At 42.1% G+C, this 230,686-nt stretch carries 169 protein-coding genes (1 of these 169 cut by a window edge); 87 read left to right on the top strand and 82 right to left on the bottom strand.

The genetic code is table 11. The annotated features are described in order from the left end of the window. Positions 1–926, top strand: the 3' portion of a protein-coding gene (locus WCM76_00845; protein ID MEI6764153.1) for an aminotransferase class I/II-fold pyridoxal phosphate-dependent enzyme. 235 nt of this gene lie to the left of the window's left edge; only the last 926 of its 1,161 coding nucleotides appear in the window; its start codon lies beyond the left edge, outside the window; the stop codon is at positions 924–926. A gap of 102 nt (positions 927–1,028) precedes the next feature. Here the strand turns inward: WCM76_00845 and WCM76_00840 are convergent, their stop codons facing one another. Then, a complete protein-coding gene (locus WCM76_00840) occupies positions 1,029–4,070 on the bottom strand; it encodes a DUF2723 domain-containing protein (GenBank protein MEI6764152.1) in 3,042 nt (1,013 codons plus the stop codon). Between the two features lie 110 nt (positions 4,071–4,180). On the opposite strand from WCM76_00840, the gene WCM76_00835 reads away from it, so the two are divergent. The 12 genes from WCM76_00835 (at position 4,181) to WCM76_00780 (ending at position 19,672) form a co-directional block, all read left to right on the top strand. Next, the gene (locus tag WCM76_00835) at positions 4,181–4,978 is read left to right on the top strand and encodes a class I SAM-dependent methyltransferase (GenBank protein MEI6764151.1); all 798 of its coding nucleotides are present in this window, start codon (positions 4,181–4,183) and stop codon (positions 4,976–4,978) included. Between the two features lie 98 nt (positions 4,979–5,076). Further along, positions 5,077–6,468 carry a dihydrolipoyl dehydrogenase gene (lpdA, locus tag WCM76_00830; protein ID MEI6764150.1) on the top strand — a complete coding sequence of 464 codons (1,392 nt, stop codon included), beginning with the start codon at positions 5,077–5,079 and terminating at the stop codon, positions 6,466–6,468. A gap of 12 nt (positions 6,469–6,480) precedes the next feature. Continuing rightward, positions 6,481–8,373 (top strand): asparagine synthase (glutamine-hydrolyzing), encoded by a 1,893-nt coding sequence (gene asnB, locus WCM76_00825; GenBank protein ID MEI6764149.1) that lies wholly within the window; start codon positions 6,481–6,483, stop codon positions 8,371–8,373. Positions 8,374–8,405: 32 nt separating this feature from the next. Then, positions 8,406–9,596 (top strand): glycosyltransferase, encoded by a 1,191-nt coding sequence (locus tag WCM76_00820; GenBank protein ID MEI6764148.1) that lies wholly within the window; start codon positions 8,406–8,408, stop codon positions 9,594–9,596. Between the two features lie 125 nt (positions 9,597–9,721). Then, entirely contained in the window at positions 9,722–10,384 is a 663-nt protein-coding gene (locus tag WCM76_00815) for a polysaccharide biosynthesis/export family protein (protein MEI6764147.1), read from the top strand. Continuing rightward, on the top strand, positions 10,385–12,844 hold the full coding sequence (locus WCM76_00810; GenBank protein ID MEI6764146.1) for a polysaccharide biosynthesis tyrosine autokinase: 2,460 nt from the start codon (positions 10,385–10,387) through the stop codon (positions 12,842–12,844). Continuing rightward, the gene (gene rfbC / locus WCM76_00805) at positions 12,841–13,383 is read left to right on the top strand and encodes a dTDP-4-dehydrorhamnose 3,5-epimerase (GenBank protein ID MEI6764145.1); all 543 of its coding nucleotides are present in this window, start codon (positions 12,841–12,843) and stop codon (positions 13,381–13,383) included. Before WCM76_00810 ends, rfbC begins: the two co-directional genes overlap by 4 nt. A 119-nt stretch (positions 13,384–13,502) precedes the next feature. Then, entirely contained in the window at positions 13,503–14,501 is a 999-nt protein-coding gene (locus WCM76_00800) for an MraY family glycosyltransferase (GenBank protein MEI6764144.1), read from the top strand. A gap of 14 nt (positions 14,502–14,515) precedes the next feature. Further along, complete coding sequence (locus tag WCM76_00795; GenBank protein MEI6764143.1) at positions 14,516–15,526, top strand: lytic transglycosylase domain-containing protein; 1,011 nt, start codon at positions 14,516–14,518, stop codon at positions 15,524–15,526. A gap of 30 nt (positions 15,527–15,556) precedes the next feature. Further along, the gene (gene uvrA, locus WCM76_00790) at positions 15,557–18,442 is read left to right on the top strand and encodes an excinuclease ABC subunit UvrA (protein MEI6764142.1); all 2,886 of its coding nucleotides are present in this window, start codon (positions 15,557–15,559) and stop codon (positions 18,440–18,442) included. Between the two features lie 47 nt (positions 18,443–18,489). Continuing rightward, the gene (locus WCM76_00785; GenBank protein MEI6764141.1) at positions 18,490–19,221 is read left to right on the top strand and encodes a TIGR00730 family Rossman fold protein; all 732 of its coding nucleotides are present in this window, start codon (positions 18,490–18,492) and stop codon (positions 19,219–19,221) included. 4 nt (positions 19,222–19,225) lie between these two features. After that, complete coding sequence (locus tag WCM76_00780; protein ID MEI6764140.1) at positions 19,226–19,672, top strand: retropepsin-like aspartic protease; 447 nt, start codon at positions 19,226–19,228, stop codon at positions 19,670–19,672. A gap of 39 nt (positions 19,673–19,711) precedes the next feature. Here WCM76_00780 and WCM76_00775 read toward each other — a convergent pair whose 3' ends face one another. Then, positions 19,712–21,976 (bottom strand): T9SS type A sorting domain-containing protein, encoded by a 2,265-nt coding sequence (locus WCM76_00775; protein ID MEI6764139.1) that lies wholly within the window; start codon positions 21,974–21,976, stop codon positions 19,712–19,714. 230 nt (positions 21,977–22,206) lie between these two features. Here WCM76_00775 and secDF point away from each other — a divergent pair, with 230 nt between their 5' ends. Together secDF and WCM76_00765 are read left to right on the top strand one after the other, a co-directional pair. Beyond that, positions 22,207–25,320 carry a protein translocase subunit SecDF gene (gene secDF / locus WCM76_00770; protein ID MEI6764138.1) on the top strand — a complete coding sequence of 1,038 codons (3,114 nt, stop codon included), beginning with the start codon at positions 22,207–22,209 and terminating at the stop codon, positions 25,318–25,320. Positions 25,321–25,657: 337 nt separating this feature from the next. Next, positions 25,658–28,156, top strand: coding sequence for an OmpA family protein (locus WCM76_00765; protein MEI6764137.1), 2,499 nt, complete (start codon positions 25,658–25,660; stop codon positions 28,154–28,156). An 83-nt stretch (positions 28,157–28,239) separates the two neighbouring features. Here the strand turns inward: WCM76_00765 and WCM76_00760 are convergent, their stop codons facing one another. The 3 genes from WCM76_00760 to WCM76_00750 form a co-directional block, all read right to left on the bottom strand. Further along, positions 28,240–28,974, bottom strand: a complete 735-nt coding sequence (locus WCM76_00760; protein ID MEI6764136.1) for an ABC transporter ATP-binding protein — start codon at positions 28,972–28,974, stop codon at positions 28,240–28,242. Positions 28,975–28,993: 19 nt separating this feature from the next. Beyond that, a complete protein-coding gene (locus tag WCM76_00755; GenBank protein ID MEI6764135.1) occupies positions 28,994–31,633 on the bottom strand; it encodes a valine--tRNA ligase in 2,640 nt (879 codons plus the stop codon). Positions 31,634–31,701: 68 nt separating this feature from the next. Beyond that, positions 31,702–32,811: a CapA family protein gene (locus WCM76_00750; protein ID MEI6764134.1), complete on the bottom strand. Its 1,110-nt coding sequence runs from the start codon at positions 32,809–32,811 to the stop codon at positions 31,702–31,704. An 82-nt stretch (positions 32,812–32,893) separates the two neighbouring features. Between WCM76_00750 and WCM76_00745 the strand changes: the two genes are divergently transcribed. The 6 genes from WCM76_00745 (at position 32,894) to WCM76_00720 (ending at position 40,614) form a co-directional block, all read left to right on the top strand. Further along, positions 32,894–34,318, top strand: a complete 1,425-nt coding sequence (locus WCM76_00745) for a tetratricopeptide repeat protein (protein ID MEI6764133.1) — start codon at positions 32,894–32,896, stop codon at positions 34,316–34,318. Positions 34,319–34,413: 95 nt separating this feature from the next. Beyond that, positions 34,414–36,540 (top strand): ATP-dependent DNA helicase RecG, encoded by a 2,127-nt coding sequence (recG, locus tag WCM76_00740; protein ID MEI6764132.1) that lies wholly within the window; start codon positions 34,414–34,416, stop codon positions 36,538–36,540. Between the two features lie 89 nt (positions 36,541–36,629). Continuing rightward, positions 36,630–39,092, top strand: coding sequence for a phenylalanine--tRNA ligase subunit beta (gene pheT / locus WCM76_00735; protein MEI6764131.1), 2,463 nt, complete (start codon positions 36,630–36,632; stop codon positions 39,090–39,092). Between the two features lie 13 nt (positions 39,093–39,105). Further along, positions 39,106–39,879, top strand: a complete 774-nt coding sequence (locus WCM76_00730) for a radical SAM protein (GenBank protein ID MEI6764130.1) — start codon at positions 39,106–39,108, stop codon at positions 39,877–39,879. A 73-nt stretch (positions 39,880–39,952) separates the two neighbouring features. Then, a complete protein-coding gene (locus WCM76_00725) occupies positions 39,953–40,204 on the top strand; it encodes a 4a-hydroxytetrahydrobiopterin dehydratase (GenBank protein ID MEI6764129.1) in 252 nt (83 codons plus the stop codon). Further along, positions 40,204–40,614 carry a hypothetical protein gene (locus WCM76_00720; GenBank protein MEI6764128.1) on the top strand — a complete coding sequence of 137 codons (411 nt, stop codon included), beginning with the start codon at positions 40,204–40,206 and terminating at the stop codon, positions 40,612–40,614. Before WCM76_00725 ends, WCM76_00720 begins: the two co-directional genes overlap by 1 nt. Before the next feature lie 2 nt (positions 40,615–40,616). Here WCM76_00720 and WCM76_00715 read toward each other — a convergent pair whose 3' ends face one another. Next, on the bottom strand, positions 40,617–41,426 hold the full coding sequence (locus tag WCM76_00715; GenBank protein MEI6764127.1) for a hypothetical protein: 810 nt from the start codon (positions 41,424–41,426) through the stop codon (positions 40,617–40,619). Positions 41,427–41,468: 42 nt separating this feature from the next. Beyond that, the gene (locus WCM76_00710) at positions 41,469–43,250 is read right to left on the bottom strand and encodes a M20/M25/M40 family metallo-hydrolase (protein ID MEI6764126.1); all 1,782 of its coding nucleotides are present in this window, start codon (positions 43,248–43,250) and stop codon (positions 41,469–41,471) included. Between the two features lie 176 nt (positions 43,251–43,426). Here WCM76_00710 and WCM76_00705 point away from each other — a divergent pair, with 176 nt between their 5' ends. The 5 genes from WCM76_00705 to WCM76_00685 all read left to right on the top strand — a co-directional run bounded on the left by WCM76_00705 (position 43,427) and on the right by WCM76_00685 (position 50,490). Continuing rightward, positions 43,427–43,939, top strand: a complete 513-nt coding sequence (locus WCM76_00705; GenBank protein ID MEI6764125.1) for a thioredoxin family protein — start codon at positions 43,427–43,429, stop codon at positions 43,937–43,939. Positions 43,940–44,020: 81 nt separating this feature from the next. Continuing rightward, a complete protein-coding gene (gene trpS / locus WCM76_00700; GenBank protein MEI6764124.1) occupies positions 44,021–45,016 on the top strand; it encodes a tryptophan--tRNA ligase in 996 nt (331 codons plus the stop codon). Positions 45,017–45,124: 108 nt separating this feature from the next. After that, positions 45,125–47,596 (top strand): T9SS type B sorting domain-containing protein, encoded by a 2,472-nt coding sequence (locus WCM76_00695; GenBank protein ID MEI6764123.1) that lies wholly within the window; start codon positions 45,125–45,127, stop codon positions 47,594–47,596. A 3-nt stretch (positions 47,597–47,599) separates the two neighbouring features. Next, the gene (locus WCM76_00690; GenBank protein MEI6764122.1) at positions 47,600–48,628 is read left to right on the top strand and encodes a PorP/SprF family type IX secretion system membrane protein; all 1,029 of its coding nucleotides are present in this window, start codon (positions 47,600–47,602) and stop codon (positions 48,626–48,628) included. 329 nt (positions 48,629–48,957) lie between these two features. Next, the gene (locus WCM76_00685; GenBank protein MEI6764121.1) at positions 48,958–50,490 is read left to right on the top strand and encodes a T9SS type A sorting domain-containing protein; all 1,533 of its coding nucleotides are present in this window, start codon (positions 48,958–48,960) and stop codon (positions 50,488–50,490) included. 216 nt (positions 50,491–50,706) lie between these two features. Here WCM76_00685 and WCM76_00680 read toward each other — a convergent pair whose 3' ends face one another. From WCM76_00680 to WCM76_00610, 15 genes are all read right to left on the bottom strand, one after another. After that, on the bottom strand, positions 50,707–51,753 hold the full coding sequence (locus tag WCM76_00680) for a sugar phosphate nucleotidyltransferase (GenBank protein ID MEI6764120.1): 1,047 nt from the start codon (positions 51,751–51,753) through the stop codon (positions 50,707–50,709). A 283-nt stretch (positions 51,754–52,036) separates the two neighbouring features. After that, the gene (locus tag WCM76_00675) at positions 52,037–52,651 is read right to left on the bottom strand and encodes an SIS domain-containing protein (protein ID MEI6764119.1); all 615 of its coding nucleotides are present in this window, start codon (positions 52,649–52,651) and stop codon (positions 52,037–52,039) included. Positions 52,652–52,685: 34 nt separating this feature from the next. After that, the gene (locus WCM76_00670; protein MEI6764118.1) at positions 52,686–53,498 is read right to left on the bottom strand and encodes a class I SAM-dependent methyltransferase; all 813 of its coding nucleotides are present in this window, start codon (positions 53,496–53,498) and stop codon (positions 52,686–52,688) included. Positions 53,499–53,501: 3 nt separating this feature from the next. Beyond that, the gene (locus WCM76_00665; protein ID MEI6764117.1) at positions 53,502–55,022 is read right to left on the bottom strand and encodes a PfkB family carbohydrate kinase; all 1,521 of its coding nucleotides are present in this window, start codon (positions 55,020–55,022) and stop codon (positions 53,502–53,504) included. Between the two features lie 25 nt (positions 55,023–55,047). Continuing rightward, positions 55,048–56,043: an SDR family oxidoreductase gene (locus WCM76_00660; protein ID MEI6764116.1), complete on the bottom strand. Its 996-nt coding sequence runs from the start codon at positions 56,041–56,043 to the stop codon at positions 55,048–55,050. Between the two features lie 6 nt (positions 56,044–56,049). Next, positions 56,050–57,069 (bottom strand): methyltransferase domain-containing protein, encoded by a 1,020-nt coding sequence (locus WCM76_00655; GenBank protein ID MEI6764115.1) that lies wholly within the window; start codon positions 57,067–57,069, stop codon positions 56,050–56,052. Positions 57,070–57,073: 4 nt separating this feature from the next. Beyond that, positions 57,074–58,180, bottom strand: a complete 1,107-nt coding sequence (locus WCM76_00650) for a DegT/DnrJ/EryC1/StrS family aminotransferase (protein MEI6764114.1) — start codon at positions 58,178–58,180, stop codon at positions 57,074–57,076. Positions 58,181–58,183: 3 nt separating this feature from the next. Continuing rightward, on the bottom strand, positions 58,184–59,164 hold the full coding sequence (locus tag WCM76_00645) for an SDR family oxidoreductase (protein ID MEI6764113.1): 981 nt from the start codon (positions 59,162–59,164) through the stop codon (positions 58,184–58,186). Between the two features lie 32 nt (positions 59,165–59,196). Then, a complete protein-coding gene (locus tag WCM76_00640; GenBank protein ID MEI6764112.1) occupies positions 59,197–59,853 on the bottom strand; it encodes an acetyltransferase in 657 nt (218 codons plus the stop codon). 246 nt (positions 59,854–60,099) lie between these two features. Then, entirely contained in the window at positions 60,100–61,350 is a 1,251-nt protein-coding gene (locus WCM76_00635; protein ID MEI6764111.1) for a hypothetical protein, read from the bottom strand. A 6-nt stretch (positions 61,351–61,356) separates the two neighbouring features. Continuing rightward, a complete protein-coding gene (locus WCM76_00630) occupies positions 61,357–62,832 on the bottom strand; it encodes an oligosaccharide flippase family protein (protein ID MEI6764110.1) in 1,476 nt (491 codons plus the stop codon). A gap of 155 nt (positions 62,833–62,987) precedes the next feature. After that, positions 62,988–65,519: a YfhO family protein gene (locus WCM76_00625; protein ID MEI6764109.1), complete on the bottom strand. Its 2,532-nt coding sequence runs from the start codon at positions 65,517–65,519 to the stop codon at positions 62,988–62,990. Positions 65,520–65,524: 5 nt separating this feature from the next. Next, a complete protein-coding gene (locus WCM76_00620; protein ID MEI6764108.1) occupies positions 65,525–65,665 on the bottom strand; it encodes a hypothetical protein in 141 nt (46 codons plus the stop codon). 199 nt (positions 65,666–65,864) lie between these two features. Beyond that, complete coding sequence (gene rpmH, locus WCM76_00615) at positions 65,865–66,023, bottom strand: 50S ribosomal protein L34 (protein ID MEI6764107.1); 159 nt, start codon at positions 66,021–66,023, stop codon at positions 65,865–65,867. A gap of 135 nt (positions 66,024–66,158) precedes the next feature. Further along, positions 66,159–67,619 (bottom strand): aminoacyl-histidine dipeptidase, encoded by a 1,461-nt coding sequence (locus tag WCM76_00610; GenBank protein MEI6764106.1) that lies wholly within the window; start codon positions 67,617–67,619, stop codon positions 66,159–66,161. A gap of 384 nt (positions 67,620–68,003) precedes the next feature. Here WCM76_00610 and WCM76_00605 point away from each other — a divergent pair, with 384 nt between their 5' ends. Together WCM76_00605 and WCM76_00600 are read left to right on the top strand one after the other, a co-directional pair. Then, on the top strand, positions 68,004–68,528 hold the full coding sequence (locus WCM76_00605; GenBank protein ID MEI6764105.1) for an RNA polymerase sigma factor: 525 nt from the start codon (positions 68,004–68,006) through the stop codon (positions 68,526–68,528). 12 nt (positions 68,529–68,540) lie between these two features. Continuing rightward, positions 68,541–69,698 carry a gliding motility-associated C-terminal domain-containing protein gene (locus WCM76_00600; protein ID MEI6764104.1) on the top strand — a complete coding sequence of 386 codons (1,158 nt, stop codon included), beginning with the start codon at positions 68,541–68,543 and terminating at the stop codon, positions 69,696–69,698. Between the two features lie 37 nt (positions 69,699–69,735). Here WCM76_00600 and WCM76_00595 read toward each other — a convergent pair whose 3' ends face one another. From WCM76_00595 to WCM76_00565, 7 genes are all read right to left on the bottom strand, one after another. Continuing rightward, a complete protein-coding gene (locus WCM76_00595) occupies positions 69,736–70,122 on the bottom strand; it encodes a PqqD family protein (GenBank protein MEI6764103.1) in 387 nt (128 codons plus the stop codon). A gap of 10 nt (positions 70,123–70,132) precedes the next feature. Next, positions 70,133–71,035 carry a patatin-like phospholipase family protein gene (locus WCM76_00590; GenBank protein MEI6764102.1) on the bottom strand — a complete coding sequence of 301 codons (903 nt, stop codon included), beginning with the start codon at positions 71,033–71,035 and terminating at the stop codon, positions 70,133–70,135. Between the two features lie 60 nt (positions 71,036–71,095). Then, positions 71,096–73,171 carry an oligopeptide transporter, OPT family gene (locus WCM76_00585; GenBank protein MEI6764101.1) on the bottom strand — a complete coding sequence of 692 codons (2,076 nt, stop codon included), beginning with the start codon at positions 73,169–73,171 and terminating at the stop codon, positions 71,096–71,098. A 152-nt stretch (positions 73,172–73,323) separates the two neighbouring features. Then, a complete protein-coding gene (locus tag WCM76_00580; protein MEI6764100.1) occupies positions 73,324–74,625 on the bottom strand; it encodes an MFS transporter in 1,302 nt (433 codons plus the stop codon). Positions 74,626–74,649: 24 nt separating this feature from the next. Then, entirely contained in the window at positions 74,650–77,253 is a 2,604-nt protein-coding gene (locus WCM76_00575) for a gliding motility-associated C-terminal domain-containing protein (protein ID MEI6764099.1), read from the bottom strand. A 68-nt stretch (positions 77,254–77,321) separates the two neighbouring features. Then, positions 77,322–77,969: an isoprenoid biosynthesis glyoxalase ElbB gene (elbB, locus tag WCM76_00570; GenBank protein ID MEI6764098.1), complete on the bottom strand. Its 648-nt coding sequence runs from the start codon at positions 77,967–77,969 to the stop codon at positions 77,322–77,324. Positions 77,970–78,430: 461 nt separating this feature from the next. Next, positions 78,431–79,144 (bottom strand): hypothetical protein, encoded by a 714-nt coding sequence (locus WCM76_00565; GenBank protein ID MEI6764097.1) that lies wholly within the window; start codon positions 79,142–79,144, stop codon positions 78,431–78,433. 554 nt (positions 79,145–79,698) lie between these two features. On the opposite strand from WCM76_00565, the gene WCM76_00560 reads away from it, so the two are divergent. Further along, positions 79,699–79,980, top strand: coding sequence for a hypothetical protein (locus WCM76_00560; protein MEI6764096.1), 282 nt, complete (start codon positions 79,699–79,701; stop codon positions 79,978–79,980). Between the two features lie 183 nt (positions 79,981–80,163). On the opposite strand, the gene WCM76_00555 is transcribed toward WCM76_00560, so the two are convergent. The 3 genes from WCM76_00555 to WCM76_00545 form a co-directional block, all read right to left on the bottom strand. Continuing rightward, positions 80,164–82,359: a PKD domain-containing protein gene (locus WCM76_00555; GenBank protein MEI6764095.1), complete on the bottom strand. Its 2,196-nt coding sequence runs from the start codon at positions 82,357–82,359 to the stop codon at positions 80,164–80,166. Positions 82,360–82,546: 187 nt separating this feature from the next. Next, positions 82,547–83,638 carry a cyclic dehypoxanthinyl futalosine synthase gene (gene mqnC / locus WCM76_00550; GenBank protein ID MEI6764094.1) on the bottom strand — a complete coding sequence of 364 codons (1,092 nt, stop codon included), beginning with the start codon at positions 83,636–83,638 and terminating at the stop codon, positions 82,547–82,549. A gap of 144 nt (positions 83,639–83,782) precedes the next feature. Then, positions 83,783–87,262, bottom strand: a complete 3,480-nt coding sequence (locus WCM76_00545) for a gliding motility-associated C-terminal domain-containing protein (GenBank protein MEI6764093.1) — start codon at positions 87,260–87,262, stop codon at positions 83,783–83,785. Between the two features lie 208 nt (positions 87,263–87,470). Here WCM76_00545 and WCM76_00540 point away from each other — a divergent pair, with 208 nt between their 5' ends. Beyond that, the gene (locus WCM76_00540; protein ID MEI6764092.1) at positions 87,471–88,931 is read left to right on the top strand and encodes a leucyl aminopeptidase; all 1,461 of its coding nucleotides are present in this window, start codon (positions 87,471–87,473) and stop codon (positions 88,929–88,931) included. Here WCM76_00540 and WCM76_00535 read toward each other — a convergent pair whose 3' ends face one another. The 14 genes from WCM76_00535 to mraZ form a co-directional block, all read right to left on the bottom strand. Further along, the gene (locus WCM76_00535; GenBank protein ID MEI6764091.1) at positions 88,932–89,384 is read right to left on the bottom strand and encodes a GatB/YqeY domain-containing protein; all 453 of its coding nucleotides are present in this window, start codon (positions 89,382–89,384) and stop codon (positions 88,932–88,934) included. It lies immediately after the preceding gene. A gap of 113 nt (positions 89,385–89,497) precedes the next feature. Continuing rightward, positions 89,498–91,072, bottom strand: a complete 1,575-nt coding sequence (gene ftsZ, locus WCM76_00530; GenBank protein ID MEI6764090.1) for a cell division protein FtsZ — start codon at positions 91,070–91,072, stop codon at positions 89,498–89,500. 190 nt (positions 91,073–91,262) lie between these two features. Next, positions 91,263–92,534, bottom strand: a complete 1,272-nt coding sequence (ftsA, locus tag WCM76_00525; GenBank protein ID MEI6764089.1) for a cell division protein FtsA — start codon at positions 92,532–92,534, stop codon at positions 91,263–91,265. Positions 92,535–92,622: 88 nt separating this feature from the next. Then, positions 92,623–93,417: a hypothetical protein gene (locus WCM76_00520; GenBank protein MEI6764088.1), complete on the bottom strand. Its 795-nt coding sequence runs from the start codon at positions 93,415–93,417 to the stop codon at positions 92,623–92,625. Then, positions 93,414–94,796 carry a UDP-N-acetylmuramate--L-alanine ligase gene (murC, locus tag WCM76_00515; GenBank protein MEI6764087.1) on the bottom strand — a complete coding sequence of 461 codons (1,383 nt, stop codon included), beginning with the start codon at positions 94,794–94,796 and terminating at the stop codon, positions 93,414–93,416. The genes WCM76_00520 and murC overlap by 4 nt, the downstream gene beginning before the upstream one ends. Next, positions 94,783–95,910 carry an undecaprenyldiphospho-muramoylpentapeptide beta-N-acetylglucosaminyltransferase gene (gene murG / locus WCM76_00510; protein MEI6764086.1) on the bottom strand — a complete coding sequence of 376 codons (1,128 nt, stop codon included), beginning with the start codon at positions 95,908–95,910 and terminating at the stop codon, positions 94,783–94,785. The genes murC and murG overlap by 14 nt, the downstream gene beginning before the upstream one ends. Continuing rightward, positions 95,885–97,081 carry an FtsW/RodA/SpoVE family cell cycle protein gene (locus tag WCM76_00505; GenBank protein MEI6764085.1) on the bottom strand — a complete coding sequence of 399 codons (1,197 nt, stop codon included), beginning with the start codon at positions 97,079–97,081 and terminating at the stop codon, positions 95,885–95,887. Before WCM76_00505 ends, murG begins: the two co-directional genes overlap by 26 nt. Before the next feature lie 20 nt (positions 97,082–97,101). Next, complete coding sequence (locus tag WCM76_00500) at positions 97,102–97,650, bottom strand: cyanophycin synthetase (protein MEI6764084.1); 549 nt, start codon at positions 97,648–97,650, stop codon at positions 97,102–97,104. A gap of 44 nt (positions 97,651–97,694) precedes the next feature. Next, a complete protein-coding gene (gene mraY, locus WCM76_00495; GenBank protein ID MEI6764083.1) occupies positions 97,695–98,951 on the bottom strand; it encodes a phospho-N-acetylmuramoyl-pentapeptide-transferase in 1,257 nt (418 codons plus the stop codon). Positions 98,952–98,963: 12 nt separating this feature from the next. Next, positions 98,964–100,421: a UDP-N-acetylmuramoyl-L-alanyl-D-glutamate--2,6-diaminopimelate ligase gene (locus WCM76_00490; protein MEI6764082.1), complete on the bottom strand. Its 1,458-nt coding sequence runs from the start codon at positions 100,419–100,421 to the stop codon at positions 98,964–98,966. 12 nt (positions 100,422–100,433) lie between these two features. Then, entirely contained in the window at positions 100,434–102,806 is a 2,373-nt protein-coding gene (locus tag WCM76_00485; protein ID MEI6764081.1) for a penicillin-binding protein, read from the bottom strand. Further along, positions 102,803–103,231 carry an FtsL-like putative cell division protein gene (locus WCM76_00480; protein ID MEI6764080.1) on the bottom strand — a complete coding sequence of 143 codons (429 nt, stop codon included), beginning with the start codon at positions 103,229–103,231 and terminating at the stop codon, positions 102,803–102,805. The genes WCM76_00485 and WCM76_00480 overlap by 4 nt, the downstream gene beginning before the upstream one ends. After that, positions 103,228–104,121 (bottom strand): 16S rRNA (cytosine(1402)-N(4))-methyltransferase RsmH, encoded by an 894-nt coding sequence (gene rsmH / locus WCM76_00475; protein ID MEI6764079.1) that lies wholly within the window; start codon positions 104,119–104,121, stop codon positions 103,228–103,230. The genes WCM76_00480 and rsmH overlap by 4 nt, the downstream gene beginning before the upstream one ends. Then, positions 104,111–104,665, bottom strand: coding sequence for a division/cell wall cluster transcriptional repressor MraZ (gene mraZ / locus WCM76_00470; protein ID MEI6764078.1), 555 nt, complete (start codon positions 104,663–104,665; stop codon positions 104,111–104,113). Before mraZ ends, rsmH begins: the two co-directional genes overlap by 11 nt. A 249-nt stretch (positions 104,666–104,914) precedes the next feature. Here mraZ and WCM76_00465 point away from each other — a divergent pair, with 249 nt between their 5' ends. Then, the gene (locus tag WCM76_00465) at positions 104,915–105,595 is read left to right on the top strand and encodes a response regulator transcription factor (GenBank protein MEI6764077.1); all 681 of its coding nucleotides are present in this window, start codon (positions 104,915–104,917) and stop codon (positions 105,593–105,595) included. Positions 105,596–105,615: 20 nt separating this feature from the next. On the opposite strand, the gene WCM76_00460 is transcribed toward WCM76_00465, so the two are convergent. After that, entirely contained in the window at positions 105,616–108,096 is a 2,481-nt protein-coding gene (locus tag WCM76_00460) for a PAS domain S-box protein (GenBank protein ID MEI6764076.1), read from the bottom strand. A 132-nt stretch (positions 108,097–108,228) separates the two neighbouring features. Between WCM76_00460 and WCM76_00455 the strand changes: the two genes are divergently transcribed. Continuing rightward, positions 108,229–109,626 (top strand): redoxin domain-containing protein, encoded by a 1,398-nt coding sequence (locus WCM76_00455; protein MEI6764075.1) that lies wholly within the window; start codon positions 108,229–108,231, stop codon positions 109,624–109,626. Here WCM76_00455 and WCM76_00450 read toward each other — a convergent pair. After that, on the bottom strand, positions 109,623–110,867 hold the full coding sequence (locus WCM76_00450; GenBank protein ID MEI6764074.1) for a glycosyltransferase N-terminal domain-containing protein: 1,245 nt from the start codon (positions 110,865–110,867) through the stop codon (positions 109,623–109,625). The genes WCM76_00455 and WCM76_00450 overlap by 4 nt on opposite strands. An 11-nt stretch (positions 110,868–110,878) precedes the next feature. Continuing rightward, on the bottom strand, positions 110,879–111,643 hold the full coding sequence (locus WCM76_00445; GenBank protein MEI6764073.1) for a hypothetical protein: 765 nt from the start codon (positions 111,641–111,643) through the stop codon (positions 110,879–110,881). A 185-nt stretch (positions 111,644–111,828) separates the two neighbouring features. Between WCM76_00445 and WCM76_00440 the strand changes: the two genes are divergently transcribed. From WCM76_00440 to WCM76_00365, 16 genes are all read left to right on the top strand, one after another. Beyond that, positions 111,829–112,959 carry a DegT/DnrJ/EryC1/StrS family aminotransferase gene (locus WCM76_00440; GenBank protein ID MEI6764072.1) on the top strand — a complete coding sequence of 377 codons (1,131 nt, stop codon included), beginning with the start codon at positions 111,829–111,831 and terminating at the stop codon, positions 112,957–112,959. A gap of 48 nt (positions 112,960–113,007) precedes the next feature. Continuing rightward, on the top strand, positions 113,008–113,586 hold the full coding sequence (locus WCM76_00435; protein ID MEI6764071.1) for a DapH/DapD/GlmU-related protein: 579 nt from the start codon (positions 113,008–113,010) through the stop codon (positions 113,584–113,586). Positions 113,587–113,596: 10 nt separating this feature from the next. After that, complete coding sequence (locus tag WCM76_00430; GenBank protein MEI6764070.1) at positions 113,597–113,863, top strand: hypothetical protein; 267 nt, start codon at positions 113,597–113,599, stop codon at positions 113,861–113,863. A gap of 105 nt (positions 113,864–113,968) precedes the next feature. Beyond that, complete coding sequence (locus tag WCM76_00425; protein MEI6764069.1) at positions 113,969–115,000, top strand: Gfo/Idh/MocA family oxidoreductase; 1,032 nt, start codon at positions 113,969–113,971, stop codon at positions 114,998–115,000. Positions 115,001–115,018: 18 nt separating this feature from the next. Further along, complete coding sequence (locus WCM76_00420; protein MEI6764068.1) at positions 115,019–116,311, top strand: nucleotide sugar dehydrogenase; 1,293 nt, start codon at positions 115,019–115,021, stop codon at positions 116,309–116,311. A gap of 8 nt (positions 116,312–116,319) precedes the next feature. Further along, entirely contained in the window at positions 116,320–117,345 is a 1,026-nt protein-coding gene (gene galE, locus WCM76_00415; protein MEI6764067.1) for a UDP-glucose 4-epimerase GalE, read from the top strand. A 9-nt stretch (positions 117,346–117,354) separates the two neighbouring features. Further along, positions 117,355–118,419 carry a dTDP-glucose 4,6-dehydratase gene (gene rfbB, locus WCM76_00410; GenBank protein ID MEI6764066.1) on the top strand — a complete coding sequence of 355 codons (1,065 nt, stop codon included), beginning with the start codon at positions 117,355–117,357 and terminating at the stop codon, positions 118,417–118,419. Between the two features lie 37 nt (positions 118,420–118,456). Next, the gene (locus WCM76_00405) at positions 118,457–119,449 is read left to right on the top strand and encodes an SDR family oxidoreductase (GenBank protein ID MEI6764065.1); all 993 of its coding nucleotides are present in this window, start codon (positions 118,457–118,459) and stop codon (positions 119,447–119,449) included. A gap of 11 nt (positions 119,450–119,460) precedes the next feature. After that, positions 119,461–120,207 carry a CpsB/CapC family capsule biosynthesis tyrosine phosphatase gene (locus WCM76_00400; GenBank protein ID MEI6764064.1) on the top strand — a complete coding sequence of 249 codons (747 nt, stop codon included), beginning with the start codon at positions 119,461–119,463 and terminating at the stop codon, positions 120,205–120,207. A 184-nt stretch (positions 120,208–120,391) separates the two neighbouring features. Continuing rightward, positions 120,392–120,607 carry a hypothetical protein gene (locus WCM76_00395; protein MEI6764063.1) on the top strand — a complete coding sequence of 72 codons (216 nt, stop codon included), beginning with the start codon at positions 120,392–120,394 and terminating at the stop codon, positions 120,605–120,607. Positions 120,608–120,819: 212 nt separating this feature from the next. Then, positions 120,820–121,380: a cob(I)yrinic acid a,c-diamide adenosyltransferase gene (locus tag WCM76_00390; protein MEI6764062.1), complete on the top strand. Its 561-nt coding sequence runs from the start codon at positions 120,820–120,822 to the stop codon at positions 121,378–121,380. Positions 121,381–121,571: 191 nt separating this feature from the next. Further along, the gene (locus WCM76_00385; protein MEI6764061.1) at positions 121,572–121,793 is read left to right on the top strand and encodes a DUF2795 domain-containing protein; all 222 of its coding nucleotides are present in this window, start codon (positions 121,572–121,574) and stop codon (positions 121,791–121,793) included. Between the two features lie 217 nt (positions 121,794–122,010). After that, a complete protein-coding gene (locus WCM76_00380) occupies positions 122,011–123,738 on the top strand; it encodes a DNA polymerase III subunit gamma/tau (GenBank protein ID MEI6764060.1) in 1,728 nt (575 codons plus the stop codon). A gap of 48 nt (positions 123,739–123,786) precedes the next feature. After that, positions 123,787–126,609 (top strand): insulinase family protein, encoded by a 2,823-nt coding sequence (locus WCM76_00375; protein ID MEI6764059.1) that lies wholly within the window; start codon positions 123,787–123,789, stop codon positions 126,607–126,609. A 55-nt stretch (positions 126,610–126,664) separates the two neighbouring features. Beyond that, on the top strand, positions 126,665–129,586 hold the full coding sequence (locus WCM76_00370; GenBank protein MEI6764058.1) for an insulinase family protein: 2,922 nt from the start codon (positions 126,665–126,667) through the stop codon (positions 129,584–129,586). A 161-nt stretch (positions 129,587–129,747) separates the two neighbouring features. Then, a complete protein-coding gene (locus tag WCM76_00365) occupies positions 129,748–132,660 on the top strand; it encodes an insulinase family protein (GenBank protein ID MEI6764057.1) in 2,913 nt (970 codons plus the stop codon). 77 nt (positions 132,661–132,737) lie between these two features. Here the strand turns inward: WCM76_00365 and WCM76_00360 are convergent, their stop codons facing one another. Continuing rightward, complete coding sequence (locus WCM76_00360; protein MEI6764056.1) at positions 132,738–133,319, bottom strand: 1-acyl-sn-glycerol-3-phosphate acyltransferase; 582 nt, start codon at positions 133,317–133,319, stop codon at positions 132,738–132,740. Positions 133,320–133,438: 119 nt separating this feature from the next. Between WCM76_00360 and lepA the strand changes: the two genes are divergently transcribed. The 7 genes from lepA (at position 133,439) to WCM76_00325 (ending at position 141,502) form a co-directional block, all read left to right on the top strand. Then, complete coding sequence (gene lepA / locus WCM76_00355) at positions 133,439–135,226, top strand: translation elongation factor 4 (protein ID MEI6764055.1); 1,788 nt, start codon at positions 133,439–133,441, stop codon at positions 135,224–135,226. 225 nt (positions 135,227–135,451) lie between these two features. Next, positions 135,452–135,937 carry an RNA polymerase sigma factor gene (locus tag WCM76_00350; protein MEI6764054.1) on the top strand — a complete coding sequence of 162 codons (486 nt, stop codon included), beginning with the start codon at positions 135,452–135,454 and terminating at the stop codon, positions 135,935–135,937. A gap of 1 nt (position 135,938) precedes the next feature. Beyond that, entirely contained in the window at positions 135,939–137,027 is a 1,089-nt protein-coding gene (locus tag WCM76_00345) for a hypothetical protein (GenBank protein ID MEI6764053.1), read from the top strand. A 94-nt stretch (positions 137,028–137,121) separates the two neighbouring features. Beyond that, complete coding sequence (locus WCM76_00340) at positions 137,122–138,630, top strand: DUF2807 domain-containing protein (GenBank protein ID MEI6764052.1); 1,509 nt, start codon at positions 137,122–137,124, stop codon at positions 138,628–138,630. Positions 138,631–138,778: 148 nt separating this feature from the next. Further along, positions 138,779–139,852 carry a peptide chain release factor 1 gene (prfA, locus tag WCM76_00335; protein ID MEI6764051.1) on the top strand — a complete coding sequence of 358 codons (1,074 nt, stop codon included), beginning with the start codon at positions 138,779–138,781 and terminating at the stop codon, positions 139,850–139,852. A gap of 12 nt (positions 139,853–139,864) precedes the next feature. Next, positions 139,865–140,716: an orotidine-5'-phosphate decarboxylase gene (pyrF, locus tag WCM76_00330; protein MEI6764050.1), complete on the top strand. Its 852-nt coding sequence runs from the start codon at positions 139,865–139,867 to the stop codon at positions 140,714–140,716. Between the two features lie 42 nt (positions 140,717–140,758). Then, entirely contained in the window at positions 140,759–141,502 is a 744-nt protein-coding gene (locus WCM76_00325) for a hypothetical protein (GenBank protein ID MEI6764049.1), read from the top strand. Between the two features lie 51 nt (positions 141,503–141,553). Here WCM76_00325 and WCM76_00320 read toward each other — a convergent pair whose 3' ends face one another. Together WCM76_00320 and dacB are read right to left on the bottom strand one after the other, a co-directional pair. Beyond that, positions 141,554–142,573: a branched-chain amino acid aminotransferase gene (locus tag WCM76_00320; GenBank protein MEI6764048.1), complete on the bottom strand. Its 1,020-nt coding sequence runs from the start codon at positions 142,571–142,573 to the stop codon at positions 141,554–141,556. A 188-nt stretch (positions 142,574–142,761) separates the two neighbouring features. Continuing rightward, positions 142,762–144,270 (bottom strand): D-alanyl-D-alanine carboxypeptidase/D-alanyl-D-alanine-endopeptidase, encoded by a 1,509-nt coding sequence (dacB, locus tag WCM76_00315; protein ID MEI6764047.1) that lies wholly within the window; start codon positions 144,268–144,270, stop codon positions 142,762–142,764. 126 nt (positions 144,271–144,396) lie between these two features. Between dacB and WCM76_00310 the strand changes: the two genes are divergently transcribed. The 3 genes from WCM76_00310 to WCM76_00300 all read left to right on the top strand — a co-directional run bounded on the left by WCM76_00310 (position 144,397) and on the right by WCM76_00300 (position 146,809). Then, positions 144,397–145,074 (top strand): response regulator transcription factor, encoded by a 678-nt coding sequence (locus tag WCM76_00310; GenBank protein MEI6764046.1) that lies wholly within the window; start codon positions 144,397–144,399, stop codon positions 145,072–145,074. Next, on the top strand, positions 145,071–146,360 hold the full coding sequence (locus WCM76_00305) for a HAMP domain-containing sensor histidine kinase (protein MEI6764045.1): 1,290 nt from the start codon (positions 145,071–145,073) through the stop codon (positions 146,358–146,360). The genes WCM76_00310 and WCM76_00305 overlap by 4 nt, the downstream gene beginning before the upstream one ends. Before the next feature lie 95 nt (positions 146,361–146,455). Beyond that, positions 146,456–146,809, top strand: coding sequence for a hypothetical protein (locus tag WCM76_00300; GenBank protein MEI6764044.1), 354 nt, complete (start codon positions 146,456–146,458; stop codon positions 146,807–146,809). Between the two features lie 88 nt (positions 146,810–146,897). On the opposite strand, the gene WCM76_00295 is transcribed toward WCM76_00300, so the two are convergent. The 3 genes from WCM76_00295 to WCM76_00285 all read right to left on the bottom strand — a co-directional run bounded on the left by WCM76_00295 (position 146,898) and on the right by WCM76_00285 (position 148,968). Then, positions 146,898–147,353, bottom strand: coding sequence for a DUF2061 domain-containing protein (locus WCM76_00295; protein MEI6764043.1), 456 nt, complete (start codon positions 147,351–147,353; stop codon positions 146,898–146,900). Positions 147,354–147,456: 103 nt separating this feature from the next. Continuing rightward, a complete protein-coding gene (locus WCM76_00290; protein MEI6764042.1) occupies positions 147,457–148,476 on the bottom strand; it encodes a PKD domain-containing protein in 1,020 nt (339 codons plus the stop codon). An 81-nt stretch (positions 148,477–148,557) separates the two neighbouring features. After that, positions 148,558–148,968 (bottom strand): hypothetical protein, encoded by a 411-nt coding sequence (locus tag WCM76_00285; protein MEI6764041.1) that lies wholly within the window; start codon positions 148,966–148,968, stop codon positions 148,558–148,560. Between the two features lie 239 nt (positions 148,969–149,207). Between WCM76_00285 and WCM76_00280 the strand changes: the two genes are divergently transcribed. The 6 genes from WCM76_00280 to WCM76_00255 all read left to right on the top strand — a co-directional run bounded on the left by WCM76_00280 (position 149,208) and on the right by WCM76_00255 (position 157,218). Next, entirely contained in the window at positions 149,208–149,759 is a 552-nt protein-coding gene (locus WCM76_00280) for a sigma-70 family RNA polymerase sigma factor (GenBank protein MEI6764040.1), read from the top strand. After that, positions 149,743–151,221, top strand: coding sequence for a hypothetical protein (locus WCM76_00275; GenBank protein ID MEI6764039.1), 1,479 nt, complete (start codon positions 149,743–149,745; stop codon positions 151,219–151,221). Before WCM76_00280 ends, WCM76_00275 begins: the two co-directional genes overlap by 17 nt. Positions 151,222–151,286: 65 nt before the next feature. Beyond that, the gene (locus tag WCM76_00270; GenBank protein ID MEI6764038.1) at positions 151,287–153,038 is read left to right on the top strand and encodes a T9SS type A sorting domain-containing protein; all 1,752 of its coding nucleotides are present in this window, start codon (positions 151,287–151,289) and stop codon (positions 153,036–153,038) included. A gap of 58 nt (positions 153,039–153,096) precedes the next feature. After that, a complete protein-coding gene (locus WCM76_00265; GenBank protein MEI6764037.1) occupies positions 153,097–154,875 on the top strand; it encodes a PKD domain-containing protein in 1,779 nt (592 codons plus the stop codon). A gap of 95 nt (positions 154,876–154,970) precedes the next feature. Then, the gene (locus WCM76_00260; protein ID MEI6764036.1) at positions 154,971–155,720 is read left to right on the top strand and encodes a head GIN domain-containing protein; all 750 of its coding nucleotides are present in this window, start codon (positions 154,971–154,973) and stop codon (positions 155,718–155,720) included. Positions 155,721–155,754: 34 nt separating this feature from the next. Next, a complete protein-coding gene (locus tag WCM76_00255; GenBank protein MEI6764035.1) occupies positions 155,755–157,218 on the top strand; it encodes a glycosyltransferase family 39 protein in 1,464 nt (487 codons plus the stop codon). A 28-nt stretch (positions 157,219–157,246) separates the two neighbouring features. On the opposite strand, the gene WCM76_00250 is transcribed toward WCM76_00255, so the two are convergent. Next, complete coding sequence (locus WCM76_00250) at positions 157,247–158,593, bottom strand: hypothetical protein (GenBank protein ID MEI6764034.1); 1,347 nt, start codon at positions 158,591–158,593, stop codon at positions 157,247–157,249. Positions 158,594–159,068: 475 nt separating this feature from the next. On the opposite strand from WCM76_00250, the gene WCM76_00245 reads away from it, so the two are divergent. Then, positions 159,069–160,616 carry an acyl-CoA carboxylase subunit beta gene (locus WCM76_00245; GenBank protein MEI6764033.1) on the top strand — a complete coding sequence of 516 codons (1,548 nt, stop codon included), beginning with the start codon at positions 159,069–159,071 and terminating at the stop codon, positions 160,614–160,616. Between the two features lie 11 nt (positions 160,617–160,627). Continuing rightward, positions 160,628–160,954 (top strand): biotin/lipoyl-containing protein, encoded by a 327-nt coding sequence (locus WCM76_00240; protein MEI6764032.1) that lies wholly within the window; start codon positions 160,628–160,630, stop codon positions 160,952–160,954. A gap of 1 nt (position 160,955) precedes the next feature. Here WCM76_00240 and WCM76_00235 read toward each other — a convergent pair whose 3' ends face one another. The 11 genes from WCM76_00235 to topA form a co-directional block, all read right to left on the bottom strand. Further along, positions 160,956–161,765 carry a hypothetical protein gene (locus WCM76_00235; protein ID MEI6764031.1) on the bottom strand — a complete coding sequence of 270 codons (810 nt, stop codon included), beginning with the start codon at positions 161,763–161,765 and terminating at the stop codon, positions 160,956–160,958. Then, complete coding sequence (locus tag WCM76_00230) at positions 161,762–163,288, bottom strand: GH3 auxin-responsive promoter family protein (GenBank protein MEI6764030.1); 1,527 nt, start codon at positions 163,286–163,288, stop codon at positions 161,762–161,764. The genes WCM76_00235 and WCM76_00230 overlap by 4 nt, the downstream gene beginning before the upstream one ends. Positions 163,289–163,351: 63 nt before the next feature. Next, positions 163,352–164,029: an NAD(P)H-binding protein gene (locus WCM76_00225; protein ID MEI6764029.1), complete on the bottom strand. Its 678-nt coding sequence runs from the start codon at positions 164,027–164,029 to the stop codon at positions 163,352–163,354. Positions 164,030–164,098: 69 nt separating this feature from the next. Next, entirely contained in the window at positions 164,099–165,379 is a 1,281-nt protein-coding gene (locus WCM76_00220; GenBank protein MEI6764028.1) for a peptidoglycan DD-metalloendopeptidase family protein, read from the bottom strand. 176 nt (positions 165,380–165,555) lie between these two features. After that, positions 165,556–166,407, bottom strand: a complete 852-nt coding sequence (gene gldN, locus WCM76_00215; protein MEI6764027.1) for a gliding motility protein GldN — start codon at positions 166,405–166,407, stop codon at positions 165,556–165,558. A 34-nt stretch (positions 166,408–166,441) separates the two neighbouring features. After that, the gene (gene gldM, locus WCM76_00210; GenBank protein ID MEI6764026.1) at positions 166,442–168,064 is read right to left on the bottom strand and encodes a gliding motility protein GldM; all 1,623 of its coding nucleotides are present in this window, start codon (positions 168,062–168,064) and stop codon (positions 166,442–166,444) included. 42 nt (positions 168,065–168,106) lie between these two features. After that, on the bottom strand, positions 168,107–169,069 hold the full coding sequence (gldL, locus tag WCM76_00205; protein ID MEI6764025.1) for a gliding motility protein GldL: 963 nt from the start codon (positions 169,067–169,069) through the stop codon (positions 168,107–168,109). Positions 169,070–169,196: 127 nt separating this feature from the next. Continuing rightward, positions 169,197–170,600, bottom strand: a complete 1,404-nt coding sequence (locus tag WCM76_00200) for an SUMF1/EgtB/PvdO family nonheme iron enzyme (GenBank protein MEI6764024.1) — start codon at positions 170,598–170,600, stop codon at positions 169,197–169,199. A gap of 73 nt (positions 170,601–170,673) precedes the next feature. Beyond that, positions 170,674–171,654 carry a type IX secretion system membrane protein PorP/SprF gene (locus WCM76_00195; protein MEI6764023.1) on the bottom strand — a complete coding sequence of 327 codons (981 nt, stop codon included), beginning with the start codon at positions 171,652–171,654 and terminating at the stop codon, positions 170,674–170,676. Positions 171,655–171,965: 311 nt separating this feature from the next. After that, positions 171,966–173,147 carry a formimidoylglutamase gene (locus tag WCM76_00190; protein MEI6764022.1) on the bottom strand — a complete coding sequence of 394 codons (1,182 nt, stop codon included), beginning with the start codon at positions 173,145–173,147 and terminating at the stop codon, positions 171,966–171,968. Positions 173,148–173,159: 12 nt separating this feature from the next. Then, entirely contained in the window at positions 173,160–175,493 is a 2,334-nt protein-coding gene (gene topA, locus WCM76_00185) for a type I DNA topoisomerase (GenBank protein ID MEI6764021.1), read from the bottom strand. Positions 175,494–175,716: 223 nt separating this feature from the next. Between topA and miaB the strand changes: the two genes are divergently transcribed. From miaB to priA, 4 genes are all read left to right on the top strand, one after another. Beyond that, a complete protein-coding gene (gene miaB, locus WCM76_00180; protein ID MEI6764020.1) occupies positions 175,717–177,045 on the top strand; it encodes a tRNA (N6-isopentenyl adenosine(37)-C2)-methylthiotransferase MiaB in 1,329 nt (442 codons plus the stop codon). Positions 177,046–177,096: 51 nt separating this feature from the next. Beyond that, complete coding sequence (locus WCM76_00175; GenBank protein MEI6764019.1) at positions 177,097–177,996, top strand: phosphatase PAP2 family protein; 900 nt, start codon at positions 177,097–177,099, stop codon at positions 177,994–177,996. A 136-nt stretch (positions 177,997–178,132) separates the two neighbouring features. Continuing rightward, positions 178,133–179,116, top strand: coding sequence for a 6-phosphofructokinase (pfkA, locus tag WCM76_00170; protein ID MEI6764018.1), 984 nt, complete (start codon positions 178,133–178,135; stop codon positions 179,114–179,116). A gap of 34 nt (positions 179,117–179,150) precedes the next feature. After that, complete coding sequence (priA, locus tag WCM76_00165) at positions 179,151–181,643, top strand: primosomal protein N' (protein ID MEI6764017.1); 2,493 nt, start codon at positions 179,151–179,153, stop codon at positions 181,641–181,643. 277 nt (positions 181,644–181,920) lie between these two features. Here priA and WCM76_00160 read toward each other — a convergent pair whose 3' ends face one another. From WCM76_00160 to WCM76_00135, 6 genes are all read right to left on the bottom strand, one after another. Next, positions 181,921–184,119 (bottom strand): tetratricopeptide repeat protein, encoded by a 2,199-nt coding sequence (locus WCM76_00160; protein MEI6764016.1) that lies wholly within the window; start codon positions 184,117–184,119, stop codon positions 181,921–181,923. 19 nt (positions 184,120–184,138) lie between these two features. Further along, the gene (locus tag WCM76_00155) at positions 184,139–186,328 is read right to left on the bottom strand and encodes a tetratricopeptide repeat protein (GenBank protein MEI6764015.1); all 2,190 of its coding nucleotides are present in this window, start codon (positions 186,326–186,328) and stop codon (positions 184,139–184,141) included. Positions 186,329–186,348: 20 nt separating this feature from the next. After that, positions 186,349–188,235: a tetratricopeptide repeat protein gene (locus tag WCM76_00150; GenBank protein MEI6764014.1), complete on the bottom strand. Its 1,887-nt coding sequence runs from the start codon at positions 188,233–188,235 to the stop codon at positions 186,349–186,351. A gap of 9 nt (positions 188,236–188,244) precedes the next feature. Then, positions 188,245–190,326, bottom strand: a complete 2,082-nt coding sequence (locus WCM76_00145) for a tetratricopeptide repeat protein (protein MEI6764013.1) — start codon at positions 190,324–190,326, stop codon at positions 188,245–188,247. Positions 190,327–190,337: 11 nt separating this feature from the next. Beyond that, a complete protein-coding gene (locus WCM76_00140) occupies positions 190,338–192,206 on the bottom strand; it encodes a tetratricopeptide repeat protein (GenBank protein MEI6764012.1) in 1,869 nt (622 codons plus the stop codon). 194 nt (positions 192,207–192,400) lie between these two features. Next, on the bottom strand, positions 192,401–193,147 hold the full coding sequence (locus WCM76_00135; GenBank protein ID MEI6764011.1) for a YebC/PmpR family DNA-binding transcriptional regulator: 747 nt from the start codon (positions 193,145–193,147) through the stop codon (positions 192,401–192,403). Between the two features lie 251 nt (positions 193,148–193,398). Here WCM76_00135 and thiF point away from each other — a divergent pair, with 251 nt between their 5' ends. From thiF to WCM76_00100, 7 genes are all read left to right on the top strand, one after another. Then, positions 193,399–193,986, top strand: coding sequence for a sulfur carrier protein ThiS adenylyltransferase ThiF (thiF, locus tag WCM76_00130; GenBank protein MEI6764010.1), 588 nt, complete (start codon positions 193,399–193,401; stop codon positions 193,984–193,986). Further along, positions 193,986–194,189 (top strand): sulfur carrier protein ThiS, encoded by a 204-nt coding sequence (gene thiS, locus WCM76_00125; protein ID MEI6764009.1) that lies wholly within the window; start codon positions 193,986–193,988, stop codon positions 194,187–194,189. Before thiF ends, thiS begins: the two co-directional genes overlap by 1 nt. Before the next feature lie 19 nt (positions 194,190–194,208). Next, the gene (locus WCM76_00120) at positions 194,209–194,967 is read left to right on the top strand and encodes an FkbM family methyltransferase (protein ID MEI6764008.1); all 759 of its coding nucleotides are present in this window, start codon (positions 194,209–194,211) and stop codon (positions 194,965–194,967) included. An 80-nt stretch (positions 194,968–195,047) separates the two neighbouring features. Continuing rightward, positions 195,048–196,541 carry an oligosaccharide flippase family protein gene (locus WCM76_00115; protein ID MEI6764007.1) on the top strand — a complete coding sequence of 498 codons (1,494 nt, stop codon included), beginning with the start codon at positions 195,048–195,050 and terminating at the stop codon, positions 196,539–196,541. A gap of 105 nt (positions 196,542–196,646) precedes the next feature. Continuing rightward, a complete protein-coding gene (locus WCM76_00110) occupies positions 196,647–197,681 on the top strand; it encodes a Wzz/FepE/Etk N-terminal domain-containing protein (protein MEI6764006.1) in 1,035 nt (344 codons plus the stop codon). A 227-nt stretch (positions 197,682–197,908) separates the two neighbouring features. Continuing rightward, on the top strand, positions 197,909–198,883 hold the full coding sequence (locus WCM76_00105; protein MEI6764005.1) for a hypothetical protein: 975 nt from the start codon (positions 197,909–197,911) through the stop codon (positions 198,881–198,883). Positions 198,884–198,894: 11 nt separating this feature from the next. Beyond that, positions 198,895–200,376, top strand: coding sequence for an O-antigen ligase family protein (locus WCM76_00100; protein MEI6764004.1), 1,482 nt, complete (start codon positions 198,895–198,897; stop codon positions 200,374–200,376). Here the strand turns inward: WCM76_00100 and WCM76_00095 are convergent. From WCM76_00095 to WCM76_00075, 5 genes are all read right to left on the bottom strand, one after another. Further along, complete coding sequence (locus tag WCM76_00095; protein ID MEI6764003.1) at positions 200,373–200,828, bottom strand: TPM domain-containing protein; 456 nt, start codon at positions 200,826–200,828, stop codon at positions 200,373–200,375. The genes WCM76_00100 and WCM76_00095 overlap by 4 nt on opposite strands. A gap of 151 nt (positions 200,829–200,979) precedes the next feature. Then, a complete protein-coding gene (gene htpG / locus WCM76_00090) occupies positions 200,980–202,896 on the bottom strand; it encodes a molecular chaperone HtpG (GenBank protein ID MEI6764002.1) in 1,917 nt (638 codons plus the stop codon). Positions 202,897–203,002: 106 nt separating this feature from the next. Further along, entirely contained in the window at positions 203,003–203,380 is a 378-nt protein-coding gene (locus WCM76_00085) for a GldM family protein (protein MEI6764001.1), read from the bottom strand. A 36-nt stretch (positions 203,381–203,416) separates the two neighbouring features. Further along, positions 203,417–206,614, bottom strand: coding sequence for a gliding motility-associated C-terminal domain-containing protein (locus WCM76_00080; protein MEI6764000.1), 3,198 nt, complete (start codon positions 206,612–206,614; stop codon positions 203,417–203,419). A gap of 72 nt (positions 206,615–206,686) precedes the next feature. Continuing rightward, positions 206,687–209,341, bottom strand: a complete 2,655-nt coding sequence (locus tag WCM76_00075; protein ID MEI6763999.1) for a PKD domain-containing protein — start codon at positions 209,339–209,341, stop codon at positions 206,687–206,689. Positions 209,342–209,845: 504 nt separating this feature from the next. On the opposite strand from WCM76_00075, the gene WCM76_00070 reads away from it, so the two are divergent. Continuing rightward, positions 209,846–211,516 carry a putative transporter gene (locus tag WCM76_00070; protein ID MEI6763998.1) on the top strand — a complete coding sequence of 557 codons (1,671 nt, stop codon included), beginning with the start codon at positions 209,846–209,848 and terminating at the stop codon, positions 211,514–211,516. Between the two features lie 91 nt (positions 211,517–211,607). Then, positions 211,608–212,609 (top strand): LysM peptidoglycan-binding domain-containing protein, encoded by a 1,002-nt coding sequence (locus tag WCM76_00065; protein ID MEI6763997.1) that lies wholly within the window; start codon positions 211,608–211,610, stop codon positions 212,607–212,609. 32 nt (positions 212,610–212,641) lie between these two features. Here WCM76_00065 and WCM76_00060 read toward each other — a convergent pair whose 3' ends face one another. From WCM76_00060 to WCM76_00050, 3 genes are all read right to left on the bottom strand, one after another. Then, entirely contained in the window at positions 212,642–216,139 is a 3,498-nt protein-coding gene (locus WCM76_00060) for a caspase family protein (protein MEI6763996.1), read from the bottom strand. Positions 216,140–216,172: 33 nt separating this feature from the next. Continuing rightward, positions 216,173–219,214 carry a caspase family protein gene (locus WCM76_00055; protein ID MEI6763995.1) on the bottom strand — a complete coding sequence of 1,014 codons (3,042 nt, stop codon included), beginning with the start codon at positions 219,212–219,214 and terminating at the stop codon, positions 216,173–216,175. A 145-nt stretch (positions 219,215–219,359) separates the two neighbouring features. Continuing rightward, complete coding sequence (locus WCM76_00050; GenBank protein ID MEI6763994.1) at positions 219,360–221,384, bottom strand: DUF4384 domain-containing protein; 2,025 nt, start codon at positions 221,382–221,384, stop codon at positions 219,360–219,362. 364 nt (positions 221,385–221,748) lie between these two features. Here WCM76_00050 and WCM76_00045 point away from each other — a divergent pair, with 364 nt between their 5' ends. From WCM76_00045 to WCM76_00035, 3 genes are all read left to right on the top strand, one after another. Next, the gene (locus WCM76_00045) at positions 221,749–222,714 is read left to right on the top strand and encodes a hypothetical protein (protein ID MEI6763993.1); all 966 of its coding nucleotides are present in this window, start codon (positions 221,749–221,751) and stop codon (positions 222,712–222,714) included. Continuing rightward, positions 222,711–223,874, top strand: coding sequence for a hypothetical protein (locus WCM76_00040; protein ID MEI6763992.1), 1,164 nt, complete (start codon positions 222,711–222,713; stop codon positions 223,872–223,874). The genes WCM76_00045 and WCM76_00040 overlap by 4 nt, the downstream gene beginning before the upstream one ends. Before the next feature lie 115 nt (positions 223,875–223,989). Next, a complete protein-coding gene (locus tag WCM76_00035; GenBank protein MEI6763991.1) occupies positions 223,990–224,553 on the top strand; it encodes a hypothetical protein in 564 nt (187 codons plus the stop codon). Between the two features lie 34 nt (positions 224,554–224,587). On the opposite strand, the gene WCM76_00030 is transcribed toward WCM76_00035, so the two are convergent. Further along, positions 224,588–225,091 (bottom strand): 3'-5' exonuclease, encoded by a 504-nt coding sequence (locus tag WCM76_00030; protein MEI6763990.1) that lies wholly within the window; start codon positions 225,089–225,091, stop codon positions 224,588–224,590. A gap of 560 nt (positions 225,092–225,651) precedes the next feature. Here WCM76_00030 and WCM76_00025 point away from each other — a divergent pair. The 5 genes from WCM76_00025 to WCM76_00005 all read left to right on the top strand — a co-directional run bounded on the left by WCM76_00025 (position 225,652) and on the right by WCM76_00005 (position 230,677). Continuing rightward, positions 225,652–226,335 (top strand): hypothetical protein, encoded by a 684-nt coding sequence (locus WCM76_00025; GenBank protein MEI6763989.1) that lies wholly within the window; start codon positions 225,652–225,654, stop codon positions 226,333–226,335. Between the two features lie 78 nt (positions 226,336–226,413). Then, entirely contained in the window at positions 226,414–226,851 is a 438-nt protein-coding gene (locus WCM76_00020) for a hypothetical protein (GenBank protein ID MEI6763988.1), read from the top strand. A gap of 16 nt (positions 226,852–226,867) precedes the next feature. Beyond that, positions 226,868–228,229 carry a hypothetical protein gene (locus WCM76_00015; GenBank protein MEI6763987.1) on the top strand — a complete coding sequence of 454 codons (1,362 nt, stop codon included), beginning with the start codon at positions 226,868–226,870 and terminating at the stop codon, positions 228,227–228,229. Between the two features lie 39 nt (positions 228,230–228,268). Then, a complete protein-coding gene (locus tag WCM76_00010; GenBank protein MEI6763986.1) occupies positions 228,269–229,057 on the top strand; it encodes a hypothetical protein in 789 nt (262 codons plus the stop codon). A gap of 249 nt (positions 229,058–229,306) precedes the next feature. Next, on the top strand, positions 229,307–230,677 hold the full coding sequence (locus WCM76_00005; protein MEI6763985.1) for a tetratricopeptide repeat protein: 1,371 nt from the start codon (positions 229,307–229,309) through the stop codon (positions 230,675–230,677). Positions 230,678–230,686 lie beyond the last annotated feature (9 nt).

The following is a 230,686-nucleotide window of genomic DNA, read 5'->3' as shown; positions in this document are numbered from 1 at the left end:
CATCAAGCGGATGTGCCGCCATTACGGCTGCTGTGGTATCAAATGTAAGCAGTGGCGACCATGTAATTTGCGTAAAGAACTGCTATAGCTGGACACACACGCTTCTGTCTGTTATACTTGCCCGCTTCGGTGTTCAATCTACATTTGTTGATGGCTGCAATATTGAGAATTTCAAAAATGCCATTCGCCCCGAAACACGTCTGATTTATCTCGAAAGTCCTACATCGTTTCTGTTTGAATTGCAGGATATAAAGGCTATCGCTGAATTAGCCGCCTCCCACAAAATAATTACGGTCATTGATAACAGTTACGCTACGCCTTTGTTTCAAAATCCGATTAGCCTGGGCATTGACATTGTGATACACTCGGCATCAAAATATCTGGGCGGGCACAGCGACCTCGTGGCCGGAGTTATCTGCAGCAACACCGATATGATTAAGAAAATATTTGCGACGGAATACATGACATTCGGCGGAATTATTTCACCCGAAAATGCCTGGCTGATGCTTCGGGGTTTACGCACGCTTCCGTTGCGCATGCAGCAGGCGGCGAGTACAGCAAAAATCCTGACTGAATTTCTGGAGAAGCATCCGAAGGTTTCTAAAGTATTCCATCCATTCAGTGAAAGTCATCCTCAATTTGAACTTGCGCTGAAACAAATGAAAAATGCGAGCAGCCTGTTCTCTGTAATTCTGAAAACAGACGAGATTGAAAAAATTGACCTCTTCTGCAATTCACTGAAACGATTTCTGCTTGCCTGTTCATGGGGCGGACATGAGTCGCTGGTGTTTCCGGCATCGGTTCTGTACTCATCAAACAATAACAACAAAACGAATTTGCCGATAAACCTTGTTCGTATTTATGCAGGGCTTGAAGAACCTCAATTATTGATAGAAGACCTTGACAGAGCCCTTGACGCGATTTAAGTCATTGCAGTACAATTCTTTATCCCATTTATTAATGTCTTTGCAGGTATAAAAAAACGGGCGATCTAAAAAGACCGCCCGTTTCATTTTCAACACAGCAAACTAGTTTGCAGGTTGTCCTTGTGGTATCTGAATATACTGACTAAGCATAGCCTCCACTTTTTTATGAAGGTCGGCCTGCTTGTATTTTTCGGTAATGCTCCATACAGCCTGCAGCACCTGAACACCCTGTTCTGTTTCTTCCTGAAGCGCTTTGGCACGTTCGGGATCCAGACTGAAATAATATTCCAGATTGTTCTGATAGATATCGGCAATGCGGCCCATCATTTCATTGCCCTTGGCAAATTCGCCCAACTGATAGTACATTTCGCCGTAGCCAATCATATACATATCGTAAGCAACCGCTCTGTCGGGGAAGGCTTCGATACCTTTATCAAGCGCTTTGATGGCTTTGGTTTTCTGACCTTCTATAAGCAACGCCTGACCTAAACGTGCATAGTTATTACGCAGGAACTGCGCCATGCCGAAGCTTTCTTTATCAACATACACATGCGGGTCGTTCAGATTTCCGAATTTAAATTCGTTCATCATCACATCATACGAACGTTTCGTGAGAATACCGTTACTGCGTTTGGCATCTGCCTTCACCGGGATAAATTTATACACGCAGCCTTCCATGTAGCAGTAATCTTCTATATCAAGAAAATCTTTTACGCTCGAAGGGCTTGCAAAGTAAACAGGACGGCTCCAGTCGTTGCTTGCCAGAAAATCGAGCAGCATCAGGTCATTTTTATAAAGTGTATTTTTCTTAATCGTGACAGGGATAAACTTCACTACCTGATCTGCCATTTCACGCGGAACAAGACCACTGCTTACCACCTTGGCCGAATCAACCGGGATGTAGAAGGTTTTGGTCGGGAAAAAAGCTACATTTTTACCATCCTGCAATTTCACCCTTGAATCTTCACGACCGCTGTTGATGAATTTTATCAGCTGCTGAATGCTCATGCTTCCTTTGAACCCGTTATCATAATAAGGTACAAAATCGTTGGTGCCATTGGTGTATTTATCAGAAGGAATTGTAAACGGCAGTGGCTTCGATTTGTAAATATTATTGAACAATTGATGTATGTACCAATCGCCCGATGCCAGTGTAAAATTCACAACCCTTACGTCGGTGCGGAAGTCTTCAACTTCCTGAGCATACCAAAGCGGGAAGGTATCATTGTCGCCGTTTGTAATAAGAATTGAATTCGGCGAACACGACATCAGGTAGTCCATTGCAAAATCACGACAGGCATATTTTCCGGAGCGGTCGTGATCATTCCATTCTTCTTTGGCCATGATACCCGGCACCAGAATAAGACAAGCCAGTGTAACGATAAACACGGAAAGCATCTGCGGAACTTTTTTACTGAGCAGCTTCCATAAGCCCACAACGCCAAAGCCAATCCAAATGCAGAATGCATAGAACGATCCGGCATAGGCATAATCGCGCTCACGCGGCTGATAAGGAACCGGATTGAGATAAACGATAATAGCCATGCCTGTCAGCAGGAAGAATAAGGAAACCACCCAGGCATCCTTTTTATCTTTTTTCCATTGATAGAACAAACCCACAAGACCAAGCAGGAATGGAAGGAAATACAAGGTATTTCTTGCTTTGTTACTGGTCAGTTTTTCCGGAAGTTTATCCTGGTTTCCCAGACGTGAATCTATAAAAGGAATCCCACTGAGCCAGTTGCCATTCATAACATCACGATTTCCTTTTTCATCAAGCGTGAATCCCTGAAAATCGTTCTGCCTTCCGACAAAGTTCCACATAAAATAACGCCAGTACTGACTTCCGAGCTGGTACCCGAAAAAGAACTCGAGGTTTTCACCAAAGGTCGGAGGACGATTGGGCTTAACACCCGTCCACGCGGTATATCCCTTGACATGTTTATCCTGATCGCTCCACATACGCGGGAAAAGACCACAGTTATTGGGATCGTATACGTATTTTATTTTCGCGTTGGTGCGAACATATTTTTTATCGCCGCGGATATAATTATAACCAACTTCTTTTGAATCTATTACTTTGGCATTAAAATACTGACCGTATAAAACAGGCCAGTCGCCGTATTGATCACGATTCAAATAATTCAGCAGGCTGATGGCATCTTCAGGAGAGTTTTCATTAATCGGAGTATTTGCGTTCGCCCTGATAACGAGCGCCACAAAAGAAGAATAGCCGATAAGGATAAACGTGAAACATAATATTGCTGTATGCAGAAATGTCTTTGAATATTTCTTTGAGAAAAATAAACCGCCTACGATGATAGCAATAAGAAATACAAAGAAGATGATTGTGCCCGAGTTGAAAGGCATACCAACGGTGTTGATGAAGAACAGCTCAAAATATCCTGCCATTTTTACCGTCCAGGGAATGATGCCGACCTGAATGAAACCCAGTATCGCAAGGCAGGCAATAAGTGCGTACACAAAATTGCGTCTCGACTGCTTTACTTTTCTGAAATAATAAATGAAGGTAAGAGCGGGAATCGTAAGCAGGTTCAGCAAGTGAACACCAATGGCGAGTCCCATTAAAAATGCAATCAACACGATGTAACGATTCGAATACTTTTCGTCGGCCGCGACCTCCCACTTCAGCATCAGCCAGAAAACAATGGCTGTGAAAAAGGCTGATGTAGCGTACACCTCACCTTCAACTGCCGAAAACCAGAATGAATCGGTAAATGTACAGGCCAGCGCTCCGACCAATCCCGCGCCAAGTACGATGTATGCTTCGGGAAGCGACATTTCCTTGGTTTTGGTGAACATTTTTTTTGCAAGTGCCGTGATGGTCCAGAACAGAAATAAGATACTGAAACCACTCATCAGTGCAGACATAATGTTAACCATCATCGCAACATTGGCGGTATTGCCGAATGCAAACAGTGAGAATACCCTGCCAAGCATCTGAAAGAACGGTGCACCGGGAGGGTGACCAACTTCAAGTTTAAATGCAGTGGAAACATACTCCCCACAATCCCACCAGCTTGCCGTTGGCTCTATCGTGAGCAGGTAAACGGTGGATGCTACGAGAAAAACAATCCAACCAAGCAGATTGTTCATCTTTGAAAAATCTTTAACTAGTTTCATAGTCATTAATATATAAGGTAATTTCAGGTCAGCGAAATTAGTCATTTGACATTAAAAACCTATACATTTGTTCAAAATTTAATCAGAGTAAACGATTTAAACCGACCTTGATGATTGCTTTCAGCCACAGGCTGTCAATACTTTCGAAATATATCAAATACCGGCTTACCGCATCGGACAAATTTGATATTCACTCACCATTTATTTATGATTTTTACACCCGGGTTGTATCTGACGAAACAAAATATAAGGGTTATAAAAACGGTGAGGATGCTCGGCTAAGAATGTTGTCTGATGAGCGCATTATTGAAGTTACGGACTATGGCACCGGCGGACGCGAATTAAAAGGACAACAGCGCAAAGTAAGAGATATCGCACGAAAGTACGCGTGCAACAAAAAAGATGGGGCACTACTTTTCCGTATTACTCAATGGAGAAAACCGGAAAGTATAATAGAACTGGGGACTTCTGTCGGCATCGGGAGTGCGCATCTTAAATCTGGAAATCAGCAGAGTAAACTTATTACTATCGAAGGCTGCCCGAACACAGCAGCCGTGGCTGCAGAAAATTTCAGACTATCTGATTTGGATATTACAGTAATTGTCGGGAATATTGATGACACACTTGAACAGGCCATAAATTTATGCCGTAACAAAATCAATCTCGTGTATTTTGATGGCAATCACACCAAAGAAGCGACCATTTCATATTTCTGCAAATGCCGCGATGCCGCAAGTGAAAATGCGATTTTTGTTTTTGGAGATATTCACTGGTCGGCAGGAATGGAGGAAGCCTGGGATGAAATAAAAAAAGATTCCGCCGTTAAGGTAACTATCGATCTTTTTCATCTTGGAATTGTGTTTTTTAGCGCTGATTTATCCAAACAGGATTTTGTGTTGAAATACTAAGCAGTGGCGTTCACCCATTTTTTTTACCTTTGCTTTCTTAACAGCCCTTATCAAAATATTTTTTTGAGAGCGAGTGGCGATTATAAATACACAGGAAAATGAATTACGATATTATTGTTATTGGAAGCGGTCCGGGCGGTTATGTTGCTGCTATCCGCGCCTCACAGCTTGGCCTGAGCGTTGCAGTTGTTGAACGTGCCGAAACAGGCGGTATTTGCCTTAACTGGGGATGCATTCCCACAAAAGCACTTCTTAAAAGCGCACAGGTTTTCAATTATACAAAACACCTTTCCGATTACGGAATTACACTCAACGGAAGCATAACACCTGATTTCACAGCTATCGTCCAGCGCAGCAGAGCCGTTGCCGACGGCATGAGCAAAGGAATACAATACCTTTTCAAAAAAAATAAAATTGAAATTATCAAAGGTTCCGCAAAAATAAAACCCGGCAAAATTGTTGAAGTTACTGATGAGAACGGTACAATCACCGATTATTCAACAAAACACATCATACTTGCCACCGGCGCCAGATCACGCGAATTGCCGCATCTGAAAATTGACGGTAAAAAAATAATCGGCTACCGACAGGCCATGACATTGCCGGCAATGCCAAAATCAATGGTCGTTGTCGGTTCGGGTGCCATAGGTTCTGAATTTGCTTATTTCTATAGATCAATGGGAACCGAAGTCACTCTGATAGAAGTGTTGCCAAATATAGTCCCCATTGAAGACGAAGACGTTTCAAAACAACTGGAGCGCTCCTTCAAAAAAATCGGAATGAAAATTCATACATCTTCATCCGTTGAAGCGGTTGACACTTCGGGCGAACAGTGCAAGGTAACCGTTAAAACACCAAAAGGTGAGATAATAATTGAAAGCGAAATAGTGCTTTCGGCTGTTGGTATTTCAACAAATATTGAAAACATTGGTCTTGAAGAAACCGGCATAGCCGTTGAAAAAGGCAAGGTTGCCGTTGACGATTTTTATCGCACCAATATCGACGGGTATTATGCTATTGGTGATATTGTCCATGGTCCGGCACTGGCACATGTAGCATCGCACGAAGGCATTATCTGTGTCGAAAAAATTGCCGGCAAAGAGCCGGAATCCATGGATTATAATAACATTCCGGGATGTACCTATACAGTTCCCGAAATTGCTTCAGTGGGCATGACAGAAAAAGCAGCGAAGGACGCGGGTATCGAGATAAAAGTCGGGAAGTTTCCTTTCACAGCATCCGGAAAAGCCAGCGCTTCAGGCGCCCGCGATGGCTTTGTAAAACTCATTTTTGATGCAAAATACGGAGAGCTGTTGGGCGCTCACCTCATCGGTGAAAACGTTACCGAGATGATTGCTGAACTGGTGCTTGCACGAAAACTCGAAACCACTGCACATGAAATCATCAATGCGGTACATCCGCATCCGACATTATCAGAGGCCATCATGGAAGCAGCAGCAGCAGCCTATGATGAAGTTATTCATTTATAAAACAACAGCCACGTGTGCGGAATATCAGGTATTGCAGCATTTAATGAAAAGGGTAAAGATTTCCTTGGCAGGATTGATGCTGCGGTGAAATCAATGCATTTGCGAGGTCCAGACCAGAATGGCATCATGCATCATGGCAATGTGGCGCTTGGCCACAACAGACTAAGCATCATTGATGTCTCTGAAGCAGCCTCACAACCGTTTTCTGACAGTACGGGAAGATACACCATCGTTTTCAACGGCGAATTTTTTAATTTTCAGGAACACCGCGAACAGCTGCTGCAAAGTGGCATCAAGCTTCGATCAACCAGCGATACAGAAGTTCTTCTTTATCTTTACATTCGCGAAGGCGCGGCCTGTCTTCAAAAAATAAACGGCTTTTTTGCGTTTGCTATATATGACAGGAACGACGGTTCACTTTTTATTGCCCGCGACCGCATGGGTGTCAAGCCACTTCTGATATATTCAGATTCCGATAAAATAATTTTTGCCTCGGAAATGAAAGCGCTAATCGCAACGGGCATTCCACGCAAAATGGATATGGCTTCGGTTCAGGCATATTTGCATTTAAATTATATACCCGCGCCACAATCCATATTTGAAGGCGTACGCAAACTCAGACCGGGTTCTTATCTTATAGTTAAAGACGGAACTGTTGCAGAAAAAGAATTTTACAGCATACCTTTTTACGATGAGCGAGAAAGCAGACCTTGTGACTCCTATGAAACGGCTCAGAAGAAAATTGTTGAACTGCTTGATGCGTCAGTACAAAGAAGGCTCATCTCTGACGTTCCTTTGGGCGCTTTTCTAAGCGGCGGCGTGGACTCGTCTGTAATTGTTGCTCTTGCATCACGGCACACTAAAAATTTAAATACATTTTCTATCGGCTTTCGCGATGAACCATTTTTTGATGAAACGCGTTATGCGGAAATGGTGGCAAAAATGTACAACACGAATCATACGGCATTTTCACTTACTACCGATGATATGTTTGGGGTGCTTCATGGCGTACTCGACTATATTGACGAACCTTTTGCCGATTCATCTGCCATCGCGGTCAATATTTTGAGCATGCATACACGCAAACATGTAACCGTTGCGCTGAGCGGTGATGGCGCCGACGAACTCTACGGTGGCTATATGAAACACAGCGGTGAATGGCGCGTTCGGAATGCCGGTAACGCGGCAAAACTCATTGGTGCTTTAGGCCCATTGTGGAAAACCCTTCCTAAATCCAGAAATTCTGCTTTCTCTAACAGGGCCAGACAACTTGATAAATTTGCCTCGGGTTTGAATATGGATGCAAAAAGCCGGTACTGGCGCTGGGCCGGATTCTTACCCGACGATGATTCACCCCTCTTGTTAAAAAATTTACATGATACTACAACTCTGCAATCGAGAAAAGGAAAAATTCTTGAGAATATTATTGAAGGTAAAAACATGAATTCGGTGCTGCATACCGACATGCATTTAGTACTTCAGAATGATATGCTCACTAAAGTTGACTTAATGTCTATGGCGAACTCCCTCGAAGTCAGAACGCCTTTTCTGGATTTTGAGCACGTCAATTATGTTGCCGGTCTTCCATCATCATATAAAATTCAGGGGACTCAGCGTAAGAAAATCTTACAGGATGCCTTCCGCGAATTATTGCCACAAGAGATATATAACCGACCCAAACATGGGTTCGAGGTTCCGTTGCTGAAATGGTTCAGGGGTGGGCTTAGCAGCATGATTGAGCAAGACCTTTTGAATGATGATTTTATTCAAGATCAAAAGATTTTCGATATTACCGAAACAAAAAAAATCAAATCTCGTTTACACTCACAAAACCCGGGCGATGCGCATGCACAAATATGGGGATTATTGGTATTCCAATATTGGTGGAAAAAGTACATGAGCTGAAACCCGCAACATTACTAATTAAATCCTGCTAAATGCCAAAGGTTCTCAGGATAATTAACCGTTTTAACCTGGGTGGTCCCACTTACAACGCCTCCTATCTGACCAAATATCTTGCGCCTCAGTTTGAGACACTATTGGTTGGCGGACGTCGCGAAAAATCAGAGGCGAACTCGGAATTTATTGTCCGCAGCCTCGGCCTTGAACCAATATACATTGATTCAATGCACCGCTCGATTAATCCATGGTATGATTATATTGCAGGGCGCGAAATCGCCCGATATATAAAGGATTTCAAGCCCGATATCGTCCATACGCACGCATCTAAAGCAGGAGCGTTGGGTCGTAGGGCTGCTTATAATTTAAAAGTGCCGGTCATTATACATACCTTTCACGGACATGTGTTTGATGCGTATTTTAATGGTCCCAAATCTAGTTTTTACCAGATGATTGAACGAAATCTGGCAAGTAAGAGTACCCATATCATCGCTCTGAGCGAAATACAAAAAGACGATTTAGTAAACAAATATCATATCTGCCCTGAAGAAAAGGTAAGAATCATTCCATTGGGATTCGACCTGAGTCGTTTTCAGGAAAATCAGGAAGAAAAGAGAACAGCATTCCGAAAAGAATACTTACTGGATGATGATGAGGTTGCAATCGGAATCATTGGACGCGTAGTTCCGGTTAAAAACCATACGTTGTTCCTCGACGGAATAGATTATTTGGTAAGGCATTCAACAAAAAAGGTTCGGATATTCATTGTTGGCGACGGAGAATCAAGGTCTGTAGTGGAGCAAAAAGCGCAACAGCTGAACCTCGATTTTGTTGATTTTACAGCCGAAAAAAGGAAGGCAACAATTACATTTACATCATGGCTGAAAGATGTTGACCGTGTAAATGCCGGAATGGATATCATTGCACTTACTTCACTGAACGAAGGAACACCTGTGAGTCTTATAGAAGCACAGGCTTCAAACAGAGCCATTGTGTCAACCAATGTAGGTGGAATTGAAAATATTGTAATTCCAGGCAAAACAGCGCTTCTTTCAGATCCCGGAAACATTCAGCAACTTGGAGATAATATTCTCATGTTGGTTGAAAACGAAGGACTCAGGAAAGAGTTATCTGTGAGCGGCTGGGAACATGTAAAACAACGGTTTCACTATACACGCCTCGTTTCTGACATGGCGGCACTGTACAACGAATGTCTTTCAAAGAAATAGTACCTAACATAATGTATATTTTTAGTACTTTTGTCGGTAAATCAAGTTCAATGAGGCGCTTTCTATTCATTATAGTACCTTTCATACTATTGATATCATCATGCAAGGTTTTTAACCCCTCTCAAATGTTCAGAACGGGTAAATACCCTGTTTCTCAATTCACTGACTCCGGTATAGTTAATGAATACAGGCTGGCCCCAAACGACGAACTTACAATTACAGTCTCCAATAACCTTGGAGAAGAAATGATTGACCCTGTTGTTAAATTTACAAACACTTATAGCGGTATTGTTACTTATATAGATAATGACAGTTTGGTTAAACTCCCTGTGTTGGGCCGGATAAATATTACCGGAATGACTGTGCGTGAGGCCGAAGAATCTCTTGAAAAAAGATACTCTGACTATAATCAAAAGTGCTTTGTAAGGATTACTGTAACAAACAAAAGGGTAACTGTGTTCTCTGGTGGTACAGGAAGTAATGCAATGGTAATAAAACTTGAAAACCCTAACACCACGCTCTTAGAAGCATTAGCAATGGCCGGTGGTGTGCACGAAGGGAGAGCATATAAAGTAAAATTGATACGTGGCGATTTGAAAAATCCACAATTATACATTATCGACCTTTCAACAATTGAAGGGATGAGAAAGGCAAATATGGTATTACAAGCCAACGATATTATTTATGTAGAACCCAGAGCGCGAATTCCGGAAAAAATTGTTGCAATACTTGCTCCATACCTTTCTTTATTAACTGCCGCATTATTGGTTTACAGCGTATTAAAATAAATGGCAAATAAAAAAATATCGATAATTAACGATGAACTTGACCTGAAGCTTCTGCTCTTCATCGCCAGGAAGAATATCTATTTTCCAATTATCTTCATCATAATTGCCATTATCGGGGCTGTTTTGTATTTAAGATACACGCATCCCGTTTATGAATCAAATTCCATTATTCAGATACAGACGAATGAGGAAGCCAATAAAATTCTTGGAGTTCAGGATATGGGAAGCGAAAGCGAACTGCCAAGGAAGATAGAAGTGATGCGGTCGTTTACGTTTTTGCAAAGAGTAACGTCCAAACTCCCCCTTGATATTGGCTACTTCACCAAAGGAACCATTTTAGATTATGAACAATATAATGGAACTCCTTATAGGATTAATGCACTCGTAAAAAATCAAACCATATACGGAGTCTCGGTATTTATTCGATTTTATGATGGTGATAAAGCATCCATTGGATACACCCTGCCCGATAAAACAAGAAGGGAACAGGATTTCTCCATAAAAGATAAAGTAAGCACGCCCGAGTTTGATTTCACCTTGCAAACCATCGATTACGCAAAATTGTACGGAAATTCCAACCTGCTTACCGACGAATACTTTTTCGTGATTAATAAGCCCGAGCAGATCGTAAATGAGATTAGTTCCAATCTGGTTGTTTCTGTTATGAACGATGCGGCACAGACAATTGAAGTAAAATATCAGGACCGGAACCCCTTTAAAGCAACTGACATTGTTAATACCATTACTCAGGAGTTTCGAAATTATGACATCGAGAAGAAAGCAGAAAGCTCAAATAGTATACTTAGCTTTATTGATAGCAGACTTGGATATGTCTATGATTCATTGCTCCGTTCAGAAGAGCGCCTGCAAGATTTTAAAAGCCGGTACAAACTTGACTCCTCTGTTTCCAGGCCACTGCCCACACTCTATACTCGCCTGAATGATTACGAAAATGAGCTGGTAAATATAGAACTTGAAGCAAGCAGCCTAGATGAAATTGCAAAAAGTCTCAGAGAAAATCCCAATATTGACATTTATAAACTGATTGCACTTACTTCTGGATATGATTTCAAAGGAACCATAAGCGGAACATTGATTTCATTGCGCGACTTACTTGTAAAACGGGAACAACTTTTGTATGACGTTACCGAACAAAGTGGACAAATAAAGAACATTGATTATCAGATTTCTATTCAGAAAAAGCTCCTGCTTGAAAGTATCAGCACGCTCAAAGCCAACAATGTAAATCGAAAATCCAATATCAATAAAATGATAGAGGATTATGAAAAGAAACTGGTTCGGAAAGAAGATGGTTATGATGCTGTTGAACTTAGCAGTTTACAGCGAATGTTTACAATTAACGAGAAATTCTATAATCAGCTGATTGAAAAAAAGGTTGAATATTCCATTAATAAAGCCGGCTTTGTTTCACAAAATGAAATTTTAAAAAAGTCGGAAGTGAACGCAGTTCCGGTCTCGCCCAACAAGAAAAAAGTTTACATTGTTTGCCTTATTGCCGCATTACTGCTGGGAATTGGTATTATTATCCTGAAATATGTGCTCTTTAATGAGATAGTCACTGTAAATGATATCACGAAATATACCGATACTCCTGTGCTTGGAATTGTTCCAAAATATAAAAGCGTGATTCCGGTTTCACAGCTCATTGTCGACAAACATCCAAAATCGCTTATTGCCGAGTCGCTCAGGTCCATCCGTACTAATCTGCAATTTTTCAACAACCTGCCCGGCTCAAAAATTATTGCCATAACCTCAACAGTCTCCGGTGAAGGAAAGACCTTTTTCGCAATTAACCTTGCCGGTGTTATCGCTTTCTCAAATAAAAGAGTTATTGTAATTGACCTTGACCTTCGCCGCCCAAAAATCCATATCGGACTAGGAGCCCCCAATGTAAAAGGTATGAGTACAATTCTTGCACAACGCGACACAATTGAAGACTGCATTTATAAAAGCAATGTACCAAATCTCGATTTTATTACTGCCGGACCGGTACCACCCAATCCCTCTGAGCTTATTTTTAGCGATATTACCGATAAAGTGATGGCAGAGCTGAAGTTAAAATATGACTTTATTATTATTGATAATCCACCGGTTGGATTGGTAACCGATGGCATGAAAAGCCTTCAGATTGCAGACTTCCCAATATATGTATTTAAGGCAGATTATTCCAAACGTTTTTATGTTCAAAACCTCGATCGTCTTGTTGAGGAAACCAAAATTACTAAGATATCCCTTATCCTTAATTCAGTCGAACCTCCCGAAACCAAATATGGCTATAAAAACAATTACAAATATGGTTACGGATACGGTTATATCTATGGATACGGATACTATGACGAAGATATGGTTGAAGAGCGCAAGCGATCTATCTTTCAGAAAATAGGTGGGCTTTTCAAAAATAAAGGTAAACGAAGAAGAAGACGCAGCAGAAGAAAATGAAAAAAATTCCGACCAAAATTCCTGAAGTATTCATTCTGGAACCTGATGTATTTCGTGATAGCCGGGGATATTTTTTCGAATCCTATAATAAGGATAAATTTACGGGCATCGGCATTGATTTTGAATTTATACAGGACAATCAGTCCTGCTCACAGAAAGATGTTCTTCGGGGTCTGCATTTCCAAAATCCCCCATATGCTCAGGGAAAACTAGTACGGGTTATCAGAGGCGCGGTGTTTGATGTAGCCGTAGATATTCGTAAAAACTCTCCCACTTTTGGTGCATGGGTAGGCGCAGAACTAACTGCCGATAATAACCACATGCTCTGGCTTCCGCCCGGATTTGCCCACGGTTTCCTTACTCTTGAAAATAATACAGTTTTTTCATATAAATGTACCAGCGCGTATAATAAAGCAGCTGAAGGTATTATAATGTGGAATGACCCCGATATTGGCATCCACTGGGGAATAACAAATCCTGTGCTTTCTGACAGGGATTTAAACGCCTCAAGCCTAAAAAAGTACCTTGAACTTGCCTGAGTGCAGCATTTTGCTTATATTTGCCGCCCGAAATAAAATTTGCAACTGTGTACAATTCTTCGCTATATCAGCTAATCGCCTATTTTTCATTCTTTGTTGGGAGCTTACTTTTTTCCATCATGATTAATGGTTTATTGCTAAAGTTCTCACGGAATCTTGGAACCAGAAGCAATAATGAAAATCTGGTACGATGGAGCTCTCAAACCAAACCTGCCGTAGGCGGCATCTCTTTCTACATTTTATTTCTGATTTCCATTCTTGCCCTTTCATTCTTTTTTAAACAGAATAATTTTTTCCTGAACATTCGCTCGTTAGGAATTATTGCCGCTGCAAGCCTTGCCTTTCTTATGGGGCTTTTTGATGATGCCTATAATACCAAAGTCCCTATTAAACTATTTGCACAAATAACCTGCGGTGTTATTCTTATCGCCACCGGAACAAGCATACATCTTTTTAATTTCTGGCCTGCTGATTATGTGCTAACCATGATATGGGTGATTGGCTTAATGAACTCGGTGAATATGCTCGATAACATGGACGGAATTACATCCATTGTGTCGATGTTCATTTTTCTGGCAATCCTTATTAATGCCTTTATTTTTCCGCAACTGAATACTCCGGCGAACATACTGTTAGTTGGAATGATAGCATCCATGATAGGGTTCCTTTTCTTTAACTGGAATCCGGCCAAGATGTACATGGGCGACACCGGAAGTCAGTTTCTGGGTTTGATTATCGGCGCTGCAAGTATCATTTACCTTTGGAACTTCCAGGAAGCAAGCCACCTCACTTTTCATTCGCGGCAAGCAATGGCGGCAATCATTCTCTTATCACTTCCAATCATCGATACAATTACAGTTTCGATTAAACGGATACGCAGAGGTTCCTCGCCATTTGTCGGTGGAAAAGACCATACCACACATCATCTATCTTACCTCGGACTATCCGACCGACAAGTAGCTTTAGTATTTGCAGGCATTTCTCTTATCAATTTGGTACTTACGACAGTAATTCTGATGATTCCCGGTTGGAATCACTGGTATTCCCTGCTCTTTGGATTGTACTTCATTGCACTTTTTATTACGCTCTTTACCATTGCTTCCAAAAATCAGCATTAATCGCTATTGCTTCTATGAAAAAAACAACGCTCTTCCTTACGGGAATGATACTGGTTGTTGCAGCTTCGATTCTCGTGCTATGTACCGCGAACAGAACAAAAAACGATACTGATCCCAATCAGGAATACCGCGATGCCACTTCCCGCTTCTATAAGATTTTTACGGTTGAAATACCCCGGTCATTAGATTTTTCAGGCGAAAAAGTTCCGGTCGATAAGTTTTATGTGCGCGAAAGTCTCGACCGCGAATTGCTGGTAAACACTTATTGGCATTCTAACACCTTACTCATGTTTAAGCGTGCTTTCAGGTGGTTTCCGGTGATTGAACCTATACTTAAAACCAATGGGATTCCGGACGACGCTAAATACATTGCCCTTATCGAAAGTGGATTTGAAAATACCGCTTCACCGGCAGGCGCCTCGGGTTTCTGGCAGCTGATGAAGTCTACAGCCGAAAGTTATGGATTGGAGGTCAACGCCGAAGTTGATGAACGTTATTCGGTCGAAAAATCCACTGCTGCCGCATGCAAATATTTAAAAACTGCTTACGGAAAATATAAGAACTGGACACTCGCAGCGGCCTCCTATAATATGGGCATGAAAGCAGTTGATGATGCAATGGCTGCACAGCAGGCTACCACGTATTATGACCTTTACCTTAATAAAGAAACCATCCGTTATGTGTACCGGATACTGGCCGTAAAAGCAATTTTTCAAAATCCCGTTAAATACGGATTTTACTTGCGCAAATGCGATTTCTATCCTCAAATTCCTGCAAACATCGTTACAGTTGATTCGACTGTAGAGAACTGGGCTGCATTTGCAATTAAAAATAATTCGAATTACCGCGTACTTAAAGAAATGAATCCATGGATATTAAAAAATTCTCTTATTAATAAAAATCGGAAAAAATACGACGTTAAATTTCCTAAAGAAGGGTATACGTCGTGGGAACAGCTCACAAAAGAAAATTCCTGCGATAACACCTTATTTAACGACACACTTAAAATAGACCAGATACGATAATCCACACACGCGAATCACTAGTGCTGACGAATGAAACCTGCTAAAACCAAAGAACCTGCCGAGGAAATAATAGAAATACCGGTCGCCATTACTGCCGATGAAAACCTCTGCGTTTATGGAGCATCCGTTCACAATCTCCAGCACGTTGATGTGGTAATGCCGCGAAATAAACTGGTTGTAATAACCGGTATGAGTGGCAGCGGAAAATCATCACTCGCATTTGACACCATTTATGCCGAAGGGCAGCGTCGCTACCTTGAAACATTTTCGAATTACGCACGGCAATTCATAGGAAACCTTGAACGGCCTGATGTGGAGCGCATCACCGGTCTGAGTCCGGTTATTTCCATTGAGCAAAAATCGACCAACAAGAACCCACGCAGTACCGTAGGTACAATTACCGAAATCTATGATTTCATGCGGCTATTGTATGCACGGGTTGCCGATGCCTACTCCTATGAAACAGGCGAAAAAATGGTTCGCTATACTGAAAATGCCATCATTGACCTCATCATGGAAAAATACCATGGCGGCGCTATCGTAATTTTAGCACCAAAAGTAAAGGGTCGAAAAGGGCATTATCGCGAGCTGTTTGAGCAGATACGTAAACAGGGTTTTCTGAAAGTCAGAATTGACGGCTTTATCCGCGACCTGATATACGGGCTTCAGGTTGACCGTTATAAAATTCATGACATAGAAGTAGTGATAGACCGCATTACCATCAATGCCGACTCGCGTCAACGGCTCACACAATCAGTGCAAACGGCACTGAAGAACGGACGCAGCTCACTGATGGTGATGGATGATAAAACCAATGAAGTCAGGCATTTCAGCAGGTTGCTGATGTGCCCAACTTCGGGCATTGCCTATGATGAGCCCGAACCCAACACGTTTTCGTTCAATTCACCCTATGGCGCCTGTCCGCATTGCAGCGGCCTGGGCCAGATATCAGAAGTGGATATCAAAAAAATAATTCCGAATCCCGAAAAATCCATTCGCGAAGGCGGGCTTGCTCCAATCGGTCCTTATAAAAGCAGTTGGATATTTCACCAGATGGAAGCTATCGGTAAAAAATATGGATTCGACCTGAACACTCCTATCGGCACGTTTTCAGAAGAAGCTGTAAACGCCGTGCTGTATGGCTCCGACGAAGTTCTCAACGTAAAAAATGAGTATGTCGGAATTACATCAGGGTATGGATTGAGCTTCGAGGGCATTGTAAATTTTATTGAAAATCAAAATAACGAAGCACCTACAACCGGCGTGAAACGCTGGGCCGGGAGTTTTATGAACCGGGTTGCCTGCCCCGAATGCAAGGGCACACGCTTAAAAAAAGAATCATTATTTTTCAGGATAGACGGACACTCCATTGCCGAACTGGCCAATACAGACCTCTACCGTTTGCAGGAATGGTTCGAAAAAGCGTATCTGGAATTTGATGAACGCAAAAAGAAAATTTCGCACGAGATTATTCGCGAAATTCAGATACGCATTCGGTTTTTACTCGATGTGGGCCTTGATTATCTGGTGCTGAACCGACCGGCAGGAAGCTTATCGGGAGGCGAAGCACAGCGTATCAGGCTGGCAACCCAGATTAGTTCGCAGCTGGTAAATGTGATGTATATTCTTGATGAACCCAGTATTGGATTGCATCAGCGCGACAATCAAAGGCTGATTAAATCATTGAAAGAATTACGCGACATCGGTAACACTGTAATTGTGGTAGAACACGATCGCGAAATGATTTTGAATGCAGACTATATTGTGGATGTTGGCCCCGGTGGCGGCATAAACGGCGGACGTATCATGGCAAGCGGAACCCCCGATGAAATTCTGAAAGAATGCACCATTACGTCATTATACCTTAACGGGAAAAAGAAAATTCAGATTCCGGAACACCGTCGTGCCGGCAGCGGAAAATATCTTCGTATTATAGGCGCCGGCGGGCATAACCTTAAAAACATCGATGTTTCTATTCCTCTTGGAAAAATGGTCTGCATTACAGGCGTTTCGGGAAGCGGAAAATCATCGCTGATAAATCAGACACTTTATCCGATGCTGAGCCGTCATTTCTACCGTTCAGAAGCAAAAGCGCTTGCATACAAAGAAATTGAAGGACTCAAATACATTGATAAAGTTATTGAAATAAACCAGTCGCCCATTGGCCGCACGCCCCGCTCTAACCCGGCTACCTATACCGGTGTGATGGATGAAATCCGGAAATTAATGGTAATGCTGCCCGAATCAAAAATCCGCGGATACAAACCCGGCCGCTTTTCGTTTAACGTCAAAGGCGGAAGATGCGAAACCTGCGGTGGCGCCGGATTACGACTGATAGAAATGAATTTTCTGCCCGATGTTTACGTTCCCTGCGAAACCTGCAACGGTAAACGTTATAACCGCGAAACCTTAGAGATAAAATACAAAGGGAAATCAATCAATGATATTTTGAATATGAACATTGATCAGGCGGTTGACTTTTTTGACACCATCCCCGCGATAACTCAAAAAATAAAAACTCTGAAAGATGTGGGTCTTGGCTATATCAAGTTAGGACAGCAGTCAACAACATTGTCGGGCGGTGAAGCGCAGCGCGTGAAACTGGCAACAGAATTATCGAAAAAAGACACCGGCAAAACGTTGTATATTCTGGATGAACCAACAACGGGACTTCATTTTGAGGATATCAGAGTGTTGTTGAATGTGCTGAATAAACTGGTGGATAAAGGAAACAGCGTGATTGTTATTGAACACAATCTGGATGTTATTAAAGTGGCTGATTACATCATCGACCTTGGTCCGGAAGGCGGCGAACGTGGTGGCAGACTCGTTTGTGAAGGAACACCCGAAGATGTTGCCATGAATACAGAAAGCTACACCTCAAAATATCTCAAAGAAACATTGTTACAGAATTAATAGTTATTTTCGTGGTCTTTTTCAAAAATTAAAAAATCAAAAGCTCTATGAACTACCTCGATGACGATAAAATTGAAAACAAAGAAGAAAGCATTCGTGAAGCTTTCAAACAGAAAGCATGGAACGAGATAAAAACTTCTGACGCATGGCAGATTTTTAAAGTAATGGCAGAGTTTGTTGAAGGTTTTGAGAAACTCGCCAAAATAGGACCGTGTGTTACAGTATTTGGCTCTGCACGTACAGCACCCTCACATCCGTATTATAAACTCGCCGAAGAAATAGGATACAAGCTGACTAAATCAGGTTTTGGTGTTATCACCGGCGGCGGTCCGGGTATTATGGAAGCGGCCAATAAAGGCGCGCATTTCAGCGGCGGCAAATCGGTAGGTCTGAATATTGAACTTCCGTTCGAACAGCATCAGAATGCGTTTATCGACCCTGATAAATTCCTTACATTCAATTACTTTTTTGTAAGAAAAGTAATGTTTATTAAATATTCACAAGGATTTATTGTTATGCCGGGCGGTTTCGGCACCCTTGATGAACTTTTTGAAGCCCTCACCCTTATCCAGACTCAAAAAATGGTTAATTTCCCGATAATTCTTGTTGTTCGTGAATACTGGGAAGGTTTGCTCACCTGGATCAAAGAACAGGTGGTGAACGCAAAACACATTAACCCGATTGACCTCGACCTTCTTATTTTGGCTGATACTGCAGAAGAAGTTGTAAAACACATTGAGGATTTCTATAAGAAATACGCTATCAAACCAAACTTCTGACAACATGCGGCATAAAGTACCGCTTCGTATCGTAACTATTGATGAAGATGGACTGCATGTTTTTGTTGACGTGCTCATCAACGGTATTCCGGCTGTGTTCGTGGTTGACACCGGCGCGTCGCGCACGGTGCTCGACAGTAAGCGTATCAGCCGGTTCATGAAAGAAGAAGAAGCGCAGTTTGTTGAATACGGCAGACCCGCAACCGGTTTGGGAAGTAACCATATGGAAACACGACTGCTAAAAATTGATTTGCTGAAAATCGGTTCGTTTGAATGCCCCGATTATGAGACAGCGGTAGTGGATATGAGTCATGTAAATATTGGTTACCATTCTATGAATATGCCTCCCGTTGATGGCGCACTTGGTTCAGATATCTTACTGAAATCGCAGGCCATATTGGATTACAGGAAAAGTCGGCTGGTGATGAGAGAAGTGAGAAATGAAAAATGAACATTATTCTCACATTTTGTTATTTACTTTTCTTTTGTTCTAACGGATAATCACGAATTTTTTCGCATTTAAAATTCTGTTCCCGCAAAAAGCTGAAAGGATATAAATTCCTTCAGGAAATGTGTGCGTATCAAAATCAAATTTCCCGCTACCGGAGGCGCATTTCTGAGTCACGGTCTGTCCTAATAAATTTGTGATTACAAAGCGGAAATTCAAATTTCGAAATTGATCTTCAATTGCAATAGACACCCTGTTTGATGCAGGATTTGGAAAGAGCGTAAAAATATTTGCACCCGATGGTGGTTCGTTATCGACAAAACTGTATGGCTCAGAGGTGCGCCCTGCATAATACGTAACACCGCCTGAAAAATTTCCGGTTATCAGGTCAGGAAAACCGTCATTATTTAAATCAGCCACAGCAACACTGCTTCGAATACCATCTTTGATGTATGAAGTGATGGTATCTTCATCGGTATAAACGAGAATGGAATCAATTGCCGTGAATTTGCCTCCAAGGTTTGCTTCAATGTTTTTATAATAAAATATATTTCCGCTTTCAGAGCCGACAAATAATTTCAGATAACCGCTGGTATCTCTGTAAAAACAGGGTGTGCTGTAACCGGTGTAGGAATAGTTGTAATCAGTTACATTTACTCCTCCAAGGCTATCGGTTATTTTTGTAAACACTGCATTTGTGGGCGTTCCCGTATTTTTATAATAGCTGATTAATCCGTTTCTTTTGCCAATCACTAAATCGACCAAGGAATCTCCATCAATGTCAACCAGATTTGGCGCAGCATAATCACCGACATCTATGCCCTGATAATCGGCCGAAGCCAAACTAAAAACCGCTGGATTTCCAATACCGGCGGTATTTTCAAAATAGAGGAGCTTCCCTTTCGAATCGCCCAGTATCATATCTAAATCATGGTCGCCGTCAATATCACCAAAGGCGGGAAACAATGCAACCAGATTGAGTGATGACAGGTTTGCATAATCGCGTGTAATCAGTTTGAATGAAGGCACTGATTGTGAACCGGTATTCTGATAATACGAAATCTTTGATCTGAAGCGGCTGTTGAGATAACCATTGTCCATCCAGCTGGAGTCGAGGTATCCATAGTTAGAAATCAGCAGGTCGGTGAGTCCGTCGGCGTTTGCATCAAAAAAGACAGGATAGGCGCCACTGCCAACATCAATCATTTGCTGTTGTAAAAAATCTTTTTGTTCGAATTCAAAATGCGGTGCCGAAGCGCTTCCGGTATTTTTGTATAACCAAACGCTTTCATATCCATCAGGCATGATCAGGTTGGAATAAAAGGGCGATACCAACAAATCTTTCTTTGCATCGTTATTTATATCAACATACGTTGCAACATTAAACGAGGTAAGGCTCACAGGAATATTGTAAGATGGGAAGGTAGAATCGGCGGCGACCATGTGAGCCGAATCGGGTGTTCCTCCGTTTATAATTGCTGTAAGATTATTGAAATCAACATCGCCCAGAATAAGGTCTTTATCTGTATCTCCGTCAAGGTCAAGCGCAAGCATTGTGGAGCCAACGTGTTCGATTTGTTTATCATCCCGGCTGGTTGCTTTCACAAATTCCGAGCATTTCCACGGGCAGGTTACATTAAGAAAAATGTGATTGGATGAGGAGCTTTCGGCAAAATCGCCCCAGCAATGATCTGTACGTTCAAACACAAGCGAATCGCATGTTCCGTAAAGTTCCATGGAAAGGTTTTTATGCAGCTCAATAAAATTGCCCAGACCAAAAAACACAAGAATATCGAGGTCACCATCACCATCAATATCTTCAATAGCCGGGAAATCGTCGTTTGTAACCAGAATATTGGATGTTCCCATTCCCATAGCGGAAAGTATCATATTTGTTGCCAGCTGAAATGCAGGTTTCACACCAGAAACGTTTTTAAAGACTTTGATTCCGGCAGAAGTATACGTGAAAATATCCTCTTTCCCATCGCAATTATAATCTTTAAGCTGTGCCCAAGATTCCATTTTTGGAAAACACTTCTGATATATATAATCATACTGATAATCAACAGTTCCCGGAGTGCCGTTATTAATAAATGTAAGGACACGGTCGCCTGATTTATCGAAAATAAACAGGTCGTGTACTCCGTCGGCATTAAGGTCAATATCTGAAAACTGGACAGAGTTAAGCCCTCCCACCCATGGCATTTGAAAATAATTGCCCTGACTATCTGCTACTGAAATGTTAAATGCACGACTAAAGCCATAATCATACGGTTGCTGTGCAAAAGAGAGGGTTAAACCATTCATTAACAGCAATAAAGCTGCTAAATATTTCCATTTTTGAAACATAAACGAATAAATTAAGGTCGTTGAACCAAAGGTAGAAAAAAAATCAATGGGGAACATCAGTATTAATGGCACATTTCGGAGGTTAATATTGAATCTTGGGGGTAATTAATTGTTTATTAGTAAATGTTATTCTATATTTGCACCCTCAAAAAAATAGACTATTCCAATATCAATTAAGAGGTTTTAGTATGCAGAACAAAGGAGTTATCAAGTTTTTAGCTATTGCGTTTGCGCTGGTTTGCATGTACCAACTGTCGTTTACGCTCATTACAAGGCACATTGAGAGTAATGCTGCTGAATATTCCGTTGGTCCTCAGGCGCAAGAACTTGCGAAGAAACTTTCCAAAGGGGATCAGGCAAAAGAGCAGATACTTTTCGATTCCATTAAAACGAAATGGGAAGCCCAGTACCTCGATTCTATGAACAACGAAGTGGTGTACAACCTGCTTATCAGGAAATACACTTACAAAGAATGTAAACAGCGCGAAATCAATCTTGGTCTTGACCTCAAGGGCGGGATGAACGTAACGCTTGAAGTTTCCGTTGTTGATATTATCCGTGCACTTGCAGGCAACAGTCAGGACGTGACCTTCAACAAAGCTGTAACATTGGCTTCGGAAATGGAAAAAACCAGTACCAAAGACTTCGTTACCTTATTCGGGGAAGCATGGAATGCAACGGATCCGAATGCAAAAATGGCCGGCGTATTTTTGGTTGGTTTAAAAGATAAAATCAATTTCAATTCTACCAACGAAGAAGTTCTTGCAAAAATAAGGACCGAAACCAACGATGCTATTGACAGGACATATAACATTCTGCGTTCACGTATCGACCGCTTTGGTGTAGCCCAGCCAAACATTCAGAAGCTTCAGACAGCAGGCCGCATCCTCGTGGAACTTCCGGGTATCAAAGACCCCGAGCGCGTCCGCAAACTGCTGCAGGGAACAGCAAAACTGGAATTCTGGGAAACCTACGAATACAAAGATATCTACGCCTTTATGGAACAGGCGGATGTAAAAATGAAATCACTGATGGGTTCAGGCGACACTATTACCAAACCCGGTGATAGTCTTAACGCAGAAAAATCAACCGATTCACTCAGTGCGAAAAAAGACACTTCAAAATCGTTGGTTGACAAAGCCGGCACCGACACCAGTGGTAAAAACAAACCCGGTCAGCAGTCGTTCGACCAATTTGCAAAAGAACATCCCCTTACAGCTTATCTGCAACCTGCTTTAGTACAGGACGAGCAGCAACGTTATTTTCCTGCAAAAGGACCCGTAGTTGGCTACTGTAATTCAATAGACACGTTCAGGGTAAATGCCATGCTCAGGAACCCGATTATCAAAGCTATTTTCCCAAGAGAATTAAGGTTTGCATGGACCGTTAAACCGGTTGGCGATAAATTAACCACACTTCAGCTTATCGCTCTTAAAGCAACCCGTGATGGCACGGCCGCACTGGGCGGAGATGTGATTGTTGATGCACGTCAGGATATTGCCCAAAATCAGGGCAACGAAATCTCAATGAGCATGAACTCCGAAGGTGCAAGCCAGTGGAAAAACATCACAGCAAACAACCTCGGAAAATCTGTTGCTATTGTACTTGACAATTACGTTTATTCATTCCCGACGGTACAAAGTGAAATTCCCAACGGACATTCATCTATTACCGGAAACTTCACCGTTGAAGAAGCAAAGGACCTTGCAAACATCCTGAAAGCAGGAAAGCTCCCGGCACCTGCGCGTATTGTTGAAGAGGCTGTTGTTGGACCCACACTTGGAAAAGAAGCTATCAACGCCGGTCTTTGGTCAATCATTGTAGCGTTCCTTGTCACACTGGCTTACATGGCCTTCTATTATAATAAAGCCGGTTTGGTTGCTGACGTTGCACTGTTTACGAATATGTTTTTCGTATTCGGTATTCTTGCATCGCTTGGTGCTGTTCTTACACTCCCGGGCATTGCAGGTATTGTACTTACAATTGGTATGGACGTTGACAAGAACGTTATCATCTACGAGCGAATACGAGAGGAGCTCCGTATCGGGAAAGGAATCAGGCTGGCGATAAGCGACGGATATAAGCATGCCTACTCTTCTATTATAGACAGTAACGTAACAACACTGCTTACCGGTATCGTACTTTATGTTTTCGGTTCAGGACCTGTTCAGGGTTTTGCTACCACCCTTATTATCGGTATCATCAGTTCACTGTTCTGCTCCATCTTTATTACCCGTATCATTTTTGTATGGATGATGGATAAAAACATAAAAATTGACGTGTGGAATCGCTTCACGAAAAACATACTTACCAAGGTTCATATTGACTTCATCGGCATCAGAAAATATTATTACGTGCTTTCATTGATACTCGTGTTGGCAGGTATTATATCACTTTCAGTACGCGGATTAAGTTACGGAATCGATTTCCTCGGTGGCAGAAGTTACGTGGTACGTTTTGACTCAGACGTGAAAGTTGATGATGTACGCGCAGTGCTTGAAAAAGTATTTGACGGACAGCGTCCTGAAGTAAAAACTTTTGGACCGAACGATCAGGTTAAAATTACTACTTCATACATGATCAACGATAAATCAGCCACAGCCGATTCAATTGTTGAAACCAAGCTGTATACTGGACTTGCACCAATGTACAAGAATTCATTATCGGCGAAAGAATTCCAGTCACATGCAGAGAAAAAAGTGCTGGGCAAATTAAGTTCGCAGAAAGTTGAACCGACCATTGCATACAGCCTCTTATTAAAGGCATATTGGGCGGTATTCCTTTCCCTCATCATTATCTTCATTTATGTCGCAATCCGTTTTAAAAAATGGCAATGGGGACTTGGAGCCGTGGTTTCACTCTTCCACGACACATTTATTACAATTTCAATATTCTCGTTGCTATATGGAATACTGCCGTTCAGTCTGGATATTGACCAGCATTTTATTGCGGCTATCCTTACTATCATCGGATATTCCATCATGGACTCTGTTATTATTTTCGACAGAATTCGTGAATACATGAATCTGTACCCGAAACGCGATATGAAAACCAACATGAATGACGCTATTAACAGCACGCTTGGACGTACTCTGAACACATCTGGTATTACCTTCCTGGTACTGTTATCAATGTTCATTTTCGGTGGTGAAGTTATCCGCGGATTTGCATTCGCATTATTATTCGGTGTAGTAATCGGAACATACTCATCTATTCTTAACGCTTCCCCTGTCGCTTATGATTTAATCAGAATGATAGGAAAAGGAAAAGAAAAGAAAGAATTGAAACCGGTTAAAGCCTAAAAAAACAGAAAACTTTCACTAAAATTTAGTGAAGGTTTTTCTTAATATTTCGATCAAAAAAAATGAGCGCAGGATATTGAAACCTGCGCTTTTTTATTGTAAAAAGTGCCAAATAATAACACTGCGTTTGCAACAAATTCATAAAAATTTAGTTTTATTATATCGGTAATTATAATAATGAATATTTTTACAAACGTTAATTACCTTTCTATCAGTGTGATAAAATGGTATGAAAGAACAGTTTTATAAAAATTTGATACATTGCCAGTAAATTCTGTTTAATTGAAAATTATTTTTTAAATTAGCACCCATTAATTCAGGGTTTAATATTGTGGATATGGATAAGAAATTGTACCCCATCTTTTTGTCTATTTTGGTTGCTCTTTTTACACTGCAGGGTGTTGACGTTAGGGCGCAGAAAAACTACGGGCAGGAAGCAGATAAGGCTTATGACACGGAGCAATATTCCGTAGCAATAGACCTTTACAAACAAGCATACAATAAGGTTAAAAAGAACAAGGCTGAAAAAGCCAGGATTCTGTTTCGCCTTGCCGAATGCTACCGAAAAACCAATCAGGTAAAGCAATCTATTAACTGGTATAACAGGGTAATTAAGGCTAATTATCCTGATGCACTCACATGGCTGTACCTTGCAGAGGCACTCAAAGCAGATGAACAATATGCTGAGGCAATATTAAAATACACGGAGTACCAAAAACTCGCTCCTGAGGATCCTCGCGGAAAACAAGGTCAGGAGGCCTGCGAATTAGCCCAGAAATGGAAAGATGATCCTACGCGGTACGTGGTTGAGAATGTAAAAAAATTCAACACAAAACTTTCAGATTTTGCTCCATACTGGGGAGATAAAAATTACAAAGTTCTGTTATTTACTTCTACTCGTGAAGGTTCAACTGGCAACGCTACCGACGGATGGACAGGTCAGAGTTTTTCTGACATCTACGTCACCTATCAGGATAAAAAAGGCGCCTGGAGCGAACCGCTTCCCTGCGACGAAAATATTAATTCCAATTTCAACGAAGGAACGCCCTGGCTTAACAAAAAAGCAAACGTGATTTATTTTACCCGCTGCCCGGTCGTTAAAAAATCAAAAATGGGCTGTCAGATTTACTATGCAAAAAAACAAGGTAAAGGCTGGGCACCTCCCGATACGCTGAAGCTTTTCGATGATATGGGGATTGCTGTAGGTCATCCTTCACTTGATGATGAAGAATGTACGATTTATTTTGCATCTGATGCTCCCGGCGGCTATGGTGGTAAAGATATCTGGGTTGCAAAACGCAGCAAGAGAACCAAACCGTTTGATAAACCGGTCAACCTCGGACCTTCAATTAATGGATCGGGCGATGAAATGTTCCCTTATCTGCGCGATGACGGTAGTTTATATTACTCATCAAACAGCTACAACCATCCCGGAATGGGCGGTCTTGATATTTTCAAAACGATTAAAGAAGGTGACAAATGGGGCAAGTCGGAAAATTTGAAATACCCGATGAATTCAGCCGGTGATGATTTTGCTATCATTTTTAAAGGTGCCAAAGAAGAAGGTTATTTCTCGTCAAACCGTAAAGGCGGCAAAGGCGACGATGATATCTATTCATTCTATATTCCACCTTTGGTATTCACACTGCAGGGCGTTGTAAGAGACGACAGCACAAAACAGATTATTGTGGGTGCCAACGTTAAGCTGGTTGGCTCTGACGGCACCGTAGTTGAAGATTCTACGGATGCTACGGGAACTTACAAATTCGGTAAGACCCAGATTCTCGAAAACACTTCATACGAACTCACCGTATCAAAATCAGGTTATTTTTCGACGAAAGGTCGCGAAACAACTGTTGGTTTGCGTAACAGCAAAGATTTAATTCATGACTTTGTATTAATTCCGATTCCTCCAGTTCCCGTTGTGTTACCCGATATCTATTATGATCTTGCTAAATGGGATTTGAAACCACAATATCAGGACTCGCTGAACGGACTTATTCAAACATTGAATGAGAACCCGAGAATCGTAATAGAACTGGCATCACACACTGACTCCAGGCCCATTCCGATGACGAATGATACACTTTCTCAGCGCAGAGCACAGTCGGTTGTGAATTACCTTATTGAAAAAGGTATAAACCCCGGACGTCTGGTTGCAAAAGGTTATGGCGCGCATGTTCCCCGCACACTTGATCGCGACCGTATCGTGATGTACCCGCCCAACGAAAAAGGAAAACCTTATCCTTTTGCTAAAGGCACACAAATCACGGATGAATATATCAAGTCACTGAAGACAAAGGAACTTAAAGAAGCCGCACATCAGCTGAACCGCCGTACGGAATTCAGTATTCTCAGAGATGACTTTGTACCCGAAGCCTCACAGGATACGAATGCTCAAAATGTAGTAGTTGTAATTAATCCTAACGACAACATCGTAACTATTCTACCGGGCGGTGCAGGAACTTTTGAAGCGCGCTGCGTAGTGAACGGTATGAGCATGGATTTCAAATACGATGCAGCTGAAAATCTTCAGATATCTGTAGAAATGGCGAAACAAATGCTTACTGATCGCCGCATCACAAAATCAGATTTCAAAGAAAAAGACGGTGCCTTCAATGAAGATGGCTCTTTTAAAGAAAATGCAATTCTTGTTCTGAAGAAAATGGTGATTGGAACAAAAAAACTTGAGAATGTAGAAGCAACTGTTGTTGCAGGTCTTAACCCACCGATTCTCATTGGCTCGAAAGTGCTCACAAAATTTGGAGAGTACTCTGTTGACGAAGAAAAACGTCAGTTGATTTTCGATATACCGGGTGCTGTGCCTAATAAATAACCAATAACTACTTGCAAAAAAAAGACTGTCCAAAGCGGACGGTCTTTTTTTTTGTTGAACATTAGTATAAATATCACGAAATATTATTCGCTCACCGGATTCTGATAATATGCCATTTTTCGAATGTCGGGATTCATCTCATCTGAGCCAATATAGCCGTCGTGAAGTCTGATTATACGATGCGCATGGCGCGCAATATCTTCTTCGTGTGTTACCAGAATAATGGTATTGCCGGCGTTGTGAATATCTTCAAGTAATCCCATGATTTCAATAGATGTTTTTGAATCAAGGTTCCCTGTGGGCTCATCGGCAAGTATAATGGAAGGATTATTTACCATGGCACGCGCTATAGCGACACGCTGGCGCTGTCCACCCGAAAGTTCATTGGGCTTATGGGTAATACGGTCGCTCAGTTGAACCTGTTTCAGGACTTCTTCGGCACGAGCCAGCCGTTTTGCCTTGCCCACGCCTGCATATATCAGCGGAAGCGTAACATTATCAAGTGCTGTTGAACGTGGCAGCAAATTGAATGTCTGGAATACAAAACCAATTTCCTTGTTGCGGACTTCGGCAAGTTCATTATCATTCATTTTACTGACATCCTTACCATTTAAAAAATAGGAACCGCTTGTAGGCGTATCAAGGCATCCAAGCACATTCATCAGTGTTGATTTCCCGGAACCTGACGGTCCCATCAAAGCAACATATTCATTTTGTTTCACCGTAAGCGTAACCGTTTGGAGCGCCTTTACAACATGGCTTCCTACCTTATAAAACTTGGAAATATTGTTGAGCGTAATTATCTCTTTTTTTTCCATGGTGCGGCGAACTAATATTTTATGATTTCTTCAGGTTTTCGAGTTGTTCATCAAGCACTTTGATTCTGGCTTCAGCATCAGCTTGTTTCTTGCGCTCGGCATCTACGATTTGCTGTGATGCGTTATTCACGAATTTTTCGTTGTCGAGCTTTTTCATTACACTAACGAGAAAGCCACGATAATATTTCAGCTCTTCTTCCATTTTTTTCCGTTCGGCCTCTATGTCAATTCCGGCAGTAAAAGGAATATAGAACTCAGTTGAACCAACTATGCAAGCCATAGCATTTTCAGGCTTTTCCGTGATATACTCCAGCGTTCCTACGTTGCATAATTTGCATGCGAGCGAATCAAAAGTAGTGTCAGGCGTTTCACCAAAGTTCTTCTTAATAAGCAGGTTTATCGGCTCTTTCATGGGTATGTTTTTTTCCTTACGAATTGAACGAACCGCAGTTATTACCTGCATTGCAAAATCAAAATCTTTGAGCAGCTGCTTATTGTATGGTTTTATTTCAGGCATTTTTGAAACCATGATGGAGTCATTTGGTTTGCGCTCGCGAAGAATTTGCCAGATTTCTTCGGTAATAAAAGGCATGAACGGATGCATCAACTTAACAAGACGGTCGAAAAAGCAAACGGTTGAACCGAAGGTAGCACTGTCAATCGGACTTCCGTAAGCAGGTTTCACCATTTCAAGGTACCATGCGCAGAAATCGTCCCACACTAATTTATATAAAGCCATCAGCGCATCCGAAACGCGGAACTTTGTGAAATGGTCGTCAATAGCTTCCATTTCCGCATTCAGTCTTGCTTCAAACCATTCAATAGCGACCTTTGCATAAGCAGGCTGTTCAATAGTTTCATCAACCTGCCAACCCTGTACAAGGCGGAAAGCATTCCAAAGTTTATTGGAGAAGTTGCGACCCTGCTCACACAATGATTCGTCGAAGGGCAGGTCGTTACCGGCGGGTGATGAAAATAACATTCCGATACGCACGCCATCGGCGCCATATTTCTCCATCAGTTCGATGGGATCGGGTGAATTTCCAAGCGATTTGGACATTTTACGACCAAGCTTATCACGCACTATCCCGGTAAGGTAAACATTTTTAAAGGGCACTTCATGCCTGTATTCAAGCCCTGCCATAATCATACGAGCCACCCAGAAAAACAAGATTTCCGGTGCTGTGATAAGCTCATTTGTGGGATAATAATATTTTATATCGTCATTGTCAGGATGGCGGATACCGTCGAAAACAGAGATTGGCCACAGCCATGATGAAAACCAGGTATCCAGTACATCTTCATCCTGCCTCAAATCTTCAATTTTCAAATCAGCATCTTTCAGCAATAGCTTCGCTTTTTCAAAGGCCTCATCCAAACTTGCGGCAACCACAAAATCGCCGTTTGGCAAGTAGTATGCGGGTATGCGTTGCCCCCACCACAATTGACGGGAGATGCACCAGTCCTTCACATTCTCCATCCAATGACGGTAGGTGTTTTTGAATTTTGCAGGATGAAACGCAACGGTATCATCCATGACCACATCAAGCGCAGGCTTAGCCATTTCAGTCATGCGCATGAACCATTGTAACGAAAGTTTTGGTTCAATTACAGCATCGGTACGTTCCGAAAAGCCAACCTTATTTACGATTTCTTCTATCTTAACGATGTACCCTTTGGCGCGCAGTTCTTCAACAATTTTTTCTCTTACGGCAAATCGGTCTTCACCAATATACAGTTCGGCATTCTCATTAAGTGTTCCGTTAGGATTGAAAATGTCAATGCTTTTAAGTTTGTGTTTTATGCCGAGGTTATAGTCATTGATATCATGTGCAGGCGTTACTTTCAGTGCGCCGGTACCAAATTCCCGCTCCACATATTCGTCATAAATCAGAGGCACACTGCGTTCCACCAGCGGAATAATAATGCGTTTGCCTTTCAGTGCGGCATAGCGCTCATCTTCGGGATGCACACATACAGCGGTATCTCCCAGAATTGTTTCGGGGCGCGTGGTTGCGATGGTAATCCATTCGTCGGAAGTGTCTTCGATTCGATATCTTACGTAATACAATTTAGAGTTTACTTCACGGTAATTTACTTCTTCATCAGAAAGTGCCGTAAGAGCCGACGGGTCCCAGTTCACCATACGAACGCCGCGGTAAATAAGCCCTTTTTCATAGAGGTCAACAAAAACCTGTATTACGGAATCGTATAATACGGGATCCATGGTAAAGCGTGTACGCTCCCAATCGCATGATGCGCCTAATTTTTTAAGCTGTTCGAGAATAATTCCGCCGTGTTTTTCGCGCCATTTCCAGGCATGCTGAAGAAACTCATCGCGGCTCAGATCTTTCTTGCTGATACCTTGTCTGGAAAGCAAATCCACCACTTTTGCTTCGGTGGCAATGGAGGCGTGGTCGGTACCGGGCACCCAAAGGGCGTTTTTGCCCTGCATACGGGCGCGGCGCACTAAAATATCCTGTATGGTATTATTCAGAATGTGCCCCATATGTAGCACTCCCGTAACATTAGGAGGAGGTATAACAATGCAATAAGGCTCACGTTCGTCGGGCACTGAATGGAAAAAACCATTATCCAGCCAGTATTTGTACCATTTATCTTCGGTAAGTGAGGGGTCGTACTTTGATGCGAGTTCCATTTCAGTTTACATTAATATAATAGCCGCGAAGGTAAGAAAAATTGGAGATTTGCCGGGCTGCGACGGTTCTACTTTTTTGGAACACTGATATCGCCTTCGTCGCTGATGCTGATGTTTACTTCCGGGAAATCGGTCTTTGTAAGATTCTGAATAATCTTTGTTACGCGTTTTTGACCATCAATGGCCGGCGGCTGGTATTTATCCTGAAATGTCGGATAAATTTTGCCTTTCAGAAATTTGCCATCCTTATCAACCCACAGTTTAATAATGGGCGCCAGTCCGCAAACTCCCGCTACGCTGACTTTGCTGTACGTACAGAAATTTCCCATGCTGTATGCGATAAAACGACCGTTGTAGACTTCAATACCCCGGGTAACATGAGGCCCGTGACCGAAAATAACATCCGCTCCGGCATCAATCATTTTGTGTGCAAAAGCATAAACATTTCCACGGTTATATCCCATAAACATTTCGTCCTGACGCGTCACATGTTGATGGTCGGCTCCTTCGGCACCACTGTGAAATGATACGATGACCACATCACACACCGAATCGAGATGTTTCACGATTGCCTGTGCTTCTGCAAACTTCCGCATATCGCAATTACCGCTTTCAGGCGAGAAAGCGCAAAAACCATATTTCAGACTGTCTTTTTCATAGATAGTGAAAGGTTTGGAAAGAAATCCGGCATAATGCAATCCGGCATCATCAAGTGTTTTAGCAGTATTCTGCCTTCCGGCAAGACCAAAGTCACCACAATGATTATTGGCAGTACTAATCAGGTCGAAACCTGCATCAACAAGGCAATTAACAAATTTCGGCGGCATCCCGAAGGTGTAGCAAATACTTTGATTTTTGCATGATTTACGTCCAACGGGTGAATCTGTGAAAACGCCTTCCAGATTGCAAAAAGCAACATCAGCTGTTCTGAAGATTTCGCCTGTAGGAGCCAACTCGCCTGAACAATCTTCATTTTTAGGCAGAAATTCTCGTGAAGGAATGATTGTTCCAAGCATAATATCGCCAGCGCCCACAATGATTATTGTGTCCACAGCCGTTCGAATACTATCTCCATTGACAGGAGTTGATACGCTCATTTTTTTGTCATGCCCGGCGTAACTGTAGCTTCCACAAAAAAAGGCAACAACAATAATAAACAGCTTGAGAATTGTTTTCATTCGTTCAGATTTACCTTGCAAAATTAAATTATTATCATGGTTTTCCGCATTTTATCTATTTTTGAAAAAAAAAGCTATGTCATTGAACAGAAAACGAGCCGTACGGCTTCTGGTTTTGTGTCTTACATTTCCCGTATTCCAGCAAGTATATGCACAGTCGCGAGTTGACAGCTTGCTGGCGTTGCTTAGATTCGCGCCGGCATATGCACAGGCAGGATTATTCAACGAGCTTTGCACCGAAACCAGAGGTCAATACCCTGAGACAGCTATGAAATATGCTACCGCGGCAAAAGCATCTGCAATAAAAAACGGAGACAAAAAAAACCTGGCGCTTGCACATAAAAACATTGGAATTCTTTTATACTTCAAAGGAGATTTTCAGCAGGCTTCCCAAGAATATTATGAAGCTCTTGCCCTGTTCCGCGAAGTCAAAGATATGAAAGGTGTTTCTGCCTGCACGAATAATCTTGGCATTATTTGCAAGGAACAAAGCAATTACCCTGCAGCCTTGAGTTTCTATATGCAAAGCCTTAAAACGGATGAACAATTGGGTGATGAAGACGGCATGGCTTCAGGGCTTTCAAATATTGGCGAGGTGTATCAGCTGATGGGTGCATACAGTAAAGCGATCGACTTTTACCATCAAGCTCTGTTGCTCGAAAAGAAGAATAACGATAATGAAGGCATTGCGGAGTGCTATGGAAATATTGGCGCAGCATGTCAGGAAAACGGAAATTTCACGGATGCTTTAGTGTACGGAATGAAAGCACTTCAATTGTTTTCACAATCGGGCAATCTGCAAAAAAAAGGGCTTTGTTATAACAATCTGGGCTGGCTGTTTTTCTCTGCAGGTGATAATCTGAAAGCCATGAATTATTATAATAAAGCAATGGTAATTCGCGTGCAAACGAGTGATAAATCGGGCATGGCAATTACATTAAGTAACATTGGAAAGGTTTACGAAGCGCTGGAAGAATGGGATACTGCCATGGATTATTATTTTCGGTCTGTAAGAATCGACCTTGAAATTGGAAATAAAAAAAAGGTGGCTGCATCACTCGCTGATCAAGGGCTGATTTGGTTGAAGCGTGATGATTTTGCAAGAGCAACTGATTTCTTTCTGAACAGCCTTGAAATGGCACTTGATGTGTCGGCCCGTCCTGAAATATTATCTGACTACAGATACCTCACTAAATGTCTGGGAAAACAGAAAGATTATGAGAAAGCATGGGAATATTCGCAATTGTTTTTTGCGTTGAATGATTCGGTACAAGCCGAAAGTGCTGGCATGTTCCGCAAGCAGTATTCATATAATGAATCGGAACAACCAACAATGGATACAAAACAAACAGTAATCGCGGCAACCTCAACAGGTCCCTGCGATTTAACAAATCGCATGTTTATTATTGGTTTATTCGAGTTATTTATTATCATGATTCTGTCAACGATTCTAATGCGTGAAAGAACGTTGAGAAGACGTCGCAGTAAATCACTTCCTCAAAAATAACAAGTGCATGACTGGCTGCAACAATATTATTGCAGCACCGGTGTTTCTTTTTAATAAATTTGCTGAGGGCTAATTACAATCACAATCCCGAAAGAATGTTTACAACGATGGACCGCCAGCATGGATTTCTTGATACGCCAATCGAATACCTCAAGGGTGTTGGCCCTAAAAGAGCCGATATGCTTAAGAAAGAATTGAACATTTATGTGTTTGATGACTTGCTTACCTTCTATCCGTTCCGTTATGTTGACCGTACTAAATTTCAGAAAATAAAGGATATCCGGGATGAGCTGAATTATGTCCAGATAAAAGGCCATATAACAAACCTTACAACTGTTGGAGTGAACCGTTCAGCAAGGCTTGTAGCGACCTTTACGGATGAAACGGGGAGTATTGAACTTATCTGGTTCAATGGATTTAAATGGCTCAAAGATTCAGTTAAAATCGGTGTTCATTATATTATTTTTGGGAAGCCTTCTCTGTTCAATAATAAATTCAATATTTCTCATCCTGAAATTGAGACCGTCGAAAGTGCAGATGCATCGCCCGTTACAGTGAATCTGCAGCCCTTTTACAGTTCATCCGAAAAATTACGCGCCGGAGGATTAGACAGCCGTGGCATCGGGAAACTCACAAAAACACTGGTAGCACAAGCTGCCGGACAGCTGCCGGAAACGCTGCGTCATGATATTATTGAAAACGCCCGTTTGATGAGCCGTGAAGCCGCACTTTCAACTATTCATTTTCCACAGGACCAGAATAGTCTTCTGAAAGCTCAGGCACGCCTCAAATTTGAAGAGCTGTTTTATATCCAGATTAAACTTTTGAAACAAAAAGTTTACCGTGTTCAAAAAATCAAAGGCGTAAGCTTTGGTACTATTGGCAAACATTTCAACGATTTTTTTCATAACAATCTACCTTTTGAACTTACCGGAGCGCAAAAAAGAGTCCTCCGTGAAATCCGTCAGGATGCTGCAACGGGCAAGCAAATGAACCGTCTGTTACAAGGCGATGTGGGCAGTGGTAAAACGCTGGTAGCTCTTATGACAATGCTGATGGCACTCGACAACGGCTATCAGTCGTGCCTCATGGCGCCTACCGAAATACTTGCACAACAGCATTTCAAGACACTCACACGTTTTCTTGAAGGCCTGGACATAAGAGTTGAAATTCTTACCGGTTCTACAAAAGCTGCAAAAAGACGGGTTATTCACGAAGGATTGCAGGACGGAAGTATTTCGATTATAGTGGGAACACACGCATTGGTTGAAGACACCGTTCAGTTTAAAAATCTCGGACTCGCCGTAATTGACGAGCAACACCGTTTCGGAGTAGCACAGCGTGCACGCATGTGGCAAAAAAATGAAATCACGCCACATATCCTGGTGATGACCGCCACTCCTATTCCCCGAACGCTCGCCATGACACTTTACGGCGATCTGGATATTTCGGTAATTGATGAATTGCCCCCGGGCCGGGTTCCGATAAAAACGCTGCACTACTGGGATTCGGCGAGACTTCGCGTATTTGGTTTTATGAAAGAACAGATTAAGAAAGGTCGTCAAATCTATATTGTTTATCCTCTGATTAATGAATCGGAAACACTTGATCTGAAACACTTGATGGACGGCTATGAGAGCATCAGTCGTAGTTTCCCGCTGCCTGAATACGCTATCAGCATTGTACACGGACAAATGAAGTCGGCAGAAAAAGATTACGAAATGCAGCGCTTTATTAAAGGTGAAACCAATATTATGGTGGCAACCACTGTAATTGAGGTGGGCGTTGATATTCCGAATGCGTCAGTGATGATTATTGAAAATGCGGAACGTTTCGGGTTATCTCAGCTTCATCAGCTCAGAGGCCGCGTTGGCAGAGGTGCTGAGCAATCATATTGTATATTAATGACCGGAAATAAAGTGAGCTCCGATGGTAAAAAACGCATCGAAACAATGGTACAAACCACCAACGGCTTTGAAATTGCTGAAGCCGACCTTCATTTGCGCGGACCGGGCGATTTACAGGGCCTGCAACAAAGCGGAATCCTTGACCTCAAGATTGCAGATATTGTACAAGACGAAAAAATTCTGAAATATGCCCGTGGTCTTGCTATGGAAATCATTAATACAGATCCAACGCTCGAAAAGCCCGAAAACGCTGTTATTCTGAACCAGCTTAACACAACCTACCGAGAAAAAGGCAACTGGGGTATGATAGGCTGATATTGCCCGTAATCATACACTTTGAACCTTCCTGTTTGAGTTAATTTGAGTACTTTTGCATCTGTAATTAATATTAATGCTTTTACAGAATGAAAATCTCATACAATTGGCTTAAACAGTACGTTAATACTATACTTGAGCCACAAACAATGTCTGAATTGCTTACCGATTGCGGACTAGAAGTCGAAGGTCTTGAAAAATTCGAATCTGTAAAGGGCGGCCTTGCAGGAATTGTTATTGGTCAGGTAATTGCCTGCGAAAAACACCCGAATGCAGATAAGCTAAGCCTTACAAAAGTGAATATAGGCAGCGGCGAACCACTTGCCATAGTTTGCGGTGCTCCCAATGTAGCTATGGGACAAAAAGTACTTGTCGCTACTATCGGAACTATCATTTATTCCGAAAAAGGCGATTTCGAGATAAAAAAATCAAAAATACGCGGTGAAGTTTCAGAAGGTATGATATGCGCTGAAGATGAACTGGGATTAGGCACTTCGCATGCCGGCATCATGGTATTGCCTGATGACGCGCCTTTGGGAACTCCTGCAAAAGAATATCTGAACATAGAAGAAGATTTCGTTTTTGAAATCGGGCTGACGCCTAACCGTCCGGATGCCGCATCGCACATAGGTGTTGCGCGGGACGTGGTGGCCGTTCTTAATTGCAGAGATGAAACTGCATCCGAAAAATACAAATTGAATTTCCCCTCTGTTGATGATTTCAAACAGGATGATAATTCACTTCCGATACATGTTATTGTTGAAGATGCCGCAGCTTGTCCACGATATTCGGGCATTACAGTAAGCGGGATTACCGTTGCAGAAAGTCCGGCATGGCTGAAAAATAAACTTACTGCCATCGGATTGCGCCCCATTAATAACATTGTAGATATTACAAACTACGTGCTTTTTGAAACAGGACAGCCATTGCATGCATTTGATGCGGACAAAATTACAGGACAAAAAGTGATTGTGAAAAAATTGAATGAAGGCCAGGCTTTTGTTACACTCGACGGTGTAGAACGCAAGCTCTCAGCCTCCGACCTGATGATTTGCAACGAGAGTGAAGGCATGTGCATGGCAGGCGTTTTCGGTGGGGAACAATCGGGAGTGACCGAAGCTACTAAAAATATTTTTCTTGAAAGCGCATGGTTCGAAGCAACAACCATTCGCAAAACATCCAAACGTCACAATCTAAAAACAGACGCATCGTTCCGCTTTGAGCGGGGCACTGATCCGGAAATGACTGTTTACGCACTAAAGCGGGCCGCAATGCTGTTCAAAGAAATTGCAGGCGGCAAAATTTCTTCGGCAATAGTTGATGAATATCCAAAACCCGTAAATCGTAAAAAAGTTGAATTCTCAATCAGTCGCTTTTCAGAACTGGCAGGCATTTCCATTCCGAAAGAAAAGATTATCAGCATACTCAAATCTCTCGATTTCATCATTGAAAATGACGGAGGCGATGTGCTTTTACTCGCAGTTCCTACCAATAAAGTGGACGTTACACGACAGGCTGATGTAACGGAAGAAGTGCTTCGTATTTACAGCTACAACAATATTGAAATTGGCGCATCTATTAAATCTTCGTTGAGCTACAATCCCAAACCGGATCCTGAAAAAGTTCAGGACAGCATTGCTGAATACCTCACGGCGAACGGGTTTTATGAGATACTCACCAACTCGCTTACGCGTGCCGAATATTACGAAGCAAACGCAGCGGCTTTTGTGCCCGAGCATTGTGTGAAGATTTACAATCCACTCAGCAAAGACCTGAGTGTAATGCGGCAAACGCTTTTGTTCAGCGGGCTTGAGGCAATTGCCTACAATCAGAACCGCAAGCAAACCGACTTGAAATTCTATGAATTCGGCAAGGTGTATTTTTATAATGCAGCACATAACAACGAAACGCTGTCGCCCTACTCGGAAAAGAAACAACTCGTTCTTTTTGCTGTTGGCCAGAAACTTCCTGAAAGCTGGGATACCACAAAATCAAAGACAGACGTCCATTTCCTGAAAGGCTTGTCAGACATCATTATCAAAAGGCTTGGCTTTGTCGGAGCACAATACACAACCGGGACGAGTACGTACATTTTTTCTGAATTTGTACGTACAACTTTGAATGAAATGGCTGTTTGCGAAACAGGTGCATTAAGCCCTGCCCTGCTGAAGCAATTCGACATCAAAAATGAGGTGTATTACGCATGTATTGAATGGGATTCTTTATTGTCTAAAATGGCAGGCATCAGCATAACAGCTGCTGATATTCCGAAATTCCCGGAGGTACGTCGCGACCTTGCGTTGTTAGTTGACAAAGCTGTCCGGTATTCCGATATTGAACAACTGGCTTACAAAACAGAGAAGAAGCTTTTGCGTAAGGTGAACATTTTTGATATTTACGAAGGCGACAAACTGGATGCCAACAAAAAATCATACGCACTGAGTTTCATTTTACAGGATACCGAAAAAACCCTTACAGATGATGTAATTGACGGGGTAATGAAAAAACTTCAAACCGCTTTCATGAACGACCTGAAAGCACAACTACGCTAACAGAAGCATAATCATGGCAGGCATTTTATTTGACCAAATCGTTTTCGGACCGGTGCGAAGCAGACGTCTCGGCGTTTCTCTCGGAATGAATCTGCTGCCGACGAACGGTAAGCTGTGTTCCTTTAACTGCATTTACTGCGAATGCGGCTGGACCGATTACGCCCATCCGGTTTCAGACAAACTTCACTCACGTAAAGATATCCGTGAATCACTGGAACAGCGGCTCATTGCGCTTGCGGGAGAAAACATGCTCCCGGATGCCATCACATTTGCCGGCAATGGCGAACCTACGCTACACCCCGACTTTACAGGAATTGTAGATGATACAGTTGCTTTGCGCGATAAATATTCACCCTTGGCACAGGTGGCCGTGCTTTCAAATTCCAGCACCCTCGATCGTCCCGGAATTATTGCAGCTCTGATGAAAACAAATAACATGATGAAGCTGGATGCCGGTTCTGACGGGATGTTCCGCACTATCAACAATCCCAAGAGCAACATCAACCTTGCAACTATTGTAGAAAATCTGAAAAAATTCAATGGGCAGCTCACCATACAAAGTATGTTCTTCAAAGGTGAATATAACGGCAAACCCATTGACAACACTACCGATGAAGAACTTATACCGTGGCTCGGATATTTAAAAGAAATCAATCCGCGCTCGGTGATGATATATTCACTCGACCGCAGACCCCCGGCTCAGAAACTTGAAAAGCTAAGCGCTGAAGAACTTGAAGCGATTGCCGTTCGCATTCGTGCCATCGGACTTAACGCTAAAATCTATTGATGCGCAAAACACTAAGTTGAGATAAAATCAGTTTAACAATACTATTCTCGAATTGTTCAACGTTGTTTTCAATATGTGGAAAGAAGAGCTAAAGCAGTTAAAAAAATCTTTTGAATTCAGCGCTTTTGTGGATGCTTTTACGTTCATGACCAAAGCAGCCATGCTGGCACCACAGATGAAGCATAAATCGTTTTACTATGGTAATGTTCATCTTGTAACCATTATACTGCCATCGCTCAATGAAGATGAAGGCATCGGGCAAACCGAAATTGAAATCGCCTCAGAAATCGATTCTATGTATTCACGCATGAATAAACTACGGTAATGCTGAATTATGATCCCAAAATTCTGCTCGCTTTTGGCGAGGCCGTAAACGGCAATAAGAAAATACATAAATGGCTTCTTGAAAACGGATACGCCGAACTGGCTGCATTATCAAGCGCAATCAATCGCGATATCGAAGCGTTGAACTGGCTTCTGAAAAGCAGTTGGCCCGAACTCGGGGTTCTCAGCAATGCCATCGACGGCGAAGAAGATGCCTACAAATGGTTCATGAAGAACAAAATGCCTTTCTATGTAGTGTTTGCCGACGCTTGTCGCAGTAAAGAAAAGGCCGTGAAATGGCTGATTGACAAAAAAATGGACATTTTTGTTCGGCTGGCCAAAATAATAAATCATTCGCTGGAGCAGCAAAGACGAGACTTTCACGACCCTCACAAGCTTTTCAGAGGTTAAGTTTATCCCTGCGTTACAGCACCCGTTGAATAATTCAGCGTTGAACCAAACATGCTGTGAGGGATTGAAAAAACCAATAATGTTATGAATGAAGCAAAAATAATCCAGCCCGGACGCTGCTTTTTATAATTAGCGATGGCCGCGATAATCCATGCAACAAAAGCAATCAGTGTTTTATTATCAGTAAGATCCCATCCAAATGGCACTCCGGTCCAGAATTCGCCGAAAGCAAATTTCTGTACAATCGGTCCAAATATCATTCCGCCGACGAGCATCATTCCAAGCGTAATAAAAGTGTAGAGCCTTGCATTCTTATGTTTGAAGGCGCCCATCAGTCCTGCGACATTTGAAAGCAGCATAGCAAAGAAAATCAAAAAGATGTGAGGAATCAGCACATAGGCCGGAACATCGCCTTTGAAGCGGATTACGACCGCTTCCTGCATTAATTGTTTGGTCCCGGATGCATCATTCAGCGTTATAAAATATTCCAGCTTGCCCGCAGCAGCCTGTGCCGGAAGTGCCGCTACTATTATATTTCCTTCCTTTTTCATTTGAAGCGTATCCCATTTGTCTGTTGTCGGAAAGCGTCGGTACATCAATTGCCCACTCACAGAAGCATCGTCAATAGGCAGTTCCACGCGGCAATCGCTGCTCACATTATTACTTCTCGGAAGTTTGAATTTGTATTCTTTCCCATTAAGACTTACCGTAATCTTTTTAGGATAAGTGGGTCCGGTAGTACGCTGATATACCGCTGCAACCAACGTTATCACAACAGCAAGTATCCAGCAAATGACAGCTTTTTTTCTCATACTAACATTTAATTTAGTGTAGTCAAGCAGGCAAAAATATTTTTACAACTGTATTATCAGTATCTCTTTTTTTCCGTCACGTATTATATCAACAGATGTGCGTTGTCCCGGTGTCAGGTTTTTCAGGCGTTCCATATAATCATAAATATTGGTAACGGTTTTACCGTCTATGGCAGTAATTACATCTCCTTTTTTCATCCCTCCGTGATCAGCAGGTCCATCTTTGGTAACTCCTCCCACGCCTAGTCCTTTATTCTCTTCAGAAGTAAAATCAGGCATGATACCCAATGTAACTTTGAGCCCGGCACGTGTACTTGTTTTTACTTTCGGACCTGCTTCTTTAAACGCCATCGGATACTTGCCGCTGCCGGCATCAAGTAAAAGGTCATACGCCAAAGCAGCAATCATGTCAACACCATTATTATCAATTTTGTCGGCATCATCTTCAGGAGTATGATAATCGCCATGCACACCTGTAGTGAAATACAAAACGGGGATGTTATCAGAATAAAAAGCCGCATGATCAGACGGACCGTAACCTTCAGGATGCAACGTAATTTTCATTTTTGTGCTGTCGTTATGACTGCGAATCAATGTTTCTGCTTCTTTGAAAGTACCGTTACCACTTACTGAAATCGTTTTGGTTTTTGGATTCAGGCGTCCAACCATATCAAAATTCATCATCAGTTTTATCTTACTTTTATCAACCGGCGGCTTGGCAAGAAATGCCGTTGAGCCAAGCATACCAAGTTCTTCGCCTGAAAATGCTACAAATATCACACTGTAATCGGGACGCTTTTTTGTTTTGAAAAAACGGTTCGCAATATCAATAATACAAGCCACACCGGAAGCATTATCGTCGGCTCCGTTGTGAACGGCATTTGTATCCGGCTTGCGCGAACCCGACCCATGACCGCCCATTCCAAGGTGATCATAATGAGCACCCACAACAATGTAATTATCCTTCAATGACGGATTGCTGCCGGACAGCTCGCCTATTACATTATTTGTAGAAACCCGTGTAAGTAAAAGGTCTGACTGAGCATGTACAACCGTCGGAATAGCAATTCCGGTAATAGCATTTTCTGATGAAGCGTCTTTTTCAAGCTTTGCGATTGTTTTTGAAACAGAACTCAATATACTGTCGGCAATTTTGCGTTTGATATTAAACACCGGAATGCCTCCACCTGCCTTACTTTTATCGTAAAACAATGAAACCAGTTCATCGTTTTTATCCATAGCCGGACCGGTAACAAACAAAACTCCCGCCGCCCCTTTGTCTTTTGCAACAACCACTTTACCCCTGTCGGAAGCGTAATTGGAATAGATATCATTTTTCTTTCCTGACTCAGGATAACCGCGAAGCAGCATGACCCATTTTCCTTTTACATCAATACCTGCATAATCGTTGCGTACCAAGCTGTCGGTTTTAAAATCAAAACCATAACCTGCAAAAACCACAGATGCATCCAATGCTTTATTTTCAGAAAAAGAATACGGGATAAAATCTTCTTTCATTTTCAGAACCCTGCTGTTAAAGCTGAATTCATTTGAATTACCGGGAGTAACATCGGTAACAACTTCAAATGATTGAAATCCATCGCCGTTTATCAGTGTGAGCCCGGCATTCTGAAATTGAGTGCTTATATACTTTGCAGCAGTAAGCATTTCAGGAGTTCCGGGTTTTCTCCCCTTTAGTGAATCGGAAGCAAGAAAACCTATATCCTTTTTTACACCCTCGATATATTTTTCCTGCGCAAAACCTGTAATTGAAATAAAACCGGAAAGTAACAAAACCAGTACCGAAAAGCGAAATTTTCTCATAACAGAAAGGCATTTATTATACAGCAAACTTAGCGAAAATTGCCATACCTCAGCATATGACATGCGTCAGAACAGTTTGGAGATTGATGTTCGGTATTTGAAGCTCTATTCTTTAACTTTCAATTATCAGTGTTTTAAACATTATTTCACTATTTTTGAGTCCATAAAACCAGCATATGAAAAGACATTACACTTTAGTTGCAGTGCTTTTATTGACGGCACTTTCATCATTTGCTCAAGGAACGCTTACGCGCTCAATGGATCAGAAAAGCGGCAAAGAGATTCTTATTGGCCCTTGTTACCGCGAAACCCTGCTAACTGTTGATTTTGCTGCAGATTATAACAGCGAATATGGTTCCTACATTGTGGACACGGCAATTATCAATAAGTTAAAAGGTAAGGCGGAAGGCTTTGTATGCACAACTGTTTTAGGCACATGGTGCGGCGACAGCAAAGAACAAGTGCCCCGCTTTCTGAAAATAGCTGATAAGCTGGTCCCGGGATTTGCAGGCATAAAATTTATTTGCGTTGACCGCGATAAAAAAGCCGGAGACCTTGACATCAGCGGCCTTAAAGTTGAAAAAGTTCCAACATTCATTTTCACCAAAGACGGGGTTGAAGTCGGTCGTATCATTGAAACACCCACTGAAACACTTGAAAAAGACTTGGTGAATATTATAGGAAAATAATCCGAAAACTATTTTACAATATTTCATAGTGTGAAAGTGATTGTCCCTTGCACATTATAAGAGTTTTTCTACCTTTGCTCAATGGAAACAGTTGTTAGCGGTATAAGGCCTACGGGCAACCTTCATTTAGGAAATTATTTCGGTGCGTTACGAAATTTTGTGAGAATGCAGAGCGAACAAAACTGCTATTTTTTTATTGCAGATTATCACTCACTCACCACGCATCCCAAGCCCGCCGACCTTCACGGTAATGTTCGCAACGTATTGGTTGAATATCTGGCGGCCGGACTCGATCCGGAAAAGTGCACGCTGTATGTGCAGAGTGATGTGCCTGAAACAGTCGAGCTCTACCTTTTCCTTAACATGAACGCCTACCTTGGCGAACTCATGCGCGTTTCTTCATTCAAGGAAAAAGCAAGGACGCAGCCGAATAACATCAATGCCGGACTTCTCACGTATCCCACACTGATGGCTGCTGATGTAATCCTTCATCGTGCAACTAAAGTACCCGTTGGCAAAGACCAGGAACAACATCTGGAAATGATGCGGACGTTTGCCAATCGCTTTAACAGGATTTATAACGTTGATTTATTTCCTGAGCCATTTGCGTACAATTTTGGTCAGGATCTTGTAAAAATACCGGGGCTCGACGGAAGCACAAAAATGAGCAAATCAGACAATGAAGCCAGTGCCATTTTCCTTGCCGACGCTCCTGACGTTATCCGTAAAAAGGTTATGAAAGCGGTTTCAGACAGCGGTCCGACAGAACCCGGTCAACCAAAATCACAATCAGTAGAAAACCTGTTTCAACTGATGAAAGTGCTTTCGAAGCCAGAAACAACTGAATTTTTTGAAGAACAATATAATAATTGCTCCATCCGCTACGGCGATATGAAAAAACAGTTGGCAGAAGACGTAATTTTATTTACAACACCTTTACGGGAAGAAATTCTTCGCCTTACTTCTGATAATTCATATCTCCACAAAGTTGCCCGCATGGGTGCGGAAAAAGCGAGAATAAGTGCATCTGAAACAGTTAAACAGGTTAGAGAAATTATTGGATTTAAAGAAATTTAAAATCTGGCAATAATTGATAAAAATCAGGTATTTTTACGCACTTTAGGATTGGGTGCATACTATTATATTTGTCTCCCGCTTAAACACATTAAAAAGCAATTAATAAACATGAGAAGGTATATCTGGGCAGCAATTTGCATTTCATTATTTTGTATTACTTACGCACGCCCAATTGCCGCTCAGTCTTCTTTTCAGGTTGCCTACGGAGGTCCCGGCGAAGAAGAATTTTCATCATTTAGTCAAACTACCGACGGTAATCTTATCTTTTGCGGCTCAACCAACAGTTTTGGAAGCGGACAAAAAGACATACTGATATTTAAAACGGATATCGGAGGAAATATCCTTTGGTCTAAAACATACGGCGGCGCACAAAACGACGAAGGCTGGCAGATTAAACAGACTCCCGATGGCGGCTACATTGCTACCGGCTATACCGAAAGTTATGGCAGCGGAAATAAAGATGCTTTTTTGCTGAAACTAACTTCAAATGGAACTGTTTCCTGGTTTAAAACGTATGGTGGAGGCGGCACTGAGTATGGCTACGACCTGCTGGTATTGAATTCAGGCTATGTGCTCTCGGCTCAAACCGATTCCTGGGGCGCTGGCGGAAACGATATTTTTATTGTAAAAACCACTGCTAATGGCACTGCCGTGTGGGGAAAAACATTCGGGGGAACCAATCATGAGGGCGCATACAGCATTATTGCCTCTCCCGATAACCAGATAGTATTTACGGGAACAACCGGTTCGTATGGTAACCTTTATCAGGCTTTTGTGGCTAAGGTTGATACCTTGGGCAATATGAGCTGGTTTAAAACTTACGGTGATAACGGTGCAGGACTTGACGGGGCGCGATCTATCTGCAATGCTATTGGCGGCGGATTCGTGATTGGTGGATATACAAATTCTTTTGGCGCGGGAAATTATGACATTCTTGCATTTAAAATTGACAATAGCGGCGGTCTTAACTGGGCCAAAACCATCGGCGGATCAAACGAAGATGTTGCCTACGATATCATAAAAGACAATAGCAACGGCTATATGCTGGGCGGATATACCAAGTCTTTTGGTTATGGCAACAATGATATTTTTATTACCCGACTCGATAATAATGGGACGCCTTCGTGGTCAAGAGCAACCGGTGGCTCCGGAATTGATGGTGGTGACGGTGGTCCAAATTATAAAAGTATCCGTTCACTGATTTCGGCAGGCGGAAGCCGCCTGATGATAGCTGACTATACTCAAAGCTACGGCGCCGGTATGGGCGATATCATTTATGGCGTTGCCGATGGAAGCGGAAGCTTTGCTTCTTGCCCCGATACAGCAGCCTCTACCGGAGTTACTAGTCCTAATCTGGTTACATCAAGTCCAATTGTCACCGCAACAGCGCCCATAGCATACACAACCACGGCATCAACAAATGCAATCAACGCACCGCTTTCAACGTTTCTTATATGCGGCTGTAATAATCTGGTGGATCTGGGACCTGACACTTCAATCTGTATCGGTGATTCGCTGGTGCTTGATGCGGGAACAGGTTACACAACTTATCTGTGGCAGGATGCCTCAAATGCCCAAACACTCACAGTATACGCTTCAGGATATTACTCGGTAACCACCACAGACGCTAACGGATGTGTTTATATTGACAGCGTTTTAATTCAGGCGCTTCCTCCTCCTTTCGTTGACCTTGGCCCCGATGTTACTATTTGTGAAGGCATGCAATTAACGCTGAATGCAGGAGCCGGATTCTCAGCCTACAAATGGAATAATAATGCCACAACGCAAAGCATCAACGCATCCGCACAGGGTATCTATTCTGTTACCGTGACGAATGTTTGCGGACAAGATGCCGACTCCATGCAAATTCTGTCGGTCATTCCGTCACCAAAGCCAAGCCTTGGAGAAGATACGGTGATATGCTCCGGAGCGCAGTTAATACTGGATCCTGGAACAGGATTCTCATCCTACCACTGGCAAGATAATTCTACAGGTCAGGCCTTCCTTGTATCTGCAAGCGGATTGTATTCGGTTACCGTTACCAACCTGAATAATTGCATTGGCGCCGACACAATCTATGTTGCCTATAAACCTGTTCCTGTGCTTGATCTGGGCCCTGATATAACACTTTGCGATAGCAAACTGCCCATTTCCTTTGAGCTGAATAACAGCTATAATGCTTACAAATGGCAGGATGGTTCTACGTCGCCCAACTATACAGCCACAAAGCCGGGTACTTATTCCGTAACTATTACTGATGATTGCGGAACTATTACAGACGAAGTGGTGATTTCTCCCTGTCCTGCCTGTGTGGTGAGTGTCCCAACAGGATTTTCGCCCAATGGAGATGGTGTGAATGACATTGTACATATACTCGGAAGCGGCTATACCGAGGCAAACCTGCAAATATTTGACAGACAGGGACAATTACTGTATGAATCTTCTGACCCGGGCAATGGATGGGACGGCACGTTCAAAGGTTCGCCTCAGGGTATTGACGTTTATGTTTATCATCTTACGGCCACCTGCCGCGATGGTAAGAAAAAAGATATTAAAGGAAACATTACACTGGCTCGGTAAATCATGAAGAGGAAATTCACCATTCTTGCAATACTTTTGCTTCCCCTGATGGTGAAAGCACAGGATTTACATTTTTCGCAGTTCTACTCTGTTCCTCTATATTTAAATCCTGCGCTTACCGGCTCTGGCGGTTGTGCACTCCGCGTGGGCGGCGATTATCACGATCAATGGAAAAGCATTGGAAAAGCATTTAAAACCTATACGGCCTGGGCCGATGGGCGCCTTACTCCAAAAAAACTGCGCAACGACTGGCTCGGTCTCGGACTATCCTTTGTTGGAGATAAAGCAGGAGATGGAAATTTAGGCACCTCCGATATTGGAGTAAGTTTTTCGTATAACAAGAGTCTCGCCAAAAACAGAAAGTTCTATGTGAGCCTTGGTCTTGCAGGAAATCTGGTGAATAAAAGTCTCGCAGCCTATAAATTAACATGGGAATCGCAATGGGCAGGCACTTCATTCGACCGCGACATTGCAAGCGGTGAATCAGGAATTAAAGGAAGCAAATTTTATTTTGACCTCAATGCCGGCATTCTGGCGACACTCAATATTGGACGTTACACAAGCCTGCATGCCGGTGCTGCCATGAGTCATCTTACCAATCCGAACGAAAGTCTGTTTGGCGGCAGCAGCCGTTTAAAAACAAAGACCGTGATACACGGCGGCGGAAATTTTGTTATTGGAAGAAAAAAGAAACTGATGCTCCAGCCTAAGGTATACTATTCAATGATGAACGGTACCACTGAAACCGTTGCCGGTCTGAATTTAGTTACACGCCCCGGAAACAGCGGTGTTTATGTGGGCATGTGGTATAGATTCGGACGTGATCTCATTCCGGTATTTGGGTATGACCTGCTTGGATTTGTGATGATGGTAAGTTATGATATCAATGTTTCAAAACTAACCACAGCTTCAAACCTTCGGGGCGGACTTGAAATCTCTCTCGTAAAATCGCTGTTATGTAATATCAAACGTAATACTTCCAGCAATCCTAAACATTCAAAATCCAAGTTTGAACACTGCCCGGCTTTCTAGGGGTTGGTGATTAGGGATTGGGGTGAATTATCAACAATAGTATTTCCCATTAACATTCAAAGGAATATCTGCACCACCTATTGTAGGCAGGTTATTGCTCTATTGGGAAGTGAAAAAATATGTTGCGTAATCTACAAAATGAGTTCTCAATATTTGAGTTACAAATTAGTGCCGCTCTAAGGTATGTTTTATTGAGACACATTTAATTACATAATCTAGATAATATATATTGGTGTAAAATTTGTTTTTTGTAAAACATCTTATTAGATTTGCGTCATATAACGGCAATAAAATAAATGTTTTTTTTAGGACAATTAAATCTGAAATTTATGAAAAAACTTATTCCCATTATTTTCGGTATCCTTCTTTATAGTAATCTACATGCTCAACTTCAAGACAGAATATGGATTTTTGGCAGACCGTTTTCCGGCACAACAAATGCCACTTTGTATTTTGGCAATCTTTCCAATCCCGTTAAGCCGCTTCCCTGCGGACAACCCTCTAATATTACAACAAGTAATGGCTTCGAAGAATGGGCTGTTGCGACTCATCCGACAACCGGAAATTTAGTTTTTTATACAGATGGCAGGAATGTGTTTGATAAATTCCATACGCTTATTGATATCGACCCAATTACTCCCGGCTACGAATCTTTAGGAGCGAATCCTTCATCCAGTCAACCGGTAGCGATAAGCCTCGTTCCCGGAGCCGGTGCCGATGGATTCTATATTTTTTCAAATGGAACAGGCGCAAATGCAATTTCTGTAGACACAGGCATTATTACATACCGTTTGTACAATGTAATTAGCGACGTTTTTGGGCCTGTACACAATCTACCCGGACCATACGGCTTATCTTATGTTTCTGAAGGGATGAAAATAATACCAAGCGAAACAGAACCCAATGTGCTTTGGCTTATTACAAGTCTTTTTCCAATTCCCGGTATGCAATACAAGTACGTCGTATATAAAATCAATCAATCGGTAGTCACTTATCAGGGTGTGGTTGACATGGGCCCTATCAAACTAACGGCTGGTGGAAGTGGCGCCTCTCCAATTATTAATATCACATACACTGAGTCAAACACAGCTGTTGGAGTAAGCCGCGTGGGATTTTCAAGCCAATATACCAGCAGCATTTTTGTTTGTGATTTTGACAATACTAACGGTCAATTTTTAACAGGGACATTAAAATCGTATATAACCGGATATGACTACATCCCATCAGTGTATGATCTTGAATTTTCTCCGAACGGAAAGTTTTTATATTACTCGGTTTATTACTCAACTGACGCAACAAATGACCTGTATCAGATAAATCTGCAAAATCCTACCCTTAGCTCGGTTTTAGTACACCAGTTTAATAACCGGTACGCCGGAGGCTTAAAACTGGCCGCGGACGGATTGATTTATCATATTCATGATACAGGATTCTATAGTGATACAACACAACTGGGCAGGATTCTTCAACCCGATGTTGAGTATGTTCCGGGAGTAACCGTTTTTAATCAGTTCTATCAGGAGCGTTTTCAGGTGTACCCACATATTTACTCATTTGGATTACCCGAATTCCTGATTTTACCGACAGCAACAACAGGAAATGCAGAAAATTCTGCGAATATCGATTTAACGGATATTTCTATTTATCCCAACCCGGGTACAGATTATATTTCAATTACAAACACTACTTTGATGAAAAATGGAATTGCTTCGGTTTATAATATCCAAGGACAATTACTTTTTCAACAAAAAATTACTCAAGATAGAACAGAAATTGATATTCGCAATCTCTCGAATGGAATTTACGTCTTGAGTATGGTTTGTAACGATAAAATAAAAGTGTTGCGTTTTGCGAAAGAATAAGAAGCACAGCCCATTTAATATCTTTTCGCAATTCAATTTTGCATTGTAGGTAAGTTGGACGCACCCATTATCAATCATAGTACAAGCCAAAAACACCGTGCCTTGAATCTGCATGGGCAATAGCTGCGAATAATTCGTTCCAATAGTCGGGGTTCCAACGAAAGGCGGCGTAAGATTGGTTCAATCATACGCCGCCTTCAGCAAGTATTTCAACGGCTATTTCGAGATGTATTTAATATCTTCGTTAGCACGCATGTAATCGGAGTATTCGCTGATATCAAGCCAGTAGCCGGATATCGGGAAATAGGTTAGTTTGTTGCCATTCTCAAACAAGAGATTCATGAAATCGGTAGCATTGAAGCTTCGTTCAACAGGAATCATCTTCAACAACTCACGCTTGATAAGATAAACGCCGGCATTGCAGTTGTAATTAAACATCGGTCGTTTGGCATAGCCTGTAACATTGTTTCCTTCGGTATGCAGTGCAATAAATGGAAGCTTCACCTGATAAGGAGCACTGGCAATGGCCATATCGGCACCTTCTTCAATAAAGTGTTTATAGAATGCTTCGTAATCAATATCGGTAAGAAGATCGGAATTTACAATCAGTACGTGGTCGTGGGTGAACTCTTCAATAAGACTGATAGAGCCAATAGTACCCATCGGAAGATTCTCTTTAATGTAGGTGATATCAATACCTTTCGAATCGCCGTTGCCAAAGTAATCCATAACCTGCTGCGCCATGTAACGAATGGTGATAATGAATTCGGAAATACCGTAACTCATCAGCCTGTCTATATTATGCTCAAGAATGGGTTTATCACCAACCATCAGCAGCGATTTGGGTGTGGCATCGGTAAGGGGTTTGAGCCTTTCGCCACGGCCACCGGCCATCAGCACCACATCAAACGGAAGTGCTGAACGCACTTCATCAAAATCAATCAGGCGAACAATGCGGTCGTTTTTATCGAGCAGGGGCACTACTTTTATACCATCAGCCTTCAGCCGCATCGATTCTTCCATGGTGAAGGTATGCTCTCTGAGAAAGCGAAATTTGCGGCACATGAATGCCTCAACAGTATCAGACGTTTTCTTTCCTGCAATGAGTCCCTGACGAATGTCTTTATCGGTAAGTGTCCCTATTAGTTTTTGATCGTCATCAAGAACAAAAAGAGTAAGTTTATTGCCGGCTTCACCCAATTTATTCATTGCATCAAGAATGCCTGCCGACGGGGCAATAATATTTTTATATAGAACGTTCATGGCTGTTTTTTTTTGATCGGAAACGCTTCCGTTTACATCTCAAAAGTAGCGAATATTTTTATACTCTCAACCCTGAATTTTATGGCACCTTGGTTTGCACCGCATTTTCATGATTTTTTTAATATTTTATCTAGTATTACCGCATGTGTAATTTGTAGTTATGGCTTTACGCCTTAATAACATGACAAAAAAACACTCAAAGCAGGTGGTGGTAAAGTACTCAGGAAGTTACTCGAATCTACACCGGGATAAAAGGCTTATGCGCCGGGTTCTCCCGTATTTTTTATGCTTTCTGATTTTTATTAAATATATCAATCCCTTCCCGACAATACATTTTTGCATCGAGGATGCAGTGAAGAATATACTGATGAATTATTTCGAGGAAGCCATAAGAAAAAGACGGTACAAAAAAATTGATATTACCAAGTGTCCGCAATGGATTATCGGGCTCAAAACCTGATAACGTAAGCACAGCACAACCTTTTGCTCTTGCAGTTTTGGCGGCTTTTATAATATTAGCCGAGCGGCCCGAACTGCTGATACAGATCACCAAATCACCTTCTCTGGCAAGCATTTCAATGGGTTTTGCAAAAACATCTTCAAAGCCTATATCATTGGAGATGCAGGTAAGCAGTGATGCATCGTTAAACGCCGTTGCAGGAATATTTCCGTTCTTCAGTAAATCAATAGCCGTATGACTTGCAATAGCCGCGCTGCCTCCATTTCCAACAAGGTAAATTCTGTTTTTTTTGTTTTGAATCTCGCTAAGCATTTTTACGGCACAGTCAATTCCATTATTAAATTTCAGCACAGAGCCTGAATTATCTGACGCTTCAATATGCTCTATCGCATTTTTAAATTCAGAATAATACGTGTCAACAAATGTATGTGTGTCCATAAAATTTACTTTGTGTTACGATTGAATTCAAAAATCAGATTTTAGAACCCTTTATACTTACCGTAAATGTTTTATCCGGAATGTCGGTAAGTTTAGGAAATGATTGTTCGAATTTCTGATTGGTAAAGATTGAACAAAGAGTGTTCGAAATATGAAATATTTTATCGCGTTTTTCCAAGGGTGAACCATCAATCATGGCTGCAATTGTTGTCCAGTTTTCACGATTAAACGAAAGACCGTAATCATGCCATACAATTATGGATGACTCATCTTTTAACAGTTTAAAGGCATTTATGGTATCCTGTTTTACTGCTTTGTATGAATGGTCGCCATCAATAAAAATAATATCAAATTTTTTGTTCAATTGAGAGAAATCATAGGTCAATGAGTTGTGCTTGATATGCAGCACATTTTTCAAATCTTTCGAGAAAAAACGCTGTAGCTTAACATGGTCAACCAATCCAAGCTCATTCATTTCAGCATCCGACAAGCTTATGGAAACACATTCTGCCGCGACCTCTGCAACGTTTACTAAGCTTTCGCCGCGAAAAGAACCGATTTCAAGATACTGACAGTTATTGTATTTTCTTGCGAGTGCTTTCAGCACAAGGATGTCTGTAGCATTTGAAGTTCCGTCAAGATAGGTGTAGCTTTTAATCGATTCATTTAAATCAGGCAGCAAATCAAGGATATTGATGGTTGGCATGCCCGACTTATAGCCCCTCTTGACCTTCGCATATCTTTTCCAGCTTGCCTCTTCGCAATAGCGGTAGGTAGCATTGGCAAAGTTTCTGATATCGAAAAACAGTGTTTTAAAAATAAAATAAATTAGTTTCAGAAGTCTCATACGTTATTTCATAAAATGGCTAATAAACTTGGTTAAATCTTTCTTATAAACGGGGTGCTCGTTGCCGATGATACCAACGGCAATGGTGCCCATACAGTTTCCTATAAAGGGAATTAAATCGGCAGGTGCTTTGGAATAAGCCAGTAACGAAGTAATAGATAATACGGCATCTCCGGCACCAACAGAATCTTTTACTGCTCCGGCAAAAGCAGGTGACGAATAATATTTCCCGCCTGAATACAATGTGGAGCCTGCCTGTCCTAATGTAATCGTGATGTTATTACAATTAGTGATATCACTTAATTTTTCAATCAGTGTTTCAATTGCGCCATAGTTATCACCAAATGGAAGTCTGAGTTCTTTTTCATCAATTGAAATATAGTTGGCGTTTCGGTATTTTGTTATGTAATTGAATCCGTAATTATTGCTGTTTGTCTGAGCATTAATTGATAGAAATTTTCCTGAATGCTGCATGTATTCCTGCAATCCGGGTGAAATAAATCCGTGTCCGAAATCGCAAATTAAGACCAGATCATAATTGTCTATGCTTTTTTTCAGGTAAGAAATTATTTCATTCTCAAGTGTGCTGTCTATGAATTTATCATTCATAAAAGTCACTTCGAAAAGTTTGGTGTTTAAGTATTTGTCGAGATACCTCCGCTTTGTATTAGTCGGGCTGTCGTTTCTGTAGAAGAATTTTCGCGCAACACCTTTTGACAGGTTGTTTTCAATAATGTCTATTTGGTCATTTTGAGAGCCCAGAACAGTTACCAGTTCAACATTCCCCGAAAACTGCTCCATGTGATTTGCAATAGCAAGGGCGCCTCCTGCATAGGCCGCTCCGTGAAGAAACATCGATGAAATGGTGGGTGATTTTGAGGATTTGCCCAGGGGCAGACAATAGTGGTATTCATCTATAATGGTATCGCCAATAACCAGCACGCGAATATCTTTTAAGGCATCTATACAGTCAATGATTTGTTCAGATGAGTATTTGTTTTTCAGGTTTTGCATATAATCCTGAACACTCTCGCTGTAAGGGCTAAAATGTGCGTTTATCAGGTTTGACGATGAAAAGACAATTTCCTCTGTGAAATGAATTTCTCCGCCAACCGATTTTACCGCATCTTCTTCAAGAAAAATATTTTTTGTAAGATCCTTCTCTCTGTCTTTGTAATCCTGACCTTTGATATACAAGTTCGGCTTCAGCAGCTTGATAGTTTCTATCGCCGTGTCCCATTTATTCAATGCAACATAATCAACATCCTGCAATGCAGCAATGGCTTCCATGCGCAGATTCTCGTTAAACACCGGCCGTCCGGGGCCTTTGTTTACATAGCGGTCGGGAGTAATCGTAACAATCAGAATATCGGCAGCATTTTTGGCAGCTTCAAAGTGTTTAATATGTCCCAGATGAAGCAAATCAAAGCAGCCGTGGCAATGAGCAACAGTCTTTCCCTGCTTTTTCAATTTTTCAATAATCAGAGCAAGATCTTCGAGATTTAATATTTTTGAGCCTGTCATAATCTGAACCGTAAGGTTGAAAAAATTAAGAATTTTTACCTAAATACTTAAACCAGCTCTTGGTCGCTTCGGCAATAGATTCCGGCTCCCACAAAGGTGCTTCACGCCAGTATTCAATATTTTCGAGCATTATTTTAACGCCCTCTTCAAAAGAGACCAGAGGCTTCCAGTTAAGAACTTTTTTTATTTCAGAAATATCGGCATGCGTACAGTCGGGTTCTCCCGGGCGTTTCGGGATATAAATGATTTCGCCGCCCAACAAGGTTACGAGTTTGTTTACACTGTAGGTATTATCGCTTCCGACATTCATGATTTTACCAATGGATTTGTCATCACCCGATGCCATGAAGATGGCATTGACAATATCGGTAACGAATGTAAAATCTCGGGTTTGCTTTCCATCGCCCACAACAGTGTATGGCTTGTTATTCAGTTTCTGTGAAAGAAAAACACCAAACACCGCACCATAGGTGCCGCTGGTACGAGAACGCGGACCGTAAACATTGAAAAAACGGGTTGAAGTAACCGGCAATCCGTAAATCTGCTGCCAGTACATCGCATAACGTTCTCCCAGAAATTTTGTTACCGCATACGGATATTGAGGGCGGATTTCGGCAGTTTCAGGCGTCGGATATATATCAGGAATTCCATAGCACGATGAAGATGCCGCATAAATTACATGCTTAACATTCGATTTGCGGCAACATTCCAGAACACTGATGGTCCCGTCAACATTAGAACGGTGATATTCCATCGGTCGCTCAATAGACGGAACAATATCGGCAAGCGCTGCCAGATGAAAAACCCGGTCAACATCTTTAAAAAGCGGCAGAATAGTATCGAAGTCGACAATATCAGCAACCTGAACAGATAATTTCGGATTGTTTTTATGATGCTCCAGATTCAGCAGGCGACCGGTGCTCAGATTATCAATTACAATTACTTCAAATCCCTCCTTGAGAAGCCGGTCAACCAAATGACTTCCTATGAAGCCGCATCCGCCTGTTACTATTGCTTTCATCTATTATTATTTTGAAATTTTATTTTTAACCCGCTTTAATCTTCCACCGAAAAATGCATCCGCATCAATTACAAACTGCTTCATTTTATGATTAAAATTATACATCTGAGAAGCTGTTACTTTCGGATCTGTTTTTCTCCACAGTCTCGGAACGCCAACAATATCAATATTGTCGATAACATGAGCTTTGTATTCGAGGACGAAATTATTATGTTGAAGAAAATTTTCGACATTCACTTTTCCGGCAGGTTTCCATGAATATGCATTGTCGCGAATGTACAACATTCCGCCCGGTTTCAGTATTCGGTTAAACTGCCTGAGCATGGCTTTTACCAAGATGGAATTCAATTCGGGCAACACCTGCAAACATATTACAAGGTCAAATGAATTGTCGGGAATCAGGTCGTAACGCCATGTCGGTAAATGATAGATTCCCTTTTTATCGTTATCAAATTTAAAATCAGACGGGTTTTCCGCGTAATCATACACCGGTTTCCCCAGTTTATGAAAATATACATTCTGAAGACAATAAGAATTGGGAATAGCATCCATAGCCATATAAATACTATCGGACGCTGCCGACCAGAGGTTTGCCTGCCGGCCGTAGCCTGCTCCAAAATCCAGCACATTTTTTATTTTATAACGTTCCTGAGCAGGAATCATTTGTGGAATAAAAAAATCATGAGCGTTGTTCAATCCCACGTTTAAGTGATAATCCGAAAAATCATATTCAAGCCCCAGCTCACTTATTATTCGTTTATCATTTTCTATACTTTCATGGATTAAATGTTGCAATCGCTCAGTACCGATATAATCGGGATAAACGGGCAAAAACCACTTCATCCACTTTACCAAATCCTTCTCTCCCTGATATTTCAAAAAATCATCGGGTAGCTTCTGAGAGTATTTCTGATCTCTTTTATTTCTTTTTATCTGATAATCCCATGATACAATCCACTTTTTTATAAAAGCTTTGTCATTGTTATATGCCTTGATAAAAAGGTCGTATATCGATTCTTTATTCATCTGTTCAATTTTTCTTAAAAAAGTCAAGCACTGACTGAGTAACAAACGCAATCTGTTCATTCGTCAGTTCAGGGAACATGGGCAGACTTAAAATTGTTTCCATCTGTTTTTCCGCTACCGGAAAATCACCTTTTTTATATCCTAAATATGATGCTCCCTCCTGCAAATGGATGGCGATGGGATAATGTATTTTTGAATCGACGCCCTGTTCTGCCAGATATTTTTGCAATGCGTCGCGCTGAGGAACCTGGATGATGAAGGTATGATACACTGCTTTTTCGTTTGCCGAATCAACCGGAATAATACTATTTTCGATTGTTTTCAGTTGCTTCTGGTACATACCGGCAATTTCTCTGCGCCTCTGTGTCCACTGTTCAAGCGCCCCTATTTTAACATTGAGTATGGCAGCCTGTATATTATCCAGACGTGAGTTATAACTCCAGAAAGCACATTCATCGCGGTTTATCAGCCCATGATTACGGGCTTTCAGAAGGTAGTTATATAATTCAGCATTGTTTGTTGTAATGACGCCGCCATCTCCACATGCCGATAAATTCTTTAATGGATGTAGACTGAAACAACCTGCAATTCCAAAACTTCCGACCTTTTTTCCGTTGTATTCAGCACCCACAGCCTGCGCGGCATCTTCAATCAGATGAATATTGAATTGTTTTGCAATGTCTGCCAATTCATTGAGCGGAGCCGGTCTGCCGGTCAAATGCACAGCAATTATAGCCCTGGTGTTTGGTGTAATGGCTTTTTTAACCTGAACCGGGTCCAGATTAAAGTCATCACGAACATCCGCGAATACAGGCGTTGCGCCTGCAATTGCAATGGATGAAGCTGATGCAAGGAATGAATTCGGTGCGGTTATTACTTCATCGCCCGGACCTATACCAAGACCTTTCATGGTCAGAAAAAGCGCATCCGTACCGTTTGCTACGCTAATGGCATATTCTGTTCCACATAAGGCAGCAAAACTCTTTTCAAATTTCTTTACTTCTTCGCCGAGAATAAACTGACCGGTATCAATAATTTCAGAGATAACTTCGAGTAATTCAGCTTTTATGTTTTTATGTTGAATTGCAAGATTGTTGTAAGGAACTTTCATTATTTATTGAAGATTAATTTTCTGCATTCTTTTTACATTAAAGTATTTATCATCAGTTAATGAATCGGGAACCAACCCACTGTTGAACGCTGATTTTAAATCTTTAACTGCATCTTCTATCGTGCGTTTTGCAATAAAGCCGATATCGTTTTTGATTTTTTCGGAAGAAATATGATACGACCGATTGTCATCTGTTGGCGAGGTTGTTATTTTTACGTTTTCACCAATAATATTTTTCACCATGCCGGCAATTTCAGATACGGTATGGTTTTCAAAGCCGGCATTCCACGTTTTACCCGATATTTTTTCTTCGGGTAATGTAAGAAGCTGGCAATACAAATCCGTCATGTCTTCGATATGAATATTCGGACGTTTCTGTGCTCCTCCAAACACGGTAATTTCACCTTTGTTTATGGCAAGATTCGTGAGAATATTTACGGTTAAATCCAAACGCAATCTCCTTCCGTAACCACAAACCGTAGCAGGGCGAATCGTGCAGGTTGTGAAATTATCAGAGCGAAATTTTTCAAGTATTTCTTCGCACATTGCCTTGAATTTGGAGTAATCCGTCAAAGGATCAAGCGCCATATTTTCATTAACATTCGGCTCCTCTTTGATGCCGTAAACGCTCGATGAAGATGCGTAGATAAATCGCTTTACACCGGCTCTTTTAGAAATTTCAACCAGCGGTTCAAACGCATCAAGGTTGATTGATTTTCCCAAATGCGGGTTGAGCTCAAAGCTCGGGTCGTTCGAGATACATGCCAGATGAATAGCGGCATCGTGCGATGGTAACAATTTTTCAAGAAGTTTTGCATCCCTGATATCGCCCTTAACTGCATGAAGACCGGGATGTGCGGCAAGCACCTCTTCGCCGTAAATCATCAAATCGAGCACCGTAACTTCATACCCATGCTTCAAAAGCTTGGGAACTAACACAGACCCTACGTATCCGGCACCACCGGTAACAAATATTTTTTTCATTTTTTAATGATTGAATTAAATCTTTTGGAATATTAATCTAACGTTTTAATGACTTTCGCCGGAACGCCTACAGCTGTAACATTAGAAGGAAGATCTTTATTTACAACACTGCCGGCTCCAACTATTGAATAGCTGCCAACTTTTCTCTTTTCCAACAAGGTGGCATTTGTACCAATAGAAACACCTTCTTCCAAAATTACATCTCCTGAAATATTAACGCCCGGATTTATCGTACAATAATCTCCGATATTTGAATAATGACCAATTGTACAGGCTAAATTAACTATAATATGATTGCCTATAATGATATTCGTTGTGATAATATTTCCGGCAGTAATTACAGTTCCTTCTCCAACAACACTTGTATCTGACATTATTACCGACGGATGTATTCCCGTAGCGAATTTCGCGTTCTTTGATTTTAAATAACTGACAATTTTTGATTTAGCTCTTGGACTTCCAATACAACAAACAAAATAATACTCCGAAATATCGTTGCCTTCTAACCATGACTTTGTACCCAGTACCGGTATCCCATTACGTATTTTCCCAGCCATGGCATCATTGTCGTCTAAAAATCCCGCGATTTCCCATATCGGAGTCAAATTCGCTTTATTAATGTCCCGGAAAAGCTGAACCATTTCGTCGCCAAAATTACTAGCGCCGTATAAAATTAGTTTTTTTGCCATTTTTATATGTTATGAAGTTTGTGTTTCCTTTTCATATCGCCGAAGTCTAAACAGCATAACTCATTCAAATTGAATCACCAATCAAATGCGATGACTTCAGTTCTGCCAATACTTCCCAACTCAATACATTTATCGCCTGTTTATATTTCACAAATTCCGTTTTGATAAACATATTGAGGATGTCAACATTGAAGCAAAATTAGTATTTTTAAGCGAAAGAAATCATGCTCGGGAGGTATAAATTGACTATTCAGTCCCCTTTTTTAAAATCCGGGTATAAAAGTCCGTTAATCTGACAATCTGTTGGCTGAGGAGTAAATTCGCTCTGGACTTTTTCAGATTGACAACCATTTGCTCATAGTTCAGTGAAAGGATTATTTTTTTCAGATTCGCAACGTCTTCTTCATGAATGCCAATTCCGGCATGATGCCGTTTTAACATCCAGCTTTGATAATAAATGTCATCCGCAACAAATACAGGTATTCCTGCCTCAATAAAATTAAATAACTTTAAGGAGGTTGCATACTTGTATTTTTCTTTTGAATGCCCCGAATCACTCAGAAAAAAAGGAATTATCCCAAAATCATACTTTGCAAGTTCTGCAGGTAAATTATCTAGAGATACGGCCTGATGAATGTGAAAATATGGGTTATTCTGCGAAATTAGTTTGTAGTCATCGCTGTCGGTCACATGAGTGGCCGGGCTGGGATAAATATGAAAATGGATTTTTTGCTCTGAAAGCTTTTCAATAACTTTATGAAACTGCGTAACACCATGTCTTTCCCTGCTGCGATGAGAACCCGAAATTCCACCGGCATATACAATATGGATATCATCGGGGTTCAGTTTTTTTTCTGTATCAACAATGCAATCGTCGTCGCAGTACAACGGAAAGAAAATATTATCAGGATGCGGTCTGATACCATATTTTCTGTAAACAATCCACGGTTCAAGGCTGTGGGCAACAATTCCATCCGATTTCTCGAGACAGTTCTTCTCATGCGGCAATTCTTGTTTCAGCCATCGTAACGTCGGCGGTAAGCTGTAATAACAGGCAAACACATCCTGAAAATCCATGATGAACTTTGCTTTATGATGCTTGCGTACAATATCCGGATAATAGCTCTTTACCGCAAAACCATGGATGATATAAATATTTTTTAACTGCCTTATGATTCTGATTAAATGAGGCTTGTTTCTGTACAGAATAACCTTATTCCAGCAGCTGTTCGAAAATTCTTCAATGTAACCCTTGGTATGGCACAGAAAGATGGTTTTATATTCGGGATTTTTAACCAGCCACTTTGCCATTCTTGATATTCGCGGACTTGTTGTTCCTCCCACAAATAAAATAATCTTCTCGCCGGAAGTCTGTAAGGAAATATTTCTCACCGGAACTCTCAGTAACATCGGAATAAAATCAAAAAATGAGGACGTAACCGAGTACAGCAGCAATCGTATTTTGGTAATATAGCTTCTAAACAGCGCAATGGACATGATCAATTATTTTAAACTGAAGTTTTTTTGTATCAGGGTTTTGTAAAAATTAATGATTTCATTTTTATAAACCAAAAATGTTATTGACCACATAAATACCAATTGTATAAAATTCAACACATGAATATTGTACTTAAAATAGAACGGGAAAAGCACTAATGCAAAGGCCGTATAAACGAAGGGTACAATCATTTGTTTTTTGTAATTCATATTGTAACGAAACATTTTTTTTGTTTCAAAATAATATACCAGTGTTTGAAATGGTTTTACCAGCAAAAACGCCCAGAATGCGCCGGACAGCCCGAATTTCATAATCAAAACAGTAGAAACAATGATTTGAAAGATTAAAGTATACAAATTTATTTTTGCAATCTTTTTCGTTTTCTTTAAGTATAAAATCGACGAATAGTACATGTTCTGAATCCCTCTGAAGGTAAAGCCAACACTTATCAGCAGCAAGAACGTGAAACCATAATAAAAGCTCTTATTCTTGACCACAAGAGGCACAATCAAAGGTATCACAAAAACAAACAAAGGCACTACCAGCAGCGTTATTCCGGTATAGGCATTGAAATAAATATTCACTTCAGGCGAATTGCTGTTGCTCTTTTCGCGTGTCCACAATGTAAATACTTTAGGATATATGGCAGAGGTCAGACCACTTTGCATGAACTCAATTAATAATGTCGCCGAAATAATGAAATTATAGATGGCAACATCATCAGTGCTTACATAATAATTGATAATGAAAACACTTAAATAGGCAATAATCCAGAGAACATTGAAATTAAAGAACAAGGGATAGCAATACTTATAAATACTTTTTAGAAGCGATTTATCGAAAACAAATCCGAAGTGCACCAGAAAAGAAATCAAAGCTATTATAAAAATTACCACACCCGATAACAGGCGCCCGTACATCGGACCTGTCAGAGAATACGGAAAAAGATAGAGTCCACCCAACGAAATTCCAATCGTCAGTATAAAATTGCTCACATTGAACCAGAAGAATTGTACGGGTTTTTGCTGAGCAATCAATAATGATGTGCAGGTTTTAAAAAAGCTGTTGAAAAATGCGGTAAGAATACAAAAAAAACCAAACGGGAAAAAACTAATATGCGCTTGTTCTTTAGTAAGATGTGTTGTATAAAAATTAAATAACTGCGGACCTAAAATACTAAATATCAATGTAATTATAATTCCCCAGACCAACAGTATACCTACCGAGGTTCCAACCAGCCGTTTCACTTTTTCATGATTATCCTGCGAATCATAATAATGATAAACGAGGTAGTGGTCTATCGCTATGTTTGCTAATATCTGCACCAGAGCAGTGAATCCGACAAACAAGCAAAAGATTCCGTAATCGCTGGTACTTAAATAATTTGCATAAAAGGGCAATAATATCAGACTCGATGCCAGCGGCAAAGCCCCAATTACGGTATATACGAGAGAGGATTTGAGAAAGCTTCTTGAAATCATCTGTTACAAACTCCTGTCAACTCAATATTATTATTGATTCGGATAAAATGCATCCATTTTCAGAAATCAATTGTGCACAAATACATAAACCAATGCCCGCACAAAAGCATTTCTATAACACGGTTTTCCTCCTCAAAAATTCCTTCAATTACCGTTTATGCTTCTGTTTTCTTGGTAAAGAAAGCTTTTTTTATTTCAAAACCTATCGCGGCAAGCAACATTAAAATAATTATCAATGAGCCGGCCAGAGAAACGGCACTTCCGGTAACAAAAGATTTCGGTTCAAATTTAAATTCTATTTTGCTGTCACCGGCAGGAACCACCATACCCCTGAGCACATAATTGGCGCGGAAATAAGGCACTTTTTCACCATTGATATAAGCATTCCAACCTTCCTCATAATATATTTCAGAGAAAACAGCCAACTGCGGATTCTTCACACCTTTGACTTCGTAGGTGAGTGCGTTCGGCTGATAGGTGATGAGTTTTATGGTAGATGCCGGATCTTTATCGCCTTTAAATGAAGACAACTGGCTTTCAAAACGTTTATCCACAATGGCTGTTGTAGCAGGAACAAAATTGGAAACGGCCTTGATTTCCTCATCGGCGCTCTCCACCATTTTCACGTTTTTCACAAACCATGCATTACCCAAAGCTGCGGGATTTCTCAATGGCGGAGCTCCCGGATTGTAAATAAAATACTTTGTATTCAGCATATTCAGCGAAGTAAGGCCGTACATGGTCGCAATCAGAATAGAGTCGTTCGGTTCGTTCTGAAGCACTTTCTCCAGTCGATCGGTCTCATGCATGAGGCGGGCTTCTATAAGCTCCTGATACCTTTTTAGCTTGGCGGCATGATAGCCTCCAATTGATTTATGAAAATAGGATGTAGTGGCATCGAGTGTAAAATTTCCACTGCTGATATTCAGCACCCTGTAGTCAAGTGTCGTGTCCTTTAAAATAGCATCATCGGCCACCGTCTTTGTAATGGGTGTTTCAGCAATTTTTGCAGCAACAAAGGTCTTGTTATTCACGTATCGTTTTGCAATGGGAACCATGTCAAGCAAAAATATCAAGGCAATTGCAGCAAAGAAAACATACTTGTTCATTTTCTTCATATACATGTAAAGGAACACCAGCCCTCCGCCCAGTACTATGAATAAGAGGCTGCGCCATGCCGACATGCGGAAAATGTATATGCGCGCAGATTCCATGGCATTGATAAACTGGTCGACCTGAGCGCCGCTCCCCTGTTTACGGTATTGTGCGAACTGACTGAGTTCGCTCCCGCTTGTAAAGTCGAAAAAGAATTTCGGCATCGCCAGAAACAGCAGTAATAAACCACCCGTAAGTGCGAATGAAACTAAAAACGGTACCATGAAACGTCGTTTCAGTTCTTTTATACCGAAAACTCCGGGATGTTCGCTTACTTCTTTCAGCGCTAAAACAGCCAGAAGTGGCAGCATAAATTCAGCTATTACCAATATCGATGATACACTTCTGAATTTGTTATAGAATGGGACATGATCGATGAAGAAATCAGTCAGCCACTTGAAATTATGACCCCACGACAGCATAATGGTAAATACTGTAACGGCCAGAATAATCCATTTGAAGCGGCCTTTCACAAGAAACATACCCAAAACGAACAGGAATACTACAAACGAGCCCACATAAACGGTGCCCAATGTAAACGGCATTTCGCCCCAGTACTGGCTTTGCTGTGCCACCGATTCTCTGAGCCGTGAATCAACCTGAGCCATCGCCTCTTTATTTTCTCCCAGTCTGCCCGAAGCGCCTCCTTTAACATCGGGAATAAGCAGCGAAAATGTTTCGCCTTTACCATAGCTCCATGCAGTTATATAATCGCGGTCAAGACCTCCCGATTTATTGCTTTGATCGCTCGTAAGCTCAGAACGGCCTCTGGTTGTTTCTTGCATATACTCAAATGATGTCCACAGGTTGGCAACGTTAGGACCGATTGCAAGAATAGCCGCAATCATTATTATACCCGCGGATTTTAGAAATGCCATGTATTCTTTTCTAATAATGAACCGTATCATTTCTACTAAACCGTAAATGCCCAAAAGTATCATAAGGTAGTACGTCATCTGTATATGATTCACGGAAATCTCGAGAGCCATAAACAGGGCTGTAAGTACGCCTCCCAGCAGATACCGTCCCCTGAAAATCAAAATCACCCCGGCAAGGACTGCCGGCATATAGGCAACGGCAATGGTTTTAGCATTGTGTCCCACCTCAAAAGCGATGAAAAAGTAGGACGAGAAGGCAAATGCAATGGCGCCCGTCATAGCCAGCCAGGGATTTACACGGAGCACAATAAGAAGCAAGAAGAACGAAATCATAAGCAGGAACAAAATACTCGCCGGATGCGGCAGTCCAAGCATGAATACACGGTTAAAGACCGGTATCACATTGGAGTTGTACAATGTGCTGATCTGATAGGCGGGCATACCGCCAAACATTGAATTTGTCCAGAGCGGCTCCTGACCCGTTGCTGCTCTGTAATCAAATATTTCCTTTGCACTCCCCTTGAATTGTACAATATCACTTTGGTTTAGTTTTTTCCCTTCAAGCACCGGGCTGAAGTAGAAAATAGAAATTGCAATAAATGCAATAATGGCTATTGCATAAGGCAGCATTTTTTTAATAAGACCGTTTTTCATACGCGCTATTCTTTTTTATCTTTTATTTCTTCAAAATCAATGTATTCGCCAATAAATTCTGAATTTTTCTTCTTGTCAGGAATATGTTCAATGGTCACATCTCCGGTTTTTTCTTTTCCCCGGGGCGAGGCTTGTTGCCCGTTCATAGTATCAAATCGTTTTTGTAACCTGAGCAGGTACCAACGCAGTAAAAGTGGCAATAAGTACCTAAAAAACAGCACAATTACCACATAAATAATAAAAAGCCAAAAAATAAATTTTATCATCGCCGTAAAAAAAAGAAGGAGATAATCGTGAAATTATCTCCTCCAAAATTAAAGGTTTTTATGTAGTTCAGAAATAAAATTATCTTTTATGTAATTTTTCATCTGATACGCTCAGTCTTTTTCTGCCTTTAGCCCTACGACTCGCAAGAACTTTACGCCCGTTAACTGATTCCATACGCTCCCTGAATCCATGGGTGTTTCTTCTTTTCCGTTGCGAAGGTTGAAATGTCCGTTTCATAATAGCTTATTTTAGGGAGTGCAAAATTACTTAATATTTTATATTCTGCAAATTTTTTTGATTAAAAAGCCTTCACAGATTGAAAAAAATAACAGGGTAGCCACATTACCACCCTGTTATTCAATAAATTAAAATTTATTTTAAAGGGGCATTTTTCAGGGTTTCTGTAAGGTAATCCCAGAACTTCTGTACCGATTCAATATTTACCTTTTCGGTCGGTGAATGAGGGTAGCGAATGGTGGGTCCGAATGAAATCATATCCCAGTTTTTATATACATCGCCCAACAAACCACACTCCAGACCTGCATGTATCACCTTTACTTCCGGAATTTTACCGAATTTTTTCTGATAAATTTCCTTCATGGTTTTCAATATCGGGGAGTTCACATTGGGTTTCCATCCGGGATAGCCTCCGTCAAATTTAACCTCGGCACCGGCCAGCAGGAACACGCCTTCCATCATAGCAGCCAGGTCCTCTTTGCTTGACTCAACCGAACTGCGCAACAAACAACTGATGTCTATTTTACCTTTTTCCATTTTTACGATGGCCAGGTTGTTTGATGTCTGAACCACACCCGGCATATCGGGAATCATAGAAATAACGCCATTCGGACAAGCATAAACAGCATTCAGGAAGTTGAATTGTGTTTTAGCATCCATCACTTTTGCGGGAGCATCGGCTTTGGCAACTTCAAACTGCAGGCCGGGTTCAACCGCCTGATATTCGTTTTTAAGAATGCCTGCAAATGCTTTTGCAAATTCTGCAAAAGCGGCTTCACCGGCTTTTGGAACGACCACCACGGCGTTACCTTCGCGTGGAATGGCATTGCGCAGATTACCGGCTTCAAAGCCCGCAACGCGCAATTTATGTTTGCTTGCTGCGGCGACCAAAAAACGAGCAAGTACTTTATTGGCATTGGCACGTCCGAGGTGAATATCCACACCCGAATGCCCGCCGTTCAGTCCTTTAATAATTACATTGTATGCAACGGAATCCGCAGGAACAGCTTCTTCCTGATAATTAAACTGTATTGCAGCATTGATACCGCCGGCGCACCCAATATACAATTCACCTTCATCTTCCGAATCGAGGTTCATCAGGATATCAGCCTGAAGCAGTCCGCCTTTAAGACCAAATGCACCTGTCATGCCGGTTTCTTCATCAATGGTAAACAAACATTCAATAGGTCCGTGCACCAAATCGGTTGCTTCCATAACAGCAAGCGCAGCAGCAACGCCAATTCCATTATCAGCGCCCAGCGTGGTACCGGTTGCACTAACCCATTCACCATCGATGCGGGGCAGAATGGGGTCTTTTTCAAAATCGTGCGCCATTTCGTTGTTTTTCTGAGGAACCATGTCAAGATGGCCCTGCAGAACAATACCCATGCGCTTTTCCATCCCGGGAGTCGCGGGCTTGCGAATTATCACGTTACCGGTTTCGTCAACGATTGTTTCCAGTTTCAGCCCTTTAGCAAAGTTCTGAACCCATTCCGAAATGGCTGCTTCGCTTTTTGAGGGGTGAGGGATTTTACATATTTCTGAAAATATTTTCCAGATTGCCTGTGGTTTTAAACCATTTAATTCATTAGCCATTTTATTATGTATTTGATTTGTAGTTAAATAATGTTTGGTTATACATTTAATTCTGTACTAAAAAACCAGATGAACTGTATTGAAAATCTGATTGGTTTTGCTCGTTTTCAAAAAATCCCGTAGGTTTGTATGCAAACAAATATAATTCTTTTTTGCCACAGCGGTGCTTGGAGCAAAAAAAATGAGTGTAAAAATGAAGGTAGAAAATAACAGCTGAAAAGCGTTTCGCGGCTAAAGCCGGGGATATAAAAAAAACAGAAACACGATTACTTATATTGTTTCATGCATTCATAGTGAATCAATGCCTGAAATGATTTTTAACAATATCATTATGCGAGGCAACCTTTTTTTTCCTATTCACGTCTTTAAGTGGTTATAAGGCTGATGAGTGCAGATAATCAATTAATTGAAGGGTGTAGAGCCAATAATCGCAAGGCGCAGAAAGCTATATTTGAGAAGTATAAAAACTCGATGCTTGGTGTGTGCATGCGGTATTGTAAGAGCAAGGACGAAGCCGAAGACGTTCTTATGGAGGCATTTATGACGGTTTTTTCAGAGATTCATTCGTTTAGAGGCGAAGGATCTTTTGAGTACTGGATAAAAAGAATCATGATAAACTCATCGATTAATAATTATCGGAAAAACCTGAAACATTACTTCCATACGGATATTGATGATATTGATGACCGAAAAATGGTCAAGAGTGAAAATGTAGAGGTATCGTCGGTAAAGGACATCATGAAAGTTGTTCAGCAATTACCGGAAGGATACAGAGTAGTATTTAATCTTTACGCAATAGAAGGTTACAAACATAAGGAAATCGCTAAAATGCTCGAGATAACGGTGGGAACATCAAAATCACAGTTATCAAAAGCTCGTAAAATGTTGCAAAGTAAAATCAGTATTTAAGCGCAGCACACTATGACAGACAATTTTAACATAGAAGATTTTGATAAGATAGACGAGATAGTTAAAAATGCTCTCGGCAACTTCAGCGAAACGCCTTCGTCTAATTTATGGACAAAGATGCGGCTGAAACTTTTCAAACACGACCTTTCTAATCTTTTCAGATTCAAGAAATCATTGAACCCATCGATGAACCCGGTAACACCGGTTTTCAAAATGGTATGGGTGCAGGTTGCAGCAGCCGCAGTTACAGTAGCGGTAGTTTCTACTATTATTTATATGGCTGTAACGCCCAAACAAAATTCCGAAATTGCCAATACAGACGATCATAATAAATCTATAAACAAGACTCCCGAAAAAACACAAAACAGCAAAACATTTAATACCGATAACAATACCACGCCTGAGCAGAATACAAACAACCTCCCGGTAATTAACAGCACTCATCCTGAGAACCGTAATGTAGTTACGCCTCAGCAAAACACAGTTGCACCTGTGCAAAAAGATTCAAAATATACGGAAAACGGAACTCCGGATAAAAGCAATAAAAACAATCAGCCATCAAACAATACCAATCCGGAGAACCAGAATATTCAGGATAATAACAACCTTACCGATCAGCTGCCTGTTAACCAGAACGGAAACAATCCATCTTACAATAACAGCGCAAATCAGGGAAATCAGAATAACAATCCCTCGGTGCTGAAAGTTCAGGGTGGCGGTAAGCCCGTTGATACCGTTACACAGCCGGGGCCGGATAAAAATAAATTGCAAGGTGTCGCAGCAAATGTGGAGAAACCAATAGTTGATGAACTGCCCGATCAGCAAAACGAAAACATTCCGGGTGATGTGATTGACAGTATAAACAACGGACAATGGCCGGGCGACAACACACAGCAGAATGATGATCATCCGCTGATTATCCCCAATGCTATTAATCCAAACAACGACGGTAAAAATGATTACTTCGTGATTCCGGAAATTGAATTGTACCCTGTAAATACATTGCTTATATTTGACCGTGGCGGTAAAATCATCTACCAAAAATCAGACTACCAGAACAACTGGAGCGGTGAGGGTTATCCCGGAGGTTCTTATTATTACGTGTTCACATACAAGAAAAAAGACGGAACCGAGAAAGTTGCACGCGGCAGTTTGTTCATAGTGCGCTAAGTTCTGTCAGAAAAAAATAATCATTATAAAGGCAACATCATCGTGTTGCCTTTTTTTCTTCTATTTCGCGGAAGCTGATATAGCGCGTTTCATAAAGCATGGTCATGAATTTTGTGACACGCATCTCCGCATCGGGCAAACCGCCTTCTTGGGCTTCATTCAGGTTTTGTATTATCTCCCCGACTTTTCGCACTCCGTCTATCTGCAACCAAACACTGCTTCCCAGTTCATCAAGATGAATTTTAAAATGCCGGGTACGGTTTTTAAACATAAAATTGTTGAATTTTTCATTGCTGAATTTCGGAACTAAAAGAATTACCATTCCTTTCTCATCAATTTCATGCCCTACTTTTGCAACAGGAACAACTTCCAGATAATTGAGTTTTTTGAGGATCTTTCGCCTCTGAAAAAAGTTTAATGCCACGTCCGTATTTTTAAGTTAAATTCAAATTTTCATTTTCTTCCAGTGCGGCTATCAGCGCCTGTCGTCCGGTCTCTATAAGCTCTTCTGCTTTGTAAAACTCAAATGTGCTGGCAGAATCGCGTGAAATGCTCACATGAATTTCAGGTTTGTATTTATCCACGGTAAGCGCAATAATCTGCTCCTGCATCATATCAAAACTCTTGTTCACAATATCAAGATAACCGATGGATTGGTTGTCTTTTGGAACCGGAGCGGAAGAGCCGCTGCCTTCAAGCAGTTCGGCAAGTGCGGTGCGGAACGAAAACCGTTTCTGCGGAATTACCGCAGGTGTGAATGCCGGTTTGCAATAGGGTTTGTTCGCATTGATGTCAACAATGGTCAGAATATCTCCTTCGGTGCGTTTTACCGCATCAACGGGCATAGGATTGATAACGCCGCCGTCAATCATTATGGTCTGGTTAAATTCAAGCGGAGTAATCACCGTGGGTATCGCGACCGAACCGCGGATGGCAAGAATCAGGCTTCCTTTATCGAATACGTATTGCTTCTTGTTGATGAAATCGGTTGCTACGGCAGCAAACGGAATATGCAAGTCTTCAATCATCTTATCTTTTACAAAGCATTCCAATGCTCTGAAAAAACGGTCGCCCTTGATGAACCCACGCCTGCCAAGCGTAAAATCCATCATGTTGAACACTTCAATTTTATCCAGTTTAAGCAGCCATTCTTTGAATGCCGACAAATTGCCCGATGTATAGATACCTCCGATTACCGAACCTATAGATGATCCGGAAACAGAAGTGATTTCATAACCGCGTTTTTCGAGTTCTTCAATCACACCTATATGTGCGATACCGCGTGCACCGCCACTGGCGAGCACCAGCGCCGTCTTTTTTTTATTCTGTGCTTCCATAAGTTGCAAATGTGCAAAAAAAAATGGGATTCTTTACCAGAATCCCATTTTAAAATTAGTTTAGAAACTTCCGCTTGGCGGAGGTGGTGCATCTGCTGCGCCCTTATTGCGCAATGGCAGCCACACAAGGGCAATACCAATAATAACGAGTACTACCAGACTAACACCAAATGAAGGGTTCTCAAAAATGGAGAATGTGGGTACATTCAGGAAATACAGTAATGCGAATACCAGCCCCATGAGCGCTTCCCCGGCAATAAAACCGGAAGCCAGCAGCACGCCCACGTTTTCTGCGCGTACTGCCTGACCAATGCTGAAGTTGTTCCTTTTCTGAAAATATTCAACAATACCTTTAACAACGCCACCCAGGAAAATAGCGAAGGTTGTTTCAAGCGGGAGATACATACCTACCGATACCAGCATCGGGCTCTTAACCTGCATCAGAATAAGACCTAAGCCCATGAGCATACCAACAATAATAAGTGGCCATGCCATCTGTCCGCCAACAATACCTTTTGAAAGCATTGCCATCAAACTTGCCTGAGGTGCCGAGAGGTTACGGCTGCCAAAACCGCCGTCATATCCTTCTTTAAGACCTTGTGCAATGTCGCCCTGATTCAGGATTACAAGTACGCCAAACATTACCGAGCCTGCGAGAATAACGCCGATAACATCGCCTATCTGCATTTTCCAGGGTGTACCACCAAGGATATGTCCGGCCTTGAGATCCTGTAACATTTCGCCGGCAACAGCTGCCGAAACACAAACAATCGCGGCAACGCCTAAAACTGAAGCAACACCTTCCTGTCCCGAAACACCGAGAGCCGCGAGAATAAGTGCGGTTACAACCAGTGCCGTAAGAGTAAGACCGCTGATAGGATTATTGCTGGAGCCCATGATACCTACAAGATATCCTGAAACTGCCCCGAACAAAAATGCTAAAATGATGAGCACCGTAGCTGCAACAATGGAAACGAGTAAACCGGCTTTAAAGATAAAGAAGGTTATAATGAACGTAAGAATGGCAACACCGAGAATGCCAATGATAATCCATGAAAAAGGAATGTCTTTGTCAATACGGCTGGTTTCGGATGCAGATGAACCGGCAGCTTTTTTCAGATCGCCGATGGCTCTTTTGATACCTGCACCAAGACTCTTGCGCATTTTAAACAGTGTAAAGCAGGCGCCCATGAGCATACCGCCGATAGCGATAGGACGAACAATGAAGCGCCACACCTGGGTAATCTGGAATGAAGAATCGCTTACGCGGGTAATGGCATCGTCGAGACCGAGCTTCGGATCTTTTGCCATGAGTATTCCTGCCCAGTCGGAAAGGAACTGAGTGTCGATACTCGGAGCGATGAAATAATAAATAATCGGAGCCAGCAAACCCCATGCAATGATACCTCCGCTGAAGTTGAGTGCACCAAGCTTGGGGCCTATGATATAACCAACGCCCATGTATGCGGGGCTGATACCGGGAGAGCTGAGCAACAATCCGCCTTTTCCTTTAATGGCTGTACCGGTAATGGTTTGTTTTGAAAAGGTGATGAATTTTTCCCAGCTTGTGGCAAAGAATTTGAATTCGCCCAGCGCTTTGATAACGGCACCGCCAATCATAGCACCAAATAAGAATTTGGAACCGCCGCCACCCGTGCGGCCGGCTTTATGAATTTCTGCTGCAGCAATAGATTCTGGGAATTTCAGTTCGGCATCATCAACCATTACACGCCTGAGCAGTGCAACGAACATGATACCAAGAATACCGCCGGCTATCAGAATAAGTGTTGAAGTAATGTAATGTCCCGGTGTATAAAAATCCGGCCAAATGCCGGCAATAAAAAATGCCGGTAACGTGAAAATGGCGCCTGCAGCAACGGATTCACCAATGGAACCAACGGTACGTGCAAAGTTCTCTTCTAAAATTGAGCCCTTCATCATTTTCAAAATAGCCATCCCGATAACGGCTGCAGGATAGGTGGCCGCAATGGTCATCCCTGCCTTCAAGCCAAGATAGGCATTGGCTGCGCCTAACACAACCGACATCACCAGGCCGATGATAAGCGCCCTTACGGTGAATTCGGCCATATTTGTTTCTGCCGAAACAAAGGGCACGAATTTCTTTTCCTCTGACATAATATTATGGTTTTAGTTTATAATTTATTGGTTCCGATATTTTCCGCTAAGTAAGAAAAAATCTTTGAATGCAGCAAGGTTTTTTTCCATCATGAATTACTCGTGCGACTAACCTGTCAAAGCCGCCTGTGTATCAGCAAAGGCTATGTTATTCAGGATGCAGTTCTTTTACTCCCAATATACCTGTCGAACAGGAAGAGTGCCACCATGGCAAAAGTGCCGATTAATACGAATATCATCCAGAATAAACCCGGACGATTCATGCCTTCAATAATGTGTACATAGAGAAACGCGCCTAATATTCCCCCAACGCCACTTCCTATCACACCATATAAAAAAGAATATCCGAGATACAGTGCTTTTTTATCGGTAGGTGCAATAAGCCCGACATAGGAAAAGAATTTGGGATGCGCTGTCATTTCGCCAACAGAGAACAGCAGCATAGATGCAATGAAAAGCCACGCATTTCCTGAGATAGCAAGCAATGCAATACCGGCAGTACCCAGTCCAATACCCAATATCATCGCGGTAAGCGCTCTTGTTTTTCTAAGTATTAATGATATTGGAATTTGCAGAATAATGATGGCTCCCGCATTGATTACCGTGACATGCTCGGCATCGAATTTCCAGGTCGGGCTGGTAACAAATAATGACAACACCGAATTCACAAAATTATTGACCGGCGTCATATCCATATATTCTTTCAGGTACCACAACACAGAATCGAACATCTGAAAATACAGTATCCAGAAACAGGAATAGATGAGTATCATGCCCATGAAGCGGAAATCTTTCAGCACCAGCAATGCCCCTCCGAATACTTTTAACAGACTTTTATTTTCTCTGTTTTCAGGACGGTTTGGTTCGCGATACACAAAAATATTCAGGAAGAGCATGGAGCCGGTAAATATGGATGCCATGATAAAAATATACGACCATGAATAGGATTTGAGCCAGGGTATAAGTATCAGGGGAAACAGAAAGGCACCCAGATTGATGGACCAGTAATAAATGCTGAATCCCTGAGAGGAATTTTTTTCGTTGGTGGTTTTTGCAATGGTTCCGGAAATAATGGGCTTGAATAATCCCGCGCCCAGTGCCATCACAATAAGACTTGCAAATACCAGCGCATAGGACGTTACCAGACTTGTGAGAAAATAACCGAGACTGAGCAGCACAAAGGCAAACATCAGTACACGGCGGTAACCATAGCGGTCTGCAAGGGCGCCCGATAAAATCGGAAGGAAATAAAGTAGTGGTGTTATAGTACTCTTTATCGCACCGACGCTTTCTTTTGAAAATCCGAGACCGCCTTCGGGAATGCTCATAACAAGGAAAACAGAGAGCACCGACATCACGCCATAATAGGAGCCGCGTTCAAAAAACTCCATGGTTATCACTGTCCAGAAGGTGCGCGGGTAGCCTTTTTTCTGAACACTTACATCATCCGCCATACTAAAAATTTTCAGTGAAATCCCTTATCTGAGCAGGTGAACCCATCCGGTAATGGTTCGTTTGGCGAGGCCTCCAAGCCTGCGTTCCCAAACATCACAAACATAATAATAAACACCGTCGGCGCATTCAATGCCGCTGTTCTGATTTTTACCGCTCCAGTTTATGGCAGGATCGGTTGAATGGAAGATTACCTTGCCCCAGCGGTTGTATATCTGAATATCTATTTTCTCGACAAAATCATACGGGAATGGCTTAAAGTATTCATTGACGCCATCGCCATTGGGGGTAAAAACATTGGGTAATTCATACAGGTGGCAGAGGTCAATATCCACACAAATAAGTTCACCGGGTACCGATTCATTGCCGGTAGAATCAACAGCCGTGATGTAATAACATCCGGCAACGGTAAAGATATCCGAGTGAACAAAAAACGTATCAACCATGCTGTTCGTTGAAAATATCAGCAGGTAATCATTGCTCTGATCGGGTGAATAATAAATATTATATTGATTCACGTCTTGAGCACAACTTTTATCGGGATAATACCAATTGAGAATATTCCTGATAGCCTGACAATCGGGCGTAACCGTAAGCGTTGGCGGGCAGGGCGCTTCATTATCAACCGGAATCCCGCATTTCTCTTCAGAATAATTTATCAAAGGATTTGCAAAGCCCGGAGCCGAATAATGACCAACCCCTTTTACTTTATAGCAGTAGGTAATACCATTCACCAGCCCTGTATCGGCAAAAGAAGTTGTAAACGATTTGCCGATGGAATCCCATAATAACGTCGAAGGATTCTTACGATATACTGCATAATAATCATTCGTCCAGGGGACATCCAGTGCCCAGTTCAGTGTAAGGGTATTATCCGATGGGCTGAGTGAGAGGTAGGTTGAGGTTGCTTCTTCGGTGGCACCGATATAAAAACGATTGCCCGGCGTATCATTATAAAAATCGATGCGGTAATGCTGCGGAATATCGGCAGTATTGATTAATGAGTCAATATAAGTTGTGTCGTTGATATCGACCAGCGAATCAATAAGAGTGAGCGCACCGCTCAGGTTGGGTCCTCTATAAATTAGATATTTGAATGGTCCCGGAATTTGTATTGTATCAAAATCAACAGCTTTTGACCATGCCACAAACACAGAACCGTTTACGGCATCGGTATTCCTTACACTGGCATGGATAATAACTGGAACGTCTTTGGTGAGTTGTGCACAGGCTTCGAGTGAGGCATAACTCTCCGCACCATCGGGGTAATATGCATAGACCATGTAGCAATAGTCGTAACCGCGTATCAGACCGGAGCCGTTGTTATTATCAATATAGGCAGTATCGATAAGTCCCGGAACATCCGCAATCTCAACATAACCTGTATAAGCAGGAATGCCCGTTTCGCAATTGCCGGGGAAAAATCCGTAATAGCCATTACGGCGATACACTTTGTATCCGATAGCATTTGAGCATTTGCTCCTGTCCCATTTCAGATGAATCGTATTTCCGGAGGGCGACGCAGAAAGATTTTCGGGAGCGGGACCTACTACGGTGATACGCAAGGATGCAAAATCAACCAGACTTACCGGTTGGCTGTTATCTTCGACTTTAAAGTTTACCTGATACGGTTGTTTTTTAACGTGAGAGCACTCCGTCTGCCATGTAAACAGTGAACTTACGCTGCCCGTTCCCTGCACCGGCTGGGTGAAGTGCGCCGGACTGTTTGTGATAACCAACGAACCACCATTACCGGTGAGTGTAAGCACATCGCCCGCGTCGGGGTCGGTAGCAACAATATTATATGATAAGTGGGTTCCGGCAAGCACGCAGGTATCATGAATATTAACAAGCTGTGGCGGATGATTGTCGCAAGGAACAACGGTGATTTGCATATCACGCCTTACGGAACCGATATGAATCCCATGACGCCATTCGTCTATAATGATGCAGATATTGTATTCGCCGTTGAGCTGTGGGCTGTCCCAGAGCAGGTCGCCGGTAATGGCATTAATGCCAAAGTAATTATTTGCCGGAGGAAAAATATATCCCGGAATATAATATCCGCCTTGCCCTTTGCAACTGTCAATGCGGTATGAAAGGCTGTCGCCGTCGGGGTCGTATGCCCAGGGGTTATGAACGAAAGGCTGGAACACACAGGCATTGTCGATGGGTGGATTGAGCAGCACCGGAGAGCTGTTTTCTCCCAGAAACGGATTGATGACGAGTTCTGTCTCTATATAAAACGGAATATTTACCGAATTGGGGATGTTGAAGATTCCGGCATTGCGGTTGGGGTCTTCGAGCCAGAGCATGTATGAGCCGGGGGCGGGATAGGTATGCCTTCCGCCGGTGCCGGTGCCATTGTATGTGTATGTATTTCGGCTGACATTATTCGGAAGATTTATTTTTTCTACGCGTTCTACCACATCAGAGGAGCCGTCGCCCCAATGCAGTTCCAGTTCCGGCCGGTCGGCCAGGCTGGGCGTGAAGGTGTAAGTAACGATAGTAACTTCGTAGGTAAGCGGCGACAGATATTTATACGTAATCTCCCCTGCCCTCTGGTGGGTAGCATAGGTGTACAGTGTGAAAAACACCAACAAAAACGACAGGGATATAGCTTTTCTCATTTATTCAAAAGCGAAACATCAAAGATACGAAAAAACCGGGCCTTGCGGGGATGAAAAAAATCACAGAATTACATATTCCCGAGCATGGCCTTTACGATGTTATCAGCGCCTGCGGCAATCTGAACCAAACCGGCATCAAGCATATAACAGGGCGTTGAGAACACATTATTTGCTGCATCCCTGATAACTTCACCATGACCGGTTTTAGTATGTGTTGCGCCCATTTTATTTATCGCTTCTGCAGTACCTGCATCATCGCCTATGGTAACGTTAATATTGCCGAGGATTTTGGCAAGCAGTACGGGTGCAATACAGAGGGCGCCAATGGGTTTATTAAGGTTGTGCATGTCGCGAATGGCCTTTTCAACATCAGCGTTCACCGAACAGTCTGCACCATCAAAAGCAAACGTACAGAGGTTTTTTGCTACACCGAATCCGCCCGGAATGATAAGGGCATCGAACTCCGCCGCGTTGAAACTGCTGAGCGGAGCAATGTTGCCGCGCACCAGCCGTGCCGATTCAATAAGTACGTTGCGGCTTTCGGCAGTTGCTGTTTTGCTGAGATGGTCTATAACGTGATGTTGCTTCACATCGGGCGCAAAGGCAGTCCATGCGGCACCATTTTTTTCAATGGCAAAAAGTGTCATCACTGCTTCGTGAATCTCGGCACCGTCGAATACGCCGCAACCGGCCAGTACCACTGCAAATTTTTTCATATCCTGATATTGAAGTTCTGAATCATCCGGATTTTCTTTTCCGTTAAGGAATAACAAAAATAGTATAAACGAAGATGAAAAAATGAATTAGTAATTAGTAATGAAAAATAGCAGGGCAACAAATTCAATTTCTTCTTTGCTCATCGGGATTCCTCATTACGCTTCGCTTCAATCGGAATGACGATATTCTTTGAGTCTGGGCGGCAATAGCAGGCGGCATAGCCGCCTGCTATTGCCGCTCCCCTATAAACAGAGACAGTGTCATTCCGAACGCAGTGAGGAATCTCTGGCTGAGAGGTGAAGGTTTAAATATATACTCTTTAGCCGCTTGTGATGTCAATGGTTGCGGAGTGTAACGCAGCGAAGTATCTGACACTATTTTTCAAAAATAATTTCAGAGATCCCGGATTGACAACACCTGCAACATGAAAATTACCGCAAAGGGTTTCGTGCACAGCTGTTCAGAAGTGAAGTTGGTTGATAAGGGTGGTTTCCAGCGAACGGTATCCGTACTGAGCCTTTACGTATGCCTTAATCCGTGTTACCCGTTCGGCTAATTCCTTATACTGTGCGATGCGGGCAGTGCGGGCGTTCTTCAGCAACACCGTAGCCTGCGCAATATTATCACTCATACCGTCGAGGCAGTCTGCCAAAGCCTGCAATGAATCAATCTTTAACGAATCCGCTGCCGGATTATAGCCCTGAAACTGAGACAGGGCGCTGATGATGTCCCGGAATAAGCCTGCTACGGCGCCATAAGAGCGCTCGGAACGGCTTACTGCACGGGGTTCAGTCGCTGTATCCGGTTCTGCAACGGGACAGACAGGCCGTGAAGTTCTCATACGCCGTATATACCCGGCAATGATGCTGAGTTCGATGGAATGCTTGCCGTACTGAGCTTCTACAGCTCCGCGTATACACGGAAGCAGTTTCTCAACCGATTCTCCTGACCGGCGAAAGGCCTTTGCCCTCAGAAAGGCAGCATGACTGTAATTCTCTTTCATGGCTGCTTCGGAATCATTGAGGGTAACAAGCCCGTTGACAAGTGTTGTCATTGATGCAAGCTGTTCCTGCTCGCGCGGAGGATTGTATCCGTCGAAATCACGGATATAAACAACAAGATTTTGTGCTTTGTGCAGTTGTGCCCCAAAGGACTTTGGAGAGTTTGTCTTCATGTATTGTTTTTTTTATTGCCCGAAGTGCCGGACGATTTCCTTTCTCAAATATACGACCTCCGAACACAAAATGCATCATTTCTGTGATAAAATTAATTCACAATGTGTTCTTTTATAAAATTACAAATACACTGTTTTTTTTAGAGCGCATTTTTTCTTTCTTTGAACTTTTGAGCGCAAAAGTTCCAAAACGCTTCATTTTCCGAAGGCGTTTCTCAAACGCACGGGCTTACGCGGAAAAGTGTTTCAAGCCCATGCTTTGGCCCGACCCTTTAGCCCGACTTGAAACCTTTTCCTCATAACGCTGCCGGAAAATGGTTTTCCTTCGGAAATCGGTTTTTGATAATTGCTTTTATTAATAGCGTGACCTTATCTAACCGGGACTTTTCGTCCGGTTCATTCCTTACGTTGGTTACGAAAGCAAGGAATATATTATCGAAATATTTCATACTTCGAGACATCCCAACTTGAATATGTTATTGAACAAGCAGAAATACAATTGCTGCAAGCCGTGTCAGGGTTGAGCATGCCCCGGTATACATTTCCGATACGGCATGGAACAGATTCTTACATTAATGGAACAAATACTCAGAGTATGGGAACACTTACTCATGCCATGGGAGCAATCATTTTTGGCAAGGGGAGCACTTACACATGCAATGGGAGCACTCACGCATTTTTTGGGAGCAGATACAGAAGGCAAGGGCATAGTCTCAACGGCTGATGGAGTAATTACAAATGCCATGGGCGACGGTACAACTGTTATCGGTGCATACTCACATGGCAAGGGAGCAATTGGATTAAGCAAGGGAGGGAGCCTACGGTACCCGGGATAAAAATCAAGATGCAGCGGATGGAAAATCCCCGTCAACTCAACGTTTACAGTAGCGTTTTCTGAAGTAATTTAAGTATGATTTCTTTCACTTTTCCTTCGTTTCGTTTTCCGCCCTGCCCGAAAACAACAAGGGCTGTACCTTGAATTCAGATTCGGTACAGCCCTTTTATATTGGTCAGTCTGATTAATAAATCACCAGTTTATCGGTCTTCAGGATGCCCTCATTATTTCTGATAACAAAGAAGTAGGTTCCTGAAGAAAGGCTGCCCTTGCTGATGAGCAGTTCACGGTTCATAATACCGTTGCTTTTCATAACCATTGTTCCGAGCACGTCATAAAGCTCAAGTTCAAAACTGCTGTTCTGCATTGGTGACGTTACCATAAGAACCGCTGTTTCGCTGAAGGGGTTCGGATACAATGTGAAGGCAACAGAAGAATTGATTTGTTGAATGCCGCTGTTCATTACGGTTACCGTATCGCAGAACGCGGATGAATCGCCGCAGATATTCCATGATGAGAGGCAAACGTAATAATCGCCTGATGAAGTATAAGCATGTGTAGGATTGGCGTTCGAAGAAAAACTGCCATCACCGAAATCCCACATCCAGCCCGAAGCACCGGCAATAGTGCCTGTGAAGTCTGCCGTCAGACCTGTAACTAACGCTGTAAAAGCGTCTGATAATATTTCAGGACATGTGGTAACGTCTGTGTAAGCGGTATCGGTAACACCACAGAGGTTAGAAGCGATGAGCATTACCGTGTAAGTGCCATTGGCAGCATAGGTGTGTGATGGATTTTGTGCTGTAGACGTTGCCGAGCCATCGCCAAAATCCCAGATGCGGCTCGTTGATGTGGCTGTAGTATCCGAAAAAATAACCGATGTTCCGTTATCGTTAAATGTAAAACCGGCATCCAGAACTTCGGGACATACAGAAAAAGTCTGATAAGCGGTATCCGTTTTCCCGCAAAGGTTAGCTGCAATCAGGCTTACCGTATAGGTTCCATTCAAAGTATAGGTGTGAGACGGATTCTGAGCTGTGGTGGTAGCCGTGCCATCGCCAAAATTCCACAACCATCCGGTAGCCGTGCTGCTTGTATCGGAGAAATCCGCGGTGTTTCCGTTAATCAGATAGGTAAATCCGGCCGATAAGGGTTCGGGGCAAGCCTGAACGTTCTGATAGGCCGTATCCTTGGTGCCACAAAGGTTGCCTGTTATCAGACTAACTGTGTAGGTTCCGTTTGTGGTGTATGTGTGGGTTGGATTCTGAGACATATCAACAGGAGAACCGTCGCCGAAATTCCACGCCCAGCTTACGGCAGTTGCGGTGGTATCGGTAAAATCAACAGAAGGTCCGTTGTCGGTATAAGTGAACCCTGCAGCCAATACTTCGGGGCATGTTGTGATAGACTGAGTGGTGGTATCTTTCAGCCCGCAGGGACTTTCTGTAATAAGGGTCACCGTGTAGGTACCGTTAGTGGCATAAGTGTGCGACGGGCTTGGAATAAGGTCCATGGGCGAGCCATCACCAAAATACCAGTTTGAGGAAGCAGCATTCACAGAAATATTCGCAAAGTTCATCTGGCTGCCTGTCTGATTCGATGTAAAATCAGCAATGGTTTTTCCGCCGCAAACAGTAAAAGTAGTGCAGGTGGTGTCTGTTTTACAGGAATTGGTGATGTAACTGCAGGCGGTATACGTTCCTCCTGCCGGGTATGTATGCATAGGATTCCAGATTGCGTCAAGCGGAGAACCGTCGCCATAATCCCATACAGAATAAAACGATGAATCGGAAGCATCCGAGAGCTGCATGGTAAGCGAATCCACCACTACGGCATTTGCATTGTATGTGATTACCGTATCGTAGTAGAGATAAACACGGCTGATGCCGCCGGAGCCTTCGGTCCAGAGACTTTGTGGAACTGTGCTTGCAAGAGGGAACTGCATACCCAGACGGGAAAGCGTAACCGCGTTTCCATGGATGGTACTTGACACCGGCATGGCTACATAAGAGTTTATTCCGGCTCTTGAACCGAGTACTCCTATTATATCGCCTGTCTCAACCTGAATATTCACCGGAAAAATACCTGTGGAAGAACCATCCTGAACAAGGAATAATGTAGTAAAGTCATCTGTGGAAGACATATACACTGGCGGAGTGTTACGAAACCTCATAATCGCGATTGACTGATTTCCGGTACCGGCATCCGTTGGAATGCTTGCGCCTGTTATTGTAAAACAGCAGGGTGCCGTGAACCAGTAACCGCGTACATTGCCGGAGAAGGTTGAACCCTGTGCCGGTAACGGCATCTGAATCTGTACCTGTGCAGATACGGCCATGCTGATCACTATGAACAGAATGACAGAATAAAAATGTTTCATGTTTTTTGAATTTAGGTAGGTTGTAAAAATAATAAAATTTCCATATAATGATTGCAAATTCATATCATTAGTTTTCGATAAAATATCTTTGGAAAAATGCACTGTAAGAAAATGCCACGTCCAATGGCAGATTCGCAAACCGTGATGCACAGTCTGCATCAGGTATCTAAAGAAAGTTCAGGAAAATCTAATCGTTCAGAAACTCAAACTGCTGATTGCGCTGTCGCGGAATGAAGCCTGCATCTTTAATAGCCTGCTGCATCTGTTCTATATCGAGACTGTAATCGGCACCGGCGGTTGACACCACGTTCTCTTCAATCATCACCGAACCAAAATCATTGGCGCCGGCATGCAGGCAGAGTTGTGCGGTGGGCACTCCTACCGTAAGCCACGATGCCTGAATATTATCAAAGTTAGGAAGCATAATGCGGCTGAGTGCAATCATCTTCACATATTCCTGTTTGGAAACGGAATTTGAAATTCCGAACTTCTCTTTAAGCAGGGTTCCGGCATCCTGATACGGCCAGGGAATAAACGAAATAAAACCTGTTGCCCCTTCGGGTTTCTGATGCTGTACTTCGCGAATGCGGATCAGATGTTCAATACGTTCTTCCATGGTTTCCACATGACCGAACATCATGGTTGCCGACGTGGTGAGTCCAAGTCTGTGCGCGACTTTCATTACTTCAAGCCATTCGGCAGCCGAACATTTTGCGGGCGATATTTTTTTACGCACTCTATCGGATAATATTTCGGCGCCTGCTCCCGGCAAACTGTCGAGACCGGCTTCTATAAGTGCATTCAGCACCTGTTCGCAGGTCATGTCTTCCAGTGTGGCAATATGCACAATTTCGGGAGGTCCGAGGGCATGCAGCTTCAGGTTGGGGAAGCTGCTTTTAAGTTCCATGAACAAGCCTATATAAAAAGAAAGGCCTAACGCAGGATGCATTCCGCCCTGCAGCAATACCTGATTACCGCCCAGCGCAATCAGTTCTTCAATTTTCTCTTTATACTGCTCTGTTGTGGTAATATAAGCATCGGGGCTTTTGGGCCGGCGGCAAAAGTTACAGAATTTACACTGCGATACGCATACATTGGTGATGTTGATATTGCGGTCAATAAGCCAGCTCACTTCCTTTACGGGATGTTTGCTCATTCGTATTTCATGGGCAACCTCCATCAATGCCGGGAGCGGCACTTCGCGAAAAATAGCTATTCCTTCGGCAGCGGTGAGAAATTCTCCGCCAAGTGCCCTTTTCAGTACTTTCTCAGTATTCACGATATTAATTTAATGTAGAGCAAAATTAGGATAAACCCGTGAGCTATGGGGCAATTACGTTTAAAAACATTTGCGGATAAGATATTAATCAACAAAAGAGGCCGCAGGAATGCTGCAGCCTCTCTGAATTTCCAGCAGATTATCTTAATGAAGTACGGATACGTGACCCACTTTTTTATATTGCTCGCCGCGGGCATCTTTATACCATAATATCCATACATAAACATCTTCTTTGATGTTGTCGCCTTTATGATCACCATCCCATGCCTGATTCAGGTCGTGCGTTTCCCACACCAGTTCGCCCCAGCGATTGTAAAGATATAATACGTATGAATTGGGGTCGGCATTGGTAATTATCGGTTTCCAGGTGTCGTTAATTCCGTCACCATTGGGAGAGACCGTATTAGGTATGTACACAAAGATTTCGGGAAGCACTTCAACGATACGTGTGGTAGTATCGGCACAGTTATGACCGCTGGTTACGATCAGCTGTATGGTATGAAAGCCTTCTCCTATGTAAGTATGAATCGGGAACTCAATATCGGAGCTGTCTTTATTCAGACTGAGCGGATCGCCGAAATTCCAACGCCATGTAACCGCAGAGAGCGACATGTCAATAAAATCGACATTCGGGTCTGAAAAGTCAACCACATCGGGATGTGCATTGAAGTCGGCCACCGGAATGCGATAAGCATGCACATCGGTAGACGCAGAACCAACGCAACCATCGTAAGTTGTAACTGTAAGTGACGGATTGAATGAACCGACACCCAGGTAGGTATAAACCGGTGCCACCTGACTTGATGTATCGTGTGTAGTAAACGGATCATCGAACTGCCACACTATGGATGAATCATTTGAATTGTTATTGTATGAAAAATACACGGTGAGAGGTTTGCAGCCTTCATTAGGTTCCGCAATCAACGATAAACTTACGGGTGCAAACACATTCACGGTACCCGTAGCAGAACCGGTACATCCGACAGCATCGGTTCCGTAAACCGTGTAGGTAGTTGTGAATTGAGGTGTAGCTGTAACAGATGCTGAGGTTGTTGAAGACAAACCGGAAGTAGGTGTCCATGAATAATTCAAAGCCCCTGATGCTACTATTGTTGCAGAGAATCCCGGACAAACCGAAACAAGTGAAGGATTCACTGCCATGGTAAGGGCAGAATTAACGGTTACGGTTTGCGTGGCAAAGTCTACGCATCCTGTAGTCGGGTCGGTATAAGTATAGGTGATGGTGTGCGTACCGAGGCCTGCTGCAGCAGGATCAAAGGTGGTACCCGTAACACCGGGACCTGAAAATACGCCGCCTGCCGGGCTGCCGCCGCTGAGCTGAAACGACGGAGAATAGCTGCATACCGTTTGTATCGGGCTTAATGTAACAATGGGAAGCGGGTTAACAACGATATCTTCGGTAACATCATCAACACAACCCGTAACAGGATCAGTATAAGTATACGTAAGTGTAAAGGTTCCCGCACCGGCAGTTGTCGGATCAAAAGTGCCGCCGGTTACTCCTGTGCCTGAATATACGCCACCGGCAGGAGAGCCGAATGTAAGTGCAAACGATGCAAGGTCGATACAAACATCAGGTATTGGCACCGAGGTAACCACCGGGAGCGGATTAACCGTAATAGTTCCTGTTGCGGAATCAGTACAGGTGTTGGGGTCGGAATAAACATACAGAACCTGATGCACACCGGTACCTGCCGTTGAAGGATTAAAGAGTGTTGCCTGAGTACCGTCGATATAATACGTGCCACCCACAGGATCGCCGCCCGTAAGCGTGAATGTGGGAAGGTCGATACAAACATCGGGGAATGCCGCCAGCGTAACTATTGGAAGCGGATTTACTGTAATTGTTTGAAAGGCGGTATCGGCACATTGGTTATTATCTGAATAAAAATATACAACCGCTGTAACACCTGCACCTGCAACAGCAGGGTCGAATGTATTATTGGTAACACCGGTTCCGGCAAAGGTGCCACCGGTGGGTGTTCCGAAGTTAAGTGCAAAAGCCGGCGCATCAATACAAACCGCGGGTATTGGGCTCACCGATGCTATCGGCATTGCATTTACAGTAACAGACTGTGTAATGGAGCTTGAGCACAAATTCCCATCCGTGTAAACGTAAGTAATAATATGGGTACCGATACCTGCAGCAGCAGGATCAAATACGCCGTTGTTGACGCCGGTTCCGACGTAAGCACCGCCAAGCGGTGTACCTTGCGTAAGTGTAATCGGAGCCACATTTATACAATATGGACCCATTGAAGCAAATGATAATACCGGAAGCGGGTTAACGGTAATTGTTGCAGTAGCAACGCCCACACAGTTATTGGGTGCGGTATAGGTATAGGTTATTACAAAAGTTCCCGCACCTGCCGCTGCAGGATCAAAAATACCATTACTGACACCGGTGCCTGAGTACACTCCGCCGACGGGGTTTCCACCGGTGAGCTGTAATGGAGAAGCATCGATACATAAGGCTGAAAGCGGAGACATGGTTACAACGGGCGGAGGACTTGTTGCTACAACATAATTTGCAGTGGCTGTACAGTTATGTGCATCCGTTACGGTAACGGTATAGCTTCCTGCAGGAAGGTTGCTGATTGTAGGAGAACCGGGTTGTCCGCCTGACCATGAATAAGTAATGGGTGACGAACCATTATTCACGGTAAGTGCTATTGAGCCATCGAGTGTTCCCGTGCATGTTTCATTTACAATAACGGCAGATAACGTAATGCCGGGATAGGTTACCGATTGAGTGACTACCCAGGTGGATGTTTGGTTGGACGCACAGCACACCCATGGGGGGCATGAGCATTGGTAATAGCTATAGCAATAATGCACACAGCAGGGATCATAAACGTGCAGTGAAGGGCAGCTGTTGGAGCCGGGTAAACCGGTACAGCACCATGCATAACTACCACCACCGCAGGGAATCTGAATCTGGCTGGAAGAGTATTCCGTATTCACATAAAAGCAGCATGTTCCGATTATTGTTTGTGATACTCCGGTTGGAGTATAACCGGATGGAGGTGTGCCAACAGGATTGCAAAGGGCTTTCATGCCGCCTTTCATCTGACCGTTGTTCTGCTGCAGAACACCCTGTCCGCCGATGCTGTCGCCAGGAACATCTTCCTCAAACGGGCTGACACCGGTAACTCTGCTTACGGGAGCCCCCGGAGTATAATAGTAAGTACCATCGCTTCCAAACATTACAATGCGGTAATAAAGAATATCGGGATCACCTTCGGCCAGCCGGTCGTTGTACATGTATCGTCCATGGCCTGTTTCGGTAGAATACAAAATAGTGTTGAAATACTCAATGCTGGTAGGATAAAACAGTGCATGCACATCCGGGAGACCGGAAGCTGCGCTCTTTGCCAACGGGAAAAAATTAATGCCGTCTAGGCTCTTCTCAACAGTAACTTTCGTTATTGCCGGTGTTGTGATGTTTTCCCAAACAATGTGCGTAACTGTGTCGCCAACAATTCCCACATGCATAAAAATGGTGCTTTGCTGACCCGACAGTTGGTTTTGCCCGAAGGCAATTCCGCCGCTGCCTATAAAAAGGGCAAGAAACAACATGAGTAAACTCTTCCGGAGGTTCATCTTTATTATTTTGTTTTTTTTAATTACGATGCAAAAATAATCAAATTAGAAAAGCATTAAAAGTCTCAATCAATTTAAAATCTGCTAAATATACAACAATTTGGTATAATAAGTCCAAAAACAAGGTTCAATTAACTTTTCATTAACCAGCGTTTAAATTGAAAGTAAAATCAATGGAAAAAAGTACTTTTACTTCAAATCTCAAATTATGTTACTGAAAATTTTAAAAAACCGTCCTTCAAATCCCGAAATTTCAAGCATAGAAATCATCCAAAACGCTCGTCAAATAAAGGGTAAAACGGAAGAACAGCTCAACCAACATGAAAGAACATCTATACTTAATCAATTAAATAACGAGCATAAGACGTTAATTCTTATCAATCGGTTGTACAAAGTACTTGGTTTTTTTCATCCTGACGAGAAAAAAAACAGCCCCAATCTTACATTGGAAGAATGCCGCCGAGCGGGCGAAAAGTCGGTTTGCCTTCTTAATGATTTAAAGCTAAAGGAAGTAATCGTTATTTCCGAATCAAAATCGGGAAGTAATGCGCTGGCATTTATTGAAGGAATGCTGCTAGGAAATTATCAATTTATTAAATATAAATCTGAGAAAAAGGCAAAATCCCATAGTCTTCATACAATTTATATAAACTGTGCCGGCATCAGCCAGAAAGACATTGACCAACTTAATATAGTAGCAGACTCTGTGTTTTTTTGCCGGAATCTGGTTAATGAGCCTCAAAGCTGGCTGACCGCGGTGAAATTATCTGAAGAGATTTCCGGTATGGCAAAAAGCAGCGGTGTGAAAGTTGAAGTGTTCAATAAAAGTCGCATTGAGGCATTAAAAATGAACGGACTTCTTACGGTGAATAAAGGCAGCAGCAGACCGCCTACGTTTACGGTAATGGAATGGAAGCCCAGCAATGCCGTCAACAAAAAACCCATTGTTTTAATTGGGAAAGGGGTTGTTTTTGACACCGGTGGCATCAATCTAAAAAGTTCGGCAGGACTCGATGGGATGAAATGTGATATGAGCGGTGCAGCGGCTGTATCAGGTGCTATCTGTGCCATTGCCCGTTTAAAGTTACCATTATATATAATAGGACTATTACCGGCGACCGATAACCGTCCGTCGGGCAATGCATATGTACCGGGCGACATTATAGCAATGATGAACGGCGCAACGGTAGAGGTATTGAATACGGATGCAGAAGGCCGTTTGATATTGGCAGATGCCATTTGCTATGCCGACCTTTTCAAACCGTCGTTATTAATAACCATGGCAACTCTTACAGGAGCAGCGCATGCTGCTATCGGAAAATACGGCATTGTGGCTATGGGCGCCGACAGCAGCAAGGCCGTTGCAGAATTAAAAAAGTGCGGTGATGCCGTCCATGAGCGCTTGGCAGAGTTTCCATTCTGGAATGATTATGATGAGCTGATAAAATCAGACGTTGCTGATATTAAAAATGTTGGCGGTCCCTACGGAGGTGCGATAACGGCAGGAAAATTCCTGGCGTATTTTACCAAACATCCGTTTATTCATCTGGATATTGCCGGACCGGCTTTCGTTGATAAAAAGGACAGCTACCGTGGTCAGGGAGGCACAGGAGTCGGCGTAAGATTACTGGTGGAATTTGCGCGTGTGATGGCAGCAAAAAAAAGCTGATCAGATTCCGAGCAATCGTTTTACGACCACTGAAACGCGTGCGTTGTCAGCTCTTCCGGCGAGTTGCTTTGTGGCAACGCCCATCACTTTGCCCATATCTTTGATGGACGCAGCGCCGGTTTCGGCGATTGCGGCTTTGATTATGGCTTCCAGTTCATCGTCGGGCATGGCTTTCGGAAGAAATTCCTGAATTATGTTTGCCTGAAAAAGTTCAATGTCCGCAAGGTCATTCCGGTTTTGTGAAAGATAAATATCGGCAGTTTCGCGACGTTGTTTCACGAGTTTCTGCAGTATTTTTATTTCAGTTTCTTCGCCCATTTCAGTGCTGCTTCCTTTTTCGGTTTTTGCGAGCAGCAATGCTGATTTAATGGCGCGCAGAGCTTCCAGTTTGTCTTTATCCCGGGCCAACATGGCTGTTTTCACTTCGTTATTGATGGTTTCTTCTAAGGACATAATTGTGTGTATTTTTTATGAATGAACAAAGAAAAACGGGTTGTTCCATCAGCCAATTCGTGCCTTTCGAAACAACCCGTATATTAATAGCCTGATGTGTCAAACAATCGTGCTCAGTCCACGTTATCGTGCAGGTATGAGTTTGACCTGAGCCCCGGTTTTTTATCATCATCTTCGCCCAGTGTATAGCGTGACACTTCTGATTCGGATGATGGATTATTATCAGTAAGAGTAATATTTCTGCGCTGATAAGCGGGTTTTTTCTCAATTTCCTCGAGGCCCGGTTGGGTTTTCAGTTTCATGCTCAGGCTGCGCAGCACATCCATGCGCTCGCGGGCTTTACTAAAAAGTTTAGCATCTTCTTCCGAAACTTCCGTTGCAAGTTTTTCCCTGACAGGGGCGAAAAGGTTATTTATTTCTTCGTTTTTATGTGCTGCGGGTTCAATTTTCTTCAGATAGGGTTCGCGGCTGTCGGGAGTGGGTGTTTCAAATTTGATGTCGCTCTGTTTCACCTGCGGTTCCGGATTCTGCACCGGCTGATTTTGTGTGATTTCAGGGGCTTTTGTTTCTGAAGTTACAGCAGGTGTAACGTCGAGTGTTTCCTTGATAATCAATTTCATTTCGTCTTCCTGAGGTACCGGAGTTACTTTGGCAACAATGGTTTCCTCATCAAGATGAACGATTTTTTTAGCCGGTTTTACGTTAATTCCGTTGTACTGTAGTTCACCTCTGGCAGAAAAACCGGTTGCAATGATTGTAACGCTGATTTTATCGCCCAGCGTATCGTCGGTACCGTTGCCCCATATAATCTCTGCAGTTTTGCCGGCTGCATTCTGAATATATTCGGTAATTTCGGCCACTTCATCCATAGAAATTTCTTCTCCGCCGGATGCGATGTACAGCAGAATATTCTGAGCTCCGGTAATATCGTTATCATTCAGCAAGGGAGAAGTAAGTGCCATTTCAACAGCGTGAATCGCTCTGTTTTCGCCGTCTGCAATACCGGTACCCATAACGGCAACGCCGCTGTTGCGCATAACGGTATTGACGTCGTTGAAATCAACGTTGATGTAACCGATAACAGTAATAATCTCGGCAATGCCTTTAGCAGCGATAGAAAGAATATCGTCGGCTCTTCCAAAAGCTTCAGAAAGTTTCAGGTCACCATGAAGTTCGCGCAGTTTATCGTTGCTGATGATGAGCAATGTGTCAACATACTGTCTGAGGTCTTCTATTCCGGCTTCGGCCTGCTGTCTGCGTTTACGACCTTCGAATGCGAAGGGTATGGTAACAATTCCAACAGTGAGTATGCCTAATTCGCGCGCCACAGAAGCAATTACAGGTGCAGCGCCCGTACCGGTGCCACCGCCCATTCCGGCAGTAATAAACACCATTTTGGTATTGGTAGAGAGTATTTTCTTTATTTCCTCAATGGTTTCAACAGCCGAGTTTTTGCCAACTTCGGGGAGTGAACCGGCGCCCATACCATCGGTAAGGGATGCGCCCAGTTGTATCTTGGTAGGCACGGGACTCATTTCAAGTGCCTGCCTGTCGGTATTGGAGATGATAAAATCTACCCCGTTGATTCCAAGTTTAAACATGTGCGATACCGCATTGCTGCCGCCTCCGCCTACTCCAATTACTTTTATTATGGACGATTGATTGATTGGCTGGTCGAATTTTATCATAGTAGTTCCTTAAAATAAACGTCTAAAAATACATATTAAAGTATGCTCATTGGCGGTTTTCCCCTTACTATTTATTAACTTTTTAATGTTAATACAGGTATTCCCGCTTACTTACAAAACTTTAGCACAAATTGATATGCTGAAAACTTTTTTTGCTGACCCTATTCATCGGCACCTTTGTGCTGATTGATTAGTTTATTCCTTCGTCATCAAAAAATGATTTACTTCTTTTAAAAATGGTGTCGAAAAAGGTACCTTTCACCTTCTGAGAATGTGTGGTGATAGGTTTTTCCTTTTGTTTGATTTTATTGGCAAACTGAAGTCCTTTTATCACCAGACCAATACCGGTTGAATACATAGGAAGTGCCATTTCTTCCGGAACTTTTTCAGAAAGATGTTCGTTCGGGTATCCGATACGGGTGTCCATTCCTGTGACGTATTCGCACAATTGGCCGATATTTTTTAATTGTGCACCACCGCCTGTGAGTACGATTCCGGCAATAAGTTTTTTCTCGTAGCCTGAATTTTTTATCTCGTAGTACACGTGTTCGATAATTTCTTCAACACGTGCCTGAATGATGCTTGCTAAATTTCGCAGCGTAATTTCCTTTGGTGGCCTGCCTTTGAGCCCGGGTATGCTTACAATTTCTTCGTTTTTATTTTCGCTGGCAAGGGCAGAACCAAATTTAATTTTAAGTTTTTCTGCCTGATCTTTTATTATCGTGCAGCCTTCTTTGATGTCTTCGGTAATAATATCGCCGCCCAGCGGAATCACGGCAGTATGTCTGATAATATCATCCTGAAAAATAGCGATATCGGTTGTTCCACCGCCAATATCAACCAGTACCACGCCCGCTTCTTTTTCTTCATCGGTAAGGCATGCATCGGCAGAAGCCAGAGGTTCAAGAATCTGTTCGGCAATTGCGAGCCCGGCTTTGGTCACACATTTATTGATATTTTTCACGGCAGAAACCTGACCGGTGATGATATGGAAATTTGCCTCGAGGCAAATGCCGGACATTCCAATCGGATATTTTATCCCGGTTTCTTTATCAACGATGTATTCCTGTGGAATTACATGGATGATTTCTTCGCCCGGCTGCATGACGAGCTTGTACATATCGTCCACCAGGCGGTCAATATCATCCTGACAAATTTCGGTTTCGAGAGAGTTGCGGATAATGCTTCCGCGATGCTGAATACTCTTTATATGCTGGCCTGCAATGCCCACATTCACAACTTTAATATCAACGCCTGCCTGAATTTCAGCCTCTTTTACCGCCTGTTTGATAGACTCAATAGTGTATTCAATGTTGGATACCACTCCTCGTTTCACACCAATAGACTTGGCAGTGCCGTAGCCCAGGATTTCAATTTTTCCGTACTGATTCTGACGGCCGACAATCACGGCAATCTTAGTGGTGCCTATATCAAGGCCAACGATGATTTCTGATGCTTCCATATTCGCTGAATTAAGTCGTAAAACTAAAGAAATATTGAAAATGTCGGGTTGAATACTTATTGGATTTTGTGCACAATGCACGCAAACCTCAAGAGCAAACCACCTGATTTTTATATTTTATATTAATGGTGTCATACTTTTCCCATCCTTCATTTATCAATCCTTTACGGTAAAATATTATAAGTTTTTCAAATTTATCCTGCATATTATCGGCATCACCAAAAATAATAATATGGTTCCCGACTTTAGGGATGAGTTCCAGTTCGCCAAATTTGTCAACATACACCTGATCTATCTGAGATTTTAAAAAGTCATTATGGTCGATGTACCGAGCCAGACTAAAAATTTTATACAGGCTTGTTTTGCAAATCGCGGAATCGATTTTCTTTTTAGGATTACCAAAATCGAGGTCGGTTGAAGGCCAGTAAATATCGGTAATAAGGCCATTTGCAAACAGCACATAGGCTGTTTTTCCGTTGCCTGCTTTCATCAGGTGTCCGTCTTCGCTGATATAAAATTCTTCATTCATTGCATTTTGTACACGTGCCAATGGTTTGCGCGGTTCAACATCAATTCGTACATGCCCGTTAATGGTAATATAAATCTGCGTGCTTTTCACATAGGGATCGCTGTTAATCGCTTCTTCGAGTTTTCCAATATTGATATCGGCCAGGTGAACGCCGTCAACGGTGTCGCCGAGGCCGTTAAGGTATGAGCGAACATCATTTTCAGAGATAAGCGCATTCTGCGAATTCTGAGCAATAGAGATTTCAACGCCTTTACACGCAGTGCGCCCAAACTTTTTATTCACCACTACCAACAGGGCAAACAGCAATATTGCCACGAATGTCCAGACGGTAAAAACAATTATTTTTCGTTTCATTTACCGTGTATTTTTTGTTTTAATGCGTGTTCTATGGGTTCGACCAACTGGTCTATATCGCCGGCTCCCAGTGTAAGCAATACTTCTGGCAGGTCATTTAATAATTCATCAATAACAGCCTCGCGCCGAAGCAGTTTTTTATCTGGCAACTCAATTTTATCCAATAACATTTTTGAAGTCACACCTTCGATAGGAAGTTCGCGCGCCGGGTAAATATCCATAAGATAAACGCGGTCGAGCAATTTGAGACTTTTGGCAAATTCATCAGCAAAATCGCGTGTACGGCTATACAGATGCGGCTGAAAAATGCCCGTGATTTTTTGTTCCGGGTACAGCTCACGCACGGAGTTGATAAAGGTGCGCAGCTCTTCGGGATGATGGCCGTAATCATCAATATAAACCATTTTGGGCGTGTTGATGTGATAATCGAACCTCCGCTTCACACCGGTATAACTTTCAATTCCTGTTTTAATGCGCTCTTCATCCAGGCCGCAACAAAAACACGCGGCTGCTGCAGCGATTGCATTTTCTATATTATGTCGTCCCGGCACACCGGCAACAATATTTTGAATTATTCCGTTCGGGTGACGAAGATCAAAAATAAAATTCGCATGTTCAATACGGATATTCTCAGCGTGAAAATCGGCGGTACCCGAAGCGGCATAAGTCAGCACAGTCGCGTCTTTCTGTTCGGGAAGCCGCAGCCCTGATTTATGTATCAGAAAGCCTCCTTTCCGAATATTTGCAGCGAATAACGCATATGATTCTTCAACCGTTTCTTTTGTTCCGTAGATATCGAGATGGTCGGCGTCCATAGCCGAAATCACAGCAATATCGGGATGAAGTTTCAAAAATGAACGATCGTATTCATCGGCCTCAACTACGGCAATTGTACTATTTTCAGAGCTTATAAAATTACTGTTGTAATTTTTACAGATGCCACCAATAAAAGCGGTAACAGGGAAACCTCCTTTTTTCAGAATATGACTTACAACAGAAGTTATACTTGTTTTTCCGTGCGTGCCGGCAATAGCAAGGGTTTTCATATCATCAACCAACATTGCCAGGACTTCTGAGCGTTTCCTGAGGGTATATCCGTGTTCCTTTATATAAATAAGTTCAGTATTGCCAACAGGAACGGCAGGTGTATATACAACAAGCTCAGCGTGAGCCGGAATGAGGTCAATGCGCTCTTCGAAATGAACCGGAATACCTTCGGCAATGAGTTCATCCGTCAGAGGCGTTGGTGTTTTATCATAGCCGCTTACACTCACGCCACGGGCGTTAAAGCAACGGGCAATAGCACTCATTCCGATACCTCCGATACCCAGAAAATACACACATTTTAATTCCGGAGTTACCATATTATCCGTTGTCATTTACCAAATCCAAAATTATCTGAGCGATAGTAGCTGCCGCGTCTCTGTAAGAAAGACTAAGAATATTCCGGCGCAATCCTTCCTTTTGTTTTTCATCTTTCACAAGACGTATCACTTCTTTTACAAGATTTTCTCGTGCATCCGCATCTTTAACCAACAGTGCGGCACCTTTATTTACGAGCGCCATCGCATTTTTTGTTTGATGATCTTCCGCAACATTGGGCGAAGGCACCAGTATCACCGGTTTATCAACCAAACATAATTCGCTTATCGCGATGGCTCCTGCGCGCGAAACCACTACATCTGCAACGGCATATGCAAGATCCATTTCCGTAATAAACGCAGAAGCTTTAACACCCGGAACTTTCATTTGGTCAATAGCATTCGCAGCGGTTTCAGCAAAAGATTTCCCGGTTTGCCAGAGTAATTGAATTTTGTTTTCAGGAAATAAATTCAGGCTGTTCAAGATGCTTTCGTTGATAGTTCTTGCGCCCAGACTACCACCGACTACGAATACAATCTTCCGACCGTCTTTCAGACCAAAAAAGTCAAGGCCGCGCTGCCGTTTCCCTTCCAAATCAACCACATCCTGCCTGACAGGATTTCCTGTAAGTATTATTTTTTCTTTAGGAAAAAATCGTTCCATACCCGGATAGGCAACACAAATACGGGATGCTTTTCCCGCCAGCATTTTATTGGTAATGCCGGGGTAAGAATTCTGCTCTTGCAATACCGTTGTAACATGATTTCGTGATGCTGCCTTTAACAGCGGTCCGCTGGCATATCCGCCAACGCCAACTGCAACATGAGGGTTAAAATCTCGAATAATTTTACCTGCATTTCTGGTTGCTGCAATTACTTTGAAAGGAAAACTGAGGTTTTTAAGAGTTAGTCTGCGCTGAAGTCCGGCTATTTTCAATCCAATAATCGGATATCCTGCGGCGGGCACTTTCTCCATTTCCATTTTGCCCAGAGCGCCCACAAATAAAATATTTATTGAAGGCACTTTGGCTTTAAGCGCATTGGCAATAGCAATCGCCGGAAAGACGTGACCGCCCGTTCCTCCACCTGAGATTATTATTCTGATTTCATCCGGCTGCATATTCCTGTTCATTTTCTGTTTTGACCGGAATAGTCTCCGGTTCTTCGTTTTCTTTTTCAACTTCGCGGCTAATGCTAAGCATAATGCCAATTGCAATACTCGTGAACCAAAGTGAGGTACCACCCATACTTACGAGTGGCAGCGGCTGTCCGGTAACCGGAAATAGTCCCGCTACAATTGCCATGTTAATCATTGCCTGAAACACCAGGGTGAAACTGACCCCCAGCACAAGGAGCGCTCCAAATATTTTTTCGCATTTTGTGGCAATCCGAATTGCCCGGAATAGAAGTATCGTGTAAAGCAGCAATATAACAATGCCGCCGATCAATCCATATTCTTCAACAATAATCGCATAAATAAAATCGGAGTATGCTTGTGGCAGATAGTTTCTCTGAGTGCTGTTTCCCGGAAATTTTCCGAAGATTCCGCCTGTAGCAACGGCAATTTTCCCCTGAGTTACCTGATATTCATCATCGGGATTGGTATGCCCACCAATTGTAAAAAATGTTTCAACACGATTTTTCCAAGTACCAACGCGCCCCTGATTGGAAGAATTCATCAGTATCAGAATGAAAATAGACATGGCTAAAACCATGATTCCGCCTAAGTACAAAATGTATTTTGTATTAACGCGTCCGATAAACATAAGGATAATGCAGGTAGCAAAAAGTATGGCCGCGGTTGAAAGGTTTGCAGGAAAAATGAGCATACACACTAACAGAATCGGCACCATGATAGGCAAAAATGCAGATTTGAAATCCTTTATCTGGTCTTGTTTTTTTGAAAGCATCCGGGCCACATAAATTATTAATGCCAGTTTTGCAAAGTCGGATGTCTGAAAATTTATATCGATGACGGGCAGTGTAAGCCAACGGTTGGCGTCATTGATACTTGTTCCGGTAACCAACGTCAGCAATAAAAGAGGGACAGCAATAAACAGGGCAACCTGCGATATTCTGGAATAATGCGTGTATTTAACAAGATGAGAAAGGTACATCAGGCCAAAGCCCATGAGCATAATAGCGGCATGTTTTAGCAAATAGAACTCGGTATTTCCGGCTTTATTACGATATGCAAGTGTTCCAGTAGAACTATACACCGCGAGAATTGAAAACATGGAGAGCAGGAACACTACTGCCCATATAACTTTATCGCCTTTCAGATTCTTTAAAAATTTAAGCATACCGTTGCCCCCGGGCTTTATCAAAGGTCATAAACTGCTTTTTTAAACTGATTACCCCTGTCTTCAAAATTTTTGAATAAGTCAAAACTTGCGCAAGCGGGTGATAATAACACAACATCATCGGCTTTTCCAAGATAATAAGCCTTTTCAACGGCTTCGGTGGCCGAAAGAGCATCCAGAATTTCGGGAACGATATCTTTAAATTCCTCGTGAATTTTAGCGTTATCGCGACCAAGACAAACAATTGCCTTCACTTTTTGTTTCACCAGCACTTTGATTGTGGAATAGTCGTTCCCTTTATCAACGCCGCCAACAATCCATATTACCGGTCGTGTCATGCTTTCGAGGGCATACCACGATGAATTGACGTTGGTTGCTTTGGAATCATTTATGAATTCAATTCCATGCACCCGTGTCACAAATTCAAGCCGATGTTCCGCGCCCTGGAAATCGGTAAGGCTTTCCTTAATTACGTCTTTACGGATATCGAACAGGCGGCCTATAACTCCGGCGGCCATTGAATCGTAAAGTGTTTGTTTACCCTGTAATGCCAGATTTTCTAACGTCATCTTTTCCTTTATTTATTGGCAATTATTTTGTGATTGTATTTTGCTTATCTAATTTTCAATGTTATTACAGTCATGATGGCGAGTATAATTCCAACAATCATGAAGCGTATCACTATTTTTGATTCATGGTACCCAACTTTTTGATAATGATGGTGCAAAGGGGCCATTCTGAAAATGCGGCGACCTTCGCCAAATCTGCGTTTCGTATATTTAAAATATCCGACCTGCATCATTACTGAAAGACTCTGAATGAGGAAAACTCCGCACAGCAGAGGAATCAGCAGCTCTTTGCGAATGATAATAGCAAACACCGCTATAATGCCACCAATAGCAAGGCTGCCTGTATCGCCCATAAAAATTTGTGCAGGATATGAGTTATACCAAAGGAAACCAATGCAGGCCCCGACAAAAGCCGCGATAAATATTACAAGCTCACCAGAATTGGGGATATACATAATATTAAGGTAATCGGCAAAAACAGTTGAACCGGAAACATATGCAAGTACAGCCAGCGTAACTCCGATTATAGCCGACGAGCCTGTTGCAAGCCCATCGAGCCCATCGGTTAGATTTGCGCCATTTGAAACTGCTGCAAGAATAAAAATGACTATAGGAATAAATATTAAGAATGCCCAATACTGATAACCGTCGCCAAGCCATTTCAACAACACCGAATAATCAAATTCATTATTCTTTACGAATGGAATGGTTGTTTTTGTAGATTTAACGGACTCTTTAGAAAAAACGGCAGGAGCATTATCCTGAAAATTCTCGACTTTAAAAATATTTTGTGAAGAAACAAAATCCTGATTGGTTACTTTCTCTTTAATTACGACTGAGTCATTGAAATACATAACAATTCCCACGACTACGCCCAACATCACCTGACCTATGATTTTAAATTTTCCGGCGAGTCCTTTTTTATTTTTCTTGAAAACTTTAATGTAATCATCGAGAAATCCAATCAGTCCAAGCCAAATTGTAGTGATAATCATCAGTATCACATACACATTGTGAAGTTTTGCGAACAGCAGCGTGGGTATCAGGATGGCGGCAATAATAATCAGTCCGCCCATGGTTGGAGTCCCTGATTTTTCAAGCTGCCCGTTCAGTCCAAGGTCGCGAACTGTTTCGCCCACCTGTTTTTTGCGCAGCATGTTTATAATCCGCTTCCCAATTATCAGTGTAATAAATAATGACGTGATGACAGCCATGCCCGCACGAAACGAAATATACTGAAACACGCCGGCACCGGGCATGTCATAAGCTGTTCTTAAATATTCAAATAAATAATAAAACATACTCGTTCAATTTTAATCTTCATTCAAAAATGCAGTAATCACTTCTTTGTCGTCAAAAGGATGCTTCACTCCATTAATTTCCTGGTATTTTTCATGGCCTTTTCCTGCGAGCAGGATGATGTCGCCGGGCTGCGCCATAATGCATGCGGTTTTAATTGCTTCACGACGGTTGGTAATTGACAGTACATTCCGTGCAGCTTCAGAATCCAGCCCATTTGTCATATCGGTAAGAATGGCTTCAGGATCTTCAGAACGCGGGTTATCTGATGTAAGGATAACTTTATCGCTCAGTTCGGCTGCAATTTTTGCCATTACCGGTCTTTTGGTTGAATCGCGATCGCCGCCCGCACCCACGACGGTAATAATATGTTCGCCACCGGTACGTACACTGCGAATTGCCAACAAAATATTTTTCAGTGCGTCGGGTGTATGCGCGTAATCAACAATGGCTGTGATTTCCCTTTTTGACCGTATGTATTCAAATCGCCCTTCGACAGCTTCAAGGCGACTGAGCACCATAAGCACTTCACTTTTTTCCTGCCCCAATAAAACGGTTGCACCATAAATCGCGGTCAGGTTGTATGCATTAAACTCGCCAACCAGGCGGCAGTATACATCGCGCTGATCAAGGGTAAGATGCAGTCCGGTGATTTGATTTTCCAATATCCTGCAGTGGAAATCAGCAACATTCTGCAAACTATAAAAATACTTTTTGGCCTTTGTATTTTGCACCATAACATCGCCATTACGGTCATCGGCATTTACCAGTGCGAAGGCTGTTGAGGGCAGCTGATCAAAAAATAATTTTTTCGCTTTAATATAATTATCAAACGTTTTGTGATAATCAAGATGATCATGCGTAATGTTGGTAAAAATGGCGCCGGCAAATTCAAGACCTGCGATACGTTCCTGAACAACGGCATGTGAACTTACTTCCATGAAACAATACTGACAACCGCTTTCAACCATTTGAGAAAGCAGATGATTGAGTGTTACAGGATCGGGAGTGGTATGTGTTGATGGAATATCGGTGTCGTTGATTTTGTTTCTAACAGTCGAAAACAGCCCGGATTTGAAGCCCAGAGCACGGAACATATTATAAAGCAGTGTCGCAATGGTTGTTTTACCATTTGTGCCGGTAACTCCAACCAAATGAAGCTTTGAAGAAGGGTTGTTGAAAAAATTAGATGATATATACCCCAGAGCACGGGCGCTATCAGGAACTACGATGTATGTAATATCATCTTCAATAAACGTTGGGATTTCTTCGCAAACTACCGCCACAGAACCGTTAGCAATGGCTTGTGGAATATAAATATGGCCATCAACATTGGTTCCTCTAACGGCAACAAAAAGACTATTTGCTTCTGCATTTTTCGAATTGAGGCAGATTCCGGCAATTTCAATATCAGTAGAACCCGTTATTTCTACGGTTCCTGCTTTATACAATATGTCCTTTAATAGTTTCAATGCTTCTGAAGTTTAAACAATTCCTAACACAAGCGTTACTGATTGATTTCTCACGATTTTCTGTCCTGTTTTTAACGACTGACTTTTCACTTTTCCTTTGCCATTAATTTTAACATTCAGCCCCATTTTTTCGAGCATAAATACTGCATCTTTAGCTGTCATTCCGGTTACATCAGGCATCATGAACGCATTTACCGGCTTTGCAGCGAAGCGCAGGTTAAAATTTTCGCGGCTCACTGTTACCCAGTCAGAAACGGTATCGGGCGAAATCACTTTAAAATTCAGCACCTTGTAAATAGTAGATAAATCATCCTGATACCCGGCCTTTGCAACAGGTATGGAAATTCCGTTGAATTTTGGCGGCTCGCTGTGGATACCAAGTTGTTTGGCATACACTCTATCGGCAATTTCTTTAAAAACCGGCGCTGCAATCTGACTGCCATAAAATTCTGTTCCGTTGGGTTTATAAACGACTACTATGCATGAATATAAAGGCGCATCCGCAGGAAAATAACCCACAAATGAAGCAACATACTGGCTCAGCCAGGTTTTTGCCTTTTCATCATAAATCTTGGCAGTACCTGTTTTCCCGGCAATTTTAAACACCGATTTATTAATATTGGATGCTGTTCCTCGTTCCACAACGCCTTCAAGCATTTTACGAACTTTAGCAAGCGTTTCTTTTGAACAGATTGCCTGACGAAGTACAATAGGATTAAAATGCATCAGCTCAACACCTGATTTCCCGATTGCCTCAATAAATCTGGGTTTGATGAATACTCCATTGTTTGCAACGGCATTATAAAATGCAAGAATGTGTATGGGTGTAAGTTTGATCGAATAGCCAAATGCAAGACGGGGAAGGTTATACAGCAAACGGTTTGCATCACCCATGTAAGGACCTTTATCTCCGGGAATATCAAGATTCAGAGAATCAATAAGGCCCATTGCGTTGAACAAACGTCTGAGTTTATCTGTTTTATTATGAAAAGTTTCCCAGGTTATTCTGGACGTTCCGCGGTTTGATGAAATTTCAAAGGCACGTTGCAGTGTGATACTTCCACCTGTATTATGTGAATCATCTATTGGTTTTCCGTCGGTCGGGCTCAGCATTGGACCAACATTTACCATTTGTTTTTCAGGATCTACAGGATTTTCTTCGAGGACAGCCATCAGTGAGGCCAGTTTGAACGTTGAGCCCGGTTCGATTTGCCTGCCTATGGCATAATTGTACACCTCTTTATATTTACCATTGTCGCCCCGAGTAAGGTTCACTATAGCTTTTACACAGCCTGTTTTCACTTCCATCAGCACTGTACAGCCCCATTCGGCATTGTTGGAATCGAGACACCGGCGCAAGGCACTTTCGGCAACATCCTGCAAATTGCAATCAAGTGATGTATAAAGATCAAAACCATTTTTTGGTTTAACCAGTTCCTCGTTTTCAAGTTCCTTCCAGACGCCCCCACCAATTTTCTTGAGCATGGTTGTACCGTCGGTGCCGCGTAACACGGGATCGTATGCGCCCTCAAGTCCTACCATATACTTGTCGGTAATCAACTTCTGTTCAAACCCGCTGAATTTACCCATATCTTCCAGTAAGGGAAGTTTTTCAAGCTTTGCGAGTTGAGCCTGATCAACTGTTCTTTTAATAGGCACACCTTTATAATAACAGTCGGTCAGAAGCTTAACATAATATTTTTGAGAGTGGTCGCCAAAAAGATTGAACATGCAAAGCGCAAGAGTATCCAGTTGTTTAATAAAATCCTGATTACCTATTTTACTTTCTCTGAAGCTAATTTTAATTTTATACTGTGCAAGCTGCATGTAGCCTATGGTTCGGTTTGCCAGATTGCCATAGGGGAATTCCCGTATCTCCATGGTATTTACCACCATACCTCCACGATTTTTCCCCAGTCGGAAAATCGGAAATTTCTTCATCATCTTCATGGTGTCATACGGAACCTGATGCTTCAGCAAAACATAAGAGCAAAGGCTGTCTTTGACAAAATTGTGTCTTGCTCTTTCAAGTTTATCGAGAAAGAATTTTTTGGGCTTATTAAAAGTGCGGCCCAAACAGCCCGAGAGAGAATCAATTTTTTTGTTCCAAATACTGTCGGGTATTACCTTTGGATTGACATCCATTCCAACCTCATAAACGTTGACGCTGGTGGCAAGCAGGTTGTCGTCTTCGGCATAAATATTACCTCTGACGGCTTTCACCACGTCATATTCAATGCTCACTTTTTCTGCTTTTTTCTTCAGTTCAGGACCTTGTACAAACTGAATATAGATGAGCTTTCCAATAATGACAAACGAAAAAATCAATACCAGTACATAAATCAGGTATGATCTCATCAATATGGATTTCTTGTTATCGCTCATTTTATTACAGCAGTGTTTTTCAGGTCAGATGAGTCAGCAAATATTTTCATTGGTGGGGATTTCAATTCTTCCACTTCTGATTTTCTATTCAGGAGCAGGCGTGCAATTTCCGATTGTCTGGTCATGGTCATAACACTTGATTTTACGGCCGTGTATTCACATTCCAGTTCACGCAGTTCACGCTTTGTTTTATCTATTCGTCGAATAGATTTTTCAGTGTAGTAAGAATTAGCGATGTAGATTATGGTAAGTCCAACGATGTAGAGACCGAATGGAAGCAGCCTCACGACGTTTTCGCGTGTAAGGATAGAACCATCGAGGATGCTGCGAAAAGCCTTGCCAAGACGCGATTCGCGTTTTTGTTTAGGCTTTTTCTCCTTCTTTGGTTGTTCCTCTTTTACTTCGGTGTACTCGTTTTTAATCATATTTTTTCGGCTATCCGTAATTTAGCGCTGCGCGCCCTGTTGTTTCTTTCAATCTCTTCGTCGCCCGGCACTATTGCCTTGCGCGTTATCAGCGTGTATGGAACCAATGGATTTCCATAAAAATCCTTTTCAATCTGCCCTGCAAAATTCCCCGACCTGAAATAATTTTTCACCAGACGATCTTCAAGCGAGTGGTAAGAAATAACAACCATTCTGCCTCCCGGAGCAAGCGCCTGAGTTCCTTGCAACAACAATTCTTTCAGGGCATCCAGTTCATGATTTACTTCAATCCGCAAAGCCTGAAACACTTTCGCAAAAAATTTATTTTCTTTTCTTTTGTCTGCAAACGGCATCATAATTTCCTTCAATTGTTCTGTTGTTTCCACCACCGCATTTTTCCGTGCCTTCACAATAGTGTTAGCCATTCTGTATGAATGAGGAAGCTCCCCGTATAATGCCAACACTTCGCCCAGTTTATGTTCCTCATAATCATTTATTACTTCACGCGCTGTGAGTGGGCTTTTGCGATCCATTCTCAAATCAAGTTTGCCTTCAAACCGCACTGAAAATCCACGTTCCGGTATATTTATCTGATGAGAAGAAACTCCAAGGTCAGCCAGGATACCGTCGACAGGAATGGCATTGTGAAGGCGCAAAAAGTTTTTCAAATACTTGAAATTATGATTCAGCAAAGTCAGCCGTGCATCGTCAATAGTATTCACCAACGCATCTTCATCCTGATCGAAAGCAATTAGTTTCCCGTTTCCAATTTTGTCAAGGATCGCTTTTGAGTGCCCGCCGCCGCCATATGTTACATCAACGTATGTGCCGCCCGGTCTAATATTCAGCCCGTTTATACTTTCACTGAGAAGAACGGGATCATGATACATCTTCAACTCCCCTATTCTCTTTCTTACTCATGACTTCTTCGGCAAGTGCTGAAAAATCTTCCGGTTCGTCTGTAAGTAAGTTCTCGTAACGGGTCTTATCCCAAACTTCAATTTTGTTTCCGTAGGCAAACATGATAACATCTTTCTCAATACCGGCATATTTAAGCAAGCTTTTCGGTACCAGAAGACGGCTGCTGTTATCAAGTGTTATCTCTGTTGCACCCCTGTAAAAATATCTGAGGAAGTCGCGATTTTTCTTCACGTAGGTATTCAACTGATTCACCTCTTCTGATATTTTTTTCCACTCGGCAGCAGTATAGATAACCAAATTGGGCTCAAATCCCCGATTGATGACAAATCGCAAATCGCCCTCGCCCGGCAACTGCCGCTTAAGGCCGGCAGGAAACACAATGCGCCCCTTGCCATCAATCTTACAAACAAATTCTCCAATCAGGTTTATCATCATTTTATCCCAAAAATGAGTTGGTAAAGTTATATCATTTTGCACAATCTCCCACTTCCCGCCACCACTTTTTTTTCGCATTTATCTGAAAAACACGGCACGAGATTCATACTTAACTGATTTGTAATACATTGTTCACATATTTTTGTTAATAACTTTCTGAAGAAACCTATTATTTCATGCACTGCCGGGTCAAAGTAGTTTATCCTGCTCATACCACATGATACCGCATATTTACCGTCGATTTAATCGCCGCCGCGACCTAAAATGATGGCGGTTCAAGGATTTTTTGTATTTTTGCTCATCCATTGATTCAAAACTCTTTATCGCATGAAAATTTATCAGGTTATTATTACAGATGACCATCAGATATTCCGCAACGGCCTTAAGTTGGTTTTAAATGAAATCAACAACATCAAAGTAATTGGGGAAGCAGAAAACGGAAAAGAGCTGTTACAAAAAATGGAGCAGGTGGTTCCGGATATTGTATTTATGGATGTGAAAATGCCGGAGATGAATGGCATTGAGACTACACGCCTGATACACGAAAAATACCCTGAGGTAAAAATTATTGTTCTTTCGATGTACGGCACCGAAGAACATTTTAAACATATGATGAGTGCCGGAGCCTGTGCGTATTTGCTTAAGAATGCTGACAAAACGGAGATAGAAACAGCCATCAATTCTGTTGTAGAAGGCAAGAATTATTTTTCGGAAGCATTGGTAAAAGAATTACTTCGAAAAAATTATTTCCTGAGCAAAGAAGAAAAAGTTCCGTTTGAAAATCCCGACAACCTTACGCAACGCGAAATTGAAGTATTACAGCTTATTTGTAAAGGTCATTCTAACGCTGAAATAGCTAAAAGTCTGAATATTAGTCCGCGAACTGTTGACGGACACAGGGCGAATATTCTTGATAAAACTTCCGCCAAAAATTCGATTAGTATGGTTATCTACGCTATTAAGCGCGGATATGTGGATTTAAATGAAATCAGCGGAAACGCACTTTAATTCCCGGTCTGTTTTTATCCTCAGCCATCGACAATTCCACCTGAATGGATGGTGTTTTCTTCCGTAGAAACTTCAATCAGAATCATGGTTCCACCGTCAGCAGTGGTCGAAAACCGTATGCTTCCGCCAACGGTTCCAATACGGTTCACAATATTCTTTAGCCCAAGTGAACCTTTTTTCTTCAGACTTGTTTTAAAATCAAAGCCAATACCATCGTCAAAATATTCTACTAAAAACATTTTTCTACGCTCCGTAAATTTTATAATGATATTACCGGCTCCGGCATGCTTCAGCGTATTGCTGATAAGCTCTTTCAAAACCCTGAACAGCGCCAGCTCCGCCAGGTTATTGAATCTAAAATCTTCATCAACATTCTGCAACTGCAGGTCAATACTCACCGTACGGCCGCTGTTCACTTGATTGCAAAATGATTTAATGGCGGAAACCAGGCCAAAATCGCTCAATAGCTCGGGCATTAAATTGCGGGAAATATTGCGGGCCTGACTGATTGCATCATCTATCAAACCGATGCTTTGGTCGAGCAGCAGCATGCGCTCGCGTTCCTGTTCAGGTTTATTCTTCGACTGAATGGTGTTTATATACATTCTGATACTCGACAACATGGGGCCCAGTTCATCATGCAGGTCTTCTGAAAAGCGCAAGCGTTCGCGCTCTTCGGTTTCTATTACGGCGTCCATGATGCGGTCGTTCGTTTCTGTTTCGGAAGTATAATCATAAAGTACTCCCTGAATAGACGAAGAATTATTACCACCGTCATTTGTTTTCTGGAACCAACCTTTGAGGTTTTTTATACTTCCGTTCTGGCAAACAACACGAAAACTAATAGACACCTCTTCAACCGCCCCTTTCACCAGTTCGAGGTAAGCCTTAACTACCCTTTGTAAATCCAATTGGTAAATAATGCTTTGAAAATTAAACCCCGGTTTTGTAAGCTCTTCACGCGTGTATCCGGTAAGAAGTTCCAGTTCGCCGAAAATAAATTCCAGCTTGTTGTTCAGGTCAGCTCTATAGATAATGCCTGGAAAGTTCTCAAGGAAAAATCGGTATTTTTCTTCATTTTTCCTGATAATTTCCTCTGTTTTCATATGAATGGTAATGTCGCGTACAATCACTATCACATAAAGTACTTTATCATCTTTTTCGTCTTTAACAGGCGATAGTGAAGTGCTGTACCAGAATGTCTGCCCTGTTACTATTTCAATCTCATTGGTTACAATTTTTTGTTTCCCGGATCTAAAAACTTCTTCAATTTCTGCTCTGAAAGAGTCCAGCTGTTTTTTTGTCAATACTTCATAAAGCCGTTTGCCGACAGTTACAAATCCCTCGGGCTTAACGGTTATAATGGCAAGTTGAGGATTCGCGGCAAGTATAGTAAGAGACGAATCTATCATGTATATCGGGTCTGACGAGGATTCAATCAATGCCCGATATTTTTTTTCACTAAACCGAAGGTCAGTGATTGATTGATGCAGGTCCGAAACGTCGTGAATAATAAATATTTTTTCTCTAATTCCAAATAAGGCCGCTGTTGATGAAGAAAAGGAAATGAAAACCTGCCGCTCTTTGACTCCTGCCCGGAGAATGTTGCCGGAAGGAAATGTAGTTTTTCCAATTGTACCGTCACATACAGGCGTATCAAACAAGCTGTTTATATCTGTGTCCAGCAGATCTTGTTCGTTCAAGCCGGTCAGCAGGCTGCAAGCGTTATTGATAAAATTAATCTTTCCGGCCATATCCGTAATAATAACCGAATCGGAAATATTATTAAGGATATCTCGGGTTAATTCACCGGGCTTAAATGAGAATAGTCCGTGTTTAATCACGCCATAGCCGATAACAAGGTTGCCTAATGCGAAGGGAATAGTTGCCAATTGCGGCATTTTCAATCCCGTTAACGGAATAAAAATATCAGAAAGCACCGGCAAGAATATCGAAATAATTATCCCGGCAAGTACATATACGGCCTGTACTTGCTTCCTTTTTCTCCGTTCCCTGAATACCATCCTTATTCCCAGAATATTTATCAATGATATCTGCGCTGCAATCCATACAAACATCAGCATGTTGAAAACGCCATTGTCTTTTGCCCAGAAGCCCCATGAATGAAGACCTTCAATGCGCTTCACAATAAAAATATTTTCAGGCTTAGGATAAAGTATAAAGAAAAGTGTTAACAGATAGCAAGGTAACAGAAACCACCATTTTCGTAAGGCAACATTGCCAGAATAAATAATAAAGAAGTGAAGTAACAGTGTAAAAAGGAGCATACGTACTCCAATCATATGCAGTAAATAATACAGCTCTGTTTCGGTTGCGGCACTGTTAATCAGCGAATCTGTGAATGCACAAAATGCTGTAAGACCGCAGAAGAGACCAAAGTACTGATTCACTTCATTCCGTATGTCGCGCTGATAAACAATAATACCAAGAGCAACAGAATAAACAGCAACAGAGACATCTATGATACTTACAAAATCCATCCGTTTTATTATGAATCACAATATTACGAAAAAAACCGCACCTCGCCGTACATGGGAAGCTGTATTACGGCATATTATACGGTTTTGTTAACTTTGCACCAATAACACCATTCATACACTAAACATTTCTTAATGGTACGGCCTAAAATATTTGGGATTGTTGCCCTGCTTGAGTTGATGCTTTGTTTACAAACATTTTCGCAACAAAATAATTCAGTTCATTACCGTGTTCAGGGACTTGCTGATGGAAAAGCATATCTTCTTTCTGTACATGGCAAAAAATATGAAGCCGTTGATTCTGTAGACACTAAGAATGGGGAAATTACTTTTATACTCAACGATAAGATGCCCGTTGGGATGTACAGGATTTCATTTGATAAAGATCTTTTTACCGACGTTATAATAAACAAAGAAAATGTTGATATCGAAAATAATGTCAATGACCTTTACAAATATCTTAAAGTAATTGCGTCGCGCGAAAACACCGTTTATTACAGCTATTGGAAGGCTTCGCGTAACATCAATGATACCATTAACCTTATTGCGGCCATGGGCGATAAAATTTATGAAGCCAACGGTCATGTGCTTACTCACGACCTGGACAGCATGCAGCGCAAAGCAGGACAGCTAAACCGCAAACTTAATATTATTACCGATTCGTTGATTGCCGCAAGCAATGGATTGCTTGTTCAGAAAATACTGCTCGCCTACCGTACGCCCGATTTTGAAACCTATCGCCGTCAGCCGGGTGCAAAGCCCTATAAAAAAAGGGGTGATTTTCTAAAAGAGCACTATTTCGATAATATTGATTTTACGGACTCCCGATTGCTTAATACCGAGGTTTTTCATGTTGCCTGCACGGAATATATAGGCATGTTTGCAGATCCGGCATCAGACTCAATCTATACGAGTGTTTCAGATTTCATTCTTTCTAAGGCAATCGTTAACCCTGATGTTTATGCGTATTTTATACAACTGCTCATCAATACCTTTGAAGACAGTCCATGGGAGCAAACATTTGTACACCTCGTAAATGTTGCTGTTCAGGAAAATTCGTGCAATGCCGGCACCGGTCTCAAGACTGAAAAACAGAAAGCTGCAGCAATTATCAGGCTCAAAACCGGAAATGTGGCTCCGCAGATTATTATGAATGATGCCAGCGGCAAGCCTGAGGATTTGTTTGCTGTCAAGGCCAAAATAACCCTGCTTATGTTCTGGAGTCCCGACTGTGAGCATTGTGCGGAAGCAATGCCTCACATAAGAGAAATTTACGCACAATACAAACCAATGGGCTTTGAAATTTTTGCAGTGTCTGTAGGCTCCGACAAAAATGCCTGGCAAAAAACGGTCATCGAAAAGAAAATGGTCTGGATAAACGTGAGTGACCTGAAAGGACCCGACAGCGATGCATTAATCAATTATAACGCATGGACAACTCCCACGTTTATCCTTCTCGACGAGAATCATAAAATAATGGCGCGTCCGATAAACGTAGCTCAGGTAAAAGAATTTTTGAAAGAAAAATTTTAGCCCATCAGGACTTCATCCAATTTTTTCATGATGATGGCGGTTGCCCCAATTCGCTTTCTGACGTAGTCCGAACAAGCTGTTGAGCTGTTGTTGTAAAATGCTTCCATGGTAAACAGCATCTCAATGGTACATGAAAGCTCTCCTTGATTGGCAATACAGAAGGCGCCACTCACGGCGAGCAAGTCTTTTGCTTCCTGAAATTTATGATGATTCGGTCCGAAAATCACAGGTTTACCGAATGTTGCAGCTTCAAGAATGTTATGAATATTTTTACCAAAACCACCACCGATATAGGCAACAGTAGCATATTGATACAGGTGAAGCAATATTCCGATAGAATCAATAATCAGAACCTGAGCATCGGCATAATCGTCGGACGCGGCACTTGAATAGCAGATTGTTTTTAATTGTACACGGGTTGCGAAATGTGCGATACGCTCGGCATGAATCTCATGTGGCGCAATGATATATTTTACTCCCGCCTCATTTTTATTGATGATGCCAATCAGCATTTCCTCATCCTGTGGCCATGTTGAACCGGCAAGTACAATTTTACTGTGTCCGACAAATTTTTCTATTTCCGGAAATGATTTCTTTCCTGCTGCCGCCTCAAAAACCCTGTCAAATCTGGTATCTCCGCTAATTGAAACATTATTCACGCCAATACCCCGAAGAAGATTTACCGATTGTTCGTTCTGAACAAAAAACCAATAAACATGCTTGAGCTGCCTGCGAAACCAATCGCCATACCACTTAAAAAAATGTTGGTCCGGTCGAAAAATAACGGATGTGAAAACTGCCGGAATGTTCTTTTTTCGTAACTCAATAAGATAATTAAACCAAAACTCATACTTAATAAAAACAGCCAATGCCGGATTTACGAATTTAACGAACCGGCGAGCATTTCTTCGGCTGTCCATAGGCAGGTAAAAAATAAAATCGGCGCCTTCAAAATTTTTCCTGACCTCGTATCCCGAGGGTGAAAAAAACGTCAGAAGTATTTTATAATCAGGATGCTGTTTTCGTACAGCATCTATAACAGGTCGTCCTTGTTCAAATTCGCCCAGAGAGGCTGCATGAAACCAAATGATATTCTTCTGCTCTCCAATAGCAGATTGTATGTGTTTGAAAATACTCTTACGACCCTTTACCCAAAGATGTGCTTTGTTGTTAAACAGTGCAAATATTCTTATAGAAAGATGATAGAGCGTTATAGAGAAAGAATAAAGCAAACGAATCATGGATAGCAGGATTAATCGAAATAATAACCTTTGGGCTTGCGTTTATAAAGCGGAACAATCCAACCTATTTTTAGGCCATACTGCAGGTCAATTCGTTTTTGAGTATCAGGAGCGCCAAGATTAAAATCATAACTGCGGCGCGATTGGGTAAATCCCTGAACAAATTCAAACCCTGCAAAAAAAGACAGCAGTCTGTTATTGCCAAAATACGTATATCCAACAAATTCGTTCAGAGAAAATCCGTTCGTGAGTTTGTCGTAGCCTTTTTTATAGTCTCCTTTAATCTGAGGTGCCGAATTGTCGGTGTCTTCCAACTTGATTTTATGCTGCATCAGCCCGGCACCAACAGTAATGGTTATCCCCGAATTTGGATTGGGACTCAGTACCGGAATTATTTTTCCGAATTGCCCTGAAACATTAAACCCTCTTTCATAAAAGAAAACATCAATGAGTTTGCCTCCACCGTCAATCAGATAACCATCTTTTGTTGCAATACCTGAAAGTATCTCGCTTTTGTTCTTGATCTGATTTCCGAAGATATAACCGAAATCAGCACCCATCAACCAGTTGTTGCGTGTTTTTATCTTGAATCCGCCCCCTATATTTGAGTTATATCCAAACCTGTCGGCCATATCGCCGCCGGGCAACTGGAAGGCGTAAGTGGCATAAAACATCGGAATAACAATTCCGGTATCGCTAACATCGCCCTGTGCCTGAACTTGACGCCCAATGGACGCAGTGATAATGACACAAAGTATTATTAAATATTTTCTCATTATGGTGTGCATTGGCTGCAAAAATAATCAAAGATTCAGCCTGTGCGCATAAATCATTGATTTTTGCCTTTTCAGGCACAAACGATTGAAATAATTATTTATTGCCGGGCACTTTTGCGGTAAATGAATAATATCCTATCTTTGCCGCACTTTTTAACACCTTAAATATCTAAAAACCAAGAGAAATGCAGAAAATACAGATGGTAGACCTGAAGGGTCAATACTTAAAAATCAAAAAAGAAGTGGATGCCTCTATACAGGAAGTAATTGATAATGTGGCATTTGTTAATGGCCCTGCCGTAAAAAATTTCCAGACAAACCTTGAAAAATACCTTGGGGTTAAACATGTCATCCCTTGCGCCAACGGAACCGATGCTTTGCAGGTTGCCATGATGGGTCTTGGTCTTCGCCCGGGCGACGAAGTAATCACTACCTCCTTTACTTTTATCGCAACCGCTGAAGTAATTTCTCTGCTCGGTCTCACTCCCGTGCTTGTTGATGTTGATCCTGAAACATTCAATATTGACCCGAAAGCCGTTGAACGCGCTATTACTTCCAAAACCAAAGCCATTGTTCCGGTTCACCTGTTTGGTCAGTGTGCCGATATGGAAGCATTGACTGCAATTGCCAACAAACATAACCTGCATATTATAGAAGATGCCTGTCAGGCTATAGGCGCCGATTATATTTTCAGCGACGGAAGCCGTAAAAAAGCAGGGACAATAAGTGTTGTCGGCTGCACATCATTTTTCCCTTCTAAAAATTTGGGTTGCTATGGTGACGGCGGAGCCATTTTCACCAACGACGACGCTCTGGCTGCAAGTATCCGCTCGATTGTAAACCATGGGATGACAATCCGCTATTACCATGATACCATTGGTGTGAACAGCCGCCTCGACAGCATACAGGCAGCCATACTGGACATCAAGCTCCGCCATCTGGACGAATATGCCGCAGCAAGAAATAAAGCTGCAGCTTACTATAACAAGGCATTTGCGAATCATCCTAACTTTACCACTCCTGTAAATTTCGGAAAATCAACACACGTTTTCCATCAATATACTTTGGTAACAAAGGGTATTGACAGAACAAAACTTCAGGAATATCTGCAAACAAAAGATATTCCGGCCATGATTTATTATCCTGTGCCCCTGCATATGCAAAAAGCCTATCTCGACCCCCGTTACAAAGAAGGTGATTTCCCTGTAACAGAAGCATTGTGCCGTTCGGTAATTTCATTACCCATGCATACTGAACTCGACGATGAACAGTTGAAATTCATTACTGATTCAATCCTTGAGTTTGTTCAAAAATAATCCGATACATACCCTTTAGTTAACATCAGAGATACAACATATAACGACATGGAAAAAGAATATTTTGCGCACGAAAGTGCCATCATTGACGACGGCTGTTCCATTGGAAAAGGAACAAAAATATGGCATTTCTCGCACGTTATGAGCAACTGTACCATCGGACAAAATTGCAACATTGGTCAAAATGTCGTGGTTTCGCCGGGTGTTGTTCTTGGCAACAATGTCAAAATTCAGAATAACGTGTCTATATACACCGGTGTGGTATGTGAAGACGATGTATTTCTGGGTCCGTCCATGGTTTTTACGAATATAGTGAACCCGCGAAGCGCCATCATACGGAAAGACCAGTACGCAAAAACCCTTGTTAAAAAAGGTGCTTCCATTGGCGCAAATGCTACCATCGTTTGCGGACACGACATTGGCGAATATGCCTTTATTGGTGCAGGAGCCGTTGTTACAAAAAATGTTCCCGCATTTGCACTTTTAGTAGGCAATCCGGCAAAACAAACCGGTTGGATGAGTGAGTACGGTCACAGGCTTCATTTTAATGAAGACGGCATTGCCGTTTGCCCCGAAGGAAAAGAACAATACCGGCTCGAAAACGGAAAAGTTACTAAAATAGGTTAAGCAACTAAACATGAAACACCTCCCAATCATCCTATTGTCAATTTGTACTATTTTCATTATAACCTCATGCAACAAAAGCGGTTGTGATGATTGTACGACACAAAAAAAGGAGTTCTGCAGGATATTGAAAGAAAACAACTGTAATAGTGCCGCAATGACCTATTATATTGAACAACTGAATACAGGATGCGGAAAGGATGAAGCTGATGCTTTTATAGCAACTGCTACAGCCGAATGTAAAACAGGGACGCTTGTGTGCCCGGAATGCGAGCAGTAATGAATTAACATCTTGATTTTTAGCATATGACTTACTTCCAAAAAATATAAATAAAAAAGTTATACTTTTGCAAAAAAATGAAAATCGGGAAAAGAAAATAAAGGTATGGAGAGCAAAATCAGGTTCGTTGTTATAGGATGCGGTCATATAGGCAAAAGACACGCAGAGATGATTTCACGTAACGAGGAATCGGAGCTGGTGGCATTGTGCGATATTCTGCCCAAAGAAAAACTCGGAATCGAGAAATATGATATTCCGTTTTTTAATGATATCGATGCATTGCTGACATCAGGGATTGAGTTTGATGTTGTCAATATCTGCACACCCAACGGCCTTCACACAGAGCAGGCGCTCAAAGCGCTGGATAAAGGAAAACACGTTGTTTGCGAGAAACCTATGGGCCTCACTAAAAATAGCGCCGAACAGGTTATTTATAAAGCATTGCAAGTTTCAAGGCATGTTTTTTCGGTGATGCAGAACCGCTATTCCCCGCCTTCAATCTGGATAAAAGACGTTATAGATAAAAAGCTTCTTGGTGAAATTTTTCTTGTTCAGCTGAATTGCTACTGGAATCGCGATGAGCGATACTATAAAAAAGGAATTTGGAAAGGCGATGCCGTTCTTGACGGTGGCACACTCTTTACACAATTCTCGCATTTTGTAGATATTATGTACTGGCTTTTTGGCGACATTACGGATATCCATGGCACATTCAGCGATTTCAACCACCAGCAGCTCACCGATTTCGAAGATTCGGGAATTGTCTCTTTCCGCTTTATTAATGGTGGCATGGGAAGCATCAATTATTCCACATCCGTTTATGATCAGAATCTGGAAAGCAGCATCACTATGATTGGCGCTCAGGGAAGCATTAAAATAGGCGGGCAATACATGAACGAAGTGGAATACTGCCATATTAAAAACTATACCATGCCCGAGCTGGCACCTTCGAACCCTGCCAACGATTATGGTGCATATAAAGGCAGCGCCGCAAACCATCATTATGTAATCGAAAATGTTGTTGATACACTGAAAGGCAGAAGTACCGCTACAACCAATGCACTTGAAGGTCTAAAAATTGTCGAAATAATAGAACGTATTTACGCTGAACGCGATAAAGAATTCAAGAAAAAATAACACTTAAAACACTGTATTATGAGCGTTTACCAGGATTTACTTGACGGAAAAACCAAATTATCCGTGATCGGATTAGGTTATGTTGGTTTGCCTATTGCACTTGAGTTTGCAAGAAAAACTGCGGTTATCGGTTTCGACATCAAAGAAGACAGAGTTGAAATGATGCGGAATAAAATTGACCCGAGCGAAGAATTACCCGCTTCGGCTTTTGACGGTTGCAACATCAAATTCACATCAAAGTTAGAAGACCTCAAAGAGGCCAGCTTTCATATCGTTGCCGTTCCTACACCCATTGATCATCATAACCTGCCCGACCTTACTCCATTGCTGAGTGCAACTCGCACCGTTGGAAAAATCCTGAAAAAAGGCGATTACGTAGTTTATGAATCAACCGTTTACCCCGGTTGTACCGAAGAGGACTGCTTGCCCATATTAGAAGAACTTTCAGGCTTGAAATGCGGTCAGGACTTTAAAATTGGCTATTCACCCGAGCGCATCAATCCGGGAGATAAAGAACATACGCTTACCACTATTGTTAAAGTAGTATCGGGATGCGACGCGGAATCGGCAGAAAATGTTGCCAATGTGTATGAAATGGTTGTGACCAAAGTTCACCGCGCATCATCCATCAAAGTTGCAGAATCAGCGAAAATCATTGAAAACACGCAGCGCGACGTAAACATCGCTCTGATGAATGAGCTTTCAATTATTTTTAACCGAATGGGAATAAACACCTTTGAAGTTCTTGAAGCCGCCGGCACAAAATGGAATTTTCTTAAGTTTTATCCCGGTCTGGTTGGTGGTCACTGCATCGGTGTTGACCCGTATTACCTGACTTTCAAAGCCAAAGAATTCCGCTATCACGCTCAGGTTATCAATTCCGGAAGGTTTGTAAATGACTCTATGGGTTATTATATCGCCAAACAAACCGTTAAAAAAATTATTGCCTCATCCAAAAATGTTCTGAAATCAAGAGCTCTTGTGATGGGCATCACTTTTAAAGAAAACGTCAGCGACATTCGCAATTCACGCGTTGCCGATGTTGTTACCGAACTCAAATCATACGGTATTGAAGTTGATGTGGTAGATCCATTTGCAAATGCAAAAGAAGTGAAACACGAATACGGTTTTGATATCATCGAAAAACCAAAAGGTAAATACGATGCCATCATTGTTGCCGTAAATCATAACCAGTACCTCCAAATGACTGAAGCTGATTTTATGTCTTTAGCTGCCGAAAAAGCGATACTTGTTGACGTAAAAGGAATCTATCGGAACAAAATCAAACAACTCACTTACTGGAGTCTTTAATTTACTAAATGAAAATTCTTGTAACCGGAGGCACAGGGTATATCGGCTCGCATACTGTTGTTGAATTGCAGCAGCAGGGATACGAAGTTGTAATAATTGATAATCTGTGCAATTCTTTTGAATGGGTCGTCGATAATATCGGAAAAATAAGTGGAATACGGCCCGGTTTCGAAAGAATTGACCTCTGCGACAAGCCTGCCCTTACTGACTTTTTTGCAAGGCATAGCGATATTGGTGCGGTTATCCACTTTGCCGCACTCAAAGCCGTAGGCGAATCAACCGAAAAACCTCTTTATTATTACCATAATAATCTGGTTTCCCTGATGAACCTGCTGGAGCTGATGACGAATAATGATGTAAAACATCTGGTGTTCAGTTCATCATGTACTGTATACGGCCAACCCCTGGAACTTCCTGTTACTGAAAATACGCCGGTTCAGGAATCTTATTGCCCTTATGGAACTACTAAAATTGTTTCAGAAAATATAATCAAAGATGTTTGTAAAATCTCTGATTTAAAAGCGGTGGCATTAAGGTACTTCAATCCGATAGGCGCGCATGAATCGGCACTTATCGGTGAACTGCCGTTAGGAGTTCCTAATAATCTTGTGCCTTATATTACTCAAACCGCTGTTGGTAAACGTGAGGTTCTGAGTATTTATGGAAATAATTATAATACCCCCGACGGCACCTGCATACGAGATTATATTCATGTAGTTGACGCCGCCAAAGCACATATCACCGCGATAAAACACATGATCAGCGGTGTGAGCAAAGAAAAATTCGAAGTGTTTAATATCGGCACCGGCAACGGAAACTCTGTTCTTGAGATCGTAAATACCTTCATGAAAGTCAGTGGTGTTAATCTCGAATACCGCATCACCGGTCGCAGACCCGGTGATGTTGAAAAAGTCTGGGCAGATACATCCAAAGCAAACAGAGACCTTGGCTGGAAAGCAGAAAAAACACTGGAAGACATGCTCCTCAGTGCATGGAACTGGGAACAACATACAGCAATTTTAAACCACGAATAAACACTTCTCATGGCACAACCCGACAAGACCATCCTGATTACCGGTGGCGCCGGTTTTATTGGCTCACACGTTGTACGTCTTTTCGTTAACGAACATCCCGATTACCTTGTAGTAAACCTCGATAAACTCACATACGCAGGAAATCTGGCAAACCTGAGCGATATCGAAAATGCACCGAATTACCGTTTTGTAAAAGGTGACATTGTGGATGCCGAATTCATCAAGAACCTTTTTAATGAATTCCGCTTTGACGGCGTTATTCATCTCGCAGCCGAATCGCATGTTGACCGCAGCATTGAAAACCCCATGGAATTTATCTTCACCAATATTGTTGGTACGGTAAACCTGCTTAATGCCGCGCGGAACTTATGGAAAGATAATTTTGAACATAAAAGATTCTACCACGTTTCCACTGATGAAGTTTATGGTTCATTAGGAACAGAAGGGCTCTTCACAGAAACAACAGCCTACGATCCCCGCAGTCCGTACTCCGCATCAAAAGCCAGTTCCGACCATATGGTACGTGCATGGCATCACACATACAAACTGCCTGTAGTTCTTTCTAACTGTTCCAATAACTACGGTCCCAATCATTTCCCGGAAAAGCTGATACCGCTTTGCATTAATAATATCATGAATAACAAACCCCTTCCTGTTTATGGCAAGGGCGACAACATCCGCGACTGGCTATTTGTAAAAGACCATGCTGCAGCTATTCATACTATTTTTCAATCAGGAAGAAATGGTGAAACCTATAACATTGGCGGAAATAACGAATGGACCAACATTGACCTGATACGCCTGTTGTGTAGCATTATGGACACAAAACTGGGCCGTGATACAGGGACTTCCGAAAAACTTATTACCTTTGTTAAGGACCGTGCCGGACACGACCAGCGATATGCTATCGATTCATCGAAACTCCAGAAAGAACTTGGCTGGACGCCATCGTTGCAGTTTGAAAGCGGTCTTGAGAAAACGGTTGACTGGTATCTTGCCAACAGCGAATGGCTCAATAATGTTACATCAGGCGATTACCAGAAATACTACGACCAACAATACAAAAAACGTTAATTCAGCCGATTAAAATAACGGCAAAGCACTTAGGAATATGTACGAACAAGCATACCACCCCGGAACTATTGATAAGACTAACTTTTTGGTAACAGGAGGCGCAGGTTTTATTGGCTCTCATATTGTTGAATACCTTATGAAGCACGGCGCAGCCAAAGTTCGCGTGCTCGATAATCTGGCAACTGGCTTCAAAAAAAATATTGAGTCCTACTTCGGAAATCCGCATTTTGAGTTTATAGAAGGAGACATCTGCAATACGGAAACCTGTGCTACAGCTTGCAGCGGAATTGATTATGTGATTCATCAGGCAGCTCTTGGCTCTATACCCCGCTCGGTCAAAGACCCTGCGGCTACCAATGCAACCAATGTAAACGGTCAGCTGAATATACTTGTTGCAGCCCGCGACGCCGGCGTTAAACGCGTTGTTTATGCAAGCTCATCATCAGTTTATGGCGACAGCAAAACACTTCCCAAAACGGAAGATAAAATAGGCAAACCACTTTCGCCATACGCAGTCACAAAGTATGTGAATGAAATGTATGCCACCGTTTTCGGACCCATCTACAATATGCAGATAATCGGGCTGCGGTATTTCAATATTTTCGGACCCAGACAAAATCCGGGTGGTCCATATGCCGCAGCAATTCCACTGTTTATTGATTCGCTGCTCACCAATAAACAACTGTTTATTAATGGCGACGGTGAGCAGACAAGAGATTTTACATTTGTTGAAAACGCTGTACAGGCAAATATCCGTGCACTTTTTACAACACATACCGAAGCGCCCGGACAGGTTTTTAATATTGCCCGCGGCGGAAGAACTTCGGTGAATGAATTATTCAACATCCTGAAAGAGCTTACTGGAAGCAGCCTTGAACCTACATATCGTGAAGAAAGAGCAGGCGACATCCGCGATTCACTTGCCGATGTTTCCAAAGCTTCAGCTTTGTTAGGATATGCCCCTGCCGTTACTATCAGGCAAGGATTGGAGATAACCCTTGATTGGTTTAAAATATATTATCAGTCGTAATTGGTGCTATTATGGGTTTTTTATCCGGCTTCTTTTCTAAAAAAGAAACGGCTTCCACGCCCTTTCTTTCAGCCCTCAGGGTTGACCTGCACTCGCATCTTGTGCCGGGGATAGACGATGGCTCGGCCTCACTTGACCAATCGGTGGAACTGGTGCGCGAAATGATGAGTCTGGGCTATACAAAACTGATTACTACACCTCATATTTCGGCTGAACATTTCCCTAATACTTCTGACATTATCAGAGATGGATTTGCAACATTGAAACAACGCCTGCGCGAAGAAGACATTGATGTTGAACTTGAAGTCGGTGCCGAATACATGATTGATTCAGGGTTTATGGAGAAAATAAAAAGCGGCGACCTGCTGTCATTCTCCGGAAATCACATTCTGGTTGAAATGCCCACCTATATGCCTTACCCCGATTATGCCTCGATTTTATTTGAACTTCAAACATCCGGTTATAAAATAATTCTTGCTCATCCCGAACGATATTCATACTGGCACAGCAATTTTAAGCATTATGACGCACTGAAAGATCGAGAGATACTGTTTCAAATGAACATTGGTTCGCTGGCAGGCAGAAACTCCGGTCCGCTGAAAAAAATTGCGCAGCACCTCATCGAAGATGAGATGATAGACCTGCTTGGAAGCGATATTCACAATATCAACTATGTTGATGCAATCCGGGAAACAGCGGGCGACAAACACCTCGAAAAGCTGCTCAGCTCCGGGAAATTGCTTAATACAGGATTATAGCAAAAACTGCTGAAAACAGTCCACAACTTTCCCTATTCCGATCGTCATTTCAATGATTTAATTGTCGTTTTAAACACTTCTAAAATATATCGGTGGAAAAAATATTTCCTCACTGGTATGGATTGCGTTAGTTCTGCCTTAACTTTGTAATCATAAACGTTTTCGGCCACCTAAAAAAAAAGAAATGAAAAAGTTCATGACAGTTCTCTTCGTCTTATCAATGAACTATTGCTTTGCCGGCACCGGCAGTGCAAGAGACGAATCGCTTCTGATTCTGATTCTGATTACGGTATTGCTTTTCGTAGTCGCAATTCTGTATTCCTTTGATTTTTTCAAACGTATAATCAAAGCACGGAAAAAAGATATTGCGTGCGATTCCGAAACTCAAATTCCGGAATAATATAACGGCCACTACCAAACAATCTGGTCCGGCAGGAGCTCCGAAAAAATTAATTTATAGAAACGCACGTTAACGTTTATTAACGGATAATTTTATAAATTTTCTATCCCGAACAGTTCGGCCACGTATAATATTTCATTGAGGTGGCAAGCAGTCCAAAAACATTATATTTGTAATGAACATCGGAGCCAGCTCCGGAAAATGCATTTCATATGCCTAAAAAAGAATTAAAAATTTATACCCGTACAGGCGACAAGGGCAGAACGGCACTTATAGGCGGAACCCGCGTTCCCAAGTATAGCCTTCAAATTGAAGCCTACGGCACCGTTGATGAGCTGAATTCCTTCATTGGTCTGCTGCGCGATCAGGATATTGATCATCATGTAAAAAAAATACTGGGCCATGTACAGGTAATTCTGTTTAATATCGAATCGCACCTGGCGGCCGACTCAGCCGAATCGCTGAAAGGACTACCACAGGTAGCAGAAGACGATATTCTGACACTTGAAAATGAAATCGACAGCATGAATGACAATTTACCTGCTCTGCGTCATTTTATTTTACCGGGCGGGCATATTCTGGTATCGCATTGTCATGTTGCACGCACGGTGTGTCGCCGGGCCGAGCGCATCATTGTGCATCTGGCAGCCGAAAGAGAAGTGGATGCGCTCATATTAAAATATGTGAACCGCCTTTCAGATTACCTCTTCGTGCTTGCTCGTAAACTTGCCAAAGACCACGGTGCCGAAGAAATTCAGTGGAAACCAAAATAGTCGAAAATTACGGGTTGCACAGGCAAATACTCGGTAAATCAGTATCCGGGAGCGATTTCTTATTCATTTCGAAATAAATCTGCACCGCTAATCGTTTGCATTTTAGACGAATCTGATTAATTTGTTTTTTTTCTTGACTTTTTGACAGGATTAATTATATTTTTGCAAAAAATTCAGAAAAACCGAAAATTATGTATTGGACCCTTGAATTGGCATCCAAGCTCGAAGACGCTCCCTGGCCTGCAACCAAAGATGAGCTGATCGACTATGCAACACGGTCTGGTCTTCCGATGGAAGTCATCGAAAATCTTCGGGAAATTGAGGACGAAGGTGAGATCTACGAAAGCATCGAAGATATCTGGCCCGATTATCCTACCAAGGAAGATTTCTTCTTTCACGAAGATGAATATTAACCAAACGGGGAAGCACGAAAGTTCTTCCCCGTTTAAATTTTCAGACGTCTTCTTATTGAACCGTTCGGTTCTTTCATTGATGAAACAGAGCCGGTGGTATAAAACATTTTGCACTTCCGTCAGATAACTTTAATTTGCAGCCGTTTTGCAAACGAAACCGTAAAATTCAAAAAATGTTACCTTTGTGATTCCCGGAAAAACCGAATTTATCTGAACCATGGAGAATTTTATTGTTTCTGCCCGAAAATACCGCCCGTCAACGTTTGAAATGGTGGTTGGACAAAAATCCATTACCAACACCCTGAAGAACGCCATCAAGAATAACCAGCTCGCTCAGGCTTTCCTTTTCTGCGGCCCGCGCGGTGTTGGCAAAACCACCTGTGCCCGTATTCTTGCAAAAACAATCAATTGCACCCATGTAACTCCTGAGTTCGAAGCCTGCAACGAATGTCCGTCATGCTTATCGTTCAATGAGCTCACGTCCTTCAATATTCATGAACTGGATGCCGCATCCAACAATTCCGTGGATGATATCCGCTCACTTGTAGATCAGGTGCGTATACCGCCTCAGGCAGGCAAATACAAAGTGTATATCATTGATGAGGTTCATATGCTTTCGTCGGCGGCATTCAACGCCTTCCTGAAAACACTTGAAGAACCGCCTGCTTACGCGAAATTTATTCTTGCTACAACCGAAAAGCACAAGATACTTCCGACCATTCTATCACGCTGCCAGATTTTCGATTTCAGGCGTATCATGATTGACGATATTGCCCAGCATCTTGCCTGGGTTGCAAAAGAGGAAGGTATAACAACTGAATCGGATGCGCTTCATCTTATTGCTCAAAAGGCAGACGGCGCTTTGCGCGATGCACTTTCAATCTTTGACCAAATAGCATCATCAACCGACAGAAACATTACCTATCAATCGGTACTCGACAACCTCAACATTCTGGATTATGAGTTCTATTTTAAGATGACCTCTTTACTTCTGGAAAATGAGATTAACGGAGTACTGCTTCAGATAGATCAGGTTATTGACAATGGTTTTGACGGGCACCATTACCTTGCCGGCTTCGCCTCTCACCTCCGCGACCTGCTGGTTTGTAAGGACCCGGCAACACTGCGGCTTCTTGAAACCGGCGAAAATATACGCAAAAGGTATCAGGAACAATCACAGAAATGCCCCGTTGATTTTCTGATGCGTTGTCTTAATATTGCGAATGCGTGCGATACCACTTATAAAATCAGCAACAACAAGCGTTTGCATCTGGAGCTTGCTTTTATGCAAATGTGTACGCCAACCTCACAGAAACAGCCAACGCAGGATGCAGAGGCCTTAAAAAAAAAGGATGAACCCCTCGTAATAGAGGCTGCACCAGTTGTTGAAGCGCCAGTTATTGCAGAGAATCCCGCGCCCAAGTCGCTGAACACCACTGTTGAACGTGTTATTTCATCCAAATCGCAACAAAAAGCGGTTGTGAATATGGACGCGATAAGGGCATTAAAAAATCAGCCCGCCCCCGATAAGGAAAAGACAGATGAAGAAATACAGGATCCGCTTGCATTCTACGGAACAGAGCCATTTACACAGGAACAACTTGAAGCCGCATGGGCACGATTCGCTGAAGGATTTTTTCAGCAGCAACCAAATTATTACAGTACGCTTACACGAAGAAAGCCTACACTGAGCGACAATGCCGTAATCGATTTTATTGTGGATAACAAAGTACAGGCTGAAGAAATAAACCAGAAAAAGTATGATATGCTCGCCTTTCTCCGCAAGGAGCTTAAAAACGGGCAGGTATCCATCAACACTTCGGTTACACAAAACACCACTGAAGACCGTCCCTATACTTCGGTAGATAAATTCAAAAAAATGGCCGAAATGAATCCGGCACTGAATAAGCTCAAAAACCAACTTGACCTCGAAATTGATTATTAATACCAATTAACGCATATTAACCCAAAATCATATTCCTATCTTTTGCCCATGAGACACTTACGCAATTTTTCCTTACTGGCACTTACGCTTCTTATAGCCGTCGGTTCTGCTTTTTCGCAAGAAAAAATTAACCCCGCCGATGCCATAAGCACCGATCCCGATGTTAAAATAGGCAGGCTCGAAAATGGTCTGGTTTACTATATCCGCAGAAATATTAAACCGGAAAAAAGAGTGGAAATGCGTCTCGCAGTGAATGCCGGTTCTGTTCTTGAAAGCGATAACCAGAAAGGGCTGGCACATTTTACCGAACATATGTGTTTTAACGGAACAAAGAATTTTCCGAAAAACGAACTGGTTGATTACCTTCAAAAACTCGGCGTTAAGTTCGGTGCCGATATTAACGCTTATACCAGTTTTGATGAAACAGTTTACATGCTGCAACTGCCTTCTGATAACAAAGAGCTCCTCGAAAAAGGATACATGGTGCTTGAAGACTGGGCACACAATGTTACGTTCGATGGCAAAGAAATAGACAAGGAACGCGGTGTTATTACCGAAGAGTGGCGGCTCGGTTTGGGTGCTGACGACCGCATGCGAAAAAAATATTTTCCGGTAATCTTTAAAAATTCAAAATACGCGGAACGACTTCCCATTGGTGATGTTAACATTATAGAAAACTTCAAGCATGACACCTTACGTGATTTTTACAAAACATGGTATCGTCCCGATTTGCAGGCTATCATTGTAGTTGGTGATATTGATGTCAATGAGACCGAAAAGCAGATAATAACTCATTTCGGAAAAATTCAGAATCCGTCAAACGAAAAATCGCGTGTCAGTTTTACCATTCCTGAAAACACACAGCCGTTGGTAAGCATTGTGACCGACAAAGAAGCAACCAGTTCTAACATCATGGTGTTTTACAAACACCCGGATATGCCTGTTAAAACGGTTAATGATTATCGTACCAAACTCATGAATGATCTTTATACAAGTATGCTCAATTCGCGCTACCGCGAAATTATTGAACAGCCAGAATCGCCGTTTATTGCGGCATACAATTACTATGGTAATTTTTTAACGCGCTCCAATGATGCTTATACATTGGTTGGATTGGTAAAAGAAAATAAAATAGAAAGCGGTCTGGAGCAACTTCTGAAAGAGAGTGAGCGCGTGAAACGATACGGGTTCAAGCAAAGTGAGCTGGATCGCCAGATAGAAGACACGAAAAGCCGTTATGAAAAACAGGCAAAAGAATATGATAAAACAGAATCGGCGCGGTTCGCACGCGAATACGTGAGTAATTTTCTGACACAGGAGCCTATTCCCGGAATCCGTAAAGAAGCAGAAATGGTAAAGGCACTGTTATCGGGTATTACACTGAAAGAAATCAATGAACTGGGCGCTAAATGGGTTACAGACGACAATCTGGTGGTGGTCATCACAGCTCCCGAAAAGGAAAGCATAAAAATTCCCGCTGAACAGACCGTACTGGATATCATTGCCAAAGTTAAAAAATCGGACATTGCGGACTACGAAGATAAATTCAAGGATGAACCTCTGGTAACCAATAAACTCAGCGGTTCAGGTATTACGACAACCAAAGAAAATGCCGATTTGGGTTATACTGAACTTACACTTAAAAACGGCATCAAGGTAATTTACAAAAACACGGATTTCAAAAATGACGAGATTATCTTTTCCGCTTACAGCGAGGGTGGCACATCACTTTATCCCGACAAAGATTATATTTCTGCATTGTTTTCAGATAAAGTTGTGGCGCAAAGCGGCATTGGAAATTTCAGTAAAACCGAACTTGATAAAAAATTAAAAGGAAAAACTGCCGATGTTTCGCCTTACATTGATGATGTCCGCGAAGGCTTCACGGGAAAGACCTCCCCCAAAGACCTTGAAACATTATTGCAACTGACCTACCTTTATTTTACGGCACCCAGAAAAGATACAGCCGCTTTTCGCTCGTTTATGTCGCGTACACGAAATCAGCTGAAATTTATCGGTTCCAATCCTGTATATGCATTCATGGATACGCTCGTTAAAACAACTTCAAGCAATAATCCAAGAGTAATAGTGCTCCCGAAAGAATATCAGCTTGACCAGATTAATCTCGATAAACTTTATTCAATCTATACGGAACGGTTTGCCAATGCAGGCGATTTCAAATTCTTCTTTGTCGGCAATATCAATGCCGATACAGCGCTTCCGTTATTTGAAAAATATCTGGGCAGCCTGCCGGTAAATGGTCGCAGCGAAACATGGAAAGATGTTGGTCCGCAATTCCCTGCAGGGATAACGGATGTTACCGTTAAAAAAGGGTCTGAACCAAAAAGTATGGTTGGAATTGCCTTTTCGGAACCAATAGCATGGACCGATGCAAACCGACTCCATCTGCGAATGCTGAAAGAAATTATCAGCATCAGACTCATTGAAGTAATCCGGGAAGAAATGAGTGGCGTTTATTCCCCTCAGGTTCAGTTTACCTGTGAGCAGTATCCTAAGTCGGAGTTTAATCTTATGGTGATGTTTGGCTGTTCTCCCAAAAATACCGGAAAACTTACAAAAGCCGTTCTGGGCATCGTTGAAAAACTTGGTAAAAAAGGTCCGACAGCGGTTGACCTTGATAAAGCAAAAGAGTTGCTGCTGCGCGAACGGGAAGTAGATGCCAAAACCAATAAATTCTGGTTAACAAAAATAGAAAGTATCTATTTCAATAACGACAGCCCGGAAGGAATTAAAACTTACGCTGATGCTGTGACTGCCGTTACCATTAAGGACCTTCAGGATGCAGCCAAAAGTTATCTTAAAATAAATCACTACGTCCGTGCAGTGTTATTGCCTGAGGATAAAAAATAATTAATCTTTACAGAAAAAATAAATTATAATTGTCACACCAATAATCCAATCAATTATGTTGAAACGCATGAATTTCCGAAACATCATCCTTTTTGTTTTTGCAGTGCTGCTGCAGATGCCGCTTGTAGCGCAGGAATACAAATATGTGACCGTGCCGAACGATCCGTTGAATGCACGCATTTACACGCTGTCGAACGGACTTACGGTTTATATGACAGTATACAAAGATGCGCCCCGCATTCAAACGTATATTGCAACACGCGCCGGCAGCAAAAATGACCCAGCTGATGCAACAGGTCTTGCCCATTATTTTGAACATATGATGTTCAAAGGTACAAGTAAGATAGGCACAACCGATTTTTCGAAAGAAGGTCCGCTGATTGCACGCATCGACAGCTTATTTGAAGTATACCGCACAATTGACCCTGCCAATACCGACAGCCGTAATGCAACGTACAAACTCATTGACAGCATTTCAACAGAAGCATCGAAGTATGCTATTCCCAATGAATACGACAAGCTGCTTGCATTAATTGGTGCTACCGGAACCAATGCCTATACTTCGCTTGAACAGACCGTATTTGTAAATGAAATTCCGTCGAACCAGCTTGAAAACTGGCTTACTATAGAAGCAGAGCGTTTTCAGAATAATGTTCTTCGTTTGTTCCATACCGAACTGGAAACAATTTACGAAGAAAAAAACATGACCCTCGCAAATGACAACATGAAGGTATACTTTGCAATGTTATCAGGACTTTTCAAGAAACACACCTATGGGACCCAAACCCTCATCGGCTCAACCGAGCATCTGAAAAGCCCGTCGATGAAGCGTATCCGGGAGTTTTATGCAATGTATTATGTTCCTAATAATATGGCTATTTGTCTTTCGGGCGATTTTGATCCCGATAAAACCATCGTTCTGATTGATAAACTGTGGGGTGGCATGAAAAGTAAACCGGTTCCGCCATTTGAATTTCAGAAAGAAGATCCCATCACAGCACCTGTCACTATTGATGTTATGGGTCCGGATGCAGAGAATCTTACCATTGCCTACCGTCTGGATGGCGCGAACAGCCGCGATGCAGAAATGCTGGATATTGTTGACATGATTCTTTCGAATAGCACAGCCGGTCTGATAGATCTTGATTTAGTGCAGAAACAAAAAGTACTCAGTGCATCGTCGGGTAAAGAAGTAATGAAAGATTACTCCATTGAAATGCTCACGGGAAAACCTAAAGAAGGTCAAACCATGGACCAGGTGAAAGACCTGCTGCTTGCTGAAGTTGCTAAAATAAAAAAAGGTGAATTTGAAGATTGGTTAATACCTGCCATCATCACCGACCTTAAGTTAAAGCAAACGAAGGATTATGAAAAAAATGAATCCCGCGCAAGTGCTTTTGTAAATTCCTTTGTGTTGGGCATTACATGGAATGATTATGTGAATCGTTTCGACCGTCTGAGCAAAATTACCAAGCAGGACGTTGTGGATTTTGCCAATAAAAACTTCAGCGACAATTATCTTGTGATATATAAAAAGACGGGCAAAAGCGAAAATATTGATAAAATCAAAAAACCGAAAATCACCAAGATAAACATCAACCGCGAAGATAAATCCGACTTCCTGAAAATGATTGAAGCAAAAAAAGTTGAGGATATCGCTCCGGTATTCCCCGATTATAAAGCAGACATCACACAATTCAGCCTGAAGAACAACATTCGATGCTATTACCTGAATAATACCGAGAACAAAACGTTCAACATGTATTACATTTTCGAGATGGGTACCAACAACGACCGCAAACTCGGACTGGCATTCGATTACCTGAAGTATCTGGGAACCGCCGATCTCACCAATGCACAGATTAAACAGGAGTTTTTCAAGATAGGCTGTTCTTTTGATGTATTTAATTCATTTGATCAGGTATATGTTTCATTAAGCGGGTTAAGCGAAAATTTTGAAAAAGGATTATCGCTTTTTGAGAAACTTTTATCAGACGCAAAACCCGACCCAGAAGCACTGAAAAATCTGGTTAATGATGAATTGAAAAAACGCAAGGATGCGAAACTCAATCCTCAGGAAATATTTGGTGCTATGGTGATGTACGGGATATTCGGACCAAAATCTCCGGCAACAAACATTCTTTCTGAAAAAGAACTTACCGCGCTTACTGCCGATGAACTTACGGCACTTATCAAATCACTGAATTCTTATGACCATCACATATTGTTCTATGGAAGCCAGAACGCGGAAGAAGTAAAGAGCCTGCTTGAAAAACACCATAACACGCCGGCTTCGGTAAAACCGGTTCCGACACCCTTGGTTTTCCCTGAACTTGCCACCGATAAAAACCTCGTGTATCAAGTGAATTTTGACATGAAACAGGCGCAGATACTCATGCTTTCGCGTGGCGAAACATTCAATCCATCAACAGAACCCGTTATTAAACTGTATAATGAATACTTTGGCGGATCGATGAATTCCATCGTTTTTCAGGAGCTTCGCGAATCAAGGGCTTTATGCTATGCAGCAATGTCGTTCTACCAAAACCTGTTCGGTAAAAAAGACAACCATTACTACAACATTTCCTTTATCATGACACAAAACGACAAAATAGAGGAAGGATTGAGCGCTTTCTATGAATTACTGAATAATATGCCGCTTGCAGAAAAATCGTTTGATTTGGCAAAAAGCTCGCTGATACAGAGCATGCGCACCGAGCGCATCACTAAATCAGACATTTTATTCAGTTATGAAAAAGCTAAAAAAATCGGTCTCGATTATGATATCCGTAAAGACATTTTTAACGTGCTGCCTAAACTCACTTTTGATGATATTAAAGCATTTCAAGCTGCCTACGTAAAAGGAAAAGCACAAACAACGCTCGTTCTCGGCAACGAAAAGTTGCTTGATTTCAAGGTGCTGAAAAAATACGGGAAGGTTAAAAAATTAAAATTAAAAAGTATTTTCGGATACTAAGAAAAAAGGCGGCTGGAGACAGCCGCTTTTTTTTTGGATTATAATCTACAGCTTACTACTTTTCAACAATAATATTTCAATTAACGGGCATCACTTTCAAAAGAAAATATACATTTGTTATAGAAAATTTTCGTCATTCCATCCAACTTAATTCCTTTTTTATGAAAAAATTTCTGAGTTTCTTTACACTGACGGCAGTGCTTCTGCTGCTCTCGTCCTTATCTTTCGGGCAAAAAGAATATAAATATGAGTCGGTTGACGGCGATCCTTTAAAGGCACGGATTTACACCCTTGACAACGGTATGAAAGTATATTTAACCGTGTACAAGGACGAACCCCGCATTCAAACTGCCATTGCCGTTCATACAGGCGGCAAAAACGATCCCGATGATAACACAGGTCTCTCGCATTATCTCGAGCACCTGATGTTTAAGGGCACCGAGCATTTCGGCACAACCGACTTCGCAAAAGAAAACGTTTACCTATTGAAGATTGACAGTCTGTTTGAAGTATATCGTGGAATTAAGGATACGATTAAACGTAAAGCCGTTTACCACATCATCGACAGCGTTTCAGGCCTTGCATCCAAAATTGCCATTGCGAATGAATACGACAAAATGATGGCTTTCATCGGTGCCAAAGGAACAAACGCCTTTACCAGTGAAGAGGAAACTGTTTATGTCAATGATATTCCTACTAATCAGGCAAAGAATTGGCTCGATATTGAGTTCGACCGCTTCAGCAATCCTGTATTCCGCCTGTTCCACACCGAACTTGAAACCGTGTATGAAGAAAAAAACATGAGCCTTGACCGTGATGAGGATAAAGTTTGGGAAGCCTTGTATTCAGGCCTGTGGAAACACCACCAGTATGGAACACATACCGTTATCGGCACTATTGACCACTTGAAAAACCCGTCAATCAGGGCTATTAAAAAATATTTCGCGGCACGCTATGTTCCTTCAAACATAGCCATTTGTATGTCGGGCGATTTTGATCCCGATGTAATGATTGCTCTTATTGATAAAACATTTGGTTCTATGGCTGCCAAAAGCGTTGTTCCTTACACAGCGCCTAAGGAAGACCCTATCACCAGCCCCATTGTTAAAGAAGTCGTTGGCCCCGATGCAGAATCAGTGATGGTGGCCTTCCGCTTTGGCGGAGCCAACACCCGCGATGCCGACCTGATGTCGCTGACGGATATGGTACTTACCAATTCAACCGCCGGACTCATCGACCTTGACCTGAATCAGGCACAAAAAGTACTTGCAGCCGGTTCATTTTCATCAGTGATGGAGGACTATTCGGCACACATTTTTTATGGCAACCCCAAAGAAGGTCAAACCCTTGAACAGGTGAAAGACCTGCTTCTTGCCGAGATAGAAAAAGTAAAAAAAGGTGAATTTGCCGATTGGCTGCTTCCTGCCATTATCAACGATTTAAAACTGCAGTTGATTCAGTCAGAAGAAAGCAATTCAAGCCGTACATTTACTATGGTCGATGCGTTTATCAAAGGTATCCCCTGGAAAGATCAGGTAAATCATATCAACAATCTGGCGAAATTCACCAAACAGGACATCATCGATTTTGCCAATAAAAATTATAAGGAAAACTATGTTGTTGTTTACAAACGCACAGGTATTGCCAAGCAAGTTGATAAAGTTAACAAACCAGTGATCACTCCTGTTGATGTTAACCGCGATGCACAAAGCGATTTTGTAAAAAACATAATGGCATCCAAACCCATGCAGATTGAACCGGCTTTCCTTGATTACAATAAAGACGTTCTTAAATACGCTACCGGCAAAGGAATTCCGATGCTTTACAGCCTGAACACCGAAAATGGTCGCTTTACCCTGTACTATTATTTCAATATGGGCAAAGACAACGACCGCAAACTTGAACTTGCCGTAAATTACCTTGATTTTCTTGGAACGTCAAAACTTACCGCGGCACAGATAAAAGAAGAGTTTTATAAAGCCGGATGCAGTTTCAGCGTTTATTGTTCAAATGACCAGACATGGGTGAGCCTGAGCGGGCTGAGCGAGAACATGGAAAAAGGATTGCAGCTATTCGAAAACCTGCTTGCCGACCCCAAAGCTGATAAAGAAGCGCTGGAAAACCTTGTGGGCAACATCCTGAAACAGCGCGACGACAATAAACTTTCAAAAGATGAAATCCTGTGGAACGCAATGTATAACTATGGCGTTTACGGTTCGAAGTCTCCTTATACAAATATTCTTTCCGAAGATGAGCTGAAATCGGTTAAACCGGATGAACTTATCAAACTCATAAAAGGACTTACCTCATTCTCGCATCAGGTATTGTATTATGGTCCGGAAAATAAAGATAAAGCAATTGCAATTATCGATAAATACCATACCACACCTGCCAAACTCAGCCCGGTTCCAGCTGAAACAAAGTTCACCGAACTCGAGAACAATGAAAATAAAGTGTATGTGGTGGATTATGAAATGAAACAGGTTGAAATTATCATGATGAGCAAATCAGAGCTGTTCAATAAAAATAATGTTGCCATTCGCCGCGTATTCAATGAATATTTTGGTTCAGGAATGTCATCGATTGTTTTTCAGGAACTGCGCGAAGCCCGTGCATTGGCATACACAGCTTTTGCAAGCTATCGTTCACCCTCACGTGCCGACCGCTCTCACTATATTTTCTCATTTATCGGCACCCAGAATGATAAACTTCCCGAAGCAATGAAAGGCATGACCGACCTCATCAACAATATGCCTGAGTCGCAGAAGAGTTTTGACGCTGCCAAAGAAGCCGTTATCAGCCAGATTCGCACTGACCGGATCACCAAATCGGATATCATTTTCAATTACCTTACATCACAGAGAATGGGCATTGACCATGATATGCGCAAAGACGTATTCACCCAGGTTCCTAACTTCACATTTGGTGATTTGCAGACATTCCAGCAGAAGTACATGAAGGACAAAAAATACACGATTCTTGTACTTGGAAAGAAAGACCAGATTGATACCAAAACCTTAGAAAAATACGGAAAAATTACCTACCTCAGCCTGAAAGATATTTTCGGCTATTAGTATCTTATGCAATCAATAAAAAGAGGGCGTCCCACAAAGGACGCCCTCTTTTTATTCTGTATAAATGTCAAAAACAACTACTTCTTTTCTTCTTCATCAGGAAGTACGAACAACTCAGGGAACCGTGGTGTGATATCTTTAGCGAATTCCCGAATAATTTTGAAATCCTCTTCATAGTTACCCGTAGGATAGAATAAAGGACCAATGCCGCCTTCTTTCTTTTTATAATCAACAAATCCCACGGCAATAGGTATGTTAGCCGCTTGCGCGATAAAATAATACCCCTTTTTCCAATTCGACACGCGGGAACGGGTACCTTCAGGAGCAATGACCAGAAAAAACTCGTCGGCTTTCTGCACCATTTGAACAACCTGAGTAACCAGACCTGTACTGTTACTTCGGTTAACAGGTACACCGCCATTGATGCGCAGAAGCCACCCAAGGGCAGGTGTAAATGCTTCTTTCTTTACCAGAATGGTGCATTTAATACCCAGTGCCCACAACCCCAGACGGCCCACAGCAGCATCCCAGTAAGAAGTATGACCTACAACCGCAATAACACATTTCTTGACATCCGGGGGTAGCGACCCTTTGACCTTCCACCCTGTCAGAAACAAAATGAAACGTGCAAAACCCCTCAAAATCTTTTTCCTTGACATGATGCAAAATTACAAACATTAACCGATATCGACACAGGGGCAGCAAAAGGTTGTATAAATTGTTGTACTTTTGCACACTCAAATTCACAAGCAAAACTAAAACAGGCAGGATTAACAGCATGAAGAACATACGCAACTTCTGTATTATTGCGCATATTGACCACGGTAAAAGTACACTGGCCGACAGGCTGCTTGAATACACAGGTACTGTTTCTTCGCGCGAAGCCAAAGAGCAGGTGCTCGACGATATGGATCTGGAGCGTGAGCGCGGCATTACTATAAAAAGCCATGCTATCCAGATGGAATATGAATTTGGCGGCACTAACTACATTATGAACCTCATCGATACGCCCGGGCATGTCGATTTTTCTTATGAAGTTTCACGCTCTATTGCTGCCTGCGAAGGAGCGTTGCTTATTGTTGATGCCACTCAGGGCATACAGGCACAAACCATTTCCAATCTCTATCTTGCACTGGAACACGACCTTGAAATTATTCCGGTACTGAATAAAATGGACATGGACACGGCCATGCCGGAAGATGTAAAAGACCAAATAGTTGATTTAATTGGATGCAAACGCGAAGATATTATTGAAGCCAGCGGCAAAACCGGACTTGGCGTAGAAGATATTCTGGAAGCCATTGTTAACCGTATTTCTGCACCCAAAGGCGACCCCGAAGCACCGCTGCAGGCACTTATCTTCGATTCATTATTTAACTCATACCGAGGCGTAATTGCCTACTTCCGTATTTTCAGCGGAAAAATAAAACAGGGTGACAAAGTGAAGTTTGCCGCAACCGGTCACGAATATCAGGCTGATGAAATAGGTATCCTGAAGCTTACCATGAGCGCCCACACTGAGATGCAGGCGGGCGAAGTGGGCTATATCATTTCAGGCATTAAATCGGCTAAAGAAGTAAAGGTCGGCGACACCATTACCCACACGGCGCGCCCGTGCGAAAAGGCCATTGAAGGTTTTGAAGATGTAAAGCCTATGGTTTTTGCCGGTGTATATCCTGTGGATGCCGACGATTACGAAGAACTGCGCTCATCTCTTGAAAAACTGCAGCTCAACGACGCCTCCCTGGTTTATGAGCCGGAATCATCGGCAGCACTCGGGTTTGGCTTCCGTTGCGGATTTCTTGGATTGCTGCATATGGAGATTATTCAGGAAAGGCTTTACCGGGAATTTAACATGGACGTGATTACTACGGTTCCTAACGTTTCATATAAAGTGTATACCACCAAAGGTGAAATGGTGGATGTGCACAACCCCTCGGGATTGCCTGCACTCAATTACATTGACCACATTGAGGAGCCTTATATTATTGCTCAGGTTATATCCAAATCGGAATATACCGGTGCTGCCATGAAGCTTTGTATCGATAAGCGCGGAACCCTTAAAAATCAGGTTTATCTTACCAGCGACCGCGTAGAACTTACCTTTGAAATGCCGCTGAGTGATATCGTGTTTGATTTTTATGATAAGCTGAAAAGCTTATCGCGAGGCTATGCCTCTTTCGATTATCATCACATTGGATACAAGGAAGCGCATCTGGTACGCCTCGACATCCTGCTTAACGGCGACATTGTGGATGCTCTGTCATCACTGATACATCGTGATTACGCTTATGATTTCGGTCGCAAAATCTGCGAAAAATTACGCGAACTTATCCCGCGTCAGCAATACGAAGTTGCTATCCAGGCAGCCATTGGCGCCAAGATTATTGCCCGCGAAACCGTTCGACCGCTTCGCAAAGATGTTACAGCCAAGTGCTACGGCGGCGATATCTCGCGTAAGCGCAAACTGCTCGAGAAACAGAAAAAAGGCAAGAAGCGCATGCGACAGATCGGCAACGTGGAAGTACCGCAATCAGCATTCCTCGCGGTACTGAAACTCGATTAATAAAAACCTTCTCTACCTGTCCGGCATTTAAAACTTCTCAATATAAGAGAAAAAAAAACAGACCGTGGCAATCGCTGAAACTTAATATGTACAGCAACATTGTGTGATTAATCCATTAATTATGCATTTGTATATCACACCGTTACAAAATATTTTCATAGCTTTGTAACAAAGCGGCATGACTGCCCGTCACAATACATTAATAGGCATAAAAACGTTTTCCCTGTGAATACAGCAGCATACAATAAATGTGTGGATGAGCATTCGGATGCCGTATATCGGTTTATCCTGAAAAATCTCAGGGATAAAGATAAGGCGCATGATGTAGTGCAGGACGCGTTTGAAAAAATGTGGATGAAAAGGGATGAAATTTCTGCAGAGAAAGCAAAGTCGTACCTGTTCACAACGGCATACCACACGATGATAGACAATATCAGAAAAGACTCCAAACAAACACGATTTGAAAACGTTCATACGAATGCCTTTACTGTAAACAACAGCTATTCCGATTTGAAAGAAGTACTTGATGAAGCGCTGGAGCAACTCCCGCAAATACAAAAATCAGTGTTGCTGTTACGGGACTACGAAGGATATTCATATGAAGAAATTGGTGAGATAACAGCCTTGAATGAAGCGCAGGTGAAAGTGTATATTTTCCGCGCCCGCACTGCAATGAAAAATTATATTGTGAATGTTGACCTTGTAGTATAATATGAACATAGACCGCACAAACTACGAAATTTATATCGTCGATTACTTCGACGGCAAGCTGGATAAGGTCACAGCAGAAGAGCTGCTGCGCTTTCTTGAGCGCAACCCCGATTTGCAGGATGATTTTGAGGCGTTCAGAAGTATGACCCTTTCTTCAGATGATTCCGTCGTATTTGAGGATAAAAATTTGTTGAAGAAAACACTCATCAGAAGCACAGAGAATATCACGGAAAGCAATTACGAAGATTATTTCATCGGTCATACCGAAAAGATATTATCCTTTAAGGAAGATAAAGAACTCATCCTCTTTCTGGCGCTCAATACTCATCTTCAAAAAGAATTTTCAGCTTATCAAAAAACGAGACTGGTAGCAGACATCAGCGTACAATATCCCGCAAAAGCGGAATTAAAAAAAGAACTTCCGGTACGCTCACTTACGAGCCGGGTAGCCATTTCATTATCGGTAGCCGCTTCACTTCTGGTTATTTTTATTTCATTATTTCTGATACGTAAAACAGATCACGAAGCAATAAATGGCAGCAATATCGCGTCATTGCAACATGTAAACATCAACAGTATAAAACCAATTTCAAAGAAGAATATTGAAACGCATGTTAATGCAAAACAACGCAATTTAACGAATAATGCCGATGCCGACACCCAATCGCTGCCGCATCGTGAGTTGTACGAAGCGCTCACGCCTGCCATAAACAAAGAGCTGGCGCAACTTGATATGCCATCTGATAATTCAGGTTTTGAAACCCTTCTGGGAAACCGCAACGAATACACCGATATACTGAATTACCAAAAAGTGCTGGCCGACAGTAAACGGGAATTTGAGAAAGAAAACAACGGGTTTCAAAATCTGGCAGCTACAGGTCTGAAAAAAATACGAAAAGCAGGTGGTGAAAAACAGCCATCCGCCGAACCCGACAAATTTTCTATTTGGGATCTTGCTTATCTTGGTGTTGCGGGGTACAATCGTATCACCAACAGTAATCTCATACTTGACCGTCGTACTGATAATGACGGAAAGCTTACCAGCTTTGCTCTGGGCCGGGAGAATAATAAAACAACTGAAAAAAAATAATTTTTTCGCCACCTGTAACTATTGCGACGAGCGCTCCGTCATAAATAAAAACACGGCACAAAGCCACATTCACTCACACAAATCTTAAGGCAATATGAAACCGCAACCCATTATTAAATCAATACTTTTTTCACTGTTCATTTTCGTAAGCGGAACAGTTCTCGCGCAGGAAGGCAACGGGAAGGTAATTACACAGGAGCGCACACCCGGCAGTTTTACCGGTATAAACCTTGATGGTCGTTTTACATACCACATTGCTCAGGGAGCAACAGATGCCGTAAAAATAGAGACCGATGAAAACCTTCAGGAAAATATTAAAACCAGCCTTTCGGGCGGCACCCTTACATTTGATATTAAAGAAGGTGACTTCACGAAACTGGATATTACCATCATTTGCAAAGACCTGCAGAACCTGCGTGCCACAAGCTCATGCGAAGTATACGGCGACAATCGTATCACATCAGATAACCTGAAATTATCGGCATCAGGGGCTGTTATCCTGAAGATGGACGTTGCTGTTCATACCCTCGAAACCAACCTTTCGGGAGCAGCCGATGCTGAACTCAGCGGTACTGCAGCATTTCATAACATAACAACCAGTGGAGCCGCCAATCTTAAATCAATGGACCTTGAAACAGGCAACACTTTCATCAAAACAAGCGGGGCCGCAGATGCCAAATTGAATGTAGTCGATTCACTCACGGGCTCAGCTTCGGGTGCATCGCATATAAAATACAAACCCAAGCCCAAATACGTGAACCTTGCTATCAGCGGAGCCGCATCAGTTAACGAAAAATCGGCAGATGCCACAACCGGTGAAAATAATGTGAATATTGAAACCGAAGTCACTTATAATGGTTCAAAAGACTCAGATACCACCAAGTTTAGCATGGGAAACAAGAATATCACGATTACAGACAATAATGATGACAAGGATAAAGAGCATCACAAATCAAAGAAAGGTGATAAACCAAAGGCACAATGGGCCGGTGTTGCCATAGGAATAAACGGCTATATGAACCATAATAACGGATTCAGCATGCCTAACGGATATTCGGCACTTGAGCCGGATTACGGACGCTCATGGTTTGTAGATTTGAATCCTGTATCATTCAGGATACCAATCGTGCGCAGGCATCTCGGTTTGGTTACCGGACTTGGAGTTGAGTTCAATAATTATCGCTTCACGGATAAGCATAATTACCTCACACCTGACACAAATTATACTTCATTTACTTACGACAGTACGCGTACTTATACAAAAAGTAAACTGACTGCTGTTTTCCTGCAGGTACCGTTAATGCTGCAGTTCGATACGAAAAAACTTCACAAGAAAAACACTTTTCATGTTTCGGCAGGTGTAGTCGGGTCGCTGAAAATCGGATCATATACCAAACAAATAACTGAAATAGACGGCACCAAATTCAAGCCCCGCACCAAAGATGATTTCAATTTAAATCAGTTCCGCTACAGCGCTATGGTAAGATTGGGTTACGGTTGGTTTGATATTTTTGCTTCATACTCACTGAATACATTATTTAAAAAAGACCACGGTCCGGAGCTTTATCCTATAACTGTTGGCATTGCTTTACTCAACATATAATCCGCTTAATACTGATTTACATTTCATTGAATATTCAGAGCGCCGGCAAAATTGTCGGCGCTTTTTGGGTGTTATCCTACCCTTACTACTTGCAGGACGGTACTTTTATTGTAACTTTGCAGCGTTTATAAGATACACTGTTATAATTATGTTAGAGAAATTATCGGCCATATACACCCGTTGGGAAGAGATTGGCGCCCAGATGAACGACCCCGAAGTAATGTCGGACATGAAGCGTTATATCAAGCTGAGCAAAGATTACAAAGAGCTTACGCCTATTATTGAGGCATATAAAAAGTACGAGAAGGTTGTAAAAGATCTCGCTTCGTCTAAAGAAATTCTATTTAATGAAAAAGATGAAGAGCTGAAATCGCTTGCCAAGGAAGATATTGATAATCAGAATGCCATCAAGGATAAACTTGATGAAGAAATACAAATGTTATTGCTTCCTCGGGATCCTCAGGATGGTAAGAATGCCATTGTTGAAATTCGTGCAGGCAGTGGCGGCGACGAAGCCAGCCTTTTTGCAGGCGACCTGTTCCGCATGTACACCCGCTATTGCGAAATTAAGAAATGGAAATGGGAGATTGTAGACCAGGCCGACGGTACTGTGGGCGGTTTCAAGGAAGTAATTTTTAGTGTTAAAGGCGACGGCGTATACGGACTGCTCAAATATGAATCAGGGGTGCATCGCGTGCAGCGTGTTCCCAAAACAGAAGCACAGGGCCGCGTTCATACCTCAGCAGCATCGGTGGTGATTTTGCCGGAAGCGGATGAATTTGACGTTGACATCAAAGATGCCGATATCCGCAAAGACACCTACTGTTCGTCAGGTCCCGGTGGTCAGTCGGTTAATACTACGTATTCGGCTGTTCGTCTCACACACATCCCTACAGGCATTGTAGTTACATGTCAGGATCAGAAATCGCAGATGAAAAATTATGACAAAGCGCTGGTAGTGCTTCGTTCGCGCGTTTTTGAGCTTGAATACAAAAAATATCTTGACGAAATATCAGGTCGCAGAAAGACCATGGTTTCAACCGGCGACCGTTCTGCCAAAATCAGAACGTATAATTTTCCGCAGAGCCGCTTAACCGACCACCGCATACATCTCACGCTGTATAACCTCCAGACGATATTGGAAGGTGAAGTGCAGGAAGTAATTGATGCACTTCAAATAGCTGAAAATGCTGAGCGTCTCAAAGAAGCTATCAGCGAATAAATATTCTGTTCCATGACACGAAAAGAGTTATTTCAGCTTATCCTTCGCAAGAAATCATTTTTATGTGTCGGTCTGGATCCTGATATTACTAAGTTTCCTGCTCATATCCGTCAAGCCGATGATGCAATTTTTGAATTCAACAAAGCCATCATAGATGCTACCCGCGACCTTGCTATCGCTTACAAACCCAATCTGGCTTTTTATGAAAGTCTTGGCATTAAAGGCATACAGAGCCTGATAAAGACCATGGACTATCTGGAAGGCTTCCGCAGTGAGTTATTCCTTATTGCTGATGCCAAACGGGGCGATATCGGGAATACCTCGACACAGTACGCAAAAACCTATTTCGAAAAATCTTCTTCCGGATTTGATTTTGATGCGGTGACCGTTGCGCCTTACATGGGCAAGGATTCCGTGGCTCCTTTTCTTGATTTTATCAATAAATGGGTTATCTTGCTTGCGCTGACCTCGAATGCGGGCGCCGCTGATTTCCAGTCACAGCGAATAGAAGCTCCTGAAGGCACGGTTAAATTATTTGAGCACGTCCTTCAAACATCCCGTCAATGGGGCAATGCGGAGAACATGATGTATGTTGTAGGTGCAACACAGGCTTCGATGCTGCAAGATGTGCGCAGAATTGTGCCCGATAATTTTCTGTTGATTCCCGGAGTGGGTGCACAGGGCGGAAACCTTGAAGACGCAGCGCGTTATGGAATGAATAATCATTGCGGATTGATTGTGAACGCTTCCCGAAGTATTTTATATGCTTCTGCAGATATTGATTTTGCTGAAAAAGCAAGAGCCGAAGCTTTTACGTTACAAAAAGAAATGGAGTCGCTGTTAAAGAATTTCGGCTTACTCTGATACAATATAAATTACTTTAAGCACTCATAAACCATGCAATCAATGCGCATCCAACTACTCGCTGCACTGTTTGTATTTTCGGCATTGCCAGGGCTTTCACAGATAGATACTGTAAGTTTAAAAACAGAGCAAAGCGCCATAACACCCGACAACGATACGGTTGATGACGGAATATACAACTACGATAAATACTGTGCCATCATGGGAGGCGATTCCACGCTGATATCGCGTGGAATGAAATATACCGGGCTTTACAAAGATTATTATCCTGACGGAAAAATAAAGCACAAAGGGTATTACGACCTGGGAAAAGTAACGACTGTTTTTACGAATTACTACGAAAACGGGCAGATTGAGCGCGTTTTTAAGGCCAAAGGTATGAACAGCGGATTACTGCTGTGTTACTATCAAGACGGGGCACTAAAATCGCGTGTGGCCTATACTGCAGGGGAATCAACAAAATGGGAAGATTTTTATCGCAACGGGAAGACTGAATTCTGCGAAGAATTTTCAGGCAACATGGAGTACTACCTGTATATGCGATTCTATTACCCTGACGGAAAGCCCCAGATACTTTTCGAATTGACAGATAAAAAGACCAGAACGTATAGTCACAAGGAGTTCTGGCCGAGCGGTAAAGTAAAAGAAGAAGGAATCAAAGTTCAGAACCGCTCAATGAACGACTACATGCAGGAAGGAACCTGGTATTATTATAGTGAAGATGGAAAACTCATCTTAGAAGAGGAATACAGCAAAGGAAAGCTTATCAGCGATAAAAGTTACTGATAAAAAAAAGGCGCAGACCGAAGCCTGCGCCAAAAAATCAAGTTCTAAAGATTATTCAATAATAGTTACCCAGCCATAATTATCCGGTTCGTCGCCCAGCTGAATACTCCGTAATTTTTCATACAATTTGGTTGAAACAGGACCGGCCTGACCATCTTTGCAATATTCATATACCTTGCCCGTTTCGCGGTCTACAATTTTTTTGATTGGTGAAATAACTGCCGCTGTGCCGCAAGCTCCCACTTCTTCAAATTCGTCAAGCTCTTCGATAGGCACAATCCGTCTTTCAACATTCAGGCCCATTTCGCCGGCTAAAATCGGCAAACTCATATTGGTTATGGAAGGCAGAATACTGTCAGATTTTGGTGTAACGTAGGTATTGTTTTTTATTCCGAAAAAGTTTGCAGGACCTGCTTCGTCAATTGATTTATGCTCTTTTGAATCCAGAAAAATTGCTGTAGAGAAACCTTCATCGTGAGCACGGCCGAGAGCGCGAAGGCTGGCAGCGTAGTTTCCGCCTACTTTAATATTTCCCGTACCGTGAGGAGCAGCCCGGTCATAATCGCGAACTATCTGCGCAGTAACGGGGTTAAATCCTTCTTTAAAATACGGGCCAACCGGGGTAACAAAAATCATGAACAAATATTCATCAGCTGGCTGAACGCCCACTTTGGCGCCACTTCCCATAAGGAGCGGCCTGATGTAAAGTGAAGAGCCAGTTCCATAGGGAGGAATAAATCTTTTATTCAGATTAATAGCTGTTCTCATGGCTTCGAAAAAAAGTTCCTGAGGAATCCGCTGCATCATAACGCCATCGGCACTGCGATTCATGCGTTTTGCATTTTCCTCCCATCGAAACACTCTGATTTTACCATCTTTTCCCATGAAGGCTTTCAGCCCTTCAAAAGCTTCTTGCCCGTAGTGAAGGGCAGTAGCGGCAATATGTACATTAATTGTTTCCGAAGAAGAAATTTCAAGTTTTCCCCATTCGCCGTTCCTGAAGTAGCAACGAACATTATAATCGGTCTTGAAATAGCCAAATGGCAAGCATTTCCAGTCAATATTAAGCATATCGGTATGATTTATAATGGGTTTAAAAAACAATATTTACGGGGGCTAATTTAGCAAGATATTTGATGTGCGTCAGACTTATCGAAAAATAATCCCATCAATCAGGTATCTATCTGATTATCTGAAACTATCAATCAAAAAAACACTAATATTTGAACTAATTTATGCCGTGTGTGGCTTTGGAAGACTCAGTCAGTTTGAGCGATTAGAATCATCAAATCCTCCAATTTCTGTTTCATTTCGTAGGCTGAACAGGTATAATTATTGACCATTATAGAAAAAACCAGCTCGGTTCCGGCTTTGTTCTTCACATATCCGGTATATGCCCTGATACCGTTCATAGTGCCGGTTTTCGCTTTAAGATTATTTTCGGCAACGGATCCTTTAAAAAGCCCCGCAATACCGCCTGATTTTCCAGCCTCAGGAAGCGATTTTTCAAAAGCATCAAAAATTTTATCCTTTTTTATAACACGAAGCATGGCACAAAACTGTTTGCAGGTCACTTTATTTTTTCGCGCAAGACCACACCCATCTTTCATATCAAAACCATCGATATCAATGCCTTTTCCTTTCCAGAAGTTTGTTATCTGCGACACACCTTCTGTGGTTGATCCCTCGCCGCCTTTTTTCAGACCAATCATTTTTACCATGCATTCGGCAAAAACGTTGATGCTGTTGAGATTCGTAAATCTGACAATTTTTTCGAGTGATGGCGACTTGATTATCTTCAGTGTTTTTCGGGCATTCGTATCTGTGTTTCCCTTCCACGTTTCGTTGCGAACATTCATCAGGCCTTTTGATATTTTGATTCCCTTGCCGGATAAATAGGTGTGAAATCTTTCAATAAAATACTGAGGCGGGTCAGGGATGGCGCCATCCACATCAAAATCCTTTTTACCCAGAGGAACAGTGCCATCCAAAATGCGGAGTGTAGTGAACGGACTGCCATAAATTATCACATTATCGCCTGAACCGGCTTTCGCGGTAGTAACAAAGTTGTGAAATTCCAGGCCGGGCATTTCAGGCTCCATGCGGGAAACAGAAGCGGAATCGCCGATATACTTCCCGGCATTAAAGTAAACGCGGTAATAATTCTCATTAATATTAAGTCCGCAAGCACCTGCTGCGTAATAGTTTCCGATATCTTCCCACGACCATTCGGGAACTGCGGGCTCATAATCAAATATCGATGCATCACAAACAAGCCGTCCGTCAACAGCATTGATATTCGCAGCTTTCATTGCAGTATAAAAACTTCCGAATACAGAATCAATCATACACGCATCTCCAAAGCGTTTTGAACCGATGGTCGGATCTCCGCCCCCGGTAATAAACAGGTCGCCATGCAATACCCCGGCCGAATCAATAGTTCCGGAATATTCAATTTTTGTTTCAAACGTAAAATCACTGCCGAGAAGTGAAAGGGCGGCAGCAGTGGTAGCCACTTTCATGGTAGAAGCAGGCATGAGACTCATGTCGCTGTTGTATTCTGCAAGGGTTTTCCCGTCGGAAGCAACCTGGACACAAACGCCCCATGCAGCATGTTTTAATCCTGCATCCTTTTTAAGAAATTCAATGCCGTCAATCAATGCAGCGGTGCCAGCTGTTTGTGCCTGACTTTGAGCAAGAGAAAAATATTGCAGCGAGCAGAGCGGAAGAAATAGCATATATTTGATAAATCTCAACAGAGAAGTCATAGGAGAATATTTAAAGTACGGTTTAACAATGTTCAAATATACACATTGGGGTGAAAATAAATCATTGTGACCGAACTATGGCAAATCAGAAAAAAAACAGAATTTCGCAATTATTTTGTCGCAATTATGAAAATACTGATTATTGAAGACGAAAAAGAGCTTGGCTTGTCGGCAGTGGAATATCTGCAGAAAGAAGGTTTTTTGTGTGAACTTGCCGATGATTTTGACAGTGCGCACGAGAAAGTGCACATGTATAAATATGACTGTGTTGTTGTGGATATTACCTTACCCGGAGGCAGCGGGCTGAATATCATCCGCGAACTAAAAAAAATCGGAAGTGAGACCGGCATCATCATTATCTCTGCAAAGAATGCGGTTGAGGACAGGATATCCGGTCTTGATATCGGTGCAGACGATTACCTGACCAAGCCATTTTATCTTCCGGAACTCAGCGCACGTATTCGAAGTATTATCCGTCGTAAAAATTTTCAGGGTAAAAAAGAACTGGTGGTTGGAGAAATCACAATTATTCCTGATTCCGCAGAAGTCAAGGTTTGTGGGCAAGTGATTACTCTTACGCGTAAAGAATATGAGCTGCTGCACTTTTTCATCTCCAATAAAAACATGATACTCACCAAGGAATCGATTGCGGAACATTTATGGGGAGATGAAATGGACATGGCTGATTCTTTTGATTTTGTTTATACGCATATTAAAAATCTGCGAAAAAAAATCATGGAAAAAAGCAATATCGATTATATAAACACAGTTTACGGAATGGGTTATAAATTCATAGCGCCTTGAAACTACTTTCAAAGACAGTCCTATATTCAGTAATTTTCTCATTGCTAACGTTCACTGCAGGTGGATTCATATTCTATTTCAATTTACGCACTCAGATTATTCAAGAGGTGGATCAGAGTCTGGATCTTGAAAAGAACCGCATCATTCAGAAGCTGATGTTCGCGGATACAATTCCGGGATTTTATACAAGTTTTGAAAACCAGATAGAGGTTGTAGAAGTTCCGGCAAGTCTCAGAAGAGCTGACACCTACAGTGATCTGTTGATTTATGATAGCATTGAAAAAGACAGCATTCCTTTCAGACGGCTCGATTCATACCTTCATCTTTATACACGGGAATATCACATTGGAATCTCCAAATCACTGATAAACAAAAGTGAGCTTACGGGCGATATTTTTCTCCTTATGCTTTTCCTTTTCATTTCGCTGTTAATGATACTCCTGCTGGTGAACGTTCAAATCTCGCGAAGAATGCTGCGACCATTTTACAAGACGCTCGAAAACGTAAAAACCTATATGATAACGCGGGGCGAAGGGCTGAATCTGCCAAAGACGCCAACAACGGAATTCACTATGCTGAACAACGTACTTAACAGGATGTCGGCAAAGATTAGCAAGGATTTTATCAGTCTGAAAGAATTCACGGAGAATGCATCGCACGAAATGCAGACGCCGCTTGCGGTAATCAGGTCAAAACTTGAATTGCTTATACAGCATGAAAACCTCACCGAAGATGAAATACGCCTTATACAGTCTATCAGTGATTCAGCAAATAAGCTTTCACGTATGAGTCGGGCGTTAGTGCTCATTACACGTATTGACAACCAACAGTTCAGCGACATTGAAAACGTAAACATCACTGATATTCTAAATAACCAGCTTGAGAATCTGGAAGAACTGATTACCGAAAAGAAAATTACGGTGAGCCGCGACCTGCAGAATGAAATTTGCGCCAAGATGAATCCGGCGCTTGCCGAAATCATGCTGACCAACCTGTTGAGCAATGCAATAAAACACAATATACCCGGAGGGAGTATTCACATTTCAACACGGGGGCGGGTATTTTCCATCACCAATACCGGCCTTCATTCGGATATTGAGCCATCAGAACTGTTTGGTCGCTTCCGTAAAGGTTCGCAACACCCTGATTCGATTGGGCTGGGTCTTTCTATTGTTAAAAAAATTGCCGATACGCATAAAATAGCTGTTGCGTACACCACAGGTGAAGGAACTCACACACTTACATTGACTTTTAGTGTGACCGGTTCCTTATCTGAAATACTTTAATTGCAAAATTTCTTCAATCTACAGAATTTCGTCAAAATCGGGAATTAATTTTGCTTTTCAATAATTCATTAATACACTAAATAAATCTAAAAGAAATGAAAAAGTTAATGTTGTTCCTGGTAATTGGCATTATCGCTGTTTCAGTAAACGCACAAACCAAAACGACCATCAAAACGGCCGACTTGAAAAAAGAAATTACAGATTATGTTCTTAAGAATTATCCCGGTTACAAGATTACAGAAGCCTTCAAGATGGAGACCAATAAGGTTGTGACTTACGAAGTTCTTGCAGCAAAAGAGGCAGCAAAAATAACGCTTGTGTTCAACGACAAAGGTGCTTTCGTAAAAAAAGAAGAGCCAAGAACAAATATGGGCTCAAAACCAGTTAACAAAACGGGTGCTGAAAATAAAGATCAGGGAACCAAAAAGCCTGCCTCCACTAAAAAATAAAGAGTCCCCTTTATATGTGTTTTTTTGGTTTGACAGAAGGGTGCTGCATTGTGCAGCCCCTTTTGTTTTTTGAATGGATGAATGAGTATCATCCGGCGCTTATATCTGCAGGTAATTCAACATATACTCGCCCCCAGCGCACCAACGCCCATACTCTTTCATGCAAATAAAACAATGCAATTTTTGTTATTACCTCGCTTGCTCCTATTTTAAACGCGCCCAATGGATTTCCAGAATATATCCAACTAATAATTATTGTATCCACGGAACCCATAAAACGCCAGCTTACGCCTTTGACAATACTCCTCAAATGCGATGGCTTACCATCCAGCCTGCCCCATGAAATAACATTCCAGAGCCGTTCATGGAAATAGAATAACAGTATTTTTGAGAAAACCTCCGTAGCCGCAATCGGAGCCGCCAGGCGCAGGTCACCGAAAAAGAGCAATGCCAGTAAAAACGTATCCACCGTGCCAACGGCGCGCCAGCTAATACCTTTAACAAGGCTTCGCACATTCGTGTCTTTCATTTTTCTCCTGTTCATCGCGTAATTTGCATTCAAAATTAGAATAAAATACACGTGCCCCGGTCAAGTATGATATTAATCACACCACTTTAGCAGGATAAAAAATATGAATTGTGAAACACTACTGACAGGTGACCGTTGTGATTACGTAACGCTGCGTACCGCCGCTACACCATGTCGGATTCAGTGAACAAGGTGAAGAATATCCGAAGCAATCGGAAACATATATATAGCCGGTGGTGAATGAAACCATAGATGAATAACCGTTTGAAGCGCAGAAACATGTTGCCTGTTGAACTGCCGTGCCACAGCCGTAATGATCGCAGTCAATAAGATATTCGTGGCTATTCCAGTTGTATGTGTTTATTGTAATACTGGAAGCAGTTGTAACATTTTGAGAATGCGTTGCACTGCAACCGCCGGAAGTTACCGTAAGACCAACCGCAAATGTTCCCGCTGAAGCCCATTGCACAACCGGGTTCTGAACAGTACTGCTTGTCGGATTGCCACCCTGAAACGTCCATGAATAGGTTGCTCCCGATGTTGCCGGCGTAAAAGTAACATTAACATTCAAACCAATATTTGAAGGATTGTAGGTAAAATTTGCCGATGGTGATTGCGTCACCTGAGCGTTTGTATTGGCCGGTGCACTTGTGCAGCCATTCATGGTTGCGGTTACATAATAGGCGCCGTCATTGGCAATTGAGGCATTCGGAATCTTTGGATTTTGCTGAGTTGATGAAAAATCGGACGGGCCTGTCCAATTATAAACCGCTCCGGGAATAGAAGTAGCTGTAAGCTTCAGTGTATCGCCTGAGCAAACAGGTCCGTTATTACCGGCAAGCGGAGCATTGGGAGGAATGCAGTTCCCACAAAGCTCGAACCACAGACTGTTTTTGTAAACATTGAAACATTTTGAGGTTGTGTTGAAAATCAGTAAGCCTTCTGCCGGGCTTACAATGGCGTTCCGCTGTATATCGGTCATGCGAGGCACCAGCATTCCACGATTATCAAAATTAACATCAAGGCCGGCTGAAGGATCCGGCGGATTGCCGGTACTATTGATGGCTGTTCCCTGCGCGTGAACCTGAATGTAAATGGCAAGAAATACCACTCCCAGTAAAAGTTTGAAAATTTTCATCCGCTTTCCTAATTGTTGTTTTATGAAAAAGAGTGTCTGTGTGAAAATCTACTCTTTCCTTTTAATTCTAATATTTTATGCTTACTTCACCGAACGCTTTTTCTTGTAGAGGAAATAAGCAAACGTAAGGATCATCATTGCTACAAGACCGGCACCAAATGCAATGCCCAACGTGGCTATCCGACTAAGGCCGGCATGAATTCCAATGAGCCCGGTCCATCCGAACAGTGTCATAAAAGCAATGATATTCCGCATTGTAAATACATGAAATGCCGGAGCCATCCACGATTTTAAATACGACGCATCATGCACCGTAATATTCCGTAATCCTTTTTCCTGTAAGGCCGATTCATCAATTGCGTCATCCTGCTTACCACCACCAAGACCGGTAAATGTAAGGATGAGCTGAATCACCAATATTACCGAAAAGGGAATTGAAATATACCATAAAATTTTTTCAAACGTGCTGATCACGTCCCACCATTCTTGCATAGCGCTAATTATTAATTCTCGTATTAGAGCCGAATTCTATTTGAAACACTTCCAGGCTATTTACTACACAAAGATATTTATTTATAAAGGAATAAGTCTTCATTGGTTTGTGAAATAAATGTTGTAATTTTATCGTGTTGATATTCAGTTATTTGATTGAACATTATGATTATTATGAAATGTGATGCAACGCAAAGTGCAAATTTACTGTCAACGTTGTATTGATGTTTTCCTGAACAATGCCTACTGAAAAAGAAATACTTGACCGCTGTCTGAAAAATGACCCTTTAGCACAGGAGCTGCTGTTTCGCAAGTTCGGGCCAAAGATGTACGGCATCTGCCTGCGCTATGTCAGGAATAAAGCGGAGGCCAGTGATATCCTGCAAGAAGGTTTTATAAAAGTTTTTTCAAAGCTGAATAATTTTCGTGGAGATGGTTCTTTTGAAGGGTGGGTACAGCGCATTTTTGTAAATACAGCCATTAATCATTACCGTAGTAACCTGCATTATGATAACGACCACATCGAAGCCGGCGATGTTGATTTTGTAGAAAATGAAGCACTTTCAAAACTTCATACCGAAGAACTGTTAACCTTGATTAATGAGCTTCCCGATGGTTACCGCATGGTTTTTAATCTTTATGAGATTGAAGGATTTGATCATAAGCAAATCGCAGGAATGCTGGGGATTAGCGAAACAACCTCGCGCTCACAATTATTGCGCGCTAAAAAATCGCTGCAGGAAAAATTAAGAAAACGATATAACATTTCATGCTATGAGCACACAGCATAATTCAGACAATATTTTCAAGGAGCGCTTTGCCGACTTCAGCAAAGAACCGCCACCCGGGAGTTGGGAAGAAATTAAAAAACATCTGCCCCAGTCAACGTCACGCCGTATTGGTTTACGCAAGTGGTTCTGGATGCCGTTTTCTGCTTTTATTCCAATTTTTATTGCTGCAGTGGCAACGCTGTTGTTATCACAATCAGCAAAAAATATTTCGGGTGAATCTGCCCTGCTAAACAATATTCCTAAAAATCAAAAATTCCGTAAGTTTTCTGAAAATGTGAATCCGGCTGAACATAAACTGATATCCTTTACTTCCAGCCCACAAAAAAACAGGGACTCTAAAAACAGTTCAGTGCAGCATCGCACGAGAGTTCCAGACAACAGCACTTCACAGGCAACTCCGCCTCCTGCCGTATATGAATCGCAGCAGGGGGCACTTTCACAAAATGGAGTTTCGGGCGCACAGCAGCAATCAAATGAGCCTGCAACAAATAATAATATACCCGTTCAGAATCCGAATGCATCCGGAGAAATTATACTGCCGGTGATTGAAAACAGTATCACACAAGAACCCATTACACCGTCAGCAAATAGCAATAACCCGGTTACAGAATCGAATACTGAAATTCAAAATGACCGGCAGTCTGACCGGCAAAATCAGATAAATGAAACTCCCACCGGAGAAACACCTACTGATAAAAAACCCTTAACAGAAATAAAAAAAGAAGAAACGCCGGGGAATAATAATGCCGCCGCCAAACCTGTCGATTATGGCAACACATCGGGCTGGGAACTTGCACTGAATGTTGTTCCTGAATACATGTTCAAGGATGCCTCCGGTTCGGAAAATAAATGGAAGCTAGCATACGAAATCTGCGGAACGTACAACATAAAAAACTTTATAATTCAGGGTGGATTTGGCCTGGGATTTTTTCAACAAACAGTCAGCCACAACTTACTCTATAACGTCAATCATTTGAGTGGTTCTTTTGAGGATGTGACCTCGTATACGTGGGATTCAATTGCACAAAAGCCTCTATTCTCAACTGAAACCGTCAATTATTATGACAGCATTCAGCAATCGCAAAAAGCAAATGCAGCAAATAAATACTCCTTGCTCCATATTCCGTTATTGCTGGGTTACAAGCATGATGTTAAAAATTTTACTTTTGTTATTAAAGGAGGTCTTCAGTATTCAATCATGATTTCAGAGAAAAACAGCAGCATATCTTCAGCCGTTGCAGGTTCACGCCTTATTGAGGATAAGTCAGCCGGAGCGGCAGCTAATAAAAACGGTCTTGCGCTGTTGCTGAATTGCGGAGTTGCCTATAATATCAATCATCGTTTCGGCATCGCAGCAGAACCGTCGTTTCGCTATTATATTAAAAATATTTACGGCATGTCTGATACTAATGAAAAGCCTTATTCTATTGGTATTAGAGCGGGTGTGATTATAAAATTATAAATTATTTGAATGCTTGATGCAACGCCGATTCAATTTTGCAGGTCATAACAATAACGAACACCAAAATGAAAAAATTTACCTTGCATAAAATAATACTTCTCTCTGCCCTGATACTTATATTTCCATTATCAGGAATATCGCAGGGCGTATTACTAACCGGACCATTCAATGTTTCGGTATGCGCACCGCTTTCCGCTTCCTTTCATGTTCAGGCCGATTCAGGCAGCGGCAATTACATTTACCATTGGTACCTGAATTCTATTCTGCAAAATGATTCGACAAGCACTTATACATTCAACCAAACCGATACGAGCATGTCGGGCAGCACTATTTATTGTAAAGTGAGCGATATGGGCGTTTCCCATTACAGTGATACTGCAACTTTAGTTGTGCTCGATTGCAGCGTTCAGCCATTGCAGGTGGATGCCGGGATGAATTCCGTTGTCTGCGATTCATCGTGTATACAATTCAATCCATCAATAATTGGCGGTATGCCGCCTTACTCCTATCATTGGGCTCCTGCTAACGGATTCAATAATCCGGTTTTTGATCCGGCACTTCCGTCGCCCCTTGTTTGTTTTTATGATTCTGTTCTAACTCAGCCTTTATATCTTACATATTCACTCACGGTAAGCGATTCCCTTGGCAATACTGCGACAGACAGTCTCATGATTTCAGTGTTTCCGCTGCCGCAGGTTGAAGCCGGACACGATACATTAATCGTTCAAAATAGTTCAGTGCAGTTAAATGCAGTGGTTACGGTGGCTTCACCTCCCTGGTATTTTAACTGGATGCCATCCGCAGGTTTGAGCAATGCACTCACTGCAAGCCCCACTGCCAGCCCGCTTCAAACCACCACTTATACAGTTACCGTAACAACAAATACAGGTTGCACGGCTACAGATAAAATCACTATTTACGTATCGGCGCCTGTTTACCACAATATGGGCGGACAGGTGTTTGCAGGACTTTATCCTGTTGATATGGGAAATGCAGAGCTAACTATAATTAATGGAAACTACATGAATCAGGCCGGTTGGATGACTTTTGATACACTGGGTTATTTCTATTTTCCGCAACAGCTTGAGGCAAATTATTATGTGAAAAGTGAGCCTGCAGCAGGTTCTTCAGCATTCGGACTGTATGCACCAACCTATTATGGCGATGTTCTAAACTGGACAAGTGCGTCTGTGATTAACCTGAATTCAGATTTGTTCAATGAGGACATCCATTTGCTTTCCATTCCAGGACCCTCGCCCGGACCCGGAAACATCGGAGGAAGCGTATTTTCGGGGGCAAAAGGAGACGCAATATCTATGGCAGAAATAATTCTTAAAGATGGTTCAGGAAACATGCTTTCTTACAACAACACGGATGTATGGGGTCATTTCGAATTCAGCGGAATTGCCTACGGAACCTACATTTTACTTCCCGAAATAGCAGGAAAAACAGCAAATCCGGTTACTGTTGTTCTGAGTCCGAATACACCCGATATCACAAATCTGATTTTTACTGTGAACGAGCATTCTGTTGCAGCAGGCATTAATGAAGCTAGTGAAGAATCAGGCTTCAGCGCAGGAAATATCTTTCCCAATCCGGCTTCGGATTATGCATATATAAACCTCACCACACAAAAAACACTGAATGCACGTATTGATATCATTACCCTCGCAGGGCAAACGGCTCTTTCAACAGCTGAGACTATTTCAGATCAGTACCGTCTTCAAATAGATTTACGTAAATTGCCACAGGGTATTTATTATATTACCATCACAACAGAGGGCAACCTTATTACAAGAAAGCTCATTAAAATATAATTCAGTCATAAAATCCGGATATTAATTAACATAAAAATCAAACCTAATATTAAGCCTTATGAAAAAAATTCTAATCCTTGTAATGCTTGCGGCTTGCTTCATGAGCGCCAAAGCACAAAACGCAGACGACCTCTACATCTCAGGAACGGTGACCATTGCAGGAACAACAAATCCTGTAGCTAACCAAAATGTGATTATTTACGGCGACAGTATGAACACGCCCATAGTGAACGTGACCGTTGTCACAAATAATCTGGGCTTTTACTCTTATAATATTGTCGGTGGAAGTGTGATTGGTCCGAATAAAATCTTCCACGTTGCAACAGTAAGTTGTAATGTAATGCTTGATACTGCCATTTCTAATAATCAGGGAACGGTAAATACGGCTGTTGCCGATTTTGCTATTTGCCAGACTAATCCGGGTACCGGCTGCCAGCCAATAATTTCGTATTCACCGGACAGTCTCAGTAACCTCACCATGAATTTCTTTGGCGGTGTTTCTATGTTCACAGTGGGTACTGTCACATCATGGAGCTGGTCGTTTGGCGATGGCACAGGCAGTTCTGTTCAAAATCCTCAGCACACCTTTGCAACAGCAGGTCTGCATATTGTATGTCTTACCATTGCTACCGATTCAGGTTGTTCAAGTGTAGTTTGCGACAGTGTTTATGTTGGCTCAAATACCGGAAACTGCACATCAAACTTCAGCTATCAGGCAAGCGGTCTTATACTGAGTTTTACGGGCTATTCATCCAGTAATTATCCTGCAACATGGACATGGGATTTTGGAGACAGCACAGGCACCATCACCGGTATCAACAATGCCGTAACACATACTTATTTGGCACAGGGATATTATACTGTATGTCTTACAACACTTGATTCAACAGGATGTACCGACACCTATTGCCAGACTATTTTCGCGGGTCCGAATGTATTCAACAGCCTTTGCGGGACGGTGAGTGCAGGCGGTGCACTGCTCGACCATGGTCTTGCAACATTATACACCATTGATACGACAAACGGAACGGTAACATGGTATCAAACCGTAGTACTTGACTCATCAAGCCACTATTGCTTCCTCAACATCCCCAATGGAACCTACATCGTTCTTGCTACACCCGACAGCAATTCATCGGTATTTAATCTGTATTTCCCGACTTATTACGGCGATGTTCTCAACTGGGGCGATGCCACTGTTATCATTGTTCCGGGCAATCCCGCTCCCGGTTGGGATATTAATCTGATTGGATTCAACACACCCAGTCCCGGTAACGGAAACATTGGAGGCGGTCTGTTTTTGGGCGGTGCTAAAGGAATTGGCGATGCAGTTCCCGGCGTAACAGTACTCCTTTATGATGCTTCACTTGATGCATTGATAAGCACCGTAAGTGATGATAACGGACATTTTAATTTTTCAAATCTTGCCTACGGCACTTATACCGTTTACCCTGAAATTCCGGGATTGAACACCGTGCCGGCAGTTGTGATTCTTAGCTCAACAAATCCCGATGCAGACAATCTTTATTTCTCGGTTAACAGCGATCAGATTGTGGCAGGCATTGAACAGCAAGATGCACAGATAACATCTGTAAGCGATGTGTATCCGAACCCCGCCAATGCCAACTCAGGAATCGCGGTTGTATTGCAGAAACCGGCACAGCTGAATGTAACTGTTTTGGATATAACCGGCAGAAAACTTTCAGAAAAAAATCTCAGTCTGGCAGTTGGAAATCATTTTATCAATGTCAATGCCGAAAAACTGACTAGCGGCGTTTACCGGATTATTTTAACAAGCGATGACGGAAACCGCATTATCAGGCAATTTGTAAAATAACCCCTGTTCATGTTGTTGTAAAAGGCTGCTTCTGCAAAGGCGGCCTTTTACTTTTTATGTAAATTTGTTCATTACAATTTACTTCCGGAAAACGAATGATGATTCCATTTCGCAAATATTATTTATTGTTTTTTGCAACCATTCTCGTGCTGCCGCTTGCCTGCAAAAAAGAGAATTCCTGCGACTGCTTTAAAAGTACCGGAGATATTATTACCGAGAACCGCACACCGGGTTTGGTGAACCGTATTATTCTTGATGATAACATCAATCTGATACTGACTTCCGGGAATGCCGTTCAACTGAGCGTGGAGGCAGGCGAAAATCTGCTACCGCTGATTAAAACAGAAATAGCCGGCAATGAAATCCACATTCGAAACGACAATAAATGCAACTGGGTAAGAAGCTATAAATACAAGCCAACAGTCTATCTTACCGTGCCAATGGTTGATTACATTGAATACAGCGGCAGTGGCGACATCACGATGACAAATACGTTTTACTGCGATACCATTGCAGTGAACTCATGGGACGGTTCGGGCACCATTAATCTCAATCTGAACTGTAACGCATCCCACCTGAATATCCATACGGGTCCGGCTGATATCAATGTTACAGGCAATGTTGGTCAAAGTTACATTTGGTATGTAGGAAATGGAATGATACATGCCGAAAATTTCAGCTCATTTTACACATACATCACAAACAAAGGCACCGGAAACTGCTATCTGAATGTTACGAATGAATTGTACGCGAATATAACCTGGACGGGCTGCATTTATTATCGCGGGAATCCGCAAATCGTGGTTCCTAACATCAGCGGCAAGGGAACGCTCATCAAGGAATAATGCAAGGACTTTACCTCTTGAGATAACAACATAAATGACACTTGCCAACAATAATAGTACAAGCGATAAACAAAAAGGCTGGCTGATTTTTGCTGGAGTCATTCTCTTCAATTTTGTATTAAAGGCCCTTTTTGCAGGCTCAAATCAGCTTGCTCTGGACGAACCATTTACCGTATTTTATTCGCAACAGCCGTTGTCGGAAATTTTTAAAATGCTCGGTCAGGAAAATAATCCGCCCTTGCATTTTATCTTTCTGCATTTCTGGATAAAATTATTCGGAATAAGTGAGATTTCGGTACGCATGCCATCTATCATTTTCAGCTCTGTGGCTGCCGGAATTATATTCCTTATCGGTAAAAGGTACATTTCACTGATTTCAGGCCTGCTGGCGGCCATACTGTTCACCTTTTCCACGTTGAACATATATTTTGCACATGAAGCCCGGGTTTATGCTCTGTTTACAATGTTATCGGCACTTTCATTGTATTATTATCTCAGGCTGGTGACCGAAGACCAAAGCATAAGCGCCCGTGCAGCTCTGGTCATAGTAAATGTGTTGGCGCTGTATTCACATTATCTGGGTGCATTGATTATTATCGCACAGATACTGCTGTTCTTTATAATGCCCGGACCGGTTCGCAAAAAAGTTCTTCGCCCGCTTATTGCTGTTACGGCTTTTACCGTTCTTTTTTACGTGCCGAATATTTACATTTTTATTAGTCGTCTAAGCCTTTACAACGTCTCCAGTTCATGGCTCAACCAGCCCGAATTCGCCGGTCTTTACGACAATATCATGAAATACAGCAACGCTCCTGTTGTGGCCGTCACATTCATTACTCTGATAGTTGCTGCTTTTATTGCCTTCCTTGTAAAAAGGAAGAATGAAAAAATCTCCGCGGCTGCAAGAATTCTAGCAGTCCATTTTATTATTTTGTACGTAGGCATTTTTTTAATCTCTTTCCGATTCCCTTCATTTTGGGATCGTTATCTCAGCTTCGTTTTCCCTTCATTTTATCTCTTAATTGCACTTTCCATCAGTTATTTATTCCGACGTGGTGCTTTGCAATGGATGTTGCCCGCCCTGTTGACGCTGCTTATGACAGCAAGCGTGAATATAAACAGGTCAAACAGAAACGACACTCGGGTTATTGCAGAATTAATCAAGAGTTATCCTGTAAGCAGCCGGAAAGTAGTTATTTATCCCTCATGGACTGAAAAAGGAATTGTTTATTACTATAATCGGGAGTATTTTAAAAATTGGAATTCATTCAATACATCCTTACAAAATGATAATATTTTTGCGCAGGACATTCCCGACGAAATCATGAAAATTGCGTCACAAGATACGCTTACCCTCATTTATATTCAAACAGGCACCAACAAAGGCACACCCGAAGATTCGCCCTACAACCGTCTGAAGCGCCATTATTCCAACTGTACTGACCGCGACGAATTTGGCGGTTTTTATGTGAGTATTTTCTCGGGAAACAAAAAGTAAAATTCCACAAAACATTTCATGCATTGCATTATTCGGGCACTGAAGACTTGTTCAGCAAATCAGCGTTCGGATTTTCCTTTTTAACAATCAGATCAACCCTCATAAAAACATTCCAGTACCGCTCTTTATTCATCTCATCCCAATGGATAAAATAGTATCGGTACTGATAGGTTTGCACCTGGCACATGAGAAAGCAGCATAAACAAAGTGAAATGAACACCCTTTTCATGTGCCGTTTAATACTATTCAATGTATATGCCAGCAAAATTGCAAAAACAAAAAGGTATTCAACAATTGGGCGTGTTCCGAAACTGCCTCCATACCACCAGTTCCACCAGCATGACAATACGTAAATTAAAATTCCAGCAAAAAACAGCAGCGAATAAAATTGCCATTTGCTTTTTCTATAAAGAAAAATGAAGCCTGTAAGCGACAGCAGTATTACCGGTAAATAAAGGAATAAGCCTTTCTTATAACTGAACAGAAATGCCCCCAAACGCGGACTCAAAAAGTGAAACGATTCGTTCCCGTATGAATAAACCAGAAATGAGCCGGTGGCTATTTTATAATAAACAAGTTGCAACGATAGTATGCAGGCAAAAGCAAGCAGCGAGAGCAACAAAACCGGTATACGGTTTCGAAGACCGGCAAATATCCTGACCATATTTTCTTTTGAACCGGCCAGAAAAGGCAGCAATAAAACAATCAAACCATTCACCGGTCTGATAATAATTATCATTGCCAGCAACATAAAAAGAACGGGCAGAATTTTTGCCTGCTGCGTTTCACCATACCTGATAGCCCGCAGAACAAAGATGTTGATAAAGGCGAATGAATAAACATGCGACATTGCCGGCTCGCTGGTTGAGTAGAAAAAAAGATTGGTCGCAAAAAGTATCAGCCCCAACACGAATGCAATCATCTTCGGATTTTGAAAATAGCGCGATAAAATTCTGCGCAGCGCTAGCAACCCGGCCAGGCAATAAAAGATAGCGGCTATATTAAGCCCCCAGGCATACCAAAAAGAATATCCGTTGACGTCAAGTCCGGTAATCAGCGTTATTATATGCCCTAATAAAAAGAATGGCACAATGGCAAGCGCAGTGCCGCAATACCATTTATCAAAATTGGGAATCGTTGTTTCCTTACGGAAATCGAAATCAGGGCGTGCAGCAAAATCCGTTTTCTGAACCTTATCAATAAATGAAAAGCTTAAATCATGGTAAATAAACACCGCCGGCAGGTAGGAATAATAGCCGTTGGAATCGGCAAGAAAAAAGCCCTTCCATCGCTTACCGCCCCAGTTAACGTTCCAGCAATACAAACAAAGAATGATTGTAAAAATATAAGGCGCGAAACGGGCGACGGTTTTCATTGTCAGAAATACTATTGATTAAACTCCGGTAACAGAGCTCATGAAATTCATTACCATGCAAAATAAACCTTTTTTGTCAATACCGCATTTAGCTCATTGTCGTCAGATGAAACAATTTCTCAGTGAAATTCTTTATAAATCATCAAATTGTGGTAACCGATTAATAATTGTATTATAAAATAATGATATACAGTAATTAAGACGCCTATACGTATTAATACCTGCTATTTTTGTCTGCTTTGGGTATTTTCTTAATAATTCTTAAAATTCGCTCAAGCGCAAAAAATTATACTACCTTTGAATTCCTATTAAAAAAAGTGATTGATAATTTACTGACAAACAGCATTTTACAGACAATACCTCCTTTAAAATTCTGTAGGTATCAGTAAATCAAAAAGTAAGAAAGCACCTGAAGCCAAAAGTGTAGTTAATAGGGGATTTTAAGTGTGCACTATGTAAACTAATCTATTAAATAATGTCTTTACGTCAGAAAACTGTTGATTTAAAAAAAAGAATGCAGGGCGCCCTGCAGGGTGGTGGCGAAAAAGCTGTTGAAAAGCAAAAGGCAGTTGGTAAAATGACTGCCAGAGAGCGCATCATTGCGTTGCTCGATCCCAATTCTTTTCATGAATATGACTTATTCGTTGAACATGCCGGCAAAGATTTCGACATGGATAAAAAATACCTTCCGGGCGACGGTGTTGTTACCGGAACGGGCACTATCAGTGGCTATCCCATCTGTATTTTTGCGCAGGACTTTACTGTTGCGGGCGGTTCTCTGGGCTATATGCATGCCAAAAAGATTACCAAGATTATGGATCACGCCATGAAATTGAAAGTTCCCCTGATTGGAATCAACGATTCGGGCGGCGCACGTATTCAGGAAGGCGTAAACTCCCTTGCCGGTTACGGTGAAATTTTTTACCGCAACACACAGGCTTCAGGAGTTATTCCGCAGATTTCGGTAATATTAGGTCCTTGCGCAGGCGGGGCCGTATATTCACCTGCCCTTACGGATTTCGTATTTGTGGTGGATAAGATTTCGAAGATGTTTATTACCGGTCCGGAAGTTATTAAAACGGTGCTTGGCGAAGACATTTCTATGGAAGACCTCGGAGGCGCCCTCGTGCATGCCGAAACCACAGGCAACGCGCATTTCTTCGCCGAAAGTGAACTGGAATGTTTTGAGCAGATAAAGAAGCTGGTGAGTTTTATTCCCTGGAACAATGCTAAAAAAGCAGAATCGTTTCAGCCCAAACAACCCAAAACCAAATATTTTAAAATTGAAGAGCATTTTCCTACCGACGCCAAAGCTCCTTATGATGTTCGCAATATCATAAAGTCAATTTGCGATGAATCGGAATTTTTCGAAGTTCAGGAAAAATTTGCTGCCAACATTGTAATCGGTTTTGCCCGCATCAACGGACAGTCGGTTGGTTTTGTAGCCAATCAGCCGCTCGTGCTGGCAGGTGTTCTCGATGTTGACTCATCTGACAAAGCAGCCCGTTTTATCCGCTTCTGCGATGCCTTTAACATCCCACTGGTTACCCTTGTTGACTTGCCGGGTTATCTGCCGGGCGTTGATCAGGAACATGCAGGTGTTATCCGCCACGGTGCAAAATTATTGTATGCCTATTCGGAAGCTACCGTTCCAAAAATTACTGTAATCCTTCGCAAAGCCTACGGTGGCGGCTATATCGCCATGTGCTCAAACCATCTTCGTGCCGACTTTGTATTTGCATGGCCGACAGCAGAAATTGCGGTGATGGGTCCTGAAGGTGCTGCCAATATTATCTTCCGTACAGAGATTATCAATGCCGAGAATCCGGAAGAAATGCGTAAGAAAAAAGTGAACGAGTATCGCGAAAAATTCGCGAACCCATACGTAGCAGCAGCATACGGTTATGTTGATGCTGTAATTGAACCGAATAAAACAAGGCAGTATATCATTCATGCTATGGATATTTCGGCACAGAAAACCGAAACCAGACCGTATAAAAAACATGGTATCCCGCCATTTTAATCAAACATTGAATGGAAGAACAACAAGAAAATATCCCCTGGGAAATACTGTATGTGCAGGATACCCGCTATAAAACCCTTCTGACAAAAAAATTCAGGGAACGCAAGCACTATGAGCCTACGAATCCTAAATTGCTTTTGGCTTTTATTCCCGGTACCATACAGAGTGTATATGTGAAACCGGGTCAGAAAGTAAAAAAAGGCGATAAACTTGTGGGATTGGAAGCCATGAAAATGATTAACGAGATTCTCGCCCCCTTCAATGGTGTTGTTGCAAAAGTGAATGTGAAGGTTGGCGAACGCGTTCCCAAAAACGAGGTGCTGGTAGAGCTGAAATAAATTACTTTTTTACCGAATAAATGTATAAACTTCCCCTTTTCAGGGCGAAGAGCATTCCGTTTTCGTATGCCACCGATGCAATATCGGTTATTGGCAGCATGGATATTGCTTCCTCTTTTGATTTCATGTTGTAGCTATGCAACTCATTGCCCGTTAAAAAAATGAGATTATCATCCTTTACCGTAAACCATTTCACCTTCAGGAATGGCAGGCAGCGCAAATAGGCTCCATAGCGGTCAAACATCAGAATGCCCCGCGCAGTATCTTTCAGATACACCGTATTGCCCGCTTCAAACAAGGCATTGGGATGAATTTCGAAACCTGTAATCTGGTTGATATTTCCGGTAATCTGGTCTTGCTGCAAGGCATTGGTAAACCGCACCAATTGCACCGATGAGGGATCATATATCCAAAAAGCGTTCTGGTATGACAGGCATGCAAGACTTGCCGACTGAAAACCCAGAGGCGCCAGACTGATATCGCTTCCCTGAGCCGACATCGTTTTATCTAAAAATTTTATCCGGCCATAGTCATTATAAAAAAGAAGTATTTTGAGCGGATCGCTGGCATCTGCGCAGGTTATTGGACCGTCGATGAGCTTACAGTAGGTTCCGGTAAGATTTCCATACATGTCGTAACGGCTTACCTGATTTCCGTTTATCAGATATACGAAACCGAGTTCATCAGAAATAATATAATCGCCTTTAGCAGGGATTGAATCTATAAACTGCCATCCGTTCTGCCCGCTTGCCGAAAGCATCGCGACAAGCAGCATAACGCTTAAGAATATTTTTCTGGAAGTTCCTTTCATAATCCGACTTTATTAATAACAATCATCAGCAGGTCGTCAATATATCGGCGGTCATTGTACAGGCGTGGTACTTTATTTTGGCCACCCAGCTTTCCTTTATGTTTCATCCAGTTATAAAAAGAGCCTTCGGGAAGTACCGTTATCAAAGGCTCGTGAAGCACCATGTTTTTGTATCGTTTTGCTTCATAGTCGGAGTTCAAGGCTTTCAGAGCGTTGTCGAATACTTCTGTAAAATATCCCAGATTTTGTGGCACTTCAACAAACTCAATAGCCCATTCATGCGCAGCGCCTCCAATTTCTGCTTTTGCTGCGGGGGCAGCGGTATATTCTTTTACAGAAGCGCCGGTCTTTTTACAGGCAGTGTCCAGCGCCATATCTGCATTATCAATCATCAGTTCCTCACCATATACATTTATGAAATTTTTGGTCCTTCCGGTAATGCGGATACGAAACGGATCGAGTGAAGTGAACTGTATGGTATCGCCGATAAGATAGCGCCACAGACCGCTGTTGGTTGAAATAATCAAGGCATAATTGGTGTGCAGGCTTACTTCGTCGAGCCCGAGTGTTTTCGGAAACGCAAGTCCAAGCTGGTCAAGTGGCATAAACTCGTAATACACGCCATAATCAAGCATCAGCAGCATATCATCGGCACCAATCCTGTCCTGCAACCCGAAGAACCCTTCCGAGGCATTGTATGTTTCAATATAAGCAACCTGGCTGCCGGGCAGCAGCCTGTGAAACTGTTCGCGGTAGGGTGTCAGAGAAACGCCTCCGTGAAAATACACTTCAAGTCCCGGCCATACTTCCAGAATATTATTCTTGCCGGTAACCTGAAGGATTCGTTGCAGCAGCACGAGTGTCCATGAAGGAACGCCCGAAATATTGGTAACATTTTCCTTGATGGTAAGCTCTGCCATCAGGTCTATTTTTTCTTCCCATTCATCCATCAGGGCAACACTCAGTTCGGGTGTACGGATGTACTGTGCCCAGAATGGCATATTTTGCATCAAAATAGCTGAAAGGTCGCCATAGTAAACTTCATTGCCATATTCTCCGGCACTGTGACTACCACCCAGCATAAGCCCTTTACCGTCGAAAATACGTGTTTCGGGGTACAGGGTGCAATAAATGGTAAGAAGGTCTTTACCGCCTTTAAAATGGCATTCTTCAACAGAATCTTCGCTAACCGGAATATACTTACTTTTATCGCCGGTAGTCCCCGAGCTTTTTGCAAACCATTTAATATCCTGAGGCCAGAGAATATTCTGCTCACCGCGTCTCACACGGTCAATGTAGGGTTTTATTTCTTCGTAAGTACTTACAGGCACCCGTTCCCTAAATTGTGAAGGGCGCGTAATCGAGAAGTAATCATATTTTAAACCCCATTCCGTTTCTTTTGCCGACAGCATCAATCGCCTCAGCCATTCCTGCTGCACATCAACGGGGTACATCAGAAAAAGCTCGATCTGATGCATCCTTTTCTTCATCAGCCACGATAAAACAGAATTCAGAATAGCCATATTATGCTTTGATTGAAACTTACCGTAAAATTACGGCAGAATTCTTTTTGTCCAATAAATAAATCAGCCCTGTTCAGAAGTCTCTCTTCCCAATCCTTGTAAAATGCCTGATTCAACAATATTAAACCCGGTCAATTCTTGTTTTGAGAGATGAATCATTGCTTTTGCAACAACGGTATCGCGGATGCCCCTGTATTTCCTCAATCCGCCGACCATTAAAAAGCCGAAGATGCTCATTATAACTTTTGCAATGGCCTCTCCGGTGCGTTTCTCGTCGCGGTGACCCATTAGAAATGATGGTCGGAGAATGCTCACCGCCGGAATGCCGGCAGTTTTTAAATCATCTTCCATTGTTCCTTTGGTTCGCAGGTAAAAATTTCCTGAAGCCGAATTTGCCCCGATTGATGATATTACAAGAAAATTGTGTGCGCCTGATTTTTTGGCAACCTTGGCCAAACTCATCACGTAATCATGATCTACTTTAACAAATGCCTGCTGGGAACCGGCTCTTTTAATAGTCGTGCCCAAACAGCAGAATAGGCTTCTTGCTTCAGTTGTCTGTGCCTCCATTGTATCAAAATCAATGATCGTTTCCTTAAGTTTAGGATGGGAAACTGAAAGGCTTTTGCGCACCCATATTTCTACTTCCGAATAATACGGATCCGATAAAAGCAGATTGAGACACTGTTTTCCGATGAGCCCCGAAGCTCCAACGAGCAATGCTTTAGGAGTTGTATTCATAATAACATGCGTTTAATGATTTAATCAATCCGGATAATAATCTGAAAAGACTGCTATAAATGCAACGGACTACCGTCCTGCAAGCCAAATGGCAGGATTACACAAGAGCTTTCCTTCCCAAACTTCAAAATGAAGTTCTGTTTTCCCGTCAGAATCGCCGGTATATACCGTTCCAATGCGTTGTTTCGTACTAACATTCTGACCTTTGCTCACACTTACCGATTCAAGATTAGAGTAGACAGTAAAGTAATCGCCATGGCGGATAAGCACTGCTTTATTCGTATTTGTAATAACAATGATGCTTGTAACAATGCCGTTGAATACCGCTCTTGCCGAACTTCCTTTTTTGGTTGCAATGTCGATACCATTATTTTTCACCATAATACCATCAAGTACCGCATGCGGATGTTCACCAAAAGAACTGCTGATAACGCCTGATTCAACAGGCCAGGGCAGTTTCCCTTTATTACTGATGAAATTATCAGACAGCACCTTTTCTTCCGGTGTAAGCACTGTCCGCGCGGTAGTAGTAGCCGTTACCGTTTTATTCGTTTTCCTGGCCGATTTATTGATTTCCTCAGAAATCAGTGATTCAATTTTTCCTTTAAGTTTAGCCGCTTCCGCCTTCTTTTCATTGAGCGCTTTTTTAATTTCCGATTCCTTCTTTTTAAGGCCTTTCAAAGCATTGTCTTTTTCAGCTTTTTCGAGGGCAAGTTTTTCTTTTTCCTGCTCATTTGATTGCAGCAACTGGTTCTTGTTTTCCTTCTCCTGCTTGAGATCCTGATTTTTCAGAATTATCTGACCCTGAGTTTCAGCAATGAGTTCTACCTGCCTGCGGCGATAATCATTGTATTGCTGAAAATAGCGCAGGCGCTGGTATGCCTGGTCAAAATCATCTGAAGCGAAAATAAACATCAGTCGTGTGTAGGCGTGACGGCTTTTATAAGCGTTATAAATCATTCGGGCATATTCATCTTTAAGCACCTGCAAATTTTCCTGATGCTTCTGAATCTCTTGATTATTCTCACTTATCTGTTGGTCAATAAGTCCAACTTCTGAATTTATCTCATCAATCAGGTCTTCGCGTTTTGATATTTTATTTTTAAGCAGGTTCACCTGATTCAGCGAAAGCTCTTTTGATTTTTTGGTGTCGGAAAGCAGCTGTTTATAGTATTCTATTTCGGATTCAATTTGCTTCTTTTTATCGAGAAGCTTGTCTTTTTGGCTTTGATTCTGGCTGCTTGCAAAGGGAAACATGAGCAATACCAGGCAAATAAAAAATACCGAATACAGGGAAATGAGTAATTTCCGCCAACCCTTAAACGATATTTTTTTCCAACGTTCTGCCATAGCCAAATCCTATACAGCGAAAATAGAATAATATTTTATGTTTAACGCAGCAATGATGATAAAAGTTTTAACAGCGCGATATTAACAGCTTCAATTAAAATGAATGCAAATGGAGAAAAACTCTTGTGTATAATACGGGCAAAAAAAAACCGGCAGATGCCGGTTTTTTTTTAATTCTAGTATTCCCAGAGGTCATGTTCCATGCGGAACAGCTCCCCTTTTATGCGGTCAGCTTCAAGCAAGCCATCCATGCCTTTGGCATATTGAATAACCCTGCGGTCATATACGTTGCTTTCTTTGTAGATATAGCTGCCGAACATTCGTTTCATAAAAATGTCGTCATACGATCTGCGTTCTGCATCATTCCATTTATTGAACACGTCGTTTTTGGCAAATATCTGGCGGCATTCCGGAAAATAAACCCAGAACAATGGCTTATAGCCTCTGAATTCGCCGGTAACCACGTCATAATCCTCAAGAATCGGACACAGACCCAAAATACGTACATCCATTACGGAACGTTGTTTATCGAAGAACCAGTCTTCCTTCACCCTGATAAGATATACATCAGAAGCTCTGAAAGGGTTCGAAATAACAGAATCATATTCATCGTAAGGCGGCTCAGCTCTTGTAAGTTTCATTGTATCTTGCTTATCAAGAGATTTCAGCAGAACATCGGGAGCAAGTAGTGTCAGGAATTCCTCGTTACCTGCATCATAAGCATGTATTGAGCCTTCTTTTACTGCACCATAAATAATCTGCATCAGACTTTTACGACCGGCCATTTCCTCAATAGGGTAAAACATGGGGAGGTTCATCTTTTGTCTCATGTCAATGACGCGCCAAATTCTTTTCGACCACATCACATCGGCTTCCCTGAGTGAAGGATAAGGAACGGGCTCCCGCTGACCAATATGAACTTTATCATACACACCATCGCGCGGGGTGTTATTGTTTTGCGCATGGGCGCTCTGCAGAAGCAGGAGAAAGCATCCTGTTATCGAAAGCACTGCCAAAAGTTTTTTCATATAACCTCCTTTATTAAAGGATTAAGTGTTTTTATTAGATGATCTTAAGACTGATGGTACCTAAATTACGGGTAGAGCCGTCAGGACCTTTGGCCTTAATATCTTCAATATATACTTTTTGATTTTTGCCTGCATTCTGAATCATTGATTTCATTTCAGCCGAGAGCTGGTTGCCGGTGGTTTGTTTTGTTACAAGGTCACCTTGTTTGCTCATTGTAAGAGAGAAAGAAATGATGGTAAATTGCAAGTCAAAATCGAAGTTTTCCATTCTCGGAATCAGTGGTGAAGCCATCAGAGCGCCTTTGCTCACTGGGCCGCCTTTGGTTCCGGCAATGTATGCAACGGGATCAGGAACGCGTTTTACGCGAAAGTCCATGCTTCCCATACTTCGTGTACTGCCGCCCATAGCTGCCGACACCGTAACTTTACACATAGATGCTGCAGTTGTTGGTGTAGTAACAGTAACCGTGTACTGTCCGTCGCCGGCAGCTTTGGCTATTGATCCACCACCACCGGTAATGGTTACTCTGACATTAGCATTTGCAACGCCGGGAACAGAAATAGAAACCGGGTTCGGAACACCAATATAGAACACGTTCATTTTGGTCGGAGAAATGGTTGCAGAAGGCTGTGCTACTACATACTCGCCGCTGAAAGGGTAAGATTTTGTACCACCGCTTGGGTTTGTTACGTTAATAACGCCACCATAGGTTCTTACACCAATGCCGCCGGCACCGAGTTTCAGTTTACCAACACCATTGACACCTTCAACAGTGATTTTTTCGCCGCTGATTTCATAAGTATTTGAATCAACCGCTGAACCAACAATAATCTCCGGTGTTTGTTTTGTATCATATGCAGCCACAAAAATATCTGCTTCAAAGCTTTCGCCTGTGAGCACGTAAGTAGATTTCGGCACTACTTTCGCGCCAATCTGGTCAAATTTGAAGTCTTCAACATTGATAGCAGTATAAAGTTGTGCAACCACATCAAATTCGGCATTTTTCACTTCAGCGATGAGTTTATTAAGAATAACAACATCGGCAGCCATAATAGTATGGTAGAAGTTATGCATCTCCCAGGTGTGTTTTTCGCCGTCAGCACCGTAGAAAGGGCCTTCAACATTCAAACCCAGTTTTAGGGTATTGCGGTATTTAGGATCAATCAAATCCAGCATTTTCTTTTTGAATTCCTGAATTTTTATTTTGAGTGCTCCTGCCTGTCCGGCGCTACCGTCTTGGGATTCGCCAATGAAATAGTGAGTTGCCTGATCATATTTATCTCTGGCGCTGACATTACGTATATTGATAGTATCGGCTTCAGCTACAGGAATACCTCCTTCGAGAGAAATAATATCGGCTTTACATTTATTAATGAAATCAACCATATCTTTTGAAATTGCCTTGGCCTGCATGGCTTTATCATAGTATGGTTGAACTTTGGCTTTACTTAAAGCCAGAGCTTTGGAAAAAGCGGCGTAGTTGCCTTCTATCTTCTTGGTGAAATTCTCATTCGTAATCACAAGACTCTCGTTCACAATAAGAAACGAATCGAGAATTTCCTTAGACACATTCAGAGCCAGAAGAGCAGTCAACACCAGGTACATCATCCCTATCATTCTTTGCCGGGGGGTTTCCGGACAATTACTTGATCCCATAATGTTACTTCAATTAGAATTTAATTGTTAGTAATTGAACTATTAATTTGTTTTGACGTTCATTGCTGCCAGCATATTACCATATACCTGATTCAGGGCTGCAATGTTCTTTGCCAAAACGGCTACCTGGTCTTTGTATTTGGCGGTGCTCTCAACGGAATCGTTCAGGTTACCAAGGAATTTGTCCATGCTCTCCTGCATCTTGTTAGATTTGCTGAGCTGGTCGGAGGTTCCTTTGAGCTGCAATTCATAGATAGAATTGAGTTCTGAAAGGTTCTTCGAGATTCTCTGGATTTGTTCACCGTAACTTTTTCCGTCAACGCCTGAGAAGTTGATTGCTTCGGCTGATTTGGCAAGTGATTCTGCACTCTGTGCATATTTCTTGGCCATATCCTGTGCTGATGCGGTTGCACTTTTTACGCTCTTGATGTATTCGTCTGTTGCCGAGATATCATTGTTGATGCTTTCAGCAACTTTATTGTATGCGCCGGTGAGGTTCGATGCTGCGCCCGAAACTCCCTTTACGGATTTAGCAAACTCTTCTGTATTATTGATGTCCCGGTCAATAACACCTGCTAAGGTTTTAACTGAAGTTGAAGCCTGATTCATGTTGGTGATGTAACCGTCTGTTGCAACGGCAGCATCTGCAACTCCGCCAAGTCTATTAGCGTTTTCGCTGAGGTTTTTCATCCCCTCGCCAAGGCTTTGAATTAATGCAGGGCCAATTTTGGCTTCATCCAGCATTTTATCAAGTTCCTGGGTCAGTGACAATGATTTTTTTGAGCCTTTTTCCGGCTTGTCCAAATCTTCCATACCGGCTAACTCGGGGTAAACGAGTGACCAGTCATACTCAACGTGCATTGGTTCAAAAGCTGAAAAGAAGAAAATACACGCTTCTGTTCCAAGACCAATAATAAGAATCATGTTGGCACCGGGGTAGTGATTGATTTTAAACAATGCCCCGATAATAACAACTGCTGCTCCCCATCCATACAGCTTAGACATGAATTGTTTGTAACCCTTACTTCTAACAATATTGTACAGTCCCATAATTACTTGATTTTTTAATTTTAATAAATATTTGTTTTAGTTAATATTCAATTGAGTTGTTACATTAGTATTTCTAGTAATGCTATTTGTAAACATTGGATGATGATGCACCGTCGTCGATGTGACGACCAAGGTATGTCTGAACACACCTGAAGCCTACATAGCATTTCGCAGTATCCTGATATTCGTATGAGCGTGAACTTGTCTGCATATAGAATCCAATATCTTTCCATGAACCGCCTCTGATAACTTTACGTTTCAGTGCTTCGGGATCGGTTTTTTTGGCTTCATACATATAGGTCATATTCAGGTCATGGGCAAAGTTGTATGCCGATTCATCATAAGCATCTCCGCACCATTCTGCTACGTTTCCGCCCATATCATAAAGTCCAAAGTCATTGGGGGCATAGTGAGCTACAATTACCGTAGTGATACCACCGTCATCAATATAATTACCGCGTAATGGTTTGTAGTTTCCGAGGAAGCAACCATTACTGTTTCTGATGTACGGACCGCCCCAAGGATACGGGCTTTCGTCAAGACCACCGCGTGCTGCCCACTCCCATTCCGATTCGGTTGGCAGGCGGAAGTCATTTACTCTGAAGTCTCCATTACCTTCAAGATAATTATTCAGCATATCGCTTCTCCAAACGCAGAAGGCGCGTGCTTGTTTCCAGTTCACACCGACTACAGGATAATTATCATAAGCAGGATGTGTAAAATAAGATAATGTAAGAGGCTCATTAAATGAATATGTAAAATCATGCACCCAAGAAAGGGTATCGGGATATACATTAATTATTTCTCTTTTCAGGAAAACCGAACGATCCTTCACGCCTTGCGGGCGGTTAGACAAACTTCCCAAATCATGGTCGGCCTGATCCTGTGTTGCCTGAGCTTCTTGCGAAAAATCTTTACGGGCTGCAGCGCGGAAATCAATCCAGTCAAAAAGGAAATTAAGTTTACGGCTGTCTATTTCTTTTCTTCTGAAATAGCGTTCGTGCTCGGGCATAATCATTGGAGCAAGCGCTTCAAGATCTTCCTGGCTCATATCGTCCCAACGAAGGCGCGTATCCCATTTCAGTTTATGGGGGTCAAGCGGTTCCCCGTTCTCATCTTCTTCAATCCACCAGTCTTCCGGTGTAACTGTTCCGAGGAGTTCGCGTGCAATTGAGTCGCGCACATAATATACAAACTGACGGTACTCGTTGTTGGTTATTTCGGTTTCGTCCATGTAGAAAGCCTGAACGGTTACCGTTTTTTGCTGAGTGGTCAGTGCATAGGTTACATCCTGATCACTAGGACCCATCTGATAGCTTCCGGCCGGAATGAAAAGCATGCCGTAAGGAATCGGTTGATAGAATCCGTCGCGATCCTGCACGCCGATTAGTTCTCCGCTGCCTGAATTTCTGCAACTACATAGCAGAAATGCTATTGAAACCAGTACCAGTAGTTTTTTCATATGACTGAACGATAGTTGTCCCATAAAACATTTTTTTTTCGTTGTGTCTCAGTAAACGTAATTTTGTCTCTCCGGGTTACACAATTATTGTATTATCTTACAAGTAACGAGTATTGATATATTTGGTGATATGTGTAGGTATTTCAATTTTAAAGCAATAGCCAAGCATTACTTCGTGTGTGCCACTGCTGCGCCCGCTTTTGCCAAGTGCAGAAGTTGTAATATCGTATGAATAACCTATTCTGAGGTTCGCCAGTGCAGGGCTAAAATTTGGTGAATTGAACGGGAACGCACCCACAATAATAGAGACAGCATCCTGGTGTCTGTAGGTAAGGCCTGCCCAAATCATATTTTTCCATTTTGCCATTGCCGTAATGTCATACTGAGTTGAGGCAAAATCTGATTTGATAAGAATATACGGGCTGAGTTCCCAGTCGGGAGCATTCGGAATTACCCAGTGGTAGGCGCCCGTAATATAATAGTGCCTTTTCAGACTGGCTTTGGAATTGGGTATCTTCAAACTCATTTTGCTTTGAATAAGTTGTGTTGAAGATATGCCTGCGTATGCCTTTCCCGGAATGTTATAGAATGCACCAAATGCGATATCCGTAATCATGGTAGATTGTTTCCCCTGCCCTACTAAAAGAGGGTCTGAAATATCAATGGGTTTGAATTTTGAGAAGTCAATGGTTTTATTCAGAAAACCTACCTGCAAGCCAAGACCGAGTGTTCCCACCGCAATTGGAAGGTGGAACGAATAAGCGATTTTTACGCCGGTATTATTTTCGAAACCCAGTTTGTCTGAAATGATTGTTGCGCCAATGCCTCCATGGAGAAAGCGAATGGGTGCATCTCCTGAGAGGAGGTACGTAACAGGAGCGCCTTTGTTACCATCGGCATCCTTGAAACCAACCCACTGCTGCCTCATCAGTGAGGTAAAGCAGATTTGCTTGTTGATTCCCGCATACCCAGGATTGATCGCCATGTTGTTAAACATATTTTGTGTGAACTGTGCTTCCTGCTGAGCATATCCTGCAAAACCGGCTACCATAAACAATAGGGTAATAAGTCTTTTCATAAGTTTCCGTTTAATTAACCGCCCTAAATTTGGGTATAAAGTAACACATAATTTTTTATATTAACAAATCCGTGTTAATAAAAAAAATAGCAATACATTAAATAATAATCTACAAAAACCAGTCCCTCAATCACTTATAATTATATCGACCTGCGCTATATCTTTGTTATTTATACTGTGTAAAAATAAAAAAGTTTCGTCCCACGGAAAAAAGCAAAAGTCGTTCATCTATTTGATAACGCAATGAAAGCGCGTTAAATTATATATTTCACTAAAAATAAATACAAAGTACGTGAATTTTCTGATAATAATCACATTAATTTCTGATAAGCCTGCCACCATCTGTCAGGTACGTCTTCATTGCAGGCAGTCTTATAATCATTGTATGAACAGGGCATCAGATAATGACGTTCATATTTAGTCAAAAGCCGCGTAGGACAAGGTACTTCGACCCACCAGCGATCACTTTTCTTACTCTTATAAAACACAATTTCATCGTTCAATTCTTTGATTGCCACCCGGTATTTTACATACTCTTTTTTCTCCTTTATAGGGAAGTCGTGTTTGCGGTTATAAAAGCCGTCAATAAAGTGCCATATCAATTGAGCCGCCAGTGCCGATGTTTGGTGGTTGCGGTCAAACAGGGGATTTACTTCGTAAATTCCGAGCGAAGTCATTTTATCGCTCATGCCCGCGTAGCGCATGATGCGGCATAATTCCTCACCATAAAATCCGTTTGGTGAAGCATTGCCATTTCCCGGTGCATCCGATTGCCGCACACTGCTGATATCAACGCTTATCATGTCGGCGTTGCGCACCATGGGTTCAACTTCTTCTGTATCGGCCTGCACCATTCCTAACCGATATACGTCGAAATATAGATTCTTCATCAGCTCTATGGCTTCGAAATCCACCATGTAGGTTTGGTAACCGATATTGGTGTAATTAAAAAGAATGTTGGGCTGATGTGTGATGATGCGATTCAGGAAGGCCGCGGAATTAAAGGTTTCCTTGTTTTTCCCGATGTCGAAGGAATTGTCAACGCTCACGATATTGATAATCTTACCGATGCTTTCATAGGCAAGATAATTGGCAAAGGTTAAGTCCTGACTTCCGCCGATGATAATGGGAATGATGTTGGATTGCAGCAAAGCGACCACCACATCGCGCAAAGCGAAGAACGTATCTTCCACCGTAAAGCCCGGTTTGATATTTCCGAGATCGGCAATGCGCACATTGTAGTTTCCGTGAAACAAGCGATAGAAGTTTTGCCTGATTTGGTCGGGAGCTTCAGCACAGCCTTTATTATCCTGGGCCAGCCGGTCTTCTTTCACTCCAATCAGGGCGATGTCTATAGCGCCTTCGATGTCGGGAAAGGTGGTTCCCGTAGCATAAATGTGTGCAGCATTTCCCATCTTGCGCGGATTATCTCCGGCAAATGAATTCTGGAAGTCAGATAAATCAACAGCTTCGAAGTATATGGATATATCCATCGTTACGGATGCTTATGATTTTTTTGATTTAGTGGATTTCTTTACTTTCTCTTTAGGTTTAGCGGCGTCTTTTGCAATAGCCAGACATTCGGCCAATGTGAGCGCCTGCGGATCCATGCCTTTCGGAATTTTTACATTTTCGCCATCGGCCACGATATACGGACCCCAGCGACCATTCAGCACTTTCACGGTTTTGTCTTCTTCAAACTCGCGAATCACTTTATTTTTCTGCTTCAGAAGTTTTTCTTCTATAATAATTATGGCCTCTTCAAGCGTAATTGTAATAGGATTATCTGTTTTACGCAGGGAATAAAATGCCGAATTATATAAGGCATACGGACCAAATTTACCCACTGACACAACTACGTCTTTTTCGTTGTATGGGCCCAGATTACGCGGCAGACGGAATAATGAAAGTGCGTCTTCCAGCGAAATTGTTTCGATACTCTGATTTTTCAAAAGACCTGCAAAACGGGGTTTTAATTCGCCATCGGTTTCGCCAAGCTGCACCACAGGGCCAAAGCGACCTATTTTTACATACACGTTTTTCTGTGTGGCAGGATCAATTCCCAACAGACGTTCGCCGCTAACTTTGCGAGTAGTTTCTGTTGTTTCTGTAACCTGTTTGTGGAACGGCCAGTAGAATTCATCAATCATTTTATTCCACTTTTTACGACCGGCTGCTATTTCGTCAAATTCTTTTTCAACTGTTGCAGTAAACTGAAAATCGAGGATATTTCCAAAATGCTCGACCAGAAAATAATTCACCAGCGAGCCAATGTCGGTAGGGAACAACTTTGATTTCTCGTAGCCTGTTATCTCCGTTTTTTCGACAACCTCTACTACTCCATTTTTCAGGCTCAACAACACGTAATATCTGGAAGTGCCCTCTCTAGTTTCATTCACTACATAATTTCTTTTCTGAATTGTAGAGATGGTCGGGGCAAATGTTGATGGTCTTCCAATTCCCAGTTCTTCCAGCTTTTTTACAAGACTGGCTTCGGTATATCGTGGCGGATGTTGCGAAAAACGCTGTGTTGCGGTCATCTCAATCAAACCTAATTTTTCGCCGATGTTGATAGCCGGGAGCAGTCCTTCGGGGGTTTCGTCAACTTCGTCGTCGCTTGATTCCATATACACTTTCAGGAATCCGTCGAATTTTATAACTTCACCTTCAGCTACAAATTTTTCAGGAACATTAGGCGTACCAATGGTTATAAGGGTGCGTTCAAGTTGTGCGTCGCTCATCTGCGAAGCCAGAGTGCGTTTATAAATCAGTTCATAAAGTCTGCGCTGATCTGAATTTCCCTTTATTATCGGGGCATTCATATAGGTAGGACGAATAGCTTCGTGCGCTTCCTGCGCGCCTTTACTGCGGGTTACATAATTCCGTGTTTTAACATAGTTATCGCCGAAAGTCTTGGTAATCTCTTCCTTTGCCATAGCCAGCGCCATGTTCGAAAGGTTCACCGAGTCGGTTCTCATGTATGTTATCTTTCCTTCTTCGTAAAGCTGCTGCGCAATAAGCATCGTTTTTGCAACTGAAAAACCAAGTTTGCGGCTGGCTTCCTGCTGCAATGTAGATGTTGTAAATGGCGGTGCCGGCGATTTCTTTGACGGACGTACTTCGGTATTCTCAACTGCAAAGGCTGCATTTGCGCAACGTTTGAGCAAATCTTCGGCTTCTTCGCGGGTAGGTAATTTCTGCGAAAGACCGGCTTTCAGAATATGCTTTTCATTGCTGCCGGTAATTTCAAATTCGGCGGCAACGCGGTATGAATACGAAATTTTAAATTCTTTTATTTCATTCTCGCGCTCGACGATAAGGCGCACGGCAACAGACTGAACCCTTCCGGCAGAAAGCGATGGTTTTACTTTTTTCCATAACAAAGGCGAAAGCTCAAAACCCACCAAACGGTCGAGAACGCGGCGTGCCTGCTGAGCATCAACCAAAAAACGGTCGAGCATGCGGGGATGCTCAATAGCTTCGGTAATGGCTGTTTTTGTTATTTCATGAAACACAATTCTCTTGGTTTTGGCTTCATCCAGTTTCAGCGATTCCAACAGATGCCATGATATGGCTTCTCCTTCGCGGTCCTCGTCAGTTGCGAGCCATACAATCTCTGCCTCCTTGGCCATTTTCTTCAGCTCGGTAATAATCTTGGTCTTATCTGCCGGAACTTCGTATTTGGGATTAAATCCGTTTTCGATATCAATCCCGAGAGTTTTCTTGGAAAGGTCGCGGATGTGCCCGTAACAAGATGTTACAACAAAATCTTTACCAAGGAATTTTTCAATGGTTTTTGCTTTAGCCGGTGACTCAACAATGACCAGGTTCTTTGCCATGAGTGTTTATTTTGATGACTTTTTTTTGAAAAAAGAAGTGCAAAATAAAGCATTATTAAAATGATACGCTAATAATAATGTAAAAAATCATTTGGCGGGGAGCTTAGCGGCACATCATAATTTTTACCTAATTTTGCTGTCTGTAAAGAGTTTGACAACAGAATCAGCAGGAATTTTCTTCCTCAAAACGAATTTTAATAATTATTGCCTGAAGGAATACAATTTGGAAAATAAACGGAAACTATATATTGAAACTTACGGATGCCAGATGAATTTTTCTGACAGCGAAATTGTGGCATCCATTATGACAGAAAGTAATTTTGAAGCTGTGACCGAACCCGGTTTGGCCGATGTTATTTTTCTGAATACGTGTTCTATTCGTGAGCACGCAGAAGACCGCGTATTCAATCGCCTGCGCGAATTGCGTTCTTTTAAAAAGAAAAATAAAAACCTGATTGTCGGCGTGCTTGGTTGTATGGCAGAGCGCCTTAAAGAAGACCTGCTGACACGTGAAGAATGCGTTGACCTTATTGCAGGTCCCGATTCGTACCGCGAATTACCAAAACTTCTTGAGAACCTTGGAACTGGCATGAAAGCTGTGAATATCCTGCTTTCGGCCGAAGAAACTTATGCAGACATATCGCCGGTACGCATTGACTCCAACGGTGTTTCGGCTTTCATATCCATAATGCGTGGCTGTCAGAATTTTTGCTCATACTGCGTAGTGCCCTATACACGAGGCAAAGAGCGAAGCCGTAATCCTGAATCTATCATCAACGAAGCATTAAAACTTTTCAACGACGGCTATCGCGAAATTACGCTGCTCGGACAAAATGTGAATTCATACCGCTTTGAACTCGAAGGAGCCGTTGTTGATTTTCCGACATTGATGGATATGATGGCACGCATCAATCCGCTGCTGCGGATACGATTTGCAACATCGCATCCGAAAGATATTTCCGATAACCTGCTTCGGGTTATTGCTTCACATCCTAATATTTGCAGGGCGATTCATCTTCCGTTGCAATCGGGGAGCAATAAGGTATTGGGTCTGATGAACAGAAAATATACGGTTGAATATTTTCTTGAAAGAGCAAAAACCATCCGTGAAATGATACCGGGCTGCGCGCTCTCAACAGATATCATTGCCGGCTTTTGTTCCGAAACCGAGGATGACCATAGACAAACGCTGGAAGCCATGAAGAACGCGGAATTTGAATACGCGTTCATGTTTAAATATTCGGAACGTCCGGGGACATCGGCCGCAGGCCGCCTCGAAGATGATGTTCCCGAAACGCTTAAACTCAGCCGCCTCACGGAGATTATCGGACTTCAACAAATACTATCACACAACAGTAACAAAAACGATATCGGTAAAACATTTGAAGTTCTCGTTGAAGGGTTTTCGCGCAAATCGAAGCAAATGCTTTCGGGTCGTAACAGCCAGAACAAAGTGGTTGTATTCAAGTCAGAGCCAAGACCGGCCGGCAGTTATGTGAATGTTCGCATTACATCGTGTACACCGGCGACACTGATAGGCGAGGCAATTTAAATTTATATTAAACACACCATGTCTTTTTTGCAGAAAAATAACAACAGCCGGATGCGGTTCAACCCTGCAGAAGCGGCAACCATTGCCTACCTTACATTCACGTTCCTGTTCATTTGCTTTGCTTCGACTGTTCTGCAAGGCGTATGGTTTCATCTTCTGCTGCGCATTGGATTTGTAGCAGTTTTGCTGACACTTATTTACTTTTCAGCACGTTTCCCAAATCGCATCACAGCCTTCCTTCGCAGTTTTTATCCGCTCATTCTTCTTGGATATATTTACGGCGAAACGGACTTTATGAAAAATGTGATTTTTGCCAGCTTTGACCCCTATATTGTTTATGCCGAATCCTTCATATTCGGATTACAGCCAAGCCTGGTGTTTTCAACGTTATTCCCACAAAAATGGTTTTGTGAAATTCTCAACTTCGCATATTTCTCATTCTACATTCTCATTTTTATGACCTGTTTTTATGCGTATGTGAAGAATCCCGAAACGTTCAAAAAGACGATTTTTACTGTGATGTCCTGCTTTTTCATGTACTACACTTTTTTCATTTTTTTTCCAAGCGAAGGTCCGTATTACTATTTTGGTCTCACGCCCTCAGATATTCATGGTTCCTGGTTTTTCAGCGGTGCGGTGAAGCTGGCGCAGGATATCGGCGAAAAACCCACCGGCGCCTTCCCGAGCAGCCATGTTGGCATCTCTCTGATTTTATTAATTATTGGATGGAAACAAGGCAAAATGCTGTTTTACACAATGCTTCCGGTAGTCTTTTTTTTAATTCTTGCCACAGTATATATAAAAGCACATTATGCACTTGATGTAATCGGCGGTTTTATTACGGCGCCCATCTTCTTTGCGATAAGTAACGCTATTTATAAACGGGTATTCGCAAAACAAGAAACAGAAAAAACTGCAACCAAAGGTCAATTTGAAGATTTGAAAATTTGAAAATTGATGCATGTAAACTCCCCGAAGACAATATAAAATTTCATGCATTTTTAGTTCTTAGTTCTTCACTATTCACTCTTCTATATTATCTGTACTTTTGTTTTACAGAATCAACGTAGAAACAACCATCAAAAATATGAGCAATAAAATTAAGAAAATAGGTGTACTTACGTCAGGTGGTGATGCACCGGGTATGAATGCGGCCATAAGAGCGGTAGTGCGTACAGCCATCTATCACGGAATTGAAGTTACCGGCGTCTGCCGCGGATACGAAGGTTTGATTGACGCCGAATTTGTAAAGATGTATAATTATTCGGTGGGAAATATTCTTCAGCGAGGCGGCACTATTCTAAAAACCGCTCGCAGTGAACGTTTTCGCACTGACGAAGGATTGGAACTGGCTTACCAGAATATTAAAAAAGAAGGAATTGACGCTCTTGTCGCCATTGGCGGCGATGGAACATTCAGAGGGGCGAATGCGCTCGGAACAAAGTATGGCGTAGCCGTTGCCGGTGTTCCCGGAACCATAGATAACGATCTTTTCGGAAGTGATTTCACCATTGGTTACGATACTGCCATAAATACAGTTGTTGACGCAGTGGACAAATTACGCGATACGGCCGCTTCTCACAATCGATTATTTTTTGTTGAAGTAATGGGGCGCGATGCAGGATTTATTGCACTGCGCAGTGGTATTGCCTGTGGCGCCGAAGATATTCTTGTTCCCGAAACTCAAACCCATATCGAAGATCTGATTAAACGACTGGAATCAGGCAGGCGTGAGAATAAATCGTCGGGAATCATTATTGTTGCCGAAGGCGAAAATGAAGGCGGCGCATTTGAAGTTGCCGAAAAAGTTAAAGCGAAATTCAATTTTTACGAAACGCGTGTTGCTATTATTGGTCATATGCAGCGCGGCGGAACGCCCAGTTGTATGGATCGAGTACTGGCAAGCACACTCGGCTACGAAGCTGTGAAAGCCTTGTTGAACGGCCAAAGCGGTGTGATGGTCGGTCAGGTTAATAAAAAAGTTGTGCTTACTCCTTTTGAAAAAGCATGCAAACACCATCAGGAAATGGACCGCGAAATGCTGGAAATGGCGCATGTTTTATCAACCTAATCGTATTTGTATCTGAAAATTATTTGTGCATTTCATGGAACGCAAAACCCTTTTTGTTGATGTTGTACTTCCCCTGCCAATACCGGGACGTTACACCTACAGGGTTCCGTTTGAGTTGAATGATGAAATACAACAAGGCATGCGTGTTGTTGTGCAGTTTGGCAAGCAAAAAATTTATACTGCTCTTGTTTACCGCGTTCATGAAGAAGTGCCGGCATACGTTCCAAAATATATTCTCTCTGTACTGGATGCTGCTCCTGTAGTGAATGATTTTCAGTTTCGATTCTGGGACTGGATGGCTGATTATTACATGTGCCGTCCCGGCGAAGTAATGAATGCCGCTCTGCCGGCGGCGCTTAAGCTGGCAAGCGAAAGCCGTGTAGTTCTCGACAGCTCATACGGAGGTGAAATGGAGTTGCTCAATGAGCGTGAGTTGCTGGTGGTCGAAGCACTGGCAAACAGGAAAGCACTCAGTATCAGCGAAGTTTCTGATCTGCTCGATCAAAAAAAGGTGATTCCGGTAATAAAGACTATGATTGAAAAAGGCGTGATTTTACTGGAAGAAGAACTGATTGACCGCTTTAGACCAAAAACCGAAGTTTGTGTAAGATTAAGTGAAAAATATAAAGATGATGATGTATTGCGGCCGTTGTTTGACCTGCTGAATAAAAAAGCACAAAAGCAGCTGGAGATACTGATGACATTCATCAATATTGAGCGCAACGGCCCCGAGAAGAGCAAACACATCACGCGTCAGCAATTGCTCAAAGACAGTGAAACGTCGGCGGCACAACTGAGTGCATTAGTAAAAAAGGGTGTTTTCGAAACATATGAAGTAGTGTTCAGCCGCCTGTACAAAACAGACCGCACCGACGACCCTGCTTCGATTGTTCTTAATGAAGAACAGGAACAAGCTGTTGCCGATATCAACGGTTCGTTTGAGTTGGGTAAGGTTGCCCTGCTGCACGGTGTAACTTCAAGCGGAAAAACGGAGTGTTATATCCGCCTGATTGAAAAAACCATCAGTGAAGGAAAGCAGGTGCTGTTCCTGCTTCCGGAGATTGCGTTAACAACACAAATCATAAACCGGCTCCGGAAATATTTCGGAAATCGCGTAGGCATTTATCACTCAAAATACAATGACAGCGAGCGCGTGGAAGTGTGGAACAAAGTACTTGCTTTTGGCCGAAACGGCGGCGAAGGTTCATCGTATGATATTGTGCTTGGCGCACGCTCAGCCATTTTCCTGCCGTTTTCTAATCTGGGACTGGTGATTGTTGATGAAGAGCATGATACCTCATACAAGCAATACGACCCGGCACCGCGCTACAACGCACGTGATGCGGCAGTTTATCTGGCGTGGATTCATAAAGCAGGCGTGGTGCTTGGTTCAGCCACGCCATGTATTGAAAGTTATTATAACGCTAAAAGCGGAAAATACACCCTGGTAGAACTTCTGAAGCGTTACGGAAATGTCATGATGCCGGAAGTTCTTGTAGCAGATATAAAGGAAGAAACTAAAAAGAAATTAATGAAATCCATCTTCTCGAATTTTTTACTTGAGCAGATGGAGCAGGCGCTTGCCAATAAAGAGCAGATTATTCTTTTCCAGAACAGGCGAGGATTTTCATTGAGGCTTGAGTGCAAGGAATGCAGTTGGGTGCCTCAATGCGTGCACTGCGATGTTACACTGATTCATCACAAACAATCGGGAAACCTTCGATGTCATTATTGCGGATATACGGCACGTGTACCCGACAAATGCCCTGCCTGCGGCAATACGGCCATAATGATGAAGGGATTTGGCACTGAAAAAGTGGAAGAAGAACTCGCTGTTTTTCTTCCAAAGGCGCGTATAAAAAGAATGGATCTCGATACTACACGTACACGAAATGCTTACCAGAGGCTCATCAACGATTTTGAAGACCGCAAAACCGATATCCTGGTAGGCACCCAAATGGTTACGAAAGGACTCGATTTCGATAATGTCAGCCTGGTCGGTATTCTGAATGCCGACAATATGCTTACCTACCCTGATTTCAGGTCGTTTGAGCGGGCTTACCAGATGATGGCGCAGGTAAGCGGACGCGCTGGAAGAAAAGATAAACAGGGAAAAGTTATCATACAATCATACAATCCCTGGCATTCGGTTATCCGCTTTGTAATCGACAATGATTATGCCTCAATGTACGATACCCAAATTCTGGAACGAAGGAACTTCAAATATCCTCCGTTCTACCGGCTGTTAAGGATTACGTTAAAGCATAAAGACAGTGATTTACTGAACAGAGGAGCACGGATTTTTGCCGAAAGCCTTCGCCGTCGCTTTAATGAAGGAGTTCTCGGCCCCGAATATCCCCCGGTTTCGAGAATAAAAAATTACTATCTGAAAAATATACTGCTGAAATTCCGCAAAGATGTATCCGTTTCTCAACAAAAGAATCAGTTGTATGAGGAAATAAAAGTAATGGGAAATTCCACTGATTTTAAATCAATTCGTATCATACTCGACGTTGATCCTTTGTAATTCTTCAAATAAATTGGGCCTTTTCTTCATCCGTCGATGAATTTCTGCATTTAGTAGAAGTTTTTTTGCAAAAATCACCAAAAACCGACACTTTTCAACGATTAACAAACGGTTTCTTCCCACGGAATGCCTCTTTGCTTCTACGAATGCGGTTTGTAAACTCTAAATCCGCATTTTACCTTCGCATCTGACAAAGTTTTTCAGTCAAATTCCGTTCTTTATTCACTTTCCTAATTAATTGTTTTTTGACCCCGCGCCACTCGATGGTGCGGGGTTTTTAATTTCCGGATGGCAAGCAATACTGATTCACCAGCATTATTGCTTGCCCATTTCCCATATTTGCAGCAGCAACCCAATCGGCGCATGCTCCTTTTTTATCATTCAGCGAATATTTAGAAATTCCTCTATTACACATAGCCAGAGAATTCGCCGGATTCAGCTCTAAGGCTTTCGTAAAATCCTGAATAGAACCATTGAAATCTTTCAGCCCGGCTCTGGTGTTTGCACGGTTATTATAGGCTTCAACAAATTTCGGATTCAGGCGAATCGCATTATCAAAATCAGTCAGCGCATTTGTCAGGTCTCCCATCATTGCTTTTACGTAGCCTCTGTTATTAAAGGCATCTGCATTTTGCGGGAACAGTTTTATGGCTTTCGAATAATCATCGAGCGCTGCCTGAAAATTGCCCTGATCCCGTTTTAATGTACCTCGATGATTATACGGATCAGGAAATTCAGGGTATAAATCAATTGCTTTTGAAAGATCGGCAAGGGCGCCGGCGGTATCGCCCATTTCTTTTTTCAACAATCCCCGTTCACTCCATACAAGCGTAAAATCGGGCATTATACGAAGCGCCTCATTCATATCATCCAGAGCTCCGTTATAATCATGTAACTTTTTTTTTGCCATAGCCCTTTTAAAATAAGGATCGGGGAAGGTCTTCCACAAGGCAATGGCCTGGCTGTAATCGCCAATGGCACCAAAATAATTTTCTAATGCAAATTTTGTATTTCCTCTGTTATAATACGCAATTTCATAAAACGGATTGTTCGCAATGGCGCGATTGAAATATTCCATCGCCTTATTTGCTTTCCCTGTGTCTAGCAAAGCATTTCCCATATTATTAAGCGGTCGCGGCTTGTTTGGCGAGTGCTCCAGCACATTTGTCCATAATGAAAATTCATCCTTCCACACCTTGTTCCGCATTATTGTAAGAACAACATAAACGCCTGCCAGCGTAAGCAGTGCAACTGAGACCATTCGAACAAACTTTTCTTTTAAAAAATAAAACGGCAATGACGAAATAATTACGAAAAAGCCTATTGACGGCATATAGAGACGATGTTCAAAAATCACATTCGGTATCGGAATAAAACTCGATTCAATAGAAATAGTGATAAAAAACCAAAAAATACCAAAGGAAATAAGACTGAATTTTTTTCCGGCTAATATTCCAGCAACGAATATCACACACAGAAAAAGAAAACTTAACGCGGTTTTCAATTCAAAAAATGAAGCAGATATAGGGTAATCATAATCCAGATTTTGATGAATGGGAAGCACCAGCAGTCTGAGATAGGTTGTGATAACTCTGAATTGCGTCAACAAATACGTACCTGCCGTGAGGCTGTACGTGTGCCCTTGCTCGGGTTTGATCGGGTTGAAAACCGAAAAAGAAAAATTCAAAAAAATGAAAACGATTATGATTAAAAACAAGGCTGCAAACACCCATATTTTAGCGTCTTTGAAATTAATCCGAATCGATTTTGCCCGAATAAAAAACAATTCAACAAGTAAAATTGAAAGCGGAAGCGTAAATGAATTTTCTTTTGTAAGAATAGCTAAAACAGCAGAAACTGCAGCTACACCATAAAATACAAACATTTGTTTCTTGGAAGATTCCGTTATTCGTGCCTTTAGATAAAAACAGATTGTGAACAAATAAAACATCGTAACCAGCGAGGCAAGCCGCTGCACAATGTAAGTAACGGCTTGCGTTTCTATCGGGTGAGAAATAAATAACAATGCCGCTGCAAGAGCAATTATTTTTTTGTGCTTAGCAATCGGTTGAGTAAGCATGGCAGGCGATGAAAATATGAGAAGCAGCATCCACCAAACCAGCAATGCGTTCGAAATGTGAATAATAAGATTTACCAAATGGTATCCCCAAACATCGAGCTGATTAAAATGATAATTCAATACAAACGTAAATGTTCCAAAGGGGCGGCTGGGCACATAATTCCACCATGAATTGATATCTGAAAGGCGTCGTATCGCACCATTCTCAACAATATTGAACACATCATCGAAATGAAAACCGCAATTAAAACTGTTCCGGTATGCAATAATTCCTGTAAGAACAATAAGAATAAAAGACAAAATTCTGTAATACCTGTTTTTGCGATTCTGCGTGTATGCAGCCCCAACCGTGAGATTCGGCGGTTTTCTCTTTACGTTTTTTTTGTTTTTTGACATGATGTATTATCGTTTTTTTTTAATTCCTGCAATTAGAAAACAGCGCAGACGCGGCTTGCGGATTTCCCATTTGAGCTGCCTGCTGCCAGTCGGCACAGGCGCGCTGACGGTCATTCGACAGAAAGTGCACCATCCCCCTGCTGAAAAGTGCCGTGCTGTTAGCAGGTTCCAATTCCAAAACTTTTGTAAAATCGTCGATTGCTCCCGTGTAATCTTTAATGGACGCTTTTGCATTTGCCCGGTTCATATATCCTTTTGCGAATTTCGGATCAAGACGCAAAGCAACATCTAAATCACGGATGGCCGATTGCATATCATTCATCATAGCATAGGCAAATCCCCGGTTAAACCAGGCATCGGCCTTATCGGGAAATAATTTTGCGGCCTCAGAATAATATTCAATTGCCTTTTGATAATTGTGTTTATCAGACATAATAGTTCCCAGTTCATTATACGGGTCAGGGATATCGGGATGGAGCGTTATTGCATGTTCAAGGTCGTTAATAGCACCGGCCGTATCACCCATTTCCTTTTTTGCCAATGCCCGCTGGCTCCAGGCGGAAGCGTATTCCGGAGCTAATTTAAGCGCGGAATCAATATCTGCAACAGCGCCCGTATAATCGAGCAATGCTTTTCGCGCAAGCGCCCGGTTACAATAAGCCATTTCATTTTTGGGATTGCAGCGTATGGCACTACCATAATCTCCAACAGAACCGGCGTAATTATGTATCATGTGCTTTGCAGCGCCTCTGTTGGAGTATGACATGTCAAACGAAGGATTACAGGCAATAGCGCGTGTAAAATAAATAATGCTTTCGGCATGCTTACCCTCGGCCATTACGGCATTACCGTAGTTATTCAGCGGGCGCGTTTTATGCGGTGATTTTTTTATGACATCTCCCCAAAGACTTAAATCGGTTTTCCATATGCTGTTCCTGCTAACTGTGAGAAACGACAAGAGTGGAATCAGCAAAAACATTATTACAGTGAGGATTTGCAGATTTTTTCCTTTCAAAAAATAAAAGGGCATTGACGAAATAAAAAAGCCAACCGATGGCAGATACATACGGTGTTCAAAAATTACGTTGGGAATAGGAATAATGCTGCACTCTACCAACAAAGCCGTAAAGAAGAAAACCAGACCGTATGCCGCTAATCGGTATTTCTTCCTGAAAATGACCGTCAACACAATTATGGCAATCAGCACAATAAAACTTGTAAGTGTTTTCCATTCAAAAAGGCTTTGTGATAAAGGATAATCATAATCCAGATTTTGCCATGCCGGAAAAACGAGTAATCGCAAATAAGTCAGTATTACCCTGAATTGCGTGAGCAGATATGTGCCTGCTGTAACAGTATATGTATTGCCCTGTTCAGGCAAAATGGGATTAAAAATTGTAAACGAAAAATTCGTAAACATAAAAATCAATAATAAAACAACTACACCTGAAAACGTCCAGATTTTCCAGTCTTTCAAATTGACACGAATGCGGCTTTCTCTGATAAAAATGAATTCAACAAGCAGTATTGCAAGCGGCAGCGTATAGGTATTTTCTTTCGTCAGAAATGCCATTATTGCAGAGATTCCGCTCAGTACAAAAAATAACAGTTGCTTGTTTTTCCGGTGGTTTCCAATTCGTCCCGACAGGTATAAACACAGACTAAGCAGATAAAACAGGGCGGCCAAAGATGCCAGTCGCTGCACAATGTAAGTTACCGCCTGAGTTTGCACAGGATGAGCTACGAAAAGCAATGCTGTAATTAAAGCTATGATTTTGGCGTTTTTCAAAACATGACTGTTCTTCATGTTCGGCGTTGCAAATACTAAGGTTACCAACCAGAAAACAAGCAGCGCGTTGCACAGATGAATGATCAGATTGACTAAATGATAGCCCCACACATCGAGCCCGTTGAAATGGTAGTTCAGTGCAAAAGTGAAAATGCCCAAAGGGCGGCTGGGAACATAACTCCACCATGCCGAAATATTGGATAAATCCCGTATTAATTTGTTTTGAACGATATTCTGCGCATCATCAAAATGAAAGCTGCAGTTAAAACTATTGACGTAGCAAATAACTCCGGTAATTAGAATAAGAACGATGCTTATCGAATAAAACGAAAGCCATGACGGAAATTTGCGTTGTTCTTTTCTGCGTTTCGGAGACTTATTGTTATTTTGTTTATTCTGTTTACTTTGTTTACTTTTCATTCAAATAACTATTTGATTTTTTATTTTTTTCCACAAAAAGCATTCAGCAATGTGGTGGCTTGCTCATTGCCCATGAGTGATGCACGCTGCCAGTCGTTACATGCCGCCGTCTGATTTTTAAGATTAAACTGCACGAGTCCTCTATTGCAAAATGCCAGTGCGTTGTCAGGCTCCAGCGCAATTGACCTGTCAAGATCAGAAAGTGCGCCTTTGAAATCTTTCAGTGCGGCCAATGCGCTTGACCTGTTCAGATAGGCTTGTGCAAAATCAGGATTCAATTTTATGGCCATATCAAAATCGCGAATCGCATTTGGCAGGTCTTTCATCATTGCATAAGTGTAGCCACGATTGTAATACGTTTCCGGATACGATGGATCAATTTTTAATGCTGCTGAATAATCGAGGAGTGCGCCCTGCAGGTCGCCTAAATCCTGCTTTGCATTACCACGGCTCAAATACGGATCTTTGTAAGCAGGATTCTTTGCCACCGCTTTATCAAACCACGAAATGGCTTCCTGTCTTCGTCCGAGCTTCAACAGTGTAATGCCCATATTATTGAGTGCGCGCGGCTTTTCAGGAGATTTTTTCAGCACATCAGTCCACAGAGTCAGTTCATCTTTCCATACATTATTGCGGCTATATGCTGCTACAGCGAGCACAGGCACCAGCAAGAAAAACAGCGTCGTTAACAGCTGTTGTTGTTTATCCTGAATAATACTAAAAAAGATACATGGAATGAACAACAAAAATCCGAATGACGGCAGATACATTCTGTGTTCAAAAATTACATTGGGAACAGGAATAATGCTTGATTCTATTGATAATGTGATGAAAAACCAAAACACTCCGAATGAAGCCAGCCTATGTTTTTTATACAAAATTACGCCAAGTGCAAGAATCGCGAGAAGCAACAAAAAACTTGCAATTGTTTTCAGTTCAAAGAAACTTTGTGAAACAGGATAATCGTAATCAAGATTTTGATTGACGGGAAGAAATAAAAGTCGAATATAGGTAATAATAACGCGGAATTCCGTCATCAGGTACGTGCCTGAAGTAAGTGTATAGAGATGTCCTTGTTCGGGTTTTATAGGTTGAAATACCGAGAAACTGAAGTTTACAAAAAAGATTGTGATTGCCACAGCAGCCATTCCCATAAACGCCCAAAGTTTCCAATCTTTGATATGTATTTTGAAAGACGTTTCTCGAATAAAGAAAAATTCGGTCAATACAATAATTACAGGAAGGGTAAATGTGTTCTCTTTTGTCAAAAACGCCAGTAACGCAGCCATTCCACAAGCTACAAAAGTGGCTATTCGTGCAGTTTTAGTCAAATTCACAACACGTGCCCGAATGTACAGACTCAACGACAGCAGGAAAAAAAGTGCAGCAAGGGACGCAAGACGCTGGACAATGTAAGTTACGGCCTGTGTCTGGACAGGATGTGCCACAAAAAGCAATGCCGTAATCAAAGCAATTATTTTTCCATGCTTTGCAATTGTTGATTTTTTAATTACAGGAGTGCTAAACAGTAAGGAAACTAACCAGAATACGAATAATCCGTTGATAATATGAATGAGCAGATTTACGAAATGGTAGCCGCCCACATTGGTTCCGCCCACTGCATAATTTAACGCGAAAGTAAAAATGCCGATGGGTCGGCTGGGCACATAGTTCCACCAGGCTGAGACATCGGAAAGTCGGGTAATATCATGATTGAATTCAATATTCTGCAAATCGTCGAAATGAAAGCTGCAATTAAAACTATTGGAATAGATGAAGCCTGCCGTAATTGCTATCGCGGCAATACTCATCCACAGAAACGAATTGTTCTTTTTCTGCGGCGCCTTCGCACCGACCGGCGCATTTTTCTTTTTAACAGTGGGTTTCTTTTTATTCTCCTTTGCCATGTGAACACTCTATTTACAAAATTGATATACGTAGGAGGCCGCTTCGCCGTTTCCCATGTGTGATGCCGTAGTCCAGTCGGCGCAGGCGCCCGCTTTATCATTCATATAAAACCTGGATGTGCCCCTGTTGCAATAGGCATAATCTGCGTTCGGATTGAGCTGAATCACCCTGTCAAAATCGCTGATAGAGCCCGCGTAATCTTTTCGTGCTGCCAGTATATTCGCTCTGTTGTTGTAGGCATCAGGATAGTCGGGTTTTATTCTGATGGCCGTATTTACATCCTGAAGTGCACCCTCGGGGTCGTTCATCTCAAACCTCACCGAAGCTCTGTTATTATAAGGCTGAGGTGAATTCGGCTCAAGGCGAATGGAAGTTTCAAAATCGCGCAAAGCGCCGGCAAAATCCTTTAATCCTGATTTCACATTCGCTCTGTTATTATAGGCATCAGCGAATGGTGGAAATAAATGAATGGCAATATTCAAATCGGCGAGCGCACCGGCATAATTACCCAGTTCAAATTTAGCAAGTCCACAATTATTATATCCGCCATAACTTTCAGGATTCACAAGCACAGCCTGCTGATAATCCAGAAGTGCGCCCGCAAAATCTTTCATAAAACTTTTGTTCTTACCACGATTCAGATAAGCTGCATCAAACTTCGGATTGTTCAAAATTGCTTTGTCATAGTATGGCATTGCCTCAGCATAGCGATTTTTATCACGCAGACTATTTGCAAAATTCATCAGCGGGCGCGTTTTTTCAGGCGATTTTTTTGCAACATCTTCCCAGAGTGAAAATTCATCTTTCCACACCCTGTTGCGACTTATGGTGAGAATACACAATACCGGAACCACCAAAAACAAAAGCAGCCGGACCGCTTTGAAAATTTTCACATCAGTGATGAATCCCGTCAGCGAAACAATAATCATAAACAGCCCGATTGACGGCAAATACATGCGGTGTTCAAAAATAAGATTGGGGACCGGAATGATGCTTGATTCAATCGCAATGGTGATGAAAAACCAGCATAAACCGAATGAGGCAACACGAAATTTTTTAAACGACAACACTGCAATCACAAGCAATGACAGCATAAACAAAAAACTCGACATGGTTTTCAGTTCAAATAAACTTTGCGATATCGGGTAATCATAATCAAGATTTTGCCCTATCGGCAGCACCAATAAACGCAAATATGTGGTAAGAACTCTGAACTGTGTGAGCAGATAGGTGGCTGAAGTTACAGTGTAAGTATGCCCCTGTTCGGGCAATATCGGGCTAAAAATTGTAAAAGAGAAATTAATAAAAATGATTATTACCAGAACGCCAATCAAGCCTGCAAATGCCCACAATTTCCAGTCTTTGAAATTCAATCCGGGCTTATTGTGCCTGATAAAGAAAAACTCGACTAAAACAATGATAAGCGGAAGCACGTATGTGTTCTCTTTTGTAAGAAAGGCAAGTATTGCAGACAATCCTGACACAAGAAATAACAGCATTCTTTTCGTTTGCGTTCCGTGAGATATTCTTGCTTTGATATAAAAACACACGGAAAGTAAAAAGAACGTGGCAGCTAAAGAAGCCAGCCGTTGCACGATATATGTAACAGCCTGTGTTTGCAGCGGATGTGAAACAAAGAGAAGTGCCGCAATGAGCGCCAGTGTAATATTACGCGATTTATGAGATTTGTTTGTGATAGCCGGCGTGTTAAAAATCAGCAGCATCATCCAAAATACAAGCAAGCCATTTGCCACATGTATTAACAGATTCACGAGATGGTAGCCCCAGACATTGTTTCCGCCGACAGCGTAATTCAGCACCAATGTAAAAATTCCCACAGGCCGGCTTGGGATAATACTGTACCAGGCAGCAACATTAGAAATATCCCGAATAGCAGGATTATCAGGAATAATCGGAATATCGTCAAAATGAAAACTACATCCAAAACTGTTCAGATAACAAATGATGGCTGTAAGAATAATGAGCCCAGCAGCAACAGTCAATCCACCAGGGAAGACTTTCACAACGGGCTTTTCGTGCTTAACAGGTGTTTGCTTTTTTGTAGTTTTTGTGTACGTTTTTTTCGTCATTTTTAACTATATCAATTGCAGTACTGTGATATGAGCGCATCTACATCGGAGCTGCCCAGTTCCTTTGCTTTTTTCCAATCGTAGCATGCCGTAGATGCTCTATTCGTTCTAAGGTACAGATTTCCCCGATTACGATATCCGGCCGGGTCATTCGGTTTCAGGCTGATACATTTTGTGAAATCTTTTTCGGCACCCACAAAATCATTGAAACTGAAACGCGAGGCTGCACGGGCATTATAAGCATCATAGAGTGTTGAATCAAGTTTCAATGCTTTATTACATGCATCGAGTGCACCTTTGTAATCGGCACGATTATATCGGGCGACTCCCAGATTACACAGCACAATAGCAGTATTGGGCTTTAGTTTATCGCATTGTTCCAGATCGGCCACCGCATTTTTATAATCCTGAATTTTCATCCATGTTATTCCCCGGTTGAACCACGATTCAGCTTCATCGGATTTCACTTCAATAGCTTTTGAAAAATCCTGTATTGCCTGCTGTGCATTGCCTGCGCGTAGATATGCATTAGCTCGTGTACCATATGCCCTTGACAAATACGGGACGGTTGGATTCTTTTCAAGAATGTCTGTCATAAAAACGATATCATTCTTCCAGACTTTATTACGCTGCCAGACCAACATTCCGAAGATGAGCGTAACACCCACCAGTATAACGCTGAACCATGGCAATAATGAGCGTTTCAGACCGGATGTTCCATCTTTCACATCACAATAAAACGAGGCAATTATAAAGAACAATCCCACGTAAGGAAGATAGCCGTAGCGGTCTGTAACAATAAACAGCCGCGAAGGTATAAGTTGAATATTAATTGAAATGGTGACCAGGAAGAACGCCAATCCTGCCAAAATATAAGGGCGTTTGCGCGATGCCCTGTACAACAGCCATCCCACCATAGCAAGAATAAATGGTGCGATATAATAAATGAGCGGCAGCCATCCGTTGACCTTGGGAGGATACACGTAAACGGCGCACTGACTCACCGGGACAAATAATTTGCCGATGTAAAAAACAAATGAAGTGCACACCATCAAAAATATGTCGAACGCATTATAATGAATAAGCATTCCCTGCGTCAGGTTTGCCATGGTGCCACGGTCGCTCAGAGTAATCAATCCAAAGACAACAGACAGTGCAAAAAACGGCACTTTTTCAATGATGTTCCATTTTGTAAATAGTTTGCGCTTATAGTAAAGGTCAATCCCTACAAGGATTACAGGAAGTGTGACTGCCTGCGCTTTTGAGAAAAGCGATAACAGAAAAAAAATGGCAACACCCGCAAGATAAGCCAAGCGGCGCTTTCCGTGCTCCAGATACATCAGGTAACACAGAAGTGCTGCAAGATAAAATAGTGTGAACATACTGCTGCTTCGGGCTGATATCCATGAAACGGCTTCAACATTCATAGGATGAACCGCAAATAAAGCGGCAGCAATAAGAGCTGCTTCACTACGCCCGCTCAGCTTTCGGATAAACAAAAAGACCAGCGCGGTATTTGCTAAGTGGGAAAGAAGATTTACCAGATGCAACCAATAAACATCAAGTGCGGTGAAATGATAATTCAGCGCAAACGTCAGCACCGGAATTGGCTGATACATTATTACATAGTAGGAGGTAAAATACTTGAGAATATTTGCCGATGCAAGGCTCAGCACTTCGGGATAGTTCTGAAAATATTCAACATCATCAAAATTCAGGATGTCATTGTGGAGGCAATTCGAGAAGACCGCGAGCGCAAATAAAATAATCAGCACCAGCATACCGGGAACGGCATATTTGCCCGATGCAGACTTCAAACCCTTATTACTTTTATGTGCAACGGGCTTTACATTCCTTTTTTGCTGAGCTTTGTGAGCCATTCAATTATTGATTAATAAACAGTATCATTAAAACAACAATCCTATCGGGGAACAAGCAAGCTGTTGTTAACAAAATCCAAATATAGCAAAAACATTTCCATATTTTGGACGGTTCGGACAAATTAATTATCAATAATGAAGGTTTTCCCGAAATGGGAAAGCATTATTCAGCCGGGTCTTGACCGACCATGCTTTTAGTTTTCGAGCTCGCTCAGTAATTCGTCGGTAAGTTCGATGTTGTGATATACATTTTGTACATCGTCATCATCATCAAAAATATCAACGAGCTTGAGTACTTTTTGTGCGGCTTCTTTGTCGAGCGCGGTGGTGGTTTTGGGAATGCGCTGGAGTTCGGCACTTTCGGGCTCTATGTTCATTTCTTCGAGCTTTTTCATCATAATGCCGAAGCTCTCCATTTCTGTGGTTACCGTAATTGCGTCATCATCATACGAAATATCTTCGGCGCCACCGTCTATCAATTCCATTTCAAACTCGTCCTGATTCATTTCATTCTTAGGCAGGCGGAACACGCCTTTACGGTCGAAGATGAATGCAAGAGAGCCATTTGTTCCCAGACTGCCGCCATATTTGTTGAAATAGGAACGGATGTTGGCAACCGTACGCTGAATATTATCGGTGGTACATTCAATGAAAATTGCGATGCCGTTGGGAGCGTAGCCTTCGTAGGTAACTTCCATAAAGCTGGCCGCATCTTTATCGGCAGCTTTATTGATGGCCCGAGTGATATTTTCTTTGGGCATATTCACGCCTTTGGCGTTGGCTATTGCAAGCCTGAGCCGTGGGTTATTGTCGGGTTCGGGACCGCCTTCCTTAACAGCAATACTGATATCTTTAATAATCTTTGAAAAGATTTTCGACCTCTTGGCGTCGATAGCGCCTTTCTTGCGTTTAATGGTTGACCATTTATTGTGACCTGACATAATGAGTTGGATTTGTTCTTAACGTAAAAGTAATAAACCGTCGGTTTATCCAATGGCAAAAGTAAAAAAAATAGTTTACAGCCTGCCATTCCTGTTCCCGGTTTTTGATATTTTTCAATTGCAGGGCTGAAGCAAGTTTCAACCAACTGATTCAAAGCGCTTCACAAAAACGACCTTCATATGCATGATTACCGAAGTCGCAATCTCAGATTTGCCAAGTTTTATTACTTTTACGCCTTAGAATTGCAGCTATGACATTTGAAGAGATAAAACGGCATTTAAAAGACAAGGTAGTGGGCATAGCCGGCTGTGGTGGATTGGGCTCAAACTGTGCTGTTGCATTGGCGCGTGTTGGTGTCGGCAAACTTATTGTAGCCGATTTCGATACCATTGTTGAGGGAAACCTGAATCGTCAGTATTTTTTCTTCAACCAGATTGGCAGGAAAAAAGCCTATTGCCTGCAGGAAAATATTTTTCGCATTAACCCGGATACTCAGGTGCTTGCGCATGATATTAAATTAGGACCCGATGATATAAAGGATGTTTTTACGGGATGCGATATTATTGTTGAGGCATTTGATCTGGCGTCGATGAAACAGATGATTATTGAAACGGTGCTTGACAGACTGCCCGACACCTGGATTGTTTCGGGTGTAGGGCTTGCAGGCTGGGGCGATAATAATTCAATTAAAGAAACGATGCATGGCAAGCTCATTATCTGCGGCGACGGCATCAAAGAAGTGAGTGACGAAAATCCGCCATTGGCGCCGCGTGTAGGCATTGTTGCCAATATGCAGGCCAATGCCGTACTCGAAATTTTACTTGGAGGACGCGTATAATGAAGATAATTTTAAACAACCGCGAAGAAACTTTTGAAAAGCAGGAGATGACGGTTAATGCATTATTATCTGAAAAGAACTTCACTTTTAAAATGCTGGTGATTAAAGTGAATGATGTTCTGGTAAAAAAAGAAGATTACGAAAAAATAGTTATCCGTGACAACGACAGGGTGAGCGTGCTCCACCTGATAAGCGGTGGCTGAACCATTGTGAAGGAAACCGATGAAGAATTTTATCAAGCGTATTTTGCAGCGAATGCTGGGATTTGAAAATTATCTGTTTTATTTTTCCATTTTTATCATTGGCACATTAAAGAAGAATCGCAGGGAAGGTGATTTCATGCATTTCCTGTCACTTATACCTGCAAAAGGTGTTATCTTAGATATTGGAGCGAATATTGGTGCCATGACCGTCCATCTTGCGCGTAGATTTCCCGCTTCGGAAATTTATGCCTTTGAGCCCGTACCCTACAATTTGAATACCCTGAAACGAATTATAAAGCACTACCGCCTCCGGAATGTTATTATAAAAGAAACAGCGTTGGGCGATTTTAATGGAACGGTTCAAATGGTAGTTCCAACCCTTGGGAAGGCAAAACAGCATGGTTTGAGTCATGTTGTGGATGCGTCGATTACAAGTTTTAATGAAGGCGAAACCGTGAGTTCTCCTATAACACGGCTTGATGACATTGCAATTTTAAACCATCCGGAAATATGCATCGCAGCTATAAAACTAGATGTTGAAAACTTCGAATACCGGGTACTTAAAGGTGGCGAAGGACTTATTGCGAAGCACAAACCTATTATTTACTGTGAACTTTGGGAGAATGAAAACCGGGAACAATGCCTGTCACTAATGCAATCGCTGGGCTATAACGTTTATATTTTAGAAAAGAAAAAACTTGTTATCTTTAACCCGCAGAGCCATGCAACACAAAATTTTTTCTTTATCTGCAAAACAAGTGAAGTAAAATTGAGTTAAGATGCTGTTGTATTTTACAAGAAACACCGTGTGAACCCAACCGCATAAAAAATAAGAAAATAAAGTCCGATTCCGTATTCATGAAGCAACAGACACCGCAAAAGAAATTCCTCATTAACCTGCTTATCCTGCTCACGCTGAATCTGCTGATTAAGCCGTTCTGGATACTTGGGATTGACCGTGGGGTGCAGAATGCGGTAGGTGCCGGCGATTACGGGTTTTACTTTGCCGTACTTAACTTCACGTTTCTCTTTAATATTTTATTGGATTTCGGAATTACGAGTTTCAATAATCGCAACCTCGCCCAAAATTCGCATTTGCTGAACAAGCATTTTTCGAGTATCGTAATTCTAAAGCTGCTATTGGCGGTTGTTTACACAGCGCTCTCATTCAGTGCCGCGATTATTATAGGATATAACAAGCATCAGATGGTAATGCTGGCGCTGCTGAGCTTTAACCAATTTCTGAGTTCCTTTATTCTTTACTTGCGCTCTAATGTTTCAGGACTTCACTTTTTTAAGACCGACAGCCTGCTCTCCGTACTCGACCGCCTGTTGATGATACTGATATGCGGGATACTGCTTTGGGGACATGTTACTGTAGGAACTTTTAAAATAGAATGGTTCGTTTATTCGCAAACGGCGGCATATCTCGTTACTGTAATAATTGCGCTGTTAATTGTAATGCGAAAGGCGAAATTCAGCCGGTTGAAATGGAATAAACCGTTCTTTCTGATGATAATCAAAAAGAGTTTTCCATTCGCGATACTTGGATTATTAATGGCCTTTTACAACCGCATTGATTCGGTAATGGTAGAGCGCATACTGCCGGGCAATACGGGCGAATATCAGGCAGGACTTTATGCTTCTGCCTACCGGCTGCTGGATGCGTCGAACATGATTGCCTACCTATTCTCGGTATTACTTCTTCCGCTGTTTGCCCGTATGCTTAAGTTCAAAGAAAGCGTGGAAAAACTGGCGCGATTAAGTTTTACACTGTTATTTGTGCTTTCTGTAATATCGGCCATGGGTTCATTTTTTTACAGTGAACAATTTATGACCATGCTCTACCCTCAGCACATTGAAGAAAGTGCAGCGGTGTTTGCAAGCCGCATCGGTCAGACTTCTCAGATTTTCGGATTGCTGATGTTCGGGTTTATTCCAATTTCCTCCGTTTATGTATTTGGCACGTTGCTTACAGCTAATGGTAATCTAAAACAGTTGAATATTATTGCCGGATGCGGAATGTTGCTGAATATAGGTCTGAACTTTTTGCTTATTCCTTGGTTCCAGGCCATTGGCTCAGCCTATGCCAGCCTTAGTACACAATTGATTACTGCTGTTTTGCAAATTGTTTTAGTCGTTCATCTTTTCAAATTCAAATTAAATATAGGATATCTTGTGAGGGTTGGATTGTTCCTTGCAGCTACGCTGACGTTTTGCGCTTTATCGCGAATGTTGCCCTATTCATGGATGATTAACATGATGCTTATGGTGCTTTGCTCATTAATTTTTGCGGCATCTGTTGGTTTGCTTAGTGTTAAGTCGCTGATCTATGCACTAAAAAAATCATAATCCGTTGACGGATTTCTTTATTGAACAAATTATTTAGACAAGATTTGCAATAAACATATTTTTTTCTACTTTTGCCGTTGGTACAAGTGAACAGATAACGGAAAAATGGTACAAAACGAAAACCAGAATTCAGATTTCAACACAACGAATTTCCTTTTGTTTTTATACAAATGGCGAAAACCATTAATTATTATAGTTCTGGCTGCAGCTGTGGCTTCGGCGGGGTTTTCATTTCTCATCACCCCTAAGTTCAAATCAACGGTTATTATGTTTCCGACTTCAACCAATGCTATTTCAAAAGCACTGCTGGCGGAAAATCAGGGTGGAAAACTCGACATTCTTGAGTTTGGAGAAGAAGAACAGGCCGAACAAATGCTCCAAATTCTTAACTCAAACGAAATCAGATCGCGCGTTATCAGGAAATTCAATCTTGTAGAACATTACAACATTGATCCTGCCTCAAAATATGTGATGACCAATTTAATTGAGGAGTATAATTCGAATATCACATTCCGCCGCACCGAATACATGGCCGTTGAGATAAGCGTATTGGATAAAGATCCTCAAATTGCTGCTGATATTGCCAATACGATAAGTGATTTACTCGACTCGGTGAAAAATAAAATGCAAAAGGAAAGAGCCCTTAAAGCCTATCAGATTGTAGACCGCGAGTATGTAAAATTGCAAAGCGACATCCGGGTGATGGAAGACTCTCTTTCTAAGTTGCGCGAATTGGGAATCAACGATTATGAAACTCAGTCGGAAGCATACAATACGCAGCTGGCAATAGCACTTCGAATGAACACCAAGACCGGAGTGGCCGCCATTGAAGAGAAAATTAAAATATTAGGACAATACGGTGGTGCCTACGTTTCGCTGCGCGACCAGCTCGACTATTTCAAAAAACAACTTGGTCTTATAAAAGCCAAATACGAGGAAGCCAAAGTTGATTATGAGCAAGAGCTTCCGGCAAAATTTATTGTTGACAGAGCCTATAAATCAGAACGGAAAACGTATCCTGTGCGATGGATGATTGTCACAATTTCGTCTCTCGCAGCGCTGTTACTGTCGGTCTTGGTGCTCATAATTTTTGATTCATTTTCAAAAAAAAAAGATTCGGTACAGATAAAGAGGGACTGAACAAATTCAGACTCTCGCTAAATATAGAATTAGAGACAAAAAAGGAATCTGACAACACAGACGAAATCAAAAAAAACAGTGACCTGATTGCGGTTGAACAAGAACCGAAAAAAATTGCAGAGACAAGAATTCAGGCCATAATACGTGAAGAAAAAATAAACAAACCGAAAGTACCGAAAAGAGTTAATAGAAGTGAAGGTATTTTCGAAACATTTATCGAAACTGAAATGAGCACTTACTTTAACAGTAATTATCTTATTCGCTTAATTGTTCGCTGGAAATGGCATATGTTGATAATACTGGCCTGCTCCCTGTTGCTTTCCGGTCTCTTCTCATCTCCATGGTTTATCAAGCCCAAATATAAATCTTTTGCTGTAGTATATCCGTCGAATCTGATACCTTACTCATCGGAAACGCCCACCGAACAGATGCTTCAGCTTTTCAGATCAGAAGAAATTGGTGACAGCCTTATTAAAAAATTTGACCTCGGGAAACACTATGATATTGACCAGACCGATAATTATTACGCGACCAGACTCAAAAACGAACTCGAAGGAAATGTTGCGATAAGAAAAACAGAATATGAATCGGTAATTATTGAAGTGCTTGACACCGACCCTAAAATTGCCTGCCAAATGGTCAAAGAGCTTATTCTTCTGATGAATCAGAAAGCACGAAACCTACAGCGCGAAAAAACTGCCGAAGTTGTTCAGATATATAGCGACCAACTTATCTCTAAACAAAAACAGATTGATTCAATACAGACCCGAATGGATACGCTCAGGAGCGAATACAACCTCCTCGATTATAATGTTCAGGTAAAAGAATATACCAAAGGCTACATCAAAAACGCCAATACAGGGAGCCGCGGAAATCAGGAAATCAAAAGCTTTCTTGATAACATGAAAAAATACGGAGGCGAATTTCTGTTCCTTGGAGGATACCTGTCGAGTCTTACAGCCGCCTATAACGACATTAAAAAAGAATACGACAAATCGGTGAGCGACCTTAAAAAAATGCTCACTTATACCAATACGGTTACAAGCCCGGTTGTTGCCGACAAGAAGACATACCCTGTACGTTGGCTCATCATGCTCATTACTGCAATGGCATCGCTTTTTATTACCATCATAGTTATTACCGTGGTAGATAAATCGCAAAAAAAACCAGAATCTGACAGTGCGTCCATTCACCAATCTTAACCCCAGTTACCTTGATTGAAAAGTACAAGCTTAAGTGGGTCTACCTTATAAGTGGGCTGTTTATCGCAGTCAATGCGTTACTGATTGCCTATGAATTCTACTGGTTTACCTTACTGCCGGTCGCAATTTTTGTATTTATACTGTTCTTTTTTTCACTGGACCGGCTTCTGATATTAATTACATTTCTCACCCCTCTTGCTATAAACATTCGCGATTTCGACTGGGGGGTCGCTGTAACGCTTCCAACCGAGCCGCTGCTTTTTGGAATCCTCATTCTTTTCATAATTAAGCTACTATACGACCGCAAATTAGATTCTCGTATTCTCAGGCATCCTATAACCATTGCTCTTTTTATTAATCTGGGATGGATGCTTATGACCTCAATCACAAGCGAGCTGCCCGGAGTTTCATTTAAATTTATGCTTTCAAGGCTTTGGTTTGTCATCCCATTTTATTTTGTTGCTATTCCTCTTTTTGAAAAGAAAAAAAATATTACAAATTTTACCTGGGCATATGTAATCTCATTGATAGGAGTCATCATTTATGCTACGTGGAGCCTTTATACATGGGCATTTGACGAGCAGGCGGCACACTGGGTAATGAGTCCGTTTTTTAATGATCATACCGCTTACGGTGCCGGAATATCGTTTTTTGTCCCGGTATTAGCTGGTCTGTTATTTTACAAAAGATTCAACCGTACAACAAAATTATTTGTGGCACTGGCATTGCTTTTTTTATTAGGCGGGCTCATATTTTCATACAGTCGTGCAGCATGGATTAGTGTGGCCGTTGCTCTGTTTTTCGGTATCGTGCTGCTCATGAAAATTAAGTTACGGTGGCTCGGACTCGGGCTATTGGTGCTTATTATTGGCTTTTTCTCATTCCGTAATGAAATCCTCTGGAAACTGGAAAAGAATAAACAGGATACTTCTGCCAACATGGTTGAGCATATTGAATCTATTTCCAATATTTCATCCGATGCATCGAATCTTGAGCGCATAAACCGCTGGCAGTCGGCATTCCGCATGTTTGAACTGCGTCCATTCTGGGGTTGGGGACCCGGAACCTATCAATTCATGTATGCTCCCTACCAACACTCTAAAGAGAAAACGATTATCAGTACCAATGCCGGCGACAAGGGCAATGCGCACAGCGAATATATCGGTCCATTGGCAGAGTCAGGCGTTTTGGGTATGCTTACTTTTATTGCATTATGCATTACCGTAATTGCCACAGCTGTGAGACTTTATAAGCGAAGCCCTGATAGAGATGTAAGGCTGTTGAGTCTGATTTTCCTGTTAGGATTGATTACATATCTGGTTCACGGACTACTGAACAATTTTCTGGATACAGACAAATCCTCTATCCCCTTCTGGGGATTCACGGCCATTATCGTAGCGCTGGATATTTATTATAAAGGGAATGGTACCGAAAAAAAGGATGCCGAAAGCCCTGTTCTTCCCGAAAAAAGTAATACAATAATTGACGGTTAAATTCTCCCGAAAGAAATATCGTCGGGTAATTCATTAACGTCGGTTACTAAACGTGGAAAGTGCTTTTTGAGTTGAATTCCTGTTTGGATAATTGCATCAAACAAGCCATCAATAAAATTATTTTCGCGGATATTATTACGCAGGTTCTGCTGTATTTCGTCCCAAAAATCGAGTGGAACAACAGCATTGATTCCAAAATCGCTTAAAATGGCGAATTTTCGCGGACTCACGGCAATATAAAATAATACGCCATTACGCAGAGCTGTTTGTTCCATTTCCAGCTTACTGAAAATCTCTTTTGCCCTTTGCATTGGATCACCTTCGCATGTATCGTCCAGGTGAACACGTATTTCGCCCGATGTATCCAGTTCAGCATTCATGACTGCCATATGTAAATCTTCGATGTCGCGAGCCGAAAAAATATTTTTCACCTCATCAGCAAATAAAACCATGTTGTAATCCCACGTTTGAATAATTACTAATTATACTGTTTTCAAGCGCTGCAATAATACATAAAGAAATTATTACGGCGAACAAAAAAATGCAGAATGATTTTAAGAAAAAAAAACGGACCGGAGTGTATTGCCGGTCCGCCACGTTAATTTATCCTATGATGCCAATGCTTCGAATAATAAAGTCATTCAGTTCTCCGCCTTTAAGCTGATTGCCCGCCAAACGCGCCAAATCGAATAATTGCCGGGTAAGCACATCCTGCTTTGCAGGTTCGCTCTCTGCCAGAATGCGAGCGGTTAAAGGATGATTGACATTCACCACAAGGTTAAAGCGTTCGGGCATTTCGCCCATAAACGAGTATCCACCACCGCCACCCATGGCAGCCATATCCTTCATACGACGCATGAACTCAGGCTGGGTAATCATAAAAGGAACATCCTGTTCGCTCATGGCTTCAAAACTCAAATCATATTTTTCTTTGGGAACAACACGTTCCACAACCGGTTTAAGAAGATTCTTTTCGTCTTCGCTCAGTTTCGAAGGCATGGAATCATCTTTCTGTATCAGCTTCTCAATAGCATCGGAATCAACGCGTGTAAATACCGTTTTCTCAAATTTCCGTTCAATCTGATTGATGAAATGTACATCAAGTACACCATCCATCACCAGCACATCATATCCGCGGTCGCGCGCAGCACGAATAAACGGGAACTGCTCTTCGGTATTGGTAGTGTACAAGTACACCACATTTTTGTCTTTATTCTCCTGAGTTGCCTCCACGCTTTTGCGGTATTCATCGAAGGTAAAGTACTTTCCCTCTGTATTTTTAAACAGCGCAAATTTCTCGGCTCGCTCGTAAAATTTATCATCGGATATCATACCGTATTCGATGAAAATGCGAATATCATCCCATTTCTTTTCAAAATCCTCACGGTTATTTTTAAAGATATCTTCCAGCTTGTCGGCAACTTTTTTGGCGATGTGCGACGATATTTTTTTAACATTCGGATCGCTCTGCAAGTAAGACCGCGACACATTAAGCGGAATGTCGGGCGAATCAATTACACCATGCAGTAAGGTGAGAAAATCGGGAACAATACCTTCAACAGAATCAGTAACAAAAACCTGATTGCAATAAAGCTGTATTTTATCTTTCTGTACTTCAAAATTGCGTTTCGTTTTCGGAAAATAGAGGATACCCGTGAGATTGAACGGATAATCAACATTCAGGTGGATATTGAAGAGTGGCTCTTCGAAATTCATCGGATACAACTCGCGGTAAAAGTCTTTATAATCTTCCTCTTTCAAATCGGCAGGTTTGCGAATCCATGCAGGATTGGTGTTATTGATAACACGCGGCACCTCTGTTTCAACCGATTTGTCGTTGCCCTTTTCATCCTTTTCGCCTTCTACTTTTTCCCATTTCTTTTCCATTCCGAACTGAATGGGCACAGGCAGGAATTTGCAGTACTTTTTGAGCAGCTCCAGCACACGGTATTCTTCCAAAAACTCCGCTGATTCTTCAGATATAAAAAGTGTAATATCGGTACCTCGTTCTGTTTTAGGACTGTCGGTCATCACATAGTCAGGACTGCCGTCGCATTCCCACTGCACAGCCTTGGTAGCGCCTCCTTTTTTGTATGTTTTTGTATTGATTTCAACTTTGTCTGAAACCATAAAAGAGGAATAGAACCCAAGTCCAAAATGGCCTATGAGGGCATTTTTATCTGCTTCGCTTTTGCCCTTGTATTTCTTTACAAACTCCTCGGCACTTGAAAAAGCAATCTGGTTAATGTACTTATCAAGCTCTTCCGATGTCATACCTATACCACGGTCGGATATGGTAAGCGTTTTTTTCTTTTTATCAAGTATTACCCGTATGGTAAGGTCGCCCAGTTCATCATTGAATTTACCTGATGTAGCAAGTATTTTAAGTTTCGTTGTTGCATCAACCGCGTTTGATACAAGTTCCCTGAGAAAAATTTCGTGATCCGAATACAGGAATTTCTTGATTATCGGAAAAATATTTTCCGTTTGAACATTGATACGTCCTTTTTGTTTCTCCATGACAACACTATTTATTGATTGTGCGGGGCAGTAATCAAGGTATGTGCCATGATACGGATAACTGACAAAATGACGGGGAAATAATCAAATAAGGAGACAGAAAACGCTATTTCGTCGTGAACTTCAAAGGTTCCAGTTTGATAGTGGCACCTTTATTATTGGCCACCGTAATATTATCGATATAGAAGACCGTTCCTGCAGAAAGCGTTCGGAAGTAATCAAGCATAGCCCCAGTAATTTTATTATCAGCATTATTCTCCTTGACAGCCATGCCACCGGGTGTAAGCGATATTGAAAAGTGAACCACTTTCAGCGTTTCGTCGGTCACCATTAAAACGCCTGCCTTTTCTATCTCTGCAAAAGAAATTACGCCCGAACTTTTGCCTGCCAGTGTACCTTTCGGAAACTGAATATCCATTTTCTGCTGTGCAAATGCCGTAGAAAAAATAAACAGCATCAGGTTAAAGACCAGAAATTTTTTCATTTTCAATTGTCCATTATTAATTTATAATTGAACGCATTATCTCAACAGCGTAAGCGTTCCATTGAATTCGCGACCGTCTTTAAGCGCCAGAACATAATAATAAACACCGTCAGAATGGTCATCACCGGTCCAGTCATTTTTATAATCGTCACTGGAAAAAATCATTTTACCCCAGCGGTTAAATATCTGCAATTTACTATCCGGAAAACTTTCCAGTCCTTTGATTACAAATTTATCATTTGAACCGTCAGTGTTGGGTGTGAAGATATTCGGAATTTCAAGAATGCAGTCGTTAACTTTTACAACTACAGTAGTTGTTTCAGAGATACAGCCGTTTGCCGAAACAGTAAGACTGATTGGGTATTCACCCAATCCGGGCCAGGCTATTTCGTATGGTCCGGTACCACTGCCCGAAATAATAATACCATCGGAAAACGTCCAGTCAAAAACGGCATTAGGAGGATTTTGGCAAGCCTGCATAACTGTTGTATTTTCGCCAAGACACAGCGGCGACTTTGTTTCGAAGGCGGATTTCGGAGAATCAAAAATGGTCAAATTCTCAGTAAGTGTATCGCTGCAACCATTGGCAGCGCTTTCAATAAGCCCGATAATATAAGTGCCGCCAATGGCAAATGTATGAACCGGGTTTGTTTCGGTAGAGCTGCTGAAGTCACCAAAATCCCAGTTCCAGCTCGCAGGATTTCCCTGAGAAGAATCACTGAATATGGTCGGAATACCTGAACACGTATTTTCATAAGTAAAACCCGCAGTCGGTCCCTGAAGTACATCGATAAGCATAGTGTCTTTTGTAGCACAACTATATTTGGTAACTGTAAGAATTACATAATGTGGTCCGGCAGTATTCCATGAAACATATTGTGGTCCGGGGCTGTTGCCTCCCGGAACGCCTATGCCACCTGCAAAATACCAACTGTAACTTAAAGGCGGCGCAGTGGTTCCTGTATAATTAAGCATAGAATTTTCTCCGGTACAAACAGGCGAAACCGCCGAAAAACCGGCATCGGGATGTGCAGTCACAATCACACTTTTGTTACCCAGCGTTTGCCCGCATTTGTTCAACGCCATCATATGTATGGTATAAACCCCGGCAGTATCAAACCGTATATACAATTCGTTGTTGGAAGTATCAATAATATCACCCCCGGACGTAGTCCATTCATAATAAATATTCGGATGGAAAACGGTGTGATAATAAAGCGTATCGCCCAAACAAACCTGATTAGGACCGATAATAGCCGCTGATGGCGGCCCCAGAACCTGTAATGAAACATCGTTGGGAGTTACAGGTCCTTTACACCCATAATTTGTTTCCTGAACGGTCAGATTAAAATTGCCCTGACCGTTGAACAAAATTCCCAATGCCGGATTGGTAGAGAAAAGCACTCCGTTAAGATACCACTCATACGTAGAATTCATGGGAGGACCGGCATTGTATGGTATCGGGTAGAAATACACGGCATCGCCCACACATAATATGGAATCTCCGGGCGTTTGGAATATCCAGAGATTATCTGAAGGTGCACCGATGGTGAGGTGAACGAGTGTCCCCAGCATATCCCACGTATGATTGGAATTCGTCGCGATTATTCTCAGATAAAACATGCCCGGTTGCAAACCCAGTGCTCCCAGTCCCGGAACAGGCGGAATATGAATGGTCATGGTGGTGTCGCTGTTTGCCGTAACCGTGCCCAGTCCGCCGGTATTTACAACGGTAAAATATTGCGATTCGCGCACTTCAATCAGGAATTGATTCGGCTGACCGTAAATAGCGGTTGAATCGTAAAAATGAATGTTGACTCTTACCGTTGTGTCGAATCCCTGCGTTGATGAAATGCATGCCTGTATATCCTGTTTGTAATTGGTTTCTATATCGCAATGGCGGATGCAGAAAGGTCCCCACACCATCCCAATGGTTGCCGGCGCCGTTGACCGCACACGAATATAATAGTGGCACCCATCCTGTATCGGCTGATTGTTTTCATTTACCTGTCCCGACACCGAGCCCGGTGGCGAACCCTGTGCCGGATCGTATGAATTGTTGTCGGGATTTGAACCCAGCACATTGGGATTGGGCGGAAAATTGCCCGCAGAATCTGACAATTCGGCGATATACACATTGGCCGCCTGAAAAACACCCGTTGAATAAAACGGCACATCAATTACACTTCCCACGCAAACAGAATCGCCTCCCATGGTAACAACAGGCTGCAACGTATTGATGGTATTCGGACATTGCAGTACCTCGAAGCATGGACTCGGGTCGCTGAAAAAATTCAATCCGTAATCGATGTAATAATATTTGATTCTGATTTTATAACACGTGCCGGCTGCCGTGGTTGAAGGAATGGTAGGCCATAATACGCCATTCATCCATTGATTGCTTGCCTGATATATTCCCAGGCTGGTAGGATTGGCAAAGGAACCGTTCATGTCTGAAAGCTGCACTTCAAAAAACCCATTACCGCAAATAGGAACTGTTAGATGGTAATAAATCATCAGGCCGAAATTCTGGCAAATAGGATTGGGTGAAACAGAATCGACAATCACATCAAAATTTGTAGAAAAATTATCAAAATCTCCGGTAATAAAAACATCGTCCATACCAAACGACATCAGCCCGGGTCCGGCTCCGGCGTCATTTACCCAACGAATGCCAAACCGTATGTTGGTTTGATTGTCAAATGCCGGATCCTGCAGTGTTTCGTATTTCCATATCATCTGATTGCCATACTGAGGTCCTGTTGCAATCCATGGTCCGTTCGCAATACTGTAATACAGTTGTCCGTATGCGGTGGGTGAGCCTTCGCAAATATAGAAAAATGTAAATTTTACATTCGTAAGACCAAGCGTACAAAAGCTGCTGGTAAACTGCACAAACCTGTCTGAAGCATTTGCTTGATTATAATTGCAATTGTTTACTCCGCTGGTCTGATCATAAATGTGCAAATAGTAACCGTAGGGTGCGTATGAGATATTACCGCCCTGAGTCTGATTCTCATCGGGTGTATTCGGAAACTGCGGCATCCCCGTATAGATGTTATTAACCACCCATAGGTTATCGCCGGAATTACTGCCGTTACCCGTTGTATTAAGCATAGTCCCCGGAGCTCCATTTTCAAAATCTTCGGAATATACCATGATGGATGTCTGGGCATTGAGCCCATTCAGCGACAATAATGCAAGGACGAAGAACAAAAGTGTAATTTTTCTCACGTGTGTAGATTTGAATTATGTCCCGATTAATAATTAAATAAGCTGCTTCAGTATTTTATATTGCACCAAATCTTAAAGCACATTCACATGACCTATTGCCGACTGCTTTTTTGAACCTTTGAAAGAGTATATCAACCGCCATACGTAGGTATCAGATTTTACTACTTCACCTTTGTAAGTTCCGTTCCATCCGCTGTTCACGGTTTCAGAGATAAGTTCGCCCCAGCGGTTATAAATAAAAAGCGTGTAATCAAGATCTTTGCCTGCCGGCGCAAAAACATCATTGATGGTATTGCCGTCGGGTGTGATTGAATTAGGTATGAAATATGCAAAAATCTCAATGATATTAACAACCAGCGATACCGAATCAATACAGCCATCGGGGCTTGTGGCTACCAGCCAAACCGTATAAGCGCCCGTTGCCGAATACTCGTGATTGGGCGATTGCACCATAGAATAATTCAAAGGACCGGAAACCGGATCTCCAAAATTCCATGACCAAATAGAAGTGTTTGTGGAGTTGTCAATAAAGGAAATAAGTGGTTCCTCAAGTAAAGCTGTTTGTGGGTTCGCTGAAATATCCGGTGAAGGCGATGCATAAATATTGATACCGACCGTTGTCGTCGCCGAAGGACAACCATTTTCGGTGACCTCAAGCGTGAGATTGAACGCTCCTCCGTTGTTCCAGTACACAGAATAAGGTCCCTGTCCGGCGCCCGAAACTACCGTACCACCGCTGAAATTCCAATTATATACCCCCATTGGTGAGGCATTGCCTGTGTATGTAACCGGTGTGGGCACGCCATAACAAACGGGTCCTGCCACCTGAAATGTTGATGTAGGCGAAGGCATCACAACAACAGCAGCGAAGGCCGAATCCAGTGCACACCCGGGTTCCGAAACATAAACCCAGGCGGTATCCGGACCTGATACATTCCAGACAACCTGATGCGGACCTTGTCCGTTGCCTGTTGCAGGTGTTCCGTTTCCAAAATTCCATGTATAGGTGGCATTCGGATTGAGTGCGCTGATTTCATTCAACGTTGATGGATTCCCAATACAGACCGGAGTTGATGCATTTGTCTGAAGTGGCGGGTTGCAACATTTAACATTTATCTCCCACACTATTGAGTCAAGACCACAAATATTATTTCGTTGATAATAATACGTGAGCGTAAAATTCCCCGCATTCGCATAAGTATGGGGTGCTACCAGACCGTGAACCACCGGCGACCCGTCACCAAAATTCCAGTAGTGATCGGTTATGGAAGCATTTGCTGTGGCGATGAATGTGAGCGGCGTGCCACGGCATATGGTGTCATCAAAGTTGTAATATTCCAGCGTATCATTCGCTGTAACGACCGAATAACTGATGTCAAGATTTTTAACCGTAGCACCGGCAATATAGCCATAAGTCTCGTACCATCCATAGCCGTAGACATTTGCAATTAATCCACTATCGGAATTCAAAATATGATTGCCCTGCGAAATGGTAAGCTGCGCGGTTGAATAAGCAGGATTTGATGCAACGGGTGTAAAAGATGCGCCAACATTTGTACCGTCGAGGGTGACCAAACCCGCATTGGCCGTTTTTGTAACAATATTTACATAATACGAAGTGATGATAGCCGTAACGAAAGAGTTAAATACAATTCGGTTGATGGTTTGTTCAAGCGGATTAATCATTATCATAAACGGATCGGAATCGGTGTTGCCATCGGTTTGTGCACTTTTACTGAACTGAGCAACCGACACGGGATAATTAGAATCAATAAAACTTGCTGTTGACAAATCGGCTTCATAATATCCTCCGGCATTCAGCCCTTGCGGAATACCACCATTAATGGTAAAGATGGTTCCGTTTTTCAAAGCAACAATTCTGAAAACATCACTGGCTCTGTTCTTCAAAGGAACAGTAATATACTGCCTGCCCCAGGTATTTGTGGGCATCATTTCTTCGCAAATATGATTGCAGCAACAGGAATCTCCGGTAATAAAAGCGCATTTATTGCCTGCAAATACTGCAAATGTTTTGCAGTTATCAGTGACTGTAGTATCTATTTCTATAAGTGTTCCGGTAAGGTTGTAAGTATTGGTATAGGTTGAGCGCACCTGATACGCCTCGCCCCTGTTGAGCGTTACCGTAAACGGAACATTGGGAGCATGACCGCCTTCAGTTCCGCATTTGGGCGTAATCTTTATAACGGTATTATCGTAAACACCGACAACCAGCAGCTCAGATAATGAAACTTCTGTCCAGGCAGGACTGGCCGCCGAAGGCGAATAGGTTGTAACACGGTATCGTTTCCCAAGCGAAATGGTGGGTATCGCAATATTCGCATCCGATGTGTATTGCACATAGTTTAACTGATAAACAGAAACCGGATTATCTGAGGTTACATGTACGGCTTTGTTTTCAATGGTTTCTGTAGTTGTTACCATGACAAGCGCCGTAGGAATAGTTACTTCAAAGGTTGAATTTGCAGGGATATTGAAGTTTTGCGACCACCCGCCCAGAGGCACTGAGATGGTGCCGGAAGCCGGTTGATTATCGGTAGTGATGTATACTTTCATACGGTCGGAACCGGTAGTATCATCGCCCATATAATTTTCCATGAATCCAAGCCAGAAGTCTGTTCCTTTGGTAGAAAAGCCTTGCCCACTGACTCTCAGGACAGAAAATAAAACACCAAACACAGCTAAAAGTAGTGTAGCTTTTGTTTTCAAGCGGCAGTAAAATAAATTCGAATACTAAAAAACACCCATGCTCAAAAATGAATTATATCCCGTGATGTGCTGATGACAGAAGTTCTCGCTGAAAGTTTAGTAACCGATTTAGTTTTTAAAAGTGTGCTACGACAGATAAGGGTTCAGGTTTTTGAGACAGATACAAATATAGACTTTTTTTGGTTTTATTGCAAATTTAATGTAGTAACTGTAAGAAAAAGTGCAATGTTCAGAAATACTGCGTCATTATGAAAAACAGAACATCAAACCAATCGCAACGTTCGTCCCGGTAAATACACAGACAACACATATTTAGGAAAATCATCTTCCGATTTCTGTTCAATGTCAGGTTTTGATTTATGAATGAAGAGGGATGAATAATTTCTGAAGAAGTGAATGGAACCGCCAATCGTTAAATGATTCATAAATGGTCAGATTCTAATACGGTTTCCCGGCATCGCCACTAGTTTTCAAGTAGCTTTGCAGTTCAAATTATTATTCATCATGAACTGGATTAAAGATTTATTTTGGGGTGATACCGTAGCACATACCATTTTGATATACTGCATGGTGATTGCTATCGGTGTTGCGTTAGGAAAAGTAAAAGTATTCGGGATTTCACTGGGTATCACGTTTGTATTATTCGCGGGCATCGCGCTGGGTCATTTTGGTTTTACGGTTGACCATAAGGTATTATCGTTCATCAAGGATTTCGGACTGATACTCTTCGTTTTTTCAATCGGGCTGCAGGTCGGACCCGGTTTTTTTGCATCATTTAAAAAAGGCGGCATCTCGCTTAATCTGCTGGCACTCACAATAGTGCTCCTTGGAGGGTTGACCACACTTGCAATACACTACATTACCGGAATGTCGCTGCCTATGCTGGTAGGTGTGATGTCGGGAGCCGTGACCAATACGCCCGGGCTTGGAGCCGCCCAGGAAGCACTTAAACAAGCGTCTTCCGGACTCGCCGATACCGCGGTTCCGGATATCGGACTGGGATATGCCGTTGCCTATCCGTTCGGGGTTCTGGGCATTATTTCCACCATGTTCATCATCCGCAAAGTCAATCATATCGCCGTTCAAAGCGAGCTGGCGCAGTACAATCAGCACCTGCATCCCACCAATTCAATGCCGGGGCGTATGTCAATTAAAATTGAGAATGCTGAATTTTTTAACAGAACCGTTTTTGAAATCTCGTCAGAACTGCACTCCGACATGGTGATATCAAGGGTTCTGCACGATAACGAAGTCTTTACACCCGCTTCCGATACGGTGCTTAAAGAGAATGACATCATACTGGTAGTAGCTCAAAAGGGGTTGCTGAAGGATATTGCAAAAAAGCTCGGAAGTGTCAGTGATATGGACCTGTCGGGTAAAACCGGTCGGTTGGAATCCAGACAGGTTCTTGTTACAAACCGTTCTGCAATAGGAAAAGATCTCGGCGCGCTGAAACTGCGAACACGTTATAACATTAATATTACACGCATCTACCGATCCGGAATTGAGTTTATTGCATCACCCCATCTTAAACTTCAGATGGGAGATAAGCTCACCGTAGTGGGCGATAAAACCGCCATTGACAACGTTGCACAACAGCTTGGCAATTCAATAAAACGACTCGATGAGCCCAATATCATTCCAATATTTCTCGGGATTTTACTTGGTGTAATCTTAGGCAGCATCCCATTCCTGATACCGGGTATTCCAAATCCTATACGCCTCGGACTTGCAGGCGGTCCGCTGATTATTGCCATCCTGTTAAGCAAATACGGACATCGGTTTTCGCTGATATCATACACTACACCAAGCGCAGGGCTCATGCTTCGCGAACTCGGCATTGTGCTGTTTCTGGCGAGTGTTGGCATCAGCGCCGGCGAAAAATTCATTCCTACACTCATCTCGGGCGACGGGTTTATCTGGATGGGATATGGCGCCATTATTACGCTTGTGCCTATTTTAATCGTGGGATTCTTTGCACGCAATGTCATGAAGTTGAATTATCTTGAAGTGTGCGGACTGATTTCAGGCAGCATGACCGACCCTCCGGCACTTGCGTATGCCAATAGCATTGCACAATCGGAAGCTCCCGCTGTTGCTTACGCAACCGTTTATCCGCTGGTGATGTTTCTCAGAATACTTCTTCCACAACTTATAATATTGCTGTTCATCTAGGCAATCAGGAGGCCGCGTTGCCGCAATGAATACGCTGGCTTTGGTTGAAGCGCGCCAAAATGCTATATTTGTATTATCGAAAATACGGTACATGAAACATATACTTACCATAATACAATTCTTTGCCCTGATATTTTTTGTTCAGTTTGCGGAAGGTCAGAAAACTGAATTTCTTAAAGTACAATCGGAAGCGGCCTATCCGTTCATGCTGTATTTGCCTTCTGACAGTATCATGAAATGCCATCCTCCACTGATTATTTTTCTTCACGGACGCAGTTTATCGGGAACGGATTTAAACATGGTAAAGCGATATGGACCGCTTGATGCCATTGAAAGAGGCAGAACCATCAATGCTGTTGTGGCAGCACCTCAGGTAAAAAAGAGTCAGAGTTGGGAACCGGAAAAAGTAATTACCGTGCTGGATTATTTAAAGCGCAAATACACCATTGATACAAGCAGAGTGTATGTGATAGGTATGAGTCTTGGCGGTTACGGAACCTTCGATGTTGTCGGAGCATATCCTGATAAAGTTGCTGCAGCTGTTGCGTTATGTGGCGGTGGCCGGACAAAGGATGCGTGCAACATTACACGAACAAATCTTTGGATACAGCACGGAAAAAGGGACAGGGCTGTAAACTACAGTGAATCGGTAAAAATGTACAATGCAATCATTGCATGTAATCCGAAGGCCAATTGTTTTCTAACGCTTTACCCGACACTCGGACACGGTGATTTGGCGCATGAATTTATGAAGGATACGTTGTATAACTGGCTGTACAAATTCCGTCTTCAACAAAAAAGCCCTGCTGACACAGGAATGGCAGACAGTCTTAAAAAAATCATCATTCAGGATAAAGATACGGCTGCCATTGAAAAAAAACCTGAGCTAAATGCCGACAAGAAGCCCGACAATAAAAAGCCCGACAACAAAAAACCTGATGGTGATAAAAAATATTATACGATTAAGAAGGGCGATACACTTTATGCCATTGCACTGCGGAATAAAACTACAGTGAAAAATTTGTGTAAGTTAAACGGCATCAAAGAAGACGCTGTGCTGCATATCGGTCAGCGGATATTAATAAAAGAATAGTCTTTGCCGTCCTCGTTTAGCGCCTTGATTTCCTATTTCACAATCACTTTTATCGGGAAATCCTGACCTTTGATATAACCGGTAGGATATTGAACTTCTCCCCGGTATTGCATGGTCAGCTCAGGAACCTGATCTTCTATCCAGGCCTTAAGTTCGGTAACGGTAATCATGCCATCCCGTTTCCCGCCGTCGGCATTTCCCGACAGCCCATCAATAATTGAATAGGTGAAAACGCCATGACCGAGGTCTTTAAATTCAGCAGCATACTGCTGTGTGCCGCTGGCAGCAAGTACTACAACGCCGGCACTGCGTGCCAGTTGTGCCATCGCTTTTTCTTCAGCAGCACCGCGCATAGCTACCTGATCGATAGCACCTCCACTCTGGCAGGCATCAAGGAGTACGAGCTGTTTTTGTGCTTTGATATTTACCAGAAGATCCATTAGTTCATTTGAAGAAATTGCATTTAATTTCAGCATTTGATTGTCACCATAAATCTGGGTTACATTATACGGCACAAGAAAAAAATCGCTTTTTGCTTCTACTGATTCTTCGCTCATTACACCATGCCCGGCAAAATAAAAGATTAATACATCTTCCTGATTCGCTTGAGCAGCCAATTGATTCATGGCATTAAGAATGTTTTCTTTTGTAGCGTCGTTATCCCGAATATTTTTTATTACGGTGGAAGTGAAAATTTTATCTGAATTGGCAGAAATAGCTTCAGCAAAAGCATCTGCATCAGTAACTGCATAATTAAGATTGTATTTTGAATTTTTATATTGATTTATTCCGATGGTGATAACATAGAGGGAAGATCCAAGTTTGCCTTCGTCGCTGTAAATATTGATTTTATCAGGTATAGCTTCCGTTCTTTCAGTATTGAATGCTGTTGCTTTTATTTCATTCTGACCGGGCAGTAAGGAAAGTGTATAAGTCAGAATTCTCTTATCACCGGCAAGGGCCACCGGTTTAAATCCGCGTGCGCTGCCTTCAATAAGTTTACCATTCTGGTAACAGCGCACTTCATCAATGCCACCGCCTCTGTCGGTAACTTCAACGGTAATTGTAATTTCTGCTGAACTAAAAGAGGCGTTATCCAGGGGTGATATTATTTTAACCACCGGCGGAAGTTTAATGTTTGAAAAATCGACTTCCGGCTTTTCAAATTTTTCGCCGCTCAGCAAGCGCGACAGCAAATTGGGTGTATAATATTTCTCAAAAAAAGCATCCATCGGAATTACTTCCAACTCCAATGTAAGATAAAGCTCTTCCATGCCACTTTTACTGCCGTCGAACCTTCCGTCGGGACTCAAAGCAATCCAGTTTGCCGAATCCAGCATAAGCAGTGTTACAACTTCAGTGCCTGTCGAAATATCCCAGAATTTCAATTTACTGTCGCCCGAAGCGCTTAATATCAGGTCTCCCTTTGGGTTGAATACTGCAGAGAGTACAGGCCCTTCATGTCCGGAAAACGTTTTAACAAGGTTTCCTGTAGAAACCTCCCACAGTTTAACTGTTTTATCTCCGCTTGCGGTCAGTATATGTTTACAGTCCGAACTAAAAACGGTAGATAAAATCCATTCGGTATGACCGTTTAATTGATGAAGTTTTTTTCCGGTAGCGGTTTCCCATATAATTATACTGTTGTCGAAACCGGTTGTGACAATATATTTCCCGCCATTGGGATCATCAGGGCAAGGTGGGCTGAAAACGGCGGAATGTACTTCGGCGGTATGCCCCTGAAGTGTAAAGAGTTTTTTGCCCGTTGCTGCGTCCCATATCATGGCCGTGTGGTCAAGTCCTGCGGTGACGATGAGTTTTCCGTCATAGCTAAAAGCCGAAGTGTAAATACTGGAATGATGCCCTTTCAGCTTATTTATTATTTTACCTGTAGCGGCATCCCATATTGTTGCAAGGCTGTCTCTGCCTGAAGTGACAATAAATTTCCCGTCGTAGCTAAATTTTGCTGAAAGCAATGCGTCATTATTGTCAGAAAATCGAAGTAGTTCTTCACCACCCGATGTTTGCCATTTAATGGCGGATTTGTCGGCCGAAGCTGTAAGAACATATTTTCCTCCAGCAGGGTCATCTGCGCATTTAGGACTGAACTGAACGCTGAAAACGGCATCGGTGTGTGCTTTCAGGACGTGATACAATTTTCCGGAAGCGGTTTCCCATATTATAGCTGTGCTGTCTGCGCAGGCTGCAGCGAGGTATTTGCTGTCAGGACTGAACGTTGCAACGCGCAGCATGGGCATAATGTTGTAGCGACAATAAAGCAATCTTCCCGATTCGGCGTCGGTGAGTGTTAGTTTTTTATCAAAAGAAACGGTTGCAATATATTTTCCATCGGGGCTGTACGTAGCCGATATCAGCATACTTCCGCTTGCGGTCGGCTTTCCCAAATGATTTCCTGTTGCGGCATCCCAGATATCAAAGCTGTTATCAGCGGATATCAAAATATCCTTACCGTCGGGGCTGAATGCTATGTGCCTCGTTCGTTCTCCCACACCTTGGAAACGCTGCACGATTTTACAACTTGATGTCTCATAAAGTGTTGCAATATCATTAGAATTCAAGAAAAGCATGTACCGGCCGCCGGCCCGGTCATCGGGGCATTTCGGGCTAAAAATGATGGTTTCAATATAACCCGTAGTATCTTCAATCACATGTTCCATTTGACCGGTAGCCACATCAAACATCAGTGTTTTGTAGCTGGAATTTACGGTGATTATCTTTGTTCCATCAGGGCTAAAATTGGCAAATGCGGCTCCATACCATTCTTCACCAAGCATTATACTTGTATCTCCTGTTTCCGGATTCCATAAAATAGCAGGGCTTTCATTGGCTGTAGTTACGATGGTTTTGCCATCAGGACTGTATGAGGCACTTTCTATCGATTGGGAGAAACTCCCGATACTTCTGACAAGCTTTCCGGTAGACGTTTCCCAGACTTTTAGTGAATTATCTATACCCGCAGTAATGATGTGTTTTCCGTCGGGGCTGAAGTAATTAATCAGATAGAACGGCAGCATATTTTCTAGAGTATACAACTTTCTACCGGTCGTTACATCCCACAATATTGCAGTGCTGTCGCGACTTGCAGTAAGAATGTATTTACCATTGTCAGGGCTAAAAACGGCCGTTTCAATTTCGTCATGGTGTCCCCGCAACCGATGTAATACTGTTCCGGAAATAAAGTCCCAGAGCATGACGCTGCTATCAGAAATTACCGCCAGTAAATATCTTCCATCGGGACTGAAACAAATAGAATTTACATTGCCATTAACGTTAAGATTCTTCAATAGCTTACAGCTCGCGGCATCCCATATTTTTATGAAAGCATCGTTTGAACCGGTCGCAATATATCTTCCGTTGGGACTATATGCCATACTTCTGATAATATCGGTATGACCGATGGGAAGTATCAGTTCCGGTTTCTGGCTATAGGCTGTGAAGAGCGAAAAGTGAAGAGTGAAAAGTGACAGAAAAGAAATTTGTAGAAATTTAAAAAGTGGTTGAATTGTCATATTGCGTAATTGCTAAATTGTTATTCCCTGTTACTAATTCCCTGTTACTTTAATCGGGAAGTCCTGTCCTTTGCTGTATCCGGTGGGATATTGTGCTTCGCCTTTATATTTCTTTGTAAGTTCCGGAACATAATCTTCGAGGAATGCTTTCAGTTCAAAAACTGTAATTTTTTTGTCGCCGTTAGTGCCGTCGGCACTGCCTTTCAGTCCTTCTACAATAGAATACGTGAACACACCATGACCTAAAGATGCAAATTCTGTGGCATACTGATCCATACCTGCTGCTGCAAGGACCACTATTCCTGCGCTGCGGGCCAATTGCGCCATGGCTTTTTCTTCGGCCGCACCGCGTGATGCAAACATTTCTGTGGCACCACCGCTCTGACAGGCATCCAATATCACTAATTGTTTTTGCGCTTTAATGCTCACTAATAATTCATTTAATTCTTTCGAAGATATGCACTGCGGGCTCAGTTGCTCAGGGTCGGCATACATCTGAACCATATCTGTAAGAACGAGGAAATAATCATCTTTGGCAGTGCCGTTGCCTTCGGTCATTACACCATGACCGGCATAATAAAACACAAACACGTCTTGCGGAAGAATCTTGCTTTGCAGGTCTTTAAAGGCATTCAGAATGTCTGCTTTGGTCGCATCGTTATTCTTTATCATTTTTGTTTGCACCGACGAAAATATTTTATCGGCATTTTCCGTAATGGATGCAACAAATGCATCAGCATCAGGAACGGCATACTTTAAACTGTATTTTGAATTTTTGTACGTATTAATTCCCACGGCTAGTACGTATAAATTTGCTTCGGCTTTCACGCCATTGTATACCACATTTAAAATATCGGGAGTGGATTCTGTTCTCTCTGAGTTAAAGGCGGTTGCTTTAATTTCATTATTACCCGGAAGCAGATTAATCGTGTAATTATACGTTTTCTTTCCGGCAATATTGCTCACTTCTTTGAATCCGCGTGTGCTGCCTTCAATGAGTTTTCCATTCTGAAACAGCCGCACTTCGTCTATTCCGCCACCCTGATCGGTAACTTCAACAGTTATGGCAAACTGTTGCTGCTGTGATTCTATTTTGTTGCTTTGCGAAGATTTGCCATCTGAGACAATATGAACACGAGGAGGTCGCTTAACATTACCGAAACTCACACCGGAATTAGTAACATCCTCTCCTGCAAGAATTCGAGCACCCAATCCAGGCACATAGAATTTCTCAAAGAACTGCCCTGCCTGATAATATTGTGGTTCTTTATCCTGCCCCTGATTAACATGCCAGCCTATTAAGTTTTCTGCACCTTCTGAACAATCGAAAAAACCATCAGGCGACCACAATATCCAGCCCATGTTCTCGGGATAAATGAAAAGCTTGAATAGCAACCTATCCATGACTTTGAAAATATTTGCAAAGCCGAACATGTCTGTTGTTTTATCAATCGTGATTAACAATTCACTATTTTTTCGCAGTACTTTAAACTGATATGATTTTTTTGGTTTTATGAAATTTGTGAATTCATTATCACTTGTAAATGTCACGCCATTCACACTTAGAATAATATCTCCTGCCATCAGTCCGCATTTTCGGGCAAGACCGGTATCAACAACACTCGCGACCCGGTTAAACACCCGTTTTTCCATGCTGTACCAACAAATTGTTCCGTCAGCCATTGCGGCAACAACGGTTTTATCATCATCAGAGATATTAATCAGATGAGCAGATGCCGGAATGTCTTCAGTCCACAATTTATGACCAGCCGTATCAGTACAATAAATATCCCACGATGCGGCAAATACAATTTTTTTTGCATCTTTTGAAATATCAGTCGCATAACATTCCTCATCTGAACCTAAAAATCTATTGCTTCCTTTATTAATAAATGTTTCTGTAGATCCCCTCCAGTTATTGATTGAAACGCCCTTATAATTATCCGTAAAAGAAGACCCTTCTGAAAAAGGCTTGACACTAAGCAGGCGGTCGTTTACAGAATATGTAATGGGCAATTTGCCCTCAGGTGTAATTCCTATAACAGAACCATTCGCATTTATTTTCAGGCATGATTTATCCTTAACGTTGTAATTATTGAATATGAGAGATTTTACAAATATTTTATTGCCGTCAAGAGTCATCCGGCCAAATTCGGATTGCATGGTACTAAATATAAAAGAATTATCGGGCAGCGGTTCAATATCCATCAGATGTTGCTTGCCCGTCGGATAATCCTTATACAGGCCTTTTCCTTTACCCTTATTCGGCCATATCCGGATGTGTTTCAATTCCTGACCATCTACATTTTTTCGGTAAGAAAAGCCCGAGATGAGGTATTGACCATCATGAGAAAATGACACAACTCTCAGGCAATTCGTATCTTCTGACGCACCAGAAATATCGGGTTCGTAAAGCAATTCGCCCGTATGCGGATTATACACTTGAATTTTTGGTGAGTCATCAAAGCCAATGGCCAGTAAGTTTCCATCGGGGGAATATGCCAAGGAAAAAGGTTTGTAACCGGCTATTTTATTGGCGCCAAACTGCAAATCAAAATTAGCATCATAGATTCTTACAGACCCATCCCAGGTTGCAACAGCGAAATTTCCCGCTTTGTCAATTGCAATTTTGTATGTTGAGCCATAATTATATCCAATTGTTTTCACCGTTGTCCATGTGGCTGTTTCAAATATTCTGACTCCATAACCTCCTCCCAGACCGGAAAACAAATATTTTCCGTCGGGCGAAAAACGCAATTCACAAATAGAACCGGGCAGATTTTTAATACGGGAAAGCATTGTCCCGCTTTCGGCATCATACAAATAAATTACGTGAGATTTATCAATAAAGTCATGAGTATTGCCGCCGAGTGCAACAATTTTTCCATCGGGAGAAAGCGCTCCGGCATAGAGCATACCCTCAATTCCTGAACCTATGGGTATATGATACGTCCGGATTAAGGTCCCCGTTTGAATATCCCAAAGCTTCGCTGTTTTATCCGTACTTACGGTAAGCATAACTTTCGCGGCTTCATCAGTGCTTATCTTCCTGATTCTGGCAGTATGCACGTCCATGTTAAGTGTTAGTATCGGATTGACAGGCTGTGCATACAAATTCTGAGCACAGCAAAAAACGAACACTGTTAAACAGAACGCAGAAAGCCGGTTCTTCAATTTATTCATGAGTTTAAGTGTAAGTAATTACTCATTTTAATTGACTTTATTTTTCCACACTCGTCAGGTTAATTTTCAGTTCGGCATGTTCAGGTACTTCTTTGAACGCCCGCCGACCTGTTTTATTAATCGCGGCAATGTCATCGGTAATCAGATTGAAACCGCTTACAATCTTTGTTTGCAGGGGTCCGAATGGCTCCGATTGTGCAAATATTTGTAAAACCTCAGCCCCGAAAGGCTCACCGCACTCAAAGGTTTTAGGAAGCGTATAATTTTGATTAATCATTTCATCGGTGATTTTCATATTGTCAAGCAGCAAAAAATTATCACCTGTAGAAGTATAATCCACAATCCGTACATAGCAACTTTTGTTTGCTTTTACGGTAATCTGCATACGCTCGCCATTTTTAAAAACCAGATTTTTATTCCCTTTGTTTGTCCACATGTTCACCACAAGATTACCATTATCCTGAATGCCTTGCTGCATCTGGTCCTGGCTGATAACGGCATTATCAAAATTGTCGGGTTTCCAGTTCAATTTATCAGCAGTCAGAACGCTTTGAGGCAACAAAGCTTCGGCAGCACCTATAATATTTCCGTATGAATCCTTCAAAATACAATTCACTTTCAAATTATTTCCGGCCTCCCAGTAAGTCCCTCCCACACTGTAATTTTTTTCATCCAGAATAAATGCAGTACTCACGGTATAGCCCGCTACCAAAGGAAGTTTGAGTTCAAGTGATGAAGTGAGCTTTGCTGAAAACGAACTCGTGATGCCTTTATCACTAAATGTAAAGTTCACAATATTTACTTTTGATTCAAGTTTTCCTGCCTGCGCTTTAATACAGGCGGCAATAAATGTCGCCAGGTCTTCAACAGACGAAACGCCCGATTGCTGCAAAGAGGCAATGCCGTCTTGCACCGTTTTACGGAATGCCGGAATCTCATCATTCATTGCTGTCGGTTTCAGCGCAGCAACTATTATTTCAGCATCTTCAGCCTGAGCAAGCAATGGTATACATTCCAAATAAAAATTTAAAGCACCTTGCTTATCGGAATTAGTCAGCGCAAGCTTCGCCGATGAAATTTTACTCTGAACAGATTGTTTTTTTATTTCTGAAAGCTTCGAATAATAATTTCCAATGTCATTCTTATCTGCATAACAAAACAAGTGAGTGATTCTGTTCTTTTCATCAAAATATACTGCCGTATGAATCAATGAAACATCAAGTCCGTTAAAAACATTCGTACGACTATTCGTTCCTGATGCATTGAATTGGTTAATCAATCTGGCAATTTGTTCATTTATCAGATTTACAGCAGCATCTTTCAATCGTGCGGTTAATTGCGAATTGTCTGTACCGGATGATGATTTTTCAGACTGATATGCCATGACGTATTCAGCCTCCGGATATGCAGTAAGCCGATTCGAATAATCAACCCAGGAAGGCTTCAATACAATCTCATAGTTAAGATTAGCCAACTCAGAGCGTTCTGTAATATTTGAAATATTGAAAGTGAAATTTTCAAACGGCAGGCTTGTACCACCCGCAACCTCTGAATAGCGATTAGGAACCATTTCGGCATTCATTATTTTCAGTTCTTCGCAGTTGGCCGACAAGGTATAGCGGGCAGTTATGAAGTAATCGGGTTGTTCATTGTTTAATAAATCTTCGTAGAAGCGATTTTCGTCGGCAAGTTTGTTCGGGGGTGTAAAATACGCGAGCATCAAACCGTTTAAAGCGTTATCCGCACCCTGAGGAAATAGAATATTATACGGAAGTCTGTTCTCGCTGATTTCAGATTTTAAATCATGTGCAAAAATTTTCGAAAGCTCCACGCCCAGATAGGTCTTAATGGTATCAGTAAAGCCGGAATTAAAATAGAAAAATGTAATTGCAATTTTACTGTCTTGTTTTAACTTCGATTTTTTTATCGTTTTGGCTACCTCACCTGCGAATTTTTCAACCCCTTTGTTGACGGTTTTTGCGCTTTGAGCGGAAACAGTGAAGAGTGAAAAGTGAAAAGTGAAGAGTGAAAAAATAAATATGTATTTCAGGCGTCTTTTCATAGGGATTTTAACTGAGTTATACAAATACTCAAGAATTAAGGATTTTCTCCAAATTAGAGCACTAATTTCAAAGTAAATATACGTAATTTAGAATTCAATAATATGTTAATTTCACTTTCATTTCAATTCAACTCATGCAGAGAAATTTCCCTGATGCAATACAAAAAGCGCCAATACTGCGCATTTAATTCAATGACATGACTCTCATCATTTTGTTAATTATTTTTAATATTTTAAACCCAGAACCGTTTTTTTTCTATTTTTGAGATGTCACATATATTATAATACTTGCATTATTGCGGCCTGTCTGTTATAATAACTTTCAAATTAATTGTATTTTTTATTAACCCAAAATACACCAACCATGAATCGAATTTTCAGGAACATTGCCCTGGCAAGTTTTGCCTTTCTCGTTACTGTTTCGGTAACGGCACAGGATAATTCAAAGGACAAAACAGCAGGTAAAGGCGTTAAAACGCCCACAGACAGCGTTGTAAAACCCCAGGCTGCTACCGGAAAAGGAAAAGATGTTGATGTGCAGCAGGTAGTTAAAGAAGGAAAACCGGTGGTTACCGGAAACGACACGAACAGCATCAACTGGAAAGAACAATATATTGAATCTAAAGGATATTCAGTAATGGACAAAACGCGCTATCCGTTAGAAGGACAGGCAGAGCTTATGGCATACCGCGGCGCCGTTGCCGATTGCTGGCGTAATTTGGGTGCCATTATTCAAGGCGTGCGTGTAGTGGGCGAAACCACCGTTGAAAATTATATTACTACCAGCGATTATGTATATACCCGCATCGACGCCTTTATCAAAAATGCTGAAATGGTCGGCGACTATAAAGTAAAGGGAAATATGGTAGAAGTGGTGATGCGCATTCCACTTTCAAGACAGAACGGTAAGCAAGGTCTTACGGATGTTATCTATGACGCCAACGGAAAAACATTTGATACAAAAACTTCTCCTGCTACAACTCCGGTAACAGATAAAAAGACTGCCAAATCAGGCACAACAGTCGACCCATCATTGCTTCCTGTGGTTGTTGACGACCAGGGAAATGTTGTTTTCGACTACAGCAAATACTATGACCCGTCCACAGGTAAAATTCCGCAGTATATTGAAGTTACCAAAGAGGTAGCCGACATTTTGGGCGCAGGATCAGATGTTACCAATGTTATTAACGGCGTGCAGGATGCCGCCACCGGTCAGATTAAGATCAAGGCCGGACAGAATGATAAAATAGACAAATGGGCAAACATCATTGGCAAAATTCTTAAGATAGGCAGCACAATCATTGCATTTTTAGAATACTGTACAAAATGAAAAAAATACTAATATTTATTACAATACTGTTCATTTTTCCGCAAGCGTTTACGCAGAATATTTCCAACGTGCACGTAAAAGGCGTTGGGTTAACGCGTGACGAGGCATTGCAGGATGCACTCAGAGCCGCGGTTTCACAAGCTTCGGGCGTAGTACTCGCAAGTTTCACTCAGGTCGAAAATTTTGTTACGCTCAAAGATGCTATCAATACGCATACAGAAGGTGTTGTAACGAAATACACTATAACCAAGGAAACCCCACTCAGTAAAACCTATGAGATTGAGATCGACGCAGAAGTGAGTCAGGATGCCATAAAGCAGAATGCGCTTGCATTGGAATCACTCGTTGGCGGAATCCGTTTTCTGGTAATTTATGATGCACGTAAGTTTTCGGAAGACAAGCAAGTGTTTCTCAAATTTGCCGTTGACCGTATGAACGAATACCTCATCAGCAAAAAATACCGGTATATCGAAACCGACCGCTTTGAAAACCTCAAAGATGCCGCAGTCAAAGTTTTGGGAGCCGACACATCCACGGCTTCTTTCGTTCAGAAACTCGGCTTGTACTCCGATGCCCAATTCATCATGTACATCTCCGACCTCAGTATACGCAAGGCCGGTAATGGTTCAACTAAGGTTACAATAGAAGCGAAAGCATATGATAACTGCGTATCCGAAGGTTTGGGTACCGTGGTAATGGAAGGCGATTTCTCGGCAATTCCCGATTATAATGATGCCTGTAAATACAGTGTGCGCACAGCCGTTACCAATGGCTTCGACCGTTTGCTGATGTTCTTTTTTACAAGTATCGGGAACTGGTCTAACAACGGTGCGCCTTATCAGCTGCGATTTTTCGAAACAGGAACTTATCGTGATTTTATTGAATTGAAAAATAAACTGAAAGCTGATTCCGATTTTGGCGGATCCATTGAAATTGTGAACATGCCGGGATATACCAGCCTGAATTGCAAATACAAAAAACTACCCGATGCCATGGCAGAAAAAGTACTCATGTCGGCCGATGAAATTCCTGCGCTTAAAGAAAAAAGATTGGATGTGAAGTTGCTTTATCAGCGGCAAATATCCTTTGCACCTACAAACGTGAAGGTGCCTGAAGCTATTGAAGCGGGCGAAGCAAAGGCCGGAAGCGGAAAACAGTGAGCAATGCCTGCCCGCCTTTTGCGGGAACCGTTAACAGTGAACAGTGAGGAGTGGGCGATAAGGATTAAGCTGTACACGAAATTATTGGATTTTTTAATTTGTAAATTTATTTGAAATGAGAAAAATACAACTGAGCGTAATCGTCGTTTTGTTATCATTCGTTTGTGTCTTTGGGCAAAAAAAAGGATACTGGGCCGAGAGCAATGCAAGCAATACCCTTGATGCTTCAAAAAAGTACAGCGTAGCAGTGCTTCCTGTTGTAGTTACCGATGCTGAATTATCGGCCGACGCAACCCTTGCAGAGCAGGCGAATAATACCATTATTTTGAAACTTGCAGACATTTGGAAATTCAATGTCATCAATAAAGAATTGATGTTGGGTGCGGTGAATACCTATCGTTTTGGATCGGGTCCGGTAAATGCCTCCAACTATCCCGACATCTGCAAAGCAACCGGTGCTCGATTGCTGGTATACTGCGAGCTTTCGCGGAATAAAACCATCATCAAAAAGAAAGAGGTCACCACCGTCATTGCATGGATACAGGTATTTGATGCCAACGCTGATTTTTCTTCGGTATACAGCAGTCGAGCTCGCTCAATTAAATCAATGACTATTACGGAAGAAGTTGACGGTGCCATCGGAAAAGCCTTAGAAGCGCTGGTTCTGAAGATGAAATAATTGAATTGTCCGGCAATTTCAAACTGGCAAAGAATCACACGTAGTCTTTCCTCAGATATAACTTTGCGCAGGCACGCGCATCAGAAAGTGCGTCGTGGTGGTTGAGTTCTATGCCAAGCCTTGCGCAACAGGCGTTCAACTTAGCCGGTTCGAAGCCTTTAGCCCTGTAGATTTTAAGAGTGCAATCCCAGCGTTCGGTCAACAATAGTTTATCGTAATCCATACCGTAATGTTCCATGGTTCGCATCAGCACACTGCGGTCAAACGATTCGTTGTGTGCAACGACCGTTACTCCCTGCAGACGTCGTGCAATGTAAGGAAAAAGCTCCGGGAAATCGGGTGCATTCAGTGTATGCCGGGCGGTGATGCCGTGCACTTCGGTATTTCGCCAGGAATAATAATTGTCGGGAGGCTTGATAAGTGAGTAATATTCATCCACGATTTTTCCGTTCCGAACCGACACAATTCCAACAGCACACGCACTGTGGCGCTGTCCGGTGGCGGTTTCGAAATCTATGGCGGCAAAATTCATGATAATCGTTTCTCGGCTGCCTTTCAGAGTAGAGCAGTCCTGCAAATGTAGAAAATTAGGTGCACCGCATTGAAAATTGCAATAAAATAATCTCACTTACAACACCAGTCGGCATCATAATGTCGTAGTGCAGGAACTGCGTAAAAATATTGCGGTGTGGTAGTATTAATGATAATATTTTAACAAAAAAGCCCCATAAACAGGGGCTTTCAGAAGGATAATCGTTCCCGGAGCTTAGAGATAGCAATCGCTATTTGTATCGGCGTTAGCAATGTGATTTATCAATACAGTAAAAAAAAATTGAAAAACGCATTACGAAATAAAATAGACCGACATAATAATAAGCGAATACGCACTGAGAAGTCAAACACACAACTAATAACTTTAAAATATAACATCATGAAAACATTACTGAAGTCCGAAGAATTCCCGACCATAATGGCGGTATTATTCATGACCATAATGGTTCTGGCAGGCATACTTCTACCCTGTCTTTAATCAAACGCCCGGCAGGAAAGACCTGTCGGGTGCGAATCAATTTATAACACAGTTAAAAACTTTCCACAATGAAGACAACAATGACAAAAGCAGCAATAGGCGTGGCAATCTGCCTGTCTGTTCTGCGCGGCTTCGCCCTGCCGCTCACCAATTCGGGCATCAAAATTGGATGGCCAATTGAAAGACCAACCCCAACAGTCGTGAACGGCGCATCGTATGATTACGTCTATCCGATGTCTGTTCTGAACGGTTTGCCAGCGAGCAAAGTCTTTCCAAAAAGTTTTGAGTCTGCATCTTGGTCTATCGGTGAAGGCGTCACAGGGTATCCGGGAAATCCGCTTCAGAGCAAATGGGCTACTGATTACTTTGTTTCTTACCGTAATCCTGCGACGCCGGTCGTTTGTATTGACATGGAGGAACATTTTTTCATAGCCCAATTCTATGAAGGGGCACCTTCTCAATACGGCGCCATGGTGCTGGGAATGAATGGATACTGGTACAATGTCTATAGCACTTTCTGCGGAATAATCTCCTCACAGGAATTCAAATGTTACGGACTTCCTGTGAGCGATACGCAAAAGGAAAAAGCCGACGGCATCACCTATTACACCATCAAAGTACAGACAGATCCGTGTTATGGCAGTAAGATTCTAACACTCTATGCTTTCACAAGTGTTATTCCACCGTCAATGAAGGGCATGGTCTTCCCTATCGGTTCATGCGACGGAGTCTCTATTTTTGAAGGTGGCTGAAATTTGGTTGGAGTTGGGATCGCGCCCGGCGCGGTCCTCCTTTTCAAAATACATTATTAATCCAAAAACAAAAGCCTTATGAAAAAGTTAAAAATGATTTTAGTAATAACCATTCTTGGTTTAAGCATTATACCATTTGGTAATAGCAATGCAAATACAGTAACAGGATGCTCTTACAAATTTGTTATGGCTCCATACAGGCCTCTCACCCAATGCCTGAAACCAGTAGGCCCGAGATTCAGCGGTGGATATCTGGTGTATGGAGGTTTTGAGGTGCTCTTTACTGATTCTGAGTACAAATGCTATTACTTTGAAGCTTCGGGTGAAATCATGCTGCATGGCTGTACACTCTGCAGAAAAACATATATCTCTCAGTCATTTCAGGATATAAAAGGGAACCTGTACACGATGTTCTCAAATGCCGAATGTCCGCTGTCACCTACCGGTTATCATGATGGGCGTAGCATGAGCGAGGTTTATCCTTGTGTTTGCAATCCAGATATTTATGTACACTAAAATGGAGGAACTTAAAATGAAACGTTTGATGTTATATCTGATGATTATTCTTAACTGTGTTGCCTGCAAAGGGAACGTTATAAAGGATTCGCCTTATTCCAGTCAGCGCGATGGCCTGAAAGATCTGCCACAAGCATCATCGGCAGACGCCACTTCCAAATATCCGCAACCGGTTTCTTTTGCCAAGAAAGGTCGCTTCTGTTTGCTTTTATTTGGTGATACTCATAATGAAGAGGCTCGAAATGCTGATATCTCACTATCTACTGCTATTGATAAAAATACCACAGACTACTTTTTTGTCGATCTTTCAAAATGGAGTGAAGATGCGCTGACACGGTTTCAGACAGACTTTGGAGCATTACAGTGCATTTATCTCCTGTCCGCTTCAGGTAATTTACTCCTGAACATTTCCCTTGATGAAAAACTTGCTGTGGACACTGCTTTGAAGAGCATTGACAGGATGACCACGCTTTACGTGAAAAATGGCATCGACCCTGCTTCATTTAAAAAGTACTCTCGTCCGGTGGTCCATAAAGGCGCAAAGGACAACTTCTTTAAGGTTGGTACATTTGGAAATATCATTGTCCCGGCTGATTTTGTTGTTCCAGGAAAAGTGTCCGTGCTGATATTTAGTAATCCCGGCTGCCCGCCATGCGTGGCTTTAAAAGAGGCCTTGCTGACAGATAATACCATCGATCCGGCAAAATGCGATTTCTATTATGTAGACCTTTCGGCGGATGCCAACCTGAACCAGCATACGTGGGATGCAACTAAAGTGACTCCCGAGATGAAAGTATACGCAATGGAAGGTACCATAATATTTCCAACGGTCTGGATAATTTCATCTTCCGGAAGTGTTTGCAGTGTTGTGAATGGGAACACTATAGGCGATATTACACTGCTAGACTATATCAGGCAATCGGTGACCCGCCTTTCCGGCAACAATCCGGAGATTATAGATAAGCCACACCCGGATCCCGTTTTGGAAGGCGAATTGTTATCAGCTAACAAGCTAGTGGTATCAGAAACGAAGCCTGAACCAAGTGCCGCTATCCTTTCACTCGCGAAGATCAACATTGTTTCTGGAAAGATAATTTTGTTTTATAGTATTCAAAATACACCCTGCAATCACAAAGTAGAGATTACCATCACTAAAGAAAAAGGGAACGTTCTTATCATGCATGAATCTGTGGATATAAAATTCAAAACCGGCGATAGGGTTCCTTTTGAATATGCTTTGAAGAAAGCCGTCGTGCTAAAAAAGAGAACAAACTACCTAATCAGCATCTGCATCACCTCAGGTAACGAGACGATATTCAAAGTCACTGAAAAAGCGTTCTCAACAAATCAATATAACAACGCAATTATTAACTTCTAAATAAGAAAGGAGTCTGTCATGACATCAAACGCAAATTTTTTGAAATTACTGCTTCTGACAGCGCTATTTCTTGCACTGTTCACAGTAATTGGATCGGCACAAAAAGCCGAGACTCCGCTCGTATTCGGGGCATTCGCTTATGTGAATAATGGCGGCGCCTACGCAGGCTGGTCGGTTCAGGCACCATATAAGCAGTTTACCTGCAAACACTGCCATAAAACCATAACAACACAACTATTCAGCAAAGCTGACGGCAGCTCAGTGGAACTTATATGTTCAGATGCCTGTCAAGCTAATTCGGGTGGTCACCACGAACCATCCAATAAGGTCGCTGACCTTGGTGGAAAGCAGAACAATGCCGGAACCAACCAAACCGGAGCAGAAAAGCCGTTGCCGCAGGATCAGAGGACTGAAAAGCCGATAGAAAACCCGGTTATTCCAAGCGATGTTCCCGAGACAGAAAATGAAACGACCGTATCTGATTCGACCGGTGTAAACATTCCGTTGCCAATGATCGATTCAATCCTGATCGACAGTTACCTCACGGTATTTTATACCTTGCCTTCAGGCGGAAATCTTTCACGCTACAATCTGATTGTAGAAATCACTAATCCACGAAAATCACAGCTATTATTAAATGAAACCTTCAGTTTAACTGTTTCTCCCGTCCTAAGTTACTGCGTAATCATTCCCGCAGAGGGCTCATTCAGCAAGATAAAAGAGGGCTTCGAAATTACGATAACCTTGACAGATGCTGACGGAAAAACACTTAAAACAGTGATCGCGAGCCTGAAGTCAGGGAAAAAAGGATTTTTTGCATTGTTCTGATCGACTTGAAATGAAATTTTGTTGTTGTTGTGTGTGTGTAAAATGGCCGGTGGCAGACCACGGACCAGAGAGCAAGGCCTTCGGGCCTTTGCTCTTTTGGAATAAGGTGATCAAGTTCTGCAAAAAAGCCAGCATTAGGTTAGTGTAATGTTAAAAATTTACAGGACTAAAAATATTCACATTAAATGCAAAACACATATATTTACGGAATGATATTAATTTAATTACGTGCGAATAACCTATAACCTTATGAAAACAAATAAGTATTTACGCATTCTCCTTCTTGGCATGGTTCTATTTGGGATTTCTATAAACTCAAAAGCACAGAATGACAATCAGGCCAACATTAGAATACTCCGTGATTCTTTAGCTGTTGCAAAAGAAGACACGAATATGGTTCTTCTGGTAATGACCTTATACGAAATGCAAGGCGGCTTTAATAGTGCGAATGAAGTTAAAACATATCTGGAAAAAGCTCTGCTTATTTCGCAGCAGCAAAACTATTTGAAGGGTCTAGCTTTCATTAACGAGAACTTAGGAGATTTCAATACGTATCTTAAAATGAAAGGTGTTGCTACGGGGTATTTTCTCGATGCCAAACAATTCTTTTTTGTTTATCTTAACTTAAGGATTCAGCAGAAAGATAGTTTCAGAATTGCTGCTAATTATACTAATCTGGCCAGGATATATACAAAGCTTGATATGCCGGACTCTGCTAAAATATTTCTTGAAAAAGGAGTGAGCCAAATAATCGAAACAAAGAAAGATTATGCATTCGCTGCTGAGTTTTATATGAAAATAGCGAATACTAACGGCATGTTGGGCAATTATTCTCAGGCGTTATCCTTTCATAATAAAGGTCTTAATCTTCTTTTAATAAATTCACCAGACTCTTTATCTATGATCAGCCAATTTTATCAATTTATTTCTTTTGATTTTCAATCAATGAATAAAATGGACAGTGCGCAATACTATAATAAATTGCGATTCGATGTTATTGAAAAGAGCCAAAAAGGGAATGATCCTCAACTGCTGATCACAAAAGGCCAGAATGCTTATAGCCTCCAACAATATAAAGAAGCGCTCTCATTATTCCAGAAAGCTCTCAATAATATTAATAAGGATGATTTTTTTCAAATTGCTTTATGTCACACTTACATTGGTAATACTCAACATGCCCCACTTTATGAGCGATTCAAAAATGGCGTCAACATCCCGAAAGCTCAGTTTGCATTAGCCGTATCTTCGTTTGAAACGGCCAATGACTTTTTTAGAAAGGCGCTGGAGAATTCAACAGACAGTTCCTCAATCAAACAATGTATATTCTATATCGCAGGGAATAAAATTGCAATCGGTGACATAGTAAAACTCTATCAAGATAGTTCGGCAACAAACAATTTTGAAGAAGCCGTCAGATTACTGAGAAGTGTAAATGATGGTCCGTCAAGAAGCAATATGAAATATTGCTACAAACAATTAGGGTTACTTTATGCCAGTTCTGACAGGCTTATGGCAATAAATATGTTTAAAAAGGCAATGGAGATTTGCCAGGAATTCTATGCAACAGATACAACGTGGAGAATACGCGCAAACTGGTCCCCTAGTTCCGCGTTAAGCTGACCCCCTTTT

Source organism: Bacteroidota bacterium (assembly GCA_037133915.1).
Classification (GTDB): Bacteria; Bacteroidota; Bacteroidia; order Bacteroidales; family CAIWKO01; genus JBAXND01.
The sequence above is the reverse complement of the archived record's forward strand: the minus strand, read 5'-3'. Positions and strand labels throughout refer to the sequence as shown.

Coding starts and splice junctions, on each gene's coding strand:
- recG (MEI6764132.1), top strand. CDS start 34,414: ATGTTTACAACGATGGACCGCCAGCATGGATTTCTTGATACGCCAATC.
- WCM76_00365 (MEI6764057.1), top strand. CDS start 129,748: ATGAAAAAATTTCTGAGTTTCTTTACACTGACGGCAGTGCTTCTGCTG.
- WCM76_00795 (MEI6764143.1), top strand. CDS start 14,516: ATGAAAAAAACAACGCTCTTCCTTACGGGAATGATACTGGTTGTTGCA.
- WCM76_00585 (MEI6764101.1), bottom strand. CDS start 73,171: ATGTCAGAGGAAAAGAAATTCGTGCCCTTTGTTTCGGCAGAAACAAAT.
- WCM76_00815 (MEI6764147.1), top strand. CDS start 9,722: ATGTTCAGAACGGGTAAATACCCTGTTTCTCAATTCACTGACTCCGGT.
- WCM76_00600 (MEI6764104.1), top strand. CDS start 68,541: ATGACAGACAATTTTAACATAGAAGATTTTGATAAGATAGACGAGATA.
- gldL (MEI6764025.1), bottom strand. CDS start 169,069: ATGTCTAAGCTGTATGGATGGGGAGCAGCAGTTGTTATTATCGGGGCA.
- WCM76_00310 (MEI6764046.1), top strand. CDS start 144,397: ATGAAAATACTGATTATTGAAGACGAAAAAGAGCTTGGCTTGTCGGCA.
- uvrA (MEI6764142.1), top strand. CDS start 15,557: ATGAAACCTGCTAAAACCAAAGAACCTGCCGAGGAAATAATAGAAATA.
- WCM76_00255 (MEI6764035.1), top strand. CDS start 155,755: ATGACACTTGCCAACAATAATAGTACAAGCGATAAACAAAAAGGCTGG.
- WCM76_00400 (MEI6764064.1), top strand. CDS start 119,461: ATGGGTTTTTTATCCGGCTTCTTTTCTAAAAAAGAAACGGCTTCCACG.
- WCM76_00105 (MEI6764005.1), top strand. CDS start 197,909: ATGAGCACTTACTTTAACAGTAATTATCTTATTCGCTTAATTGTTCGC.
- WCM76_00285 (MEI6764041.1), bottom strand. CDS start 148,968: ATGCAAGAATGGTGGGACGTGATCAGCACGTTTGAAAAAATTTTATGG.
- WCM76_00340 (MEI6764052.1), top strand. CDS start 137,122: ATGAAACCGCAACCCATTATTAAATCAATACTTTTTTCACTGTTCATT.
- WCM76_00800 (MEI6764144.1), top strand. CDS start 13,503: ATGATTAATGGTTTATTGCTAAAGTTCTCACGGAATCTTGGAACCAGA.
- topA (MEI6764021.1), bottom strand. CDS start 175,493: ATGGCAAAGAACCTGGTCATTGTTGAGTCACCGGCTAAAGCAAAAACC.
- WCM76_00580 (MEI6764100.1), bottom strand. CDS start 74,625: ATGGCGGATGATGTAAGTGTTCAGAAAAAAGGCTACCCGCGCACCTTC.
- WCM76_00160 (MEI6764016.1), bottom strand. CDS start 184,119: ATGTCAAAAAACAAAAAAAACGTAAAGAGAAAACCGCCGAATCTCACG.
- WCM76_00220 (MEI6764028.1), bottom strand. CDS start 165,379: ATGGCAGAACGTTGGAAAAAAATATCGTTTAAGGGTTGGCGGAAATTA.
- WCM76_00135 (MEI6764011.1), bottom strand. CDS start 193,147: ATGTCAGGTCACAATAAATGGTCAACCATTAAACGCAAGAAAGGCGCT.
- WCM76_00200 (MEI6764024.1), bottom strand. CDS start 170,600: ATGGGACAACTATCGTTCAGTCATATGAAAAAACTACTGGTACTGGTT.
- WCM76_00280 (MEI6764040.1), top strand. CDS start 149,208: ATGCCTACTGAAAAAGAAATACTTGACCGCTGTCTGAAAAATGACCCT.
- WCM76_00050 (MEI6763994.1), bottom strand. CDS start 221,384: ATGAAAAGACGCCTGAAATACATATTTATTTTTTCACTCTTCACTTTT.
- mraZ (MEI6764078.1), bottom strand. CDS start 104,665: ATGCGAAAAAAAAGTGGTGGCGGGAAGTGGGAGATTGTGCAAAATGAT.
- WCM76_00425 (MEI6764069.1), top strand. CDS start 113,969: ATGGAGAGCAAAATCAGGTTCGTTGTTATAGGATGCGGTCATATAGGC.
- WCM76_00390 (MEI6764062.1), top strand. CDS start 120,820: ATGCCTAAAAAAGAATTAAAAATTTATACCCGTACAGGCGACAAGGGC.
- WCM76_00465 (MEI6764077.1), top strand. CDS start 104,915: ATGAAAATTTATCAGGTTATTATTACAGATGACCATCAGATATTCCGC.
- WCM76_00640 (MEI6764112.1), bottom strand. CDS start 59,853: ATGGCAAAAAAACTAATTTTATACGGCGCTAGTAATTTTGGCGACGAA.
- WCM76_00155 (MEI6764015.1), bottom strand. CDS start 186,328: ATGAAAAGTAAACAAAGTAAACAGAATAAACAAAATAACAATAAGTCT.
- WCM76_00485 (MEI6764081.1), bottom strand. CDS start 102,806: ATGAGCGATAACAAGAAATCCATATTGATGAGATCATACCTGATTTAT.
- WCM76_00650 (MEI6764114.1), bottom strand. CDS start 58,180: ATGAAAGTTCCTTACAACAATCTTGCAATTCAACATAAAAACATAAAA.
- WCM76_00005 (MEI6763985.1), top strand. CDS start 229,307: ATGAAAACAAATAAGTATTTACGCATTCTCCTTCTTGGCATGGTTCTA.
- pfkA (MEI6764018.1), top strand. CDS start 178,133: ATGAGCAATAAAATTAAGAAAATAGGTGTACTTACGTCAGGTGGTGAT.
- thiS (MEI6764009.1), top strand. CDS start 193,986: ATGAAGATAATTTTAAACAACCGCGAAGAAACTTTTGAAAAGCAGGAG.
- priA (MEI6764017.1), top strand. CDS start 179,151: ATGGAACGCAAAACCCTTTTTGTTGATGTTGTACTTCCCCTGCCAATA.
- WCM76_00705 (MEI6764125.1), top strand. CDS start 43,427: ATGAAAAGACATTACACTTTAGTTGCAGTGCTTTTATTGACGGCACTT.
- WCM76_00675 (MEI6764119.1), bottom strand. CDS start 52,651: ATGGACACACATACATTTGTTGACACGTATTATTCTGAATTTAAAAAT.
- WCM76_00360 (MEI6764056.1), bottom strand. CDS start 133,319: ATGTCAAGGAAAAAGATTTTGAGGGGTTTTGCACGTTTCATTTTGTTT.
- WCM76_00695 (MEI6764123.1), top strand. CDS start 45,125: ATGAGAAGGTATATCTGGGCAGCAATTTGCATTTCATTATTTTGTATT.
- WCM76_00375 (MEI6764059.1), top strand. CDS start 123,787: ATGAGACACTTACGCAATTTTTCCTTACTGGCACTTACGCTTCTTATA.
- WCM76_00670 (MEI6764118.1), bottom strand. CDS start 53,498: ATGAGACTTCTGAAACTAATTTATTTTATTTTTAAAACACTGTTTTTC.
- WCM76_00025 (MEI6763989.1), top strand. CDS start 225,652: ATGAAGACAACAATGACAAAAGCAGCAATAGGCGTGGCAATCTGCCTG.
- WCM76_00345 (MEI6764053.1), top strand. CDS start 135,939: ATGAACATAGACCGCACAAACTACGAAATTTATATCGTCGATTACTTC.
- WCM76_00545 (MEI6764093.1), bottom strand. CDS start 87,262: ATGAACCTCCGGAAGAGTTTACTCATGTTGTTTCTTGCCCTTTTTATA.
- WCM76_00150 (MEI6764014.1), bottom strand. CDS start 188,235: ATGGCAAAGGAGAATAAAAAGAAACCCACTGTTAAAAAGAAAAATGCG.
- WCM76_00560 (MEI6764096.1), top strand. CDS start 79,699: ATGGAACAGATTCTTACATTAATGGAACAAATACTCAGAGTATGGGAA.
- WCM76_00500 (MEI6764084.1), bottom strand. CDS start 97,650: ATGACGTTAGAAAATCTGGCATTACAGGGTAAACAAACACTTTACGAT.
- WCM76_00230 (MEI6764030.1), bottom strand. CDS start 163,288: ATGGCTATTCTGAATTCTGTTTTATCGTGGCTGATGAAGAAAAGGATG.
- WCM76_00115 (MEI6764007.1), top strand. CDS start 195,048: ATGAAGCAACAGACACCGCAAAAGAAATTCCTCATTAACCTGCTTATC.
- WCM76_00175 (MEI6764019.1), top strand. CDS start 177,097: ATGCGGTTCAACCCTGCAGAAGCGGCAACCATTGCCTACCTTACATTC.
- WCM76_00240 (MEI6764032.1), top strand. CDS start 160,628: ATGGAAGAACAACAAGAAAATATCCCCTGGGAAATACTGTATGTGCAG.
- WCM76_00505 (MEI6764085.1), bottom strand. CDS start 97,081: ATGCTTAAATTTTTAAAGAATCTGAAAGGCGATAAAGTTATATGGGCA.
- WCM76_00590 (MEI6764102.1), bottom strand. CDS start 71,035: ATGGAAGCACAGAATAAAAAAAAGACGGCGCTGGTGCTCGCCAGTGGC.
- WCM76_00620 (MEI6764108.1), bottom strand. CDS start 65,665: ATGAACGGGCAACAAGCCTCGCCCCGGGGAAAAGAAAAAACCGGAGAT.
- rpmH (MEI6764107.1), bottom strand. CDS start 66,023: ATGAAACGGACATTTCAACCTTCGCAACGGAAAAGAAGAAACACCCAT.
- WCM76_00395 (MEI6764063.1), top strand. CDS start 120,392: ATGAAAAAGTTCATGACAGTTCTCTTCGTCTTATCAATGAACTATTGC.
- WCM76_00665 (MEI6764117.1), bottom strand. CDS start 55,022: ATGACAGGCTCAAAAATATTAAATCTCGAAGATCTTGCTCTGATTATT.
- WCM76_00110 (MEI6764006.1), top strand. CDS start 196,647: ATGGTACAAAACGAAAACCAGAATTCAGATTTCAACACAACGAATTTC.
- WCM76_00540 (MEI6764092.1), top strand. CDS start 87,471: ATGTTACTGAAAATTTTAAAAAACCGTCCTTCAAATCCCGAAATTTCA.
- murG (MEI6764086.1), bottom strand. CDS start 95,910: ATGAACAGGAATATGCAGCCGGATGAAATCAGAATAATAATCTCAGGT.
- WCM76_00455 (MEI6764075.1), top strand. CDS start 108,229: ATGGTACGGCCTAAAATATTTGGGATTGTTGCCCTGCTTGAGTTGATG.
- WCM76_00325 (MEI6764049.1), top strand. CDS start 140,759: ATGCGCATCCAACTACTCGCTGCACTGTTTGTATTTTCGGCATTGCCA.
- elbB (MEI6764098.1), bottom strand. CDS start 77,969: ATGAAAAAATTTGCAGTGGTACTGGCCGGTTGCGGCGTATTCGACGGT.
- pyrF (MEI6764050.1), top strand. CDS start 139,865: ATGACACGAAAAGAGTTATTTCAGCTTATCCTTCGCAAGAAATCATTT.
- WCM76_00765 (MEI6764137.1), top strand. CDS start 25,658: ATGGATAAGAAATTGTACCCCATCTTTTTGTCTATTTTGGTTGCTCTT.
- WCM76_00260 (MEI6764036.1), top strand. CDS start 154,971: ATGATGATTCCATTTCGCAAATATTATTTATTGTTTTTTGCAACCATT.
- WCM76_00265 (MEI6764037.1), top strand. CDS start 153,097: ATGAAAAAAATTCTAATCCTTGTAATGCTTGCGGCTTGCTTCATGAGC.
- thiF (MEI6764010.1), top strand. CDS start 193,399: ATGACATTTGAAGAGATAAAACGGCATTTAAAAGACAAGGTAGTGGGC.
- WCM76_00755 (MEI6764135.1), bottom strand. CDS start 31,633: ATGGAACTCGCATCAAAGTACGACCCCTCACTTACCGAAGATAAATGG.
- WCM76_00045 (MEI6763993.1), top strand. CDS start 221,749: ATGAATCGAATTTTCAGGAACATTGCCCTGGCAAGTTTTGCCTTTCTC.
- WCM76_00035 (MEI6763991.1), top strand. CDS start 223,990: ATGAGAAAAATACAACTGAGCGTAATCGTCGTTTTGTTATCATTCGTT.
- WCM76_00195 (MEI6764023.1), bottom strand. CDS start 171,654: ATGAAAAGACTTATTACCCTATTGTTTATGGTAGCCGGTTTTGCAGGA.
- WCM76_00420 (MEI6764068.1), top strand. CDS start 115,019: ATGAGCGTTTACCAGGATTTACTTGACGGAAAAACCAAATTATCCGTG.
- WCM76_00480 (MEI6764080.1), bottom strand. CDS start 103,231: ATGATTAAAAACGAGTACACCGAAGTAAAAGAGGAACAACCAAAGAAG.
- WCM76_00655 (MEI6764115.1), bottom strand. CDS start 57,069: ATGAATAAAGAATCGATATACGACCTTTTTATCAAGGCATATAACAAT.
- ftsZ (MEI6764090.1), bottom strand. CDS start 91,072: ATGATAAAATTCGACCAGCCAATCAATCAATCGTCCATAATAAAAGTA.
- WCM76_00535 (MEI6764091.1), bottom strand. CDS start 89,384: ATGTCCTTAGAAGAAACCATCAATAACGAAGTGAAAACAGCCATGTTG.
- WCM76_00450 (MEI6764074.1), bottom strand. CDS start 110,867: ATGATTCGTTTGCTTTATTCTTTCTCTATAACGCTCTATCATCTTTCT.
- WCM76_00250 (MEI6764034.1), bottom strand. CDS start 158,593: ATGAAAACCGTCGCCCGTTTCGCGCCTTATATTTTTACAATCATTCTT.
- gldN (MEI6764027.1), bottom strand. CDS start 166,407: ATGAAAAAACTTTTGGCAGTGCTTTCGATAACAGGATGCTTTCTCCTG.
- WCM76_00095 (MEI6764003.1), bottom strand. CDS start 200,828: ATGGTTTTATTTGCTGATGAGGTGAAAAATATTTTTTCGGCTCGCGAC.
- WCM76_00685 (MEI6764121.1), top strand. CDS start 48,958: ATGAAAAAACTTATTCCCATTATTTTCGGTATCCTTCTTTATAGTAAT.
- WCM76_00445 (MEI6764073.1), bottom strand. CDS start 111,643: ATGAGAAAATATTTAATAATACTTTGTGTCATTATCACTGCGTCCATT.
- gldM (MEI6764026.1), bottom strand. CDS start 168,064: ATGGGATCAAGTAATTGTCCGGAAACCCCCCGGCAAAGAATGATAGGG.
- WCM76_00270 (MEI6764038.1), top strand. CDS start 151,287: ATGAAAAAATTTACCTTGCATAAAATAATACTTCTCTCTGCCCTGATA.
- WCM76_00820 (MEI6764148.1), top strand. CDS start 8,406: ATGCCAAAGGTTCTCAGGATAATTAACCGTTTTAACCTGGGTGGTCCC.
- WCM76_00145 (MEI6764013.1), bottom strand. CDS start 190,326: ATGACGAAAAAAACGTACACAAAAACTACAAAAAAGCAAACACCTGTT.
- trpS (MEI6764124.1), top strand. CDS start 44,021: ATGGAAACAGTTGTTAGCGGTATAAGGCCTACGGGCAACCTTCATTTA.
- rsmH (MEI6764079.1), bottom strand. CDS start 104,121: ATGTATCATGATCCCGTTCTTCTCAGTGAAAGTATAAACGGGCTGAAT.
- WCM76_00275 (MEI6764039.1), top strand. CDS start 149,743: ATGAGCACACAGCATAATTCAGACAATATTTTCAAGGAGCGCTTTGCC.
- WCM76_00245 (MEI6764033.1), top strand. CDS start 159,069: ATGTCTTTACGTCAGAAAACTGTTGATTTAAAAAAAAGAATGCAGGGC.
- WCM76_00625 (MEI6764109.1), bottom strand. CDS start 65,519: ATGAAAAACGGTCTTATTAAAAAAATGCTGCCTTATGCAATAGCCATT.
- WCM76_00725 (MEI6764129.1), top strand. CDS start 39,953: ATGTGGAAAGAAGAGCTAAAGCAGTTAAAAAAATCTTTTGAATTCAGC.
- WCM76_00085 (MEI6764001.1), bottom strand. CDS start 203,380: ATGAAAAAATTTCTGGTCTTTAACCTGATGCTGTTTATTTTTTCTACG.
- WCM76_00645 (MEI6764113.1), bottom strand. CDS start 59,164: ATGAAAAAAATATTTGTTACCGGTGGTGCCGGATACGTAGGGTCTGTG.
- pheT (MEI6764131.1), top strand. CDS start 36,630: ATGAAAATCTCATACAATTGGCTTAAACAGTACGTTAATACTATACTT.
- WCM76_00750 (MEI6764134.1), bottom strand. CDS start 32,811: ATGAAAACAATTCTCAAGCTGTTTATTATTGTTGTTGCCTTTTTTTGT.
- WCM76_00460 (MEI6764076.1), bottom strand. CDS start 108,096: ATGGATTTTGTAAGTATCATAGATGTCTCTGTTGCTGTTTATTCTGTT.
- WCM76_00015 (MEI6763987.1), top strand. CDS start 226,868: ATGAAACGTTTGATGTTATATCTGATGATTATTCTTAACTGTGTTGCC.
- WCM76_00140 (MEI6764012.1), bottom strand. CDS start 192,206: ATGGCTCACAAAGCTCAGCAAAAAAGGAATGTAAAGCCCGTTGCACAT.
- WCM76_00730 (MEI6764130.1), top strand. CDS start 39,106: ATGGCAGGCATTTTATTTGACCAAATCGTTTTCGGACCGGTGCGAAGC.
- WCM76_00630 (MEI6764110.1), bottom strand. CDS start 62,832: ATGATTTCAAGAAGCTTTCTCAAATCCTCTCTCGTATATACCGTAATT.
- WCM76_00715 (MEI6764127.1), bottom strand. CDS start 41,426: ATGAGAAAAAAAGCTGTCATTTGCTGGATACTTGCTGTTGTGATAACG.
- dacB (MEI6764047.1), bottom strand. CDS start 144,270: ATGACTTCTCTGTTGAGATTTATCAAATATATGCTATTTCTTCCGCTC.
- WCM76_00430 (MEI6764070.1), top strand. CDS start 113,597: ATGAAACACCTCCCAATCATCCTATTGTCAATTTGTACTATTTTCATT.
- WCM76_00785 (MEI6764141.1), top strand. CDS start 18,490: ATGAACTACCTCGATGACGATAAAATTGAAAACAAAGAAGAAAGCATT.
- WCM76_00370 (MEI6764058.1), top strand. CDS start 126,665: ATGTTGAAACGCATGAATTTCCGAAACATCATCCTTTTTGTTTTTGCA.
- WCM76_00660 (MEI6764116.1), bottom strand. CDS start 56,043: ATGAAAGCAATAGTAACAGGCGGATGCGGCTTCATAGGAAGTCATTTG.
- WCM76_00065 (MEI6763997.1), top strand. CDS start 211,608: ATGAAACATATACTTACCATAATACAATTCTTTGCCCTGATATTTTTT.
- prfA (MEI6764051.1), top strand. CDS start 138,779: ATGTTAGAGAAATTATCGGCCATATACACCCGTTGGGAAGAGATTGGC.
- WCM76_00120 (MEI6764008.1), top strand. CDS start 194,209: ATGAAGAATTTTATCAAGCGTATTTTGCAGCGAATGCTGGGATTTGAA.
- lpdA (MEI6764150.1), top strand. CDS start 5,077: ATGAATTACGATATTATTGTTATTGGAAGCGGTCCGGGCGGTTATGTT.
- WCM76_00810 (MEI6764146.1), top strand. CDS start 10,385: ATGGCAAATAAAAAAATATCGATAATTAACGATGAACTTGACCTGAAG.
- WCM76_00040 (MEI6763992.1), top strand. CDS start 222,711: ATGAAAAAAATACTAATATTTATTACAATACTGTTCATTTTTCCGCAA.
- WCM76_00380 (MEI6764060.1), top strand. CDS start 122,011: ATGGAGAATTTTATTGTTTCTGCCCGAAAATACCGCCCGTCAACGTTT.
- WCM76_00320 (MEI6764048.1), bottom strand. CDS start 142,573: ATGCTTAATATTGACTGGAAATGCTTGCCATTTGGCTATTTCAAGACC.
- WCM76_00565 (MEI6764097.1), bottom strand. CDS start 79,144: ATGAAGACAAACTCTCCAAAGTCCTTTGGGGCACAACTGCACAAAGCA.
- WCM76_00680 (MEI6764120.1), bottom strand. CDS start 51,753: ATGAACGTTCTATATAAAAATATTATTGCCCCGTCGGCAGGCATTCTT.
- htpG (MEI6764002.1), bottom strand. CDS start 202,896: ATGGAGAAACAAAAAGGACGTATCAATGTTCAAACGGAAAATATTTTT.
- WCM76_00435 (MEI6764071.1), top strand. CDS start 113,008: ATGGAAAAAGAATATTTTGCGCACGAAAGTGCCATCATTGACGACGGC.
- rfbC (MEI6764145.1), top strand. CDS start 12,841: ATGAAAAAAATTCCGACCAAAATTCCTGAAGTATTCATTCTGGAACCT.
- WCM76_00610 (MEI6764106.1), bottom strand. CDS start 67,619: ATGGCTAATGAATTAAATGGTTTAAAACCACAGGCAATCTGGAAAATA.
- galE (MEI6764067.1), top strand. CDS start 116,320: ATGAAAATTCTTGTAACCGGAGGCACAGGGTATATCGGCTCGCATACT.
- WCM76_00060 (MEI6763996.1), bottom strand. CDS start 216,139: ATGACAATTCAACCACTTTTTAAATTTCTACAAATTTCTTTTCTGTCA.
- WCM76_00555 (MEI6764095.1), bottom strand. CDS start 82,359: ATGAAACATTTTTATTCTGTCATTCTGTTCATAGTGATCAGCATGGCC.
- secDF (MEI6764138.1), top strand. CDS start 22,207: ATGCAGAACAAAGGAGTTATCAAGTTTTTAGCTATTGCGTTTGCGCTG.
- WCM76_00295 (MEI6764043.1), bottom strand. CDS start 147,353: ATGAACAGGAGAAAAATGAAAGACACGAATGTGCGAAGCCTTGTTAAA.
- WCM76_00020 (MEI6763988.1), top strand. CDS start 226,414: ATGAAAAAGTTAAAAATGATTTTAGTAATAACCATTCTTGGTTTAAGC.
- rfbB (MEI6764066.1), top strand. CDS start 117,355: ATGGCACAACCCGACAAGACCATCCTGATTACCGGTGGCGCCGGTTTT.
- WCM76_00225 (MEI6764029.1), bottom strand. CDS start 164,029: ATGAATACAACTCCTAAAGCATTGCTCGTTGGAGCTTCGGGGCTCATC.
- WCM76_00300 (MEI6764044.1), top strand. CDS start 146,456: ATGAAAAAGTTAATGTTGTTCCTGGTAATTGGCATTATCGCTGTTTCA.
- WCM76_00690 (MEI6764122.1), top strand. CDS start 47,600: ATGAAGAGGAAATTCACCATTCTTGCAATACTTTTGCTTCCCCTGATG.
- mraY (MEI6764083.1), bottom strand. CDS start 98,951: ATGTTTTATTATTTATTTGAATATTTAAGAACAGCTTATGACATGCCC.
- WCM76_00835 (MEI6764151.1), top strand. CDS start 4,181: ATGATTGCTTTCAGCCACAGGCTGTCAATACTTTCGAAATATATCAAA.
- lepA (MEI6764055.1), top strand. CDS start 133,439: ATGAAGAACATACGCAACTTCTGTATTATTGCGCATATTGACCACGGT.
- WCM76_00605 (MEI6764105.1), top strand. CDS start 68,004: ATGAGTGCAGATAATCAATTAATTGAAGGGTGTAGAGCCAATAATCGC.
- ftsA (MEI6764089.1), bottom strand. CDS start 92,534: ATGGAAGCATCAGAAATCATCGTTGGCCTTGATATAGGCACCACTAAG.
- WCM76_00635 (MEI6764111.1), bottom strand. CDS start 61,350: ATGTCCATTGCGCTGTTTAGAAGCTATATTACCAAAATACGATTGCTG.
- WCM76_00290 (MEI6764042.1), bottom strand. CDS start 148,476: ATGAAAATTTTCAAACTTTTACTGGGAGTGGTATTTCTTGCCATTTAC.
- WCM76_00775 (MEI6764139.1), bottom strand. CDS start 21,976: ATGAATGGTTTAACCCTCTCTTTTGCACAGCAACCGTATGATTATGGC.
- WCM76_00385 (MEI6764061.1), top strand. CDS start 121,572: ATGTATTGGACCCTTGAATTGGCATCCAAGCTCGAAGACGCTCCCTGG.
- WCM76_00780 (MEI6764140.1), top strand. CDS start 19,226: ATGCGGCATAAAGTACCGCTTCGTATCGTAACTATTGATGAAGATGGA.
- murC (MEI6764087.1), bottom strand. CDS start 94,796: ATGACAACGGATAATATGGTAACTCCGGAATTAAAATGTGTGTATTTT.
- WCM76_00070 (MEI6763998.1), top strand. CDS start 209,846: ATGAACTGGATTAAAGATTTATTTTGGGGTGATACCGTAGCACATACC.
- WCM76_00520 (MEI6764088.1), bottom strand. CDS start 93,417: ATGAAACGAAAAATAATTGTTTTTACCGTCTGGACATTCGTGGCAATA.
- WCM76_00190 (MEI6764022.1), bottom strand. CDS start 173,147: ATGGATATATCCATATACTTCGAAGCTGTTGATTTATCTGACTTCCAG.
- WCM76_00405 (MEI6764065.1), top strand. CDS start 118,457: ATGTACGAACAAGCATACCACCCCGGAACTATTGATAAGACTAACTTT.
- WCM76_00710 (MEI6764126.1), bottom strand. CDS start 43,250: ATGAGAAAATTTCGCTTTTCGGTACTGGTTTTGTTACTTTCCGGTTTT.
- WCM76_00235 (MEI6764031.1), bottom strand. CDS start 161,765: ATGAAAGGAACTTCCAGAAAAATATTCTTAAGCGTTATGCTGCTTGTC.
- WCM76_00720 (MEI6764128.1), top strand. CDS start 40,204: ATGCTGAATTATGATCCCAAAATTCTGCTCGCTTTTGGCGAGGCCGTA.
- WCM76_00760 (MEI6764136.1), bottom strand. CDS start 28,974: ATGGAAAAAAAAGAGATAATTACGCTCAACAATATTTCCAAGTTTTAT.
- WCM76_00575 (MEI6764099.1), bottom strand. CDS start 77,253: ATGAGAAAAGCTATATCCCTGTCGTTTTTGTTGGTGTTTTTCACACTG.
- WCM76_00055 (MEI6763995.1), bottom strand. CDS start 219,214: ATGGACGTGCATACTGCCAGAATCAGGAAGATAAGCACTGATGAAGCC.
- WCM76_00840 (MEI6764152.1), bottom strand. CDS start 4,070: ATGAAACTAGTTAAAGATTTTTCAAAGATGAACAATCTGCTTGGTTGG.
- WCM76_00440 (MEI6764072.1), top strand. CDS start 111,829: ATGCAGAAAATACAGATGGTAGACCTGAAGGGTCAATACTTAAAAATC.